The organism is Solibacillus sp. FSL R7-0682, from assembly GCF_038005985.1.
Taxonomy (GTDB): Bacteria; Bacillota; Bacilli; order Bacillales_A; family Planococcaceae; genus Solibacillus.
In genome coordinates this window covers 3,082,916-3,313,601 of the sequence record NZ_JBBOUI010000001.1, presented here as the reverse complement: position 1 = coordinate 3,313,601, position 230,686 = coordinate 3,082,916, and the positions used below count along the sequence as shown (strand labels likewise).

Annotated in this window: 224 protein-coding genes, 3 pseudogenes and 1 other annotated feature (2 of these 228 cut by a window edge); of the genes and pseudogenes, 171 read left to right on the top strand and 56 right to left on the bottom strand. The window is 36.1% G+C overall.

The window, feature by feature from the left end:
- The 30 genes and pseudogenes from flgK to MKZ17_RS16615 form a co-directional block, all read left to right on the top strand.
- Positions 1–1,138, top strand: the 3' portion of a protein-coding gene (gene flgK, locus MKZ17_RS16760) for a flagellar hook-associated protein FlgK (protein WP_340724874.1). The gene continues 416 nt to the left of window position 1, outside the view; 1,138 of the gene's 1,554 nt are visible here — the last part of the coding sequence; its start codon lies off the left edge, out of view; its stop codon occupies positions 1,136–1,138.
- Between the two features lie 42 nt (positions 1,139–1,180).
- A complete protein-coding gene (flgL, locus tag MKZ17_RS16755; protein WP_340724873.1) occupies positions 1,181–2,119 on the top strand; it encodes a flagellar hook-associated protein FlgL in 939 nt (312 codons plus the stop codon).
- Positions 2,120–2,324: 205 nt separating this feature from the next.
- Entirely contained in the window at positions 2,325–3,233 is a 909-nt protein-coding gene (gene flgL / locus MKZ17_RS16750) for a flagellar hook-associated protein FlgL (RefSeq protein WP_340724872.1), read from the top strand.
- A gap of 143 nt (positions 3,234–3,376) precedes the next feature.
- A complete protein-coding gene (locus MKZ17_RS16745; protein WP_340724871.1) occupies positions 3,377–3,943 on the top strand; it encodes a DUF6470 family protein in 567 nt (188 codons plus the stop codon).
- 14 nt (positions 3,944–3,957) lie between these two features.
- Positions 3,958–4,407: a flagellar assembly protein FliW gene (gene fliW / locus MKZ17_RS16740; RefSeq protein WP_340724870.1), complete on the top strand. Its 450-nt coding sequence runs from the start codon at positions 3,958–3,960 to the stop codon at positions 4,405–4,407.
- Positions 4,407–4,631 carry a carbon storage regulator CsrA gene (gene csrA / locus MKZ17_RS16735; RefSeq protein ID WP_340724869.1) on the top strand — a complete coding sequence of 75 codons (225 nt, stop codon included), beginning with the start codon at positions 4,407–4,409 and terminating at the stop codon, positions 4,629–4,631. Before fliW ends, csrA begins: the two co-directional genes overlap by 1 nt.
- A gap of 265 nt (positions 4,632–4,896) precedes the next feature.
- A pseudogene (locus tag MKZ17_RS16730) lies at positions 4,897–5,169 on the top strand (flagellin); the annotation flags it as partial.
- A gap of 140 nt (positions 5,170–5,309) precedes the next feature.
- The gene (locus MKZ17_RS16725) at positions 5,310–6,122 is read left to right on the top strand and encodes a flagellin N-terminal helical domain-containing protein (RefSeq protein ID WP_340724868.1); all 813 of its coding nucleotides are present in this window, start codon (positions 5,310–5,312) and stop codon (positions 6,120–6,122) included.
- 77 nt (positions 6,123–6,199) lie between these two features.
- Entirely contained in the window at positions 6,200–7,888 is a 1,689-nt protein-coding gene (locus MKZ17_RS16720; RefSeq protein ID WP_340724867.1) for a motility associated factor glycosyltransferase family protein, read from the top strand.
- Between the two features lie 2 nt (positions 7,889–7,890).
- Positions 7,891–8,232: a hypothetical protein gene (locus MKZ17_RS16715; RefSeq protein ID WP_340724866.1), complete on the top strand. Its 342-nt coding sequence runs from the start codon at positions 7,891–7,893 to the stop codon at positions 8,230–8,232.
- A gap of 125 nt (positions 8,233–8,357) precedes the next feature.
- Positions 8,358–9,359: an NAD-dependent 4,6-dehydratase LegB gene (locus tag MKZ17_RS16710; protein ID WP_340724865.1), complete on the top strand. Its 1,002-nt coding sequence runs from the start codon at positions 8,358–8,360 to the stop codon at positions 9,357–9,359.
- Complete coding sequence (locus tag MKZ17_RS16705; RefSeq protein ID WP_340724864.1) at positions 9,356–10,510, top strand: LegC family aminotransferase; 1,155 nt, start codon at positions 9,356–9,358, stop codon at positions 10,508–10,510. Before MKZ17_RS16710 ends, MKZ17_RS16705 begins: the two co-directional genes overlap by 4 nt.
- 3 nt (positions 10,511–10,513) lie before the next feature.
- Complete coding sequence (gene neuC / locus MKZ17_RS16700; RefSeq protein WP_340724863.1) at positions 10,514–11,641, top strand: UDP-N-acetylglucosamine 2-epimerase; 1,128 nt, start codon at positions 10,514–10,516, stop codon at positions 11,639–11,641.
- Positions 11,638–12,717 carry an N-acetylneuraminate synthase gene (neuB, locus tag MKZ17_RS16695; RefSeq protein WP_340724862.1) on the top strand — a complete coding sequence of 360 codons (1,080 nt, stop codon included), beginning with the start codon at positions 11,638–11,640 and terminating at the stop codon, positions 12,715–12,717. Before neuC ends, neuB begins: the two co-directional genes overlap by 4 nt.
- The gene (locus tag MKZ17_RS16690) at positions 12,710–13,333 is read left to right on the top strand and encodes an acetyltransferase (protein WP_340724861.1); all 624 of its coding nucleotides are present in this window, start codon (positions 12,710–12,712) and stop codon (positions 13,331–13,333) included. Before neuB ends, MKZ17_RS16690 begins: the two co-directional genes overlap by 8 nt.
- A gap of 3 nt (positions 13,334–13,336) precedes the next feature.
- Complete coding sequence (locus tag MKZ17_RS16685) at positions 13,337–14,401, top strand: nucleotidyltransferase family protein (RefSeq protein WP_340724860.1); 1,065 nt, start codon at positions 13,337–13,339, stop codon at positions 14,399–14,401.
- 403 nt (positions 14,402–14,804) lie between these two features.
- Positions 14,805–15,497 (top strand): acylneuraminate cytidylyltransferase family protein, encoded by a 693-nt coding sequence (locus tag MKZ17_RS16680; RefSeq protein WP_340724859.1) that lies wholly within the window; start codon positions 14,805–14,807, stop codon positions 15,495–15,497.
- Between the two features lie 499 nt (positions 15,498–15,996).
- Positions 15,997–18,603, top strand: coding sequence for an IPT/TIG domain-containing protein (locus tag MKZ17_RS16675; RefSeq protein ID WP_340724858.1), 2,607 nt, complete (start codon positions 15,997–15,999; stop codon positions 18,601–18,603).
- A 558-nt stretch (positions 18,604–19,161) separates the two neighbouring features.
- Positions 19,162–19,545 (top strand): flagellar protein FlaG, encoded by a 384-nt coding sequence (locus tag MKZ17_RS16670; protein ID WP_340724857.1) that lies wholly within the window; start codon positions 19,162–19,164, stop codon positions 19,543–19,545.
- Positions 19,546–19,563: 18 nt separating this feature from the next.
- Complete coding sequence (fliD, locus tag MKZ17_RS16665) at positions 19,564–21,129, top strand: flagellar filament capping protein FliD (RefSeq protein ID WP_340724856.1); 1,566 nt, start codon at positions 19,564–19,566, stop codon at positions 21,127–21,129.
- A gap of 17 nt (positions 21,130–21,146) precedes the next feature.
- A complete protein-coding gene (locus MKZ17_RS16660) occupies positions 21,147–21,500 on the top strand; it encodes a flagellar protein FliT (RefSeq protein WP_340724855.1) in 354 nt (117 codons plus the stop codon).
- A gap of 27 nt (positions 21,501–21,527) precedes the next feature.
- Complete coding sequence (gene fliS, locus MKZ17_RS16655) at positions 21,528–21,932, top strand: flagellar export chaperone FliS (protein WP_340724854.1); 405 nt, start codon at positions 21,528–21,530, stop codon at positions 21,930–21,932.
- A 102-nt stretch (positions 21,933–22,034) separates the two neighbouring features.
- Positions 22,035–23,675 carry a phospho-sugar mutase gene (locus MKZ17_RS16650; protein WP_340724853.1) on the top strand — a complete coding sequence of 547 codons (1,641 nt, stop codon included), beginning with the start codon at positions 22,035–22,037 and terminating at the stop codon, positions 23,673–23,675.
- Between the two features lie 556 nt (positions 23,676–24,231).
- Positions 24,232–24,774 (top strand): competence protein ComK, encoded by a 543-nt coding sequence (locus MKZ17_RS16645; RefSeq protein ID WP_340724852.1) that lies wholly within the window; start codon positions 24,232–24,234, stop codon positions 24,772–24,774.
- 43 nt (positions 24,775–24,817) lie between these two features.
- A complete protein-coding gene (locus MKZ17_RS16640) occupies positions 24,818–25,090 on the top strand; it encodes a competence protein ComK (protein ID WP_340724851.1) in 273 nt (90 codons plus the stop codon).
- Between the two features lie 124 nt (positions 25,091–25,214).
- Entirely contained in the window at positions 25,215–25,595 is a 381-nt protein-coding gene (locus MKZ17_RS16635; protein ID WP_340724850.1) for a PilZ domain-containing protein, read from the top strand.
- 129 nt (positions 25,596–25,724) lie between these two features.
- Entirely contained in the window at positions 25,725–26,279 is a 555-nt protein-coding gene (hpf, locus tag MKZ17_RS16630) for a ribosome hibernation-promoting factor, HPF/YfiA family (protein ID WP_340724849.1), read from the top strand.
- Between the two features lie 223 nt (positions 26,280–26,502).
- On the top strand, positions 26,503–29,016 hold the full coding sequence (secA, locus tag MKZ17_RS16625; protein ID WP_340724848.1) for a preprotein translocase subunit SecA: 2,514 nt from the start codon (positions 26,503–26,505) through the stop codon (positions 29,014–29,016).
- A gap of 99 nt (positions 29,017–29,115) precedes the next feature.
- A protein-coding gene (gene prfB / locus MKZ17_RS16620; RefSeq protein ID WP_340725574.1) for a peptide chain release factor 2 occupies positions 29,116–30,220 on the top strand; the annotation gives its coding sequence in 2 pieces (ribosomal slippage) (positions 29,116–29,187 and positions 29,189–30,220; 1,104 coding nt in all).
- A gap of 174 nt (positions 30,221–30,394) precedes the next feature.
- Positions 30,395–30,745 (top strand): hypothetical protein, encoded by a 351-nt coding sequence (locus tag MKZ17_RS16615; RefSeq protein ID WP_340724847.1) that lies wholly within the window; start codon positions 30,395–30,397, stop codon positions 30,743–30,745.
- Positions 30,746–30,788: 43 nt separating this feature from the next.
- Here the strand turns inward: MKZ17_RS16615 and MKZ17_RS16610 are convergent, their stop codons facing one another.
- On the bottom strand, positions 30,789–31,280 hold the full coding sequence (locus tag MKZ17_RS16610) for a competence protein ComK (RefSeq protein ID WP_340724846.1): 492 nt from the start codon (positions 31,278–31,280) through the stop codon (positions 30,789–30,791).
- A gap of 241 nt (positions 31,281–31,521) precedes the next feature.
- On the opposite strand from MKZ17_RS16610, the gene MKZ17_RS16605 reads away from it, so the two are divergent.
- The 17 genes from MKZ17_RS16605 to MKZ17_RS16525 all read left to right on the top strand — a co-directional run bounded on the left by MKZ17_RS16605 (position 31,522) and on the right by MKZ17_RS16525 (position 58,378).
- Positions 31,522–31,764, top strand: a complete 243-nt coding sequence (locus MKZ17_RS16605; protein ID WP_340724845.1) for an IDEAL domain-containing protein — start codon at positions 31,522–31,524, stop codon at positions 31,762–31,764.
- Positions 31,765–31,936: 172 nt separating this feature from the next.
- Positions 31,937–33,919 carry an excinuclease ABC subunit UvrB gene (gene uvrB / locus MKZ17_RS16600; protein ID WP_340724844.1) on the top strand — a complete coding sequence of 661 codons (1,983 nt, stop codon included), beginning with the start codon at positions 31,937–31,939 and terminating at the stop codon, positions 33,917–33,919.
- Positions 33,920–33,924: 5 nt separating this feature from the next.
- Entirely contained in the window at positions 33,925–36,792 is a 2,868-nt protein-coding gene (gene uvrA / locus MKZ17_RS16595) for an excinuclease ABC subunit UvrA (protein WP_340724843.1), read from the top strand.
- Positions 36,793–36,928: 136 nt separating this feature from the next.
- Positions 36,929–38,152, top strand: a complete 1,224-nt coding sequence (locus MKZ17_RS16590) for a DUF4097 family beta strand repeat-containing protein (protein WP_340724842.1) — start codon at positions 36,929–36,931, stop codon at positions 38,150–38,152.
- A gap of 357 nt (positions 38,153–38,509) precedes the next feature.
- On the top strand, positions 38,510–39,196 hold the full coding sequence (ftsE, locus tag MKZ17_RS16585; RefSeq protein WP_340724841.1) for a cell division ATP-binding protein FtsE: 687 nt from the start codon (positions 38,510–38,512) through the stop codon (positions 39,194–39,196).
- Positions 39,186–40,082 (top strand): permease-like cell division protein FtsX, encoded by an 897-nt coding sequence (gene ftsX, locus MKZ17_RS16580; RefSeq protein ID WP_340724840.1) that lies wholly within the window; start codon positions 39,186–39,188, stop codon positions 40,080–40,082. The genes ftsE and ftsX overlap by 11 nt, the downstream gene beginning before the upstream one ends.
- 102 nt (positions 40,083–40,184) lie before the next feature.
- On the top strand, positions 40,185–41,474 hold the full coding sequence (locus MKZ17_RS16575) for a murein hydrolase activator EnvC family protein (RefSeq protein WP_445326927.1): 1,290 nt from the start codon (positions 40,185–40,187) through the stop codon (positions 41,472–41,474).
- 117 nt (positions 41,475–41,591) lie between these two features.
- Positions 41,592–42,164, top strand: coding sequence for a peroxiredoxin family protein (locus tag MKZ17_RS16570; protein WP_340724839.1), 573 nt, complete (start codon positions 41,592–41,594; stop codon positions 42,162–42,164).
- Positions 42,165–42,321: 157 nt separating this feature from the next.
- Positions 42,322–43,755: a S41 family peptidase gene (locus MKZ17_RS16565; protein WP_340724838.1), complete on the top strand. Its 1,434-nt coding sequence runs from the start codon at positions 42,322–42,324 to the stop codon at positions 43,753–43,755.
- Between the two features lie 176 nt (positions 43,756–43,931).
- Positions 43,932–45,101 carry a PDZ domain-containing protein gene (locus MKZ17_RS16560; protein ID WP_340724837.1) on the top strand — a complete coding sequence of 390 codons (1,170 nt, stop codon included), beginning with the start codon at positions 43,932–43,934 and terminating at the stop codon, positions 45,099–45,101.
- A gap of 879 nt (positions 45,102–45,980) precedes the next feature.
- Positions 45,981–46,613, top strand: a complete 633-nt coding sequence (locus tag MKZ17_RS16555; RefSeq protein ID WP_340724836.1) for a TVP38/TMEM64 family protein — start codon at positions 45,981–45,983, stop codon at positions 46,611–46,613.
- A 118-nt stretch (positions 46,614–46,731) separates the two neighbouring features.
- Positions 46,732–50,358: a helicase-exonuclease AddAB subunit AddB gene (addB, locus tag MKZ17_RS16550; RefSeq protein ID WP_340724835.1), complete on the top strand. Its 3,627-nt coding sequence runs from the start codon at positions 46,732–46,734 to the stop codon at positions 50,356–50,358.
- On the top strand, positions 50,336–54,058 hold the full coding sequence (gene addA, locus MKZ17_RS16545; protein ID WP_340724834.1) for a helicase-exonuclease AddAB subunit AddA: 3,723 nt from the start codon (positions 50,336–50,338) through the stop codon (positions 54,056–54,058). The genes addB and addA overlap by 23 nt, the downstream gene beginning before the upstream one ends.
- Before the next feature lie 11 nt (positions 54,059–54,069).
- Entirely contained in the window at positions 54,070–55,269 is a 1,200-nt protein-coding gene (locus MKZ17_RS16540) for a DUF418 domain-containing protein (RefSeq protein ID WP_340724833.1), read from the top strand.
- Between the two features lie 72 nt (positions 55,270–55,341).
- Positions 55,342–56,244, top strand: a complete 903-nt coding sequence (locus tag MKZ17_RS16535; RefSeq protein WP_340724832.1) for a fumarylacetoacetate hydrolase family protein — start codon at positions 55,342–55,344, stop codon at positions 56,242–56,244.
- Positions 56,245–56,359: 115 nt separating this feature from the next.
- Positions 56,360–56,728, top strand: coding sequence for a YisL family protein (locus MKZ17_RS16530; RefSeq protein ID WP_340724831.1), 369 nt, complete (start codon positions 56,360–56,362; stop codon positions 56,726–56,728).
- 171 nt (positions 56,729–56,899) lie between these two features.
- On the top strand, positions 56,900–58,378 hold the full coding sequence (locus MKZ17_RS16525) for an alpha-amylase family glycosyl hydrolase (protein ID WP_340724830.1): 1,479 nt from the start codon (positions 56,900–56,902) through the stop codon (positions 58,376–58,378).
- 45 nt (positions 58,379–58,423) lie between these two features.
- Here MKZ17_RS16525 and MKZ17_RS16520 read toward each other — a convergent pair whose 3' ends face one another.
- Entirely contained in the window at positions 58,424–59,230 is an 807-nt protein-coding gene (locus tag MKZ17_RS16520) for a Cof-type HAD-IIB family hydrolase (protein WP_340724829.1), read from the bottom strand.
- A gap of 216 nt (positions 59,231–59,446) precedes the next feature.
- On the opposite strand from MKZ17_RS16520, the gene MKZ17_RS16515 reads away from it, so the two are divergent.
- Positions 59,447–60,205 (top strand): prolyl oligopeptidase family serine peptidase, encoded by a 759-nt coding sequence (locus MKZ17_RS16515; protein WP_340724828.1) that lies wholly within the window; start codon positions 59,447–59,449, stop codon positions 60,203–60,205.
- Between the two features lie 55 nt (positions 60,206–60,260).
- Positions 60,261–60,575 (top strand): metal-sulfur cluster assembly factor, encoded by a 315-nt coding sequence (locus tag MKZ17_RS16510; RefSeq protein ID WP_445326926.1) that lies wholly within the window; start codon positions 60,261–60,263, stop codon positions 60,573–60,575.
- Positions 60,576–60,638: 63 nt separating this feature from the next.
- Here MKZ17_RS16510 and MKZ17_RS16505 read toward each other — a convergent pair whose 3' ends face one another.
- The gene (locus MKZ17_RS16505; RefSeq protein ID WP_340724827.1) at positions 60,639–61,298 is read right to left on the bottom strand and encodes a Crp/Fnr family transcriptional regulator; all 660 of its coding nucleotides are present in this window, start codon (positions 61,296–61,298) and stop codon (positions 60,639–60,641) included.
- 220 nt (positions 61,299–61,518) lie between these two features.
- Between MKZ17_RS16505 and MKZ17_RS16500 the strand changes: the two genes are divergently transcribed.
- On the top strand, positions 61,519–63,645 hold the full coding sequence (locus tag MKZ17_RS16500; RefSeq protein WP_340724826.1) for an ATP-dependent Clp protease ATP-binding subunit: 2,127 nt from the start codon (positions 61,519–61,521) through the stop codon (positions 63,643–63,645).
- Positions 63,646–63,694: 49 nt separating this feature from the next.
- On the opposite strand, the gene MKZ17_RS16495 is transcribed toward MKZ17_RS16500, so the two are convergent.
- Positions 63,695–63,892, bottom strand: a complete 198-nt coding sequence (locus MKZ17_RS16495; protein ID WP_340724825.1) for a YjzD family protein — start codon at positions 63,890–63,892, stop codon at positions 63,695–63,697.
- A 224-nt stretch (positions 63,893–64,116) separates the two neighbouring features.
- Between MKZ17_RS16495 and MKZ17_RS16490 the strand changes: the two genes are divergently transcribed.
- Both MKZ17_RS16490 and fabF read left to right on the top strand, forming a co-directional pair.
- Positions 64,117–65,052, top strand: coding sequence for a beta-ketoacyl-ACP synthase III (locus tag MKZ17_RS16490; RefSeq protein WP_340724824.1), 936 nt, complete (start codon positions 64,117–64,119; stop codon positions 65,050–65,052).
- Positions 65,053–65,103: 51 nt separating this feature from the next.
- Positions 65,104–66,345, top strand: coding sequence for a beta-ketoacyl-ACP synthase II (gene fabF / locus MKZ17_RS16485; RefSeq protein ID WP_340724823.1), 1,242 nt, complete (start codon positions 65,104–65,106; stop codon positions 66,343–66,345).
- A gap of 252 nt (positions 66,346–66,597) precedes the next feature.
- On the opposite strand, the gene trpS is transcribed toward fabF, so the two are convergent.
- On the bottom strand, positions 66,598–67,587 hold the full coding sequence (gene trpS / locus MKZ17_RS16480; RefSeq protein WP_340724822.1) for a tryptophan--tRNA ligase: 990 nt from the start codon (positions 67,585–67,587) through the stop codon (positions 66,598–66,600).
- Positions 67,588–67,650: 63 nt separating this feature from the next.
- Positions 67,651–67,864: a binding site (T-box leader), on the bottom strand.
- A gap of 513 nt (positions 67,865–68,377) precedes the next feature.
- Here trpS and spxA point away from each other — a divergent pair.
- From spxA to pepF, 4 genes are all read left to right on the top strand, one after another.
- On the top strand, positions 68,378–68,776 hold the full coding sequence (spxA, locus tag MKZ17_RS16475) for a transcriptional regulator SpxA (protein ID WP_008403575.1): 399 nt from the start codon (positions 68,378–68,380) through the stop codon (positions 68,774–68,776).
- Positions 68,777–69,286: 510 nt separating this feature from the next.
- Positions 69,287–69,934 carry an adaptor protein MecA gene (gene mecA / locus MKZ17_RS16470; RefSeq protein WP_340724821.1) on the top strand — a complete coding sequence of 216 codons (648 nt, stop codon included), beginning with the start codon at positions 69,287–69,289 and terminating at the stop codon, positions 69,932–69,934.
- Between the two features lie 228 nt (positions 69,935–70,162).
- Positions 70,163–71,290, top strand: a complete 1,128-nt coding sequence (locus tag MKZ17_RS16465; RefSeq protein ID WP_340724820.1) for a competence protein CoiA — start codon at positions 70,163–70,165, stop codon at positions 71,288–71,290.
- A 63-nt stretch (positions 71,291–71,353) separates the two neighbouring features.
- Positions 71,354–73,162, top strand: a complete 1,809-nt coding sequence (gene pepF, locus MKZ17_RS16460; RefSeq protein ID WP_340724819.1) for an oligoendopeptidase F — start codon at positions 71,354–71,356, stop codon at positions 73,160–73,162.
- 482 nt (positions 73,163–73,644) lie between these two features.
- Here the strand turns inward: pepF and MKZ17_RS16455 are convergent, their stop codons facing one another.
- From MKZ17_RS16455 to MKZ17_RS16440, 4 genes are all read right to left on the bottom strand, one after another.
- Complete coding sequence (locus MKZ17_RS16455; RefSeq protein ID WP_340724818.1) at positions 73,645–74,451, bottom strand: DsbA family protein; 807 nt, start codon at positions 74,449–74,451, stop codon at positions 73,645–73,647.
- Entirely contained in the window at positions 74,448–74,846 is a 399-nt protein-coding gene (locus MKZ17_RS16450; RefSeq protein WP_340724817.1) for a globin domain-containing protein, read from the bottom strand. Before MKZ17_RS16450 ends, MKZ17_RS16455 begins: the two co-directional genes overlap by 4 nt.
- 155 nt (positions 74,847–75,001) lie before the next feature.
- Positions 75,002–75,754, bottom strand: a complete 753-nt coding sequence (locus MKZ17_RS16445) for a lytic transglycosylase domain-containing protein (RefSeq protein ID WP_340724816.1) — start codon at positions 75,752–75,754, stop codon at positions 75,002–75,004.
- 23 nt (positions 75,755–75,777) lie between these two features.
- On the bottom strand, positions 75,778–76,374 hold the full coding sequence (locus MKZ17_RS16440) for a CYTH domain-containing protein (protein ID WP_340724815.1): 597 nt from the start codon (positions 76,372–76,374) through the stop codon (positions 75,778–75,780).
- 169 nt (positions 76,375–76,543) lie between these two features.
- Between MKZ17_RS16440 and MKZ17_RS16435 the strand changes: the two genes are divergently transcribed.
- From MKZ17_RS16435 to MKZ17_RS16410, 6 genes are all read left to right on the top strand, one after another.
- Positions 76,544–76,936, top strand: a complete 393-nt coding sequence (locus MKZ17_RS16435) for a UPF0738 family protein (RefSeq protein WP_340724814.1) — start codon at positions 76,544–76,546, stop codon at positions 76,934–76,936.
- Positions 76,937–77,084: 148 nt separating this feature from the next.
- Complete coding sequence (locus MKZ17_RS16430) at positions 77,085–77,765, top strand: GTP pyrophosphokinase (RefSeq protein ID WP_340724813.1); 681 nt, start codon at positions 77,085–77,087, stop codon at positions 77,763–77,765.
- Positions 77,762–78,556 (top strand): NAD kinase, encoded by a 795-nt coding sequence (locus tag MKZ17_RS16425; protein WP_340724812.1) that lies wholly within the window; start codon positions 77,762–77,764, stop codon positions 78,554–78,556. The genes MKZ17_RS16430 and MKZ17_RS16425 overlap by 4 nt, the downstream gene beginning before the upstream one ends.
- An 11-nt stretch (positions 78,557–78,567) precedes the next feature.
- Entirely contained in the window at positions 78,568–79,449 is an 882-nt protein-coding gene (locus MKZ17_RS16420; protein WP_340724811.1) for an RluA family pseudouridine synthase, read from the top strand.
- 230 nt (positions 79,450–79,679) lie between these two features.
- Positions 79,680–81,053, top strand: a complete 1,374-nt coding sequence (mgtE, locus tag MKZ17_RS16415; protein WP_340724810.1) for a magnesium transporter — start codon at positions 79,680–79,682, stop codon at positions 81,051–81,053.
- A gap of 49 nt (positions 81,054–81,102) precedes the next feature.
- Complete coding sequence (locus tag MKZ17_RS16410; RefSeq protein ID WP_340724809.1) at positions 81,103–81,414, top strand: 4-diphosphocytidyl-2C-methyl-D-erythritol kinase; 312 nt, start codon at positions 81,103–81,105, stop codon at positions 81,412–81,414.
- A gap of 42 nt (positions 81,415–81,456) precedes the next feature.
- Here MKZ17_RS16410 and MKZ17_RS16405 read toward each other — a convergent pair whose 3' ends face one another.
- The gene (locus MKZ17_RS16405; RefSeq protein WP_340724808.1) at positions 81,457–81,972 is read right to left on the bottom strand and encodes a CotY/CotZ family spore coat protein; all 516 of its coding nucleotides are present in this window, start codon (positions 81,970–81,972) and stop codon (positions 81,457–81,459) included.
- 160 nt (positions 81,973–82,132) lie between these two features.
- Between MKZ17_RS16405 and MKZ17_RS16400 the strand changes: the two genes are divergently transcribed.
- From MKZ17_RS16400 to MKZ17_RS16375, 6 genes are all read left to right on the top strand, one after another.
- The gene (locus tag MKZ17_RS16400) at positions 82,133–82,540 is read left to right on the top strand and encodes a YhcN/YlaJ family sporulation lipoprotein (protein ID WP_340724807.1); all 408 of its coding nucleotides are present in this window, start codon (positions 82,133–82,135) and stop codon (positions 82,538–82,540) included.
- 1 nt (position 82,541) lies between these two features.
- The gene (gene spoVAC, locus MKZ17_RS16395) at positions 82,542–82,997 is read left to right on the top strand and encodes a stage V sporulation protein AC (RefSeq protein ID WP_340724806.1); all 456 of its coding nucleotides are present in this window, start codon (positions 82,542–82,544) and stop codon (positions 82,995–82,997) included.
- Positions 82,991–83,986: a stage V sporulation protein AD gene (locus MKZ17_RS16390; protein ID WP_340724805.1), complete on the top strand. Its 996-nt coding sequence runs from the start codon at positions 82,991–82,993 to the stop codon at positions 83,984–83,986. The genes spoVAC and MKZ17_RS16390 overlap by 7 nt, the downstream gene beginning before the upstream one ends.
- A 22-nt stretch (positions 83,987–84,008) precedes the next feature.
- Complete coding sequence (spoVAE, locus tag MKZ17_RS16385) at positions 84,009–84,356, top strand: stage V sporulation protein AE (RefSeq protein WP_340725571.1); 348 nt, start codon at positions 84,009–84,011, stop codon at positions 84,354–84,356.
- Between the two features lie 63 nt (positions 84,357–84,419).
- A complete protein-coding gene (locus MKZ17_RS16380; RefSeq protein WP_340724804.1) occupies positions 84,420–84,590 on the top strand; it encodes a YjcZ family sporulation protein in 171 nt (56 codons plus the stop codon).
- Positions 84,591–84,605: 15 nt separating this feature from the next.
- The gene (locus MKZ17_RS16375) at positions 84,606–84,854 is read left to right on the top strand and encodes a stage VI sporulation protein F (RefSeq protein ID WP_340724803.1); all 249 of its coding nucleotides are present in this window, start codon (positions 84,606–84,608) and stop codon (positions 84,852–84,854) included.
- 73 nt (positions 84,855–84,927) lie between these two features.
- On the opposite strand, the gene MKZ17_RS16370 is transcribed toward MKZ17_RS16375, so the two are convergent.
- The 3 genes from MKZ17_RS16370 to MKZ17_RS16360 all read right to left on the bottom strand — a co-directional run bounded on the left by MKZ17_RS16370 (position 84,928) and on the right by MKZ17_RS16360 (position 86,678).
- Positions 84,928–85,356 (bottom strand): GNAT family N-acetyltransferase, encoded by a 429-nt coding sequence (locus tag MKZ17_RS16370; protein WP_340724802.1) that lies wholly within the window; start codon positions 85,354–85,356, stop codon positions 84,928–84,930.
- A 3-nt stretch (positions 85,357–85,359) separates the two neighbouring features.
- Positions 85,360–85,875: a YjcG family protein gene (locus MKZ17_RS16365; RefSeq protein ID WP_340724801.1), complete on the bottom strand. Its 516-nt coding sequence runs from the start codon at positions 85,873–85,875 to the stop codon at positions 85,360–85,362.
- Positions 85,876–85,958: 83 nt separating this feature from the next.
- Entirely contained in the window at positions 85,959–86,678 is a 720-nt protein-coding gene (locus MKZ17_RS16360; RefSeq protein WP_340724800.1) for an alpha/beta hydrolase, read from the bottom strand.
- Between the two features lie 116 nt (positions 86,679–86,794).
- Here MKZ17_RS16360 and MKZ17_RS16355 point away from each other — a divergent pair, with 116 nt between their 5' ends.
- From MKZ17_RS16355 to MKZ17_RS16310, 10 genes and pseudogenes are all read left to right on the top strand, one after another.
- Positions 86,795–87,376, top strand: coding sequence for a phosphatidylglycerophosphatase A family protein (locus MKZ17_RS16355; protein WP_340724799.1), 582 nt, complete (start codon positions 86,795–86,797; stop codon positions 87,374–87,376).
- A gap of 27 nt (positions 87,377–87,403) precedes the next feature.
- On the top strand, positions 87,404–88,051 hold the full coding sequence (locus MKZ17_RS16350) for a thermonuclease family protein (protein ID WP_340724798.1): 648 nt from the start codon (positions 87,404–87,406) through the stop codon (positions 88,049–88,051).
- Positions 88,052–88,285: 234 nt separating this feature from the next.
- Positions 88,286–89,071: a heme uptake protein IsdC gene (gene isdC / locus MKZ17_RS16345; RefSeq protein WP_340724797.1), complete on the top strand. Its 786-nt coding sequence runs from the start codon at positions 88,286–88,288 to the stop codon at positions 89,069–89,071.
- Positions 89,072–89,090: 19 nt separating this feature from the next.
- Positions 89,091–90,899 carry an S-layer homology domain-containing protein gene (locus MKZ17_RS16340; protein WP_340724796.1) on the top strand — a complete coding sequence of 603 codons (1,809 nt, stop codon included), beginning with the start codon at positions 89,091–89,093 and terminating at the stop codon, positions 90,897–90,899.
- A 161-nt stretch (positions 90,900–91,060) separates the two neighbouring features.
- Positions 91,061–91,963, top strand: a complete 903-nt coding sequence (isdE, locus tag MKZ17_RS16335; RefSeq protein WP_340724795.1) for a heme ABC transporter substrate-binding protein IsdE — start codon at positions 91,061–91,063, stop codon at positions 91,961–91,963.
- A gap of 123 nt (positions 91,964–92,086) precedes the next feature.
- Positions 92,087–93,040: a FecCD family ABC transporter permease gene (locus MKZ17_RS16330; RefSeq protein WP_340724794.1), complete on the top strand. Its 954-nt coding sequence runs from the start codon at positions 92,087–92,089 to the stop codon at positions 93,038–93,040.
- An 8-nt stretch (positions 93,041–93,048) separates the two neighbouring features.
- On the top strand, positions 93,049–93,819 hold the full coding sequence (locus MKZ17_RS16325) for an ABC transporter ATP-binding protein (RefSeq protein WP_340724793.1): 771 nt from the start codon (positions 93,049–93,051) through the stop codon (positions 93,817–93,819).
- 1 nt (position 93,820) lies between these two features.
- Positions 93,821–94,498, top strand: coding sequence for a class B sortase (gene srtB / locus MKZ17_RS16320; protein ID WP_340724792.1), 678 nt, complete (start codon positions 93,821–93,823; stop codon positions 94,496–94,498).
- A 12-nt stretch (positions 94,499–94,510) separates the two neighbouring features.
- The gene (locus MKZ17_RS16315; protein ID WP_340724791.1) at positions 94,511–95,335 is read left to right on the top strand and encodes an EfeM/EfeO family lipoprotein; all 825 of its coding nucleotides are present in this window, start codon (positions 94,511–94,513) and stop codon (positions 95,333–95,335) included.
- 197 nt (positions 95,336–95,532) lie between these two features.
- Positions 95,533–96,733 (top strand): annotated as a pseudogene (locus MKZ17_RS16310) (ISL3 family transposase).
- Positions 96,734–97,054: 321 nt separating this feature from the next.
- On the opposite strand, the gene MKZ17_RS16305 reads toward MKZ17_RS16310, so the two are convergent.
- Both MKZ17_RS16305 and MKZ17_RS16300 read right to left on the bottom strand, forming a co-directional pair.
- Complete coding sequence (locus MKZ17_RS16305; protein ID WP_340724790.1) at positions 97,055–97,555, bottom strand: hypothetical protein; 501 nt, start codon at positions 97,553–97,555, stop codon at positions 97,055–97,057.
- Between the two features lie 103 nt (positions 97,556–97,658).
- Positions 97,659–97,811, bottom strand: coding sequence for a hypothetical protein (locus MKZ17_RS16300; protein ID WP_340724789.1), 153 nt, complete (start codon positions 97,809–97,811; stop codon positions 97,659–97,661).
- Between the two features lie 234 nt (positions 97,812–98,045).
- Here MKZ17_RS16300 and MKZ17_RS16295 point away from each other — a divergent pair, with 234 nt between their 5' ends.
- The gene (locus MKZ17_RS16295) at positions 98,046–99,434 is read left to right on the top strand and encodes an aldehyde dehydrogenase (RefSeq protein WP_340724788.1); all 1,389 of its coding nucleotides are present in this window, start codon (positions 98,046–98,048) and stop codon (positions 99,432–99,434) included.
- Positions 99,435–99,596: 162 nt separating this feature from the next.
- On the opposite strand, the gene MKZ17_RS16290 is transcribed toward MKZ17_RS16295, so the two are convergent.
- The 6 genes and pseudogenes from MKZ17_RS16290 to MKZ17_RS16270 all read right to left on the bottom strand — a co-directional run bounded on the left by MKZ17_RS16290 (position 99,597) and on the right by MKZ17_RS16270 (position 105,750).
- Entirely contained in the window at positions 99,597–101,603 is a 2,007-nt protein-coding gene (locus MKZ17_RS16290) for a TRAP transporter permease (RefSeq protein ID WP_340724787.1), read from the bottom strand.
- On the bottom strand, positions 101,596–102,063 hold the full coding sequence (locus MKZ17_RS16285) for a DUF1850 domain-containing protein (protein WP_340724786.1): 468 nt from the start codon (positions 102,061–102,063) through the stop codon (positions 101,596–101,598). Before MKZ17_RS16285 ends, MKZ17_RS16290 begins: the two co-directional genes overlap by 8 nt.
- Positions 102,053–103,030, bottom strand: coding sequence for a TAXI family TRAP transporter solute-binding subunit (locus tag MKZ17_RS16280; protein ID WP_340724785.1), 978 nt, complete (start codon positions 103,028–103,030; stop codon positions 102,053–102,055). Before MKZ17_RS16280 ends, MKZ17_RS16285 begins: the two co-directional genes overlap by 11 nt.
- A gap of 412 nt (positions 103,031–103,442) precedes the next feature.
- Positions 103,443–103,723: pseudogene (locus MKZ17_RS20630) on the bottom strand (DUF4300 family protein).
- A 10-nt stretch (positions 103,724–103,733) separates the two neighbouring features.
- Complete coding sequence (locus tag MKZ17_RS16275) at positions 103,734–104,033, bottom strand: DUF4300 family protein (RefSeq protein ID WP_340724784.1); 300 nt, start codon at positions 104,031–104,033, stop codon at positions 103,734–103,736.
- Between the two features lie 139 nt (positions 104,034–104,172).
- Positions 104,173–105,750, bottom strand: a complete 1,578-nt coding sequence (locus MKZ17_RS16270; RefSeq protein ID WP_340724783.1) for a two-component system sensor histidine kinase NtrB — start codon at positions 105,748–105,750, stop codon at positions 104,173–104,175.
- Positions 105,751–106,029: 279 nt separating this feature from the next.
- Between MKZ17_RS16270 and MKZ17_RS16265 the strand changes: the two genes are divergently transcribed.
- The 3 genes from MKZ17_RS16265 (at position 106,030) to MKZ17_RS16255 (ending at position 109,785) form a co-directional block, all read left to right on the top strand.
- Complete coding sequence (locus MKZ17_RS16265) at positions 106,030–107,499, top strand: UDP-N-acetylmuramoyl-L-alanyl-D-glutamate--2,6-diaminopimelate ligase (protein ID WP_340724782.1); 1,470 nt, start codon at positions 106,030–106,032, stop codon at positions 107,497–107,499.
- A gap of 166 nt (positions 107,500–107,665) precedes the next feature.
- The gene (locus MKZ17_RS16260; RefSeq protein ID WP_340724781.1) at positions 107,666–108,145 is read left to right on the top strand and encodes a VanZ family protein; all 480 of its coding nucleotides are present in this window, start codon (positions 107,666–107,668) and stop codon (positions 108,143–108,145) included.
- Between the two features lie 68 nt (positions 108,146–108,213).
- Positions 108,214–109,785 (top strand): peptide chain release factor 3, encoded by a 1,572-nt coding sequence (locus MKZ17_RS16255; RefSeq protein ID WP_340724780.1) that lies wholly within the window; start codon positions 108,214–108,216, stop codon positions 109,783–109,785.
- A gap of 35 nt (positions 109,786–109,820) precedes the next feature.
- Here the strand turns inward: MKZ17_RS16255 and MKZ17_RS16250 are convergent, their stop codons facing one another.
- Complete coding sequence (locus tag MKZ17_RS16250) at positions 109,821–110,588, bottom strand: NRDE family protein (RefSeq protein WP_340724779.1); 768 nt, start codon at positions 110,586–110,588, stop codon at positions 109,821–109,823.
- A gap of 144 nt (positions 110,589–110,732) precedes the next feature.
- Here MKZ17_RS16250 and MKZ17_RS16245 point away from each other — a divergent pair, with 144 nt between their 5' ends.
- The 3 genes from MKZ17_RS16245 (at position 110,733) to MKZ17_RS16235 (ending at position 116,490) form a co-directional block, all read left to right on the top strand.
- Entirely contained in the window at positions 110,733–113,774 is a 3,042-nt protein-coding gene (locus MKZ17_RS16245) for an efflux RND transporter permease subunit (RefSeq protein WP_340724778.1), read from the top strand.
- 486 nt (positions 113,775–114,260) lie between these two features.
- A complete protein-coding gene (locus MKZ17_RS16240; RefSeq protein ID WP_340724777.1) occupies positions 114,261–115,025 on the top strand; it encodes a TerC family protein in 765 nt (254 codons plus the stop codon).
- Positions 115,026–115,140: 115 nt separating this feature from the next.
- Complete coding sequence (locus MKZ17_RS16235; RefSeq protein WP_340724776.1) at positions 115,141–116,490, top strand: TrkH family potassium uptake protein; 1,350 nt, start codon at positions 115,141–115,143, stop codon at positions 116,488–116,490.
- 86 nt (positions 116,491–116,576) lie between these two features.
- On the opposite strand, the gene MKZ17_RS16230 is transcribed toward MKZ17_RS16235, so the two are convergent.
- The 3 genes from MKZ17_RS16230 to MKZ17_RS16220 are packed head-to-tail and all read right to left on the bottom strand — an operon-like array spanning position 116,577 to position 118,360.
- Complete coding sequence (locus MKZ17_RS16230) at positions 116,577–117,683, bottom strand: tyrosine-type recombinase/integrase (protein ID WP_340724775.1); 1,107 nt, start codon at positions 117,681–117,683, stop codon at positions 116,577–116,579.
- A 40-nt stretch (positions 117,684–117,723) separates the two neighbouring features.
- Entirely contained in the window at positions 117,724–118,173 is a 450-nt protein-coding gene (locus MKZ17_RS16225; protein ID WP_340724774.1) for an ImmA/IrrE family metallo-endopeptidase, read from the bottom strand.
- 28 nt (positions 118,174–118,201) lie between these two features.
- Positions 118,202–118,360 carry a hypothetical protein gene (locus MKZ17_RS16220; RefSeq protein WP_445326925.1) on the bottom strand — a complete coding sequence of 53 codons (159 nt, stop codon included), beginning with the start codon at positions 118,358–118,360 and terminating at the stop codon, positions 118,202–118,204.
- 217 nt (positions 118,361–118,577) lie between these two features.
- Between MKZ17_RS16220 and MKZ17_RS16215 the strand changes: the two genes are divergently transcribed.
- From MKZ17_RS16215 to MKZ17_RS16185, 7 genes are all read left to right on the top strand, one after another.
- Positions 118,578–119,639, top strand: coding sequence for a hypothetical protein (locus MKZ17_RS16215; protein WP_340724773.1), 1,062 nt, complete (start codon positions 118,578–118,580; stop codon positions 119,637–119,639).
- A gap of 2 nt (positions 119,640–119,641) precedes the next feature.
- The gene (locus MKZ17_RS16210; RefSeq protein WP_340724772.1) at positions 119,642–119,812 is read left to right on the top strand and encodes a hypothetical protein; all 171 of its coding nucleotides are present in this window, start codon (positions 119,642–119,644) and stop codon (positions 119,810–119,812) included.
- A 46-nt stretch (positions 119,813–119,858) separates the two neighbouring features.
- Positions 119,859–119,990, top strand: a complete 132-nt coding sequence (locus MKZ17_RS16205) for an XkdX family protein (RefSeq protein ID WP_340724771.1) — start codon at positions 119,859–119,861, stop codon at positions 119,988–119,990.
- 144 nt (positions 119,991–120,134) lie between these two features.
- The gene (locus MKZ17_RS16200; protein WP_340724770.1) at positions 120,135–122,066 is read left to right on the top strand and encodes an S-layer homology domain-containing protein; all 1,932 of its coding nucleotides are present in this window, start codon (positions 120,135–120,137) and stop codon (positions 122,064–122,066) included.
- 220 nt (positions 122,067–122,286) lie between these two features.
- Positions 122,287–122,691: a hypothetical protein gene (locus MKZ17_RS16195; protein ID WP_340724769.1), complete on the top strand. Its 405-nt coding sequence runs from the start codon at positions 122,287–122,289 to the stop codon at positions 122,689–122,691.
- 15 nt (positions 122,692–122,706) lie between these two features.
- Positions 122,707–122,964 carry a phage holin gene (locus MKZ17_RS16190; protein WP_340724768.1) on the top strand — a complete coding sequence of 86 codons (258 nt, stop codon included), beginning with the start codon at positions 122,707–122,709 and terminating at the stop codon, positions 122,962–122,964.
- Complete coding sequence (locus MKZ17_RS16185) at positions 122,964–123,695, top strand: N-acetylmuramoyl-L-alanine amidase (protein WP_340724767.1); 732 nt, start codon at positions 122,964–122,966, stop codon at positions 123,693–123,695. Before MKZ17_RS16190 ends, MKZ17_RS16185 begins: the two co-directional genes overlap by 1 nt.
- A 287-nt stretch (positions 123,696–123,982) precedes the next feature.
- Here MKZ17_RS16185 and MKZ17_RS16180 read toward each other — a convergent pair whose 3' ends face one another.
- Both MKZ17_RS16180 and MKZ17_RS16175 read right to left on the bottom strand, forming a co-directional pair.
- Complete coding sequence (locus MKZ17_RS16180; protein WP_340724766.1) at positions 123,983–124,462, bottom strand: hypothetical protein; 480 nt, start codon at positions 124,460–124,462, stop codon at positions 123,983–123,985.
- A 211-nt stretch (positions 124,463–124,673) separates the two neighbouring features.
- Positions 124,674–125,501, bottom strand: a complete 828-nt coding sequence (locus MKZ17_RS16175) for a hypothetical protein (RefSeq protein ID WP_340724765.1) — start codon at positions 125,499–125,501, stop codon at positions 124,674–124,676.
- A 256-nt stretch (positions 125,502–125,757) separates the two neighbouring features.
- On the opposite strand from MKZ17_RS16175, the gene MKZ17_RS16170 reads away from it, so the two are divergent.
- The gene (locus MKZ17_RS16170) at positions 125,758–125,880 is read left to right on the top strand and encodes a hypothetical protein (protein WP_340724764.1); all 123 of its coding nucleotides are present in this window, start codon (positions 125,758–125,760) and stop codon (positions 125,878–125,880) included.
- 114 nt (positions 125,881–125,994) lie between these two features.
- Here the strand turns inward: MKZ17_RS16170 and MKZ17_RS16165 are convergent, their stop codons facing one another.
- Entirely contained in the window at positions 125,995–126,672 is a 678-nt protein-coding gene (locus MKZ17_RS16165; protein ID WP_340724763.1) for a hypothetical protein, read from the bottom strand.
- A 397-nt stretch (positions 126,673–127,069) separates the two neighbouring features.
- Here MKZ17_RS16165 and MKZ17_RS16160 point away from each other — a divergent pair, with 397 nt between their 5' ends.
- Together MKZ17_RS16160 and MKZ17_RS16155 are read left to right on the top strand one after the other, a co-directional pair.
- Complete coding sequence (locus MKZ17_RS16160; protein WP_340724397.1) at positions 127,070–127,387, top strand: hypothetical protein; 318 nt, start codon at positions 127,070–127,072, stop codon at positions 127,385–127,387.
- 11 nt (positions 127,388–127,398) lie between these two features.
- A complete protein-coding gene (locus MKZ17_RS16155; protein WP_340724398.1) occupies positions 127,399–128,232 on the top strand; it encodes an IS3 family transposase in 834 nt (277 codons plus the stop codon).
- Positions 128,233–128,326: 94 nt separating this feature from the next.
- Here MKZ17_RS16155 and MKZ17_RS16150 read toward each other — a convergent pair whose 3' ends face one another.
- Both MKZ17_RS16150 and MKZ17_RS16145 read right to left on the bottom strand, forming a co-directional pair.
- Positions 128,327–128,593, bottom strand: coding sequence for a translation initiation factor 2 (locus MKZ17_RS16150; protein WP_340724762.1), 267 nt, complete (start codon positions 128,591–128,593; stop codon positions 128,327–128,329).
- Between the two features lie 234 nt (positions 128,594–128,827).
- On the bottom strand, positions 128,828–129,721 hold the full coding sequence (locus MKZ17_RS16145; protein ID WP_340724761.1) for a polysaccharide deacetylase family protein: 894 nt from the start codon (positions 129,719–129,721) through the stop codon (positions 128,828–128,830).
- A gap of 412 nt (positions 129,722–130,133) precedes the next feature.
- Between MKZ17_RS16145 and MKZ17_RS16140 the strand changes: the two genes are divergently transcribed.
- A complete protein-coding gene (locus MKZ17_RS16140; RefSeq protein ID WP_340724760.1) occupies positions 130,134–130,547 on the top strand; it encodes a phage holin family protein in 414 nt (137 codons plus the stop codon).
- Positions 130,548–130,679: 132 nt separating this feature from the next.
- On the opposite strand, the gene MKZ17_RS16135 is transcribed toward MKZ17_RS16140, so the two are convergent.
- Positions 130,680–132,317, bottom strand: a complete 1,638-nt coding sequence (locus MKZ17_RS16135) for a pyridoxal phosphate-dependent decarboxylase family protein (protein WP_340724759.1) — start codon at positions 132,315–132,317, stop codon at positions 130,680–130,682.
- A gap of 328 nt (positions 132,318–132,645) precedes the next feature.
- Positions 132,646–134,379, bottom strand: coding sequence for a B12-binding domain-containing radical SAM protein (locus MKZ17_RS16130; protein ID WP_340724758.1), 1,734 nt, complete (start codon positions 134,377–134,379; stop codon positions 132,646–132,648).
- A 165-nt stretch (positions 134,380–134,544) separates the two neighbouring features.
- Here MKZ17_RS16130 and MKZ17_RS16125 point away from each other — a divergent pair, with 165 nt between their 5' ends.
- Together MKZ17_RS16125 and MKZ17_RS16120 are read left to right on the top strand one after the other, a co-directional pair.
- The gene (locus tag MKZ17_RS16125) at positions 134,545–136,011 is read left to right on the top strand and encodes an ATP-binding protein (protein WP_340724757.1); all 1,467 of its coding nucleotides are present in this window, start codon (positions 134,545–134,547) and stop codon (positions 136,009–136,011) included.
- A 74-nt stretch (positions 136,012–136,085) separates the two neighbouring features.
- The gene (locus MKZ17_RS16120) at positions 136,086–136,532 is read left to right on the top strand and encodes a MarR family winged helix-turn-helix transcriptional regulator (RefSeq protein WP_340724756.1); all 447 of its coding nucleotides are present in this window, start codon (positions 136,086–136,088) and stop codon (positions 136,530–136,532) included.
- Between the two features lie 54 nt (positions 136,533–136,586).
- On the opposite strand, the gene MKZ17_RS16115 is transcribed toward MKZ17_RS16120, so the two are convergent.
- The 3 genes from MKZ17_RS16115 to MKZ17_RS16105 form a co-directional block, all read right to left on the bottom strand.
- On the bottom strand, positions 136,587–137,285 hold the full coding sequence (locus MKZ17_RS16115; RefSeq protein ID WP_340724755.1) for a chemotaxis protein: 699 nt from the start codon (positions 137,283–137,285) through the stop codon (positions 136,587–136,589).
- Between the two features lie 63 nt (positions 137,286–137,348).
- The gene (locus MKZ17_RS16110; RefSeq protein WP_340724754.1) at positions 137,349–137,960 is read right to left on the bottom strand and encodes a CPBP family intramembrane glutamic endopeptidase; all 612 of its coding nucleotides are present in this window, start codon (positions 137,958–137,960) and stop codon (positions 137,349–137,351) included.
- Between the two features lie 87 nt (positions 137,961–138,047).
- The gene (locus MKZ17_RS16105; protein WP_340724753.1) at positions 138,048–138,233 is read right to left on the bottom strand and encodes a YkvS family protein; all 186 of its coding nucleotides are present in this window, start codon (positions 138,231–138,233) and stop codon (positions 138,048–138,050) included.
- A gap of 190 nt (positions 138,234–138,423) precedes the next feature.
- Here MKZ17_RS16105 and MKZ17_RS16100 point away from each other — a divergent pair, with 190 nt between their 5' ends.
- The 15 genes from MKZ17_RS16100 to MKZ17_RS16030 all read left to right on the top strand — a co-directional run bounded on the left by MKZ17_RS16100 (position 138,424) and on the right by MKZ17_RS16030 (position 154,092).
- On the top strand, positions 138,424–138,612 hold the full coding sequence (locus MKZ17_RS16100) for a hypothetical protein (protein WP_340724752.1): 189 nt from the start codon (positions 138,424–138,426) through the stop codon (positions 138,610–138,612).
- A 91-nt stretch (positions 138,613–138,703) separates the two neighbouring features.
- Positions 138,704–138,901, top strand: a complete 198-nt coding sequence (locus tag MKZ17_RS16095) for a Spo0E family sporulation regulatory protein-aspartic acid phosphatase (RefSeq protein ID WP_445326924.1) — start codon at positions 138,704–138,706, stop codon at positions 138,899–138,901.
- 230 nt (positions 138,902–139,131) lie between these two features.
- Positions 139,132–139,998, top strand: coding sequence for an NAD(P)-dependent oxidoreductase (locus tag MKZ17_RS16090; protein ID WP_340724750.1), 867 nt, complete (start codon positions 139,132–139,134; stop codon positions 139,996–139,998).
- Between the two features lie 115 nt (positions 139,999–140,113).
- Entirely contained in the window at positions 140,114–141,019 is a 906-nt protein-coding gene (locus MKZ17_RS16085) for a chemotaxis protein (protein ID WP_340724749.1), read from the top strand.
- A gap of 263 nt (positions 141,020–141,282) precedes the next feature.
- Positions 141,283–142,812 (top strand): Ppx/GppA family phosphatase, encoded by a 1,530-nt coding sequence (locus MKZ17_RS16080; protein WP_340724748.1) that lies wholly within the window; start codon positions 141,283–141,285, stop codon positions 142,810–142,812.
- Positions 142,813–142,827: 15 nt separating this feature from the next.
- Positions 142,828–144,999 carry an RNA degradosome polyphosphate kinase gene (locus MKZ17_RS16075; protein WP_340724747.1) on the top strand — a complete coding sequence of 724 codons (2,172 nt, stop codon included), beginning with the start codon at positions 142,828–142,830 and terminating at the stop codon, positions 144,997–144,999.
- A 152-nt stretch (positions 145,000–145,151) separates the two neighbouring features.
- Positions 145,152–145,919: a 2,4-dienoyl-CoA reductase gene (fadH, locus tag MKZ17_RS16070; protein WP_340724746.1), complete on the top strand. Its 768-nt coding sequence runs from the start codon at positions 145,152–145,154 to the stop codon at positions 145,917–145,919.
- An 80-nt stretch (positions 145,920–145,999) separates the two neighbouring features.
- Positions 146,000–146,230 (top strand): short-chain dehydrogenase, encoded by a 231-nt coding sequence (locus MKZ17_RS16065; protein WP_340724745.1) that lies wholly within the window; start codon positions 146,000–146,002, stop codon positions 146,228–146,230.
- Between the two features lie 264 nt (positions 146,231–146,494).
- On the top strand, positions 146,495–146,938 hold the full coding sequence (cbpB, locus tag MKZ17_RS16060; RefSeq protein WP_340724744.1) for a cyclic-di-AMP-binding protein CbpB: 444 nt from the start codon (positions 146,495–146,497) through the stop codon (positions 146,936–146,938).
- 71 nt (positions 146,939–147,009) lie between these two features.
- Positions 147,010–147,906, top strand: a complete 897-nt coding sequence (locus MKZ17_RS16055) for a LysR family transcriptional regulator (RefSeq protein WP_340724743.1) — start codon at positions 147,010–147,012, stop codon at positions 147,904–147,906.
- An 89-nt stretch (positions 147,907–147,995) separates the two neighbouring features.
- Positions 147,996–148,712 (top strand): 2,3,4,5-tetrahydropyridine-2,6-dicarboxylate N-acetyltransferase, encoded by a 717-nt coding sequence (dapD, locus tag MKZ17_RS16050; RefSeq protein ID WP_340724742.1) that lies wholly within the window; start codon positions 147,996–147,998, stop codon positions 148,710–148,712.
- A gap of 17 nt (positions 148,713–148,729) precedes the next feature.
- Positions 148,730–149,848, top strand: coding sequence for an N-acetyldiaminopimelate deacetylase (locus MKZ17_RS16045; RefSeq protein ID WP_340724741.1), 1,119 nt, complete (start codon positions 148,730–148,732; stop codon positions 149,846–149,848).
- A 189-nt stretch (positions 149,849–150,037) separates the two neighbouring features.
- The gene (locus tag MKZ17_RS16040) at positions 150,038–152,350 is read left to right on the top strand and encodes a hypothetical protein (RefSeq protein ID WP_340724740.1); all 2,313 of its coding nucleotides are present in this window, start codon (positions 150,038–150,040) and stop codon (positions 152,348–152,350) included.
- Positions 152,343–153,284 (top strand): ABC transporter ATP-binding protein, encoded by a 942-nt coding sequence (locus tag MKZ17_RS16035; RefSeq protein ID WP_340724739.1) that lies wholly within the window; start codon positions 152,343–152,345, stop codon positions 153,282–153,284. The genes MKZ17_RS16040 and MKZ17_RS16035 overlap by 8 nt, the downstream gene beginning before the upstream one ends.
- The gene (locus tag MKZ17_RS16030) at positions 153,274–154,092 is read left to right on the top strand and encodes an ABC transporter permease (RefSeq protein ID WP_340724738.1); all 819 of its coding nucleotides are present in this window, start codon (positions 153,274–153,276) and stop codon (positions 154,090–154,092) included. Before MKZ17_RS16035 ends, MKZ17_RS16030 begins: the two co-directional genes overlap by 11 nt.
- 52 nt (positions 154,093–154,144) lie before the next feature.
- Here MKZ17_RS16030 and MKZ17_RS16025 read toward each other — a convergent pair whose 3' ends face one another.
- From MKZ17_RS16025 to MKZ17_RS15995, 7 genes are all read right to left on the bottom strand, one after another.
- Positions 154,145–155,329, bottom strand: coding sequence for an MFS transporter (locus MKZ17_RS16025; protein WP_340724737.1), 1,185 nt, complete (start codon positions 155,327–155,329; stop codon positions 154,145–154,147).
- A gap of 520 nt (positions 155,330–155,849) precedes the next feature.
- Positions 155,850–156,635, bottom strand: coding sequence for a M15 family metallopeptidase (locus tag MKZ17_RS16020; RefSeq protein ID WP_340724736.1), 786 nt, complete (start codon positions 156,633–156,635; stop codon positions 155,850–155,852).
- A gap of 148 nt (positions 156,636–156,783) precedes the next feature.
- The gene (locus MKZ17_RS16015; RefSeq protein ID WP_340724734.1) at positions 156,784–157,860 is read right to left on the bottom strand and encodes an ABC transporter substrate-binding protein; all 1,077 of its coding nucleotides are present in this window, start codon (positions 157,858–157,860) and stop codon (positions 156,784–156,786) included.
- Positions 157,857–158,657, bottom strand: coding sequence for an ABC transporter permease (locus MKZ17_RS16010; protein ID WP_340724733.1), 801 nt, complete (start codon positions 158,655–158,657; stop codon positions 157,857–157,859). Before MKZ17_RS16010 ends, MKZ17_RS16015 begins: the two co-directional genes overlap by 4 nt.
- On the bottom strand, positions 158,657–159,463 hold the full coding sequence (locus tag MKZ17_RS16005) for an ABC transporter permease (RefSeq protein ID WP_340724732.1): 807 nt from the start codon (positions 159,461–159,463) through the stop codon (positions 158,657–158,659). Before MKZ17_RS16005 ends, MKZ17_RS16010 begins: the two co-directional genes overlap by 1 nt.
- Complete coding sequence (locus MKZ17_RS16000; protein WP_340724731.1) at positions 159,456–160,556, bottom strand: ABC transporter ATP-binding protein; 1,101 nt, start codon at positions 160,554–160,556, stop codon at positions 159,456–159,458. The genes MKZ17_RS16005 and MKZ17_RS16000 overlap by 8 nt, the downstream gene beginning before the upstream one ends.
- A 19-nt stretch (positions 160,557–160,575) precedes the next feature.
- Positions 160,576–161,118, bottom strand: coding sequence for a helix-turn-helix domain-containing protein (locus tag MKZ17_RS15995; RefSeq protein ID WP_340724730.1), 543 nt, complete (start codon positions 161,116–161,118; stop codon positions 160,576–160,578).
- Between the two features lie 278 nt (positions 161,119–161,396).
- Here MKZ17_RS15995 and MKZ17_RS15990 point away from each other — a divergent pair, with 278 nt between their 5' ends.
- Positions 161,397–161,825 (top strand): redoxin domain-containing protein, encoded by a 429-nt coding sequence (locus MKZ17_RS15990; RefSeq protein ID WP_340724729.1) that lies wholly within the window; start codon positions 161,397–161,399, stop codon positions 161,823–161,825.
- A gap of 60 nt (positions 161,826–161,885) precedes the next feature.
- Positions 161,886–162,548, top strand: a complete 663-nt coding sequence (locus tag MKZ17_RS15985; protein ID WP_340724728.1) for a potassium channel family protein — start codon at positions 161,886–161,888, stop codon at positions 162,546–162,548.
- Between the two features lie 95 nt (positions 162,549–162,643).
- Here the strand turns inward: MKZ17_RS15985 and rnjA are convergent, their stop codons facing one another.
- A complete protein-coding gene (gene rnjA / locus MKZ17_RS15980; protein WP_340724727.1) occupies positions 162,644–164,311 on the bottom strand; it encodes a ribonuclease J1 in 1,668 nt (555 codons plus the stop codon).
- Positions 164,312–164,316: 5 nt separating this feature from the next.
- Positions 164,317–164,526 carry a DNA-dependent RNA polymerase subunit epsilon gene (locus tag MKZ17_RS15975; protein ID WP_340724726.1) on the bottom strand — a complete coding sequence of 70 codons (210 nt, stop codon included), beginning with the start codon at positions 164,524–164,526 and terminating at the stop codon, positions 164,317–164,319.
- A gap of 349 nt (positions 164,527–164,875) precedes the next feature.
- Between MKZ17_RS15975 and MKZ17_RS15970 the strand changes: the two genes are divergently transcribed.
- On the top strand, positions 164,876–165,646 hold the full coding sequence (locus MKZ17_RS15970; RefSeq protein WP_340724725.1) for a Cof-type HAD-IIB family hydrolase: 771 nt from the start codon (positions 164,876–164,878) through the stop codon (positions 165,644–165,646).
- A gap of 35 nt (positions 165,647–165,681) precedes the next feature.
- Here the strand turns inward: MKZ17_RS15970 and def are convergent, their stop codons facing one another.
- Positions 165,682–166,239, bottom strand: coding sequence for a peptide deformylase (gene def, locus MKZ17_RS15965; RefSeq protein WP_340724724.1), 558 nt, complete (start codon positions 166,237–166,239; stop codon positions 165,682–165,684).
- 384 nt (positions 166,240–166,623) lie between these two features.
- Here def and pdhA point away from each other — a divergent pair, with 384 nt between their 5' ends.
- From pdhA to MKZ17_RS15935, 6 genes are all read left to right on the top strand, one after another.
- Positions 166,624–167,739 (top strand): pyruvate dehydrogenase (acetyl-transferring) E1 component subunit alpha, encoded by a 1,116-nt coding sequence (gene pdhA / locus MKZ17_RS15960; RefSeq protein ID WP_340724723.1) that lies wholly within the window; start codon positions 166,624–166,626, stop codon positions 167,737–167,739.
- A gap of 2 nt (positions 167,740–167,741) precedes the next feature.
- On the top strand, positions 167,742–168,719 hold the full coding sequence (locus tag MKZ17_RS15955) for an alpha-ketoacid dehydrogenase subunit beta (RefSeq protein WP_340724722.1): 978 nt from the start codon (positions 167,742–167,744) through the stop codon (positions 168,717–168,719).
- Between the two features lie 18 nt (positions 168,720–168,737).
- Complete coding sequence (locus tag MKZ17_RS15950) at positions 168,738–170,099, top strand: dihydrolipoamide acetyltransferase family protein (RefSeq protein ID WP_340724721.1); 1,362 nt, start codon at positions 168,738–168,740, stop codon at positions 170,097–170,099.
- Positions 170,100–170,103: 4 nt separating this feature from the next.
- The gene (lpdA, locus tag MKZ17_RS15945; RefSeq protein ID WP_340724720.1) at positions 170,104–171,516 is read left to right on the top strand and encodes a dihydrolipoyl dehydrogenase; all 1,413 of its coding nucleotides are present in this window, start codon (positions 170,104–170,106) and stop codon (positions 171,514–171,516) included.
- A 199-nt stretch (positions 171,517–171,715) separates the two neighbouring features.
- The gene (locus MKZ17_RS15940) at positions 171,716–172,129 is read left to right on the top strand and encodes a CidA/LrgA family protein (protein WP_340724719.1); all 414 of its coding nucleotides are present in this window, start codon (positions 171,716–171,718) and stop codon (positions 172,127–172,129) included.
- The gene (locus tag MKZ17_RS15935) at positions 172,089–172,781 is read left to right on the top strand and encodes an LrgB family protein (RefSeq protein WP_340724718.1); all 693 of its coding nucleotides are present in this window, start codon (positions 172,089–172,091) and stop codon (positions 172,779–172,781) included. The genes MKZ17_RS15940 and MKZ17_RS15935 overlap by 41 nt, the downstream gene beginning before the upstream one ends.
- Before the next feature lie 41 nt (positions 172,782–172,822).
- Here the strand turns inward: MKZ17_RS15935 and MKZ17_RS15930 are convergent, their stop codons facing one another.
- Entirely contained in the window at positions 172,823–174,292 is a 1,470-nt protein-coding gene (locus MKZ17_RS15930) for an aminotransferase class I/II-fold pyridoxal phosphate-dependent enzyme (RefSeq protein WP_340724717.1), read from the bottom strand.
- 126 nt (positions 174,293–174,418) lie between these two features.
- Here MKZ17_RS15930 and MKZ17_RS15925 point away from each other — a divergent pair, with 126 nt between their 5' ends.
- Both MKZ17_RS15925 and MKZ17_RS15920 read left to right on the top strand, forming a co-directional pair.
- Entirely contained in the window at positions 174,419–175,378 is a 960-nt protein-coding gene (locus MKZ17_RS15925) for an NAD(P)H-dependent flavin oxidoreductase (protein WP_340724716.1), read from the top strand.
- Between the two features lie 21 nt (positions 175,379–175,399).
- Positions 175,400–175,672 (top strand): UPF0223 family protein, encoded by a 273-nt coding sequence (locus tag MKZ17_RS15920; protein ID WP_340724715.1) that lies wholly within the window; start codon positions 175,400–175,402, stop codon positions 175,670–175,672.
- A 143-nt stretch (positions 175,673–175,815) separates the two neighbouring features.
- On the opposite strand, the gene MKZ17_RS15915 is transcribed toward MKZ17_RS15920, so the two are convergent.
- Entirely contained in the window at positions 175,816–176,442 is a 627-nt protein-coding gene (locus tag MKZ17_RS15915; RefSeq protein WP_340724714.1) for a YktB family protein, read from the bottom strand.
- Positions 176,443–176,628: 186 nt separating this feature from the next.
- Between MKZ17_RS15915 and MKZ17_RS15910 the strand changes: the two genes are divergently transcribed.
- Both MKZ17_RS15910 and MKZ17_RS15905 read left to right on the top strand, forming a co-directional pair.
- On the top strand, positions 176,629–176,826 hold the full coding sequence (locus tag MKZ17_RS15910; protein WP_340724713.1) for a hypothetical protein: 198 nt from the start codon (positions 176,629–176,631) through the stop codon (positions 176,824–176,826).
- Between the two features lie 130 nt (positions 176,827–176,956).
- Positions 176,957–177,757, top strand: coding sequence for an inositol monophosphatase family protein (locus tag MKZ17_RS15905; RefSeq protein ID WP_340724712.1), 801 nt, complete (start codon positions 176,957–176,959; stop codon positions 177,755–177,757).
- Positions 177,758–177,830: 73 nt separating this feature from the next.
- Here the strand turns inward: MKZ17_RS15905 and MKZ17_RS15900 are convergent, their stop codons facing one another.
- Complete coding sequence (locus MKZ17_RS15900) at positions 177,831–178,046, bottom strand: DUF5325 family protein (RefSeq protein ID WP_340724711.1); 216 nt, start codon at positions 178,044–178,046, stop codon at positions 177,831–177,833.
- A gap of 131 nt (positions 178,047–178,177) precedes the next feature.
- On the opposite strand from MKZ17_RS15900, the gene typA reads away from it, so the two are divergent.
- From typA to MKZ17_RS15885, 3 genes are all read left to right on the top strand, one after another.
- Positions 178,178–180,028 carry a translational GTPase TypA gene (gene typA / locus MKZ17_RS15895; RefSeq protein WP_340724710.1) on the top strand — a complete coding sequence of 617 codons (1,851 nt, stop codon included), beginning with the start codon at positions 178,178–178,180 and terminating at the stop codon, positions 180,026–180,028.
- 29 nt (positions 180,029–180,057) lie between these two features.
- Positions 180,058–180,462, top strand: a complete 405-nt coding sequence (locus MKZ17_RS15890; RefSeq protein WP_340724709.1) for a YlaH-like family protein — start codon at positions 180,058–180,060, stop codon at positions 180,460–180,462.
- 202 nt (positions 180,463–180,664) lie between these two features.
- Positions 180,665–181,300, top strand: a complete 636-nt coding sequence (locus MKZ17_RS15885; RefSeq protein WP_340724708.1) for a fucose permease — start codon at positions 180,665–180,667, stop codon at positions 181,298–181,300.
- A 47-nt stretch (positions 181,301–181,347) separates the two neighbouring features.
- On the opposite strand, the gene MKZ17_RS15880 is transcribed toward MKZ17_RS15885, so the two are convergent.
- Together MKZ17_RS15880 and MKZ17_RS15875 are read right to left on the bottom strand one after the other, a co-directional pair.
- Positions 181,348–181,551 (bottom strand): YlaI family protein, encoded by a 204-nt coding sequence (locus tag MKZ17_RS15880; protein ID WP_340724707.1) that lies wholly within the window; start codon positions 181,549–181,551, stop codon positions 181,348–181,350.
- 11 nt (positions 181,552–181,562) lie between these two features.
- Entirely contained in the window at positions 181,563–182,063 is a 501-nt protein-coding gene (locus MKZ17_RS15875) for a peptidyl-prolyl cis-trans isomerase (RefSeq protein ID WP_340724706.1), read from the bottom strand.
- A 169-nt stretch (positions 182,064–182,232) separates the two neighbouring features.
- On the opposite strand from MKZ17_RS15875, the gene MKZ17_RS15870 reads away from it, so the two are divergent.
- The 3 genes from MKZ17_RS15870 to pyc are packed head-to-tail and all read left to right on the top strand — an operon-like array spanning position 182,233 to position 187,204.
- Positions 182,233–182,514: a YlaN family protein gene (locus MKZ17_RS15870; protein ID WP_340724705.1), complete on the top strand. Its 282-nt coding sequence runs from the start codon at positions 182,233–182,235 to the stop codon at positions 182,512–182,514.
- Between the two features lie 60 nt (positions 182,515–182,574).
- A complete protein-coding gene (locus MKZ17_RS15865; RefSeq protein WP_340724704.1) occupies positions 182,575–183,753 on the top strand; it encodes an FtsW/RodA/SpoVE family cell cycle protein in 1,179 nt (392 codons plus the stop codon).
- Between the two features lie 16 nt (positions 183,754–183,769).
- Positions 183,770–187,204, top strand: a complete 3,435-nt coding sequence (gene pyc / locus MKZ17_RS15860) for a pyruvate carboxylase (protein ID WP_340724703.1) — start codon at positions 183,770–183,772, stop codon at positions 187,202–187,204.
- A gap of 130 nt (positions 187,205–187,334) precedes the next feature.
- On the opposite strand, the gene MKZ17_RS15855 is transcribed toward pyc, so the two are convergent.
- The gene (locus MKZ17_RS15855; RefSeq protein WP_340724702.1) at positions 187,335–188,246 is read right to left on the bottom strand and encodes a COX15/CtaA family protein; all 912 of its coding nucleotides are present in this window, start codon (positions 188,244–188,246) and stop codon (positions 187,335–187,337) included.
- 1,057 nt (positions 188,247–189,303) lie between these two features.
- Here MKZ17_RS15855 and coxB point away from each other — a divergent pair.
- From coxB to MKZ17_RS15825, 6 genes are all read left to right on the top strand, one after another.
- Entirely contained in the window at positions 189,304–190,374 is a 1,071-nt protein-coding gene (gene coxB, locus MKZ17_RS15850) for a cytochrome c oxidase subunit II (RefSeq protein ID WP_340724701.1), read from the top strand.
- 38 nt (positions 190,375–190,412) lie between these two features.
- On the top strand, positions 190,413–192,344 hold the full coding sequence (locus tag MKZ17_RS15845; protein WP_340724700.1) for a cytochrome c oxidase subunit I: 1,932 nt from the start codon (positions 190,413–190,415) through the stop codon (positions 192,342–192,344).
- On the top strand, positions 192,344–192,970 hold the full coding sequence (locus tag MKZ17_RS15840) for a cytochrome (ubi)quinol oxidase subunit III (RefSeq protein WP_340724699.1): 627 nt from the start codon (positions 192,344–192,346) through the stop codon (positions 192,968–192,970). The genes MKZ17_RS15845 and MKZ17_RS15840 overlap by 1 nt, the downstream gene beginning before the upstream one ends.
- Position 192,971: 1 nt before the next feature.
- Positions 192,972–193,316: a cytochrome C oxidase subunit IV family protein gene (locus MKZ17_RS15835; RefSeq protein WP_340724698.1), complete on the top strand. Its 345-nt coding sequence runs from the start codon at positions 192,972–192,974 to the stop codon at positions 193,314–193,316.
- Positions 193,317–193,518: 202 nt separating this feature from the next.
- A complete protein-coding gene (gene ctaG / locus MKZ17_RS15830) occupies positions 193,519–194,430 on the top strand; it encodes a cytochrome c oxidase assembly factor CtaG (RefSeq protein ID WP_340724697.1) in 912 nt (303 codons plus the stop codon).
- A gap of 36 nt (positions 194,431–194,466) precedes the next feature.
- Positions 194,467–194,928, top strand: a complete 462-nt coding sequence (locus MKZ17_RS15825; protein ID WP_340724696.1) for a DUF420 domain-containing protein — start codon at positions 194,467–194,469, stop codon at positions 194,926–194,928.
- A gap of 143 nt (positions 194,929–195,071) precedes the next feature.
- On the opposite strand, the gene MKZ17_RS15820 is transcribed toward MKZ17_RS15825, so the two are convergent.
- The gene (locus tag MKZ17_RS15820; protein WP_340724695.1) at positions 195,072–195,428 is read right to left on the bottom strand and encodes a YugN family protein; all 357 of its coding nucleotides are present in this window, start codon (positions 195,426–195,428) and stop codon (positions 195,072–195,074) included.
- 149 nt (positions 195,429–195,577) lie between these two features.
- Between MKZ17_RS15820 and MKZ17_RS15815 the strand changes: the two genes are divergently transcribed.
- The 3 genes from MKZ17_RS15815 to MKZ17_RS15805 all read left to right on the top strand — a co-directional run bounded on the left by MKZ17_RS15815 (position 195,578) and on the right by MKZ17_RS15805 (position 198,703).
- Positions 195,578–196,624 (top strand): CAP domain-containing protein, encoded by a 1,047-nt coding sequence (locus MKZ17_RS15815; protein WP_340724694.1) that lies wholly within the window; start codon positions 195,578–195,580, stop codon positions 196,622–196,624.
- Positions 196,625–196,696: 72 nt separating this feature from the next.
- Positions 196,697–198,163: a UDP-N-acetylmuramoyl-L-alanyl-D-glutamate--2,6-diaminopimelate ligase gene (locus MKZ17_RS15810; RefSeq protein ID WP_340724693.1), complete on the top strand. Its 1,467-nt coding sequence runs from the start codon at positions 196,697–196,699 to the stop codon at positions 198,161–198,163.
- 93 nt (positions 198,164–198,256) lie between these two features.
- Positions 198,257–198,703 carry a YlbF family regulator gene (locus MKZ17_RS15805; RefSeq protein ID WP_340724692.1) on the top strand — a complete coding sequence of 149 codons (447 nt, stop codon included), beginning with the start codon at positions 198,257–198,259 and terminating at the stop codon, positions 198,701–198,703.
- A gap of 68 nt (positions 198,704–198,771) precedes the next feature.
- On the opposite strand, the gene MKZ17_RS15800 is transcribed toward MKZ17_RS15805, so the two are convergent.
- A complete protein-coding gene (locus MKZ17_RS15800; protein ID WP_340724691.1) occupies positions 198,772–199,680 on the bottom strand; it encodes a glycerophosphodiester phosphodiesterase family protein in 909 nt (302 codons plus the stop codon).
- 244 nt (positions 199,681–199,924) lie between these two features.
- Between MKZ17_RS15800 and MKZ17_RS15795 the strand changes: the two genes are divergently transcribed.
- Positions 199,925–200,197, top strand: coding sequence for a YlbG family protein (locus tag MKZ17_RS15795; protein WP_340724690.1), 273 nt, complete (start codon positions 199,925–199,927; stop codon positions 200,195–200,197).
- Here MKZ17_RS15795 and MKZ17_RS15790 read toward each other — a convergent pair whose 3' ends face one another.
- Positions 200,198–200,587: a DUF7147 family protein gene (locus MKZ17_RS15790; RefSeq protein ID WP_340724689.1), complete on the bottom strand. Its 390-nt coding sequence runs from the start codon at positions 200,585–200,587 to the stop codon at positions 200,198–200,200.
- 52 nt (positions 200,588–200,639) lie between these two features.
- Between MKZ17_RS15790 and MKZ17_RS15785 the strand changes: the two genes are divergently transcribed.
- From MKZ17_RS15785 to coaD, 3 genes are all read left to right on the top strand, one after another.
- On the top strand, positions 200,640–202,055 hold the full coding sequence (locus MKZ17_RS15785) for an RNA polymerase II (protein ID WP_340724688.1): 1,416 nt from the start codon (positions 200,640–200,642) through the stop codon (positions 202,053–202,055).
- Between the two features lie 82 nt (positions 202,056–202,137).
- Complete coding sequence (gene rsmD, locus MKZ17_RS15780; RefSeq protein WP_340724687.1) at positions 202,138–202,713, top strand: 16S rRNA (guanine(966)-N(2))-methyltransferase RsmD; 576 nt, start codon at positions 202,138–202,140, stop codon at positions 202,711–202,713.
- A complete protein-coding gene (gene coaD / locus MKZ17_RS15775; RefSeq protein WP_340724686.1) occupies positions 202,706–203,188 on the top strand; it encodes a pantetheine-phosphate adenylyltransferase in 483 nt (160 codons plus the stop codon). The genes rsmD and coaD overlap by 8 nt, the downstream gene beginning before the upstream one ends.
- A 104-nt stretch (positions 203,189–203,292) precedes the next feature.
- Here coaD and MKZ17_RS15770 read toward each other — a convergent pair whose 3' ends face one another.
- Positions 203,293–204,201, bottom strand: coding sequence for a hypothetical protein (locus MKZ17_RS15770; RefSeq protein WP_340724685.1), 909 nt, complete (start codon positions 204,199–204,201; stop codon positions 203,293–203,295).
- An 81-nt stretch (positions 204,202–204,282) separates the two neighbouring features.
- Here MKZ17_RS15770 and MKZ17_RS15765 point away from each other — a divergent pair, with 81 nt between their 5' ends.
- Positions 204,283–205,332, top strand: a complete 1,050-nt coding sequence (locus MKZ17_RS15765; protein ID WP_340724684.1) for a SepM family pheromone-processing serine protease — start codon at positions 204,283–204,285, stop codon at positions 205,330–205,332.
- Here the strand turns inward: MKZ17_RS15765 and MKZ17_RS15760 are convergent.
- On the bottom strand, positions 205,329–206,537 hold the full coding sequence (locus tag MKZ17_RS15760; RefSeq protein WP_340724683.1) for a nucleotidyltransferase: 1,209 nt from the start codon (positions 206,535–206,537) through the stop codon (positions 205,329–205,331). The two genes, MKZ17_RS15765 and MKZ17_RS15760, sit on opposite strands and share 4 nt — an antisense overlap.
- Before the next feature lie 186 nt (positions 206,538–206,723).
- Between MKZ17_RS15760 and MKZ17_RS15755 the strand changes: the two genes are divergently transcribed.
- The 25 genes from MKZ17_RS15755 to sigE form a co-directional block, all read left to right on the top strand.
- Positions 206,724–207,257, top strand: a complete 534-nt coding sequence (locus MKZ17_RS15755) for a YceD family protein (RefSeq protein ID WP_340724682.1) — start codon at positions 206,724–206,726, stop codon at positions 207,255–207,257.
- Positions 207,258–207,279: 22 nt separating this feature from the next.
- Positions 207,280–207,453 carry a 50S ribosomal protein L32 gene (rpmF, locus tag MKZ17_RS15750; RefSeq protein WP_008403415.1) on the top strand — a complete coding sequence of 58 codons (174 nt, stop codon included), beginning with the start codon at positions 207,280–207,282 and terminating at the stop codon, positions 207,451–207,453.
- A 232-nt stretch (positions 207,454–207,685) separates the two neighbouring features.
- Positions 207,686–208,453 (top strand): enoyl-CoA hydratase/isomerase family protein, encoded by a 768-nt coding sequence (locus tag MKZ17_RS15745; protein WP_340724681.1) that lies wholly within the window; start codon positions 207,686–207,688, stop codon positions 208,451–208,453.
- 98 nt (positions 208,454–208,551) lie between these two features.
- On the top strand, positions 208,552–208,935 hold the full coding sequence (locus tag MKZ17_RS15740; RefSeq protein WP_340724680.1) for a transcriptional regulator: 384 nt from the start codon (positions 208,552–208,554) through the stop codon (positions 208,933–208,935).
- A gap of 139 nt (positions 208,936–209,074) precedes the next feature.
- Entirely contained in the window at positions 209,075–209,287 is a 213-nt protein-coding gene (locus tag MKZ17_RS15735; RefSeq protein ID WP_340724679.1) for a biotin/lipoyl-binding carrier protein, read from the top strand.
- 17 nt (positions 209,288–209,304) lie between these two features.
- Positions 209,305–210,843, top strand: a complete 1,539-nt coding sequence (locus MKZ17_RS15730) for an acyl-CoA carboxylase subunit beta (protein WP_340724678.1) — start codon at positions 209,305–209,307, stop codon at positions 210,841–210,843.
- A 68-nt stretch (positions 210,844–210,911) separates the two neighbouring features.
- Positions 210,912–211,808: a ketopantoate reductase family protein gene (locus MKZ17_RS15725; protein WP_340724677.1), complete on the top strand. Its 897-nt coding sequence runs from the start codon at positions 210,912–210,914 to the stop codon at positions 211,806–211,808.
- Positions 211,805–212,200 carry a DUF3397 domain-containing protein gene (locus MKZ17_RS15720; protein ID WP_340724676.1) on the top strand — a complete coding sequence of 132 codons (396 nt, stop codon included), beginning with the start codon at positions 211,805–211,807 and terminating at the stop codon, positions 212,198–212,200. The genes MKZ17_RS15725 and MKZ17_RS15720 overlap by 4 nt, the downstream gene beginning before the upstream one ends.
- Positions 212,201–212,318: 118 nt before the next feature.
- On the top strand, positions 212,319–213,935 hold the full coding sequence (gene bshC, locus MKZ17_RS15715; RefSeq protein ID WP_340724675.1) for a bacillithiol biosynthesis cysteine-adding enzyme BshC: 1,617 nt from the start codon (positions 212,319–212,321) through the stop codon (positions 213,933–213,935).
- A gap of 175 nt (positions 213,936–214,110) precedes the next feature.
- The gene (gene mraZ, locus MKZ17_RS15710; protein WP_340724674.1) at positions 214,111–214,542 is read left to right on the top strand and encodes a division/cell wall cluster transcriptional repressor MraZ; all 432 of its coding nucleotides are present in this window, start codon (positions 214,111–214,113) and stop codon (positions 214,540–214,542) included.
- 26 nt (positions 214,543–214,568) lie between these two features.
- Positions 214,569–215,519, top strand: coding sequence for a 16S rRNA (cytosine(1402)-N(4))-methyltransferase RsmH (gene rsmH / locus MKZ17_RS15705; RefSeq protein WP_340724673.1), 951 nt, complete (start codon positions 214,569–214,571; stop codon positions 215,517–215,519).
- Between the two features lie 3 nt (positions 215,520–215,522).
- Positions 215,523–215,897, top strand: a complete 375-nt coding sequence (ftsL, locus tag MKZ17_RS15700) for a cell division protein FtsL (protein ID WP_340724672.1) — start codon at positions 215,523–215,525, stop codon at positions 215,895–215,897.
- A gap of 38 nt (positions 215,898–215,935) precedes the next feature.
- Entirely contained in the window at positions 215,936–218,116 is a 2,181-nt protein-coding gene (locus MKZ17_RS15695; protein WP_340724671.1) for a penicillin-binding transpeptidase domain-containing protein, read from the top strand.
- A gap of 60 nt (positions 218,117–218,176) precedes the next feature.
- Positions 218,177–220,093, top strand: a complete 1,917-nt coding sequence (locus tag MKZ17_RS15690; RefSeq protein WP_340724670.1) for a penicillin-binding transpeptidase domain-containing protein — start codon at positions 218,177–218,179, stop codon at positions 220,091–220,093.
- A gap of 88 nt (positions 220,094–220,181) precedes the next feature.
- Positions 220,182–221,156 (top strand): phospho-N-acetylmuramoyl-pentapeptide-transferase, encoded by a 975-nt coding sequence (gene mraY, locus MKZ17_RS15685; RefSeq protein ID WP_340724669.1) that lies wholly within the window; start codon positions 220,182–220,184, stop codon positions 221,154–221,156.
- Positions 221,153–222,505 (top strand): UDP-N-acetylmuramoyl-L-alanine--D-glutamate ligase, encoded by a 1,353-nt coding sequence (gene murD, locus MKZ17_RS15680; RefSeq protein ID WP_340724668.1) that lies wholly within the window; start codon positions 221,153–221,155, stop codon positions 222,503–222,505. Before mraY ends, murD begins: the two co-directional genes overlap by 4 nt.
- A 36-nt stretch (positions 222,506–222,541) precedes the next feature.
- Positions 222,542–223,594, top strand: coding sequence for an FtsW/RodA/SpoVE family cell cycle protein (locus tag MKZ17_RS15675; protein WP_340724667.1), 1,053 nt, complete (start codon positions 222,542–222,544; stop codon positions 223,592–223,594).
- Positions 223,595–223,611: 17 nt separating this feature from the next.
- The gene (locus tag MKZ17_RS15670) at positions 223,612–224,457 is read left to right on the top strand and encodes a cell division protein FtsQ/DivIB (RefSeq protein ID WP_340724666.1); all 846 of its coding nucleotides are present in this window, start codon (positions 223,612–223,614) and stop codon (positions 224,455–224,457) included.
- Positions 224,417–225,157 (top strand): DUF881 domain-containing protein, encoded by a 741-nt coding sequence (locus MKZ17_RS15665; protein WP_340725570.1) that lies wholly within the window; start codon positions 224,417–224,419, stop codon positions 225,155–225,157. Before MKZ17_RS15670 ends, MKZ17_RS15665 begins: the two co-directional genes overlap by 41 nt.
- Before the next feature lie 24 nt (positions 225,158–225,181).
- Positions 225,182–225,889, top strand: a complete 708-nt coding sequence (locus MKZ17_RS15660) for a DUF881 domain-containing protein (RefSeq protein WP_340724665.1) — start codon at positions 225,182–225,184, stop codon at positions 225,887–225,889.
- Positions 225,890–225,904: 15 nt separating this feature from the next.
- A complete protein-coding gene (locus tag MKZ17_RS15655) occupies positions 225,905–226,270 on the top strand; it encodes a small basic family protein (RefSeq protein WP_340724664.1) in 366 nt (121 codons plus the stop codon).
- Between the two features lie 101 nt (positions 226,271–226,371).
- Positions 226,372–227,664, top strand: coding sequence for a cell division protein FtsA (gene ftsA / locus MKZ17_RS15650; protein ID WP_340724663.1), 1,293 nt, complete (start codon positions 226,372–226,374; stop codon positions 227,662–227,664).
- 37 nt (positions 227,665–227,701) lie between these two features.
- Positions 227,702–228,862: a cell division protein FtsZ gene (ftsZ, locus tag MKZ17_RS15645; protein ID WP_340724662.1), complete on the top strand. Its 1,161-nt coding sequence runs from the start codon at positions 227,702–227,704 to the stop codon at positions 228,860–228,862.
- 396 nt (positions 228,863–229,258) lie between these two features.
- Positions 229,259–230,080 (top strand): sigma-E processing peptidase SpoIIGA, encoded by an 822-nt coding sequence (locus MKZ17_RS15640; RefSeq protein ID WP_340724661.1) that lies wholly within the window; start codon positions 229,259–229,261, stop codon positions 230,078–230,080.
- Between the two features lie 13 nt (positions 230,081–230,093).
- On the top strand, positions 230,094–230,686 hold the 5' portion of the coding sequence (gene sigE / locus MKZ17_RS15635) for an RNA polymerase sporulation sigma factor SigE (RefSeq protein ID WP_340724660.1). Its footprint extends 115 nt past the window's final position; the window shows 593 of its 708 coding nt (coding positions 1–593); it begins with the start codon at positions 230,094–230,096; its stop codon lies beyond the right edge, outside the window.

The following is a 230,686-nucleotide window of genomic DNA, read 5'->3' as shown; positions in this document are numbered from 1 at the left end:
CGCTCGCCAAGTATTAATTTCTAAAGGTCAATCTTTAGCTGAATCTTTCAACTATATGGATACACAATTAAAGCTAATCCAAGGGAATCTTGGAAATGAAATTAATGTTAGAACAGCTGAAGCAAATAATTTATTAAAACAAATAGGAGATATTAATAAGCAAATCCAAGCGATTGAACCAAATGGATATATGCCAAATGATCTTTACGATGCCCGTGACGTACTAGTTGATAAGTTGAATGATATCATCCCAGTATCAATTTCGTTTGAAAAGTCTGGTGGTAATGCACTTGCGATTGCTGAAGGTAGTATGACGGTAACGTTTAAAGCAACAGATGGTCAAACGTATGATTTAGTACGCGGAAAAGAATATGCGATGCTGAATTCAATTGATACGGAAAATAAGGTGATTGATGGTGATGTGGATGACGCTAATACGGCTGGTTATAACGCATTTATTGGACTTGCCATTTCAGGTTTAGGTTACCCACCAACTGCTAGTACAACAGTCAATGTGGATTATGCAGGTTTAGAGCCAAGTAAAGGGAAATTAGCAGCACTGTTTGACTCCTTTGGGTATGAAGAGAATGGTGCAGTAAAAGGAATTTATCCTGAAATGCTTGAAAAATTAGATGAGTTAGCTAATGAATTCGTACAAAGATTTAATGCAGTTCACACAAATGGCTATAGCTTAGCAAATGCCACTGGTATTAATTTTTTTGACCCTACAGGTACAACAGCTAGAAGCATGAAAGTAGAAAATTTAATACCAGAAGATATTGCTGCTTCGGATGCACCGAATGAAGAAGGTAACAATAAAAATATGCTTGCATTATCTGCTCTTCAGTCAGAAGTGCAAATTAATTTACAGGGTGGTACGTTCCAATCGTATTACAAATCACTAATCGGTGAATTAGGTGTTAAAGGTCAACAAGCGGTTACACAAGAATACAACTCAACAACATTGCGCCTGCAAATCGAAAACAATCGTGCGTCACATAACTCGGTTTCTTTAGATGAAGAGATGACGAATATGATTACATTCCAGCAAGCATACAACGCCAATGCTCGAATGATTACGGTGGTAGACGAAACATTAGATAAAATCATCAATGGTATGGGCCGAGTAGGCTTATAATACGCAACTTAGAATAGACAACTAGAAAGTGGGAAACTGAATATGCGCGTTACACAATCGATGCTATCGAGTAATATGCTTCGTAACCTGAATACAAGCTACAACAAGATGAGCAAACTTCAAGAGCAAATGAATTCAGGGAAGTTGGTAAACCGTCCTTCTGATGACCCAGTAATTGCGGTAAAAGGAATGGGCTACCGAGTAGACTTAGATAAAAACGCGCAATTCCAACGAAATATTAACGAGGCCAATACTTGGACAGATACAACAGATGAAGCACTGGATCAAGTAGGTTCTGCGTTAATTCGTGTGAAAGAGTTAATTGTACAAGCAGCAAATGATACGAATACTACTGAGGACCGTCAAAAAATTAGTGTTGAAATTTCACAAATTCGTGAGCAGTTGAAAGACGTAGCGAATACGAAAATAGGGGATAATTATATTTTCTCTGGCACACATACGAATAGTCCACTATATGACAATAACAATGTTGATCCTGTCACAGGTCAAAATGCTGCATTAACGCAAAACGGTGTGGAAAATACTATTACGATTAACGTTTTTGATGGGATTTCAATACAGGTAAATGTACAGGGGAATGAATACTTTAAGGAAATAGACGATTTTATGGGGCAACTAGAAACCATTTTAAATAATGGTGCAACAGGTGCAGAAATTGGCACTGCCTTAGGTGCAACAATTGTCGATAATAATATGACAACCATTCCAGCTCTAGATGCAATTCACGCTAAAACATTAACGATGCGTGCAGAAGTTGGTGCTCGACAAAACCGCCTTGAATTAATGGAAAATCGCCTAAAAATTCAAGAAGTAAATGTTACAAAGCAACTATCTGAAAATGAAGATACGGATTATTCAAAAGCGATAACAGATATGGCAACAACAGAATCAATTCATCAAGCAGCCTTATCGGTAGGAGCGAAAATTATCCAACAAACACTAGTAGATTTCATCCGTTAAATTAGATTAACTAAAGTTTTGTCACTACGTTCTCGTAACAATTAACATTGTACCGTAGAGAAGTGGTAGGACAGAAATTACTTTATGAGTTACATAATAATACTCTATCAATGAAGTGGAAAAGCACACTCATCAATAGTTTATACATCAAGAATTTCTCGTGTTTATCCATTTCTAAATTTCTTTTTTGGGAAGGGGAATGGCAATGCGCGTTACACAATCAATGTTATCAAGCAATATGCTACGAAATTTAAATAATAGCTACGGTAAAATGTCTAAGCTACAAGAACAAATGAATTCAGGGAAACTAGTTAACCGTCCGTCTGATGATCCAGTAATTGCTGTAAAAGGAATGGGCTACCGTGTGGAGTTAGATAAGAATGAGCAATACCAACGAAATATCCGTGAGGCGCATACTTGGTTAGATTCTACGGATGAAGCTTTAGAACAGGTTGGTTCATCATTAATTCGTGTCAAAGAACTTATTGTACAAGCTGCAAATGATACGAATACTACGGAAGATCGTCAAAAAATTAATGCTGAAATTACTCAAATAAAAGAGCAACTTCGTGATATGGCTAATACGAAGGTTGGCGATAATTATATTTTCTCTGGAACACACACAAATAGTCCGTTGTATACAGATCAAGTAGGACCTCAAAATCCAAACATTACAACAGGTGCAGCAAAAACAATCGAGGTAAATGTTTTTGATGGTATCTCTATGAAAATTAATACACAGGGAAATGAGTATTTTAATAGAGTCGATGAATTTATGGGACATGTTGAGACTCTATTAAATGGTGGAGGGAATGCTTCAGATATAAGCAATGCACTTGGATTAAATACAAATGGTATTCCTGCATTAGATTCGATATACAATGAGACATTAACATTACGAGCTGATGTAGGTGCTCGTCAAAATCGTGTAGAATTGATGGAAAACCGATTAACTATCCAAGAAGTGAATGTCACAAAACAAATGTCTGAAAATGAAGATACCGACTACGCAAAGGCAATTACCGATATGGCAACAACAGAATCAATTCATCAAGCAGCTCTTTCTGTCGGTGCAAAAATAATTCAACAAACCTTAGTAGATTTCATCCGTTAATGAAATCTACTAAGGTTTGCGACGAAAGCGAAGCGACAGGAGCAAGCGGGTTTGTAAGTAAATCCGATAGTTTTAAAAACTTCTATATATTTAATCAGCGTTTGGACTATTCCAAACGCTTTTATTGAAAGGGAGAGAGATAGATGAGACTTCCACAAATTCAAATTCGTACAACGGATGCAAAAATTGATTTACAAAGTCACGATTCAAAACAATTTATTAAACAACCGAAAGCAACACAAAGTATAGAGCAACCTGCGGCAATCCTAGATATTAAAACAACCAGTGGTAGATTAAAAATTGATTCGTCACAGGCAAGACGTGATTTAGGATTGATTGGCCCAATTGAATCATCTAATAACTATGCGGAAAAAGGGAAACAACTGGCATTACAAGGTGCTGCTAGACGTGCTAAAGAAGGACGTCAATTAATGGAGAGTGCCGGAAAAGGGCAAGGTAGTGCACCAATACAAAGTATTGCGAAACAAAACCATGGCCCTCATAGACCAGGACCATATAATATTAAATTTGTTCCCTCCATCGGTTCTGTGAAAATTGACTACACACCTGGAACAACAAATATAAATATAACACCACAAAAACCAAAAATTGACGTTCAAGTGAACAAGCCAATTCATGACTATACACCGGGGAAGGTTACTGGCACAATGGTAGTAAGACCTAATATAGAAATAGACGTTATTGGTTAAAAGGAGAGACTTGAATGCTTATTAATACAAAATTTTTAGGTGAAGTTGAGATTATTGAGAAAGAAATTATAAATTTTGATTGCGGCTTGCCAGGTTTTCCTGAGGAAAGAGGATTTGTACTTTTACCTATAGAAGAAGATGTACCTTTTGTGCTGTTACAGTCAATAAATAATGAACATATTGGCTTTGTTATTGCTTACCCTTTTGCATTTAAGGAAGATTATGCGTTTGATTTAAATGAAGAAGATAAACAATTACTACAAATTGAAACCGAAGAAGATGTGTTAGTATATTCGATTGTCACATTAAAAGAAAGCTTTCAACAATCTACGTTGAATTTATTAGCCCCAATAGTAATTAACAATAATAAAAAGCTAGGAAGACAAATTGTTTTACAGGACAGTACACAATATTCACTTCGTTATCCAGTAAGTATGGCCTTTTCTAAAGGGAGTAGCAAATAATGTTGGTTCTTAGTCGAAAAAAAGGCGAATCAATCATAATTGGTGACCAAATTGAAGTTAAGATATTGTCCATTGAAGGAGAACAAGTGAAGCTTGGTATCGTAGCACCTCAAACGGTTAAGGTTCATCGTTCAGAAGTTTTTGAAGCAATTCAGCAACAAAATGAAGAAGCTTTGCAATCAGAAAATATATTATCAATTTTAGGTCAATTTAAGAAAAAATAATACAAAAATGCTACACAACCTTGAAATTGAAGGTTATGTAGCATTTTTGTTTATTATGGAGAAAAAACATTATAAATTAGGAATCAGAAAAGGAAAATACATACGAAATTTTACCAACCCATACTACCTCATTGATCGAACAATTACGAATACAGGTGTTATGACATTTCATCGGTGCCAATAGTGGGCAAAGTCTCTCGGTAGTCATGCCAACAGTAACGTATGAGGAGCTTGGATTAAATGATTTAGATGTTAAATCTTACCGGACAATTCAATAACGCTAGTAGATAACGCAATTAACAGTATATCTTATGAATGTTCAAAGCTAGGGGCAATCCAAAATCGTTTAGAGCATGCCTATGAATCTATAATGAATACTTCAGAAAACTTAACAGCTACAGAATCAAGAATTAGAGACACAGATATGGCAAAAGAAATGATGAATTATACAAAGCAAAATATTCTGTTACAAGCGGGACAGGGGATGCTTGCTCAAGCAAATCAACAACCTCAAGGAGTTTTACAACTATTAAATTAAAAATAGAAAAATTTTAAAAAGACTATTAAACATTGAAAGTTACATACGATATATATAGTGTAAGGCCGAGGTACTAGCCTAAGCCAAACTTTCCCACAAGGATGTGGGTCATATAAAAACAATTCAAGGAGGAATTCCAAATGAGAATTCAACACAACATTGCTGCTTTAAACACACACCGTAACCTTTCTTTCAACAACACTCAAGCTTCTAAAAGCCTTGAGAAATTATCTTCAGGTTACAAAATCAACCGTGCTGGCGATGACGCTGCTGGTTTAGCAATTTCTGAAAAAATGCGCGGTCAAATCCGTGGTCTTGACATGGCATCTAAAAACGCGCAAGACGGTATTTCTTTAATTCAAACAGCTGAGGGTGCGCTTAACGAAACACACTCAATCTTACAACGTATGCGTGAATTATCAGTACAAGCTGCGAATGACACAAACGTGACTGTTGACCGTGATGCATTACAAGCAGAATTTGATGAATTAGTAAGTGAAATTGATCGTATTTCAACTGATACAGAGTTCAATACACAAAAACTTTTAGATGGGTCATTTACAGGTAAAATTTTACAAATTGGTGCGAACTCAGGTCAAGTAATTACTGTTGGAATTGCATCTATGGATGCAAATGCTTTAGGAGTAGATGCTCTCACTCTTGATACTAGTGCTAACTCACAAGCAGCTATTACAGCTGTAGAAGCAGCATTAACAACTGTATCTACTGAACGTTCAAACCTAGGTGCAGTTCAAAACCGTTTAGAGCACACAATTAACAACTTAGGTACAACGTCTGAAAACTTAACTGCTGCAGAATCTCGTATTCGTGATACGGATATGGCTAAAGAGATGATGAACTTCACGAAAAATAATATCTTAATGCAAGCTGCACAATCAATGCTAGCTCAAGCAAATCAACAACCACAAGGTGTACTTCAGTTATTACAATAATTCTAGTCGAAAAGCTCTCTTTTATGAGAGCTTTTCTTTATAAAAAAATATTTAATATGAAGTAAAGAGGTAACATGATGAAAGATGTAACGGTTAACTATATAGCGACGAAAACGGGTTTGGATACCGTGGAACTGAACGACTATTTGCTACATAGTAAATATGATCCTATGAAAGAAGCAGAAAGGATTGTTCAAAAAGAACATAAAGAAAATTATGTACATGTATTATTTGGATATGGGCTTGGCTACATAGCAGATGTATTAAAATTGAAAATGAAAAATAAAAAAGAACTCATTGTTATAGATCCATTTAAAAGTATTTTGTGCCCCGATAATGATGATGTTTTAGACTTTGAAAATATAGAGTTGATTAGAGCGAAGATTTGGCACACATTACGTCATGATAGACGAGATATACGTATTATTTGTAGTCCGAATTATGATAAGTTAGCTAGCGAAGAGTATCTATTATTGTTGAAATCTATTAAAGAAATTCAATATATGAAAGTTGTATCCGAAAATACAACTCGTTTTGCCAATGAGTTTTGGCAAGAGAATTACATAAAAAATTTAGTTTGCGCTACACAAGATGCTTCATTATCTGAATTATATAAAGTATATAATTGTCCTGTAGTCATTGCTTCAGGTGGTCCCTCATTAACGAAGCAACTCCCATTGTTGAAAAAAATAAGAAATCAAATCATTTTAATTGCATCTGGTTCCACTATAAATTCATTATTACATGAACTAATTGAGCCGGACTATGTAGTGTCAATTGATGGTTCTGATGCAAATTATACTCATTTTAAAGATTTGAATTTAATCGATTCGACACTGCTATATAGTTTTACTGGTAACTACAAAATTCAACATGAATATACGGGTGAAAGATATGCTTTTTTACCGTTAATAGATAAACATATTGAACATCGATTACGAACGGAATATCATTTACAATTACCGGTAATTGAGGGAGGAGCTTCTGTAGCTAACTCTGCTCTTACCATTGCGAAATACATAACAAGTGGTCCTATAGCGTTAATCGGACAAGATTTAGCGTATACAAATAACTTATCACATGCTGCTCATAATAAATTCCAAAAAGCAGTTGATAATGTGTTTTATAAAGAAAAACAGGCGACTGAGGTAGAAGGTTATTACGGAGATAAAGTAATTACAGATTATCCTTTTCTTGCTATGAAGGAATCATTTGAAATTTTACATCGCAGGATTAAACATTCTGCACCCGTTTTTAATTGTACAGAAGGCGGTTTAAAAATCCAATCTTTTGATCAAATTACTTTCACACAATTTATAAATGAATATGTAAGTAAAGATGAGGTACAAAAAGTAAAACCTCTAAAAAAAGAATATATAACATTGGCGGAATTAGGTAATATCTTTGCTAAGGAAATTGAAGCCTATGAGAAATTAGAAAAGTTATGTAATGAAGCGATTGATGTGCTAAAAAAGGATGAGAATAAAGTTGTTTTTAGTAATAATACGTTGAAAATCTTAAATAAAGTGGATAAAAAAATTAAGGAATATTCCAAAGAAGTACTCCTATATGATATTATTACTCCGATTACAATGGATGTAATGAGATATTTCAAAGAAAAAGAAAATGAAACGCCAAAAGAACGTTTTGAGAGAACGTATAATCAAAATAAAGTATTGTATTCGCGACTTTTAGAGGCAATTAAAAAAACGAAAATTTTTACATTAGAAGCAGTAAAAATTATTGAAAATGAAAAAGGTGAATAGTGATGAATGAAATAATTGAAGTGATAGAAAGTTATAACGAATATATACGAAAAATACCTCAGGGTGTTATGTATATTGCCAATTGCCTACGAGAAGATCAATTAAACGAAGCGTTGTTAACCATTAAAGATTTTTCGGAAGGCGTTATATGGTTATCCGATGCCTCTGAATTATTAAAAAAGAATGATATAGAAGTTGAATTAAATATAGAACAAATTCAAGCGTTTTTAATTGAAATTAATACTAGTTTAGAAAAGAGAGATTTTCTATTAGTTGCAGACTTATTTGAATATGAGATAGTACCATTTTTCGAGAACGTAATGTTAATCAATAAGGCTAATTAGTCAAATGTAGTCCGAAAAAAAATCAAATAGAGTGAACGTACACTTTCACTGAGTGATATATAAATATAGATTAACTATAATTAAAATGAACAACAGTTTCAAAGCATAGTAAATGGAGATAGATAATGAAAAATAAAATTTTGGTAACAGGAGCAGATGGCTTTATTGGCTCTCACTTAACAGAAACATTAGTACGACAAGGCTATGATGTACGTGCCTTTGTTTATTATAATTCGTTTAATTCGTGGGGGTGGTTAGACCAGTCTCCCAATAATATTAAGTCGCAAATAGACATTTTCTCGGGTGATATTCGTGATCCATATGGTGTAAAGGAAGCAATGAAGGGCTGTACGCATGTATTAAATTTGGCTGCACTTATTGCAATTCCTTATTCATACCATTCACCTGCTACATATGTAGATACAAATATTAATGGAACATTAAATATTGTCCAAGCAGCACGCGAATTAGGTATAGAAAAGGTGGTACATACATCAACTAGCGAAGTGTATGGAACGGCTTTATATGTACCAATCGATGAAGATCACCCATTACAAGGACAATCACCTTACTCAGCATCAAAAATCGGGGCAGATCAAATGGCGTTATCATTCTATCGATCGTTTGATACACCTGTATCAATTATTCGTCCGTTCAATACATATGGTCCACGTCAGTCAGCGCGTGCTGTTATTCCGACAATTATTAGCCAGTTAGCAAACGGTAAAGAAACAATTAAGCTTGGTGCGGTTAGTCCAACACGTGACTTTAATTATGTAAAAGATACTGTACAAGGTTTTATCTCCGTAATGAACTCGGAAAAATCAATCGGTGAAGTGATTAATATTGGTTCAAACTATGAAGTCTCAATCGGTGAAACAGCAGAAATGATTGCCGATATTATGGGTGTGAACTTAACGATTGAAACAGATGAACAGCGCATACGCCCTGAAAAAAGCGAAGTCAATCGTTTGTGGGCAGAAAATAAAAAAGCAAAAGAATTAATAGGGTGGCAACCTCAGTATGGTGGTAAAGATGGCTTCCGTCACGGCTTAGAAGAAACAATTGAATGGTTTACGAATCCGAAAAATTTAGCTCAATATAAGGCAGATGTTTATAATATATGAATAAAAAATGGTTAGCGTTTACCGATCAAGTGAAAGCGCATTATCAAATGGATTTTGTTCCATTGCACGAACCAACCTTTAATGGAAAAGAGCTGGAGTATGTAACAGATTGTATTCAAACTGGTTGGGTATCGTCTGTGGGAGCCTACGTAAATCGTTTTGAGGAAGATTTAGCACGTTTTACAGGAGTACGTCGTGCTGTGGCCGTTGTAAATGGCACTGCTGCATTACATATCGCATTGAAATTAGTAGGTGTACAAGCACATGAAGAAGTATTTATGCCGGCACTAACATTTGTTGCGACTGCCAATGCAGTTTCATATCTTGGTGCTGTACCACATTTTGTAGATGTGTCTGAAAAAACATTAGGTCTGGACCCGCAAAAGCTAGAAGCACATATTTTAGCAATCGGTGAAGTGAAAAATAATCAACTCATTAATAAGAAAACAGGACGTGTCATACGCGCAGTTGTTCCAATGCATACGTTTGGACATGCTGTAGAATTAGAGGAATTACAAGTAATATGTGAAAAGTATCATTTAATCTTAGTAGAAGATGCTGCAGAATCATTAGGAACTTACTATAAAGGGAAGCAAACAGGAAGCTTTGGAAAAGTGAGTGCAATTAGTTTTAATGGCAATAAAATCATGACAACAGGTGGTGGCGGTGCTATTTTAACGGATGACGAGGCGTTGGCAGATTACGCGAAGCATATTACAACAACAGCAAAAGTCCCACACCGTTGGGAATTTGAACATGATGAAGTAGCGTTTAACTACCGTTTGCCGAATATAAACGCAGCATTAGGTTGCGCACAATTAGAAAAAATGCCGGAATTTATCGAACAAAAACGTGCATTAACTGCTTTTTATGAAGAGCTAGTCGCGCCATTAGAAGGTGTAACACTTTTCAAAGAACCAACGAATAGTTTTAGTAACTATTGGCTTCAAACATTAATCATAGATGACACATTAGTTCGTGATGATGTTTTGGCTTTCTTGAATGATCACGGTGTAATGAGTCGTCCAATTTGGACGCCGCTACACAAGTTAAAACCATATAGAGACTGTCCAAGAGCAGATTTGTCTACAATTGAAAGATTGAATAAAAAAATTATTAACATTCCGAGCACACCGATAAAAGAGGGATAACTAGTGAAACGAAAAATATGTGTTGTGACAGGGACACGTGCTGAGTATGGGCTACTATTCAATTTAATGCGAGCTATCCAACAGTCAGCAGAATTTGAGTTACAGTTAGTTGTGACAGGTATGCATTTATCTTCTGAATTCGGCTTAACGTATAAACAAATTGAAGCAGATGGTTTTGCTATAGATGAAAAGGTAGAGATGTTGCTGTCCTCAGATTCAGCAACAGGCATCGCAAAATCTATTGGATTAGCGACAATAGGATTTTCTGATGCATACGAGAGATTGCAGCCAGATTTACTTTTAATCCTTGGAGATCGTTTTGAAATGCTAGCAGCGGCTCAAACTGCACTTGTAATGCAAATTCCAATAGCTCATCTTCATGGTGGAGAATGTACTTTTGGTGCTTATGATGATGCAATTCGTCATTCAATTACAAAAATGTCAACATGGCATTTTACGAGTACAGCATCACATCGAAAAAGAGTTATTCAGCTTGGTGAAAGCCCTAAACGAGTTTGGAATGTAGGCGCAGTTGGTATTGAAAATATATTGAAGCTTCCATTGCTCACTCGGGACAGGTTATTTACAAACCTAAAACTAAATATAGATCAGCCAATGTTTTTAATTACCTATCATCCAGAAACAAATCTTCAAACAAATGGAGTTTATTCATTATTAAAAGCTTTAAGTAATTATACAAATGTCAATTTAGTCTTTACAAAAGCAAATGCAGATAATGGAGGTAGGGAAATTAATAAGGCTATTGAAAAATTTGTGTCGCAGCATGAAAATGCAATGGCCTTTGATTCATTAGGGCAGCAAAGATATCTAAGTGCAGTGAAATATGCGAATGTTGTAATAGGGAATTCATCTAGTGGTTTAATTGAAGTACCGTATTTACATACACCGACTGTGAACTGTGGAGATAGACAAGCAGGACGTGAAAAACCTAGCTCGGTATTCGATTGTCGATTAGAAGCCACCGAAATAGAAAAAGCAATTGAGGCAGCGCTATTATATACAGGTCCATATGATCAAATTTTTGGAGACGGACATGTCGTAGAGAGAATTATGAATCATTTAAGAGAAATTTCATCTTTTACGCTACAAAAGGAGTTTTATAATCTATGAATCAATCTACTTATATAATCGCTGAAGCGGGAGTTAATCATAATGGCTCTTTCGAAATGGCCAAAGAGTTAATAAGAGTTGCTAAAGAAGCGGGTGCAGATGCTGTTAAATTTCAAACATTTCGTGCGGAAAATTTAGTAACGAAAGAAGCAAAGCAGGCAGAATATCAAGTGGAAAATTTGGGAGAAGCCACATCGCAATATCAAATGTTAAAAAAACTTGAACTTTCATTTGAAGAATTTAAATTATTAAATGATTTTTGTAATGAAATAGGGATTGAATTTTTGTCTACGCCGTTTGATTACGATAGCGTGGATTTTTTAGTTGATGGTTTACAGATGCAAACCGTTAAAATTCCTTCTGGTGAGTTAACCAATTCTCCGTTCCTTCATTATATTGCGACCAAGCAAAAGAAAATGATTATTTCTACTGGTATGGCAACTATTGATGAAATCCATGAGGCCCTATCCTTTGTCGCTTATGGCTTAGCAAAACCAGAAGCCAATGTTTCCATTGATAATGTGCATTCTTTTTACAAAACAAATGAGGCAAAGGCTATTTTGCAAAAATATGTAACCGTTCTTCATTGTACAACCGAATATCCAGCTCCTTTTGAAACAATTAATTTAAAAGCTATGAATCAACTATCTGAAGAACTAGGATTATCATTAGGTTTTTCAGATCATTCACAAGGAATTACCATACCAATTGCTGCAACTAGCATGGGGGCAACTATTATAGAGAAACATTTTACATTAGACCGAGCATTACCAGGCCCAGATCATGTAGCTTCATTAGAGCCCGCAGAGTTAACGGCGATGGTAGAAGGTATTCGTCAAGTTGAACGTGCTTTAGGGACTGGTTTTAAACAACCTACAGAAAATGAAATGAAAAATCGTGTAGCGGCAAGAAAGAGTATTGTGGCAAGTGTAAATATTAAACAAGGTGAAGTGTTAAAGAAATCAAATATTACCATTAAAAGACCTGGTAATGGCATTTCTCCGTCAAATTATTGGTCTATTTTAGGTAAAAAGGCTAATCGATTTTATCAAAAGGATGAACAGATTGATGAATAATCCGATAATCATATTAGGTAATGGTGGTCATGCTTCAGTACTAACTGAGATATTGTTACTTCAGGGGAGAAAAATCTTAGGTTTTACAGCACCCGAAGAACAAAGGAATTCTTATGGTTTAGGTTACCTTGGAACGGATGAAATGATAAGGACGTTTAATCCGGAGAAAGTAGATCTAGTTTTAGGATTAGGTACTGTAAATATTTCGTATGTTCGTCAAAGTATTTTTGAAGATCTGAAAAATCAAGGATATACATTTGCAACATGTATTCACCCAACTGCCATCATTTCTGCTACAGCGAGACTAGCAGAAGGGGTTCAAGTAATGGCGGGTGCAATTGTACAACCACATGTGCGAATTGGAGAAAATACAATTATTAATACAGGGTCAATTATTGAACATGATTGTGTAATCGGGTCCCATATACATATAGCCCCAGGCACGACTATTTCGGGGAGTGTTATTATAGGTAACGGTTCCCATATCGGTACGGGTAGTTCTATTATTCAAGGTATCGAAATTGGGGGTAATTCCCTTATAGGTGCAGGAGCTGTCGTTATTTCAAATATAGGTACAAATAAAAAAGCTATTGGAGTACCTGCAAAGGAAGTGTAATATATGAAAAGATGGATAAATATCCTAATAGATAAAAATACGACACTATTAGAAACAATGAAAATCATTGATGATTCTTCTCTGCAATTTGCAGTAGTTGTAGATGACGCAAATTATTTACTAGGTACTGTAACCGATGGAGATATTCGAAGAGGTATTTTAAGAGGTGAAGGATTAGATGTACCAATTAAACAGGTCATGAACCCCTCGCCAATCACCGCAAGTATCGAAAATACATACAGTGATTGTTTAAACTTACTGAAAAAACATAAATTAAAGCAACTACCGATTGTTGATATGGATAATCGAATTGTTGATATTATTTTTGCAGATGAGGACCCAGTTGCTAAAAGTAATGGGAATTCTGTTATTTTAATGGCGGGTGGCCTAGGTACACGCTTGCGTCCGTTAACAGAAAACATCCCAAAACCAATGCTGAATGTTGGTGAAAAGCCAATATTAGAAACTATTATTGAGGGTTTTAAACGATACGGTTTTACTAATTTTATCTTATCTGTCAATTATAAAAAAGAAATCATTCAAAATTATTTTCAGGATGGGTCAGCTCTAGGAGTATCAATTACTTATATAGAAGAAGAGAAAAGAATGGGAACGGCTGGACCTTTATCTTTGTTAAAGAAAAAGCCTACTAGTCCTTTCTTTGTTATGAATGGTGATTTGCTAACACAAGTAAATTTTGAACAGCTTTTACGTTTTCACGAAGATACGGATGCAGTAGCGACGATGTGTGTACGTGAATATGAGTATCAAATCCCATATGGTGTGATCGAAACCGATGGGCAACAGTTGATTTCAATTAAAGAAAAGCCTTTGCAACGTAGTTTTGTGAATGCTGGAATCTATGTATTGAGCCCGGAAATATTAGATTATATCCCACAAAATGAATTTTACGATATGCCAGAATTGTTTAAACTACTAATGGAAAAACAAAGAAATGTTTCGGTATTCCCAGTGCGTGAATATTGGTTAGATATTGGACATATAGCTGACTTTGAACGAGCCGATGATGAGTATAGCAGTTATTTCAACCAGGTGGAATGTAAATAATGTGTGTGAAAAAGGCAATGGAATAGGATTCCGTTTTATTGTGCTAAAATATTGTTCAGTAGCTTACGCATCCTGCTAGCGATTGTTTCAAAACGTATAATTAATGTTTAAAAAAGCAATACAACAATGGAGTTTCGATTACAATAACATTGTTTTAGATTTAATCGTTCTTCTAATTATATGAATATATATTAGCAAGCTACTAATACTAATACTAATACTAATACAAATTATTATGTAAAAAAGGATAATAGAAGGTGACACTTATTATTATAGCAATTGTAGGAGTGGGTAAGTTTGGAAGCGGACATTTACAAGTTATATAATACACTGGTCATACATGTTCCGATCATAATATGAGCCATTTATACATACAAAAAATATTATAGAGGGAGGAAAGAAAATGAAACCAACCTTTTTAGCCGTCATTCCTGCCAGAGGTGGGTCAAAAGGTATTCCAAGAAAAAATATTAGAGAGATAGCAGGAAAGCCGCTTATTGCTTGGTCGATTGAAGAAGCAAAAAAATCTAAGTATATAACAAAATTAATTTTATCTTCAGATGATAAAGAAATTATAGACGTTGCAAAGCAATATGGATGTGAAGCACCTTTTGTCAGACCGAAAGCATTAGCGGCAGATGAAACACCCGGTGTAGATCCTATCTTACATGCAATTGAACAATGCCCAGGGTATGATTATGTGGTAGTTTTGCAACCGACATCTCCACTTCGAACGGTTGAAAATATAGATGGAGCTATTGAAATGTTGCTTGCGAAAAAAAAGGATTTTTGTGTTAGTGTAACCGAATCAAACCAATCACCCTATTGGATGTATAATTTAAATGTAAACGGGATGATGGATCCAGTTATAAAACAACCTAACTTTGCTGTACGTAGGCAAGATTTAACACCAGCATTTTACCTTAACGGGGCAGTCTATGTAGCCAAAACTAAAAGATTCAAAATAACAAATTCATTTTTAACTAATGAAACGCTAGGATACGTAATGTCTGAAAACCAATCATTTGATATAGACACAGAAGAAGATTTTATACAATGTGAGCAAATACTTAGAGATTGTAAAAGTAAAAAGTAGTTGAAAGTTCGTATTTTATGTAAAAGTAGAGTTATTAAGTTTACAACAATTCTTTAATGTAGTTGAAGAAGATATAGATGGTATTCTGTGTTAATAAGATAGGGAAAAATATTTCAAGTATTTTTCGGAACTTGAAAGCTGTTGTATAAATAGTTCTACTATTATAATTTTATTCAGATAGTAGAACTATTTTTCCATTCCCTAAAATTAGATCATTACTACCATAACTTGAGTTAATTTCCTTCGCTCTAGCGTGCTTTCCTGGAGCGTCCGCTGCGCTGCTCCACTCGCTCCAGAGTTTCATCTGTGACGCTAATCCCCAAGGAGTCACGCTGAGCTCCACCCCAAACTACAAAAAAATTTTCTTACATTCAATCACAATTATCTATTGTAAAAAAAAACTACATTTCACCTATTTAATTTCCGTTATTCTAGTCGATACAGTATACAGTTATATGATAATATAACAGTTAATAAATACTATAGGGGTGGGAATCTAATGAAGAAAAATAATTACGTAAGAACTATACTTATCGTTATGGCTCTTATAATAAGTTCTATTTTACCGTATTCTGCAAGTGCATCGAACCTTGTAGGAAGTGATCTTGTGAATATCACAAAAACAGTCGATGTGACAAGTCTAGTAGAAGGCGATATTGCAAATGTCACAATATCAGTTAAGGGAACTCCAAAGGATTCCACATATGTTAGACCTAATGATGTTATTTTAATTATTGATAAATCCGGAAGTATGGAACAGGATAATCGTATAAATGCAGCTAAAGATGCAACAAAAGAGTTCATTGATCTAATGGATTTAACGAAACATCAAGTAGGGATTGTTGATTTTGCCTCTTCTGCACCCTCGTACCCATTAACAACTGATGCAACGGCTGCAAAGAATTATGTGGATACAATTCAATCAGGCGGGGGAACAGCAACAGGTGAAGCAGTTAGAGCAGCTACGGCGATGCTTGCGAATCATCGCCCAGAAGCACAACCAACAATCGTTATTCTAACAGATGGTGCAGCAAATAACACATCTGATGCATTAGCAAGTGCTAATGCAGCTAAAGATGCAGGAATTATTTTTTACTCTATTGCATTATTGGGGCCAAATGAAGACCCAACTGCTAGTGCACCTAACCAATTGCTAAAAGATATGGCTACATCGAGAGACCATCACCATTTTGTACTTGGTTCAGTAGGCTTATCTGATGTGTACAAAAGAATTGTTGAAGAAATTGGATTAGCAAGCGCATATAATGTGAAACTAACAGACACGATTTCACCTGAATTCGAAATCGTTCCTGGGTCATATGACAATAATATACCTAAACCTGAAGTTACTGGAAATACATTAGAATGGAATATACAAGAATTAAAGTCGAAGGAACTAACGTTTACTTATCAAATTCGAGCAAAGACAACAACGAAAGTTGGAAAATACTTACTAGGTACTACTTCAGCAACCTTTGAAGATCATCAAAAAGTAAACTATACAGTAAACACTAACAATCCAATGATTAATGTCCTGAATCCAGCACCAATTATTACTTCTATTAATCCCGAGATGGGGTTAACGACTGGTGGGGAAGAAGTTACAATTACAGGACAAAACTTTCTACCAGGAGCTAAAGTATACTTTGGCACAAATCAAGCAACGGTTCTTTCTGAATCCTCAAATGAGATTGTGGTGAAGACGCCTCTTGGTGTTCAAGGGACAGTTGAAGTGAAAGTAGTCAATACAGATAATCAATTCGCAATCGGATCATTTATGTATTACGCTGATCCAACAATTTCTTATGTAACACCAGCAGAAGGTAAGATGGAAGGTGGCAATCAGGTATCTGTCATCGGTTCTAACTTCTTAAATGGGGCTAAAGTATATATAAATGGAGTAGAGGCCGATACAAGTTTTAGTACAAAAGCAAAACTTTATGTCATTGTCCCAGAATCGAATACAGATGGACTCGTTTCAGTGAAAGTAGTCAATCCAGATGGCACAAAAGTGGAAAAAGCGGATGCTTATAATTATTTAACGCCACCGCCTGCACCTGTTATTCAATTAGATAGTCTTTCTGCTACATCTGGGAAATTAACTGGCGGAGAATCTATTTATCTTCTAGGAAAAAACTTTGATAACAAGGTAAAAGTTTATTTTGGTGATAAAGAGGCTATTGTAAACTATTATGCGAACTCTTCTAAAATTCGCGTTAATGCGCCACAATCCGATTCTGAAGGATTTGTGACAGTGAAAGTGGTTAATCCAGATGGTTCTTTTTCTGAACTAACAAATGCATACGAATATTTAGCACCGCCACCAGCTCCTGCTCCAGAGATTAGCTATTTGTCTGAAACGAGCTTATTAACAGGGGAGCAAAAGACTATTTATTTATTTGGAAATAATATTGCTCCAAACGCTAAAGTCTATTTGGATGACGAGGAAATTGTGATGGACTTTGTCACAAATTCTAAAGTTCGAATCAAAATCCCTGTGAGTATGGAAGCTAAGACTGTTGATGTAAAACTAGAAAATCCAGATGGACAATCTGCTATTTTAGCAGGAGGGTTTACTTATGAAGAACCAGCCATGGATCCTGCGCCGACGATTACATCTCTTTCAAGCAACTCAGGAACAATTTCTGGTGGTGAAGTTGTTACAATTACAGGAACTAATTTTAAAAGTGGAGCGAAAGTTTATTTTGGAGACAAAGCGGCTGTAATAAGTTCAATATATAACACAGAAATTAAAGTAAAGGCACCTGCTTCTACTATTATCGGTCTGGTATCCGTAAAGGTTGTTAATGCTGACCAACAGGAAGTAATCCTTAATGATGGATATAACTATGTACCTGTTCCTATTACTGTTACAAGTTTATCTGTCACAAGTGGTTCAGTCATAGGTGGCAACTTAGTCACTGTTTATGGTACTAACTTCAATAATTTAATGACTGTAACTGTTGATGGACAGGAAGTAGCTTATACTTACCTTGCAACAAATCGTATCCGTATCAAAATGCCAACTGCTAACGCAGCAGGCACAGTTGATATTACGGTAGGTAGAGCGGGGGCACAAGCTTCTATCCAATATACTTACAATTAAAGAAGGTTATCGATCTTTTAGCGTTGCTTAAAAATTTAGGTCTTAAATCAAATGTTGGGGTGTAGTAAATTTTTTTACTACACTCTTTTTTTGTGAAAGAGGTTGATTTCTCTCCAGGCAGCCTCCGTTTCACCTGCACCGCGCGCAACAGGATGTTGGTCAACTTTTTCTTCTTTTTAGGGATGAATCACGAAAAAATGAATACTCAGCCCGGTGCGATTTCCGTTACGATTTCACAGCAAAAAGCTTTGCTCTGTAGCGAAAGGCGTTAGCCGTTAGCTACACTGGACGATCATGCTCCAATCAGTCTTATTACGGAGACGTACTCTACCATTTTCATTTACAGAATTGAATAATATGTTGGTTTTAAAATGTTCATACGTTTGAAAAATAAAAAGTTTTAATCAAAGTAAGTGTTAAATAGCGTTCACTTGCTAGAAGGGCTTATAACACTTATTTAATTCTATAGAGTCCTTAAAAAACGAAACTAAAAAAAATTCTTTTTATACCGATATTACTTATAACAAAGCCTGTATTTTAGTCAAGGGGGTTAAAAATATGCGTATACTGGAACATGCTAACACGGATACGAAAGTAATTAATAAAGCTATTCCTAATAAAGGCGAAATTTTAGATAGCGAAGTGATTCAAGTAAATGTAACGGGAGTTACCTTACATGCATTAGATCGTGGAAAGTTAGTAGAAGATAGTCAAGAGACGAAGATCCAAGTAAAAGATGTAGTCAATAAAATGAATGAAATGTTAGAAGTAAATCAATGCTCCTCAAAATTCATTTATCATGAAGGTCTAGACCGTTACTATGTAACAGTTGTTAATCGTGATACAGAGGAAGTAGTAAAAGAAATACCACCCAAAAGACTACTAGATGCATTTTATGAAATGCAAAAAATGTTAGGCATGATTGTAGATGAAAAAATATAATTATTGGAGGTAAAAATTATGGTATCAACAAATTCAACTTCATTTTCCTATTTAAGTACAACCGGGAATCGTTTTACAGGATTAGCTTCTGGTATGGATATTGATTCACTTGTAGAAAAACTAATGAAAGCTGAAAGCGCTAAAATGGAAAAGCTTCAGCAACAAAAACAAAAATACGAATGGCAACGTGATTCTTACCGAAGCATTAATACGAAATTAGAGGCATTTCGTACGGAAGGATTTGATAAATATTTATTGACTCCATTTACTACAAAGTCAGCTACTGTATCAGATTCATCTAAAATCTCAGTTAAGGCTAATTCTGATGCAACAGCATCATTGACAATTTCTTCTGTATCACAGCTAGCTCAGTCAGCTAATAAGGTGTCTACACTTTCATTAGCATCTGGTTCAACAGATACTGTACAAGGGACTAATACTTTAAATGATTTAGGTATTACAGGTGATGGAGCAGTTACGGTAAATGTAATTCAAAAAGATGGTACATTAAAAGAGACAACTATTAATTATAAATCTACAGATACATTGGATTCCTTTATAAAAAATATAAATTCTTCTGGAGCAGGTTTAACTGCTATTTTCTCTGATGGGAAAATGTCATTATCCACTAATGCAACAGGACATAAGGATAATGTATCTATGGAAATTGTTTCAGATACAGGAACAGACAAAGTATTTAAATCACTTGGATTTACAGGTGGAGATACGGGTTCAATACAAGTAGGCCAAAACGCTAAATACGTAGTAAATGGAATTGAAAAAGAAATTTCTCGAAATACATTTACAGAGTTTGGCTACAATATTACTTTAAATCAAACATTTAATGAAACAAATGCAACTAACTACACAGGTGCTGTTAATATTAGTGCATCAACTAATACAGATGCCATCGTTGATAAGGTAAAGTCTTTTGTTGAACTTTATAATGGTTTAATTGAGAGCATGAATTCACCAATTAAAGAGAAAAAAGACTATAATTATAAACCTTTAACTGAAGCTCAAAAAGCTGCAATGTCAGAGGATGAAATTAAAAAGTGGGAAGAAAAAGCGAAACAAGGAATTCTTCGAAATGATACAGCGATTAGTAGTGTAGTTTCTAATATGCGTTCTTCTATTTACAGTGTTTCGACAACAAAAGACAGTAAATTTAACGCATTATTTAATATTGGAATCACTACATCGAAAGAGTATAATAATGGTGGTAAATTAGAAATTGATGAAAAAAAGCTTCGTAATGCTATTGAAACCAATCCAGAAGCAGTTTCTGATTTATTTACAAGACAAGAGGGTACAAACGGTGCTGATGATAAAGGTGGTTTAATCGTTCAATTACGTTCTATTGCTAAGACAGGAATTGATACGATTTCTGAAAAAGCAGGGAAAGAAGGCGCAGTTCAGAACACGTATACCCTGGGTAAAACAATTAAATCCGTTGACGAGCGAATCGCTACATGGAAAGATAAATTAAAATCAATTGAGGCACGATATTTTAAACAATTCTCAGCAATGGAATCTGCGATACAAAAAGCTAATACTCAATCTAGTATGTTCATGCAAGGTTAATATGGTGAGTGTATACTATGCTGAATGAATATTTACAAAAATCGGCTCAATTGTTTAAGCATTTAACAAAAAATCCAGACGATGAAAGTCGTACAGAGTATATTGAAAAAATTAATCAACTTTTAGATGAACGTGGTGAACTAGTAATTAGTCTTCAGAGAACTGGTTTTAAATTTAATCCAGAAGATGAGGCACATCACACTTTATATGAGCTTGATAAAGGAATTAAAGAAAGACTCGCATTAGTCATGGATACTGTAAAAAATGATATAAAAGATTTACAAAATACAAAAAAAAATGAACGCCATTATATTGATCCTTATGAAAATTTACGGATTTTAGAAGGTCGCTATTATGATGGGAAAAAATAAAAGTGGTTTTAATTAAGGAGTGTCACTATGACTGTACATTCTAATGCTTTGAATACCTATAAACAAAACAGTGTTACAACGGCCTCGCCAGGTGAATTGACATTGATGTTATATAATGGTTGTTTGAAGTTTCTAGGGAAAGCTAAAGTTGCTATGAGCAATAAAAATATCGAAGAGAAAAATACTAATCTTCAAAAATCACAAGCAATTATTGCTGAACTAATGTCTACTCTAAACATGAACGTCGAAATTTCTAAACAAATGTTGCCTTTATACGAATACATGAATCAACGTTTAGTAGAGGCGAATTTAAAAAACGACCAGGCAATCATCGAAGAAGTAGAAAGCCTAGTAACAGAATTCCGCGACACATGGAAAGAAGTTATTAAAATTACACGTCAGCAACAATACGGTCATGTAGAACAAGTTTAACTAGTAAGGACCTAACGCCTAAAGTTAGGTCCTTTTTAGTTCTTATCCTCTCATACCTTGCATAAATATATTACAAAAACTAGTAAAGGTGTGGGTCATTCTATGAAAAATCTATACAACGACTGGTTACAATCATCGAACTACAAAGAAGAGCTTCAATCAATCAAGACTGCACAAGAAATATCGGATCGCTTTTATCAATACGTGCCTTTTGGAACGGCTGGGATGCGTGGGAAACTTGGCGCGGGCACGAATCGAATTAATATTCATACGATTCGTCTCGTAGCTGAAGGTTTAGCACGTCAAATTGCTGAGCAGGGGGATGCTGCACGGAATCGCGGTGTAGTTATTGCATACGATACACGCCATTTTTCGCAGCAATTTGCTTATGAAACAGCAAGTGTGCTCGCAAAGCATGGCATTAAAAGCTATGTATTTAAAGAAAGTCGACCAACGCCACTGCTTAGCTTTGCTGTACGTTATTTTTCTGCGGCTGCGGGTGTAGTGATTACGGCTAGCCATAATCCGAAGCAATATAATGGCTTTAAAGTGTATGGTGAGGATGGGTCGCAGTTGACACCGCTATTTGCCGATGAAATCGTTGCGCATATGGAAATGATCCACAATATTTTTGATATTCAAGCACTGAGCTTAGAGGAGCTTTTTCTTTCGGATCTTTGTGTAGAAATTTTAGATGAAATTGATCAAGCTTATATTGAAGCCTTAAATTGCTTTACAACACTTGGAGAGAAGGACTTACGTGTTGTTTATACACCAATCCATGGTGCTGGGCTTGTGCCAACAGTGCGTGCTTTACAAAGTGCTGGCTTCGAGCAGCTATATATTGTGGAAGAACAAGCTGTTCAATCGGGCGAATTTCCGACAGTACTTTATCCAAATCCTGAGGAGGCCGATGCCTTTCAATTGGCCATGAAGTTAGGGGAACAAGTACATGCAGAAGTTTTACTGGCAACAGATCCAGATGCCGACCGCCTTGGTGTTGCCGTATTAGATGGAGAATATCGACTTTTAACAGGCAATCAATTAGGCGCTTTACTACTAAATTATTTATTGGAAACTAAACCGATTTCACCGAATGCGGCAGTGGTAAAAACAATTGTCACATCTGAATTTGGTACGGCAATTGCTAATAAATATGGTATTTCGACGGTGAATACTTTAACAGGTTTTAAATACATTACTGAAAAAATAGCAGAATGGGAAGAAACGAAGGAGCATTCTTTTTTATTTGGCTATGAGGAGAGCTATGGCTATTTAGCAGGTGATTTTGTACGTGATAAAGATGCCGTCCAAATTGCTCTTGTGACAGCAGAAATGGCTGCCCATTATAAAAAGCAAAATAAATCGTTACTGGATGTATTAAACAAGCTATATGAAGAACTCGGCTCGTACAAAGAAGCACTTGTTTCTCTAACGTTTGATGGGGTCGAGGGGCAGCAAAAAATCGCATCTATTATGGAAAACATTCGAAAAAATCCACCTGAATATTTTGCCCAAGCAGAAGTGATAAAGATCGAGGATTACAAAGACGGAAATGTAAATGGACTTCCAACTGCAGATGTGATCAAGTTACTTTTAGCGGATGATTCATGGATTTGTATTCGTCCATCTGGAACAGAGCCAAAATGTAAGTTTTATATTGGGGTAAAAAGGGGGACGGTAGAAGAAAGTGACAAAGCAATCACTCTTTACAAGGAAGCAGTAAGTGATTTATACGAATAAAGATAGTAAAAGAGCGTGCTATATGTTAGCCGCTTTTTAATTTGGTTAAGTATTATTCATAAATTAAATCAATATGCGGAAAAATATTAGAATATTCATAAAATATTAGACAAATTTATAAAATATATATAAAATGGTATTAATAGTAAATATATCCTGTTTAGAAACCATTCAAAATATCCACTTAATTAAAGAAATAGTACGCATTTCATCATGGTTGCCCACTCTTATAATATTTATCATTCCAACTGAAAGTATCATATAAAAATAGCACCTAGTGACTATTAATATTCAATTATTCTTCATAGAATTTCATGCTACTAATTTGTTGAACTTTTCTACTTAAACTTCAAACTGCTATATTTGAGCGGAATCGTCTATTCGCATCATTTATTAAGGAGGTGAGGAACATGTGAAAGGCAAAATGAAAAACCTCAAGTGAGCATCTTGGGAGACATCACTTGAGGTATTTGTTAGTCGGAGTATACCAACTACTATTAGTATACTCCTTTTTTTGGTAATTGATAACTATTAAATGAAGAAAAGGAGAGTAGTTATGAATAATATGCCATCCCTGTTAGATGCGTTTGCTTTAATCCCGCGCTTTGGTGAGTTTGGAAAACCGTATTCAATTATTTTAAAAAATACAGAGGAAGTAGAAATACCCTTTTCAGCAGTTAAACTTCTCGATTGTCAATTACGTCAAATGGGTTCAAGCTGGAAAGGTGCTAAAGAGGCGGCTTCTTTTTTGCTTGGATCATCATCTATGTTTTCTTTCGCTTTAAAAGTTCAGCCCTTTATCAATATTTGGTTCCCATCCGAATCCCATCGGAATGAGACATGTGTTTATTTTGCACTTCATCAAATTGAGAAGTTTGAAGCAGATGGAGATGAGTATACAATTGTCCATGGGAAAGGGAATTATAGTGTTACTATACCCGTCCCTTGTAGTAAATTTAAAATTCGTTATGATCAGGCATTAAAGTATTTAGCAATTAATTATTTGAATCAATTTTTATATGCGACATCTTATTCAACTCGAGCACAACGAACGAACTTGAATTGTGCAGAGCTTCAGGAAGAATATACATGTAGTTAATAAAAAAATGTTTGTAACTATTTTAATGAATGGAGATGCAATGATGGAAATATTAAATTTTTATTTAGTGAATAGAAATACGCTTCATATGATGCCTATCGTGACTGCGGATGGACATATTTATACGTTTGTTTTAGAAAAGGGAACAGCGGCCATTATAACGAAGCCACCTTCTGTTTTAATAGAGGAAAGTAAACGTTATTATTTGGAATGCGATCCGTTTTTTCATTTTGAGTCCAAATGGGAAAGTGAATTTTATCTAGATGAGAAAAGGATACCGGCTACCTTTAAATTAACTGTAAAGCTTTATAAATGAACGAGCTAAACTCACCTGTAACTTAAGGTGAGTTTTTTCTAGTATTATATACAGTTTATGGTATTATCGAAATATAATAGACGATAAATTTATGGATTTATTGCACATGCAGGAGGAACTTATAATGGTTTTTAAAAGAACAGAGGGGTTTCGTTACGCGTTTAAGGAGCCAATTTCCGCTAATTTTATGATTCTACTAGATGGCAAATCTGAAAATATAGAACTGACAAAATATCCATGTGAAATTGTAGATATTAGTCCACATGGGATGAAAATGTTTTCGAATAAGGAAATTGGTGTACATAATAATAAGCTCGTACAGCTAGAAGTTCAGTTCATTTTAGATGAAGTTTTGATTAAGGCGATTGCTGAGGTTGTATGGGCTAAAGATTTAGGGCGTCATATTCAGTATGGATTGACTTTTGAAAATCAGCCAGTTATTGAAGAATTAATCGTCAGTGAATTAAAATTGCGTCGAAAAAAAGAGGTAAATAGGAAACAATAGGGTATCCTAACTAGGTCTTTTTATTTTTGAAGTATTTTGTTGAAAAATGAAAAACTTTTTAAGAAGTAGAAGGATTTTTTAAACCGATGTAGAAGTAGTAATTATAGCCGTAATGAAGGAGGAGTTTACATGCTAAATTTTAACATTCGTGGTGAAAACATTGAGGTAACTCCAGCGATTCGTGATCACGTTGAAACAAAAATCGAAAAAATTGAACGTTATTTCAACGAAGATTTAAACGCAAACGCTAATGTCAATTTAAAGGTCTATAATGATAAGCAAACAAAAGTAGAAGTAACAATCCCAATGAAAAATTTAACGCTCAGAGCTGAAGAACGTCATGATGATATGTATGCAGCAGTCGATTTAATCGTTGACAAACTAGAGCGTCAAATTCGTAAACATAAAACAAAGGTGAATCGTAAGTTCCGTGATCGTGAAGGTGCAGGCGTATACTTTGCAACGGTTGCACAAGCAGAGCCGATGACAGATTCAAATGAAGAAGAATACACAGTTGTCCGTACAAAACAATTTGATCTAAAGCCGATGGATCAAGAAGAGGCGATTTTACAAATGAACATGCTTGGTCACGATTTCTATGTTTTCACAGATGCAGAATCGGACAGTACAAACATCGTTTATAAGCGTAAAGATGGCAAATATGGCTTAATCGAAACAAACTAATATTTACTCAAACGGGTTGCCACGATCATCGGCAACCCGTTTGTCATTTTTGGGTACGCCTTACAATTTATACAACTGAAAAGGAGAGTAACAATCTTTATTTAGAAACTTATAAGTCGTAAATTTCCATACGTAAAATAGTTTTTGCTTAGGGAATTTGCGCCATATACATATATAATGGTAAAATGTAGTTTGAGACTATTATTGGGAAGTGGTCAATACGATGGCAAACATATTAAATAAATTATTTGATTTCAATAAAAAAGAAGTAAAAAAGCTAGAAAAAATTGCAGATAAAGTAGAAGCATTAGCTGGACAGATGGAAAGCTTATCGGATGATGCATTAAAAGCAAAAACAGATGAGTTCAAAACGCGCTATCAAAATGGCGAAACTGTAGATGATTTATTACCAGAAGCGTTTGCAACAATTCGTGAAGCGTCTCGACGTGTATTAGGCATGTACCCATTCCGCGTACAAATTATGGGTGCAGCTGCATTAAACGAAGGGAATATCGCCGAAATGAAAACCGGTGAAGGTAAAACATTGACTTCTACAATGGCGGTTTATTTAAATGCGCTTACGAGTAAAGGTGTTCACGTTGTTACAGTCAATGAATACTTAGCAAGCCGTGACGCGACTGAGATGGGCGAGCTCTATACATGGTTAGGCTTAACGGTCGGTTTAAACTTGAATAGCCTTTCAAAGGAAGAAAAACGTGAAGCATATGCTGCGGATATTACGTATTCTACAAATAACGAATTAGGTTTCGATTATTTACGTGACAACATGGTCCTTTACAAAGAAGATCGTGTACAACGTCCGCTATATTATGCTGTTATTGACGAGGTAGACTCGATTTTAATCGATGAAGCGCGTACACCGTTAATTATTTCTGGTCAAGCAGGGAAAACAGCACAGCTTTATGTACAATCCAATGCGTTTGTACGTATGCTGAAAAAAGATGAAGATTACAACTATGAAGAATCAACAAAGGGCGTTACGTTGACAGAGTTAGGAATTGAAAAAGCCGAGCGTGCATTTGGCATCGATAACTTATTTGACTTAGCTCATGTTCGTTTAAACCATGCAATCAACCAAAGCTTAAAGGCCCATGCATCGATGCATAATGATGTAGATTATGTTGTACAAGACGGCGAGGTTGTTATTGTTGATGGCTTCACAGGTCGTTTGATGAAGGGGCGTCGCTATTCAGATGGTTTACACCAAGCGATTGAGGCAAAAGAAGGTCTAGACATTCAAAATGAATCGATGACAATGGCAACGGTTACGTTCCAAAACTACTTCCGTATGTATGAAAAGCTATCTGGTATGACTGGTACAGCTAAAACGGAAGAAGAGGAATTCCGCAATATTTATAACATGCAAGTCATTGCGATTCCAACGAATAAACCAATTGCGCGTGATGACCGTCCGGACTTAATTTATGCGACGATGGAAGGGAAATTCAAAGCTGTTGCTGAAGATATTGCTGAGCGTTACCGCGTAGGACAGCCAGTGTTAGTAGGTACGGTTGCGATTGAAACATCGGAGATTATTTCAAAATATTTAACCAAATTCAAAATTCCGCATAATGTATTAAATGCGAAAAACCATGAGCGAGAAGCTGAGATTATTTTAAATGCGGGTCAAAAGGGTGCAGTTACAATTGCAACAAACATGGCTGGCCGTGGTACAGATATTAAGCCTGGTGAAGGTGTGCTTGACATTGGTGGTTTAGCCGTTATCGGTACAGAGCGTCATGAGTCGCGTCGTATTGATAACCAGTTACGTGGTCGTTCTGGTCGTCAAGGGAACCCAGGGGTAACGCAATTCTACTTATCATTAGAGGATGATTTAATGCGTCGCTTCGGCTCTGACAACATGAAATCGATGATGACGAAGCTTGGTATGGACGATGCACAGCCAATTCAATCACGCATGGTATCAAAAGCAGTAGAATCTGCACAAAAACGCGTTGAAGGGAATAACTTTGATGCGCGTAAACGCTTATTACAATATGATGATGTATTACGTCAGCAGCGTGAAGTTATTTACAAAGAGCGTGAAGAAGTGTTGGATTCTGAAAATATGCGTGCATTAGTTGAGTCAATGATCCAACAGGCAATTGAAAATGCTGTTGCGCTTCATACGCAAGGTGAAAAGGATGCTTGGACACTAGATGCACTCGAGGATTATCTTGCTGCCAATCTTTTAGATGAAGGCGACATTACTGTAGCACAGCTAGAAGATAAGTCACCTGAGCAGATGATTGAATTCATTTACGATAAAGTTCAACAACGTTACAACGAAAAAGAAGAAGCGATGACGCCAGAGCGTATGCGTGAATTCGAAAAGGTTATTTTACTTCGTTCGATTGATACGAAGTGGATTGACCATATCGACGCAATGGACCAGCTACGTCAAGGGATTCACCTTCGTGCCTACGGTCAAACAGATCCACTGCGCGAATACCAACAAGAAGGTTTTGCGATGTTCGAGGACATGGTCGCAGCAGTGCGTGAAGACGTTGCAAAATACGCATTAAAGGCAGAAATACGCAGTAATTTACAACGTGAAGAAGTAGCAAAAGGCCAAGCAGTGAACCCGAAAGAAGAAGGCGCTGCAAAACCAAAAAAACTACCAACACGTAAAGCCGAAAACATTGGACGTAACGACCCATGCCCATGTGGTAGCGGCAAAAAATACAAAGCTTGCCATGGCGTTGGGAACCAATAGATATACAAGACGAGGTCATTGAATATTCAATGACCTGGTTTATTTTTAACGGCATTCGAAGAAGCAGTTACGACGCTTCACTAACGGAGGAATACAATGATGGAATTAGCAGATGTGCGTAATGCACTTGAAAATACAGCTACAAAACTAGCGGACTTTAGGGGGTCTCTTTGACTTAGAAAATAAAGAGGCACGTATTCAAGAATTAGACGAAATGATGCTTGTGCCAAACTTTTGGAATGACCAGCAAGGCGCTCAAACAATCATTAACGAAAGCAACGGAATTAAAGCGGTTGTGAATGAATACAATGATTTAATTTCAACACAAGAGAATTTAGAAATGACACTAGAGCTTTTACGTGAAGAGCCTGATGCAGAACTACAAGAAGAGTTAGGAAATGAACTAGTTGACTTCCAACAGAAGATGGCGGATTTTGAGCTTCAAATGCTCTTGTCTGAGCCATATGATAAAAACAATGCGATTTTAGAGTTACATCCAGGTGCTGGTGGAACGGAGTCTCAAGACTGGGGTTCGATGCTGTTACGTATGTATACGCGCTGGGCAGAAAAGCGTGGCTTTAAAGTAACAACAATTGATTATTTACCTGGTGATGAAGCAGGGATTAAATCTGTAACATTACAAATTTCTGGTCATAACGCATACGGTTATTTAAAAGCAGAAAAAGGGGTACATCGTTTAGTACGTATTTCGCCGTTTGATTCATCAGGCCGTCGTCATACATCGTTCGTTTCTTGTGAGGTTATGCCGGAATTTAATGAGGAAATCGAAATTGACGTACGAACAGAGGACTTAAAAGTGGATACGTATCGTGCAACAGGGGCGGGTGGTCAGCACATTAATACGACAGACTCGGCTGTTCGTATTACACATATCCCAACTGGTGTTGTTGTACAATGTCAATCCGAGCGTTCGCAAATTAAAAACCGTGATGCTGCGATGAAAATGTTAAAATCAAAGCTATATCAATTAGAAATTGAAAAGCAACAAGCACAATTAGATGAAATTCGTGGTGAGCAAAAGGAAATTGGCTGGGGCTCTCAAATTCGTTCCTATGTTTTCCATCCATATTCAATGGTAAAAGACCATCGAACAAATTCTGAAACAGGGAATGTTGGTGCAGTAATGGATGGCGATTTAGACATGTTTATTACAGCTTATTTACGTTCAAAAATTTCATATTAATAGGAATCTAGGTGTTCGTGAGTGTAAAGCTCATGAACACCTTTTTCGTAGTGAATTTAAGCTTTTTAGGAGGGGATTCGGTAAGTATTACCAGTAAGGTTGTGCTTGTCAAAAATAAGAACATATGCGAAAATAAATACGAACAAACGTTCTTATTCTTGAGGAGGTATTCATATGGTGCAAATTCCTTCTGGAACAATTCCTTATTATGAAGCAGGAATTTATTTGCCAATGCTTCTTACAGTTCTTGAAAAAGATCAATTAATCGTAGAGCAAGGCCTGTTTAAATTTAAAAACCCCTATTTACATGTAATTGATTCTGTTCGAATGAAAATTGAACAGGATCTAAAGGACACAAAGGCTTATTTTAAAACTCATCAGATGCGTTTAGTGAGAGGGAAGACGGATGACTTATTTACCGAGTACCAATTTTATTTTGAAGGAATCATGGAGTGTAGGAGATATTCGAATATTCGCCTTCGTAATCACAGTGAGTTACTTCTTGCAGAATATTTTAATCGATAGCGATGTAAGAACTGCACAAAGATGTAGATAGAAAAATAGAGTTTTATAATTTGCTGTTACGTTTTGTAATGAGATGTTTATAATACATGGCAGCGCGAACGTACTGATGATTGAATGATTTCATATGGATAGGTAGACGTTCTTCAGAGCCATCAATAAATGTGACGATGGTTTCATTCCCAAGCTCATTAATATTAACGATTGCGTGAAGTGAAATCCAAATGTTTTGTGATGAATGTGGTGAAAATAGTGGGAACAATATACAGGGGTCACCGAAGTCATAGGCAACCATGATCGGTAATTTATGCTTACTTTTTCCGAAAAACAGCTTCGCATTATAATTACTTGCCTCGTAGGAGCTCCCGTGCAATCGACACGTATTACGAATTATTTTTAAAGGCTTATTAGGATAAATAACTTTCCCATGCTTATCGGAGATGATTGTATGCACTTTGCTACGATGTGGGTGAGAGATTAAACAGAATGTTGAATTAGAGGCAATATAATTAGAAATTTGATGTAGATTTTTGGTCATGCCATTTCTCCTTTCGAGGTTGATTGGTAAAATATTTGTGCGATAAATGAAGACAAAATAGAAAAGACAAAAGAGACAATGAAAAATGCTGAAAAATTCACTACACCTTAAAAATAATACAAAAAATCCCATAAATCAACAATATTTTTAGAATATTCTGTAACTGGATGATTTTTCAGAAAATATTGCAAATTAATGCTCATTTATTTTATAATAAATAAAAGAGATCGGGGTGGTTTCGATGGATAAATATTATTCGTATACAGACTTTTTGAAAGCAGTAGGACAACAGTCAGCTGATAATCAAGCGGAAAAGTTATTGAATGAGATTTATTTAGACTTGTTTTTAAATCGTTTACAGCGCATGTACCGTATTGAACAGTTAAAAATATTGATCGATACATCTTTAGATCAAAAGGACGAACACCAATTTATCGCTTATACATCGGAGCTGAAAGAATTGCTCCAAGCGACAATAACTTGAAGAAGAGTCACCTTTTTAGGTGGCTTTTTTCAATGGGTTTGTTTCTACAATATTAGGTAATAAATAATATAAGTAATCATTTTTCCGAATATACGTTCGTAAATTTATCGTAAAGTAAAAGCAGGTATGCTAAAATAGAACATAGCAAAAGAGACAGAAAGGACGAATTAAAATGACAGAAACTTTTCAGATTCAGTCCGCCTATAAGCCAGCTGGAGATCAGCCCGAAGCGATAAAAGAGCTCGTGCAAGGTGTGAAGGATGGCAAGCAGCATCAAACATTACTAGGTGCGACAGGAACAGGTAAAACCTTTACAATTTCAAACGTTATAAAGGAAGTAAACAAACCAACACTAGTTATGGCACATAACAAAACATTGGCTGGACAATTATATAGTGAGTTCAAGGAATTTTTCCCAGATAATGCTGTGGAATACTTTGTGAGTTACTATGATTATTTCCAACCAGAAGCATATGTGCCACAAACTGATACGTACATCGAAAAAGATTCGAGCATTAATGATGAAATTGATAAGCTGCGCCATTCTGCAACGACGGCATTATTTGAACGACAGGATGTGATTATCATTGCGTCTGTATCGTGTATTTATGGCCTCGGTAATCCAGAAGAATACCGTGAAATGGTCGTGTCAATTCGGACTGGTATGGAAATGGAGCGTAATGAGTTGTTACGAAAATTAGTAGATATACAATATGAACGAAATGATATTAATTTTACGCGCGGAACATTTCGTGTACGCGGTGATGTTGTCGAAATTTTCCCGGCATCACGTGATGAGCACTGCATTCGTGTTGAATTTTTCGGAGATGAAATAGATCGTATCCGAGAGGTAGATGCGTTAACAGGGGAAATTTTAGGAGAGCGCAATCACGTAGCCATTTTCCCAGCATCCCACTTCGTAACACGTGAAGAGAAAATGAAAATTGCGATTGAAAATATAGAAAAAGAATTACAGGAACGTCTAGAAAAGCTGCGAGCTGAGGATCGTTTATTAGAGGCGCAGCGCTTAGAACAACGCACAAATTATGATTTAGAAATGATGCGGGAAATGGGCTTTTGCTCAGGTATCGAAAACTATTCACGTCATTTAACGTTGCGTGAAGCAGGGGCAACTCCTTATACATTGCTTGATTATTTCCCAGATGATTTTTTATTAGTAGTCGATGAGAGTCACGTAACATTACCGCAAGTACGTGGGATGTATAATGGGGATCAGGCTCGAAAAGGGGTATTAGTGGAGCATGGCTTCCGTTTACCTTCTGCGCTTGATAACCGGCCGTTAACCTTTGATGAGTTCCTATCAAAAGTTGGACAGGCAATTTATGTTTCGGCAACGCCAGGTCCGTATGAATTGGAGCATACGCCAGAAATGGTAGAGCAAATTATTCGTCCGACGGGTCTTCTGGATCCAACAATTGATGTGCGCCCGATTGAAGGACAAATTGACGACTTAATAGATGAAATTCATGAGCGTATTCGCAAAAATGAACGTGTGCTTGTAACGACATTAACGAAAAAAATGTCAGAAGATTTGTCGAGTTACTTAAAGGAAATGGGCTTGAAAGTGGAATATTTGCATTCAGAAATTAAAACACTTGAACGGATCGAAATTATTCGGGAACTACGAAAAGGGACGTATGACGTGCTTATCGGTATTAACTTATTACGTGAAGGCTTAGACATTCCAGAAGTGTCCCTTGTAGCGATATTAGATGCAGATAAAGAAGGCTTCCTACGTTCGGAGCGTTCGTTAATTCAAACGATAGGACGAGCAGCCCGTAATTCGAACGGTCATGTGATTATGTATGCGAATAATATGACAGATTCGATGACGAAGGCCATTTCTGAAACGAAACGTCGTCGCGAAATTCAAATGACCTATAACGAACAACATGGAATTACACCGAAAACAATCATTAAGAAAATTCCAGATATTATACGCGCGACACAAGCAGCGGAAGAGGAAGAGAAATATATTACAAAAGTGACAGGTGGTAAGAAGCTGACGAAGAAAGAGCTTGAAAAACTTGTCGAAACATTACAGCTTGAAATGAAGGAAGCTGCTAAAGCATTAGACTTTGAACGCGCGGCAGAATTACGTGACATGATATTTGAATTGAAAGCAGAAGGGTGAACAACGTGAAAAATACAGAAATTGTTGTACAAGGTGCTAGAGCACATAATTTAAAAAATATCGATGTCACAATTCCACGAGACAAAATTGTTGTTGTGACAGGCCTTTCTGGGTCAGGGAAATCTTCATTAGCGTTTGATACGATTTATGCGGAGGGACAACGCCGTTATGTGGAATCGTTGTCAGCCTATGCACGTCAATTTTTAGGGCAAATGGATAAACCGGATGTCGATACGATTGAAGGTTTATCACCAGCCATTTCCATTGATCAAAAAACGACGAGTCGTAACCCACGTTCAACAGTTGGAACGGTTACAGAAATTTATGATTACTTACGTTTATTGTTTGCGCGGATTGGGAAACCATATTGTCCGAAGCACGGTATTGAAATTACTTCTCAAACGATTGAGCAAATGGTAGACCGTTTAATGGAATACCCCGAGCGTACGAAATTGCAGCTATTAGCACCGGTCATTGAAGGAAAAAAAGGTACGCATGTAAAGTTACTTGAAGATTTAAAAAAGCAAGGCTATGTGCGTATTCGATTAAATGGTGAGCTCCGCGATTTAGATGATCATATCGAGTTAGATAAAAACAAAAAGCATACGATTGAAGTAGTCATTGACCGTGTAGTAGTCAAAGAAGGCGTTGAATCTCGTTTAAGTGATTCATTAGAGTCTGCATTAAGATTAGCAGAAGGCCGGGTAATCGTGGATGTAATGGAACATGAGGAACTATTATTTAGTGAACATCATGCTTGTCCTCATTGTGGCTTTTCGATTGGAGAGCTAGAGCCTCGCATGTTTTCATTCAATAGTCCATTTGGAGCTTGTCCAACATGTGACGGGTTAGGTAGTAAATCGAAGGCTGACCTAGATTTAGTTATTCCAGATTGGAATCGAACGTTATTAGACAACGCCATTGCACCGTGGGAATCTGTTTCATCGAACTATTATCCACAAATGCTTGCGGCGGTTTGTGCTCATTATACAATTCCGATGGATGTGCCGGTAAAAGATATTCCGAAGGACAAGATGGATAAAATTTTATATGGCTCTGGCAAAGAAAAGATTCATTTTGAGTTTACGAATGATTATGGAAGTATGCATAAAAAGGACATTGAATTTGAAGGGGTACTCCCAAATATTGAGCGCCGATTTAAAGATTCAACATCTGATTATGTACGCGAGCAAATGGAAAAATATATGACAGAGCAACCTTGTCATTCGTGTAAGGGACACCGTTTAAAGGCCGAAACGTTAGCGGTAAAAATAAAAGGGCAAAATATTTCAGAAGCAACACGCCATTCGATAAAGGAAATGTATGATTTCTTTAGCGCAGTGGAGTTAACGGAAAAGGAAAAGCAAATTGCGAACTTAATAATACGTGAAGTCGTGGAACGCTTGAAATTTTTACTAGATGTTGGATTAAATTATTTAACATTAGCGCGCGCTGCTGGTACTTTATCGGGTGGTGAAGCACAGCGTATTCGACTAGCTACGCAAATTGGCTCTCGCTTAACAGGTGTCCTATATATTTTGGACGAACCATCAATTGGTTTACATCAACGGGATAATGATCGCTTAATTGCAACGCTTGAAAATATGCGTGATTTAGGCAATACGTTAATTATCGTTGAGCATGATGAAGATACAATGATGGCAGCAGATCATTTAATCGATATCGGCCCGGGTGCAGGGGTACACGGTGGTCAAATTATTGCACAAGGTACACCGAAGCAGGTCATGAAAGATAAAAATTCCATTACAGGGCAATATTTAAGTGGAAAGAAATTTATTCCCCTTCCTCTTGAGCGTCGTAAACAAGATGGTCGTAAATTGACGATTAAAGGAGCGACCGAAAATAATTTAAAAAATGTTTCGGTAGATATTCCGTTAGGTCAGTTTATTGCCGTAACAGGTGTGTCAGGATCGGGGAAATCAACGCTTGTAAATGAAATTTTATATAAATCACTCGCATCGAAATTAAATCGTGCGAAAGTGAAGCCTGGTGCCCATAAAGCAATTGAAGGAATCGAACAGCTTGAAAAGGTAATCGATGTCGATCAATCACCAATAGGTCGTACACCTCGTTCGAATCCGGCTACTTATATTGGCGTATTTGATGATATCCGTGATGTATTTGCAATGACCAATGAAGCGAAAGTGCGCGGCTACAAAAAAGGACGCTTTTCATTCAACGTTAAAGGTGGGCGTTGTGAAGCCTGCCGTGGTGACGGGATTATAAAAATAGAAATGCATTTCTTACCAGATGTGTATGTGCCGTGCGAGGTATGTCATGGAAAACGATACAATCGAGAAACACTAGAAATTCGTTATAAAGATAAAAATATTGCAGATATTTTAGAAATGACCGTAGAAGATGCACTTGAGTTTTTCAGCAATCTACCAAAAATTCACCGCAAATTACAAACGATTGTGGATGTAGGGCTAGGTTATATTAAACTTGGACAACCAGCGACAACCTTATCTGGTGGGGAAGCACAACGTGTAAAATTAGCATCAGAATTACATCGTCGTTCAAACGGAAAATCATTCTATATTTTAGATGAACCGACAACTGGCTTACACGTAGATGATATATCTCGTTTACTACTCGTACTACAACGTTTAGTAGAAAATGGAGAGACTGTGCTAGTCATTGAACATAATTTGGATGTAATTAAAACTGTGGATCATATTATTGATTTAGGACCAGAAGGTGGAGATGGTGGCGGTACATTACTTGCGACAGGAACGCCAGAAGAAATTGCAGAAGTAAAAGAAAGCTACACAGGCCGCTATTTGAAGCCGATTTTAGAGCGTGACCGTGAACGAATGTTATCAAAGATTGATGAAGCAAAAAAGAAATAAAGAAGATTGAGTGAGAGATGCATTTCTTTTTTAGTGCTGTAATGTAGTTAAATTGAAATTTCCAGAGTGAAATGAAACTTTTTTTCCTCCCTACTCGTATAATAAACATATACGAGGCAGAGGGAGGAATTTTTTTATGCAAGATGAACGTAAACGTATTTTACAATTAGTTGAAAACGGTACTATTACAGCAGAAGAAGCCATTGGGTTACTTGAAAAGCTTTCTTCACAAAAGGAATCCACGCCAACACCAGCTTCACCAATATTGGAGAAGAAGCAAGAAGAGGCACCACCTACAACTGAAGAGGTGCATAAGGCAGAGCCATTTTTTGAAGAAAAGAAAGAAAAACGTAAAACAACAGGATTTGAAGATATTTTCGGCAAGTCATTTAATGATAAAGAAATTAACAAAAAAATGGACGAGTTTATGAATGACCTTAAGACGGATCTTTCTCAATTTAGTACACGAATGGCTGGGCTAATGGGTGCAACGTTATCAAAGCTAAAGGATTTAGATATTGATACACCATTCGGTGAAAAAATAGAATTTACTAAAACATTTGCTTACCAAGAAGTTGAAGTAAATGGAATTGAGCTAGACATTGCAAACGGTAAAGTGGAGGTTGTAAAAGCACAGGACAGCTTAGTAACTATCGATATCCGTGTCAGAACACAACCTAAAGGTACGGAAGAAGAAACAATTGAACAAGTGACACAAAGCTTAGTTTCATTAAAAGAGCAAAAATTACTTGTTCAATCGACGAATAAATTTGCCCAATTAAAAGTACAGCTTGCAATTCCTGAAAAGCATTATGATGTGTTTATTGCTCGCTTATTAAATGGTGGCATCACAATTGAAAACCTTGATGCAAAATTAATTAAAGCGAAAACATATAATGGGGTCATTCGATTAGAAAATACGACATTCGATCATGCTGAATTACAAACGAGTAATGGTGCAGTTGAAGCACGTAATGTAACAGGTGACGATCTTGAAGTAGAAACGGCAAATGGTCGTATTTACATTGATGGCTCTTTAAAGGAAGTAGAGGCCGAATCGGTGAATGGTCACGTTGTTGTTACAACTTCTAGCGCTGAAGCACATAAAATTAAAGCGAGTGCGGTTGCCGGTTCAGTAGAATTATACGTTCCAAAAACGGTCGCAATCGAAGGACAAATTTTCTCGAACTTTGGTAAAGCAGATGTTGGCTTAAGTGATGCCAATGTTTATGAGGAAGAAGAGCAATTCTTATTAAAATCAGTACGCTTTACTAAAGAATTAGCGGAAGCAAAACTATTAAAATTAGTTGGCGAATCCCGAACAGGAACAGTTTTAGTGCGTTATACGACAAAGGAATAATGAAATAGTTAAGAGAAGTTGCTAATTAGCAACTTCTTTTTTTATTAACAAAAATTGGTGAATGAAAAGGTTTTTCACTTATTACTGTCGAATCATAAAAAGAATATAGAATTATTAGTTATATTAATAAAGTATTATAAGGTAACAAATTGATTACGGAAAAAAAGCTTTTTCTCTTTTTACCTTATAATATAAAGATGTAAATTAGCTCTCTGAAAGTTTTATTATAAAAAGGCATGGAAAATAGGGTACTGCTATATTGAAAAGAAAATGTAATAAATTAATAGCTATAAAGTGCTATAATAGATAAGACTTAAAATTAAAATTCTAGGAATAGAACTTAGGTGGTTTCGTTAAATGATTCAAATGGATAATGTGGTGAAAAAGTATCCAAATGGTGTTGTTGCATCAAATGGTATTACTGTTGAAATAAAGAAGGGCGAATTTGTTTACGTTGTCGGTCCAAGTGGTGCAGGAAAATCGACATTTATTAAATTAATGTACCGTGAAGAAAAACCAACTTCAGGGGATGTCATTATTAATGGCATTAATTTACGTACATTAAAAAATAATCGAGTACCTCATTTGCGTCGTCAGCTAGGTGTCGTTTTCCAAGACTTTAAGCTTTTACCACGCTTAACAGTTTATGAAAATGTAGCCTTCGCAATGGAAGTAATTGAAGAGCAGCCAAAAGTAATTCGAAAACGCGTAATGGAAGTTTTAGAGCTTGTCGGATTAAAGCATAAAGTTCGCATGTTTCCGAATGAATTATCTGGCGGTGAGCAACAGCGTGTGTCAATTGCGCGATCAATTGTAAATCGTCCAAAGGTGATGATTGCAGATGAACCAACAGGAAATTTAGACCCAGACACTTCTTGGGAGATTATGAATATTTTTGAAGAAATTAATCGTCAAGGTACGACGATTGTTATGGCAACTCATAACCGTGAAATTGTTAATACCATTCGAAAGCGTGTTATCGCCATTGAAGGCGGCATGATTGTCCGTGATGAATACGGAGGTGACTACGGCTATGAAGGGTAGAACAATTGCGCGTCACTTTAGAGAAAGCTTTAAATCACTCGGACGAAATAGCTGGATGACATTGGCATCCATTAGTGCTGTCACGGTGACATTACTATTAGTTGGTGTATTTTCAGTAATTATGCTGAATTTAAATAAAGTAGCGAACGATTTAGAAAATGATGTAGAAATCCGCGTAATGATTGATATTATTGCAGACGAAGCAGAATCTAAAAAAGCTGAAGAAAAATTAATTAAAGATATTAAAGGTTTATCGGATGTTGAGGAAGTTACATATTCTTCAAAAGAAGAAGAGCTAAACAAATTAATTAAAGATTTTGGTGATGAGCTAAGCTTATTTGAGCAAAACAACCCATTATATAATGTCCTTTATGTAAAGGCTGTTGACCCATTAAAAACAGCAGAAGTAGCGAAAAAGATTGATAGCTTAGATAATACAAATGAAGTTGTTTATGGTGAAGATAAAATTGAAAAGCTATTTAACTTTTTAGAAATAGGTCGAAATGTTGGGTTAGTACTTATTTTAGGTTTATTATTTACCGCAATGTTTTTAATTTCAAATACGATTCGTATTACGATCATTGCACGTAAAGATGAAATTGAAATTATGAAGCTTGTAGGGGCAACGAACTCATTCGTTCGTATACCTTTCGTGTTAGAAGGTATGTGGCTAGGATTGATCGGTTCAATTATTCCAATAGTTGCTGTAACAACGGCTTATTATAAAATTTACGATTTATTAGCACCAAAGTTAAAAGGTGAGCTTTTCCAACTGTTACAAGTTGCACCATTAATGTATCAGGTGAATGGATTAATAATGTTAATTGGTATATTCATTGGTGTTTGGGGAAGCTTTATGTCAGTTCGAAAGTTTTTAAAAGTATAGTCGCAAAAATAAATCGACAACATGAATGTTGCAAACAGCTCACATACATCAAAAGAGACAAAATGAGCAAAATTTTTTGTGCGTTTAGGGGGAAGAAAGATTTTGAAGAAGCGAAATACGCCATTAGTGAAAATAATTGCTGTAGTCATCGCTCTTGCATTATTTATTCAAATGCCAGTAGCATATGCAGCATCATTAAGTGATTTGAAAAAAGAGCGTGAACAACTAGAAGCGCAAAAAAATGCATTAAATAAGTCGCTCCAGCAAAAAACGAATGAAATTCAAGTCAATCAAAGTACACAGGAAAAAATTATAGCGCAATTAGAGCAAATTGGTACAAAGATTAATGCGACGAATCAAGAAATCGCAGTTGTGGAGTTAGACATTAAAATTGCTAATGAAGAAATTTCAGTATTAGAAGAAGATATCGCAACACTAGAAAATAAAATAGAACAGCGCGATGCATTATTACAAGAACGTGCACGTGCCATGCAAACAGGTGGTACAGTAAACTATTTAGATGTCCTTTTAGGTGCAAATAGCTTCGTTGATTTTATTGACCGTTTTTCGGCAGTCAATACATTAATGGAAGCAGACCGCAATATTATGCGTGAGCAAAAAGAGGACAAGGAAAAGTTAGAAGTACAAAAAGCCGAGCTCGTTGTAAAAAAGGAAAATCTTGAAGCGAATAAAGCACAACTAGAAAAGCTAATGGCTTCGTTAAAAGCCCAAAAGGCTGAAAAGGACAAGCTAGTTGATGAGCTTGAAAAAGAAGAAGCGAGATTACGTGCTCAAAAATCAGATCTTCAAGAAAAGTATGACGATGCTATTGAGTTAAGTAAGGAAGCAGAGCAAAAAATTATTGCAGAGCAACGCCGTTTAGCAGAGGTTGCTCGTCAAAAGGCATTAGAAGCAGCGAAAAACAAAAATAACAATAACGGTGGTTATGCTGGAAATGGAAATTTACCATCTGTAGCAGCGGGTACGTGGACAAGACCAGCAGCAGGACGCTTTACTTCTGGATTTGGTGGACGTGATATCGGACCAATCGGCAGTAAAAATCACTTAGGGATTGATATTGCAAACTCTATCGGAACGCCGGTTGTAGCGGCGGCAGATGGTGTCGTTTCTTATGCAGGTACAATGAATGGTTACGGGAATGTCGTAATGGTGACCCACTCTATTAATGGTCAAATTTTTACGACGGTTTATGCCCATTTAAGTGGTTTTAATTCTAGTGTTGGGAATAGTGTATCTAAAGGACAGCAAATTGCTAGAATGGGGAACACAGGGAACTCAACGGGACCACATTTACACTTCGAAATTCATGTAGGTGAATGGAACGGTAAGCGTTCAAATGCAGTTAACCCATTACGTTACGTTTCTTTATAAAATACAAAATCAAAGACAAAACTCGAAAATATCCGAGTTTTGTCTTTTTTCATATGAATATTTACTGGAAAATTATGATATGGTACTACTAGATAAAACGTAATGAGGTGTGAAAAAATGAAGAAGAATATCGGCATAATCGTCGTTTTAGCACTAGTGGTTACAATGCTAGCAACATACATAAAACAAGAAATCGAACGTAGTCAGGTCATTCATGAGCAATCAAAAGGCTATGAAGTTACTTTAGATGAAGAAGTTGGGTTAGAAAAGGGTCAATTAGCACCAGATTTTACGTTACAAAATATGCAAGGTGAGGAAGTAACTTTGTCTGATTTACGTGGTAAACGTGTTGTCTTAAACTTTTGGGCGACATGGTGTCCTCCATGTGAAGCAGAAATGCCGCATATGCAAAAATATTACGAACAGTACAAGAAAGAAGATAATGTTGAAATTATCGGCGTTAACTTAACTTATGCAAATGAAAAAGTAGAGCGCGTTGAGCAATTTCTAAAGAGCTATAATATTTCATTCCCAATCTTATTAGAGCAAAATGAAATGGTCGCACAGCAATATCAGATAATCACAATTCCATCAACATATATGATTGATACGAAAGGGAAAATTCAAAAAAAAATAATTGGTCCTCTTGATTTGGAGTCGTTACGAGAAAATGTGATACAACTAAATTAGAATTGTTCGAGTGATAACGAACAATTAGGCGTTTAGGTCATTTGATTTTCTGTTACTTTAGGGGAGGATTAGAGGGAAGTTTAAGAAAATTTGATTCGACTTAGAAGTATGAAATTCAGCGAACGTTCATAAGTTTAACTGAACGGGAGGGAAGATTGTGCGGAAAAGTCGAATTTTCTTATTTCTTGGAATACTATGTTTGGTAGTCATTGTATGTACTTTCTTTTTGTTTGGTCAACCAACCACAAAATCAAATACAGAACAAGCTGACTTTGCAATTGTCAATGAGTTACATGACATTATTGCTCGTGAATCTGTCTATGATGTGACTTCTGAGAAGCTAGTAGAAGGAGCGCTACGGGGAATGGCCAATGCAATAAATGATCCGTACAGCACGTATTATTCACAACAAGAAGCCGCATTACATAAACAAACATTAGCAAGTGAACGAATTGGTATTGGTATTGAACTGTCTGAATCAAATGGGAAATTTATTGTCATCGCACCTGTCAAATCGTCGCCAGCAGATAAAGCAGGAATTCGCCCATTAGATGAGCTAATTCAAATCAATGATACGCGTCTTGAAGGTAAATCAATGGGCGAGGTTATGAAATTGATGCAAGGAAAAGAGGGCGAAAAAATTGAACTTGTATTGTATCGTCCTGAATTAGAACGTCATGTGAAAATAAGCTTAAAAAGAGAGCGTTTAAAAAATGAAACGGTTCAATCTGAAGTCATCGAAATTGAAGAAACGCCTATAGGTTATATTACAGTTAATATGTTTGGGGAAGAGACAGCAAAAGAGTGGAAAAATGCACTCGACAAAGTATTAGAAAAAGAGGCGGAAGGGTTAATTATTGATGTTCGAAATAATCCAGGGGGCTATTTACATAGTGTCGCCCAGATGATGAGCTTTTTTGAGCAAAAAGAAAAGATTTTCGCCTATATGCAAAATCATGAAGGTGTTACGGAGCCATTGAAAACGAAAGCACCTGAAGAAATCATTCCATATGTTGAAAAATTAAGAGCGATACCGATAGCAATCATTCAAAATGAAGGGAGCGCTTCTGCAAGTGAAGTATTTGCTGGTGCATTACAAGACTGGAAGCGTGCTGTCATTATTGGTGTGACAAGCTTTGGGAAAGGAACTGTACAACAAACATGGGAATTACAAAATGGTGGCGAAGTAAAATTATCAACGAATAAATGGTTGACACCTTCTAAAAAATGGATTCATCATATAGGGATTGAGCCAGATGTTGAAATAAAACAACATCCACTTTATCAGGTAGAGACAAAGTTATTAAAAGGTCGATTTGAAGTGGGTGAGTATAGCGAAGAGGTTGCCTATACGCAATTAGTATTAGGTGAACTAGGTTATGGGATTAATCGTAAAGATGGATTTTTTGATATGGATACAGCAGAGGAAGTAGCAAAGTTTAGGAAGAAATATGATTTGCAAGAAGGACGTCATCTGGATGAAGCTTTCTTCACTGAATTATCAGCACAATTACAAAAATTTAAAGCATCACAGTTAAATGATATGCAGCTACAAATGGCAATCAGTTATATTATGCATCAGTTTGAATGATTGCCAGGAAGATGATATTTTACTTGTAAGGACAAATTGCACTACGCAAGAACAAAGGGATTTGATACAATGGAAAGTGAACCTTCAATTGGTAAGACGCTTTCCTAGAATTGATTCGTTTCTCTCATCGAACAATGATAGGTATGCATAGTGAGGATTAGACAGTAGGTGAGAAGATGGATGGAACCATTTTAATTGAAATTTTAAAAAGTATTGGTCGTTTTCTTATAAATCCATTAGTTTATATCGCACTCCTTTCCGCCATTTATTTAGGCTATCGACGAGTGAAGCGGGAGCGTAATTTTTTCAATCATCGTGTTTTAAATGGTTGGTCAGAAATGCGTAACATGCTCATCATGGGGTTTATGCTATCCCTCATTATCTCGTTATTTAGTATCGTGGTTGGATTGACAATAACATTTGAATTTCTAGCTATTATTTTTTTAATTAGTTTAATCGGATTGCTTGTATTTACGTATCACCTTTTATCACCGATTATTGTGATGGCAATTGCATTTGGTGTTGTCGTATGGATGGATTGGAAAAATTTTTCGTATGGGCTATGGGGCTTCGAATTTGTTGGAACAAATGTAGGAGATGGCTTAGTCAAGACCGCGGCCATTTTAGCCGGGTTATTATTAATGGCTGAGGGGATTTTAATTCGCCGTTACGGGGCAAAATTTGCATCTCCAATTGTAGAAACGACAAAGCGTGGACTTAATGGGATCGGTTATTATAGTAAGCAATTATGGATGCTACCAGTCGTAACAATTATTCCGGGAGACGGGATACAGGCGTATTTACCATATTGGCCACAGTTTACACTTGGTGCAGAGCAATTTTCATTAGTAGTTTTCCCATTTATTATCGGGTTCCAACAAATGGTGCGGAAAAACCTCCCGTTGTATGTATATCCAAAGATGGGACGCAACATTGTTTTTGTAGGAGAACTAGTATTATTTGTTGGCATTGCATCCTATTTCATGCCCGTATTAGGCGCGGCAGCGTTAGCATTAGGTGCAATTTCCCGAACAATAATTGCTATTTATTATCGCCGTTCTGAGGATCGCGATAGCTATGCAGTAATGCGTAGTGGAAATGGGGTTATGATTGCTGGGGTACTACCCGACTCACCAGCCGAAAAAATGGGTTTAATCGCAGGTGAGGTCATTAAGCGCATTAATGGACAAAATGTTCATACGGAAGAGGAATTATATGAAGCATTGCAAATTAATGCTGCACATTGCCGTCTAGAGGTGCTTGATCATAACGGAGAGCTCCGCTTAACACAGCATGTCGTTCATAGTGATGATAACCATAAAATTGGTTTATTAATTGTAAAATAACAAGTTTCAAAGAATCTCGTGAAAACGGGGTTCTTTTTTATTTAAGGAAAGTAAGTTTTAAAGTGAAGTGACAGTGGACTAGGGCTAAGGGCAATGAATGAGAGGGGAGAAGCGATCTAGACTCAGGGAAATGGACAAGGTTGGCGGGATAATGGACATTTTTAAATGAATAATGGACAAAATATATCGAATAATATACGAAATTCATAAAGTAATCGACAATCTATAAGCCAAAATAGACTTATTACATGGAATAAAGGACAATTACGTAAATTCACAGCTTTTCATACCGTAACAGCAACAATCTTAATTGTCTTATAGGTATTCTTGCAAGGTGTTATTAGATAAAGGACAAAGTATTTAAAGTAATAGCCAAAGTTGAGATGGTAATAGCTAAAGTTCGAAAGAAAAAGGACAAAGTATAAAGGAAAAGGACAAAATGAAGTACTTAATGGAAAAAAGAAGGTTTAATGGACAAAATCGACGAGTTAATAGAACTTTTACATCTAATAAAAGACAAAATGAACCTATCTAACCTAGATATAAAAAGCACTGGCTTCGATTAATATCCAAGCCTCCAAAATCCCTTGCACCCCCCAGGAAACCTAGATTTAACAACACACCCGCTTTCCTTAGAACTCCCTCTCCCGAAGCCAATCCACCACCCAAAATATAATCAATCCACTAAAATGTGACGGTTTTGTTATTCGATGAATAGGGCAAACATAGGAAGGGGAATTATGTTACTATAAAAAAGATATAATATTCGAAATTTATCGCAGTAACATGAGCAATGTAGTTTTTTGTCTTAAAATGAAGGCGATATTTTAATAAATTCATCATTTAACTTACCGGTTTTGTTAGTAGGAGTGAATACTTATGTTAGATTGGTTGACAATCGATAATATTGAAACGGTTGTTGAAAAATATAAATTATTAGGTCCTTTTTTTGGGGTATTTTTAACATTCATTGAGTCCTTTCTCCCAGTATTACCGCTGTTTGTCATTGTTATTGCGAATGCAGGGGCATATGGTTTGTTTTGGGGATTTATCCTGTCGTGGCTCGGTACGGTAGCGGGTTCATACGCATTTTTCTTGTTAATTCGAAAGTTTGGAAATCATCGTTTGTTCCGTAAGATAAAAGAGCAGCGACAAGTTAAAAAGCTGATTCAATGGGTAGATATACGAGGATTTACGCCATTGTTTGTATTACTCTGTTTACCGTTTACGCCAGTTGTTGTCGTGAATAGTGTGGCAGGCTTATCGAATATTAAAAGGCAATATTATTTTTTAACATTATTCATTTCGAAGCCTGTTATGATTTTTTTGATGAGTTATTTAGGAAGCGATTTACGCTCTATTTTAACAAATCCTGTTAAAATCATTGTCTCTGTGTTGATTATTGTTACAATTTGGGGAATTGGTAAATTAATCGAACGTAACTTAAATAAACGAGTGGAGCAAGACTTGCGTGAAATTGAAAAGCAAAGACAGCCTTTGAATAAGGAATAGATAAAAATGCGAGAGAATTTTTCTCGCATTTTTCTATTTCATTCAATATGTCAGATAGTGCGCGAACATGTATTCTTATATATAATAGAAGTTAATAATGTGAAGTGAGGTGGGGATGATGACGTTACGTGTCATTTCAGGACGAGCAGGGACAGGGAAAACGACGTTCATCCATCAAGAAATCGTAGAAGATTTAACATCAAATCCACTTGGTCCTCAAATTTTTATTTTAGTTCCGGACCAAATGACGTTTTCAACGGAATATGAATTAACGAATCATTACGGTATTGAAGGGATGATGCGAGCGCAGGTCATGACCTTTAAACGTTTAGCATGGTTTGTGCTGCAAAAGGAAGGTGGCATTACGAGGGAACGTATTGATGGTACAGGCTACCGCATGCTTCTACGTCGTATTTTAGAAGAACATCAAGATGAGTTTTTACTCTTTAAACAAGTAGCTGGCAAACGAGGATTTACAAAAGAGGTCGAGCAGATTTTAAAGGAGTTTAGCCAGTACAATATTAATATAGACACGATTGGGCCATTAATTGAATCATTAAAGCAAAATGGAGCAAGTGAAGTACTGCTACATAAAATGCATGATTTGCAAATTTTATTAGTTCAGCTAAATGAACGTATTGGCACGAATTATGTTGAGGGGGATGGGTATTTCCCGATGCTTCTTGAGCGCATGCCTCAAATGGAAAGCTTGCGCGAGACCCATGTTTATTTAGATGGCTTCGTTTCGTTCAATGGACAAGAGTTTACGATTTTAAAGGAATTATTACTTTATGCAAAGCGTGTAACATTGGTGCTTCCAATGGATGATCCTCAAACAGACATGCTAGAAGGCTCGGTATTTTACCGTGCAGCAACGACCTATGAAAAACTCCGAGAGGAAATTCAAAAAATACGCTTTGAACGTGGGATTGATATCGAAGAGGAGCAACGTATTCATTTGACAGTGAATTATCGTTCAAAAAATCGTGATTTACAACATCTTGAGCAATGCTTTGATGCACCTTTTATTAAACCAATAGCTTCAGAGGGGCATATAAAAATAGTAAACGGTATGAATCCACGGGCGGAAGTACAGGGAATTGCCCAGGAAATTAAAGGCTTAGTGATGGATAAAGGGTTACGCTATAAGGATATCGGGATTATGTATCGCCAAGCAGATGTGTATGACCCGATCATTGCGACAACCTTTACGCAATACGACATTCCATTTTTCTCGAATGAAAAACGTTCGATGCTTTATCATCCATTGATCGAATTTAGTCGTTCGGTCCTAGAAATTATTACATCTAATTGGAAATATGAGCCGATTTTTAGAAGTGTAAAAACAGATTTACTCTTTCCTTATAATTCGAATTTAGTGGCGATGCGTGATCGTGCCGATATTTTAGAGAACTTTGTCATTGCAAAGGGCATTGTGCATGATCGATGGTTTAAGGAAGATGTATGGCATTATCGTCGTTTTAAATCACTTGAAAAGATAAATGCCATTCAAACAGAGGATGAGCTTGAACATGAAAAGCTATTAAAAAGTGTGCGAGATTTAATTCGAGAGCCTGTATTTGCTCTGCAACAGCGACTTAAGGAACAACAGACTGGACGAGCACTAGTTGTTGCACTTTATGAGTTTATGGAGCAGCTGGATGTGTATAAGAAGCTTGTAAAAATGCAAGAGCAGGAAGAGCAAAAAGATGCGTTACATCAGTCCTTTGAGCATGAGCAGGCATGGAATGGTTGGGTGCATATTTTAGAACAGTTTGACCTTATGTTTGGAGATAAGGACATCCTACTAGAAGAGGCTGCACAAATTTTAGATGAAGGCTTTGAGTCACTTCAATTTTCAAGTGTACCACCGACTCTCGATGAAGTGACGGTGTCGACATTGGAATTTGCTCGCTTTGATAATAAGAAGGCGATTTTTATTATTGGCGTGAACGATGGCGTTTATCCGATGCGAATGGATTCTGGGGGGCTGTTATCAGATGATGAGCGAGAAACTTTTGAAAAGGCACAATATGGTCTCGCACCAGGTGTGAAAAGTCGCTTACTTCAGGAGAGCTTCCTCTTTTATCGTGCAATTACGTCACCAACAGATTATTTATATGTAACGTATGCAAGTGCCGATGAAGAAAGTAAAGGGAAGCTTCCATCCCTTTATATCAATCGATTGCATAAAATGTTTGAAGTATTGAACGAAGAGGGAGAAATGGCGCGTACAATTATCCAACGGCAAATTGTAATGGATCCTCTCGATGAAATAAAGCAGCAATATGTAATGGATTATCTACGTCATCCATCACCAGCCATCGGTTTTTTAATGACGCAATTAAAGCAAGCACAGATTGAAAAGCGATCATTAACAGAAGAATGGTCTGCGTTGAAGGCGTATTATGAGCGTGATCCGAAATGGAAGGACGTATTAAGCGTTGTGGCAAAGCCCCTGTCTCATGTAAATGAGGTGGAGCCATTATCTGAGGAAAATGCGACCGCCTTATATGGTAAAGACTTTTTAGCTAGTGTATCACGCATAGAGAAGTTTTATAGTTGTCCTTATTCGCACTTTGCTTCATACGGCTTGAAGCTTCAAGAGAGACCTGAATTTAAGCTTGAGTCATTTGCAATGGGGGATTTATTCCACGAAGCAATTCGTACGATTTTATCGGAAACGGATCAGACAATCCCGTTAAATAATTACATTGCGTGCTATAAAAAGGCGGATGAGACGATCACAATGCTAGTTGATTATTTCTCCTACAGTATTTTAAAAAGCAGTCACCGTTTCGAATATATTAAAACGAAGCTTGTAAAAATCGTGGCGCGAACGTTGTATGCATTAATTAATCAAAGTGAGCTTTCGAAGTTTCAAGCGATTGCCCATGAAAAGCCATTTGGGAAGCGTGATGATAAAAATACAGAACAGGATGATCGTAATCCTTTAGATGCATTAAAAATTGAGCTTGATGATAATCGTAACATGTTTGTACGCGGACAGATTGACCGTATTGATGCATTTAAAGATGCGCAAAACTTATATTTGCGTGTCATTGATTATAAATCGAGTGGGCGAAAGCTTGATTTTACGGAAGTATACAACGGGATTTCATTGCAGCTTTTAACGTATTTAGATGTGGCCTTACAAAATGTACCGATTTTAGCGAAGGAAAGTAAGCTCATTACGGATTTATCCGAGCTTGAAAATATTATTGTTCAAGCTGCGGGAATGTTCTACTTACATGTACATAATCCACTCATTACGACTGAGGATTATGAGCAGCTAGAGAAAGTCGAAAGCTTACGTCAGGAAAAGTTTAAGCTAAGTGGTTATATGTTAAAGGACGTAGAAGTGGCGCAATTGATGGATACGACACTAGAACCAAATAAATCATCGATTATTGTGCCGGCTGCCTTTAAGAGTGCTGAGGAGCCTGAATTTAATGGACGTTCATCAAAGGTAATAGAGCCAGATCAAATGGAAAATTTACAGCAATTTGTCCATCATAAATTCCGCCAAGCAGGCAATGAAATATACCGGGGTAATACGGAAATCAAGCCTTATAGTTTAGGTAATATGAAAGCTTGTACTTTTTGTAGCTATAAAGCGGTATGTCAATTCGACCAAACTGAAACAGGCAATAGTTTTAATGAATTGAAGAAGCAATCAGAGCAAGAAGTATTTGAAAAAATAGAAAAGGTGGTATGCGTACATGACGATTCCAGTGAAGCCTAATGATGTACAGTGGACGGATGTGCAATGGAAGGCCATCTATGCAGCAGGTCATGATATTTTAGTATCCGCAGCTGCTGGTTCAGGGAAAACAGCGGTACTCATTGAGCGCCTCATCCAAAAAATATTGGCACCAGAGGACAAGCGGATTGATGTTGATGAGCTACTTGTTGTAACGTTTACGAATGCATCCGCAGCAGAAATGCGCAATCGGATGGCAGAAGCGTTAGAAAAAGCAATTTCCCAAGATCCAGACAATCGCTTTTTACGTCGGCAGCTGAGCCTTTTAAATAAAGCACAAATTTCAACATTACACTCCTTCTGTCTATCCATCTGTAGGGAATATGCATACACAATTGATTTAGATCCAGGCTTTCGTTTAGCCAGTACGGAAGAGGCAGCGCTATTACAAGATGATGTGCTCATTGATGTACTGGAAAAAGCATACCGGGGAGACATGGCGCACTTATTTACAAAAGAAGAGTTATATACATTAGTTGATAGCTTTGCCTCGGACAGAAGCGATCAGGCAATTGAATTACTACTACAGGAAATGTATAAAGTATCTCGAGTACAGCCAAACCCATATGAATGGCTCAATACATTGCCACAAAAATATGATATTGACCCTACTAGTGCGATTGATGATTTAGCCATTGCACAAGAGGTCCGACCGTTTATTATCAATAGCTTAAAGGAAGCAGCGATCCGTCTTGAAAAAGGACTGCAAATTGTTTCCGTAGAGCCAGCATTGCAAAAAAATAAAGAGCTATTTGAAGGGGAATATGGTGCAGTAAAGCAAGTGCTCCAGGCGATGGAATATGGGACGTGGGAAGAGGCATATACATTAATTCCTGCGATACAGTTTGGTCGCATCAAGCCAGTGACTAAAAAAGATACGGAGGAAGATCGTCAGTTTTATGCAGTAGCAAAGGAGCACCGTGATCAAGCAAAAGATATGATTAGTGACCTAAAGGAATCCTTTTTTGCTCGTCACCCAAAGCTCTATGTACAAGAAATGGCGGCAACGAAGCCCATTTTAGAAACGTTAGTAAAGCTGACGATTGAATATAGTGAAGCATTTAAAAAGGCGAAGCAAGAGCGTGGGTTACTCGACTTTTCTGATTTGGAACATTATGCTTTAGAAATTTTAACAGATCCCGACAGTAACACAATGCCACCTCAGCCTTCACAAATCGCTTTACATTTTAAAGAACGTTTTAAAGAGGTGCTCGTTGACGAGTACCAGGACGTCAATTTTTTACAAGAAACGATATTGCAACTTGTGAAAAGTGGTACAGAGGAAAACGGCAATATGTTCATGGTAGGGGACGTTAAACAATCCATTTATGCATTCCGACTTGCTGAACCTCGTCTTTTCCTTGATAAATATAAGCGCTTCGAAGAAAATCCAAGTGACACCGGGATGAAAATTGACTTAAACGCGAATTTCCGAAGTCGCTCTGAAGTGCTTGAAGGAACGAACTATGTATTTGAGCAAATAATGGATGAGGAAGTTGGCGAAATTGATTACGATGAGCAGGCAAAATTGAAATTTGGTGCGAGTTATGATGAACAACAAGTTCCAATTGAGCTTGTGTTATTAGAAGGAACCTCAAAAGTACAGGCAATAGCATCAGTAGAAGGAGCAACAGAGGAAGAGGAAAGCATTAGTGCTGCTCAGCAGGAGGCTCGCTACATTATTAAACGAATTCGTGATTTAGTCGACAATGGCGGACAAGTATATAACCCAAAAACGAAATCAATGCGCAAAATCCAGTATCGGGACATTGTTGTGTTGATGCGTTCGCGTAGCTGGTATACAACGTTTGCAGAAGAATTTAAGCAAGCGGGGTTACCGCTATATGCAGAAACAGATGGTGGCTATTTTGATTCAATGGAAGTCATGATCATGCTCAATACATTAAAAGTAGTCGACAATCCCTATCAGGATATTCCACTTGCATCTGTATTACGTGCACCGTTTATCGGACTAACGGAAAATGAATTGGTAGCGATTCGCTTAGTTAATGGAAAAGTTCCCTTTTATGAGGCGCTTAAACAGTACAAAGAGGAAGCGAATGGTAAGATGTCTCTCGTAATGGAGCAAAAGCTTGATAAGTTTTTTGCATTGTTTGAGAAATGGCGTAATTTCTCGCGACATGGAGCAATTGCTGATCTAATTTGGCAGGTGTATTTAGATACAAGCTATTTTGAAATGGTTGGAGCAATGGCTAATGGGAAACAGCGTCAAGCAAACCTACGTGCGCTTCATGACCGTGCCTTAAGCTATGAAAAAACATCCTTCCGAGGATTATTCCGCTTCCTTCGTTTTATTGATCGCATGCAATCACGAGGAGACGATTTGGGCATTGCGAAGTCAATTGGTGAGGCAGACGATGTTGTAACATTACTCACGATCCATAAATCTAAAGGGTTAGAATATCCTGTTGTATTCGTCGCGGGTATGAGCCGTACATTCAATACTAAAGATTTGGGAAGCCGCTACATTTTTGATCAACAATTTGGCTTGGCAATTAAGTCTGTAAACCCAGATTTAAATATTATTTCGACGTCACTGCCACATTTGTATGTAAAAGAGAAGAAGCTTGCCAAAATGAAGGCAGAAGAGATGCGTATTCTTTACGTAGCGATGACTCGCGCGAAAGAACGTTTAATTTTAGTAGGTTCAATTAAGGACTGGGAAAAACTGCGTGAGGAATGGGCGTTTTATCAGGATTTACAGGAAAAAGTATTACCGAATTATGTGCGCTCAAAAGCAAATAATTACTTAAGTTGGGTTGGTCCTTCAGTAGCTCGTCATAATGACTTTTTCTTTGCTAATTATGGCTATAACAAAGAAGCAACATCAACAGAAAAATGGTCGATTTCAATTATTCCAAACGATGATTTTTTAATTGCCTCAGAAGTGGAGCAAGCCGAACCGGAACGACCACAGGAATTGGTCAACGAACATCTTGTACAGCTTCTTACGGACCGCTTCTCAGCAAGTTATCCGTATAAACAGGCAACACTGAAAAAATCAAAAACATCTGTAAGTGAGCTCAAGCGTTTAGAGAGCTTACAGCGGATGGAAGAGGAGCAACTCTATAACATGGAAGCGGCCCGCTATGTGAAGGCAAATGTGCCAAGCTTTATGTTAAAAGGCAAGAAGGAGCGGAAACTTTCTTCTACTGAAATTGGGACGGCTGTTCACGCTGTCATGCAGCATATTCCTCAAAAAGGCTTTGCTTCAATCGAAGAAACAGCGCAATTTATCCAATCATTAGTGGAACGACAATTACTTCAGCAAATTGAAGCGGATGCTGTATCAGCGAATAAAGTGTGGACATTTTTTACAACGGATGTAGGAACACGTTTTAAGGAAGCGAAGGAAGTTTTACGCGAAATACCTTTTACACTAAGCTTGAAAGATGCTGATGGGGACGCTCAAATTATTCAAGGGGTAATCGATTGTCTCTTTAAAGATCCCGAGGGAAATTGGGTTTTACTAGATTATAAGACCGATTATATTGAGCCTGCTATTGTGGAAGATTTGGAAAAAATTAAGAAAAAAATGACAAAAACCTATCAAATTCAATTAAACTATTATCAACATGCTGTTGAATCAATTAAACGTATTCAAGTGAGTGAGCGTTTATTGTATTTATATAGTGTAGGTCAACAAGTGAAAATTGATTAGGGGGGGACATGGTGAATTTTCGTCCAGTAGGTATGCAGGAGCGCATTGCCACGATAGATATTTTGCGTGGCTTTAGCTTGCTCGGCATTTTATTAGTCAATATGTTTGGCTTTTATTTGCCAATGCCACATATTTCAGACTTAAGTAATTGGTTTACAGAAGCACAGGATATTATTTTGCAGCAACTATTAGATATTTATGTACAAAGTAGTTTTTATCCGTTATTTTCGATGCTGTTCGGGTATGGATTAGCAATGCAGTATGTAAAAGCACAATCTACAGGCACAAATTTTTATCAATTTGCACCGAAGAGAATGATTGTTTTGTTTGCAATTGGCATACTTCATGCAGTGCTTATTTGGTGGGGCGATATTTTAACTACGTATGCGTTTTGTGGGGTATTTTTAATTGCATTCATGCGATTTCCTGCAAAAGGATTATTAACATTCGCCTTCATTATTAACATTTTTGGACAAATGTTTTTTTTAGGAATGTATTCATTAAGTGGATTATTTACTGAAGCAACGAATACGATGCCTGCTGACATTACATCAATTCAAAATTCCATCGCTGCCTATGGTGTTGGAAGCTGGATGGATGCGTTTATGCAACGTTTAGAAGATTTAAAACTTCAATTAGGCGTATTTATGTGGGTGTCTGCGTTATTTACAATATTACCATATATGTTATTTGGTGCGGCACTTGCAAAATGGCGCTTAATTGAACGGGCGAGAGAAAAGCTAGTAGTCTGGATTATTTTAGCTGTTGTTGGATTGGGTGTAGGTATTTTCTTAAAGAGCTTACCTATTGCGAATGACCAAACATTTGGTTATGAATATATTCAAGTTTATATGGGAGGACCAATTTTAGCAGTCGGATATATGGCGGTTATTGTGTTGTTAACACAGCTTCCAGTCTTACTAAAATTGCTGTCACCAATAGCCAAAGCTGGACGTATGTCGCTGACGCTATATATATCCCAATCCATTATTTGTACTACATTATTTTATTACTGGGGCTTTGGGCTATTTGGTAAAGTTGATGTTGAAATGGGCATTTATATTGCTCTTGGTATTTTCATTGTTCAAGTATTGTTTGCAGAGCTGTGGTTTTCTAAGTTTAAGCAAGGTCCACTTGAATTCTTGATTAAAAGATTAACCTATGGCAAAGCGTTAACCCGTAATAATGAAGTCACACAAAAAGAGTTTTAGCTTTTCAGAAAAATAAGGAAATTCTTTCAATTATGATGTATCATGTAGAAAAAAGAAGGAGCGCTCTACGTTATGAAATTGTTATCGTTTAAAGTGAATGAACAAGTGAAGTTTGGACCAAAAGTAAAAAAAGAAGAGGCAGTATGGGATGTCGTTGCTATTCAAAAGGAACTGAACATTTTGCCAGCATTTCCTGAAACAATTATCGAAGGAATTGCATTAGGCTTTGATTTTGTAGAACAAGTTCGTAAATTAGTAGATGCGGCACAAAAAACTGAAGATGGTGCTAAGTTTAAATTAGCCTTTACACATATTGATTGGCTTTCTCCAATTCCACGTACACCGAAAAATATTTTATGTGTAGGGAAAAACTACAATGAACACGCAATTGAGATGGGTGCAGATCAAGCACCTGAGGATATTATGATTTTTACGAAGTCGCCAACTGCCATTGCAGCAGATGAGACGACGTTACCTGTACACTCGGATGTAACAGATACACTTGATTATGAAGGCGAATTAGCTGTTATTATTGGAAAGCGCGGTAAAGATATTCCTAAAGGAATGGCAATTGATTATGTATTTGGCTATACAATAGCGAATGATTTAACAGCACGTGATTTACAGCAAAAGCATAAACAATTTTTCTTAGGGAAAAGTCTTGAAGGCAGTTGTCCAATGGGTCCTTATTTAGTAACGAAAGATGAAATTCCAGATCCGCATGCATTAACTATCGTAACAAAAGTAAATGGTGAAGTTCGTCAAAATGGTTCGACGAAAGATATGATGTTTACAGTTTCAGATATTATTGCAATTCTTTCAAAATATGTAACGCTAGAGCCTGGAGACGTTATTTTAACAGGAACGCCAGCAGGGGTTGGGAAAGGTATGAATCCACCACAATTTTTAAAAGCGGGCGATGAAGTGAAAATTTCAATTGAGGGAATTGGAACATTAGCAAATCGATTTGCTTAAGATTAGTAGAATCATTTTATAGAAACGATTCAAATTAGGCGGATTCATTGAATTCACACTGTATCGCATGGTAGGATATTGCATGTAGAGAAAAAATAGAAGAGGTGGAAAATTCATGAGTTTCTTAACGAGTGGTACGCATTTACACATTACAACATGGGTAATTGCATTAGTGTTATTTTTCATTGCAGCATTTGCTAGCAAGAAATTAACGGGTGTACAAATGGCATTGCGTGTGATGTATATTTTAATTATCATTTCAGGTGGCGCATTATTCTTAGAATGGCGCGACAAAATCGCAGAAAGCGGTATGAACTATGATATGAAAGTATTATTTGGTATTTTAGTCATCGGCTTTATGGAAATGATTTTAGCACGTAAAAACAAAGGCAAATCAGTAAACATCTTCTGGATTCTATTCGGAGTTGTATTATTAGTAACGTTATACTTAGGTTTAAGCATGGGTATTGGTATAAATTTCTAATCTCATAAAAACTAAGGAGAGAGTCCAATTTGTTGGATTCTCTTTTATTTTTGAAATTTTACACAATTTTGTCACTAAATTTTCTTAATTCCACTAAATTACTATTGTAAACATAGCTACAGTCCTACTTTATTTGGTAAAATGACGATGGATTGTTGTGAAAGTGAGGGAATGAAATTGGGATTTAAAAAATGGTTAGGCACTGCAACTGCATGTGTACTTCTTTCTGCTTCAATTTCTTTAATACCAGTGCATGCAGAGGAAACACGTACAATTGTAGATGAAAGTATATATGACGTTTTAGTTGATCGCTTTTTTAACGGGTCGGGCTCAAATGATGATGAATTCGTAAATGCACAGGATCCATCGATGTTTGCTGGCGGTGACTTTCATGGTTTAGTAAAAAAAATTGATTACATTGCGAATATGGGCTATACCGTATTATCAATAGGACCAGTTTTTGCAACAGAAAAATATGATGGGTCTATGGCTACAAGCTATGTAGTGCTAGATAAACGCTTCGGTACAGCAGAAGAACTAAAAGAAGTGGTTCATAAATACAATGAGCGTGACATAAAAATTATGGCTGATTTTCCATTATCCAATGTTAGTGCGAATCACGAGTGGGCAGGAAATGCGGGATTTGTCTCGTCAACAAACGATGGGGAAATTCAGTGGGATTTAACAAATACGGAGGTTCAAGCTGCATTAATTGATGCTGCGGTAGATTTCGTCAATACATATGAAGTGAATGGGCTCCGTTTAACAAATATTGAACAAGCTGATTCGGCTTTCTTAAATGAAATGATTGCTGCATTAAAAGAGGTAAAATCTGATATTTACGTCATTGCCAATGCAGAAAGTGAAGCTAATTTTGATGCGAAGTTTTATGATGATACAGCTTCTCTTTATACAAATGCCTTTAAAAATGTTGATTTAAATACAACTATTTTAGAGCCGCATATAGAAGAAGCTTTAACAGGGACACCTGTATTAATGATGACGGACACTATTTGGTCAGACCGTTTTACATTAGCTTCAACATTAGAGGGAATGTATCCACCAACGCGTAGTAAAATTTCGATTGCAAGTACATTATTATTACCAGGTGTTCCAATCGTACAATATGGCTCAGAAATTGCTATGAACGGTGAGGCTGGCATAGAGGGGCACCAATATTACAATTTTAAGACCGATTCAGAGCTAGTGGATTATGTAGGACAGCTACAATCATTAAGAAACGATTCGGCCACATTACGTAATGGTGAGTTTAAATGGTTAGAAAATGAAGATGGCTACATGGTATTTGAGCGAAAATCAGATACAGAAACATGGATTGTCGTCATTAATAATAGTAGTAAAACGAAGCGCGTGCATATCCCGGTTGCGGAATTAGGTGAAGGCAAAGAAATACGTGGGATGTTCAACAGTGAAGTAATTCGTGAAAACAAGGACGGCAATTATACAATTATTTTAGATCGTGAAATGGTGGAAGTCTATCAAGTAATTGAAGCACGTGGCATTAATATGTCGTATATTATTGCGCTTAGCTTAGTCGTTGTGCTTTATACGATTTTCATGATCGTTATTATGAAGCGAGGGCGTCAACGCCGCGCAGAGCAGGATGCTGAAAAAACAGCAAACCAATAAACAATATAAAACTAGCCTGTGAAGCATATTGTCACAGGCTAGTTTTTATAATTTTAATCGATCTTGTAAAAATTTTCCGATGCCGTCATCGTTGTTTGAAAGTGTAATTTCATTTGCAATGTTTTTAAGCTGGTCGATTCCGTTACTCATTGCAACACCAACTCCAGCATAATCAATCATTTCTAAATCATTATCCTCGTCACCAAATGCGATAATTCGGTTTTGAGGAATACCCATTTGTTTTGAGATATAGGCAATACCGACTGCTTTGCTCAAGCCTTTTCGAACAATTTCTATAATAGGAAATGGTGCACCCCAACGACGATGTTCAATTAATTCCGCATGAACATCTTGTAAATGTTGGCGAATAATTGGGACATTGACATCGTTTGCTTGAATGAGTAAACTTGTCGGATTTTCAAGTAAATTCTCCTTTAAATCACCCATTAACACATTCGGGCTACCCATATGAAATACTTTTAACATTTCTTCATCTTCTCGATGAATATAAACGTCATCCATTACTTCTGCGATTAAGTTTTGATATTCATATTTATGAACCGATTCTACTACGTCATGCACGACACGTAAATCAACGGTTGTATGAATAGGTTCCCATAATGAGTTACGCGGGTGGTGGATAAGAGCGCCGTTAAAATTGACGATAGGTGTCGTCAAACTCAGCTCTTTATAGTAGAGTTCGCTAGCGCGGTAAGGACGACCAGTTGCAATCATAACTTGATGCCCTGCTTGTTTGGCCTTGATTAGCATTTGTTTTGTGAAAGGCGAAATTGTTTTTTCATCGGTTAATAATGTACCGTCTAAATCTAACACAATTAAATGTTCATTCATAAAAAGAAGCCTCCTATCTTGAATTAACCATTAAGAACATTTCTTAGGTGTGAAATGAATACCCAACATGTTCGATTGGTGAAGGCAAACAATCAGTGAGAGATTGAGTACCCACTGATTGAAGTTTCACCCTATTGTAACGCTATAAAATGATGCACGTCAAAGTTTTGAAACAATTGGTAAGTTTTGATAAGGTAAGTAGTGGAGGTGATATCCATGATCGTTAAGGAAGAAGTGTGGGAATCGATTCCACTATTACATGTTTATGAAGAAGAAATGGATGAACATACACCAGTTGTCATCTTTCTACATGGATTTTTAAGTGCAAAAGAACATAATCTACATTATGCCTATCAGCTTGTAGAGAAAGGGATACGTGTCCTATTACCCGATGCTATTTTACATGGAAAGCGTTCGGAAAATTTAAATGAAAACCAAATGAATATGAAATTTTGGGAAATTGTACTGCAATCGATAAAAGAAGTACATACATTACACGAACAATTAAAGTTTAAAAACATCATCGTGCACGACCAAATTGGTATCGCGGGCACCTCGATGGGTGGAATTGTAACTTCAGGCTGCTTAGCCATTTATCAATGGATTAAAACTGCAGGTATTTGTATGGGCACAACTAGTTATACGAAACTTGCACAATATCAAGTTGAGCTACTAAAGGCAAAGGGTATTACTTTGCCAATTGTAGATGAACAGCAGCAAGCGGTTATTGCAAAACTAGCCCCATTTAATTTTGAAGAACATGAAGATGTATGGAAACAGTGTCCAATCATTTTTTGGCACGGAGAAAAAGATGCCGTTGTTCCATTTAACATGAGTCACGAGTATTATGAGCATTTAGTAGAAATAAATTCGATGAAACAAATCCAGTACATTTCGGAGCCAAAAGCAGGGCATACTGTTTCTCGAGAAGGAATGCTGCAAGTAACTCAATTTTTAGCACAACATTTGGCATAAATCATCGGTTCTGATATGATAAAGCTTAACACTATTGTGAAAGGGGAAACTTAATATGGCGATTGATCAAGATATGAAAGACAGCATGTTAGGTGCATTAGAAAACGTAATCGATCCAGAGCTTGGCATTGATATTGTCAACTTAGGTTTAGTATATGATGTTGATTTAACAGATGAAGGTCTTGCTACTGTAACAATGACATTAACATCAATGGGATGCCCATTAGGTCCGGTAATTGTAGACCAAGTGCAAACAGCATTAGGTGAGCTACCAGAAGTAAAAGAAACGAAAGTAGATATCGTATGGCAGCCAGCATGGTCAAAGGACAATATGTCTCGCTATGCAAAAATGGCATTAGGTATACGTTAATAGAAATCCCGCTTTATTCCTAAATTTAGGAATGAAGCGGGATTTTAATATGCATTGATAAATTTAATCTATACGACAGATGGACAATGGACAGTTTTCACAATCAATTTCTTGCTTTAAATAATCTAAGTCGTTAATCGTAATATACCCTTTTTCCATTGTAATAATATTTTTTTTACGTAAATCTGTTAACATACGGTTAATCATTTCTCGACTTGTCGCACATAAATTGGCGATTTCTGTATTTGTTAAGGCGATTTTAATAGCCACTTCCTTCGTGGAATTAAAATGTCCATACGTATTGGCTAAACGAATTAAGGTCGAATAAAGCGCGCCTTTTTTTCCGTGTAGTACTAAATCACGAAGTCTGCTTTGATTTTTAATATTTTCTGTTTGAATCCATTTTAAATAGTCAATCATTAATGTTGAATGTTCGTTAATAAATGCCTCAAGTTGATCGTTATGTAATGAGTAAATTTCTGAAACTTCTAGTGCTTTGGCTGTTGTAGAGTGGGAAGTAAATTTGCAAAACATAAGGCTTTCACCAATCAAGCAATTTTTCCCGCAAATACGAATTGTTAGTTCTTTCCCGCTTTCGGTTTCTTTACTAACTTGAACGGAACCGCTTTTTATAAGGAATACATGATCTGCTCGTTCTCCTTCTTGAAAAATATGGGAACCTTTCTCGATTTTTAATGTTATTCCCTTTGTTTTGAATAACAACGCAATATCAGAAGGAATTGCTACTACCGTTTCGATAAAAAATCACACCTTTCGAACAAGAATAAAAGTGTAAAAAAATGTATTTATCTTGTGCCATCATCATACCATAACTTTTTTGATAAATAAGTTAAAATAATGAGAATTATTATTTGTAGTTTGATCAATTTTTACCTATAATCGAATTAGTCAGTAAAGGTCAAAGAGATAAGGGGTGTCATTCATGCAATTTAATCAAACGCAAGATAATCGTCCACCGTTAGAGCAGTACGGACGTAATTTAATTGATCAAGTTAAAAATGGAAAAATGGATCCGGTCATTGGGCGAGATGAAGAAATTCGAAATGTCATTCGAATTTTATCGCGTAAAACGAAAAATAATCCAGTGCTTATTGGAGAGCCAGGTGTTGGTAAAACGGCAATTGTAGAAGGCTTAGCTCAACGAATTGTACGCAGAGACGTACCTGAAGGATTAAAGGACGCACTTTTATACGAGTTGGACATGAGTGCATTAATTGCAGGTGCATCTTATCGTGGTCAGTTTGAAGAACGTTTAAAAGCAGTTTTAAAGCAAGTAAAGGATTCCGATGGTCAAATTATTTTATTTATTGATGAAATCCATACAATTGTTGGCGCTGGGAAAACAGATGGTGCGATGGATGCAGGGAACATGCTTAAGCCGATGCTTGCTCGTGGAGAGCTTCATTGTATAGGAGCGACAACATTGGATGAATACCGTATGTACATTGAAAAGGACCCAGCATTAGAACGTCGTTTCCAGCAAGTATTAGTGCGTGAGCCATCTATTGAAGATACTGTTTCGATTTTACGTGGTATTAAAGATCGATTTGAAGAGCATCACCGTGGTGTCCGCATCCATGATCGTGCAATTATCGCAGCAGCTCAGCTATCGGATCGGTATATTACAGACCGTTTTTTACCGGACAAAGCAATTGATTTAGTTGATGAAGCATGTGCAATGATTCGTATTGAAATTGAATCAATGCCTCAAGAGCTCGATAAAGCAACACGTCGATTAACACAGTTGAAAATTGAAGAACAAGCATTGAAGAAGGAAAACGATGCAGCAAGTAAAAAACGCCTTGAAATTTTAAGTGAAGATATTAACAAGTTAGAAGCATCGATGGAAACAATGAAAGAACAATGGGAGTTTGAAAAAAATGGCTTACAAATTGTTCGAGATAAAAAAGACCAGTTGAAGAAATTTGTCGCTGAGGCAGAAGACCTTATGTATACAAACAGTAACTTAGCACGAGTTAGTGAATTGCAATACAGTCAAATTCCAAGACTTGAAAAAGAAATTGCTGAGTTGGAGCGACAATTAAAAGATACAGAAGGCAATCGTATGTTACGTGAAGAAGTGACAGAGGAAGAAATTGCAAAAATCATTTCACGTTGGACAGGCATTCCGGTCACGAAGCTTGTAGAAGGAGAACGCGAAAAATTACTACGCTTAAAAGATACATTACATGAGCGAGTAGTAGGTCAGGATGATGCAGTAACTTATGTAACAGAGGCAGTTTGGCGTGCGCGTTCGGGTATTAAGGATCCGAACAAGCCAATAGGTAGCTTTTTATTTTTAGGACCGACTGGTGTGGGGAAAACAGAATTAGCTAAAGCATTAGCAGAACAGCTTTTTGATTCGGAAGATCATTTCATACGTATCGATATGAGTGAATATATGGAGAAGCATTCGGTATCTCGTTTAGTCGGAGCACCTCCGGGATATATAGGGTATGAAGAAGGTGGCCAACTGACAGAAGCAGTTCGTCGTAATCCATATTCGGTTGTCTTATTAGATGAGATTGAAAAGGCACATCCAGATGTTGCAAATATTTTACTGCAAATGTTAGATGATGGACGTATTACGGATAGCCAAGGTAGGATGGTGAACTTTACAAATACGGTCATCATTTTAACGTCCAATATTGGGTCTCAGTACCTTTTAGAGCAAGGTGAGGAAGCAGAAGCCCTTGTACTAGCAGCTTTACGCCAGCACTTTAAACCAGAGTTACTTAACCGAATGGATGATATTATTCTGTTCCATGCCTTAACAAATGAGCACTTCCATGCGATTGCTTGGAAATATGTGCAACAGCTACAAGCGCGTGTTGCAGAGCAGGAAATTACGCTAGATGTAGAAGATGATGTAGTGGATTGGATTGTGGAAAACGGAATCGATCCGCAATTCGGTGCCCGCCCGTTAAAACGATTTGTGCAACGTCACTTAGAAACGATTGTAGCGCGGGAGTTGTTAAAAGGTGAGGTTATTGCTGGAGAAACATTGTCGATTTTAATAGAAAATGGCGAGATAAAAATTAAGAAATAAAACAAAAAACACAACTTATGCAAACTATGCATGGGTTGTGTTTTTTTAATTAATGATGTTCAGCTTCTGCGTCTGGAGTTGATTCGTTTGGAATCACTGCAGCAATGATAATTACTAATACACTGAATACTAATGAAATAATTACGCCATTCATGAAGTTAAAGTCTACACCCATTACAGAGCTTACTACGTAGTTTAACATTGCTACTAATAGGAATGACCAGAAGAAAGTAATAATATATTGCATCAAATTCACCCCACCTGAATTTATTTCTATCGTTATTATGAAAATACATCTTCAATATCATACCATAGCTTAACCTAAAAATAAAAGAGTGAATACAACTTTTCCTCAAGTTGTCAAAAATATTATAGTTGTTTTCAAATAATTTATCGTCTATAATTATGACCAACTACTAATAATTAGTGTTATTTTTAAAGGGGAATGTTTGAAAACAAGGGGGCAAATGAATGAATGCAGGGATTATCGGGATTAGCAAATATGTTCCCGAAAAAGTAATGACAAATGCAGATTTTGAAAAATTTTTAGATACATCGGATGAATGGATTCGTACACGTACGGGCATTGAACGCCGTCATATTGCTGAAGGAGAAGAGACATCTGATTTAGCATTTAAAGCAGCAGAAAAAGCACTTACAGATGCCGGGATTTCAGCGGATCAGCTTGGCTTAATTATCGTTGCAACTGTCACACAAGATCAAAACTTCCCAAGTGTCGCATGTCAAATCCAAGAACGATTAGGGGCATCAGGATGTGGTGCGATGGATATTTCTGCAGCATGCTCAGGCTTTATTTATGCGACTACGATTGCAAAACAATTTGTTGAAAGTAATAGCTATGACTATATATTAGTAGTAGGTGTAGAAAAATTAACGAAAATTGTAGATTGGGAAGATCGTAATACGGCAATCTTATTCGGTGATGGTGCTTGTGCTGCGGTTATTGGTAAAGTTTCTGAAGGGCGTGGTATTTTATCCTTCGAGCTTGGCGCAGATGGCACAGGTGGTAAACATCTATTTTTAAATAATGATAATCATATATTTATGAATGGTCGAGAAGTATTTAAATTTGCGGTACGTCAAATGGGCGAATCAGCATTAAGTGTTATTGAAAAAGCAGGTTTAACAAAGGAAGATGTGGATTATTTAGTTCCGCATCAAGCCAATATTCGAATTATGGAAGCTGCTCGGGAACGTCTAGGGTTACCAGAAGAAAAAATGTCGAAAACGATCCAGCATTACGGAAATACTTCGGCAGCTTCAATTGGCATATCGATTGTCGATGATTTGGCAGAAGGCAAGATTAAAGATGATGATATCGTTGTTTTAGTTGGTTTTGGTGGGGGACTTACTTGGGGAGCTCTCGCTGTGAAATGGGGAAAATAAAAGAGTGATGAATAGAAAATAAATTAGATTTTAAAAGGGAGTATGGAATCGATGGAAAAGAGAAGAGTTGTCGTTACAGGAATTGGCGCCGTTACACCTGTAGGTAACAGTGCTGAACAGTCATGGGAAAATATAATTGCGGGAAAATCTGGAATCGGCCCGTTGACTCGGGTTGATACGAGTAAATTTACAGTATCGGTAGCAGCTGAAGTAAAAGACTTCAATATTGAAGAGTATATTGAACGAAAAGAAGCACGTAAAATGGATCGTTTCACTCATTATGCTCTAGCTGCTTCAATGATGGCTGCAAAAGATGCAAATTTAACAATTACTGAAGAAATGGCTCCTCGTGTTGGCGTTTGGATTGGTTCGGGAATTGGTGGAATGGAAACTCACGAGCAACAATTTTTAACGTTCCAAGAGCGTGGCGTTCGCCGAGTGAGCCCATTCTTCGTTCCGATGATGATTCCTGATATGGCATCGGGTCAAGTATCAATTTATTTAGGAGCGAAGGGTGTAAATTCTTGCTCTGTTACTGCATGTGCTTCTGGTACAAACTCAATAGGTGATGCCTTTAAAGTTATTGAGCGCGGTGACGCGGATGTGATGATTACTGGTGGTACTGAAGCACCAATAGTAACAATGGCTGTTGCTGGATTTAGTGCGAGTACAGCATTGTCAATGAACCCTGATATCCAGACGGCTTCTCGTCCATTTGATAAAAACCGTGATGGCTTTGTTATTGGTGAAGGAGCAGGAATTTTAATACTAGAAGAGCTTGAGCATGCGAAAAAGCGTGGTGCTAAAATTTATGGTGAAGTAGTAGGTTATGGTGCGACAGGAGATGCACATCATATTACAGCACCGGCACCAAATGGCGAAGGGGCAGCTCGTGCGATGCAAATGGCTTTGGACGATGCGAAAGTTGCGCCTGACCAGGTCGGTTATATTAATGCCCATGGTACAAGTACACCATATAACGACTTATTTGAAACTCAGGCTGTCAAAACAGTATTTGGTAATCATGCTTATAAACTGGCGATGAGCTCAACAAAGAGTATGACTGGTCACTTACTTGGTGCAGCAGGAGGGATTGAAGCAATCTTTACAGTGCTTGCCTTAAAAGAAGGAATTTTACCACCAACGATGAATTTACATGATCCTGATCCGGAATGTGATTTAGACTATATTCCGAATGAAGCTCGTAACGCATCTGTAGACTATGCTTTAAGTAATTCTTTAGGTTTTGGTGGACATAATGCATGCTTGTTATTTAAAAAATATGTAAATTAATAAGTTGTAATGAAAAAAACAACGTGTTGCGTCATGCGGCACGTTGTTTTTTCGTACAATTGTACAAAGGAGGGTATGACCTGACACGCTTTGTACTTTTTTTGTTTTTTTATGGAATTTGTGTAATGTCAATTAGTAATATTATTATGTACTTAAATTACCGAACGCTCGGCTATGCGTGGCGTGCAGTCATCTTGTACATATTGAATAGTGTAGAAATCTATTTATTATGTGGTGCTTTATGTGGGATGTTTATCGTCGTTTACGCCCTAAGCCCATCGCGTTCTCCATTTTCTTAAGTGTTTTAGAAGCAATTGCGTTAGCTTTTAGCGCGCCTTCATCTAAAATATCATCTAATTCTGGAGAATCGATTAACGCATAATAACGTTCTTGAATTGGCGTAATATGTGTGATAACTGCCTCGGCAACACCAGCTTTGAAATCACCGTAGCCTTTGCCTTCATATTTCATTTCTAAGTCAACAATTGTAGCACCTGTTAAAGCAGACTCAATTGTTAATAGATTAGAAACGCCTGGCTTGTTTTCGACATCGTATTTTACGATGCCTTCTGAATCTGTCACGGCAGATTTAATTTTCTTTTCAATTTCTTTTGGCGTATCTAATAATCGGATCGTAGCCTTTGTATTTGGATCTGACTTCGACATTTTTTTCGTAGGCTCTTGTAGCGATTTAATACGTGCGCCTTCTTTTGGTAATTGAATGTCTGGAATTGTTAATACATCGTTGTATTTTTTGTTGAAGCGTTCCGCTAAATCACGTGTTAATTCGATATGTTGTTTTTGGTCGTCTCCAACAGGAACAATGTCCGTATTGTATAAAAGAATGTCCGCTGCCATTAATGGTGGATACGTTAACAGTGCTGCTAAAACAGTTTCCTTACCATTTGATTTATCTTTATATTGTGTCATACGCTCTAACTCACCGATTGTAGCGACACATTGTAATAACCAGCCTGCCTGTGCGTGTGCGGGTACTTCGGATTGAATAAATAAAGTTGATTTTTTTGGATCGATGCCAACTGCGATATACATTGCTGCTAGCGAGCGAATATTTTTACGGAGTTCTAGTCGGTCTTGAGGTACTGTAATCGCATGTTGATCCACGATGCAATAAATTGCATTCCCTTCTTCCTGTAAGGCAGGGAATTGTTTGATGGCACCGATATAGTTGCCTAGTGTAATTGTTCCTGTTGGTTGTACACCTGAAAAGATTGTTTTCATTGTGTTTCCTCCTCGAATTCTTCATTAAAAACAAAAAACATCATGCGTCCTCTATATAACTATAGAAGGGACGAATGATGTTGAATCCGCGGTACCACCCAGCTTGCCCGTAAAGGCCACTCTTCTTCGTAACGTGAAGGGACGAGCTTTACTACTAGGAAAACGTTCATAAAGCTAACTCGGAAGTCCATTCCATTTAATGAATGATCTGTTTGCACCAACCACAGACTCTCTAAACATTCGCGTTAAATGTACTACTCTTCGTCATAGTTTTTCATAATCTTGTGAGTGATTATAACGCATTGCGAGAAATAAATGCAATCTTTTCGAAAAAAAAGTTTGAAAAAGTATAAAAGACAAGTTAATAGGTCATATTAGATGTAGTAATTCAATGATCATATGAATAGCAATAATATTATCAAACTATTTTATCAATTGATTTTATTAAATGAGAATCACTTTTAAATTAGTGGACGTTTATCATGTAGGTTTTTAGGGTAAATTTAATCAAGTGACTGGAGTTATTAAAATTATGTGATTCCGAGATAATCAGCGCATAAAAAGTATATAGAATCGTCATTTTTTTATTGACAATCTATATCCAAATGTGAGGGATTCATGTATAATAAGTACAGAATCTTAAATTAAATTAATTCTAAATTAAGTATTTTAATGTTTACATTTTACTTCATATGAGTGAATTTTTATCATTCAATTTGAATGATATTATAGTCTCCAGACAAGATGAGACCGTGTAACAATTGAAATCAATTAGAGAGGAAGTGAGGCAATGTTAGTTACATTATTTACTTCACCAAGTTGTACTTCATGTCGAAAAGCAAAAGCATGGCTAGAGGAGCATGACATTCCATATACAGAGCGTAACATTTTTTCTGAACCTCTAACAATTAGTGAAATTAAAGAGATTTTACGTATGACAGAAGACGGTACGGATGAGATTATTTCTACTCGATCTAAAATTTTCCAAAAATTAAACGTCGATGTTGAGACTTTACCATTACAACGTTTATATGAATTAATCCAAGAATACCCAGGGTTATTACGTCGTCCAATTATTTTGGATGAAAAACGTTTGCAAGTAGGCTATAACGAAGATGAAATTCGTCGATTCCTACCTCGTAAAGTTCGTGCCTACCAGTTACAAGAAGCACAGCGTATGGTCAACTAAATATTAGTATGTATGATGTTACGGGTGCAAATATGCGGTTGTAACATCTTTTTTTTCTTTTTTAGAATAGGATGTAACATATTTATTTTTATAAGCTATGTTTTTGAATCAGCTGATTTGCACTTATTATGCGCCTTCTTTGGCATTTTCTTTATTCCATCTTCCTCGCTCTGTTTATTTTACGCTTGATTTCGAGGAGAAGGTACAATACAATTTCAATAATTCAAATAATTTTATTTCCCCAACGTTTTTCCTTTTCATTTTAGTGCAAGACATCATACAATAGAGTTATAGATACTTTATGACAGTTTTATAAAGTACTTGGTGCCGATGTTATAGAGCGACATGCTGTTTAAACTATTTAGTCTATAGGGAAGTAACTTTATATAGACATGGGTAAGGACATTATTTGATGCTTTAACGCATAACATATGCCTTTCTAAAGAGAAATAATGGTTTTTTGAAGTGACATGGAGTTCTATGAATGACTGTGAAGGGAGTTGAGGTCTAATGGACATCGAACGCATTAATGAAAATACGTTAAAACTTTTTATTACGTATAGTGATATAGAGGACCGCGGTTATAGCCGTGAAGAAATTTGGTACAATCGCGCGAAAGGTGAAGAGCTTTTCTGGGATGTTATTGGCGAAGTAAACACTGACGATTACTTCGATTTAGATGGTCCCATTTGGATTCATATTAATGCATCTGAGATTGGGTTAGAGGTCGTTGTCACACGTGCATCTGTCAATAATGATTCCGATACTTCATCGATGGCAGGTTCTTTCGAGGATGACCTTCATATAACAGATCAATTAAATGAAATGGAAGAATCGCTATTTAATTCGTTAGGGAAGTCAGCTAAAGAGGCAGAGCAAATTGAAAATGCACGTTTCCGTTTTAAAGATATAGATGAGTTAGTACCGTTAGCAGCACGTGCCGCACAATTTGGTGTGAAATCGGCGCTTTATAAATGGGAAGACAATTTTTATTTATTTGTAGATTTACAAGATATAGAGTTACAAGAAGCAAAAGATATCGTTGCTCTATGTAGCGAATATTTAGCATCTTCGAAGTTGACGATTCATCGTCTAGAAGAATACGCAGAAGCAATTATTCCAGAAAAGTGCTTTGAAACAATTAATAACTTCTTTTAAAAGAACAAGGTAGAGACCGTCCAATAAAGGGCGGTCTTTTTTGGGATTCTATACTAGTGGACTTAATTAGGAACGACAATATGTGGGAGTGTCAATCGAAAAATCAATGTTACCTCAATTCTATTACTCTTCAAAAAAGCGCAAAAAAAAAATATTGCCAATAGTTATTTTTAATAAGTTGAAACCTTTGTTATCTGCCGGTACGATAAGTAAAAAGAGGTGGTGTATATGCTCGTTGCATTAACTGAACATCAAGAGCTTTTTCAGATTACGAAAGATCTATCTAGAGAAATGCTACTAGAACGAAAGTATAAGGAGAAATTTTTTTGCCCACAATGTAAAGAGCAACTACTTTTAAAGGCAGGCCAAATAAAAATACCGCATTTTGCGCATCGAAAAAGTAGCGAATGTGATTCTTTCTTTTCAGAAGGGGAGACTCTAGCGCATCTGATGGGGAAACAGCAATTATTTACCTTCTTTTCAAAACGTAATGTACAGACAGAATTAGAACCATTTTTATCTGAAATTCAGCAAAGACCAGATCTTCTTATCTCACATAATGACCAACAATTTGCAATTGAATTTCAGTGTAGTAAAATTCCTCCTGAAGTAGTTCAACGACGTTCAAAAGGCTACACAGAAATCGACATTCACCCGATATGGCTTATCCAAACACCTAATGCTCGATTTAAAGCGTTAGGATTAACGAAACTATCGATAAATTATACAAATTCTCAATACATTCAAATGTATAAAAAGCAGCGTTATTTAATAACGTATGATGTACATAGTGAAATGTTTTACTATGTAAGCAATTTAATTCCAATACACCGTCTACAATACTATGGGGTCATTCAAGCGCTTCCACTTATGCAACAAAGCTTCCCTTTTTTTCTACCGAAAGTTATGTCCGTGCAAATCTTTAATGCCCTAATGTTACGCTTTATTGCGTATCGTAATCAATATGTACATTCACGGTTATTGTTAAGCAAAAAAGGGGTCAATGATGACTTTTTACGAGCGGTTTATGAACTGCAATTAACACCATTAAGGATGCCGGATTTTATTGGGATTCCTGTTTCATTTGCGCAAGATTTTGAGGTGTTTTGTGTGGAATGGCAAGTACAGCTTTTTTATTTCATGCACTGCCACAAGTTGACGCCACAAAAGATGAATGTACAGGCTATAACATATTTCATGCAATGGGCAAAAATTAAAGGCCAGGGGAATAGTAAAAAAGCAGTTACTTATTATTTAGCGCTTTTAAAAAAGCTTGAAATTGAAAATGTGACGGATGAAGTTTCACGAGTGCAATTATTTCAATTCTTATACAACGAATTGGTTGCATTTGGATAGCTAAATTGTTTAAATAGACTTATAATTTCGAATTTCGGAATAGTAGGATGGAGGAAATGATCAATGGCAAAATCAATTTTGACGCGTGAAGAAGTACCAGAGCAATTAACGTGGGACTTAACACCAATTTTTGAATCAGATGAAGCGTGGGAAGCAGAGTTAAAGGATGTAGAAAAATTATCTGAGCAAGCGTCTCAATTTAAAGGAAAAGTAGCGGAAAGCGCGGAAAGTTTATACAGTGTCTTACATTTTTCAGATACACTAATGGAGCGATTACATAAACTATATGTTTATTCGCACTTAAAGCATGATCAAGATACGGCAAATAGTAAGTACCAAGACTTAGATGGACGTGTTAAATCAGTCGCGGCAAAAGTTGGTGCTACTTGGTCATTTATTACACCAGAAATTTTAAGCTTAGATGAAGAGACATTAAATAGCTATGTAGAAAATTACGAGCCTTTACAACTATATAAACAAAGCTTAAAAGAAATTAACATAGGGCGTCCACACGTATTATCAGCAGATAAAGAAGAGCTACTTGCTCAAATGGCTGAAGTATCTTCTTCATCGGGTGCAACATTTAGTGCATTAAACAATGCAGACTTAGAGTTCCCAAAAATTATGAATGAAAATGGCGAAGAAGTGCAATTAACGCATGGTAACTTTATTTTAATGCTAGAAAGTGATAACCGTGAAGTACGCGAGTCGGCATTTAAAGCGATTTACAAAACATATGGCCAGTTTAAAAATACGTTCGCCTCTACATTAGCTGGAAATGTAAAAGCGCAAAATGCGAATGCAAAAATTCGAAATTACTCATCAGCACGTCATGCTGCTTTAAGTAATAACTTTATTCCAGAAAAAGTATATGATCAGCTTATTTCTACAGTGCATGATTTTTTACCTGTCTTACATCGCTATGTAGCACTTCGCAAACAAGTATTAGGTTTGGATGAACTGCATATGTATGACTTATTTACGCCACTTGTAAAAGAAGTGAAAATGGAAGTAAAGTATGAAGAAGCTAAGAAAATCATGGTAGATAGCTTTGCACCACTCGGTAGTGAATATCAGGAGATTGTACAAAAAGGTTTAGATAGTCGTTGGGTAGATGTGCTTGAAAACAAAGGTAAGCGCAGTGGTGCCTATTCTTCAGGTACGTTTGGTACTAACCCATACGTATTAATGAACTGGCAAGATAACGTAAATAACCTTTACACATTAGCCCATGAGTTTGGTCACTCAATGCACAGCTATTATTCACGTGAAAATCAACCATACCAATACTCTGGGTACTCAATTTTCGTTGCAGAAGTTGCCTCTACATGTAATGAGGAGCTATTGTTTGATTATTTAATGAATACATTAGAAGATGACAAACAAAAGATTTACTTATTAAATCAATGGTTAGATGGTTTCCGTGGTACGGTATTCCGTCAAACAATGTTTGCAGAATTCGAACACATCATTCATGAAATGGACCGTAAAGGCGAAGCGATTACAGCAGATAAGCTAACATCTATTTACTATGACTTAAATAAGCAATACTTTGGTGAGGCTATGACAGTAGATGAAGAGATTGGTCTTGAATGGGCACGTATTCCGCACTTCTACTACAATTATTACGTTTACCAATATGCTACTGGTCAATCAGCAGCAACAGCTTTAAGTAAGCAAATTTTAGAAGAAGGCCAACCAGCAGTTGAACGTTATATTAATAACTTCTTAAAAGCAGGGTGCTCGGACTTCCCAATTGAAGTATTAAAAGCAGCTGGTGTTGATATGGAATCACCAGAACCGATTGCACTAGCATGTAAAGTATTTGAAGAAAAATTAAATGAGCTTGAAAAGTTATTATTAAATAATTAATTTACGTGAAAACGCATCATTTTTTAGATGCGTTTTTTTGAATTTTTCATAAAAAATGACGTTTTCGTAATGAATTAACCCGTCGACTTTTTAGTGACTTTTATTGTAGAGGGAAATTTTAAGTTAAGTAAGAAGCTATTGATAACAGCATTTACGCACGATTTTTTCATTTTTATAGAAAAATAAACCCAATTAAAACGCTTACAATTGTATGCAAACGCTTACTATATGGCGAATTTGTGAAACTATGCTTGATTCGTTGCAACAATTATTATTCCATGATAAAGTTGTAAATGTGAAATAAATCACATAACAAACATACACCCCTTTGTTTGAACGTGAACATTTCTCCCATCCCCTTTGTGAAAAAGAGGCGTCCTATCTGTCGAGGATAGAGACGCCTCTTTTGTTGTTCAAAAAAAAGCCCCTTTTAAAAGGGGCTGGATAAAATAAATATAATACCAAAAATCAATGAATAGTTGTTATTTTGCGCGCCACATTGTAAGATCTTCTGTCATAATACGTTCTACTTTTTGGAGTAGCATACGTTTCTTTAATTCACGCTCTGCTGTGGCTTCGTTAATGGAATAAATTTCTGCCACTTCCGCAGTTGTTAATGTACTGAAACGGTCAAATAAGTCATCAAGAGCTGGAACTGGTTGACGAATTAATTGTTCGTCTAATAATTCCATTAAAATATGTTCATAAACTTCGTAATTATAAGATCCGCTTACCTTTAAGCCCTCATCCTCTATCCGCTCATTAAAAAATACGATGCTTGGAATTTCATCAACTTCCATTTCCCGCGTTAAGTATAAATCACATTGGAACGCACGAGCGGCCTCTTTAGAACCAAAATCCGTTGTAAATTCATTCATATCTAAGTTGACTTGCTGGGCAATTTCTAAAAGTGTTGCATGTGAATGAATGTTGCGTGTTTTAAGAGCCGTTACTTCCTGCACTTTATTTAAATAGCGGAATCCTGCACGCTTTCCTTGTAATTCTGCGGCTTTAATTGCAATGGAAGGTAATGCTGGATGGGTAATATCCAATTCTGCCCCTGTAACACAGCCTTTCATACGACTTGTCATGCAATTCAGCGTAGACAATTCCGTACTTAGTACATACCGACATGTAAAGTAATGATCATATTCGACTTGTAACTTACGAAGCGTTGTTTGCATTGCATACGCTTCTGGGCAAAGCGGGTCGATAAAAATATATAATTCAATTGGCTTATTACATGTAGATGGTGTTATTGGTTGCTGTAAAAGTTGGATATTATTCACGCAAATCCCTCCTCATCATTCGCAGCATTAACCATATGGTGAGCAGTAAGTACAAGACGTTGATAGTAAACTTTGCGGAACTTTTCATCTAAGTTTACTTCGTCCATTGCCTCAGCCATACATTCTAGCCATGCCTGTGCACGATCGGGTGTAATTTTAAAATGCATATGTCTAGCACGCATCATCGGGTGACCATGTTCCTCTGTAAACAAATTTGGCCCGCCAAGATACTGTGTTTGGAATTGAATTTGTTTGCGAATCGTTTCCGTTAAATCTTTTGGGAAAATAGGAATTAATAAAGGGTGCTTCGCCACTCTAGAGTAGAACGCGTTAATTAATTCAGAAAGCTTCTCAGCACCGATTTCCTCATATGGAACCGTATATTTTCGATTCATTCGTTATACTCCTTTGTGCCTTACTTCGTCCATTAAAACAATCGTTTTTCTATATATGTAATGAAAAACTTTAATAAGACGATACAATTATTCTAGCAACGTCTAAAGTTTTTCACAAATAAAGTGCCCTACTAAAAATTAAGAGGGCATATTACTTATGCATTAAAATAGTTTAAAACGTTCTTTACATAGTTTTGTGTTTCTTTAAATGGCGGGATGCCGTTATACTTCTTAACGTTCCCAGGACCTGCATTGTAAGCGGCAAGGGCAGTAGAAATATCATTATCAAATTGATTTAACATTTGGCGTAAATATTTTGCGCCACCCATAATGTTTTGCTCAGGGTCTAACCGGTCACTCACCCCTAAAAACTTTGCGGTAGAAGGCATTAATTGCATTAAGCCGGATGCGCCAGCAGAGCTTACCGCAGTTGAATTAAAGTTTGATTCCTGTTTCATTACAGCAGCAATCAATTTTTCAGGTATATTATAGGTTTGTGCTGCTTTTGAAATTTCGGCTTGGTATTGCTCAGCACCAGTTAAGAAGTTTTCAAAGGCTTCTTTCCCTGTGTAGTCAGTTGTATATTGTTGCAATTTAGATGTCACAGATTGAAGTGCACTTGAAGTATCTATATTCATATTTGTTGAATTATTTAGCATAAATGAAGCAATGTAACTATTAGACGAAGCTAAGTTTGAACCGCTTGTTTGCATTGTTTCAAGTAATTGCTGTAATGTGCCAACGTCACCTAAGTCATTAAGTGAATTGGATGAATTTAAAGACTCCCCATTTAATAGGTCGTTCATTAGCTCAGAAAATAATGTTGAATTAGATGAAAGTGTGTTTGAATTTGAATCGTTCGACATGTTTAAGTTTTGTAACGCTTGTAACTCTAATAATGTCTTCATTGATGTAATGTCCATGATTCGGCCTAACCTTTCTGATTATTTAATGCCGTCATAAAACGCACGATTTTTTTCTGTGCAGGCTGCGGCTCAATATTATATTTATGTAAAAACTGTTCGAAAACTTTTTTTCCAAAAGTTTCATCATTTGTTTCATATTCTACCTCATAATCGTCACACTGCAAATAAAAAGAATGATCAAACACGAGTAATCCTCCTTCATAAGGGATTTCTACACGATCTGTCGTTAATGTTCCGAAGCAATATAAGTCGGCTAAAGACACATTAAATTGTTGTAAACGAGCTTTAACAGAAGGCGCATTTATTTCTGTACCGGCAAGCATATTTTGAGCATCAACTGGAGAAATAATATCCGTTGTTTCTAGGTGTTGATGCTGTCCTCGTTTTTCCTTTAATGTACATTCAATCATGTCATCCATTTCACGAATACGTAGTGCGCTTGATAATTTTTTTAAATGTTGTTCAGGTGTGTCAAAATAATGATTTGTTTGCCGATGAATTTGAGAAGGTTGCACCGAAAATGCTTCGAGTAAATTTTCATATTGTTGCTTTGTTAAAGTATTTTTGAATTCAATTTCAATGTGTTGATTCACGTATATCATCCTTTGTAAATTATTGTTGCTTCAATCAAAAAACGGTTCTGCACCAAACAACTTCCGTATGGTAAAATATGAAGAGAATATTTTAACATCTTTTAGTAAAAGCAGCCCATCGTAATGGGTGGTAAGTTAAATGCGATTTTAAGTAATTGATAAGAAGGAGTTCGGTTCTGTGCGAAACGTATATAACATCGATCAATTCGAGACAGTACATAATGAATGTCACTTTATTTTAAATGAAAAGAAACAATTAATTCAAATACAATCGACAGGGCAAGTCATCGTCGACTCAGATAATGAAGCATTTCTCTATATTATTGAAGAAAACAATGCCTATAGTTACCTCCAATTTTCAAAAGCAATATGGCCACAATTAGTGCATATGGTATTAGAGCATCAAATACCCTTTTTACGCGTAGAAGATGGGCGAATTGAATTAAATAATTTTGTAGAAGAATTAATAGCTTTATTGTTCAATATAGAAGGGAATGGAAATTACGGAGAATCTTTTGTGACTTCTGTTGAGCATGTGTTTGCCGATTTTTTTGCACGTAATGAAGTATAATAAATGAGACAACATGTTTTAGTCGATAATAAGACAATTTTTTAATCGACTGCCAGTAAGGACATTAAGTGCGCCATCTAAGCGTAATAAATGTCTTTCTAAGGAATAGTAAGGTATACCTTCTATTTCATGTTGGGAGGTTTTGTAGATGGGACAATGGGAAATCTTTTTAAGTCCATATAAACAAGCAGTGGACGAATTAAAAATTAAACTAAAGGGCATGCGTTCGCAATTTGGAATTAGAAATGCGAATTCGCCCATTGAATTTGTCACAGGAAGGGTTAAGCCTTTAGCAAGTATTTATGATAAGTCACGTGATAAATGCATACCATTCGAACCAACTGCGCGTTTAGGAAATGAACTACAGGATATTGCGGGCGTTCGCATTATGTGTCAATTTGTGGATGACATCGCGACAGTGACTGAACTTATTCGTCAACGCAATGATATGAAGGTAATTGAAGAAAAAGATTATATTTCAAATAGCAAACCAAGTGGCTATCGATCGCATCATATAATTGTTGAATATCCAGTGGAAACAATTCAAGGGCGCATCGTTGTGGTGGCAGAAATTCAAATCCGTACTTTAGCGATGAATTTCTGGGCGTCCATTGAACATTCGCTTAATTATAAATACAAAGGGGTTTTCCCTGAAGAAATTAAAAATCGACTACAAAGTGCTGCTGAAGCGGCATTTCGATTAGATGAGGAAATGTCATCCATTCGTAGTGAAATACAAGAAGCACAAGCATATTTTAATGAGTTTAAAGAAGCATCAAATCCAGCTATTCATGCATCAACTGACGAAAAGGAGCGTGAAAAGTCATGAAATTTGCAATTCAATCACGCAGAGATGACCAATCGAATGAATTGATGGAGCTTGCTAAATCGTATTTACTGGATTTTGGCCTTCAATTCGATGAAGAAGAGCCTGAAATTGTCCTATCAATCGGTGGGGACGGAACGCTATTGCACGCTTTCCATCGCTATTTGAATCGTTTGGATAAAACATCGTTCGTAGGAATTCATACAGGACATTTAGGATTTTACGCAGATTGGAAACCTTCTGAACTTGAAAAGCTAGTTTTATCTATTGCCAAAAGGGAATTCAATGTAGTAGAGTATCCTCTTCTAGAAATACAAGTCCATCGTCATCATTCAGAATCAAGCACATATTTAGCTCTCAATGAAGCAACGATTAAATCACCTGATGTTACGCTTGTAATGGATGTTGAGTTGAACGGTGAACATTTTGAACGTTTCCGTGGTGATGGGTTATGTATTTCAACACCATCTGGCAGTACGGCCTACAATAAAGCACTTGGTGGAGCTATTATTCACCCGACATTACAGGCGTTTCAAATTACAGAGATGGCTTCCATTAATAATCGGGTATTCCGTACGGTTGGTTCTTCGCTCGTATTACCAGCGCATCACAACTGTGCTTTAAAGCCGGTGAATGAGCAGCAGTTTAACATGACGGTAGACCATATTAGTATGACCGAAACCGATGTAAAGTCGATTATGTTTAATGTGGCAAATGAGCGTGTTCGTTTTGCCCGTTTCCGACCATTTCCGTTTTGGGAGCGAGTACATGATTCATTCATTGCGAATGAATAAGATGAGGACTTATGGATAAAAGATATCAGTTACAATTTACAGTAAACAAAGAAAGTCAAATACTACGTGAAGCAATAGCTATCTGGGGTATATCCAAGCGTACTTTAACGGCCATAAAATTTAATGGCGGTAATCTTCTAGTAAATGGAGAAGAAAAAAATGTACGCCATCCACTTCAAATTGGTGATGTTGTGACGATCATTTTTCCACCTGAGGAAGTAAGTGGAGGACTCATGCCAGAATATGGTCCGCTTCCAATCGTGTATGAAGACGAAGCTGTTTTAGTCGTGGATAAGCCAGCATATATGAGCACAATTCCATCACGAGAGCATCCAACAGGAAGTGTAGCAAATTTCCTTTGTGGCTATTTTAAACAGCAAGGGATTGCATCAACCGTGCATATTGTGACGCGATTGGACCGTGATACATCTGGATTAATGGTCATCGCGAAGCACCGCCATATTCATCATTTAATGAGTGAGCAGCAAAAAAAGGGGCTTGTTCATCGCGAATATGAAGCACTTGTTGAAGGGGTCATAAAACAACAACTACAATCCATTATTGCACCAATTGGTCGGAAAGAAACGAGTATTATCGAGCGAGAGGTTCGTGAAGATGGACAGTTTGCTCATACTGATGTGAAAGTTTTAGCTAATGGCGACAATATTTCGCATGTACGATTAAAATTACACACGGGAAGAACGCATCAAATTCGCGTGCACATGGCATCCATCGGTCATCCATTAGTCGGGGATGAATTATACGGTGGAAGTCGTAAGTTATTAGATCGCCAAGCGTTACATTGTCGTTTTGTTCAATTCCAACACCCGTTAACAGGGCAAATATTGCAATTTGAAAGTGCATTTCCTAATGAATTTAGCAAATTACTTTGATGAATAAAAGGTGCCTGAAAGAGGCACCTTTTTTAATTTTATAAAATAAGATAAGATGTCTAATTTCTAAAAGTTAGGGAAAAGTTGTATAGGAAGTAATATACAAAGCTATAGAAATTCATGTTACTTTAGTAGTGTGCAATGGTTTTATCAATTCATTACTACTTGACTTTATATGAATTTGCATACTAGAATAGTTCGTCTTAGAAAAATGAAAGGAGGGGACAAATGTGATAGAGGATAAGGATATAAACGAAGTTCATTATGATAAGGATTTTTTAGAATTGCTTTTAGCAGAAGAAAATATTGAAGCATTTCGAGAGCATTATTTAGCATTACACCCTTATGATCAGGCACAGTTTTATGAAGAGGTGGGACCTGACATACGACAGATCATTTATCGCTTCTTGTCTCCTCAGGAAATGTCATTCATTTTTGAGGTCATTGAACTTGAAGATGATGAATATGAAAAGTATTTAAATGAAATGGATACATCCTACGGCGCGGCAATGCTAAGCTATATGTATACCGACGATGCTGTAGACATTTTAAATGAATTAGATAATGAACAACGTGAAAATTATTTAGAAATGATGGACGACGAAACTGTCGAAGAAATAAATGAGCTACTTAGCTATGAAGAATATACTGCTGGGGCCATAATGACTACGGAGTTCGTTTCGATTTTGGAGAGCTATACGGTGCGCGAAGCAATGCGTACGCTACGACAAGAGGCGCCAACAGCTGAAACAATCTATTATATTTTCGTAGTAGATGACATGCAAAAACTAACTGGCGTTATTTCATTACGTGATTTGATTATTGCTGAAGGAGATACACTGATTCACGAAGTTATGAGTGAACGTGTAGTATCTGCTAAGGTAACGGATGATCAAGAAGATGTAGCACGTATTATAAAGGATTATAACTTTTTAGCCATTCCTGTAATTAATGAAGAACGTGAATTGCAAGGGATTATTACGGTCGATGATATTATTGACGTTATCGATGAAGAAGCAGAAGACGATTACTCTAAATTAGCGGGTATTGCGGATATGGATGATAATGACGCAGGCCCGATTCGAGCAGCAGCAAAGCGTTTGCCATGGCTTATTATTTTATTATTTTTAGGGATGATAACTTCCGGGCTAATGGGTATTTTTGAAGCAACTTTAGATAAGGTAGCACTCCTTGCTACCTTTATTCCGTTAATATCAGGTACATCAGGAAATAGTGGTACACAGGCGCTAGCTGTAGCTATTCGAGGTATTGCCACAGGTGATATTGGAGGGAAAAGTAAATTTAAGCTAGTTCTTCGAGAGTTAAGTACAGGAATGATCATGGGGCTCGTAAGTGGTGCGATTGTTGTAGGAATTATTTTCTTTTGGAAAGGTACGTTAATGATTGGTCTATTAGTAGGCGCGGCAATTTGTTGCTCAATTATTGTGGCTACTCTTGCTGGTTCATTTATTCCGATTTTAATGCACAAATTAGGTGTAGACCCTGCTGTTGCTTCAGGACCATTTATTACGACATTAAATGACGTAACAAGTATTATTATATACTTAGGGCTAGCCTCTACATTTATTGGTAATATAATGTAAGTAACGAGTTGTCACGGTTTTGCATATCGTATGAAAAAGGATGTGCGTAATGGAAATTCATCCGCTACTTTTTATTTCTTCACCTAGCTATTTTGAAGTGGATTTGAATATGGAATTAAAAGAGGAAAGTACGTCAATTTATGAACGACCTCCAATTGAAAAAATTCAAAATACATTAATTGCGCGGCAGCTACAATTTTTTTCAAAACCGTTGAAAGAGCCTAGACAATTGATGTTTATGTTAGCAAGTGGTGAAAAAATTTTGGGGTCAATTGAAAGTGTCGATGGTTGTGAAGTGAAATTAAACTGTTATGATACGAAGCGAATGATTCATGCCAATGACATTATCGCAATATATTGACCATAAGAAAAGGGGAGCTCGAATAACGAGCTCCCCATTTTTTTAGTTGCAAATTCCAAGATCCACGTCGTCGATACATTGAACAGCACAGAAGCAATCTAGGTCTACTGTGATACAGCTATCAGATGCAGCGAATTGTGTTACTTTACATACTTCCCTTAATGATACTTTTGTTCCGTCATCATTTAATAAATCAACAATATCGCCACTTTCATCTAAAGGAACAAGTACACGTAACGTTGCACAACAGCCATCAAATACATCTTCTACGCGGAAATAAATCGAAATACATGGTTCACAGTTATTGTCGCTTGTACTAAATGTTGCAAAGAATGGAGATCCATTTTTTGTTAGTAATGTGAAAACACGTGTATCAGCAGAAGAACGTGAAGGACTTACAATACCCCCTAGTGGCTCTAAGAAACAGTTTGTTGTACAGCTAGAACATTCATCCTGAACAGCAGCGTTTTGAATTTCTAAAATTGAACGTACGACTTCACATACACAGCCACGGCTTGAAGATTGACCTCCTACATCGTTTCCTTTTCCACAACCCATGAAGTTCACCTCCTATCAGTATTTAAACTCTTTCTACAATATGACCAAACGAAATATATAATCGGGCGAATGGTGGGGCATTCAAGAACTTATCTCGCCATTGAATAATTCCATTTAACGAGGGCTATACTTTGAGCAAATTTGAATAAGGGGGGCTCATGTGCAAAAGGGAATATGGTTTGTTTGTTTAATGCTTTTATTAGTGGGGTGTAATGATCGAGAAAAAGTAACGATTTACCCGTCTACGTCTACTGATGATGAACAGCAAGCACAGGAAATTAAACGGCTCATAGAAAAATCAGATCAAGTTGAAGAAGCCAATGTTGTATTTATGCATAATGAGTTATTTGTTGCATTACAATTGAAACCACTGAAAAAATGGAATAAGCAAAAAATTGAAAATCAGTGGAAGGAAAAGCTTGAATCACAGTATACAAATCAAACCGTCCATGTTTCGACAGACTTTAAATTATTTTGGGAGTCATCGAAGTTAATGGAGGAAAAGGATACTGAAAAAGTACTCGATAAAATACAACAATTGAAAAAGCTTGCCAAGGAGGAAACATAGCATGAATGAACAACAATATAACAAGTTAAAGGAACAGTTAACTCCCCAAACGCCCTATGGATTAAATATTCTGAAGGCCTTTGTTGTAGGGGGAATTATTTGTTGTGTAGGACAAGCAATTTCATTCTTTTTCATGATCTTTTTTGATTTTACAGAGCAGACGGTTGGCAACCCAACTGTGGCAACAATGGTTTTCATTGCAATGCTGTTAACGGGCTTCGGACAGTATAAAAAACTTGGTCAATTTGCAGGGGCAGGTAGTGCTGTTCCTGTTACTGGTTTTGGTAATGCAGTAATATCTGCAGCGATAGAGCACAAATCCGAAGGCTTTGTTTTAGGGGTTGGCGGTAATATGTTTAAGCTTGCAGGCTCTGTTATTTTGTTTGGCGTCGTTTCTGCATTTTTTGTCGCATTGATTAAGCTAATATTAGTATCGGTAGGTGTAGCGTCATGGTGATTGTTTTTCAATCAAAACCTTCGTTACTGGCAGCTGCAGCCGTTGTAGGGCCGCTTGAAAAAAGGAGCGTCTTTCATACTTACTTTGATAAAGTGTTAGATGATGAGCGTCTAAATAAATCAACTAATGAAGAAGGAAATGCAATGCTAATTTCCGAAGCTTGTCATGCCATTTTAAAAAAATCGAACTTAAATAACTTAGATATTGATTATTTTTTAGGGGGCGATTTAATTAATCAAATGACCCCTACTAATTTTGCTGCGAAAGAACTAGCGATTTCTTTTATTGGAATGTTTTCCGCATGCGCTACTTCGGTTTCTTCGATTATTGTTGCAGCACTTTTAACAGAGCTTGGTGCAAGTGAGTTTGCAATTGCTGGTGCATCGAGTCAGCATAACTCGGTTGAAAGGCAATTCCGCTATCCCGTCGATTACGGTGCACAAAAGCCTGCTACAGCTCAATGGACAGTGACAGCAGCTGGTTTTGCTCTTGTTGGGAAGCATAATACACAGTCTCCTGTGATTGAAGCAGCAACAGTTGGCAAAGTAATTGATTATGGTGCGACAGATCCATTTCATATGGGCGGGGCGATGGCACCGGCGGCATTTGATACGATTCAAGCCCATTTATCAAAACGTCAACAAAAAATTCAAGACTATGATGTCATTATGACAGGTGATTTAGGGAAAGTCGGCCTAAAAATTTTAAAGGCAATGTTTGCACAAAGTGGTACATCTAAAGAAGACTTAGCAAGATTTCGTGATGCAGGCGCAGAGTTCTTCGGTGAGGATACGGCATTCCAGGCGGGAGCAAGTGGTGCAGGCTGTTCAGCATCTATTTATTGTAGCTATATGATTGATCAATTTAAATCAGGGCGCTATAAAAAAGCGTTACTCGTTGCAACAGGCGCGTTACTTTCTCCTTTAACTTTTCAACAAGGTGAAACAATTCCATGTACTGCACATGCGATTGAAATTGGAATGGGGTGATTTTTTGGGATTTTCATTTTTAATGGCCTTTGTTGTAGGAGGCATTATATGTGTTATTGGACAATTAATAATGGATGTAGGAAAGCTGACGCCAGGACATACATTATCTATTCTTGTAGTCGCTGGAGCAATACTTGATGGTTTTGGATTATATGAACCATTAATTAATTTTGCTGGTGCAGGTGCAACGATTCCGATTACCTCCTTTGGAAATTCATTAACCCATGGCGCGATGTTAGAAGCTGAAAAACATGGTTGGATTGGTGTATTAACCGGTATGTTTGAAGTAACAAGCTCGGGCATAAGTGCGGCTATTTTGTTTGGATTTATTGCAGCTATTTTCTTTAAACCAAAAGGAAAAGTAGACTAGACCAATACCCTCTTTCTAAATTTTGGTGTGCATACACTAAAAGATAGAAAGGGGGGATTTTTTATGTCAGGATACGGCTGGCAACAAGGATACCAACAAGGTTACAATTATGGTTCTCCAAGTTATGACAATTGCAATAACTATGGCTATGGCGGTGGCAACAACGGCAGTACTTTCGTATTAATAGTAGTATTATTCATTTTATTAATCATCGTTGGTAGTGCACTTATTTAGAAAGGAGCTTATGAAATGGACGGATCATTTTTTAAGCAAGTGGAGCGCAAAACGGGTGTAGATTTCGACGAAATTATGGCACTTGCTAACGCATTATCACATGCTAATTTTTCAGATGAGAAACAGGTTCGTAAAATCGTAAAAAGAGTAAGTCAACTTGCTAAAAAACCTGTTTCACCAGAGTTAGAAAATAAAATTGTTCAATCGATTTTGCAAGATGGGCAGTCGCTTGATTTTAGTAAAATTGAAAAAATGATGAGATAAGAAAAAGGATGTTTAATGAAGCTACTCGCTCATTAAACATCCTTTTAACTTACATTACTAAGGTGGATTAAAGTTATAATTTCTTTTCCATGGCACGGTGTGGAATGCCTGCATCCATGAATTCAGGTGATGTTACGATATAATGCAATTTTTCATAAAACGGAACCGCATACGATTGTGCATTTAACTTTAATTTTTGAAAATTAATTTCTTTTGCATATTGCTCGACGGTTTCCATAATTAAGGCACCTAGACGTTTTCCGCGATAGCTATTTAACACACATACGCGTTCAACTTTTCCGACTTTCGGTTCGATTTCTCGTAATCGGGCAGTAGCAATCGTTGCATTGCCATCATTTACGATAAAATGAATTGCTGTTGCGTCGTATTCGTCTAATTCTAAACTTAATGGTACCCCTTGTTCTTTGACGAACACTTCTTTTCGCAATGCAAAGGCGCGCTCACGATCTTCGTCAGTTGTTACTAATTTAACATCAAACACTTCTTACTCAGCTCCAGTCAATTTGTATGTTTCATATGTTGTCCAAGAGCCGTCTTCTAATTGATATAGTAAGTGAATACGATTAATCGCATCTTGTTCATTTACACCTGTCATACGTAACTGCCCAAAAATATCATCATGTTCAGAAGCTGACATTTTTTGAGCTATCGTAATATGCGGGACGAATACATGCTTAGGTGCTCCAACATTAATGTGTTGTTGAATTGTTTTTTGTAAATTTTCTAATTGTGGTGTTGGTTCGATGCGGAAATAAATTGCGTTTGTTACAGGATAAAATGAACTAACTCGTGAAGCATGAATTTGTAACGGTGCAAATTGAGTTGAAATTTCTTGTAACTTTTTAGAAATTTCATCGATTTCTGACTCGCCTGCATCAAATGCATCCTTTAATGTAATGTGTGGCGTAATTAATGCATAGTGCGGGTCATAGCGTTTTCGATAAGTGTTTGCCAAATCTTGTATTTTCTTTGATGGAAATGCAACAATACCATATTTCAAATTCATTACCCCCTGAAGAATTAATCAAATTTTATTTAAGTATAACAGATAATAATGGGAATAAACATTTCTAACGTCGCGTATTATCCGAAAATTTCAATTAATGCGCGCTTTAAATCTGGCTTCCATGATCGCCATGTGTGATCACCATCAATCTCCTCGTAAAATGTATCTATACCGCGTTCAACAATTAATTTATGTAATGCACGGTTAGGTGTTAAAAAGTCTTCTACACGGTCATCCTTGAATATAATTTCCTTTTCACGTAGGCCGATAATGTGATACATCGATAGTAAATCAACGTTTTTAGCATTACGTACGGCCTGTAGAACAGGTTCATCTACAAAGGGAGATTGTAAAATTGTTTTCCCAAAAATATGAGGATAATGAATAGCGGTCATAAGCGAAATAGTTGCCGCCATTGAGTCACCCATTAATACGCGTGATGAGCCTAATTGAGGAGTTGAAAATTCTTCATCTAAATAAGGTACAAGCTCGTGTGCTAAAAACCGCATGTAAGCTTCAAATTGATCGCCAGTTGGAATGTATTTACGACGACGATCCGCTGCATTAATATAAGGAACACCGACAATAATAACATTTTCGATAATATAGTCATCAATGAGCTGATCTGCTAGGCGAGGAAGCCCGCCTAACTGGAAGTAATCTCTACCATCCGATGCGATTAAAATGTTATATTCGTATAGTGGGGAATAGTTCGCCGGGATGTAAATTAACAGCTCGAATTCCTCATTTAGAGCGTTACTAAAAAAAGTAACCTCTTTTACTGTGCCCTTCTCCAAAGTTGTCACTCCTGTCTATGTTTGTACCGAAATTGTATCATAAAGAAAAATAAAGGTGTAATATAGAGAAAGGGAAACAAAAGTAGAGATAAATTAAATAAAGTGAGGCTATATCTATGCATAATAAAAGAATTCGTGTGCACTCAGATGAAGTGAAAAAAGCGGCAAAAGATGCTTTATTACGCCGTCATGTAATGATTGAAGATATCGCAGAAATCGTTTTTACAATGCAGTCACCTTATAATGAGGGACTTACAATTGAGCACTGTATACAATCTGTAGAGCGCGTGTTAAATAAACGTGAAGTACAGCATGCAATATTAGTTGGAATCGAACTGGATGAATTAGCAGAAAAGAAACTACTTTCTGCCCCATTACAAGCAATTATTGAATCAGACGAAGGTTTATTTGGAGTAGACGAAACATTAGCGTTAGGTGCAGTATTTACGTATGGAAGCATCGCCGTTACGACATTTGGTCATTTAGATAAACAAAAAGTAGGGATCATTGAGAAATTAGACACGAAGGCAGGCGGCACTGTTAATACGTTTTTAGACGACCTAGTCGGAAGTATTGCCGCTAGTGCAGCATCCCGTTTAGCGCATCGTATGCGTGATTTAGAGGAAGAAGGCGAAACATTTGCGGATATTCCTCCTGACGATTTAGGACCATCATCAAAAACAAAGTCAGATAGTTAATTTTTTTGAAACTGAAAGGATTAGAAAATGAAGTTAAAAGATATAAAAACACTTATTACGAGTGGAACAATTATTTTAGCAGTCGGCTTATATTTAGTTTTTAGTGAGCCAAAAGATGAGGCAACTACTTTAACACCTGCACCAGAGGGAAATATCTCTATAGATGAGTCAAGAGATTACGTAATTACGCCTGAGTTTGCAATGGACAAAACAGGAAATGAATTAATAGACGTAAAATATCTATCGGCAAATGACGGAGATACATTCAGTATTGAATTGGATGGTAAAAAGGAGCGCGTACGATTGTTAATGATTGATACGCCAGAAATGAATTACGATAAAGGGGAGCCAATGCCCTACGCCGAAGAGGCAAAAAGCTTAACTATACAATTATTAAAGCAGGCAGAAACAGTACAACTGATATTTGATAAAGGACCTGAAACGGATAAATATGATCGTTTGTTAGCATATGTATTCGTAGATGGTGTGAGCTTGCATGAAATTTTGTTAAGTGAAGGATTAGCAGCTGTTCGTTATGTGAACAAGCCGAATGATACGCTTGAAAAGGAATTACTAGAAATTCAACAACTTGCTGAAAAAGAGAAATTAAATATTTGGGCACACGAAAACTATTTACAACGAGATGGCTTTCACCCAGAAAAAGTGAATAAGTAATCCTAAAAAAGGATATATCTACAAATAATGTAGCTATATCTTTTTTTGTTTTAATAAAAATCAACAAGAGTTTCTGACAAATTCATGAATCTTATTCAAAAATTGAAATGAAATAGTAAATTTTCTCGTGTTGACATTTGTGAATCTGAAAAATTTATGGCATGCTAGAGAATGGTAATGAGAAATGTTCTCTATTAGACAATTGAGAATTTGAAGGAAAGGGAGGGGACTGGCATGAAAAAATATCTCTTAACCGTATTGATTGCTATTTTAATTGTAGGCCTACAATTACCTGCAATTGGGAATGCGGCCATAGCTGACGGTACTTATAGCGTGAATTATCAAGTAAACAAGCCAGGTAGTAACTCTGCCTCAATGGCGAACGACTATTTTTTAAAGCCTGCAAAATTAACTGTTAATAACGGTAAAATGACAATGCAGCTAACAATTAAGAAAAGCGCATGGGTGACAGAATTTAATCCCCCAGGCGGTGCTAAGTTAATTAGTACAAATGAAGCTGCCGATCAGCGCGTTGTACAGTTTTCATTATCTAATGCAAATTTAGTAACAATCGGAATGAAAATTGATATTGATGATATAGATTATCATCATGCTTATAGTGTTGATTTCGTTTTTGATAGCAGTGCACTACCTCAAGCAAAACAAGAGGAACCAAAACAGGAGCCAAAACAAACGACGCCTGCAACAACATCACCAGCGACGAACGCAGGGTCAACAAATCAGTCGTCAGGAAGTAATACTTCTTCAAATACACCAGCAACATCAAAAGAAAAAGAACAAACTGGGTCATCAAATGAGCAGTCGAGTACTTCAACAGAAAATGATGATTCCTCTAAGTCAGAGGAGCAGGTTGCTTCTTCTGAAAACGAGCAAGCTGAACAATCTGAGGTAGTAGAAAATCCAGAGACGAGCGATAATTTACCAATCTTTGCTATGTTACTTTTCGCGGCGGCATTGATTGTATTTATTCGCACAAAAAAATCAAAAACTATTGGGTAATACGGGGAGGAAATTAGCAATGGCTAAACAATCAAAAGCAACAAAAGTAGTAATCGCTTCATTATTAGCGACTTCTGCCATCGTGCCAGCTATGGCGGTATCTGCTGAGGTAGGCGGTACAGTAACAAAATCTACAGATACAACTACAACTGCAGCAACTCAAACAATCGATTTTAAAGTAGAGGATGCAACAGGACATTTAGGAAATTATATTAAGGGTCCAGGTAAATTAGTCGAAATGAGCGGTAAAAAGTACATTGAAATTGCTGCATCTGACGCTCTTTTAGCAATGATTACTTCAGCGACGGTTGATGGGAAATCAATTATCATTGAACACAGTGGAAAAAAACATATTTATGTACCTGTTACTGAAGAATATGCACCTGTAACAATTGAATTAGAAGTTCTACTTATGGGTAACCCATTAAAATCTACAGCGACATTAACGCCAGATAAATCTACAATTACTGGTGGAGAAACAGAAACAAAGCCAGAAGAGCCAAAAGAAGAAAAGTTATTCACTCCTAAAGAATACAAGTCAGTTGCAAATGGTTCATACGATGTAAAATGGGATGCATACAAAGGGAATGTTGGTAATTACACTTCTATTACAGGACAACTATCTCCTAATGCAAAATTAGTAGTTAAAGAAGGTAAATATTTTGTTGAGATTTCTACGATTGCAAAATCGAATCATATGATCACTGCGATTACAGTAGAAGGTAAAGAAGCAGAAGTAATTTCAGGAACAGCTAATGAAGGAGATGTTCGTGTATTCAGCTTTGAAATCGATTCAATTGGTGACTTACATGCTGCTAAAATTGATTTGAATGTTGGTGGTGGCCGTATGATGTCACACGACTTTGGTTTTGCAATCGAAACAGCTAATCTTGTATTACCAGAAGTAGGTACAACTCCAGAAGTGAAGCCAGAAGAGCCAACAGCTACAACTGCACCAGTTTATGTATATAAAGATGGCACAAACGAATTATCAATTATGCATAACAAATATTTAGACGATGAAGTAACAATTACAGAAACTGCTGCAGGTTATGATGTAGATGTAACTTTCCCAGAAGGCCAACATTTAATCGACTTCAAAGTGGAAGGTGCTACAGTGGCATTAAAATCAGAAGAGGTTGAAGGGGCAAACACTGTAAAAATCTACACTGTATCAGTAGGTGATTTATCTACAATTTACAATGCTACAGCTGACTTAAAGGTAGTTGTAAATGGTGCAACTTTATATGAAACGAAGCATGCTTTACAATTACAGTTTGGCGGTAAGCAAAACCCATTCACTGATATTGTAAAAGATGGGCACTATGGTTACATTGTAAACTTATATTCTGCTGATATTTTCAAAGAAGCAGATAAGTTTAATCCGAAAGATCCATTAAAACGCTATCAATTTGCATTAATGTTAAATCGTGCTTTAGATTTAGATGTTCCAGCTACAACGAACTTCACTGATATCGCGAAGTTAGATGCAGAAACGCAAGATGCAGTAAAAGCATTAAACGCATACGGCATTATTAACGGTACAACTGCAACAACTTTTGGTGCTGGGGACGGCATTAAACGTCAACACGCTGCATTAATGATCTACCGTTTATTAGTGAAAAACGGTTATGAACCAACAGGTGCTACTGCAAACTTCACTGACTTACCAAAGGATGCTGAAGCAGTAAAAGCAATCGCAGAGTTAAACCACTTAGGTATTATGACTGGCTACCAAGGTAAAGTTACACCAAATGCTGTATTAACTCGCTCTCAAATGGCTAAAATTGTTAATAACTCATTAAACGTTCTTGAAGGTTTAAAATAAGTAGACTTTGAAGTGCAGGACTTTCGCGTAAGCGGGAGTCACTGCCTTTTTTCAAGAAAGGTAATTTAGAAGAGAACGATACGTTTATTAAGTTGAAGTAAAATTCCATCTCGAATGGATGAAATTTTACTTCAGTTTAATTCGCTTAAGGAGGAAGTATTATGAAAAAATGGCTTACAGGATTAGCGTTAAGTATTGCTGTTCTTACTGGCTGTGGTGATGATTCATCTGAAGCTGAAACACCTGCTAACAAGACAACAGGTGAACATACGTCAGCGACTGCACAGGAGGAAGAGCATCGTATTATAGCTGGGACGGTTGTCATTGCACAAATTTTAGACAGATTGAACTTAGATGCGATTGCGATTCCAGACACTGTAAAGGAATTACCATCTCGCTTTGATGACTTACCAAACATCGGGAATGCGATGGATCCGGATGCAGAAATTATAAAATCATTGAATCCGACCGAAGTATTGTCCGTATCCACGTTAGAGTACGATTTAAAGGATAAATTTGAACAATTAAAAATTCCAACTGATTTTGTCGATCTAACAGGTATTGAATCGATGATGGATGAAATATCTGTAATTGGCGAGCGTTATAATCGTGTTGAGGAAGCAAAAGCACTTAACGCAGAGCTGCAACAGCAAATTGAAGCAGTTGAAACGACAGCTAGTTCCAAGGAAAAACCACGTGTTTTAATTTTACTTGGTGTTCCAGGTAGTTATTTAGTAGCAACAGAAAATTCCTATGCAGGAGACTTAGTTCGTCTTGCTGGTGGCGAAAATGTAATGGCCGGACAAAAGGCGGAATATTTACCGTCAAATACGGAATATTTATATGAATCCAATCCAGATATTATTTTACGATTAGCACATGGAATGCCGGATGAAGTAATTAAAATGTTTGATGAGGAATTTGTAACGAACGATGTATGGAAGCACTTCAACGCAGTTAAAAATGGCGAGGTATATGATTTAGAAGAGGAATTATTCGGTACAACCGCTGCCTTAAATGTACCAGAAGCCTTAAATAAATTAGTTGAAATCTTCTATAATTAATAGGTAAAACTTCAATCAGTGGAAGTTCATCCCCGCTAAAGCGGGATGACAAACAACGAAAAACAAAATCTTGAGGGGGGATTGTTTTTCTGTTAAATCTACTGTAAGTAAAGGATGTTTGCTGTGACAAAAAAATTGATAAGCTTTGTGGCAATTACTATTTTACTATTCGTTACAATTGTCTATTCTGCTACAACAGGTAGTATTCAAATGTCATTTATGGACTTTTTAACGGGAATGTTTGATGCAAATAATGAGAAAATGGCTGCTATTAAAGATTTACGTTTTCCTCGAATTATAGTCGCACTGTTTGCAGGGGCGGCACTTTCGGTAGCAGGGGTATTACTGCAGGCGATTATGCGTAATCCATTAGCAGATGCTGGTTTTATTGGGATTTCAGCTGGTGCAGCATTTACAAAATTATTTATTGTGTCATTTGTTCCGACACTATTCTTCTTCTCACCATTCGCGGCATTTATTGGTGGGGCACTAGCATGCTTCTTCGTGTTCCTATTATCTTGGAAATCAGGTTTAAATCCATTGAAATTAATCCTAGTCGGGATTGCTATTAATGCAATGTTCTCGGGCTTAACAGAAGCGATGATTAGCTTCGGGGCATCAACGGCTGGTTCGATTACATCAATCTTAACATTAAAAACTTGGGATGATGTTTCACTCATTGCAATTTACGGTTCAATTGGGCTTATTTTATCATTTGTTTTATATGCATGGTGTAATGTGTTAGTACTTTCGGATAAAACAGCAAAAAGCATTGGTTTTAATGTTACTGGTGCACGTATTTTTATTGCTGTTGTTGCTGTTATGCTTGCGGCTTCTTCAGTGGTCGTAGCGGGAGTAATTTCATTTGTTGGTATTTTAGTGCCGCATATTGCACGCCGTTTAGTTGGTTATGATCATAAGGTGTTAATTCCTTTTACAGCACTTCTTGGTGCCTTTATCATCTTATTAGCGGATACGTTAGGACGTACAATGTTTGCGCCAATGGAAATCCCGGCCTCTACAATAATGGCAATTATCGGTGGACCGTTCTTAATATTTTTACTTAGAAAAGAGTGACAAATAAGATGGATATTAAACAAGTAGTTGTTTCACATGATGGGAAGACAAGCCATTTAAAGGGTGTTTCGACAATGATTCCAAAAGGTAAAATTACGACAATCATCGGACCAAATGGCTGTGGGAAATCGACGTTATTAAGTGTTATGTCCCGTAATAATAAGCCGCTAGAAGGACAGGTACATCTTGAAAATCGTGACTTAGTGGAATATAAACCGAAAGAATTTGCAAAGAAATTTGCTATTGTCTATCAGCAAAATGACATACCAAATGACTTGACTGTTGAAAAATTGGTCATGTATGGACGTATGCCTCATACTTCTTTTTTTAAAAAGAGTTCAACCGAAGACGAAGAAGCTGTGACATGGGCATTAACGTGTACAAACTTATTAAGTAAACGACAAAACAATTTATTAGCGCTTTCAGGTGGAGAGCGTCAGCGTGTATGGATCGCAATGGCATTGGCCCAAAAATCTGAAATGCTTTGTTTGGATGAACCAACAACCTATTTAGATATTTATTATCAGCTCGAACTTTTAGAGCTAGTGAAACAGTTAAATGAGCAGTTTGGTTTAACGATCGTAATGGTACTGCATGATATTAACCAGGCAATTCGCTATAGCAATCATATTATTTTAATGAAGGCTGGACAAATTATTGCAGAAGGTGCCCCACGGGATGTTATTACGAAGGAAGTTATAAAGGAAGTATATGGTGTACATTCAGTGTTTCACGAAGATGAGCAACTAGGGCTGTATATGATGCCATTAAGTATTTAAAATGAGAAAATGGCTAAGACTTTTTAGTGTTGTTGTGATGATCGTTTGCGCTATGCAGCTAATCCAATATGTGTGGAGTTATTGGCAAGTGAATGAAGGACTTGAAGAAGCTCAAAAAACGGTTCTAGAGAATGATATAACAGCTCTTCAACGACAAAATGATGAAATTATCGGGTGGTTATCATTAGAAAAGAGTAGACTAAATAATCCTGTACTCCAAACGACAAATAATGAATTTTATTTAACCCATAACTATTTGCGAGAAAAAAGTCGAGGGGGCAGCATTTTTGTAGATTTCCGAAATGAACGAATGAATGATCGCCATACCATTTTTTATGGGCATGTTTTGCGGAATGGAACAATGTTTGGCGAGCTTGCAAAGTTTGCTGATCAACAGTATGCGGATGAACATCCTGTATTTCATTTTGAAACAAATAATCGTAAGTATAAATTAGAAGTCTTTGCCGCCTATGAGACGACGACGGATTATTATTATATTGAAACAGATTTTACGGATGAATCCTATAAGCAATTTTTGCAGGAAATTTCTATTCGTTCTGTTATTCAAATGCCGGTTGATGTAACTGAAAATGATAAAATTGTGACGTTATCGACTTGCACAACATCGCAGGATGAAACAGAGCGCTTTGTCGTACACGCAAAAGTAATTGAACAATGAAGAGGTGAGAGGATGAAATATTCTAAAACGTTAATGGCCATTTTAGTAGCAACGAGTGTGCTAGCAGCCTGTGGACAAAAAGAAGAGGACACTGTAGAGCAACCTGAACAACATCAAGAAGTTGAGATTGAGGTTGCCATTGAGGCAGATAAATTTAAAGAATTTGTGTCATCGCAAATGGATGATTTTGTGACAGATACACAACTACTTGCATCACTCGTAAAGGAAGGGAAGCTTGAGGAAGCGCAAAAGCTATATCCGTTAGTAACGATGTATTATGAGCGAATGCAGCCAATTGCTTCAAATTTTGAAGAGTTGGATGTAGCGGTGAATGGGGTAATAACGAAAGGGAAAGAAAATGAAGTGACTGGATTTCAGCGATTAGCGTATGGCTTATTTACAGAAAAGCAAACGTCTGGATATGAGGAAATTGCATCGAAGTTAGCAAGTGATGTAAAGGCACTTCAAGAAGCGTTATCATCTTTAGATGTGACTAAAAATAATGTATTAGTATCAGCAAGTTTAATGTTTGATACAATGCTAAAAGATCGCTTGACAACATCAAGCATTGCTAATAACGAAGTATACGCTGTTAAGGCTCAAACAGAGGCTGCACAGGAAATCGTTAAAATTTTCATGCCGCGTGTTGAGGCAAATAGTGCTGCAAATGCAACAGAAAAATTAGCAATACTCGAAGAAGTAATCGCTTACTATGAAGTAGGAAAAGAAGATTATGTAAACTATAGCTTCTTTACAACGAAACAAAAAGAAGAGTTAAGTACAGCAATTAAAGATGCTCAGACAGCTTTAGAAAAAATGAATGATACATTGAAATAACTAATATAAGGGATTTGGTATAAGTAATGTTTTATACTAAATCCCTTTTTACATTGGCAGTATATTTTTTATTTTTAAAGGTTCTACAATATTTGTTGGTGTGTTCATACAAATTCACATAAAAAAAGCACAAAATCACACTTTTTTATATACTTGAATTGACTAGAAACAAGATATAGAAAGGTGATTTGTGCTCTATGAATTTTACCATGAACATCCCAGGATTAAAAGAAGTAATCATCAATGAAATGACGGAACAGAAGAATCTAATTGTTCTTCATGTTTCGATGCCTCAAAAAGAACATACTTGCCCAGATTGTGGTCAATTAACAGATAAAGTTCACGATTATCGTATTCAAAAAATCAAACATTTAAAGTGGTTTGAACGTTTAACCGTTCTCTTTTATAAAAGACGCCGTTACCGCTGTTCTTGTGGCAAAAGATTTAGTGAAGATTCCCCTTTTGTCGAGCGTTACCAACGCTTTTCAAAGGAATGGAATCAGGTTGTTCGTATTCGTTCGGTTAAAGCGAAAACTTTTAAAGAAGCAGCAGATGTACTTGGTACATCTTCATCAACAGTGATTCGACGCTTTAAACAGCTTGTTCATCAATTACCAGAAAAGGTACGTTTACCAAAAGCGATTGCGATCGATGAATTAAAGCAGATACAGATGCTGGAACTTATCAACTGATAATCGCAAACGCAGATACACATGAACCTATTGATATTTTGCCAAATCGTAGAAAAGAAACAATTAAACACTATCTTCAAGAAAATGGGGCAGATGTCGAAATCGTTGTGATGGATATGAATCCTAGCTTTAAAGCAGCAGTAAAGAAGGCTTTAAATCGTCCTGTTATTGTGGCTGACCGTTTTCATTACTGTCGCTATATTCATTGGGCTGTGGATGAAGTACGTCGGAAAGTCCAAATGAATGGAATTCTTATGACCGTAAAAAGGCGAAGCGAATGCGCTATGTCTTGCATAAGGATGAACACAAATTAACCGAAAAAGAACGTTGGTACTTAAATCGTTATATCAATATGTCCACTGAATTGAAGGAAGCACATGAATTAAAAGAACTTTATAAGAAGTGGCAACGAGAATCGAAAAAAGAAAGTGTATCAGAAGTGAAAGTGAAATTATATGACTTCTACCGAAAGGTTGAAGAAACAAAAAATCCAGCCTTTTTAAAAGCAATAAAAACGTTTAAGAACTGGCAAAAAGAAATTCTAAATAGCTATGCATTTGGTTATTCTAATGGATTTTTAGAAGGGATTAAAAATACCTCCAAAGTATTAAAAAGGAATGCCTATGGATTCCGTAAATTTGAACACTATAAAGCAAAGATATTACTAAATCATGTATATAAAAATGTAGGGATTCACCTTGGTTAATAGAGAGTTGATTGGAATGGAGGGCGGCAGACTCCAGCGGGAACAGCACGACGCCTGAGACTACAGGCTCAGGCCGTGCCCGCGGAAAGCGTCCGCCCGTAATGGAAATCAACGGACTATATTAGAAACAACAAAAAGAGGCAGTGCCAATTGAAGAATCAATATGACACTACCCCAACATTTGACTTAGAACCTTTTTAAAACGAGAAAACATATATTGGAGGAGCATCGTTCATAACATAGGAAATAAAAAATCAAATAAGCATAATTTAGAAAAAGTGCTTGTAATGACTCATGAAAATTGTGATTTATGCCATTTTATTAGTGAAGGCTTTTATGTCTTACATACGTCGTTGCCAATTGTGTTAAATCCATATAGGAGTATTTTTCTATTGTAGCTATTGTGTCTTCATTAAAAGATAATATGAGTACTTCCGTATTTTTATTTTTTACAAGCATATGCCATTTAATAGTGAAATCATGAATTGTTTTAACTTGTTGAATAGGTATTAATAAATTGTAGCTATCTTTTAGTAAAGTATCTTCTGAAATAAATTCATTTGCTTGTAAATATAGTACAACATCAAAGCCCTTCTTATTTTGAGAAAGATCTATATTTAAAATTACATTTTCTAGTAACTGATTGAGTACAATATCTGAAATGGTTGTCATCGTTTGAACTTCCATTTGCTCAGATGTCATATGTGTTTCTTTAATTTCCTTTTTTTCATTGGAATTAATGGTTTTAATAATAAATTGAACTGAGACAATACTAATAAAAATAGTAAATAAAATGAGCAGTACTTTTAGTAATTTATTCAAATTGAGGTTAACCTCCTTCTAGGTTGAATTATGTTCTCAATAAATTACTAAGACATTGACTAAAAAACAAAAAGGACCGCCAATTGAGACAGTCCTTAATAAGTTAAGTATTTTGTTCATCATTATGAAGAGTAGCTGCAAATTCGTCGAAGTATAAAAATGATTCATCCTCTAATTGTTGTAACTTTTGTTCATTAAGTCCAATTGATAATGGTCCAGAAAAAATTTCTCCCCACCAAGTTTCAGTTGTAATCATTAATATAGCCCCCTTGTACGATTTTAATGCTTGACTAATTTCTTTGAATTCTTGTTAATAATTGATTTCCCATACTTTTAAATTTGTAAACGTATTAATTGCGTTGATCACTTTTGAAAAAGGGTCCTCCTTTCAAGCAGGAATTCGCTAGAAAAAAGTAGTAGTTAATACTATAGTTAATATGTGTGAACGGTTATAATTTATGCATAGTTTTTCTAAGAAAGGATGAGAAAAATGAATTTTACTGCACAAGAACTAGATCAAATGATTGAATCTCAGCGCTCATTTTATTTTACTGGCGCAACTAAAGATATAGAATTTCGTAAGCAACAGCTCGTGTTATTAAAAGAAACGATAAAAAAATATGAAGCACAAGTGATAGAGGCACTTGCATTGGATTTAAGAAAAAGCGAATTTGAAGCCTACTCAAATGAGATAGGAATTGTATATGATAGCATTTCTTATTTTTTAAAAAATTTAGATGAGTGGATGAAGCCACAGTCTATAAAAACACCATTACATTTCCAACCTGCAAAAAGCTTTATTGTACGTGAACCATATGGTGTTACATGTATTATTGGACCATTTAATTATCCGTTTCAATTAGTTATTGAACCGCTGATTGGGGCGATTATCGGCGGAAATACAGCAATTATTAAACCATCTGAGTCCGCTGTGCATACGGCTATTATGATAAAAAAAATAATTGAAGAAACTTTCCCTGCAAATTATGTACGTGTTGTTGAAGGAGAAAAAGATGAAGTAACAGCATTAATTCATGCACCATTTGATTATATTTTCTTTACAGGAAGTGTTGCAGTAGGGAAGGTAGTCGCAAAGGCAGCGGCTGAGCGTTTAACACCGATTACATTAGAACTTGGTGGAAAAAGTCCAGTAATCGTTGACCAAACAGCTAATTTAGATGTGGCGGCAAAACGAATTGCATGGGGGAAATTTAATAATACAGGCCAAACTTGTGTAGCGCCAGATTATGTATTAGTACATGAGTCAGTAGCGAAGAAATTTAGCAAAATCATGAAAAAGACGATTCGTGAGTTTTTTGGTGTAGATGCACAGAAAAGCGCGGATTATGGGCGCATTATTAATGAACGGCAATTTGATCGCTTACAAAAATTGATTGATCAAGAACGCCAAACAGTAACATTTGGTGGAAGCACAGACCGTGAGGATTTATATATTGAGCCGACGATCTTAGAAAATATAACATGGAATAGTCCGTCAATGGAAGATGAGTTGTTCGGTCCAATTTTACCAATCTTGACATTCAAGGAGTTGCCTCAAGCTATTCATGAAATTCGTAAATTACCAAAACCATTAAGTGCCTACTTATTTTCAGAAAATGAAAAAGCAATTGCTTATTTCTTGCAAGAACTACCATTCGGTGGTGGGTGCATAAATGATGTAATAACACATGTGGGCAATACGTATTTACCATTTGGAGGGGTAGGACCATCGGGTGTGAATTCGTATCATGGGAAAGCAAGTTTTGAGAATTTTACCCACGCGAAATCGATTATGCAACGTTCAAATAAGCTAGCAAATAGTTTATTGTATCCGCCATATAAGCAGAAGGTGAAGTTAGTTCGAACAATTATGAAATAAAAAACTGGAATATTAATAAGAGAGTAGAGGGGAGTCAATTTCTTCTATCGTAAAAGAGGGAATGACAAAGCTCAGCTCAAAAATAAAAGCATTTCAAATTTTACAATGTGTAAATTTGAAATGCTCTTTTTATACTACGTCGAAGCCTAAAGGTCACAAATGTTAAGCTGTTGTTAAACTATTTCGTTTAGACCTCATGTAATCGTAACTTAAAATTAAACCTACAATTATAATTCCAATAATATCTGTGTAGGCTTCAGGAATAATTAAACAAAGTGCCCCTGCACCTAAAATGATTCTTAAGATCCAATTTAACTTAGATTTAAAGAAACCTTCAGCAGCAGCACTTAACGCTATGATACCAATGATTGCAGTAATTGTAATCATAATAATTGAAGAGATCGGTGCCATTGGGAACTCTTTTGCATTTACAGCAATGTTCGTTGTATCTATCATGAGCATAGCAGGATTATAAACAAATAGGTAAGGAATAATGAATCCTGCTAAAGCTAATTTTAAAGCAGCAAAGCCTGTTTTCATTGGATCTCCACCTGCGATACCAGCACCAGCAAATGCTGCAAGTGCTACTGGAGGCGTGATATTAGCAAAAATCCCGAAATAGAATACAAACATATGAGCTACCAGGATTGGGACACCAAATTCAGCTAAAGCTGGGGCAGCCATAGTTGCCGTAATAATATAAGCAGGGATTGAAGGTAGCCCCATACCTAAAATCATTGAAGCAATCATCGTAAAGAATAACGTTAAGAATAAAGATCCAGCACCTAAGCTTGCGATGGATGAAGTCATAACGTTACCAAATGAAGTCAAGCTTACAACGCCTATAATAATCCCTACAACCGCACAGGCAACCATTACCGATAAAGATTGGCGCGCCCCACTATCAAATGCAGCTAAAATATCTTTGAATCCCATACGTGTTTCTTTGCGAAGTGCAGCAACTATTACTGTTGCAACGATTGTATAAAATGCAGTTTGACCAATAGGTACACCAGCATATAAAAGATACACTAAAAACGCTATTGGAAATAACAAATGTCCACGGGCTTTTAGTACTTCTTTTACGGCAGGTAAATCTGCTTTCGGGATACCACGTAAGTTATCACGGCCTGCTCGGAAGTGTACTTGCATAATAACGCCTAAGAAATAAAGTACAGCGGGAATTAGTGCAGCAAGAGCGATTGTACCATACGCAACGCCAGTCGTTTCAGCCATAATAAATGCTGCGGCACCCATAATTGGTGGGAGAATTTGCCCGCCAATGGAAGCCGATGCCTCAACTGCGCCCGCAAAATTTTTAGAATAACCAACCTTTTTCATTAATGGAATTGTAAAGGCACCAGTACCGACAACATTGGCAACTGCAGCACCATTAATACTTCCCATAAAACCACTTGAAATAACAGATACTTTTGCAGGACCACCTTGACTATGACCAGCTAAAGCAAGCGCTAAATCGTTAAACAATTGACCCATACCTGACTTAGCTAAAAAAGCACCGAATAAAATAAATAGGAAAATAAATTGTACAGAAGAGCCAATTGCTGTAGAGAAAAGTCCTTCTGTTTTTAAATACATTTGACCAAAAATATCTCCTAAATCATATTGTCGGGTCATCATTTGTCTAGGAACCCATGATAAATGACTTATGAAAGGATATGCTAAGAATACTAGTGCTAAGATAGGTAATATCCAACCTGTTACACGTCTAGCAGCCTCTAATACAAGTATTACTGTTAAAATAGAGAATAATATATCGGTTGTATTTGGAATACCACCACGTTCAGTCATAATTGCTTCATACTGAACAATTAAATAACCAGAAGATGCAAACGCTAAGATGAAAAGGAACCAATCATATATAGCGACCTTTGTTCGATCTTGCTTTTTGAATGTTGGATAGATTAAGAAAATTAACGCTAAACCAATTGACACATGCAAAGACCTTTGCTGCAAAGCTGGAAGTGGATTAAACGTTACGTATAAGTGGTATAAAGAATAAAAAATAGCAACAATAGAAATAAATAATAAAACTTTTTTGTTAACTATTTTTCTTACATTTGATTCAGTATCAAATTTTTCTAGTATTTCTTGTTGTTGTTCCTCTGATAATGCTTGCGCTTCAATCTTACTTGTTTCTTTAGTCAAATTTTTCACCTCTTAAATATTGCCATAGTGTTACTTTTTGAACACTAATGGACACATTCGTATAATTTTCAACGATTTTACTTAAATCAATTGAATGGTTATTTGAATAAATCGTTGTTTTAATATTGTCTGATACAATCATATTAACTTCTTCTATAAATTCATTAATTGCATAATGTATGTAACCATCATTTGTTTCAATTAACGTTCCAGAATTTGGTGTACCCGCTCCGTATGTTTTAAAGTAAGTCTCTTTTAAAATGAGCTGATGGTTTTCAATAGCATATTCTTCATACCAAGGCTCTTTTTCAACGGAATGAATCCAACCTAGTGTAAAGTCACTCGTAATGAAAAGATGTCCTTGTTCATGTTCGACAAGGACAACTTCTTTTCGTATAAGAAATAGTAGTGATAGCAATACAAAGAGTATGCTTATCGACCAATAAATCTTATTGCTCATCGTAGAATTTTTGTGCTCCAGGATGGACTGGGGCTACCATCCCCTTTTGTGCACCTTCTAGAGAGATTTCTGCTGCAGCTTGATGAGAAGTCGTTAATTTCTCTAAACTATCAAAGAAAGTTTTTGTTAATTTATATACATCATCTTCACTTAATTCAGAAGAAACGACTAAAGCATTCATAATTGCTGCGGTTGGAATTGCCTCTGCATTTCCGTAAGTATTAGCTGGGATTTCCATTGAGATAAAGTACGGTTGATCTTTTGCAATTTCCTCAATTTTTGCAGGATCTACAGAAACTAAAGATAAATCAATGCTATTTGCTAATTCTAATACACTTGAGTTGGGTAAACCTGAAGTTAAGAAGGCAGCATCAATTGCACCTGATTTTAATCCATCAGCAGCTTCAGCATAGCCCAAGTAATCCACTTTAATATCGTCGTATGTAATACCATGCCCATTTAATAGATTACGTGCATTTACTTCAACGCCTGAATTTTGATCTCCAACAGCTACTCGCTTACCTTTTAAATCTTCTAACGTTTTGATTCCTGAATTTTTGGTAGTTACAATTTGAACAAAGTTAGGATATAGAGATGCGACTTGTTGTACTGAATCAATTTTCCCGCTAAAATTACCAGTACCTGTAACGGCCTCCGTTAAAACATCACTCATTACGAATGCCATTTCTACTTTGCCTTCTTTAATTAAATTGATATTTTCAACTGATGCACCAGTCGCCTGTGGCTTAGAGTTTACATCATAAATAGAAGAGTACTCATTTGCCAACGTTGTACCAATAATGTTGTATGGACCAGAAGAACCACCAGTGGCAATTGTCACAATATTCGCAGATAAAGCGCTTTCAGAATTTCCGTCAGTAGAAGATGAATTGTCATCACCACATGCAGCTAATATTGCCCCTGTTAATAATAAGCTTGAAATTATTCCATATTTTTTGATTTTCATAATAATCCCCTCCGAAGTAAATTATAAACATAAAGTAATAATAAACACAATATTTATAATTATATTAATTTTTTGATAAAAGAAGTCGCGTTAAATATATGTAAAATTATTGATATGTAACATAATCGCTTTTGCATGCAACTATTATAATACAAAGGGAAACTGTTATGGTACAACTTTAGCAAACTTGAATTATTTTGTATGTAGTAGATGCTAATATTGAAGAGATTCTCTGATAATAATAGAAAATATATATTTATTGTAGAATTTTTTGTAATGTAGAGTTTACACTAAGGAAGTGTGATAAAAAATTGGAAGTGCATGGAATAAAAGAAGCTACCGTCTGCAAAATACAGACAGCAGCTCCAAAAAGTTACCTAGGCTTTATTGAAAGCTCTTTTACAAAGGGGACTTATTTTATGTTACTTTCGGAATTATTTGGATTTTCTCTGTATCGTTCTAAAAGCTCATCATTTTCCATAATAAAAGGCTTAGCAGTTGGCTGGTTCCAAGAAATATCGTACTTATTCATTAAATAACCATTTAATTCAATACGACTATCAAACTTTACTGCTTGATATGGCTCAATGATAGCTTTTCAAGGAATAAAAGTTTCCCATCTTCACTTTGAATTAAGACACCCATATGACCGATAAATAGATAACCTTCCTCATCGTGGAAGAAAACAGAAATAAGTGAACTCTTATCTTAATTTAAAAAAGTTTATATCTTTACTTTCCCAGTATTCTTTTACCTTTTTAATATGTACGGAGACATCTTTTGTATTTTTTGTTGGGATAAAAGAAAATAATGTTTTAAATTCTTCTTGTACGACTTCGTTAAAAAGCTTTTCAGGACCATATTCCATTGCATTCTCATCAAAAATTAACCAACTGGAATTTTTCGTGTTAAGTTTACCAATAGAAATTGAATCTTTCATTAAGTCATAGGAAGTAATTCTACAATTATAACCGAGAAATTCTGGATTTTTAGTTTCCCACAAATGCGGCGAATGATTTTGGTAGGCATGATCTAAGTTAAAATAATTTTAAAAAGCTGCTGTCTGCAAATTACAGACAGCAGCTTCAACTAGTTGCTTAGGCTATTTTAGAGTAACTCACGATGGGATTTGTCTAAATAAACTAATTATTTTCGACAGGGAAGCTAATTAAAACTTCTGTTCCAATCTCTTCTATACTAGTAATTGTGATTTTTCCATTATGATCTACGATAATCTTTTTAATAATCATCATTCCAAGACCTGCTCCTTTTGTTTTTGTTGTATAAAACGGTTCAAATACTCGTTCTAAAACATTAGGGGGAATGCCACAACCATTATCTTCTATCGCAATAAATATTTCTTTTTCGTCACTGCTTAATTTCATATTAATCGTTATCGTCCCGTCTTCACCTATTGCTTCAATCGCGTTTTTTATTAAATTAATAAAAACTTGCTTAATTTGATTTTCATTGCCTATGATGAAAAGTTTTTGAATAGTATTGACGACCTCTAACTCGATTGATTTTTGCTGTAACTCAAATTGGAAGAATTGCACAATTTCAGTAATCGTTTCTCCTAACGAGATCGGAACTAATTGTTTAAGTTGCGGGCGAGATAATACAAGGAATTCAGATAAAATTAAATCAATTCGTTCCGTTTCTTTTTGAATAAGCTTTGTATACTCATAGTACGGAGAATTAGGATCTTCATTCATCATTTGTACAAATCCAGAGATGACCGTCATTGGATTACGAATTTCATGGGCAACACCAGCTGCAAGTTCACCTACGAGCTTTAATTTTTCAGACTGTAAAATTAAACTTTCATTTTCTTTAATGTATGAAATATCTCGTGAAATTGCTGAGACACCAATCATTTCACCATGTGGATTCCAAAGAGGTGATAATGAAATTTGTGCGTGAAAAAGCGTCCCGTCTTTTCGCATATCATGTGTTTCGAATAAATGGTAGCTATGTCCCTTTTTTAAGTTTTCTGTACGTTCTATCGCACTGTCCATGTTTTCAGGAGGAATTAATGGCAATGAATGACCTAAAGCTTCTTCTTTTGTCCAACCATATAACTTTTCAAAGGCAGGATTTACTGCAATAACACGATTTTCTAAGTCAAATACAGCAATGGAATCTTCTGCTTGCTCAAAAAATAAACGTAAATAAGCTTCTTCCGAAGTTAAGTTGTATTCTCGATCTAACGTTGCTTTTTCAACTTTGTTCCAGATTAGTTTTACATAAAATGTTTGAAGTAAACTAATAATACAAACAATTAATAAAAAAAATAGATAATAATTTCCACTTTGTTCTATTGGTTTAAATGGAATGGGCGAGAGTCTATAGACGATGAATATTTCCACTAATACGGCCAGTATATTTAAGACATTAATACGCATTGAGCGATAAAGTGCTAGTAACGCAATCATATAAATAAACACATAGATTGTAATATAATTCGAACTTTGCAAATTCATTAATATAACCAAAAAGTGCCAATTAATGATAAGCGTTGCTTGGAATACTTTTGGATGTATTGATAATTTATACATAAATAAGATGATGATGATGATTATTACTACACAATAGATTAAATTGTATTTAGAGTAATAAAATAGATCTGAAACAATGGTAATGATATGAATGCTTACGGTGAGTACAAAAGTAACGGCTATTAAAATATTGCGTTTTTGTAAAATATCAGGTTCTTGCATGATATACCTCTCAAAGTATTATTACTATTATCATACAGTAATTCACTGTGTCGATAAATGACGATTTTTGATAAAATAGAGTTATTCAAAAAATGAATGAGAAAGTTTTGTTTTGAAAAGGCTTTCATAGAGAAAATAAAATGTTTTTCTAATAATGTCATACTGAAACGATGGAAATTTCGAATCATGAGCAGTATGATGAATAGTAATAGATAAAGTGAACTTGTAGTACATGAAATATTTGCATTAGCAAGTACATTGCAGTTGGGGGAACGAATTATGTATGCAGAAGAGTTATTTAGTACACTTATGCAAAAAAAAGTGGTAGGACAATTACCAAAATTAATTAAAGATATCGCAATCGATTCTAGAAGTGTACAACCGAGCAGCCTATTTATTTGCTTAAGAGGGTATACAGTAGATGGACATGATTACGCACAAAATGCAGTAGATGCAGGTGCTACAGTAGTCGTAACGGAGCGTCAATTAGAGCTTCAAGGAAATGTTGCTCAAGTTATTGTGAAAAACACAAATCGTACGCTTGGAATTTTAGCAGCCAAGTTTTTTGATTATCCTTCAAAGGATCTTACTATGATTGGTGTAACAGGTACAAACGGTAAAACGAGTGTATCAGGGATTATTCATAATATTTTAATTGGTCTTGGAGAAAAATCTGCATTATCAGGAACAATTGGGTTTAATTTAAATGGTGTTTTATATGAATCAGCAAATACGACAAGTGACGCATTAAATACACAGCAAATGATTTTCCGTGCAAAAATGGAAGGCTGCCGTGCAATGGTGATGGAAGTCTCATCTCATGGTTTAGCATTAGGTCGTTTAGCAGGTGTAGACTATGATGTCGCAATTTTTACGAATTTAACGCATGATCATCTTGATTTCCATGGGACAATGGAAGATTATGGACAGGCGAAAGGACTGCTGTTCTCTCAACTTGGTCAAGATTTAGAGAAAAATAAACATGTTGTTTTAAATGCCGATGATCCATGGTCCAAAAAATATGCGGAAATGACACCATTCCCGATTTGGACATATGGGTTGAAAAATGATGCCATTTTCCGTGCAGAAAATTGCCGATTTGAAAATGGAATGACCCATTTTGATATGGCCACACCAGAAGGAACCTTCCCAGTAACAATGCATTTACTTGGTGAATTTAATATTTATAACGTACTTGCTGCAACCGCAATGTTTTATGCACGTAGTTTCCCATTAGAGGCAATCATTGAGCAAATTGAAATGTTGCTACCTGTAAAAGGTCGTATGGAAAAGGTAGAAACAGATTTACCAATTCAAATTTTTATTGATTATGCACATACGCCAGATGCCATTGAAAAAGCAATTAATGCCGCATTACCATATAAGAAGCCTGAAAATAAATTAATTTTCTTAGTCGGAACAGGCGGGGGGCGTGATAAATCAAAACGTCCGACGATGGCTGAAAAAGCTTCAGTAGCGGATTATGTTGTTTTAACGACAGATGACCCACGCTACGAGGAGTTTGATAGCATTACTGGAGATTTAGCAAAAGGTATGCTGCATAAAAATTATGCATGCATCGGAGATCGTGCAGAAGCGGTTCGACATGCTGTAAGTGTGGCAAACCCAGGAGATATTATTATTTTTGCTGGTAAAGGACATGAGGATTATCAAATTATTGAAAATACAAAATACCCACATAGTGATGCAAAAATTGCTATTGAAGCTGGGAAGTTAAAGTTTGTATAATTGAATCATTAATTTCAAATCCACTGTTAGAGCGAATCACGCATGACAGTGGTTTTTATTTATTGAGAGGGAGGAGTTAGACTTAGTGATACGTTCTTTTTTAATCAGTATGCTTTTGTATTGTCTTATTTGCCTTCCTTTTTATTTGTTATTACGTGTATTGTATATGAGAAATAAGAAGAAAAATTGGCCTCGTGAAATGGTTATGCTACTATTTTTTCTCTATTGTGTCAGCATATTTTCGCAAACAATTATCCCCAATTTTTATATCACAGAAGGCCATATTATTTTTGATACTTCGTCTGCCTATTTAAGAAGTAACTTTACTCCGTTACGAACAATTCATCTATATTATGATCAATTAAGCGGACCATTGGCCTCGGTTGCATTTTACAATTTAGCAGGAAATATTGTGTTATTTATTCCGTTTGGTTTCTTTATACCACTATTATGGTCGAAGTTTAGAGGATGGGTCCAAATTCACGTGTTCGCTTTTTTAATTCCACTCTTTATTGAATGCACGCAATATTTTATTGGACGTAGCATAGATGTAGATGATGTATTATTAAACGCGATTGCCATTGTCATTGGTTTTATTTTCTACAAGATATTAAGACACCCGCGTATTTTAAATAGCAATGAGTAAAAAAGGTTGTAACAGAGTATCGATGTCTTTTAAAATAAGAAAGTATGAAAAAAGGAGACGAACTAAAAATGACTTTAGAACAAGATATATTATCACGTCGTACCTTTGCTATCATCTCTCACCCGGATGCTGGTAAAACGACGATTACAGAAAAATTACTATTATTCGGTGGTGCGATACGTGACGCAGGTACCGTTAAAGGAAAGAAAACAGGGAAGTTCGCTACATCTGACTGGATGGAAATCGAAAAACAACGCGGAATCTCTGTAACATCATCTGTTATGCAATTTGATTATTCAGGTTGTCGTGTAAACATTTTAGATACGCCTGGACACCAAGACTTCTCAGAGGATACGTACCGTACATTAATGGCGGTAGACTCTGCTGTCATGGTCGTTGATGCTGCCAAAGGGATTGAGGCACAAACGTTAAAGCTATTTAAAGTATGTAAAATGCGTGGTATTCCTATTTTTACATTTATTAACAAATTGGATCGTCAAGGGAAAGAACCATTAGAGCTAATTGAAGAATTAGAAGAGGTTCTTGGTATTTCAGCTTATCCAATGAACTGGCCAATCGGTATGGGAAAAGAATTTTTAGGGATTTATGACCGCTACAACAAGCGAATTGAACAGTTCCGTACGGGGGAAGATGAGCGTTATTTACCACTAGATGAAGAAGGTGGCTTAGCAATCGACCACCCGATGAAGGTCACTTCTTACTATACACAAGCAATGGATGATATCGAGTTGTTAAATGAAGCAGGAAATGCCTATTCGGAAGAAAAAATTCGCCGAGGTGAATTAACACCTGTCTTCTTCGGTTCAGCTTTAACAAATTTCGGTGTTCAAACATTCCTTGACACATATTTAAAATTTGCACCTGTACCACAACCTCGTATTACAGAGGATGAGCAATTTATAGATCCAGTAGAGTTTCCAGAGTTTTCGGGTTTCATTTTCAAAATTCAAGCGAACATGAACCCAGCGCACCGTGACCGTATTGCCTTTGTACGTATTGTATCTGGTCAATTTGATCGCGGAATGAATATGACATTAGCTCGTACAGGGAAGTCATTTAAAGTATCTCAATCGACACAATTTTTAGCAGATGACCGTGAAACAGTGAATACAGCCGTTGCGGGAGATATTATCGGTTTATATGATTCAGGCACGTACCAAATTGGTGATACACTTGTTGGTGGTAAAAAAACATTCACCTTTGAAAAGCTACCACAATTCACACCAGAACTTTTCATGCGTGTATCTGCGAAAAACGTAATGAAAGGGAAGCAATTCCAAAAAGGTGTCCTTCAATTAGTACAAGAAGGGGCCATTCAATACTTCAAAACGTTACACACAGAAGAAGTGATACTTGGTGCCGTTGGTCAATTACAATTCGAAGTGTTCCAGCACCGTATGAACAATGAATATAATGTTGAAGTGAAAATGGAACCAATTGGTAGTAAAATTGCCCGTTGGATCGAAAATGAAGAAGAAGTGAAAGATTCTATGCATTCACAACGTTCAATGCTAGTAAAAGACCGCTTTGATAATAAAGTATTTTTATTTGAAAACGAATTTGCAACGCGTTGGTTCTCAGAGAAAAATGAACATATAAAATTATATAGCTTACTGTAAGTAAGGGGAAAAACCGTTGGGCAAACACATATTGCTCAACGGTTTTTTTCTATTATAAACAAACGATCATATTCCTTTTCTCCTTGTTCATATGTCCGTTCAGCAAATTGGATGTTGCCATCTTGCTGAAAAAGAATAGCAGTTGAACAACGCGTACCGTAATTTCCCATTTTAATAAATTGAGGAGACAATAAGCGTTCTAAATGGATACCTACACCAGTATCTGGTAATTTATTATCAGAAGCAATTGTCTTATTTGTTAAAAGTGACAATAAATTTTCAATCTGAAGGGGTTGTTTCACTTTTAAAACTTCAGTCAAATCATCTTTTCCTAATCGTGTTTTTGGCCAATTAGAATTTAATGTAGCATTACTTAAACTATGTACACCGGCTTCAATAATCGTATAGTCATCAAAAATATTGTTAAAATGATACATTTTATGACCATCATATAGAAGTACATTGTAGCCACCATAGTCATCCTTTGTGTTACGTAAATGCGCAATGAATGCTTCGATGCTAACAGGCTGCTCTAAAAATTGACGTACAATATCGCCACGTGAATAAAGACCGCTTTCTGGTAATCGTGGATCACGATAATTCGTAATCGCGGCAAATCGATTTTTTGAAGAGACACCCAGCCAGCTCCCCCCCTGTAATAAATCTCGTCCGGCTAGTATTTCAGGAGCATCTGCCCAAAATTGAGCAGGCGCAGTCGGACGATCATAAAATTCATCTCGATTAGCAATAACGATAAGGGGATATTCAGGATGCATTTGGAATGCAAATGTTATTAAACACATATAAATTCCTCCATATTAACTTTAATTTGTTGATGTAGTTAATTCTAAGATGAAGCCTGTAGTTACTGATAGGCAAAAAGGAAAAATAAACGCTATACATGAATTGTAATGAGAATAATCAGAAATAGAAAGGATTTTAAATCCATGAATATTAGTAAATTTTCAATTAAACGACCGGTATTCACAATTGTATCGATGTTGTTCGTTTTAATCTTAGGCATTGTGTCACTTTTTAAAATACCAGTCACATTAATTCCTGATTTAAATCCACCAATTGGGGTCGTTGTAACGAGCTATCCAGGAGCAAGTCCAACAGAGGTAAATGAAAAGGTGACAAAGCCATTAGAATCGACACTTGCTACGTTACCAGGCATTAAAAAGATACAGGCAACGTCCCTTGAAAGCTCCAATTTAATTGTTCTAGAATTTGATTGGTCTACCGATATGGATAAAGTCCAAAATGATGTATTGCAGCGAATAGATATGGTTCCCTTACCCGAGGATGCTGGCCGACCAACCTTTTTAAAATTTGATCCGTCTCAGTTTCCTGTTATTCAACTTGCCCTCGCTGCTAATCAGGAAAACGTTGATGTTCGTGAAATTGCTGAATCATTAGAGCAAGAATTACAACGAACAGAAGGGGTAGCCAGTGTAACGGTGTCAGGAAAAATAGTAGAAGAAGTACAAATTGAATTAGACCCTCAAAAATTAGAGCAAAATAGTTTAATACAAGCCGATGTCATTCAAATGGTTCAGGCAAGTAATATTTCGTTACCTGGATCAGAAATTAATACAAACGAAGGTCAATTATTAACAACAAGAGTAGTGAGTCTATTTACTTCACCTGAACAAATTTCCGAACTAGTACTTTCTGTTAATCCGTTAACTGGCCAAGCATTAAAAGTAAGTGACATTGCAACAGTCGAACGAAAAGAGCAACAATCAAATACAATTACGCGAGCGAATGATCAACCTGCAGTGTTAATTTCTGTATTACAAGAATCTGGCGCAAATACGGCAAGTGTGTCCGAAACATTTCAACAGGAGCTCGAGCAACTTTTAACGGATCCACAATATGAAGGTGTAGAGGCGACAATTTTATTTGATCAAGGAAATTATGTAAGACTTGCGATTAGTAATATTAGTTCTTCATTAATCTTTGGTGGGCTGTTTGCCATGCTTGTACTATTCTTCTTTTTATCAGGTGTAAAAAGTCCACTCATTATCGGAATTGCCATTCCATATTCGGTTATTGTTACATTTGTATTAATGTTTTTTGCGGACTTTTCGTTGAACATTATGACACTTGGCGCACTTGCATTAGGCATTGGTATGCTCGTCGATAACGCGATTGTTGTTATTGAAAATATTGAGCGTCATTTAGAGTTAGGAGAGTCTCCAACGGAAGCTGCCATCAGTGGAACAAAGGAAGTAGCGCTAGCAATTACCGCCTCTACGGTGACGACGATTGCCGTTTTCGTGCCAGTGCTGTTTATTAGTGGTTTGATCGGTAAAATTTTTACTGAGTTTGCATTAACGATTTCCTTTAGTTTAATTGCGTCACTTATAGTAGCGTTAACCGTTGTTCCAATGTTAGCAAGTCGATTATTAAAAACGAAAAAAGGAAATTTAATTGAAAAGCGGCAGCAATCATTACTATATAGTCGTTATACAAAAATGTTGAAGTGGACCCTTAAAAATCGTCTGATTGTAATAAGTGTGACGCTTATATTATTGGTGGCATCAGGGTTTACTTTATATAAAACGGGAACAGAATTTCTACCTGCAACGGATGAAGGGTTTGTAACTCTTTCTGTAAAATTACCACGTAGCGCTTCCGTTGTAAAAACCGAAGAAGTCGTAGCAGAAATAGAGCAAATGGCAGAGCAATTTGGCGAGGTAGATGTGGTCGTCAGTTTAATTGGAGGGAATCAGCAATCCCTTTCTCGGGGGACAAGTAGCCCTAACGAAGCAGAGGTATCAATTAAGTTAGTGCCGTTAGCAGACAGAGACCGTTCAATTTTTGACTTCGTTGAGAAATTGGAGCAGCAAGTGAAGGAGACGATTGGAGAGCGTGCAGAAGTTGACTTTTCATTATCCTCCTCTTCTGGTACCACACCGAATACATTATCTTTCCGAGCGACAGATAGTGATGAAGCCCGATTAAATGAAACAGTATCCATTATTCAAAAGCAGTTAACTAAAGTTGATTCAATTACAGAAGTAACAACTGATTTGGATACGACAAAAGAAGAAATTCAAATAGAAGTGAAGCGAGATACTGCACAGCAGTATGGAATGCTACCTGCACAAATTGCTCAAACAATTAATACGATGACAAGAGGCGCATTTACAACACAAATGATTGCCGAAGATGGAGAAGTCCTCGTTGTTTATACTGGTTTTGGACAGACTTATAAAAATAACATTGAGGCAATTAAGACAATGAAGCTGAGAACAAATGCAGGGGTTTTTGTGGAGCTACAGCAATTAGCAGATATTCAAATTAAACAAACCCAAACAGCAATACGTCGGTCAGATCAAGCAATGGCAGTGGCATTTTTCGTCAAATATAAAACAACAGAGTCATTAAGTGGTATATCCAAAAAGGTTGATGAGGTAATTGATCAAGCGAATATCCCAAGCTCTACGAAGATTATTTTTGGTGGTGACCGGGAGTTGTTTGATAGTGCCAAGCAAGACATGATATTGGCAATTCTTTTATCCGTAGTTCTAATTTATCTAGTAATGGCAGCTCAATTTGAATCATTTAAGCTACCGTTTGTTATGATTTTTAGTGTACCATTAATGGTTATTGGAGTGGCGATTTCATTGTTTATTACCAATACATTACTTGGTGTAACCGCTATAATCGGGATATTAATATTAGTAGGGATTGTTGTAAATAACGGAATTGTCTTAGTTGATTATATAAATCAAAAACGTCAGCAAGGATATGGGGTAAAGGATGCGATTTTAATTGGAACACAAGATAGGATACGACCAATTTTAATGACTGCTTTAACGACAATTCTTGGGCTAATTCCTCTCGCATTAGGAATTGGTGAGGGTACCGAAATGAATCAACCTATGGCTATTGTAGTTATAGGTGGCCTTGTTAGTTCAACTATATTGACATTATTCATCGTACCGTTAATTTATAGTTTTATTGAAAAAGAAAGGTAAAAATTTTTGAGATAGATGAAGTGATCGAAAGGTACTATCATAATCTAGTCCTCTAAAATAAGCGAGAAACTTGCCGGTTTTTGTTTGGCATTGTCAACAAAATAAGTATCAGTAATGTATTTTGAAAAAATTAGTAAAAATAAGAGAAGATTTGTTTGATTTTTTTCTATAATATCGTTAAACTAAATTTATAATTGAATTGAATATCCGATGACATTTTGTCAAAGGGGAGTAGCTATAAGGGATTTGGGAGTAGATTGTCGAAAAAAAGCAACTACTACACATACAATGAACTTACTTCACATTCGTCATTACATGGTTAGGAGCCATCGGGTGTGATAGCATATATGTATGCTTAGCAAGACCTTTGCCTATATTTTATAGGTAGAGGTCTTTTCTTTTTTGCCTTAATTGGATATTTTTTCAACTATAATATATATTTGCCCTCTAAATTGGGTAAACGGATATTTAAAGGAGGAATTACTCTTGGAAACGATTTTGTTAGAATACGCATGGGTCTTACTTGTGCTTGTGTTTCTTGAGGGGCTTTTAGCAGCGGATAATGCTGTTGTAATGGCTGTAATGGTAAAACATTTACCGAAGGAGCAACAGAAAAAAGCTTTATTTTATGGATTATTTGGAGCGTTCGTATTTCGTTTCATCGCGCTATTCCTTATTACGTTCTTAGCAAAATATTGGGAAATTCAGGCGTTAGGAGCAGCTTACTTATTATTCATCTCCATAAAACATTTATATGATAATCACTTTAAGAAAGAAGATGAAGAAGATGAAGTTAAAGCTAAAAAAGGCTCTGGCTTCTGGATGACTGTATTAAAGGTTGAGCTTGCGGATATCGCATTTGCGATTGACTCTATGCTTGCAGCAGTAGCGATTGCAATGACATTACCACATATTGGTGATTTTGATATCGGTGGTATTAATGCTGGTCCGTTCACTGTTATGTTCTTAGGTGGATTTGTCGGACTTGTTATTATGCGATTTGCTGCACAAATGTTTGTTAAATTATTAAATGATTACCCAACTTTAGAAACAGCGGCCTTTTTAATTGTAGGGTGGGTTGGGGTTAAGCTTGCGGTGTTAGCTTTAGGTCACGAAAATTTAGCGATCATCGATCCACACTTCCCACATTCTACAACATGGAAGATTATATTCTGGGTTGTATTATTAGGTTTAGCAATTGGCGGTTATGTCGTAAGTGTCTATAAAAATAAAAAGCAACAACAAAATTAAGTAGAAAGCTACGTTGCGAAGGAATTGCCATAGTATTGTGGCAGTTCCTTTTCTTTTGGAGCATAATTCATTATACTAGGAAAAAATGTAATGAATATTTAAGGGAGGCAATCTGATGCCTTTTAGACAATTAGCAACACGAAAAATCACACCTTTTCAAATTTTGCTTATCTTTTATTTCTTTGCGATATTAATTTCTTATTTACTTCTTCGCATTCCAGGGGTACATAAAGAAGGGGTAGAAGTTTCTCATTTAGACAGTCTATTTACGGCTGTCAGTGCTGTAAGTGTAACCGGTTTAACAACAGTAACTGTATCTGAAACTTATAGTGGATTAGGTTTAGCGGTGATTCTACTTATTTTGCAATTTGGAGCAATTGGAATTATGTCAATCGGTACGTTTTTATGGATGATTTTTGGGAAAAAAATAGGGATGCGTGAGCGTCAATTGATTATGATTGACCACAATCAATACAATTTATCTGGTGTAGTCGCATTGATTAAGCAAATTGCAACGCTATTAATACTAATCGAATCAATTGGTGCAATAATTTTAACCGTGCATTTTAAGCGCTATTTCGATACATGGGAAGATGCTGCAATTAATGGAGTTTTTGCTTCTATATCAGCTACTACCAATGGTGGCTTCGATATTACGGGGATGAGCCTATTGCCGTTTCATCATGATTATTTTATCCAATTCGTCTGTATGATTTTAATTTTTTTAGGGGCGATTGGTTTTCCTGTATTAATTGAAGTGAAGACGTATTTATTGAGAAAAGATCCAACATTCCGTTTTAGCTTATTTACTAAAATAACAACGTTAACTTATGGTGCATTATTTGCAGTAGGATCAATTGTTATTTTAATTATTGAAGTGTTTCAATCGTTTAGAGGAATGTCTTGGCATGAAGCTCTATTTTCTGCGATGTTTCACTCGGTTTCAACAAGATCAGCGGGTTTAACGACATATGATGTGACAACGTTTAGTGAAGCAACAAGTCTTTTTATGAGTGCACTCATGTTTATTGGGGCATCTCCAAGCTCTGTCGGTGGGGGAATACGAACGACGACTTTTGCCATCGTCATTTTATTTTTAATTGCATATTCCCAAGGACATTCAGATGTTCACATTTTTAAGCGAGAAATTCATTTAATTGACGTATTTCGTTCATTTGTTGTAGTAATTTTTGCGATTTTCATGGTGCTTGGTGCAACAATGATTTTACTAATTACAGAGCAACATGCAACAATGACACAAATCATTTTCGAAATAACCTCTGCCTTCGGAACATGTGGAATGTCGCTCGGCATTACTGGAAATTTATCTACTGTTGGTAAAGTTGTAATTATGGCACTTATGTTTATTGGACGAGTAGGGTTAATTTCATTCCTGTATTCGATTGGTGGAAGGGGTAATAAGAAGAAGTATCATTACCCTAAAGAGCGTATAATTATTGGGTAGATTTGAAAGAATGGCTTAAAACAAGGGGTTTGCAAAGGTTTATGAGGGGTTAAGAAGTCATTTGACCCCTTTTTGCCCCCTAAGCTCTATTTTTTGAGGTAATTTATAAATTTTTCGAGTGAATTTCGCTCGTGATTTTGTGTAACATGCAAATACGTATTTGCTGTAATGTTAATGTTTTTGTGACCCAATCTAGTGCTTACAGTTTTTATGTCGACCCCTGATTCGAGAGATAGGACAGCATGAGTATGTCTTAACAAATGGGTAGACTTTCTTTCTGGTATTCCAGCGTAACGTAAAAAGTTTTTCATCATATCTTGAGGTTTTGTATGATAAAATTCTTTACCTGTTTCATCTACCATTACATAATCTGATTTAATATAGTCTGCGATTTCCAATTCATTTTTTTCTTGCCAGTTTTTAAATTCAATCAATAGTTCAATTAATTCATCGTCTAGCAGTAATGTTCGATAAGAAGAGCTCGTTTTAGGTGGACCTAATCCATCGCGAGTACGTTGTCTATTAATTGTAAGGGTTTTTTCCTCGAAATCAATATCAATCCACATTAAGCCTAATAATTCACCACTTCTGATTCCAGTATTTATTAATAAGTGGACCATTACTTTTTTGAATATTACTTGAGACTCCATTACATCTAACAATCGTTTAGATTCATCAAGAGTTAAAAAAGTAATTTTGTCTTTTGTTTCATCTTTCTTTATAGAAATTGATCGTAATTTGTTTTTTTCGAGCTGGTCATGTTCGACTGCGCTATTAATAATGACCATCATTTCACCGTGTATACGATCCACTGTGTTTTTACTGTAATCTTTATCAAAAAGTAATTCGTTAATGAAAATTTGGTAATCTGCGCGAGTGATGTTTTTTAAATTATAACCACTAAAGCGCTCTAATAACTTTTTTTGTCCATTAGCCGCTGCGGTATTACTTGAGTCGCGCCGTTGTGATTCGTAAATGAGTTTATATTTTTGTACCCAATCCTCAAAAAGTATTTCACCTTTCCGAAATTCATCGATACCACCTTTAAATAACTTTTCCTCTACAAGTACAGATGCAGCTCTTGCGGCTGCTTTGGTCGAAAATCCACTTTTAGAAAGAGTCTTTTGCTTTCCAAGATCATTGTATTTTATTCTGTATTCCCATACATCTCCACGTTTTCGGAAGTATGCCACAATATCACCTCTTCTATAAAAATGAGAATATATGTTCTTTTTAATTTACAAAAAAAAGCTTTTTACATTTCAGTTCAACTAATTCGAGTGGCACATTATGTAATAAAGCTATATCTTGCATTGTCATTTGTTCGTTTTGGCATTTTAGCAAACTTTCGTCAGAAATGAGTAATTCGGCAGCGAATTGATTTGCTTCGCGTTCAATTTTGCTGACAGATAAAAATGTATCTCGACGCATGAGGGGAGTGTTCACCCTAGGGTGTAGCGATACGTGTCCCAACTCATGAGCGCATGTAGATTTTTTATCCTTATCATCCAAATTGCTATTAATAACGATATATTTGTTACGACGATCGTATTTGTAGTAACCGTTTATCTCTGGGTGTAAATTATGAAATACGACGTGTACATTTAAACATTTAGCTAACTGATATGGACAGTCAGTTTTATATCTCTCTTTTAACTGATTGGTTTTTTGTTTAATCCACATGCAATCACTTCACTTCACCATAATTTAGTTATTCTTCTTCGCGATATTTCTTAGGTGTGTATTTCTTGTTGATACGTTGCGTTTGTCTAAATAACAATTCCATTGATTCCAAAAGTGATTCTTTTGCCTCGTCACTCATTGGCTCACCGTCAAAGGCTAATCCGTAGGACGGGACGTACCCTGTCAACGGTCGACACACCGATGGGTATTGGTATATACGAGGCGCTGTAACTAATAGCGCGCCTGTTTGGTCGTCAATACCAATTCAACAAGTAAAGAAAAACGGATCTATCACAATTAACCTTGCAAACTTCGCAAGTGATTCTGATGGCAATGCACTTATTTTCAGCACAAATGATGTATTAGATCAGTCAAACGCTAAATTTGCTTTATCTGGTAACACATTGATAATCACAGGTAAGCAAATTGGCTCGGCAAGTATTTCTATAATAGTAAGCGACGGTACGGCGAATGCATCTACCACTATCACGGTAAATGTAGTCAATTCTGAACCAATAGTAACTATTACGTCACCATCAAATAACGGTACGCTTTATGAAAATGATGTATTCAATATTGCTGGTACTGCTTCAGACACAGACAACGGTAATACAGTAACTGTACGCTACCAAATCAATGCAACCACGGCACGTGCAATCAAAGCCTTTTTAAGTGATGGTTCAACGCTGGAATCCTTTAGTAAATCTCTAACGTTCAAAGGTGGAAGTCTTTACGATGGCACAACTTTAATTGCTGAAAACCTAGCTGATGGTGTAGCACATACGTTGAAAGTGTGGGCGACTGATGACCAAGGTGGTTCATCCACTATAAAAGAAATTCCTTTCTATGTAGTACCAAACAGAGCGCAATTATTAGCTGTCAATTCACCAGTCATTAACGGTGTGATAGATTCAGATAAATTCACAGTTAATGGTACATTTGAAGATTCAGATGGAAACACAACGACTGTATCCTATCGAATTAATGGTTCCACTAGTGTACAAATTGCTGAAGGTGTAAGTGGCCAGTTTGAATTTGAAGTGTCATTTGGTCAGTTAATAATCGGTGAAAATCATATAGTAATTGAAGCCGTGGATAGTTATGGTGCTAAAGTAAGCAAAACACAAAAATTAAATAAGGTTGCAGTCGAAACGCCATTATTAAAGTCTACTGCTCGTTACAAAATTAACCCACCAACTGGTTCAGCTAAGGCGGTTTTATTATGGATTCAGCGAAATGAAAACTTAGTAATTGACGTAGCTCTTAATATGACGATGATTGGCGAAGCAGAATCATTTGTTCCTGTTGCAGCTTCTAATACGGCACCGATTGACAATGTGATTCTGGAAGATGAATTTTACTATGAAGTAGATGTTCCAAAAGACAACATTATCCTTCAAATTGACATGACACGTGCATCAACAGAAGTAAGCGATAAAATCCATTTAATTTCGGGGGTGCTTTAATAATGGAACGTCGTAAACCATTACCAGATGGCACATTGAGTGAGCTTGAAAACATCGGAACAAAACCAACTACAGATCAACAGGTAGTAGCTCTTGGTATGCAATTGGCACAAGAAAAAATAAATAGCATGCAAAAAGATGCTGTTATTAATGGACTAGGTTCGCACAAGTAGCTTCTATGAAACTTGAAATCATGCAACTGAAAGGGGGTGCTTCTTAATGGCATTTTGGAAAATGGCTTTAAAATGGGTAACATCTGAGCAATTACGCATAGCGGTGGTCACTGAAAGCAATCCATTTGGTGAAATTACACCTGAGGAATATAAAGATATTACAAAACAGGAGTTCTAAACACCTGCTAATTTCGAATGATATTATTTAACAATTAACAATACTATTAACATTTGTTAATAGTATATCTATCGAACTAGTTATAAAATTAAAAGGTTGGAGGCGAAGGTTCCATATTTTAGGATGAATCAAGGAGGCACTAGTTTGAAGAAAAATTTGATTAAATCAGGATTCTTATTGTTAATGTTTTTATCTTTTCTATCATTAAAAACAATTCCAGCAAATGCAGCTGTTGAATTATCTGACATTGAAGGTTCATATGCTAAGGATGCTATTGAAGAGTTAGTTAATTTAGGAATTATAAATGGTTATCCAGAGGGGACATTTAGACCGAATGGAGAAATATTAAGACAAGACTTTGCGATAATATTAGTAAAAGCACTTGGTATAGAAAGTTCTAACTCGCCAAGTACACCAATGTTTACTGACATCCCAACTAACCATTATTCTTATCCCGCTATTGAAGCTGCAGTGAAAGCGGGATTAATAAATGGAAGAGGTGACGGAAAGTTTGGTTTAAACACAAGTTTAACACGTGAGGAAATGGCTACTTTATTTGCTAGAGCATTAGCTAGAGATACAACGGGCTTTGGAGAACAGCTTACTTTTGCAGATCAGCATACTATTTCTGCTTGGGCAAGAGATGCGGTAGGTTTTGCAGTTAATATTAATTTAATGATTGGTAATGAGTCTAATCGTTTCAACCCTCAAGGAGTGGCTGAACGTCAACAAGTTGCTCTTGTGGCTTCTAGATTTCTAAAGCAGATTGATAAATTAATACCGACATCAGAGCCAACACCAGAACCAACACCAGAACCAACACCAGAACCAACACCAGAACCAACACCAGAACCAACACCAGAACCAACACCAGAACCAACACCAGAACCAACACCAGAGCCAACACCAGAACCAACACCAGAGCCGACACCAGAGCCAACATCGGTTCCGACACCGCCGAAAACTGTTTCGGTAACAGGTGTAGCAGTAAAAACTGCTCCAGCCAAAGTGGCATATTTTGAAGGTGACACGTTAAATTTAACAGGCATGGTAGTTACGTTAACGAAATCAAATGGCACAACAGAGGAAGTGGCCTATGCGAATTTCAGTTCTAAGGGCATCACAGTAAGCCCGACAAATGGAGTGTCATTGACAACATCGAATACCACAGTAGAGGTTTCAGTAAATGGCAAAACGACAAACCAAATGATAACAGTAAACCCAGTAGTAACAGGGGTAACAGTAAAAACATCGCCGTTAAAAGTTACTTATAATGATGGGGATAGTTTAGATTTAACCGGTTTAGTGGTAACTTTAACTAAGTCTGACAGAACTACAGAAGATGTAGCATTAGTAGATTTCACATCAAAAGGAATTTCAGTAAATCCATCGGACGGTGCAACATTATCACCAGCAGATACAGAGGTTTTTATTACTGTCAACGGTCAAACAACAAATCAAGTAATTACAGTAAATCATGACATACCTCCAACAGCAAGTAATGTAAAAATAGTGGGAATTCCAATAGTGAATAGTACTTTAAGCGGTAGTTACATTTATGAGGATGTAAATGGTGATATGGAGTACGGATCATCATATCAATGGTATGCAGATGGACTGGCGATACCAGGAGCTACTTCACAAAATTATTTATTAACAACTAGTGACGTAGGAAAAATAATAACATTTGGAGTAATACCGAATAATAATAAAGATACGGGGGTTGAGGTGAAATCTCAAGAAACATTAAATATTCTTTTAGAGGATATACCAATGGATATTGTAATTGGTAATAGTGTTAACAGTGGATATGTTTTGCCAACTTTTCATCAACCTACTAAGTTTTATTTCACAGATGATGAGCAATGGAGGAATTCAATAAATAAATTATCACTCGTAAATACTACTACAATAAACAATAGTGCTACTTATTTTGATAAGGCTGGATTAAAAATTACGGAAGGCAAAATAGAAATAATTAGCTTAACTAAAGAAATTTATTTCTCGGGAGCCTGGAAAGTAACTATTCAAGCAATAGGTTATCCGGATACAATTGTTTATTTTACGGTGCAATAACCATTAAGAGTTTTGGATATGTTAACATGCTACATCAAAGTTTCAAAATGTGGGGTAACTCAAAATTTGATTAAATAGCAGAATTCACCAGCACTCTCAACCGAGGGTGCTTTTTTATATGTTTACAACGCTTTAGAGCTTTTTGGAACGAGTAATTATCCACAAAGTATTTCGATTCGTATCACAGTGCTATTTTGCACATGAATTGGGGGTTAGGGCAATGCCAGAAAATGAAGGAAGTGCATCAATGTTTGAAACAGTTAAAAATCACGAAGAGCGCATAACCATTTTAGAAAAAAATGACAAGGAACTAAAGGAGAATTTCAATAAGCTCTCCAATCAAATTTTGACCTTGGAAAGCCAAAATACAAAGTTAGAAAATACGCTCTTAAATGATAATCGTGACACGCGCCAAACGATGAAAGATCAAGCAGAAAAAATGTTCGCTCTTGTCGAAAATGCAATGGGATATCAAAACAGTAAATCAACTCAAGACCACGAATTAAAAATGTTAAAGCTCAATACATGGTCAACAGTCTTTTTAAAGTTTGCGGGGGCTATCGGTGCTTTGGGTTCAGCTGGAGGCCTGATTTATTTAGTTGCACAACATTTTTTATCAAATTAAATTGGGGGAAATCACATGAAAATCAATTGGAAAGTACGCATGCAACATAAACAATTTTGGGTATCATTAATCGCATTACTCATCGTGCTCGCTAATCAGATAGCGGGCATTTTTAATGTCGATATTACGATTTACAGCGATCAAGTTACAGGCATATCAGAAACCATTCTTATGATTTTAGCGTTAATGGGTATTATAGTGGACCCAACAACTTCTGGCGCTTCTGATAGCTCACAAGCCTTGCGATATGATAAGCCAAAGGGTGATGAATAATGATTACTGCTTCTCCAGGACATTATGGTCCGAAAACAGGCGCTCAAGGATTAATTGATGAAGTAACGGAAGCTATTAAGGTAACAAAACGCGTAACATCCATTTTACGTGCTGCAGGTATTACAACGAATTACATCGAGGATAATGTAAGTAAATCGCAGTCTCAAAATATTCCTTGGTTGATTGCTCAACATAATAAGACTAATCGTCAAATTGACGTATCGATTCACTTTAATTCAACGGCCGGTACGCATTCTAGAGGTATCGGTACAGAAACCTTAATTCACAACGGGAAAAATATTGATACTGCAACAGCGATTACGGATGCAATCAGTAAAGTGAGTGGGCTTAAAAACCGTGGCGTTAAAATTCGCCCAGACTTAGGATTGTTAAAAGGCACAAACAAACCATGCTATTTAATTGAAGTATGCTTTGTAAATGATTCGGTGGATGTAGCTATTTATCTTAGGGATTTTGAAAAGATATGCCAAGCGATTGCAGAGCAATTGGCAAAGGCTGTTGGTAAAACTATATCTACGAAAGTAGAGGGAAAAACAAAGGAGGAATCACCAGTGACGAAAGAAACATACGAAAAAGATGCAGCACCAGCAACCTGGGCAGAAGATGCTGTGGAGTGGGCAAAGGAAAACGGTGTGTCAGATGGCACGTATCTAAAACGCCCAGCTACACGTGAAGAAGTGATTACGATGATTTATAAATCTCAGAAGTAAAAATAATTTAAAGATGCTAGGACAAAAGTCTAGATGAACAAAACAGGCAATCATGATTGCCTGTTTTGTTTTATAAGACCGTAGTTCTCCGTTCGGAAGGATGCTTTTCTGAGGGACCGACTCGAATCTTTCGATACAACTGCACCGAAAGAAACTCTCTTCATATTCTTCCTATGGAATTGTGAACATGGAAAGTCGTACTTTCGAAGACTTTTCTCATTCATTTTTTCATTTGATTTCATCATAATCCAAGTAATTATTTAATACCAAGTAACGATATTATTAACTTAATCCCAATAATTAAATACTAAATCTCCAACAGTTTGGGCATTGAAATGTTTTGTGTATTCTAATTCAACTGAATTTAATTCATTTGGATTTTGAAGTGTATTCTTATTTCCAGTCTTAGAGAAGACCAATGGTTCAGATAATTCGGCTAAAGTTAAGACGCGATAAGAATCACAAAATGCGATAGCTAATTGATCATTATCAATAAACATTAGATCAGTTATATTATTATTTTTAGCGAAAGCCACATAATCATAATTACTATTAAAGAAAATATACAGTTCTTTACCATCTATCTTACATAAAGAATGCAGGTACCCATTATCTATTGATGGCTCATACCATTCAATTATCTCCCCACCGACCTTGCTAATAATCTCATAACATTTTTTTTTAAACAGAGTTCGAACCTCGATCCAATTTCTATCAAGTAGTATATTACCTCCTGTAAAACCTGTAACACCATTTTGTAAAATCATAAATAACCCACCATTCTATTTAATATAGTCTTTTTTATTCTACAATTACTACCTCCAATATGGTAGGTAGTGGTTTGATATTATATAAATGCTGTTACAAACCCATTGAATGGGTCTTCTTTATTATCGAGATTATTAGTTTTATTGAAATCTAAAAATAAGAAGACTGTTTCCTGAAAAGCTCAGGTAACAGTTCTTCTGGACAAAAATTTTAAGGCTTTATGTATGTTATTTTAGGATAGATTTGAGTTACTGCATTTAATGAAAATCTTCGGTCAACTCCAACCTTATAAGTTATCCCGTTATAAGTATATTCTACTTGTGTGAATTTATTTTCTGTTAGTTTTGCAATATTTTTTTGCGTTGCCTGAGTTGCGATATGATTTAATACACGTGGATCCATAGTATCAACAAAGAAACTCTGTGTTACATCTGGTTTCTCTTTGAGAATATTGAAATAATTACCATGATGTCTTTCTAAATAGTGTTCCATATCGCTTTTTCTAACTTTGAAATTAATTCCACCTGCTTTAAATTCATGTTGTGTATAGTTTGCTAAGACACCTTGTATTCTAGAGGGTGGAGCATGTAAAATTGATTTCAACGTAGCACTAGAAGCAGATTTTCTTAGATCATATTTTATTATACTAGGAAGTATTGTTCTAATTGCAATTACAGCAATCCATCCGCAAGGAGGACCACATAAGGGTTGAATTGAATTTTCGTTAACAATGTTTAGCTCTTGATCATAAGAATCTATGATACTTTTCTCATCTGATGTATAAATAGTTACTTGTATAACATTTTTTCCATTTTTGATTGTTTTAAGCTCATGATAAATATAATCATTTGCGCCAATTTTATATTTCTTTTCAGATTCATTTTCAAAAATGATTTGTATATCTGATGTTTCTGGTTCGTCTTTGAAATTTGCATCGCTAGGTTCAATAGTTGAAGCAAAGCTGCTTACAGGTAAGCTTACAGTATTGATAAATAAAACAAGTGATAAAATAATACTAAATAGTTTAAAATTCTTCATTCTTTATTTCCTCTCTTTTCAAATTTAATTTAATATTAACATTTTTGGTTTTTAAATATTATAAATTTGAGTAATTTAATGAAAATTTGACTTATATTATGGAAATAGAAGTAAAAAAAACAATGTTTTTTCATACTAGGAATAAAATATAATTTATCCAGATAATGAGCTTTAACAAAGCACTAAATAGAAATTTCCAAACATTTTACTCGAATTCACCACCAAATAATGTATTTTAATGTTAGGAGTGATAATAATGTTGATACCAATCGTGTTTTTACATAAAAGTGGTGAAGAAGTTGAACTGGGCGTTGACAACTTGATGTTAAAAAACGAAGAAGAGTTTGTTAAACATCGGAAGAAACGCTCATCGCTATAGTGAAAAACTTTGGGTAAAATGCAGTTCAAATTTTATTACAGGAGAGCATTACAACTATGTTCAGTCATAAAGGATAAAGCCATCCACGAAGAAATCTGTGGATGGCTTTATCCTTTATTTGAATGAGTTATGAGTCCCGTAATTTACAGAGATGTCTTTTAATTTTTTTGCATTAAAACCTTCGAAATCTACATTTGCAATTCCTTCTTTTTTAATCATAACTGTCATAGCAGAACCTACATTCGAATTACCTGAACTATCTTTGAAATTCCCTTGCCAGTTTATATTAATTTGCTGAAAGTCCTCAACGTTCTGTAATACTTTTAATAAATCAACAGTATTCTTTTGCGCTAATGACAATGTATTTTTCATTGTTACGCCATCGTCAATCATCAAATTCAAATAATACAAATCCCCCATACTTTCAACAGCGATATTGCGATCAGAATCTTGTATAGTTTTATCACTATATAAATCCGTAGCAATTTTTTTAATACGGTCACCTAAGGGAATAGTTGTATCGTTAGCATAATTCATATCGATTTCAACTTTTTTAGTTGGTGCTATTTCTTCGTTTGCTTTTACTTCTAATGGTTCATCAGCAACTTCAGTTTCTTCTATCGTAATGGTAAACCCAACAATCGAGATAAAAGTAACTACAATAGCGATACCTGTATTTCTGTATAAAGTTTGTGATTTCCTTTTACGTACGATATTAATAATCACCATAGGTATTAGTGCGAATAATGCTACCATGCTTGCTAGTAGCAAAAGTAAAAATAGTGTATTCATTTCTTCACTCCTTATGTTGTATGGTTAAATTTTACATCTTTCTACAATAAAAGTCATTCGACATTAAATAATTTATCATCGACCCCTGAATTGACCCCTTAAGTAAATACAAATAGAAAAAACATTAAAAATCAAAAATTAAAAATCCACATTATATATAGAAGAAAACCATTTAAAATCTCATAAAAAAAGCACACTTTAATGCGTATAATTATTGGGTAGATTTGAAAGTGTAATTAAATAAATAGAGCGAATTAATTTTAAAAATTTTATAGACTAAAAAATGCAATCGGAGAATAGTTAACCAGGACTAACCTAATTTTATAAGACAACATAAAACACCACTAAAATGGGTATGTATGTAATACATGCTTAATCATTTTGGAGGTGTTTTTTTATGACAAGAGTAAGTTATTCTTCAGATATTAAATGGTCGGTTATAAAAGATAAATTAGCAGGTAAATTAACGACAAAAGAAATTTTGGCGAAATATAACATTAAACATCGCTCTCAAATTAATACATGGATGCGGTGGTACAAAAATAATGAACTTTACCGATTCGATCAACCTGTAGGCAAGCAGTATAGTTATGGACAAGGGCCTGAAGGGAAAAGCGAACAAGAAATGAAAGACCGCAAAATGATGCATCTAGAAATGGAAAATGAAATCCTAAAAAAGTTTTTGGCCATCAAAAAGGAGTTGAACGGCAAGTAGTTTTACAAACTGTGGAGAATCTGCGTAAGAAATATACAGTCACATGTATTTTAAAGGTGCTAGGGATTCCTCGTGCAACCTATTATCGTTGGATGAAAGAAGGAATCCGAGGATTTTCAGCCATTGAAACAGTACTGATTGAGCTATGTAAAAAAACGAAATATCGTTACGGTCATCGTAAGATAAGATATTTACTTCAAAAAGAATATGGTTATCAATTGAATCGCAATACGGTACAAAAGCTGATGCAAAAGCACAACCTACAATGTCGGGTGAAAAAGAAACGAAAATTTAAAATAGACCAAGGGCCAGAAATCATTGCCCCTAATTTATTAGCACGCTGTTTTACAGCTACGGCACCCAATGAAAAGTGGGTAACAGATATAACGTACATTCAATATGGTTCTACAACGATGTATTTGGCAACGATTTTAGATTTGTTTAACAATGAGATTGTCGCATATAAATTATATGACCATCAACAAACACCACTTGTGATGGATGTGTTAAAGGCGGCTTTAGAAGAAAGAAATTATCCAAAAGGAATCCTTGTCCATTCAGACCAAGGAAGTGTGTATACATCGTATGCCTATCAAAATTTTTTAGAGGAAATGAATTGTCGAGCAAGTATGTCACGACGAGGAAACTGTTGGGATAATGCGGTGATTGAGTCATTTCATTCACATATTAAAAGCGAAGCATTTTTACGTGTGAAAGCTCATTCACTAACGAACGATGAAACGAAATTACGTGTAGCAGCATACATGTTCGAGTATAATCAAGAACGTATACAAGAAAAATTAGGCTACTTAACTCCCCTTGAATATGGAAAGCAAGTAGCTTAATTAGGTGTTTTATGTGTGTCTCAAATGACTAGGTCAGTTCAACCGATTGCTTTTTTGTTCCCTTCTTGATTAAAAATTATTTACATAATAATTGTTAACTAATTATTTTTTTTATTTCTTTAAGTTCTTTTATTATAGAATCTATTTGCATTTCCAAATCTTCGGACTGTTTTGATTGATCAAACTGGTTTTGGGAATTTTGGGAACTTGCCTTTTCCAATGCATTTAGAGCAAGTGCTGCTGCAAGAGTTTGTAAACCACCACCTAATGTTGAGATTGTTGAGCCTATATATACAAGTCGAGCGAGTTGTATATCAAACGAAACTTTAGTATCTTTTGATTTGTTGTTTTTATTACTCACAATTTCCCCTCCTGCCAACAAATTATGAACTCCCTTAACTTAATCATATGTAGTTAAGAAGAGAACATGAGGAAATCGATTGGGAAATTATAACTTATATGTCCGATTTCTATTAAGAGCATATAAAAAACGTAGCAATAAAAGCACTACGTTGAATCCCTTTTTTCAAAAATAGGGGAGTATTTACTAGTCTCCTTTTTCGGTGTTAGCATGAAGAGTATTGATTTTCTACACTCACGATTTTAGCCTTTTGATTAATTCATCACCCGTTTCATTTCCGTTAACCGTTATTCTACTTAAAGAAAATAAATTATCTCCCTTTATAATTTTTTTATTTTCTATAACATAACCCATTTTAAAGCCTGCAACTTTTGATAACTCTATTGTATCCTCCGATTTGATTCCGAATGGGTAACTAATTGCGATTGGTTCGTATCCTAATTTCTCTTTAATCAATTTTCTAGAAAGAATTAAATCATTTTTTACACGTTCTTCATATTGGAGCTGTTCTTCAAAATTATTATTAATGTATCCAGGACCATAAAGAGCAGCATTTTTTACTCCATTGTTTGAAACTAGTTTATAATGTGAGTCCCATGTATGACTTTGAATAGTAATAAAATCTTGCATCGCTCTTAATTGATTCCAATTCATTTTAGGGATTTCATTTAAATAAGAGTTTTTTTCATTTTTCTCCAAAATTCGGCTAGTTATAACGAAAATTTCGGCATGCATTCCGTACTTTTTTAAGATTGGATAAGCTAACTCATAATTACTTAAGTACCCATCATAAAACGTTATTAACACTGGATTTTCGGGCAACTTAATATTGTAATTTAAAAAATCATACAACTGTTGGGACGATATTGAATTGTACCCTTCTTCTTTCAGTGTTCTTATTTGATCCTCAAAATTTTCCGGTGAAATTACTACATTACTATTTAGATTATTTTCTAAATGGTGATACATTAAAACTGGAATTTTTTCTTGTTGTCCGTGAATTGGGGTGAATTTGGAAATGATAAAAAAGCAAAAAATAGCCACAATTATTATCTTTTTCATAAGTACACCATATTTTTTCGAACTTATCCTTTCCTTGAAGTAGGTTTTTTTATTTTGATTAATCATGATGGATCTATGCATAAATTTCATGAGGAAATATTTACTTATTTGTGTAATGTTACGATTTTTTCGATTGTTTAAAGAAAATGGTTAGCTAATACTGAATTTAGTTTTGTTTGGAAAAGTACTGGAGTTAAAAAGTTTGTTAATAATAATGAACCTTTGTGCAATTCGAGGAAAAGTTATTTATATTTCCAACCTCTATTGCTTTATTTCTTATATATGTAACTTACTTATTTTTTTATTAAATTGTTAATGAAAAGTGTAAATAGATATCTATCTATATGAATAAAAAAAATATAGTTTTTCTGTATATTTGTCAGAGGCCATTGTTTCTATAATTAATATATTAAAAATGAACGGATATTTGATTATTTTAGAAAGCCATATAAGTAAAGGGGTAGGTGAGAATGGATAAATGGATACAAATACACCTTGGGCAATGATTATCGGTTTTTTTTGTGCAGGTTTGGTTTACTTACTTGGTGGGGTTGATGAGCTGATTAGGTCATTAACTATTTTTATGACAATTGATATTTTATTAGGCGTAATGGTGGCTTTTTCAAATGGAGAAGTCGATTCACATAAAACTTTTAAAGGGTTATTGAAAAAAACAGCGATGATTTTAATGATTATTGTTGCAGTTCAAGTAGATTTAGTAACAAACAGTGGTAATTTCATGAGAAATTCGATGATTTTATTTCTAATAGGTATGGAAGGGATTAGTATAGTTGAAAACTTAGGCAAGCTTGGAGTACCGGTACCGATGTTTATAGTGAATGCTTTTTCAAAATTACAAGAAGATAATGATGAGAAAAAAGAGGAGAAATAGAAGAGAAATAAAAAATATTTTACAGTAGGTAGCGTGATAAATTAACTTACTTATCACGCTACCTTATTAACTAATTTTCTGTTATTTTATTAACGATTAATGAAATTTAAATCGTGTAAGACAAACTAATTATTAAACTTGAACAAAATTTCCTTCTAATAATGCTATCGATTCTTTTAGAGAATTCATAATTCCTTCAATATGCTGTACTTCAGTATAAGGTGAGATGGTAAATAATTTAGCTGCTGCAATCGGTACAAGTTGTTGTGTATCACTAGCCAATACCGTGCAAACCCTTGTTGTATCGCCAAAAAATACTTCATATCGTTTTTGACCTAGTATTTCAAATAACTGACTATTCACTTTATTAATCGCATTAATTTGCGCAGCTGTCTTATAGCCTGCTTGTTCTTGTTGCCAAGTTGATCCATCTGGATAATAGCGAAATACAGTAATTGGCCCGATATTGTGAGGATTGACTACTTGTAGCCCTAAGTTTGCCTTCTCTAACTGTTTTCGGAAAGCTAAGTTTACTTTTACATAGTTCGCTAAAAGCGTCTGGTAGCCCTCTTTCCCGAAAGCGGTTAATGCTGCATAAATTGCAATAGAGCTTCCCATACGTGAGCATTCAAGTGTATAGCCTGTATGGTATGAACCGTATCCACGGTTGCCGACATAAGGTGTGTCAAAATCTTCTAAATCAAGAAGCCCTAATGTACTGCCATCTTTCACTAAAAATAGGCTAGTTAAATAAGGAGTTTGTCCAAGCTTTTGGAAATCAAAGCACAAAGTATCTGCTAAGTGAAGATGTTGCATGCGCCCTTTAATTTGTTGCAGACTTTCAAGTACATCCTTGTCAAACTCCAATGGGTTATTCACAAAGTCATAGTCATTGAAAAATGCATAAAAGCCACCTAAAGCAGAGTCTGCATGGATATGTATCGGTTTTAAATCATATTGTTGCTCGATTTTCGTTGCAATTTCCTTAATTAAAGAGACGTCCTCGGTTGCAAAACTGTCCGTTGCCCCAGTAGTTGCCAAAATATATACCGGAATACCGCCTTTCGCAATAACTTCTTCCATTTGGCGCTGTAAGTCTTGTAAATCCATCGAATGATCTTTTGCTGCCTTTACACGAATAAGATGATTACTACCGATACCTACTGCTTCTACCGATTTTAATAAGCTATAATGAGCGTTTTCTGAAGCGAAGCAATATAAATTATTCGGTATCCCTTCTTCTTTTGCTTTAGGGAATTGTTTAGCAATGGCCAAGCGCAAACCGCTGAATACGGCTCCTTGCCCTCCCCAAGTTGTGTAACCAAAGCTTTTCGTATAATCATATCCAACAAGCTTAGACATCATCGATATGACTTTTACTTCGCATTCTGCAGCTGCAGGTCCATATACATCCCATAAGTTGTTTCCATTTAATAAAGAAGCCGTAAGCTGACCTAATACACCTGGAATGCTTGCCATTGGTAATACGTTTGAAACAAAGTTATGAGTAATGTATGGGTGTCCATTCATTAAATCAACTAAACTATCTACTACTTTATCTAGAGAGGAACCAGTTTGAGGAACAATATTGTGTTCCATTATTTCTTGATAAAAAGCTGGGGACTTTTCTACGTGCTCTCCAAGAATTGTCTTGTTTGGATTTTTTAATTCGTCTAAAGAAGTTAAAATCTTTTCTACCTGTTGGAGGATAACGTCCCGTTGTATGCTATTCCCATCCTCACTTTGAAATAACTTCTGTACATTTTGCATAACTTTTACACCGAACCTTCCATTGTTAAATTAGGAATTTGTATCCAAGCTCGAATTCTATCAAAAATAATTCGATTTTACTAGTTTTATTAGAAAAATAATACATATATTGGTTTGAAAAAAGAGAATCAAGTGCTTAAGTAAGGAATTGGAAGATAATATAATTACTTTTAATTTTGTTAAAAAATCAAAGGTTTTACTATTTGAAAGTTGAATATAGTTTATAACAAAAAAACGGTTTAAGCTCTTCGTAATTCTGAGCTTAAACCGTTTGATTCTATTGATTACATAATGCAGAACTGCTCTTTATTAAAAAGTACTTCGAAGATTAATTAAAGGTGTAGAAATAAGGTGTTTGACCATTTCGGAAGTACGTAAATAAATAGCCGGTTTGCTTTTGTGGAACACCGAATTCGTAGTTCTCTAAATTTATATGGAATGGGATAATTAACGAGTGCTTAAAGAGGTCGCGTTCATTAACTTCCATATTTGCAAATCGCTGACCGACAATTGTAGCATCCTCTTTAATACGACTATAGAGTTCTTTTACTTCTTTCTCTGCTAAACGGTCTTTCCACCAAATTTTTCGAGGCTGGAATTGTTGTGCTAATAAATAATCATACTTCATTAAGCTTGCAATAACTTCCAAGTCTGCATGCTCAACTGTTTGTAAAAACTCTAGTAGACGAAGGAATAAGTCTTCCAATTGATGACCAATTCGAGACCAGCCCTTTGTTTCCCAATATGTGCCGAAGCGTTGGAAGAAATCAAAAGGTGTTTCGAATACATTCGTCACTAAATATTCGATTGTATGATCCATACGGTGGGCATTCCAGTACTTTTCAAGTACATCCTCCGCATGCTTAATACGTACGATATCATCGAATGTTAATACATTATTTGAGAAAATTTCATATGGTGAAATGTCTACATATGTGTAACCATATTTTTCTGCTTCTAGGCGTAAGCCTGTCCCTCGTAATAGTTTCAAGAAGCCAAGCTGTAGTTCCTCAGGGCGCATAGCAAAGACGTCGTTAAATGTTTTACGAAACGAGTTGTAGTCTTCCTCTGGTAAACCAGCTATTAAATCTAGATGCTGATCAATTTTTCCGCCTTCTTTGACCATCGTTACTGTGCGTGATAGTTTTTCGAAGTTTTGACGGCGTTTTACTAAATCATTTGTTAAATCATTAGTCGATTGAACACCAATTTCAAAGCGGAATAAGCCTTTTGGTGCGTTATCATTTAAAAATTGGATGACTTCAGGACGCATAATATCAGCTGTAATTTCAAACTGGAAGACGACACCTGGTTTATGCTCATCAATTAGAAACTGAAACATTTCCATCGCATAGCTACGGCTAATATTAAATGTACGGTCAACGAATTTAATCGTTTTTGCACCGTTATTCATTAAGTAGCGAATATCCTCTTTAATTTTTTCACGGTTAAAGTAGCGAACACCAACTTCAATAGATGATAAACAAAATTGACAGCTAAAGGGACAACCGCGGCTTGTTTCAATATATTGAATACGCTTTCCAATATGTGGTAAGTCCTCTTCGAAGCGGAAGGGCGAGGCAATTTCACGTAAATCTACTTTTGGTGGCTGTGGATGAATTTTTAATTTCCCTTCATCTAAATAGCAAATACTAGGTACCTTTTCTAATGGAATATCATTGTTGAAGTAACGAAGTAATTCTTTAAATGAAACTTCTCCTTCACCCATAATAATATAATCAATTTCAGTATGCTTACGAATCCAATCATGTACATCATACGAAACTTCTGGACCACCTAAAACGACTTTGACATTCGGTAAAACAGTTTTTAACATTCGAATTACCGCAATTGTTTCGTTTATATTCCAAATGTAGCAGCTAAAACCGACAACATCCGGTTTTTTTTGATATAAATCGGAAACGATATTAAAAGCAGGATCTTTAATTGTATATTCAGCTAATTCACAATCAAACTCTGGTAAAGCAGCTGCTTTTAAATAGCGAATTGCTAAATTTGTGTGGATATATTTTGCATTTAATGTACTTAAAACTATTTTCATATTTATTATCTCCTCTACATATATTCTATTGTATCAGTGTATGAGAACGCAAACAATATAGTATAATTTACCCATTCAATAAAATGGTTTATTATGGAATAATTAAACTACGTTTGAAAAATTCGGAAAATTCAATAATATGAAATAATGGAGGTAATCCTAATATTGGAAACTCAATTTATTAGAATGTTAGAAGAATTATTTCAGCAAGCGAAAGAGATTATAATTGTTTTAGATCGTTCAGGAAAAATTTTATTTATGAATTCTAAAGCGTCAGCAGAACTTCAATTATCAAACACTAAGTCGGACTATTTGCAGGTGACGGACAACTCTAAAAGCGAATATCGTAACTTTATGAATAATATTGAAAAAGAAATGACAGCAAGTTGCTCTATATCGATTTACAATGATGAAATTCAAGAATTAAGTATAAAATTAATAGGTTACTTAGTTGAGGAGAAAAATATGATATTTTGTCGTGTATTGATGAAGCAAGAATATGAATTGACAAAGATAAATACGATTAAACCGATTTCGTTTGAACAACTAATAAATGGAATGGCCCATGGTGTCGTATTAACGGCACTAAATGGCAAAATTATTTCAGCTAACTCAAAAGCCCTTCAATTAATAAATCGCGAATATTGGCAAATAGAAAAAAGAAGTTATGATTGTTTGTTTGAAGAGTGTAGCTTTGATTCTTCCTTAATCCCGGATTATTACAAAAAAATAGCTAACAATCAGCTATCAAATTTCATTGTGAAAAAAATAGACTCGATTGGGAATGCAATATACTTAAATTTTATAAGTAAGATTGATGAAGCATTAGGAATCTTAATTACAACAATCATTGATTATACTGAAACGGTGCTTTTAAAAGAAAAAATAGAACATCAACAAACCCTTTCGTTATTAGGACAAAATGTTGCGACAATAGCACATGAAATACGAAATCCAATGACTTCTATACAAGGATTTATTCAAATGATAAAAAGTAACTCTTCGGAAAAAGAGCATCCATATTTTCATATTGTAGAAACAGAACTGCAAAGGATAGATGAGTTACTAGTTGATTTATTGAATTTTTCAAAGCCGAAAAAGAAAGAATGGACTTATGTAAACTTGCAGGTACTTACAGAGCAAGTGATTGAATTAATGCAGCCAAAAGTCGTACTCTCTAATTCAATCGTTGTCTTTGAGCATGAAGAAAACGAATCATATTTATTATACGGAAATGAAAATCGACTTAAACAATTAATCATTAATTTATTGAAAAATGCGCTAGAATCCAATGACAGTGCTAATTATATTACAGTACAATTGCAAGTAAAAGAAAAAAATTGCATCCAAATATCGATAACTGATCAAGGTAGAGGGATGGATAAAACAATGGTGGAGTCTGTATTTAATCCATTTTATTCTACGAAAGAATCTGGGACAGGATTAGGGCTTATGCTCGTTCAGTCGATAGTCAATGAACATAATGGAACAATTCATATTGAAAGTGAAAAAGGAAAAGGGACAAAGTTTACCATCGACTTTGAATTTGCGAATACGCACATTGGAGGACTGGGAGAAATAGAGAACCATAACCATTATCGAAGCATTGAATCTAAAGTTACATTCCTATAATACTGGCGTTTTGACAAAGCTTTCTTTTCATCGCTATAATATGTTTATAAGATGAAATAGAGGATGATTATTTTATGGCTTCAGATGAAGTAAAGCAATCTTTGAAATTATTTATAGTATTATCACGTGCACATAAAGCAATCAATGAAGCAACCAATCAGTTTATTCAAAAACATGGTGTAAATCCTACTGAATTTGCTGTGTTAGAGCTTTTATATCATAAAGGGCGCCAACCGTTACAGCAAATAGGTAATAAAATATTATTAGCGAGTGGTTCCATTACGTATGTTGTTGATAAATTAGAAAAACGTGGATTTTTAGCACGGATTTCCTGTCCAAAGGATCGTCGCGTAACATATGCAGAAATAACAGATGCAGGTGCACAATTTATGAGCAATCTATTCCCAGAACATGAAGAACAGCTACATGAGTTACTAAGTGCACTTTCTGTAGAGGAAAAGCAAGTAGCGATTGAATTGTTAAAAAAGCTTGGGTTATCGATTAAAGATTTGTCCTATTGATAAAATAAAAATGCCTACTCGATCAATTGGGCGAGTAGGCATCTTTGTATACAATTATTTAATTGTTAAGCCCATTTGTAAGAAAGCATCTGTTAAATCGGCTTTAGGTGTGTCGTAAATTGTTAATGTAACAATCTTACTGTCACGCTCGAATGTAACCATTACAACTTCCTCTGTGTCGATTAACGCCTCGTAGCCTACTATGTTCTTAATATCCCCGTATTGCTCTTTAACTGCAGTTAAATCAAGCTCAGTATATTTCCCTTCTGGAGCAATTGCAGCAATCGTTTCAGTAGTTGAAGTTTTAACATTATCGAAGCTTGCATCAACAGTGTTATTTACACGAATTTGCATCGAAAACGTATTATCTTCGTTGTAAAATAAGTGATCAACGCCTGGCTCTTCAGATTCAAGCGTGTAATTTTCTAAATGCTTGATTGAATAACCTAATTCTTTACTAGTTGACGTGATTACATCTTCTGTAAATTGCTTTTCATTAGAAATATACGTAAGGGTCTCTTGCTTTGGTTCATCTTTTGTAACTGGTTGTGTTTGTTCGGTAGTTTCTTCTTCTGGCTTTTCAATAGTAGATGAATCCGTATTAGTATCAGTTTCATTATTTTGCTCATTTTCAGTTTGCTGTTGCGTATTTGCTTCGGAATTTAACGATTCCTCAGTTTCCGTATTACATGCTGCTAACATTGCAGTTATTAACAATAGTGAGCTGATCATTGTTATAGATTTTCTTTTCATGGTAAATCCTCCTTTAGTTGTAAAGACGATTGTAGGTTTTGATAAGTTTCTGATGTGATTAAATTAAACTATAGGTAATACTAAAAATAATAATAAAGTAAAGACAACATGGGCCACAATGATTAAAGGTAAGCTTTTTTTCCACTCATATAATGCACCCCATAAAAGGCCAGCAACAATGGCTGCAATAGCACCTGGAATAAAGCCACTAATGGCTAAGGCGAGCGAAAATAAAAGTGCTGTTATTACTACCGCCCAGAATGTTGACGTATAACGTTTTAATTGTTGTTGTACATAGCCTCTCCAAAACATTTCTTCACCCGCTGCAACAATAAAGATTAATAATAAATAGTGGAAAATGTTTTTGGGACCATAAACATCAATAAATTTAGCTATTTCCCTTGTTACACCTGAATCTATATACGGTAGTAGGATATAGCCTATTTTTACAAGACCATATGTAATTGTACCGTATCCAATCCCAAAAATTAAATATTGCCATGTAGGAATCCGATCTTCAAATTTTCCAGATAGTAATGCAATTGCAATACCAACTAGTAGTGTAAAGGCATATAAATACCAAAAAATAGCTTTTTCAGTAAAGGTATAGTACATCATACTGTAAATAAAAACTAATGCCAGAAGGAGTATTATCGTTTGTTTATTGTTTTTCATCGTTTATTTACCTCCTTTTACGTATCGTATCAAAAAAAACCCCTTTTATCATCTCATCGATGTTAAAAAGGGTAATTTGAATTAAAATTATTCATGATTCGTTAATATTTTATAGCGTTTATGATTTACAACCGTCTTTTCTTCCATCTCTAATTCATGAAAATTATCCATAATCGTAATATCAACAATTACCGAATTTTCATTTACTTTTTCAACAATTCCTTTTAGTCCATCTTTAAACTCGATAATATTTCCAACTTCCGCAACCTTCATTCGCAGTCAGCCCTTTCATCGACTAATAATTAACAATTTGTTTGAAATTATACTATAATATTAGTGAATTTTGAATGTTTTTATTATAAATATGAATTTAGTAGGATTTATTTCAATTAAATATTCAGATTTGTTATATTGAATGTTGGTTAAAATTAAATTTATATCACATGAATGGAGTTAATTCTATATGAATGATTATAAAGAGATGTTAAATCAATTAAAAAATGGAAATGTAGAATCAATTGTAATAAAGAAGGAAGAATTCTTACAATTTCGTGAACATTTGCTAAAAGATGACAAATTCAAACATTTTCGTGGTGAAGCAAAACAAGGTGGAGACGTGATTTATACATTTTTACAAAAGCCAAGAGCTTAATCTATGTCGAATTTTGCCATAGGAATTTTTTGAATGAACTGTTTAATACTAGTATAATAATGGGAAAGTGACACCTTAAGGAGGAAGAATGGTGGATGATGCATTATTAATCGAACTAGAGTTAATGCGACAGTTGATGATTAAATCAGGAATTGAAAATGGATTAAGAAGTCAAAAAACACTACAACTTAGTAAACAGGTTGATCGATTGATGAACGCCTTCGAGGAGAGACAAGGTTTTCAAACTCAATTACAACCGTACTTTAAACATAATCAGAAGAGAAATTAATTTTTTATATATTTTATGTTTATAAATCAAATAATAGGGGAATTCTATTTTTGAACACAGCAACATTCTCATTTCCCCCTTTAAGAGTAGGAGCGCCAATACGCTCCTACTCTCTTTTTTATTTTTAATTGTAAAAATATGTAACATTATAATTGTTCTCGAATTTTTCTGACATTGAAGTTTAGGGGGAGTTTGTTAAAATGAAAGAAAATACCGAGGGGGAATTGAAGATGGTAAATAAAAAAATTGGTTTCATTGGTACAGGTGTTATGGGATCAAGTATTGTAAAACATTTATTAAATGCAGGACATGAGGTAACAATTTATACACGTACAAAAAGTAAAGCTGAAGCATTAATACAATTAGGTGCAAAATGGTCTAATACGCCAGCGGAAGCCTGTAAGGATCAACAAATAATTTTTACAATGGTAGGGTATCCGAAAGATGTAGAGGAAGTATATGCTGGACCAAATGGAATTTTCTCTGTTGCAAAACGAGGAACGATTGTTGTCGACATGACAACTTCTGAACCAACTTTAGCAAAGAAGCTTTATGAGCAAGCACTAGAATTAGGTGTACATAGTATAGACGCTCCTGTTTCTGGCGGGGATGTCGGCGCTCAAAATGGGACGTTATCATTAATGGTTGGTGGAGATCATGAAATTTTTGAGCAATTAAAGCCAATTTTTGAGGTATTTGGTCAAAATATTGTTTACCAAGGTGCTGCTGGTGCGGGTCAACATACGAAAATGTGTAATCAAATTGCGATAGCGTCTGGAATGATTGGGGTTTGTGAGTCTATTGCATATGGATTAAATGCTGGATTAAAAATGGAAGATGTTTTACGCTCTATTACTGCTGGAGCGGCAGGCTCTTGGTCGTTAAGCAATTTAGCACCAAGGATGTTAAATGGCGATTTTGAACCAGGGTTTTATATTAAACATATTATTAAGGACATGAAAATTGCGTTAGATGAAGCAGAACGTATGAATTTACAGTTACCAGGGTTAAGCCTAGCAAAATCTATGTACGATAAATTGCTAGAGGAAGGTTACGGAGATAATGGTACACAAGCGTTATTAAAATTCTATCAATAATTTTAGATAGGTTAATTTTCTTATTGTTTTTTATGAAACCTTTATAGGAGATTTGTATACCCTATGATACAATATCTGTATAGAGAACATAGGAATTTGGAAGGAGAGGTGTACTTTGGAAAATCATAAAGGGATTTTACTAGAAAGTGGCACAAATGAACTTGAAATTGTTGAATTTGAAGTGGCAAATAATAAATTTGGAATTAATGTAATTAAGGTTAAAGAAATTATTCAACCAATCCCAGTAACATTTATTCCGCATGCACATCCTCATGTAGAAGGTATTATTCAATTACGTGGAGAGGTTTTACCCGTTGTAGATATGTTAAAAGTATTAGGTATCCCAACAAATAATCGTAATCCGCAACAAAAATATATCGTAGCTGAATTCAATAAGCAGCGTGTAGTATTCCACGTAGATAATGTAACTCAAATTCACCGCATTTCTTGGGATCAAATTGAAAAGCCTTCTGACATGTATCAAGGGGGGACTTCTCAAGTAATTGGTGTAATTAAGTACAATGAGGAAATGATTTTATTATTAGACTTTGAGAAGATTATGGTTGATATTAATCCAGAATCAGGTATTAGTGTGGATTCAGTTAAAAAACTTGGAAAACGTGATCGTTCAGAGAAAAAAGTTGTTATCGCGGAAGATTCACCATTATTACGAAAGTTATTATTTGATACAATGGGCGAGGCCGGTTATGTCAATACGGAGTTTTTCGAAAACGGTCGTGATGCCTATGAGTATTTAGAAGCACTAGTGAAGGCTGATAAAAACATTGAAAAGCATGTACAAATGGTTGTTACTGACATTGAAATGCCACAAATGGACGGGCATCATTTGACAAAAAAAATTAAATCTCATCCAGATCTTCAAAAGCTTCCAGTTATTATATTTTCAAGCTTAATTACGGATGATTTACGTCATAAAGGTGATCAAGTGGGGGCGGAAGATCAAATTTCAAAACCAGAAATTGCAGAATTAATTTTACGCATGGATAAGTTGATTTTGTAAATTTTACTTTTCACAATTGAAGCAATACATAAAAATGTATAAAATATAGGTAAAGTCGGATACTTGAAAAAGTAATTCCGACTTTTTTTATACTGTATGAACGAATAGCAATATATCCATGTGTTTTAGAGCCGGTAATTAAAAATGTACTTTCTAATACGGTGAAGTATCTGAATATTTAAATAAAAACATCATAAATGAACTGTCTAAATAATTTACGTAGAGTAAGTCGGATGAATAGAAGAAAGAAGTGACAGAAGGCTATGAAAAATATAAAAACGGCTATTATCGATATCGGCTCGAATACGATTCGACTTGTATTATATTCTTATAATAAAAATGAAGGATTACATGAGTTCGGGAATATTAAAACAGTAGCTAGATTACGGACATACCTTTTACCAAATGGTGAGATGTCCGAAGATGGCATTCAGTTATTAGCGGATACGTTAACTGCATTCCGCTTAATCTTAGCTGATTATAATGTGACGGATGTAAAGGCAGCTGCTACTGCCGCTGTTCGACAAGCAATTAATAATGAACAAATTATTGAAAGAATGAAACAAGAAACAGGAATAAAAATTGATATTCTGACTGAAGAAGAGGAAGCCTATTATGGTTTTATTGCGGTTGCACATTCAATGGATACACCATCAGCTATAACGATTGATATTGGAGGAGGGTCGACTGAAATTACACTATTTGTAAATAAAAAATTACAAAGGACATATAGCTTTCCATTTGGTACCGTTTCTTTAAAGCAAAAGTTTGTAAAAGGGACAATGATTAATATTGAAGAGCAGGAACAATTAAAAGCCTACGTAAAGGAACAATTTTCTTCCTTACAATGGATAAAAAATATCGGTTTGCCCGTCATTGCAATTGGTGGAAGTGCTCGTAATATAGCGCAAGTCCATCAACAGAAGCATAATTATCCATTACCTGGTGTGCATCAATATGAAATGAAACGCACAGATTTAGTGGAATTACGTAATTGCTTATCGGAGTTTTCTTTTGAAAATTTAAAACGATTAGATGGTTTATCGTCAGATCGTGCAGATATTATTGTCCCTGCCCTTGAAGTGTTTATTACATTAATGTCAGTTGTTGAATCACAAACGTTTCAAATTAGCAAAAAAGGGTTACGAGAAGGGCTTATTATTAGTCGTGTATTGCAAGGAAATTCCCAAGCATATGATAAATACAATGTTTTTGATGAGAGTGGCCGGCGATTAGCATTGGCTTATGGTCGTAAAGAAGAGGAAGTTATTACCCTTGTACAATTGACCGAACAATTATATCGCGAATGTTGTCAAATAGGCATGTTTGAATTTCTTGAGCTAGATTTAGATCTTTTAAAAAAGGCTGCAAGAGTTTATGCAATAGGCGAATATATAGAGTTGGATTCATCAAGTCAGCATACGTTCTACTTAATTGCGAATCAATCGATAGAAGGATTATCGCATGTGGATCGTGTAAAGCTAGCATTATTGGCTTCTTATAAAAACCGAGATTATTTCCAACGCTTTGCCCAACCTTTTGAACATTGGATAACTAAGGAAGAATTGAAAAAGCTACGAGATTTTGGAGCATTACTAAAATTTGTGTATGCGCTAAATATGACAAAGCGCAATGTTGTAAAAAAGATAGTAGTTGAACAAGTAAATGAGATTATCCAAATTAAACTAACGACTTCAGAACGAGCCATTGCTGAAATGACCCAAGCTGAAAAACAAAAAAAGCATATTGAACGGGTGTTTAAGAAAAATGTTCAATTAATTTTCAAGGACTAAGAAGGGTGGAAAAACATGACAACCAATATAGAGGCTGATTCTGTGTTCGAATCAGAGTATAACGATAATCATAAAGAATTTAAATCTAATTTACATTTATTAGAGGAAATTGCGAAGCCTCAATATTATAATAACCGAGAATTAAGTTGGTTAGCTTTCAATGAACGAGTTTTGGAAGAGGCGGAAGATGAAGATAATCCGTTACTTGAGCGATTGAAGTTTTTGGCAATTTTCAGCTCTAATTTAGATGAATTTTTTATGGTTCGTGTAGCTGGATTACAGGATCAAATTAGAGCGGGCTTTCACAAACCTGAAAATAAGTCGGGATTTACGCCAAAAGAACAGCTAACAAAAATTGCTGAACGTACACAAGCATTAGTACGCCGTCAAACAGAAGTATACCGTCATCTCATGCATGAACTATTACCGCAAGAAAAGGTTTTTGTACGCGATTTAAAGCAATTGACAGTGGCGCAAAAAAAATTTATTAATGAGCTATTTGAAGAAACCATTTTTCCTGTATTAACACCTGTCGCTGTTGATGCATATCGCCCATTTCCAACGCTTCTTGGTCGGACATTAAACTTGCTTGTTATGCTGGAAAACAGTGGATCAGATAATGAAAATATAGAAAAAGTAGCCATTGTGCAAGTTCCCTCAGTATTAGAACGCTTCATAAAAGTACCTTCAAAAGAGGATGAAACTGTCTTTGTCTTATTAGAAGATGTCATTTCTAGTAATATTGATCGTTTGTTCTTCGGATATAAGGTGAAATCAACACAAGCATTTCGTCTGACACGAAATGCAGATTTAACCATTCACGAAGAGGGCGCACAAGATTTACTTGTTGAAATTGAAAAAGAGCTGAAAAAACGAAAATGGGGCGTTGGATCTCGTCTAGAAGTACGTGATGGTGAGATGAATGATGATGTATTAGAATACTTACTTGATGAATTTGAAATTGGAGAATCAGATGTTTTTAAAATTGATGGTCCTCTTGATTTAACAGCAATGTTTGCCTTTGTAAAGGCTATTTCAGCTGGACGTGAGCATTTGGAATACGAAAGCTTTATTCCACAGCCACCACAGGATTTACAGTCTGACGAAACAATTTTTGAAAAATCTTTAATCCAAGATTTATTTTTCCACCATCCATATGAGTCCTTTGCACCGATTGTTGATTTCATTGGAGAAGCAGCAGAGGATCCGAGTGTATTAGCCATTAAACAAACATTGTATCGAGTAAGTGGAAATTCTCCAATCATTCAAGCTTTAAAGCAAGCTGCGGAAAATGGGAAACAAGTAACAGTATTAGTCGAATTAAAAGCACGCTTTGATGAGGAAAATAACGTGCACTGGGCAAAACAGTTAGAGCAGGCAGGCTGTTTAGTTATATACGGTATGAATAATTTAAAAACTCATTCCAAAATTACATTAGTTGTTCGTCGCCGTCAGGGGAAAATTGAGCGCTTCGTACATCTTGGCACGGGGAATTATAATGATGCCACGGCAAAAATTTATACCGATATGGGCATTATTACTTCAAATAAAGAATTTGGTATTGATGCAACCAATTTCTTTAATTATTTAAGTGGTTACACGGAAAAACCGGAATTCCATCATTTAGTTGTTGCTCCCTTCGATATTCGTGATGAATTTATTCACTTAATTAATAAGGAAATTCAATTGCACAAACAGTTTGGAAATGGCTTTATTCGTGCAAAAATGAATTCTTTAACAGACAAGGATTTAATGATGAAGCTATATGAAGCATCCATTGCTGGTGTGAAAATTGAGCTGATTATTCGTGGAATCTGTTGTATTCGCCCAGGTATTCCTGGTATTAGCGAAAATATCACAGTGACAAGCATCGTTGGGAGATTTTTGGAGCATTCTCGTATTTTCTGGTTTCACCATAATGGCGAGAATAATATTTATTTATCATCTGCGGATATGATGACTCGTAATATGATTAAGCGTGTTGAAATCTTATTCCCTATTTATTCTACGGACATAAAAAACCGTATTCAACGGATTATGGAGACACAATTAGAAGATAATCAAAAAGCACGTATTCAAGATTCTAATGGTAAATATCATTATAAAGAAGATCACAATAGTGATTTACGTATTAATAGTCAGGAACTATTTTTAATTGAATCGTTAGGCACGATTGTAGAAGAATAAAGTAATATTAACTGCTATTAAAGCATGATAATTATTTCTAGAAAAAATGTTTAAAGCAGAAAAAAATATATTTTTGTAGGTATTATACCCATTTTATAGTAAAATGAAATTATGAATAGCTGTTCATTTCTTATAAAGGGGGAAGTAATAAAATGCTACAAAACAAAACGATTATTATTACAGGTGGCTCAAGTGGAATGGGCTTAGGGATGGCTAAACAATTTGTTCAAGAAGGGGCAAATGTAGTCATTACAGGACGCGATACAGATCGGTTAGCTTCGGCGAAAGAGGAAATTTTACAGCTCGGTTCAACGATAGAAACATTTCAAATGGATGTTCGTGAGCCTGAGCATGCTCAAGCAATGCTTGATTTCGCCGTTGACAAGTTTGGACAGGTTGATGGTTTAGTAAATAATGCTGCAGGAAATTTTTTAGTACATGCAGAAAAGCTATCACCGAATGGTTGGAAGGCAGTTATTGATATCGTGCTAAATGGTAGCTTTTATTGTTCCTCAGCAGTAGGACGTTATTGGATTGAGAAAGGAATAAAAGGATCAATTCTCAACATGGTTGCAACGTATGCTTGGGGAGCTGGTGCTGGAGTCGTTCATTCGGCGGCAGCGAAGGCGGGAGTCTTATCCCTTACGCGCACATTAGCAGTGGAATGGGGCGGACAATATGGTATACGTGTGAATGCAATTGCCCCTGGACCGATTGAACGTACAGGTGGTGCCGATAAACTATGGGAATCAGAGGAGCAAGCGAAACGCACGATTAATTCTGTTCCGCTAAAACGTCTAGGTACACCTGAAGAAATTGCAGATTTAGCAACATTTATGATGTCGGATAAAGCTAGTTATTTAAACGGAGAGTGCATCACACTTGATGGCGGGGCATGGCTAAACCAATTCCCATTCTAAATAATGAATAAGTTGTTCGTTTAAAACAACTTATTATTCCACATACTACTCATACGCAAAAGGGGGCGGTATGAATCGGTATGTGGCTATATCCAACAATAATTGTATGTATTATTATTTGCTTAATGGGGTACTGGCTAACTGTAAGAGTTGGTCATCGAATTGAAGATACAGGACAAGAACGTGATTCGGAAATCCCAGAAGAAATTAATGAACATCCTTTTATGTTGAATCCAATATTGTTAGTGTATGCAGTTTTCTTAGGTTTTACAGGTATTATTATTTTTTATTATTATGCAAAAGGTTATTAATAGCGTATCTAAACGTATTTTTTATTCGTTTAGGTACGCTTTATTATTGCGCCATTTGTAAAATGAGAAGGCAAAATACTTTTATTTTGGTAATAGGCACCTTTCTTAGTCATCTAATTGGTAGTTATGGTATGATACATATAAGTGAATAAGCTGTTATTGAACAATAACCAGCGTAATGAAATGAAGGAATGATTCATATAATTCCTAGCTTTCTAAATGTTGTACTGCCCACTAGCTGTGGGATAAAAGGAGTAGAATGTCATGATTTCAACTAACAACAGAGCGTTACTAGACATACCCATTAAAGATTTTATTATTTCTTCTGAAAAGGTAGCCCATGTACAAACTGGAAATAGTGCAGAGCATGCATTGCTTGTCTTAACAAAAACAGGTTATTCATCCATTCCAGTATTGGATATGAAGTATCGTTTACAAGGTTTATTAAGCACAAAAATGATTACAGAGTCCATTTTAGGGTTAGAGCGAATTGAATACGATAAATTAGCGAATATTAAAGTTGACGAGGTTATGAATCGAGAAGTGGCGTATTTAAAAATAACAGATACATTCCAACGGGCTCTTGATTTAGTTATTAACCATGCCTTTTTATGTGTAGTAGACGAGGAAGGTACTTTCGTCGGCATTATGACGAGAAGAATTATTTTAAAGCAATTAAAAAAATATATTTATCAACAAAATGCATAACTATAAATAATCGGCAAAGTCCTCTATGGATTTTGTCGATTTTTTAAGCAGTCGTTCAGGGAGGTAAGATGATGACAGCAACAGAAGCGGAAATTATAAAAATTTTAGCGGAAGAAAAAAATATGCGGAAGGCAGCAGAGCGACTCTTCTTAACTCAGCCAGCGTTGTCACAACGCTTACAATCGATTGAAAAAGAATGGGGCGCACAGCTATTTATTCGTTCTCAAAAGGGTCTAACGGCTACACCAGCAGGAGAACTAGTCATACAGTATTGCAATGAAATGATTATAAGACGCGAAGAAATTTTTGAAACAATTCAATCGTTAAATTCTAAAGTACACGGTACATTAAAAATTGCCTGTGCATCGATTGTGGGACAAAATTGGCTTCCAAAAGTGTTAAAGGATTTTGTGACAAAATATCCGGATACGAAAATTTCGTTAATGACAGGCTGGAGTTCAGAAATTGTGAAAGCTCTTTATGAAGGAGAGGCCCATATTGGTATTGTACGTGGACAAGCAGATTGGAAAGGAAAAAAAATACACTTATTTCGTGATATGATGTATTTAGTTGATAAGGAAATACGGGATATGGAAGATATTTTGACAACAGACCGCCCGTTTATTCAATTTAAAAGCGATTCGAACTATTATCAGGAGATTCAGCAATGGTGGCAGCGTCATTTCAATTACAATCCAAAACATCAAATTATTGTAGATCAAATTGAAACGTGTAAACAAATGGCGGTTAACGGCATCGGTTATGCGATTTTACCTTCTATTACACTAAATGGTGAGGAAAATGTGCATAAAATTCCATTAACCAATACCGAAAGCGACCACGGTTTAACACGTGATACATGGTTAATAGGTTATGAATCAACATTTGAATTACGACAAGTAGAAGCCTTTGTCAATGTTGTGCAAGATCATGCAAGATGTTTATATGATTATTCTAATGGCAATTAACATAGATTTTAAAAGAAATGGTTTCAATTTAACAGAAAATTTAGTACAATGGTTCGTATTATAAAATTTACATTTGATGAGGTGTCGAAATGGAAAAAAAGTTAAATGCGCAAGAGATTATTGATTTTATTTCACAAGCTAAAAAAGTTACACCGGTAAAAGTATATGTAAAAGGGAACGGTGTTGTAGATTTATCATATGGTGCAGATGCAAAAGTATTCGGCGAAGGCAATCATGCTGTTGTTTTCGGTGAGTGGGCTGAAATCGAAGCAGCTTTAAAGGAACATGCGGCACAAATTGAAGATTATGTAGTTGAAAATGATCGCCGTAATTCTGGTGTACCATTATTAGATTTAAAGCATGTGAATGCCCGCATTGAGCCAGGTGCAATCATTCGTGATCAAGTAACAATTGGTGACCAAGCAGTTATTATGATGGGAGCGCTTATTAACATCGGTGCGGAAATTGGTCCAAAAACGATGATTGATATGGGTGCTGTATTAGGTGGGCGTGCAACTGTTGGTGCAAACTGTCATATTGGTGCAGGTACAGTTCTTGCTGGTGTTGTAGAGCCACCAAGCGCATTACCAGTAGTTGTAGAAGATGATGTAGTCATTGGTGCCAATGCAGTCGTACTAGAAGGCGTACGTATTGGTAAAGGAGCGGTTGTTGCTGCTGGTGCAATCGTAATTAGAGATGTTGAACCATATACAGTAGTTGCAGGTGTACCTGCACGCGAAATTAAAAAGTTAGATGAAAAAACAAAATCTAAAACAGAAATTATCGATTCTTTACGCAACTTATAAGAAGGGGTTTTTTCCTCATGAAATCTTTACAGGAAATCCGAAGAGATCTACATAAAATTCCAGAGGTTGGCTTTCAAGAATTTAAAACACAGCAATATCTTTTAAATTTTCTACAAGCATTGCCACAGCAAAACTTACGAATTATTACTTGGAAAACAGGGATTGTTGCTTTCATACAGGGAGCTAATCCTACAAAATTAATTGGTTGGCGAACAGATATTGACGGGCTCCCGATTTATGAAGAGACTGGGCTTGAGTTCGTTTCACAGCATGAGGGGTATATGCATGCATGTGGTCATGATTGTCATATGACGGTAGCTCTTGGGCTAGTAGAGTCATTTACAAAACTACAGCCTACCCAAAATGTCGTTGTATATTTCCAACCTGCTGAGGAAGGCCCAGGTGGCGCGGAGCCAATGGTAGAGTGGTTGCGAGCAGAGCATCCTGAGCTCATTGCGGACGAAATTTACGCGTTACATATTGCACCAGAATATCCAGTAGGTACTGTTGCAACAAAACCAGGCTTACTATTTGCGAACACGTCAGAATTATTTATTGATCTCAAAGGCTTAGGTGGGCATGCAGCATATCCACATAAAACACGCGATATGACGATTGCCTCGGCCAATTTAATTTTACAATTGCAAACAATCATTAGCCGAAATGTCAATCCAATGGATAGTGCAGTTATTACAATTGGCAAAATGACTTCTGGGACGGTACAAAATGTTATTGCAGAGTATGCGCGTTTAGAGGGAACAATTCGCACGTTAAATGCAGAAGCAATGGCCGAAGTGAAACGTCGGATTGAGGCCATTTGTAAAGGGATAGAAGCAGCCTTTGAATGCCATGTTTCGATTGACTACGGGTCCATGTATTATGAAGTGAATAACGAAGAACGTTGTGCTAATGCACTGTTACAATTCGCTGAGCAGTTTGAAGGTGCAACTGCTTACGAATGTCCTGCGGCTATGACAGGTGAAGACTTTGGCTACTTCATTAAAGATATTCCAGGTGCGATGTTTTGGTCAGGTGCAAATTGCGAATACGGTTTACATCATGCCAAAATATGCCCTGATGAAGCGTTACTTGAATTCAATGTAAATTTTGTTGAAGGTTTTATTAGAAAATTATAAAAACAAAACAATGCCAAATGCCCATTTAACTCGAAAGGTTGAATGGGTATTTTTGATTTTATAAGTTATTTTGGTAAATTTCACATAAGTATGTTAGTTCTATACTAAGGTGACCTATATGCTATAACAAATGATCTGGAACTTTGTGTTTTAGAAATCGTAAAATGTAAGAAAGGGAGGTGGCATCGGTTGAAAAAATTAATCGCCTGTTTCATTGTCTTATTATGTATGATTCCATCTATGTATGTATCGGCAGAGATGCTTATTACAACTGAGTATGGTTTTATGGGGCAAGGTAAGGAAGATGTACCGATTGCTGTAACGATTACAATAGAAAATGACGACCAACCATTTGAAGGAGATTTAGTTACTACATATCCAAATAACTATACATTACAAACTGCTCAAGTAATTCCATTAAAGCTTGATGCAAATGAAAAAGTAACGAAGAAAATTTATTTAAATAACTATCCTTATGAACTCTATGAAAATCCTGAAAAACCATTTTTATATTTGTATGAAGGAGAAATAGAGAAAGGAAAGCAATACTCGAACTATCGAGTTGAAAATAGTAAGCCACATCTCTATTCATATCACACTCATTTTGTTGGTGTTATTAATCAAGAGGGCGTTGTAAATGCTTTACTTCCATTCCGCTCAATGGGTGGGGGGAGTTTAGTAGAGGTTAAAAATTATACTATTGATGAGCTTACAAATATTTCGGATGCAAGAGATCTTTCATTGATAGATATAATTGTTTTACCTACTACTTCCAATCGTTTAAACGACCAACAATTAAAAATATTAGTGGATTGGATGAACGATGGTGGACAGTTAATTGTGGATGAGGAGTTGTCTGCAAAAATGTTTAACGATTTTGCAGCACTTCAGTTTGTAGAAGGAAATTCGATCGTTTCTTCAGTGCAACTACAACAATTTTCAAATGAATATACTTTCGATGATACGATAACGGTTCGTAATTCGAGGCTTCATGCAAATGCGCAAAGCTATAGTGTAGATGATTTAATATTAGCTGCAAAGCAAAAGGTAGGGAAAGGTGCGTTCATTCAAACAGCCTTTTCATTAACAGACCCTAGTTTTATGCAATCGGAAGGCTATAGTAGGTTGTTGGCTCAATTTGTAGACTTTGATATGCCGATGTATCCTACAACTGCCTTGAATGAACTAACAAATACTCTTGTACCAGTGAATGAATTATTCCCAACCTTTGAGTTTTCTTTATGGAAAATAATAACGGTGTTTATACTTTATATTTTATTAATTAGTCCAGTGCTTTACATCGTTTTGAAAAAGAAAGATAAGCGAGAATATGCATGGTGGCTAATTCCTGTAATTTCAATTGTCTTTTCAATAACACTATTTTTAATAGGCGCAAAAGACCGTATTGCGCAGCCTCAAATTCAACAAAGTGCCGTTATTAAAGTTGGGGAAGAATCACAACAATATTTCGTACAATCACTCCTATCCAATCGAAATGGTGATTATCAATTCGATTTATCACAAGAAATGGATGTTTTTGTGTATGGAAATGATAGGGTGGAGCTAAAAGATTTCGAAAAAGGTCGCTTTAGCTATATAACGAACAAAGAAAATATGAAAAAACTTACACTTAAAAATGTGCCATATTGGGATGTAGAATCAATCGTCGGTCAAGGGCCGATTGAAATTGGGAAATTTAAAGTCGATTTAGTGAATGAAAGTGGATATTTAGCAGGAACCATTCGTAATGAATTTGGTGTAGATATGCAAAACGTAGAAATTTGGACGGGTAGACAATTAATTGAACTAGGCAGCATTAAAGATGGTGAAGTGCGAGAAGTTCGTGAAAAAATTAATACAACTTTGTTATTGCCAGCTGTGTTAAGCAATGGCTTATCTTATGAAACTCCGACGCCAAGTACAATTGAGAAACAACGCAAGGAAAGATTATTGGCAATGGCACAAATGGTTTTAGAAAATAATCAATCTCCTGCTATCATTGCAAAAGCTAATGGGCTTGATGTTGGAGCAAAACTAACACGTGATGCATTCGTGACGACAGATGTACTGATTGTTCAGCCTTTTACGGCACCAGCTCATTTGACAGAAGCTTTGTTGATTGAAAATGAAGCATTTTATACAACCTTTACATCTGAAATGTATGGTGGAATGAAGGAACAGCTATCGCCTAATTTGGGCGATTGGTATTTCGATCCAGGAGAATATAATGTGACGTATCGATTGCCACAACAACTAATAAACGAGGAAGTAAACTGGGAAAGCTTACAATACGTAGTAGACAGTCGAGTTATTAACCCACAAATTTATAATCAACAGCTTCAACAATTTGAATCAATATCAAATGAGTTTAAAACAAATAACGTAAAAGACTATATAGCTCATAATGAAATTCATTTTAAATGGACTGTTTTAGAAGGGATTTATGAAAATCCTAAAGCATTGCCAAAAATCCAGTTGAAGGGAGCGGTGGCAAGTGATTGAGTTTCAGCATGTAAAAAAAAGTTATAATAAAGTTCATGCATTAGATGACCTCACCTTAACTATTCAAAAAGGGACAATTTATGGATTTGTAGGTGCGAATGGTGCAGGGAAATCGACTGCATTTTCTATATTAGCAACGTTAATCCCGCCAACTTCAGGGGATGTATTCGTCAATGGGAAAAGTGTTCTCAATGAAGCTCAATCTGTACGTGCACTTATAGGCTATATGCCAGATTTCTTTGGCGTTTATGATCAGTTGAAGGTAGAGGAATATTTAGATTTTTATGGTGCAGCCTATGCTTTGCCGGCCAATATTCGCGAGGAAAAAATCATTAAACTGTTAGAGCTTGTAAGATTAACAGATAAACGAGGGCATTATGTTGATGATTTATCACGCGGTATGAAACAACGTCTATGTTTAGCACGAACACTAATGCATGATCCTGAGGTACTTATATTAGATGAACCTGCTTCAGGATTAGATCCGAGAGCGCGGGTAGAAATGCGTGATATTCTAAAGGATTTAAAGCGATTAGGGAAAACCATTTGTATATCGTCACATATTTTACCGGAGCTTGCAGAAATTTGTGATGAAATTGGTGTGCTGGATAAAGGGAAATTAATTGCAAGTGGTAATATTGCAGAAATTCAAGCTCAGCTACAAGGAGAGAAATGGATTACAGTCCAGCTGTTAAGTGATGTAACAGATGCTGAGCAGTATTTCTTAAATAATACGTTTGTAAGTAATGTAACGGTAGAAAAAGCGGAGCGCAAATTAATGTTTGCTTTTAGTGGAGATGAAAATGCACAAGCCCAGTTATTAAAAGATGCGATTGTAGCGAACATTCAAATGATTACATTTGAAGTAGAGAAGAAAGACTTAGAGGACGTATTTATGGTAATTACCGAGGAGGTTATGCAGCATGAATCATAGGCCGTTTAATCCCGTATTACTTAAGGAAATTAAGTTACGCTTTCGAAATGCTAAAAGTTTTTCGAGCTTAGCATTTTATTTAATCGCCATTACGTTATTTATATTGGCGTATTTTATTATTATGACTGGGGTTATTCAGACGAGTTACATGAACCCAACAAATAGCTTTATTTTATTTTGTAGTTTGACTGTATTACAAATGGGTCTTCTATTGTTTATGGCACCAGCGTTAACAGCGGGTGCCATAAGTACAGAACGAGAAAAGCAAACGCTCAATATATTATTAACAACAACGCAAACTTCGACACAAATTATTATTGGTAAATTAGTAGCATCTTTAGCGTATTTAGTTGTTCTACTAATTGCAACATTACCAATGTATAGCATATTATTCTTATTTGGTGGCGTGTCACCCACGATGCTAGGAAGTGTGTTTTTACAATTTCTTTTAACGGTATTTGCAGTAGGTAGTGTTGGTATTCTGTTTTCTACTGTAACGAAAAAAACGATTTTATCAATGATATCTACGTATGGGGTAGTCATTTTTTTAACATTTTTTACAGCTATGTTTTTCTTTGTAGGTCTTGTAAACAATTTTGGAGATTTACCAACATACGCTTCTTATTTTTGGCTAAGTATTAATCCGATTGCCGTTGTATTGAGCGTAATTTCACCAGATATAGCTATTGGGGTGGAGGAGATGACAAAAATCGAGTTCCCACCTATTGTCGTCTACACGATTTTCTATAGTCTACTAGGAATTGGAAGTTTGTTAATTGCGGTAAAAAAGTTAAGAATAGAGAAGTGAAAAAATGAAAAAGCGCAAGCCGATATTGACACGGCTTGCGTTTATTTATGACTTATGACGCTTCCATAAGGTGGGACGCACGTTTCGCGGTCCATGCATAGGCAAGCATAAAACAGGCAACTAATACGACTGTTCCTAAAATGTAAGGTGAGTCAGGATTCCAATCGAATAAAATACCAGCAAGAGCTGGGCCAAACATATTGCCTAAGCTCATATAGGCGTTATTCATGCCTGCTGCAAAGCCTTGTTCTTCCCCAGCTAATTTAGAAATAAGCGTATTGACGGCTGGACGGATAAAGGTTGTAGCAATCGAGAATAGTGTTGCGACAACTAAAATAGTAAAGAACCCACTAATATAAATAACACATAGCATTGTGATCGCAGCTATTAATAGATTGACTAAGATGACCTTCATTTCTCCATAGCGCTTAAATAGTTTATTCACTACATACATTTGAAGGACCACACCAGCAAAGCCACCAACAGTTAAAATAATTGCGATATCGGTTGGTGAATAGTTAAATTTATGGTCTAAATAAAGAGAAAGCGTTGCTTGGAAGTTTGCAATTCCAAAGCTAAACGTGAATACGACGATTAAAAATACAAAATAGTTTGTTTTAACAGAGCGTGTAAGCTGTTTCACTAAGCTTTCGCGAGGCTTAGTTACCGTAATACTGTTTTTTACGTTTGGTAAATAAATTGCAGATAAGGCAGCGGCCATTATCGCTACACTTCCTGCTAAATAAAATGGAAAGGTTAAATCAACCTTTGATAAAAAGCCGCCAATCCCGGGGCCAATCATGAAGCCTAAAGACATTGCAGCTCCAATCATACCCATGCCCTTCCCACGTTCTTCATAGGTTGTAATGTCTGCCACAAAAGCCATAATTGGAGGCATAATAAAGGCAGCACCGGCACCGCTTAAAAAGCGCGCTAGAAACAGTACCCAAACTTCAGAAGCAAAGCCAAATAACATTTGTGAACAGCCATAAACGATAAGACCGATAATAATAAATATTTTTCTACCATGACGGTCTGATAAATCACCTGCAACAGGGGAAAGTAAAAATTGTGCAAGGGCAAAACCAGCAATTAAAAATCCTAAAACCTGACCGCCTACGCCAAATAATTGTAGATATGCGGGCATAACTGGGACGATAATACCGATTCCTCCCATTGTTATAAACATATTAAACATTAATAAATAAAGCGCTAATTTATTTGATTGTTGCTCCATTGCAAGCCTGCCTTTCCCGTAAATATTTCGACAACAGAAATGTATTGTCAATAGCATACCATATTGTAATAGCTTTCAACATAAAAATCATCAGCCATTCGAATGAAATGGGTGATTGAATTATTTGGTAATTTATGTGTAAAATAGATAACAAATCTTTTTCAAAGAAGGTAGACTGTATGAATTATAAGTTTTGAACTGTTGTTATAGTACAACAAGAAGACATACAAATTAGAATGGGAAACGAAATCTAGTTAAAAGTAGTATGATCCATAAATTATAAAAGAGGCTGGGACAATACAAAAACATCATTTTTCTCGAGTGAGAAAAATGATGTTTTTTTGTAATTGGTTTCCGTTGCGGGGACGCTTACCGGGGGCGTGACCTGAGCCTGTAGTCTCAGGCGTCACGCTATTCCCCTAGAAGTCGCCCCTCCACTACAACCAATTTATTGAGTATCCAATTTTTATTACTGTACTTTACCATAAATAGAGAAATTTTCACTTTTCCCCAGCCTCTTTTACTGTTTTTTCACTGTGACAATGTAGCCAGCTAAGTTGTCACCAGATATAGTATAGGGACTATTATTAGCTACTTGCTTCGCCTGATCAATTGATGAAACGTATATAATTTTGTGAGATTTCATTTCATACGAGCCGTTTTCTTTTAAATAAGCTAAATATTCTTCTAGCACCCATTGCTCATCGAATAAGATTTGGCTATGAGGTATACCGACATAACGAAAATGCCATGGCTCGAAGGAAATACCGGTAATATCCGTTTTTCCTTCCGGATAGCGTAATATAAAGCCGTAGCGCCATGAATTTTGTGCAAGCCACATACCTTCTTCCGATAAGCCCATTGGACCGTTTGTAGAACCGATATCGATTGCTAGTCCTAATTGATGTTCGCTATGTCCAGCGGGTAGTGCAATATTTGCTCCTAACTCGTCATAAAGTGATTGCTGTGTTTCAAATGTTCGATAACCGCTGTTGATTGCGAAGTTTGTAATTCCTTGTTCACGAGCTTCCTTTAGCATTGCATTTAATGGTTGAACGAGCCGTTTAGATAGTTCAATTGATGAATCATCAATTGAAGCGTAATTTATATGTTGCTCTGCCTGAATAATATCTGTTGGGATGGCGTTTTCATGCATTGCATAGGAACTGTTAATTAATATTAAATCCCCTTCATTAATGGAAGTAGATGAATTAGTAGAGGGTGGGAAGTTTATTTCAGATTGAAATAAGTCATATCCCCAAATACAAATCACTATAACGAAAAGGAAGACGCTCAATTTTTTCATTGAAATCCCCTCGATTAATTTATTTAATACAATTATTCTACTTTAAAATACTTAATATTCACCTAGGGGATTTCTTAAGAAATTATGAAGAAAACAGTTCCCTTTCGGATGGATTCCAAAAGAGAACTGTTTATAGGAAAAATTTCATTTAGCGTAAGCTCATTTTAAATTCCAGGAAGTGTTCGTTGTATTTACCTAGCCATTCAAGTCCAAGGTTTTCGTATACTTCTAGCTTTTCACGTTGTTCGTGGTTTGGATAGAAGCGCTCATCTGCAATGACTTCCTCATCCATTAATGCCCATGCAGCTTCGTTCGGTGTTGAATAACCAACGTAGTCTGCATTTTGTGCGGCATTTTCAGGATCAAGCATAAAGTTGATGAATTTATGCGCACCTTCCACATTTTTTGATGTCTTTGGAATGACCATATTATCAAACCATAAATTCGAACCTTCTTGTGGTACAGCAAAGTTTAACTCTTCATTTTCCCACATCATATCCGCCGCTTGCCCAGAGAAAGTTAATGCTACAGCAGCCTCATTATTGACCATAAGCGGTGTAATTTCATCCCCAATGATTGCTTTAATGTTTGGAGAAAGTGTAATTAACTTATCTGTTGCTTGACGTAATAAATTTTCGTCCTTCACATTTAGTGACTGACCAATTGAGTTTAACCCCATCCCGATTACTTCACGAGAGCCATCTACTAGGAATACCTTCCGTTTTAGTGATTCATCCCATAAGTCTTCCCAAGATTCAAATGTTAAATGGTCCGCGATTAAGTTTGGATTGTATACGATACCGACTGTACCCCAAAAATAGGGGATTGAGTATTCATTTCCTACATCGAATGGTAAATCTAAAAAGTCGGCATTAATATATTGCAAATTAGGGACTAAATTGTGATCAATCGGAATGAGAAGATTGTCTTCCTTCATTGATTCGATTGTATATTCAGATGGAACCGCAATATCATAAGCCGAACCACCTTGTTGAATTTTTGTAAGCATCGCTTCATTTGAATCAAATGTTTCATAGGTAACATTGATACCTGTTTCTGCTTCAAATTTTTTAATTAAATCCGGGTCGATATATTCGCCCCAGTTATAAACTGTTAGCGTGTCCTTACTGCCTGTGCTCCCAGCTGATTGTAATCGATCTGCAGCGACAAAAAGTAGAGCACATGCAATGACAATGGCAACAGTTGCTTGAACTAATTCTCTCATCGTTGGCCCTCCGCAGTTACTGATTTTGAACGTTTATCAATGAAGTAATAGCCAATCACGATTAATACGGTAATGGCAAAGATTAGACCTGAAAGTGCATTAACTGTTAGCGAAATACCAGCACGAGCCATTGAGTATATTTCTACAGATAAAGTGCTAAAGCCGTTACCAGTAACGAAAAATGTTACAGCAAAATCGTCTAAAGAATATGTTAATGCCATAAAGAAGCCAGCAAAAATACCAGGTGAAATGTACGGTAAAATAACACGTGTTAATACATCACGCTTTGTGGCTCCTAAGTCACGAGCAGCATCAATTAACGAAGTATTCATTTCAAGTAACTTCGGTAAAACCATTAGTACTACAATTGGTACGCTAAATGCGACATGTGAGACAAGGACGGAAGCAAAGCCTAATTTTACACCAATCATTGTGAATAAAATTAAGAAACTTGCACCGATAACAACGTCAGGAGATACGATTAAAACATTGTTTAAAGATAAAAGCGTGTTACGCATTTTTTTATCCTTAATAGAGACAATCCCAATGGCACCAAACGTACCAATTATAGTTGCAATTAATCCAGATAGTAAGGCAACGATCACGGTATTAATTAAAATAACAAGTAGACGTGAATCATCAAATACGGCCTTATAATGCTCTAACGTAAAGGAATCGAAGCTGTTCATCGTTCCTCCACTGTTGAAAGAATAAAAAATTAAGTAAAAAATAGGTGCATAAAGGATGACGAACACGAGCACTAAATATGCTTTTGATGCAGTGGATAGTTTTTTCATTATGCGCGTCCTCCTTTAGATTTTTGCTTAGTAAATAACATCGTGATAACCATGAATAAAATTAAGAATACAGCGATCGTCGAACCCATCCCCCAGTTTTGAGATACAAGGAATTGCTGCTCAATAGCAGTACCCAACGTAATGACCTGGTTTCCTGCAATTAAACGAGTAATCATGAATAGTGATAATGCAGGGATGAACGTTACTTGAATCCCTGATTTTACCCCATCAATTGTTAATGGGAAAACGACGCGACGGAAAGTTGTCCAAGCAGATGCTCCTAAATCCCGTGCTGCAAATACAAGCGAAGGATTCATTTTATCTAAAGAGTTGAAAATCGGAATAATCATAAATGGAATGAAAATATAAACCGATACAAATACGAAACTAAAATCAGTAAATAAAATTTGCTGTGGATTAAAGCCAAATACTTCAATCATCGCATTAATTGGCCCATATAGACCGAAGATTCCAATGAATGCATATGTTTTTAATAGAAGGTTAATCCATGATGGAATAATAATTAACATTAACCAAAGTCGTTTGTGCTTTGTTTTTGTTAGTAGGTAAGCAGTTGGATAGGCGAATAATAACGTAAAGAACGTAATTAAAAAAGCATACCAGAAACTACTTAATGTCATTTTTAAATAAACTGGCGTAAAGAATTTCGCATAGTTTGCTAATGTGAAATTCCCCTTAAGATCTAGCAGCGAGTAGTAAACAACTAAGGCAATTGGTGCGATAACAAATAATATAATCCAAAATAAATAAGGAATTAATGAACTTTTTGCTGATTTATTATTCATGCTCTTCATCCCCGTATGCTTCAAGTCGCTTATCGAAATCTTCTTCCGTTTCGTTTAAGCGCATTACGTGAATCGCCTCTGGGTCAAAGTCTAAGCCAATCTCTTCACCTACTTCTGCTTTTTTCAGTGAGTGTACTAACCATTCATTACCGTCTTTATCGTAAGTTGATAACTCATAGTGAACACCGCGGAATAATTGAGTATCAACTGTTACTATTAATTTTCCTTTTTCAGGTGTCGTTATTTCTAAATCTTCTGGACGAATGACTACATCGATTTTTTCATTTGGCTTCATCCCACCATCGACACATTCAAACTCTTTGCCAGCAAATTTCACTTTATAGTCTTCAATCATAATACCGTCTACAATATTTGATTCTCCAATGAAGTCTGCAACAAAGCGGTTAATTGGCTCGTCATAAATATCAACTGGTGTACCAGATTGTTTAATTTCTCCGTTAGAAAGAACAAAAATTTCATCACTCATTGCTAATGCTTCTTCTTGGTCGTGAGTGACGAAAACAAATGTTTTGCCGAGACGCTGCTGTAATTCACGGAGCTCATATTGCATTTCAGTTCGTAGTTTTAAGTCAAGGGCTGATAGCGGCTCGTCTAGTAAAATTACTTCTGGGTCATTAACAATCGCACGTGCAATAGCAACACGTTGACGTTGGCCACCAGACATTTCCGAAATTTCACGGCTACCATAGCCAGCTAAGTTTACGAATTTTAATGCTTCTTGTACACGTTGCTGAACTTCGGCTTCTTTTACCTTTTTAATGCGTAAACCAAACGCTACATTTTCAAATACATTTAAATGAGGGAATAGGGCATAGTCTTGGAAAACTGTATTTACTTGTCGTTCATTTGCTGGGACGTTATTAATACGCTTTCCATTAAAGAAAACATCTCCAGTTGAAGCATCAGTAAAACCAGCAATAATGCGTAAAATGGTCGTCTTACCACAGCCAGATGGACCTAGTAATGTGTAAAATTTCCCTCGTTCTAATTCAAGGTTAATATTTTTTAAAACGACAGTACCGTCGTCGTATGATTTTGTGACATTTTCAAAGCGAATAATCGTGTTATCCATTACATAGGCCTCCTAAGGTTTATAAATATGATTGGGTTGCTACTAATAAAATTTTTGTTATTCCATTATGCGCATTAAAAATTTGGTGATTGGAAGATGCTTCATAATAGACTGCATTGCCTTCACTTGCGATATATTCGTCATTGCCAATTACAACGCGAATACGACCATTTAATACGTAAATAAATGTCTCTGCTAACGAAGGTTCAAAATTTTTAAATTCAGCATCTTTTTGAAGAGTAATAAAAACGGGTTCCATTTCCTTTTCATTGGATGTTGGTATTAACCATTCAATCTCGTATTTTTTGTCATGGTCGATAAAGCTTGTTTGATCGTCTTTCGTAAATACAATCTTTTCGGTTTCTTGTTCATCATCAAAAAAATCCCGTGGTGAACACCCGAGAACTTCTAGTAAATTGAATAATGTTTCAATTGATGGCGAGTTTAAATCTCGTTCGAGTTGAGAAATGTAACCTTTCGTTAAGTCCGTACGCTCTCCAAGCTCTTCTTGCGTCAATCCTTTTTTTATACGTAAGGCCTTAATTTTTGTTCCAATTTGCATATAGGCACGCTCCTCTTGTAGTTTACTTATGATAAACTCCAAGTATGGAAGTTTACTTTTACAAAACTTTAAGTTTACGAAAACAATAATAATTATACATAATATAAATGGATTTTCAAGTGAAATTGTATACATTCTAAAAAACAATTAAGGGCATTTTATGTGCGATGTTATTTCTTTTATATGAGCCCATTTTAATTGGGATAAAAAGTTAGAAAAATACTAAAAAAGGTGGCGAACAACGAGTTAAAACATATGCTAACGTGAGGGGGAGTCTATTGAAAATTCGAACAAAGATGCCTAGTTTAGAAGGCGATGAGCAGGTATTAAATTTAAAAAAGATGAAACAAACTTCTGGAAAACTTACATTAGTATATTTTTGGTCGATAAGTTGTAAACAATGTGAAGAATCTATAGAAAAATTAAAGGAGCTCGAGCGGCAATTTAGTGCTGAACTGGCAATTATTACAGTCCATATGCCAAGAAGTGAACAAGATCGAGAGCTAGAGTCTATTAAAAAAAAGGCGAAACAATTACATTTGGAGCATCCAATAATACTAGATCACCAACTTCGAATAACAGATGCTTTTGACAATCGAATTGTTCCTGGATATTATTTATTCGACCAGCAAAAGATGCTTCGTTTTTATAGAGCAGGGTTTACGACAACAAAAATGTTGGAGCATAAAATTAGGCGTTTAATTTAATAGCTAGTATTCCTTTTTTACGTTAAAATATTGGGAGTTAATTGGTTCGGAGGAGAGGCAATGAAAAAAGAATTTGTAGTAATTGGTTTAGGTCGATTTGGTGGTAGCATCGTGCGTGAACTTGTAAGACAAGGGGCTAATGTAATGGCCATTGATACGGATAGTGAACGTGTTGATGATTTTGCTAAAATTGCAACACAGGCTGTTGTAGCGGACACGACGGAAGAGGAAGTGATTAAGTCACTTGGTCTTTGGAATTTTGAACACGTCATTGTTGCGATAGGGGAAGATATACAATCAAGTATTTTAACTACGCTCATTCTAAAGGAATTAGGTGTTCCTCAAATAACAGTGAAGGCACAAAATGACTATCATGAAAAGGTATTACGCAAAATCGGCGCAGACTTTGTCGTGCATCCAGAGCGTGATATGGGAATCAGAATTGCCAATAATATGCTATCGAACAGCGTACTTGATTACTTAGAGTTATCCGCCGAACATTCTATTATGGAAATAAAGGCTGGAGAAAATATTGCAGGAAATTCATTAATTGAATTGGATATCCGAGCAAAGTATGGTGTGAATATTGTGGGGATTACGCGGGGCAATGAAATTATGATTTCACCTGCAGCTACCGAACAAATTCAGCTTGGGGATGTACTATTAATTATAGGTGCAGATGTCGATATTAATCGCTTCGTAAAAAAGGTAATACAAGGATAAAATGAAAAAGATGTAAATTTGACTAATGCAAATTTACATCTTTTTAGTGCGTAGAAGTTTTTTAAATCACTATGCTTTGAATAGTCTTATTAAAATTAAACTTCCATAATAATTGGTAAAATCATTGGGCGACGTTTCGTTTTTTCATATAAGTAAGGCCCTAATACGTCAGTAATTTCGTTTTTCAGTTCATTCCATTGTGTCTCTTTTTCTTGAATTGTACTATTTAAATGGTGGTTTAACATTTTTTGCGCTTCATTAATCATAGTACCTGATTCGCGCATGTAGACGAATCCACGAGAAATAATGTCTGGACCAGAAACGATTTTATTTTTTTCCATGTCGACACTTACAACGACAATGACTAATCCTTCTTCAGAAAGAATACGGCGGTCACGTAGAACGATATTTCCAATATCCCCGATTCCATTTCCATCGATATATACATCGCCAGAAGGTATACGGCCAGCAACATGTGCTTCGTTTGCACTTAATGCTAATACGTCACCATTTTCCATAACGAATGAGTTTTCTAATGGAATATCACAAGCTTCTGCTAATTCCGTGTGAATTTTTAACATACGATATTCACCGTGAATAGGCATGAAGAATTTTGGCTTCATTAAACGAAGCATTAATTTCTGTTCTTGTTGAGAACCATGACCAGAAGTATGAATGTTATTTAATGCGCCATGAATCACTTCAGCTCCAGCGCGGAATAACAAGTTTATAATTTTGTTTACACTCATCGTATTACCAGGAACTGGAGAAGATGAGAATACAACTGTATCACCAGGTTGGATTTGGATCTGGCGATGTGTACCATTTGCGATACGTGATAATGCAGCCATAGGTTCCCCTTGTGAACCTGTACATAAAATCATCACTTCATTCGCTGGTAAACGGTTTAAGCTTTGTACATCAACGAAAGTTTCCTTTGGTGCTGTAATATAACCTAATTCACGTCCAATTGTAATGGCATTATCCATTGATCGACCAAATACAGCAATTTTACGACCATACTTTAAAGCTGCATCTGTTGCCTGTTGTAAACGGTGAATATTTGATGCAAATGTAGCGAAGATAATACGACCATCTACTTTTCGGAATATATCATCTATTGATTTACCTACTGTACGTTCAGACATTGTAAAATCTGTTTTTTCAGCATTTGTACTATCTGATAATAGGCAAAGTACACCATCACGACCGATTTCAGCCATTTTTGTTAAGTTAGCTGGTTCTCCAACTGGTGTGAAGTCGAATTTAAAATCCCCTGTATGCACAATATTACCAGGAGGTGTTTTTACAACGATCCCGTAGGCATCAGGGATACTGTGTGTCGTACGGAAGAAACTAACCGATGTTTTACGGAATTTAATAAGATCATCTTCTTTAAATTCGATTAATTTAGTCGTACGTAATAGTCCGTGCTCTTCCAATTTATTACGTAATAATCCGAGCGCTAATTTCCCGCCATATACAGGAACATTAACTTGACGTAATAAGTAAGGAATTCCACCAATATGATCTTCGTGACCGTGAGTGATGAATAAACCTTTTATTTTGTCAACATTGCGTACTAAATACGTATAGTCTGGAATAACATAGTCAATTCCAAGTAGATCGTCCTCAGGGAATTTAATACCTGCGTCAATTAAAATAATTTCATCTTGGAACTGTACTGCATATGTGTTTTTGCCGATTTCGCCCAGTCCGCCGAGTGCGAAAACAGCCGCTTGATCATTCTTAACGAATTTCATAAGAATTAAGCGTTCTCCAGACGGAAGTTCGGGCTAGCTTGTTCATAGTCTAAATAGTTGCCTTCTAATAATTGAACAAGTTCGATATTATAGTTTCGGTCTTTTAAATAGTGACGTACTTCACGTTCAGATGACGCCTCTAAATAAAGAGTTTTAGTGTTTTCGCGAACTGGAATCTCATTGATGCTTTCTTGATAATAAACTTTGTAAATCATAGTTACTCTCCTTTAATTACGAACATTATTACTGCATTTTCTGTAGTTTCGAAAAATGCATTTCCTTTATCTTATCATGTGAGTCCTTTAAAATAAAGAAAAGCCCTTCAAATTAATCTTAGAAGCGACCCATTCCATTGCGAAAAAAATGGCACACCCTTTTTCCTATCAGGTGTACCATATAGAATGAATTAAGTTAGGCAATTAATTTTTTCCCGAGGACGCCATTTAATTGTTTCAACCATTTCTTTTTGAGACGTTTTAACATTGGTCATCACTCCTTAAGTTCATTATATTAAAAATTCAGACTTTTGTAAAGAGTACAATAAACAAGTGAAGGAAGATTCATATGAAAAAATTTTTATTTTTTGATGTAGATGGAACAATATATAATTCCAAAAAACAATTACCAGATAGTGCGAAACGAGCTATTTTAAAAGCACGTGAACAAGGACATGAAATAGCAATTGCTACCGGCCGTGCACCTTTTATGATTCAAGATTTATTAGAAGAACTTCAAATTGATACATACATTACTTTTAATGGACAATATGTAGTGTATAAAGGTGAGGTTATTTTTACAGATCAAATTCCAAATGAAACGTTGCAGCAAATTATGCACTACGGAAAAGAACGGAATCATCCATTCGTCTTTTTGAATGAAAAAGAAATGATTGCAAATGCAAGTGGTTATTTAGAAGTTGAACAAAGTTTAGCGACACTTTATTACCCATATCCTGCTATTGATGCGGATTACTATTTACATACTCCTGTTTATCAAACGTTATTATTTGCTAAGCAAGAAGAACAGCTGTTATATGAAAAGGCGTTTCCTGATGTCCATTTTGTTCGTTGGCATGAGTATTCTTGCGATATGTTGCCTATGGGTGGTTCGAAATCAAGAGGGATTGAAAAGCTTTTAGCGCATATTGATTTTCCTATGGAACAAACAGTTGCTTTTGGGGATGGTTTAAATGATATTGAAATGTTAAGTACAGCTGGTTACAGTGTTGCAATGGGCAATGGCCATGAGAAGGCCAAAGCTGTGGCGACGATGGTTGCTAAGCATGTGGATGAAGATGGGTTATATGAAGCGATGAAAGAAATAGGGTTATTATAAGGAAGATAAAAAGGTGTAGCGCTTGCTACACCTTTTTATTCACGTCCAAATGGAATACTATTTTCAATTTCTGCAAATGGATTTTTTTCGTTTATACGATCGTAAAACATAACTCCATTTAAATGGTCTAATTCGTGTTGGAATGCAATGGCAGGAAGCCCGGCTAGGCGCATTTTTTTCTCTTCACCATCAATCGTATGGAATTTAACTGTAATACGTGCGTGTCTAGGAACGTAACCTGGAACTTCGCGATCTACGGATAAACAACCCTCACCACTAGTAATATAAGTTTGTTCGACCGAATGGCTAACGATTCGAGGATTGATTGCAACGAAGCTTAGGAGTTCTCCATTATCATTTTGTAAATGAAGTGCAAACATACGCTTTAAGCTATTCACCTGATTAGCAGCTAAACCGATGCCACCACGTAAATTGTATTTTTCTGCAATAACAGGATCTTGGCTATTAATTAAGTATTGAAGCATATCCTCTGCTAACTTCTTATCCTCAGCTGTTAATGGGAAAGTCATTTCTTCAGCACGTGTGCGTAAAGTTGGATGACCTTCACGAATTATATGTTCCATTAAAATCATGTGAAACTTCCTTTCAGTTCTTTCTTCTATGCTCTAGTATACACGACTATAGAAAGTGTAAATAGGGAAAACTTTATGTGTCCTCATAAAAGTACGAAAATGGGGTTTAGTTTATTTGGATTTGAAGAAGGGTAAAATAGTTTGGAAAATTATTTAAAAAATACTATCGAAGAAAAATTTTATATCTATTATAGTACAGGTGGAAAATTATTGTGTAACAGTGGCGCAAACTGTTCTAGTGTTCTTGTAATAATGGAAAAACAAGAATTTAGATGAAAAACAATGATTGACCGAAGGAATTTTATTCATTATACTCGGATTAGTATAAAGTTGTACTAGTGAATAAATGATTTTTTTTAATACAGTTCAAAGGGGATGTATAACATGGATGAAAAAATGAAAAAACAATTCGACCCAACTGGCACATTACAACAAATTGAAGAGAAATTTGAAATGTTCCAAATTTTAAATGAACAAGGGGAAATCGTAAATGAGGCAGCAATGCCAGATTTGTCAGAAGATGAGCTAGTTGAATTAATGACTCGTATGGTATATGTACGTATTTTAGACCAACGTTCGATCTCATTAAATCGTCAAGGACGTTTAGGATTTTATGCACCAACTGCTGGTCAAGAAGCATCTCAATTGGCATCTCATTTTGCATTAGAAAAAGAAGATTGGATTTTACCGGGTTACCGTGATGTACCTCAAATCGTTATGCATGGTTTACCATTATGGAAAGCATTCTTGTTCAGTCGCGGACATTTTATCGGTAACCAAGTACCAGAGGGTGTAAATATTTTAGCTCCTCAAATTATTATTGGTGCTCAATATATTCAAGCTGCTGGTGTTGCATTAGGTTTACAAAAACGTGGGACTAAATCTGTAGCAATTACGTATACAGGTGATGGTGGTTCTTCACAAGGAGATTTCTATGAAGGAATTAACTTTGCCGGTGCATTTAAATCTCCAGCGATTTTCATCGTACAAAATAATCAGTTTGCTATTTCTACTCCGCGTGAATTACAAACAGCTGCAAAAACAATTGCTCAAAAAGGTATCGCAGCGGGTATTCCAAGTGTATTAGTTGATGGAATGGATCCATTAGCTGTTTATGTGGCAACAAAAGATGCGCGTGATCGTGCAGTAGCAGGTGATGGTCCAACGTTAATTGAAACAATGTGTTACCGTTATGGTCCACATACAATGGCAGGGGATGATCCAACACGTTATCGTACAGAAGATAATGATAATGAATGGGCAGCAAAAGATCCTTTAGTACGCTTCCGAAAATTCCTAGAAACAAAAGGTTTATGGAGTGAGCAAAAGGAAGAAGAAGTAATTGAACGAGCGAAGGAAGAAATTAAAGAAGCAATTAAAAAGGCAGACCAAGCTCCAAAGCAAAAAGTAACGGAGTTAATGGACAATATGTATGCAAGCGATATGCCATATAACTTAAAAGAGCAATATGCAATTTACAAAGAGAAGGAGTCGAAATAGCTATGGCACAAATGACGATGATTCAAGCAATTACAGATGCATTACGTTGCGAATTAAAAAATGACGAAAACGTTTTAGTATTTGGTGAAGACGTTGGGGTCAATGGAGGCGTATTCCGTGCTACGGAAGGTCTTCAAAAAGAATTCGGCGTAGATCGCGTATTTGATACACCACTTGCAGAATCAGGTATCGGTGGATTAGCAATTGGTTTAGCTTTAACAGGTTACCGCCCAGTTCCTGAAATCCAATTTTTCGGCTTCGTATTTGAAGTGATGGACTCGATTAGTGGTCAACTTGCGCGTATGAAATACCGTTCTGGTGGTACTTATAATGCACCAGTTACAATCCGTTCGCCATTTGGTGGTGGGGTACACACACCTGAAATGCACTCGGATTCATTAGAAGGTTTAATGGCTCAATCCCCAGGATTAAAAGTAGTCATTCCTTCAACACCATATGATGCAAAAGGTTTATTGATTGCTTCAATTCGAGATAATGATCCAGTTATTTTCTTAGAACACTTAAAACTTTACCGTTCATTCCGTGAAGAAGTACCAGAAGAAGCATATACAATTGAACTTGGTAAAGCAGATGTAAAACGTGAAGGAAAAGACTTATCAATCTTTGCATATGGCTTAATGGTGCACGAAAGCTTAAAAGCAGCAGAAGAGCTTGAAAAAGAAGGTTATTCAGTAGAAGTAGTAGACTTACGTACAATTCAACCGTTAGATATTGAAACAATTATCGCTTCAGTAGAAAAAACAGGCCGTGCAATTGTTGTGCAAGAAGCGCAAAAACAAGCAGGTATTGCGGCAAATGTAGTAGCAGAAATTACAGAACGTGCAATCCTTTCGTTAGAGGCGCCAGTATTACGTGTAGCAGCACCAGATACAATTTATCCATTCCCACAAGCTGAAGGTGTATGGTTACCAACTTATAAAGATGTAATGGAAACTGCAAAGAAAGTTTTAACATTCTAAGAATTGAGGGTGAGATAAATGGCATTTACGTTTCGTTTACCAGACATCGGTGAAGGTATTCATGAAGGTGAAATCGTCAAGTGGTTTGTTAAGCCAGGCGATCAAGTAAAAGAAGATGATATTTTAGCTGAAGTTCAAAATGATAAAGCGGTGGTTGAAATTCCTTCACCAGTCGATGGTACTGTAGAAGAAATTTTTGTTGAGGAAGGTACAGTAGCTGTAGTAGGTGATGCATTAATTCGTTTTGATGCACCTGGCTATGAAGATTTAAAATTAAAAGGTGACGACCACCACGAATCAAATGAAGCATCGAAAACAGAGGCACAAGTGCAAAGTACTGCGGAATCTGGTCAAAATGTGAAAAAAGAAAAAGTGGAAGAATCAACAAAAGAATCAAAAGAGCAAAGTACCGATCAAAAGCAAGAAGAACCGAAAGGATCCTCAGCGAATAAACGTGTAATTGCAATGCCTTCAGTGCGTAAATATGCACGTGAAAAGGGTGTTGATATTCAGCAAGTTGTCGGTTCGGGGAAAAATGGCCGTATTGTGAAAGAAGACATTGAGAGCTTCTTAAATGGCGATCAACAATCTTCTGAAAAGGTGAAAGAAGCAACAACTGAAAACACAACATCACAAGAAGAAACAAAGCAAGCGGCACCTGTAGCACTTGAAGGGGAATTCCCAGAAACAAGAGAAAAAATGAGTGGGATTCGTAAAGCTATTGCTAAGGCTATGGTTCATTCGAAGCATACAGCACCACATGTAACATTAATGGATGAAGTAGATGTAACAGAACTTGTTGCACACCGTAAGCAATTTAAAGATATTGCTGCTGAGCAAGGAGTGAAATTAACGTATTTACCGTACGTTGTGAAGGCTTTAATCTCGACTTTACGCAAATATCCTGAATTCAATCGTTCATTAGATGATGAAACACAAGAAATTATTCAAAAACATTACTATAATATAGGTATTGCTGCCGATACAGAGAAAGGTTTATTAGTTCCAGTTATTAAGCATGCTGATCGTAAGTCGGTATTTGGCTTATCAACAGAGATTAATGAACTAGCTGTAAAGGCGCGTGATGGTAAGTTAGCAACACACGAAATGAAGGGCGCTTCAATGTCGATTACAAACATCGGTTCAGCAGGTGGTCAATGGTTTACACCAGTTATTAATCATCCTGAAGTTGCTATTTTAGGAATTGGTCGTATTTCAGAGAAACCAGTAATAAAAAATGGTGAAATTGTAGCGGCACATGTGTTAGCATTATCATTGAGCTTTGATCATCGCATGATCGATGGGGCAACTGCACAAAACGCTTTAAATCATTTAAAACGTTTGTTAAGTGAGCCACAACTTTTATTAATGGAGGCGTAATAAAATGGTAGTAGGAGATTTTCCAATCGAACTAGATACTCTAGTAGTAGGTTCAGGTCCTGGTGGATACGTTGCTGCAATTCGTGCAGCACAAACAGGTCAAAAAGTAACAGTTGTAGAGCGTGGAGCATTAGGTGGCGTTTGTTTAAACGTTGGCTGTATTCCTTCAAAAGCTTTAATTTCAGTAGGTCACCGTTATGAGCATGCAAAACACTCTGATGATATGGGTGTATTAGCTTCTGACGTAAAATTAGACTGGTCTAAAGCACAATCATTCAAAGACGGCGTTGTAAAAAAATTAGTAGGCGGCGTTGAAGGCTTATTAAAAGGTAATAAAGTAGATATCGTAAAAGGTGAAGCCTACTTTGTAGATGCAAACACTGTACGTGTAATCGATGGCGATAAAGCGCAAACTTATACATTCAAAAACGCTATTTTAGCAACAGGTTCTCGTCCAATTGAAATCCCAACATTCAAATTTACTGAGCGTGTAGTAAGCTCTACTGGTGCATTATCGTTCCCAGAAGTACCAGGTAAATTAGTTGTTATCGGCGGTGGTTACATCGGTACAGAGCTTGGTTCAGCTTATGCTAACTTAGGTTCTCAAGTAACAATTATCGAAGGTGGTAAAGATATTTTAGCTGGCTTCGAAAAACAAATGACGCAAATCGTTAAAAAAGGTCTTAAAAAGAAAGGCGTTGAAGTAGTAGTAGGCGCATCTGCTAAAGGCGTTGAAGAAAACGAAAATGGCGTTATCGTAACGTATGAAGTTGGTGGGGAAGAGAAGACTGTAGAAGCAGATTACGTATTAGTAACTGTAGGTCGTCGTCCAAATACTGATGAAATCGGCTTAGAAGAAATCGGTATTAAATTCGCTGAGCGCGGTTTATTAGAAGTAGATAAGCAATGCCGTACTTCAGTTCCAAACATTTATGCAATCGGTGATATCGTTTCAGGTCCACAATTAGCGCACAAAGCTTCATATGAAGGTAAAGTCGCTGCAGAAGCAATCGCTGGTGAACATTCAGTTGTTGATTACTTAGCAATTCCAGCAGTATGCTTCACAGATCCAGAAATGGCAACTGTAGGTTACTCAGAAGAAACAGCTAAAGCTGAAGGTCTTGAAGTAAAAGCTGCGAAATTCCCATTCGCTGCGAACGGTCGTGCATTAGCACTTAACCAAACGGAAGGTTTCGTGAAATTAGTTGCTCGTAAAGAAGATGGCTTATTAGTAGGTGCTCAAATTATTGGTGCTGGTGCATCTGATATGATCGCTGAAATGGGTCTTGCTATTGAAGCTGGTATGACAGCTGAAGACGTAGCATTAACAATTCACGCTCACCCAACATTAGGTGAAATTACGATGGAAGCTGCTGAAGTATTATTAGGCAACCCAATCCATATCGTTTCTAAATAAAAAATGATAAGGGACTATGTAGTATGAAAATACTGCATAGTCTTTTTTGATTGAAAAAATAGTACTCCAAGAAAAATACTATTCGTATATGTAAATAAATCTATCGATAACTATGAAAATTTGTTAGTTATGTATAAAACGAAATAGACAGATATTTGTTATAGGCGTACAATGATAGGGAATGAGAGGAGGTCATATGATGAATGTGATTCGGACGATTGTTCAAATTGGCATTATCATTTTATTTTATTTCATAGGAGAGACAATTGTAAAATTGACAGGGATAGTCATTCCAGGCAGTATTATAGGTTTAGTATTATTATGGTTAGCATTATTTTTTAATGTGCTAAATGTGAAATACATACAAAAAGGAGCTAGCTTTTTACTAGCATTTTTAACTTTATTTTTCATCCCTTCCACGGTAGCTGTGATTAATTATCCAGAGCTATTAACGATTTCTGGAGGATTACTAATAGTAGCAGTTATTTTGAGTACGATTTTTGCACTAATTGTAGCTGGGAAAGTAAGTAAATATATTGAGATAAAAGAACAACGGATGAAGGAGGAGAGTAATGTTGATGCAGCTACTGCAAATTCTATTCATCGTCCTTAGTACAGTAGGAATGTATATATTATTAAATAAACTTTATTTAAAGGTAGGTAATCCATTTCTATTACCAATCTTAACTGTGACATGTATAACCGTCTTCATTTTACTCGCCTTTAATATTCCGTATGAAGAATATATGGAGGGAGGACAATGGATTTCTAGAATGCTAGGACCTGCCGTTGTCGCATTAGCATTTCCATTATACAATCAGCGTGAAATGATATTTAAATATAAGTTTTCCATTTTAATTAGTATTGTTGTCGCAATGATTGCAGGCTTATTAAGTGTTGTCTCTTTATTATTGCTTTTTAGAGCAAGTGACACATTTTTATATACATCATTGCCGAAATCTTTAACAACACCCGTTGCTATGCAAGTAAGTGAATCGATTGGTGGTGTTGCGCCGCTAACAGCAGTTTTAGTAATGGTTGCAGGCTTTACTGGAGCAATACTTGGTCCCTTACTCTTTAAATTCTTTAAAATTGATACAGCAATTAGTCGCGGTGTAGCAATGGGAAGTGCGTCTCATGGTGTAGGGTTGACGAAGTTAAAAGAATATGGGGAAGAGGATTTATCTATTGGTTCTTTATCTATGGGATTAAGTGCAGTGCTAGGGGCATTTATTATACCTTTAATAACATTATTGATCATTTAAAAAGACAGATTGGTTGTCGTTCAACCAATCTGTCATTTCTTCTAATAAATTGCTTTTCGTTCTTTTATAACACGTATATTTTGAAGGGTATTGTCTTCTGGACCTTGTACAGGTAAACCTGCCTCGATGTTCATTATTATGAAATCAATATTACTTTGTGTAATTATTTCCCCGGGAATAAAAATGGGAATTCCTGGTGGGTAAACCATAATAAATTCAGCACAAATATAACCTTCCGCTTGAGAGAGAGGTATACTTTCTGTTTGTGCATAAAATGCATCTCTTGGTGTCATCGCAAGTGCTGGAATTTCTGGTATTTGGACATTTGTTTCTGTTATTGTTGCCTCTGAATCGAATTCTTTCGACATACGTGTTAACGCATTAATCAAAAGGTTGATTTCCTTTTTAGAATCACCAATCGTCACTAAGCATAAAATGTTGTATAGGTCCGATAATTCGACTTCAATGTTAGCTTTTTGACGTAGCCATTCCTCAGCGACATGTCCAGTAATACCTAAATCTTTTACGCTAATTAAAAGCTTTAATGGATCCATATCAAAGGTTGCGGAAGAGCCTAATTTCTCTCGCCCTACACAATGAAGGTGTGGAATCGTATTAATGCGTTTTCGAGCATCTTTAGCAAGTCGGATAGCTTCATCTAGTAAGTCTTCTCCATGAACTGCTAGCTGGCGTCTTGCAGTATCTAATGACGCAAGCAATGGGTACGATGTAGATGTAGTTGTAAGCATTGAAAAGACAGCCTGCACACGTTTTGCTGATACAAGTCCTTCTTTCACATTTAACACTGAGCTTCCAGTCATTGATCCACCGAGTTTATGAATACTTGTAGCAGCCATATCTGCTCCAGCTTGCATAGCTGATATCGGTAGATCGTCATGGAACTTAATATGAACGCCATGAGCTTCATCAACAATTACGGGAATATTACGGGCATGTACAATGTCAACAATACGTTTTAAATCTGCTACGAATCCAAAATAAGTTGGATTAATGACAAGTACTGCTTTTGCATCTGGATATTTTGTTAGCGCCTTTTCTACTGATTCCGGAGAAATGCCATGTGAAATACCAAGTTCACTATCTACCTCTGGATGAATAAAAATTGGAATAGCACCAGCAAATACAATGGCAGACATAATGGATTTATGTACATTCCTCGGTACTATAATTTTATCGCCTGGACCGACGACGGTTAGAATCATCGTCATAATGGCGCCACTAGTACCTTGTACGGAAAAAAATGTATGGTCAGCTCCGAAGGCTTCTGCTGCAAGGTTTTGAGCTTGCATGATTACACCTTTTGGAGCATGTAAATCATCTAGTGGAGCAATATTAATTAAATCAATTGATAAAACGTTGTCGCCTACGAATTCACGGTAAGCTGGATCCATTCCTTGTCCTTTTTTATGACCTGGAATATGGAACTGAATAGGATGTCTGTTACGATGCGAAAGTAGCGCATCAAACAAAGGAGTCTCTAATTGTGACAACGCAGGTACCACCTCACTATAGTAAAATTTTTAAAAACAAATGAATTATAGCACCTATTAAAGTTGCTGACTATAAAAATATTTCGAATTATACTTTTAATAAAAAAATTGATGGAGGAATGAATAATGAATTGGAATACACGTGTGACAGAACTATTAAATATTCAGTATCCCATTATACAAGGGGGCCTAGCTTATTTAGCATACTCTGAGCTTGCTGCGGCCGTTTCGAATGCAGGTTGCTTAGGGCAAATTACTGCTATGAGTTTATCATCACCAGAAGCACTAAAAGAGGAAATTAAAAACGTGAAAAAGTTGACGAATAAACCATTTGGTGTCAATTTTGCAATAGGAATGCACGGAAAGGGCTATGAAAAAATGGTAGAAGTGGCTGCGGAGATGGAAGTACCTGTTGTAACAATTACAGGGGGAAATCCGACAGCCATTTTCGATCTATTAAAAGATGCCCCGTGTAAGAAGTTAGTGCTCGTAGCAGCAAAGCGCCAGGCTCAAAAGGCAGAACAGCTTGGAGCTGATGCAGTGATGGTTGTAGGTCAAGAAGGCGGGGGGCATCTAGGAAAAGATGATGTTGGGACAATGGTGCTTGTACCACAAGTTGTGGATAGTGTATCGATTCCTGTCATCGCATCCGGTGGAATTGGTGACGGTCGTGGATGGATGGCAGCACATGCATTAGGTGCAGAAGGAATTGAAATGGGCACACGTTTTATTGCAACGAAGGAGTGTGTTCATGCTTCACAAGTTTATAAAACGGCACTAGTTAAGAGCGAAGAAACAGATACAACCGTTATAAAGCGATCTATAGGTGCACCAGCTAGGGTTATTCGGAATGAATATACGGATAAAATATTGGAAATCGAAGCTGTAACTCCTAAATATGAAGCATTAAAAGCTTATATAGGTGGTGAAGCCAACAAACAATTTATATATGAAGGTGATGCATCAAAAGGTTTTGGGTGGGCTGGTCAAGTAACTGGAATGATCCAGGATATTCCGTCCGTAGATCAATTAATTCAACGTATGATTGTACAAGCACAAGCTATCCGTTTAAAATGGGGACAGTAATAAAAAAGGTAGGGAAAAATTATGGAATACTCATACCCACTGTCTCCGGACTGGACAACACAAGAAATGGTCGATGTCGTTCACTTTTTTGAAGCAGTTGAGCTAGCATATGAAAAAGGGATAAAACGTGAAGATGTTATGGCGCGCTACAAACGTTTTAAAGAAATTGTTCCTTCTCAAGCTGAGGAAAAAACGATTTGTCGAGAATTCGAACAGGCAAGCTCATATGTACCATTCCGAGTTGTTAAATTAGCTAAAGAGCTTGAAGATGGTCAAATTGTGAGAATGCGTTAAATATTTAAAGGATTTTCTATTAAAAAGTGAGCCTTCAGTAAACTAAGGCTCACTTTTTTTAATTTTTTTGAAAAAAGATAACAAACAGTCAAAAGATTGGCATGTTTGCTAGCTAATTGTACATATTATAAAATAATGGCGAATTATCTATCTATAATCACATGATAAATTGGCAATAGTTCATCAAATGTTTTTTCAACAAGTGCTAAAAATTGCTCAGATGATAATTTAATCGCTTCTTCGGCAGGGATATGACGCCCTACTAAAAATTCGCCCTTTTTAACATCATGTAATCGTGTAATGTATTGCTCTAGCTTGCCATCGCGAGCTTCAGAAAGTGAAATGGCATCTGGCTGCATGTGGTCACCTGAAATAACATAATCATCGGAAAGTGCCTCAATCTTTTTTATATTATTTAATAAACGTTTCGCCATTTCTTGCTTTTGAGGTGCTTCATAAATTATTGCGACAACAATGAATAAATGTGTTCCCCATAAACCAATTTGAAAATGTGGTAAAGCTTTATAGCCACGTTTATACGGAGCAAAGGCTACCCAAGAATCTTTTGGGGGATTAACCGTTCTTCGAGCATGTTTTGCCACATGTGGAAAGAATTCATCACCAGTTCTTACGCTGAAATAGGCAGAAAAAATTTCTCCTAGTTCATTGAATTTTGGTCGAACAATCGTCGTTAATGCTTCCATGCGCGCATCTAACCCATCAATTTGGAATACATGAAAGTCTTCAGAAGTCCATTTTACATTACTCATATTTTTTTACAGTTCCTTTCGTAATAATGTTTATTTTAATAAAAATTTGGGAAAAAATCTGTTAATAGAAACTTTATACCGTAAGGATTTACTTTAGTAAAAGAAAGTAGTAAAAAGTAACTAGTTGCGTTTCGGATAATTAAATATTCAATGAAAGTGAAAATAAAAGACGAGGAAGTGACATTTATGAAACAGATGATTAAGATTATACGCAAAGTGGATATCGAAAAGCAATACGAAGAGATTTTAATGTTGGAAATGGACTATGAGTTAGCGACATTGTATGTTGCTATGAAGGATAACAATCAGTCAGAAATGGAAAAGTCGAAAAAGCGTTTAACAGAAATTCAAGAGGAACTAAAAGGTTTACAGGTATATGCATAATAAAAAAATGTATCCAAAATAAAAAATCACTTGCTATATAAAGAAAGCAAGTGATTTTTTGTTATAATTAAGAATATTCAAAGTAATTGGCTTCCCAAAATAAAATATATAATCGGAAGGTGGATGCAAAATGGACGTAAAAAAACTAGATCAATTTGCAAAAGAAATCATTGTAGAAGCAGGGAAAAAAATACGTGATGCATTTTCCTATGATATAGAAATAGAAACAAAATCGGGTGCCAATGATCTCGTAACAAATATTGACCGAGAAACCGAGTTGTTTTTTATTGAAAAAATAAAAGCTTTTGACTCAAGTCACCGTATTTTAGGGGAAGAAGGTATGGGCGAAAAAGTTGAAAGTTTAGAAGGGGTTGTTTGGATTATAGATCCAATTGATGGCACGATGAATTTTGTGAAACAGCATCGTCATTTTATGATTACAATTGGCGTTTATGTGGATGGAGTTGGGATATTAGGATACATATTTGATGTAATGCGAGAGGATCTATTTTATGCCATTGCTGGACAAGGGGCATGGTATAATGATTCGCCGATGCGCAAATTACAACCGTTAAAGATTGAGGAGGCGGTCATCGGGATTAATGCGAATTGGGTAACGCCAAATAATCGTATTAATCATGAAAGAATAATCGAGCTCGTGCGAACAGTGCGAGGGACACGATCCTATGGTTCAGCTGCAATGGAGATAGCATTTGTTGTAAGCGGGAAACTGGATGCTTATATTTCAATGCGGTTAGCGCCCTGGGATATAGGGGGCGGTGTAGTAATTGCAAAGGAAGTTGGTGCAATTGCAACGAACTTTAATGGCAATCCATTTGATTTTTTAACAACAGATACATTTTTGATTGCAAACCCTTATATACATCAATTAATTTTGGATAACTATATTGAAGAAAAAAAGATGTTATAAAGTTGAACTTTCAAATTTATAAATCAAAAAGAGCGAATGTGTAATTGTATACACATCCGCTCTTTTTCGCAAACTAAAGTAATCCTTGATCTTTAAATTTACGTTTCGTTTTAAAACCTAATCCAAAAATAGCACACATGACAATAAAACCAATAATTACTCCGATAATTCCCATTGTTTCGTATTCGTCACCTGTCATGAAAATTAATGAAAATGATACACCCATGCTAACCATTGATAAAATTGCGGCTAATGCATAGAAGAACATTACTAGCTTTGCTTTATTCATCTTTTAACCTCCGTACTTATCCGTATATGTGACTAAAATAATGATATTATTTTTTTACGAAAAGACATTTAATCTTTCATGTGCTATAATATCACAGTTAAACATTTGAAAAAAGAATATGGAGTGGAATAATGACAAATTTACGTGAAGATTTACGCAATATCGCGATTATCGCGCACGTTGACCATGGTAAAACGACATTAGTTGACCAATTATTAAAGCAATCGGGTACTTTCCGCACGAACGAGCAAGTTGAAGAACGTGCAATGGACTCGAATGATATTGAACGTGAACGCGGAATTACGATTTTAGCTAAAAATACAGCAGTTAACTATAATAATACTCGAATTAACATCCTTGATACGCCTGGACACGCTGACTTCGGTGGTGAGGTAGAACGTATTTTAAAAATGGTAGACGGAGTTCTACTTGTTGTCGATGCGTATGAGGGTTGTATGCCACAAACTCGTTTTGTATTGAAAAAAGCATTAGAGCAAAAATTAACACCAATCGTAGTTGTTAACAAAGTCGACAAAGATTCAGCACGTCCTGATGAAGTTGTAGATGAAGTTTTAGACTTATTAATTGAATTAGGTGCAGACGAAGACCAATTAGACTTCCCAGTAGTATTTGCTTCTGGTGTAAATGGTACGGCTTCATTAAGCTCAAACCCAGCAGATCAAGAAGAAGATATGAAATGTCTATTTGAAGCTGTAATCGAGCATATCCCAGCACCAGTTGATACACGAGATGAGCCTTTACAATTCCAAGTAGCTTTACTTGATTATAATGACTTCGTAGGTCGTATCGGTATCGGGCGTGTAATGCGTGGTACAATTTCTGTAGGTCAACAAGTTTCATTAATGAAATTAGACGGGTCAGTGAAAAACTTCCGTGTTACAAAATTATTTGGTTTCTTTGGTTTAAAACGTGAAGAAATTCAAGAAGCATATGCTGGTGATTTAATCGCCGTTTCAGGAATGGAAGAAATCAACGTAGGTGAAACGGTTTGTCCAGTTGATCACCCAGAGGCACTTCCTCCAATGCGTATTGATGAGCCAACATTACAAATGATGTTCTTAGTAAATAACTCACCATTTGCAGGTCGTGAAGGAAAATGGATTACTTCTCGTAAAGTAGAAGAGCGTTTACGTTCACAACTACAAACTGACGTATCATTACGTGTAGAAGATACAGATTCTCCAGATGCTTGGATGGTATCAGGTCGTGGTGAGCTTCACTTATCGATTTTAGTAGAAAACATGCGTCGTGAAGGGTATGAATTACAAGTATCAAAACCACAAGTAATCATCCGTGAAATTGATGGTAAAAAACATGAGCCAGTTGAACGTGTACAAATCGATGTGCCGGAAGATTGCGTAGGTTCAATCATCGAATCTTTAGGTAACCGTAAAGGTGAAATGCTGGACATGGTCAACGAAGGAAACGGACAAGTACGTTTAGTATTTATGGTACCAGCTCGTGGATTAATCGGTTATACAACTGAATTCATGTCATTAACAAAAGGGTTCGGGATTATTAACCACACATTCGATTCTTATCAACCATTAGTTCCTGGTAAAGTAGGCGGTCGTCACCAAGGTGCTTTAGTTTCTATGGAAACGGGTAAAGCAACAACTTACGGTATGATGGGTGTAGAAGATCGTGGAACATTATTCGTAGAGCCAGGTGCTGAAATTTACGAGGGTATGATCGTAGGTCAAAACACACGTGATAACGATATCACAGTAAACATTTGTAAAATGAAACAAAAAACAAATGTCCGTTCAGCAACGAAAGATCAAACAAACGTAATTAAAACTCCTAAAATCTTAACATTAGAAGAAGCTTTAGAGTTTTTAGATGATGATGAGTATTTAGAAGTAACACCAGAATCAATCCGTTTACGTAAACAGGTTTTAGATAAAGGTGAGCGAGAGCGTATTACGAAAAAGAAAAAGAACGCTGAATTAGAAGGTTAAAAAAATTGGCGTTAATAGGGAAAGGTTGAATGATGTTGAATATGATGGCTGTAATGAGTAGCACATTAAATTTAGTATTAGCTGCAACTGTATCTACAAATGAAAAAGAGTACGTTTTTGAACGTATGTCTGGAATCACAAGATATTTATATGAAAATTTACCAAGCTACGAAATGGCTGGTTATGCAACGTTTATTCTCGTGTTCCTTATGTCGGCAATTGTATATAAACTAGGCTTTGCAAAAAAATTATCATTGGGTAAAAATATTGTTATTTATACATTTTTATTTATAGGATGTATGATTTTAACGTTTTTAGCATTGTTCTTACCGATGATCGAAGGCTTAATCGTTGCTGCTTTAATTTTAATCGTCTATAAATCACGTCTATGGCGCGAAAAACGTGAAGAAGCGAAAGCAGCAAAACAAGCATAATTTTTTGAGAGGGAACAGTATTGTTTCCTCTCTTTTTTATCGAATGAAAATACCCTATTGCATTTATTCGTACAAAATGTGTCTATTTTATCAAAAATTTAATGAAGAAATTCACGATGAAAAGCTTGTGAATTGCTTCAAAAGAATTGAAAGCGTTATAATTTATTATCAGATATGAAATAACTAGATGGAGTAGAGAAAAATGAATTTTACAAAAAAACAAGTTATTATCACTGTTGCTGCAGCACTTGTTATTATTTCAGCCATTATTTTCTTACCAGCAGTCTTTAAAGCGAATAAAGAAGATAATGCGGCAGCGCAATTAAGCGAAATTTATAATGATCAATTTGTTGTAACAAAATCAACCGTTAGTACATTCGGTGATGAATTTGAAATAACAGTCCAATCAGAAGATACAAAAATCGTATATGACTTCGATGTACAAGGTGAATCGTATGAAGGGGAATATTATGCTGAAAATGTGAATGCTAAAGTTAGCGATTTAGTTCAACCATTAGTACCAGATGCATTAGTTATGTCGAATGTTCATTTACAAGGTTTAACAGAAGAAATTTCACTTGAGGAAGCAGATGTACAAAAGGCAACAATCCGCCTACTAAATTTAAATGAATTAACAGATGAAGTAGCACAAGAAATTGCCCAAACGTTGAAAAAACAATTTGGTGAAATTCCAGTACAAATAGATGTATTCGTTGTTGACCAAGAGCGAGTATTTGATGGCGTTAAATTTGAAGTGGAAAACTATTTCCAATTAAGTAAAATTAAATCGGAGAGCTTCATTGACTTTAAATTCCATGAGCAAAATTTTAGCTTCTAAATAAAATAAAGGCGCTGTTCATTTGAACAGCGCCTTTATTCTTTCTATTAAAATTCTTCATCAAATTTTGAAGAAGTTCGATAGAAAATGAAATTTCCAGTATCTACTCGCTTTTGAGTATTTTCTGAAATGCGATCGGAACAAGACATACACATAAAAGTATGAATCGGACGATTTCGCAGCTTTTTTGCTAAAGGTAAATCGTTTGGTAAATCATGTATTGCATCGCAAATAACACATTTTACACGCATTTTACGACCTCCTATTGTATACGAATCGCACGAATGTTTTTAATTGGGTTGTCTCTATTCGAACCGTCTCCGAATAAAATATGAACTGGACCGTCTTCAGTAAGTGGCTTACCATCTTGGCTAAATTTTAAGATGAAATTTTCTACTTGCTCTAACGGGAAAGAAATTTCTTCATTTGCTGCACATTCAAATACGACTTCTGTTGCAGTTGGTAAAATTTCTGCATTATTTAGGAAAGGTTTAATTTCCATCCCGAATGTTCCAGTCAACATCCCCTTGCGGTCGAATTTCCGCTCTGTTTTTAAGGTTGGAGGGAAAACTGCACCTTCCATAATTTCTCGTGACCAATGTGCACCCATGTCACGTAAATATTTTTCGTTATCCTCTTCTACTTTTTCTGTATCGAAATAGGTAGTCAAATCAAGCTTACGATCATCAAAAATCCACACTGTTGGATCTAATGTCAATTGATATGTGACAGCACCCTTAATAGGAATGATTGTTTCAACCATAGTAAGTCCCCCTTAGCTATTATCCTTTCCTATTATAGCGTGATTCAATTGAGAAAGAAATATAATTGAATTGGAAGTAAATCATACAAAGAAGCTTGCATTTTTTTAAGTAAAAAGATACACTTTATTAAGATAGAATCGAAGAAATATCATAGATGGGGGCGTCCTCATGGATACGAAAGCACAAGCTTCCTTTCAGGAAAAGGCATTAGAGCTATTAACAGCAGATGCAGATAAAATTGCTCAATTAATTCGAGTACAAATGGATAATTTGACAATGCCGTCTTGTCCATTATATGAAGAGGTTTTAGATACACAGATGTTTGGCTTATCACGTGAAATTGATTTTGCTGTAAAGCTAGGTTTAATTGAGCGTGAAAAAGGAAAGCAGATTCTTGACTCACTTGAGAAAGAACTTTCTTTATTACATGATGCGTATACAGACAAATAAAAGAAAACTCAAACGCTATGTGCAGTTTGAGTTTTTTTTTCAAAAACGAGGTTTGGTTAAATGAAAAATTATTTTAAAAATTTTTTCCGGAATTTTGATTACGGGTTGTTGTTTGTATACATTTTCTTAACATTGTTTGGACTCGTAATGATCTATAGTTCAAGTATATGGATTGCGATTGCGCGATTAGATGCGTCGCCGAATCATTACTATGTGAAGCAATTAACAAACATAGTAATCGCCTTTACGTTATTTATAATTGCAGTCATTGTGCCATATAAAAATTTAAGAAGTAAAAAAATTCTAATGCCGTTAATGCTCATTATGATTCTGCTCGAAATATGTCTGGCGTTGTTTGGACACGGTAAAGAACAAACAGGTTCCCAGAGTTGGATTAGTTTATTTGGGATAATGAACTTCCAACCGTCAGAATTTGCGAAGCTCTTTATTATAATTTTCTTTGCAGGTACCTTTTATCGAAAAAGTGTCAATAAAGGTTCGATGCAGCTTTTAACTTTTGATGACATTGCGCCACCGCTTAGCATGTGGTTATTCATTATATTATGTGTTGGTCTTGAAACAGACATTGGAGCATTAATGATTATTTTCGTTATTGCCATGGCAGTCATCTTGTCGAGTGGTCTTAGAGGAAAGACGATGATTAAAATTACCGGTCTCGTAAGTTCTCTAGGAATCGTAGCCGTAGGGGCATTATTAATTATCAAACGCGATTCAATTTTTAATGCAAGTCGTTTAGGTCGCTTTACATCTTATTTGGATCCATTTGCAGCTTCACAAAACTCAGGTTATCAAGTTGTTAATGGTTACTATGCAATCGGTTCAGGTGGTTTAGAAGGAAAGGGACTGGGCCAATCCACCCAAAAACTGGGTTATTTACCGGAGCCGCAGACCGATTTTATTATGGCGGTTATTGCAGAAGAATTAGGGGTTTTAGGTGTTACAATTGTTATTTTTGGTTTAAGTTTTATTGTGTTGCGAGGATTTTATATTGCAATGACAACAAAAGACCCGCTTGCACGGATGCTAGCGGCGGGCATTTCTACTTGGATAGGGTTACAAACTTTTATTAATTTAGGTGGTTTATCGGGAATTATCCCGTTAACTGGGGTTACGTTACCTTTTATTAGCTATGGCGGAACTTCGATATTATTGCTGTCTATTGCAATGGGGATTTTAATTAATGTCTCTACAAATCACAAATTAGAGAAAAGAAAGTAATTGGGGGTAAGGAGAAATGAAGTCGATCAAAAAGATTTTAGTTGCAAACCGAGGGGAAATTGCAATTCGTATTTTACGTGCTTGCAATGAATTACATATTAAAACGGTTGCGATTTATTCACGTGAAGATAGCGGTTCTTATCACCGTTATAAAGCGGACGAAGCTTACATTGTAGGGGTCGGAAAAAAGCCAATAGAAGCCTATTTAGATATTGAGGGAATCATCAAAATTGCAAAGGAAGCAAATGTTGATGCTATTCACCCAGGGTATGGTTTTTTATCTGAAAATGTAGCGTTTGCCCGTCGTTGTGAAGAGGAAGGTATTCAATTTATCGGACCTACTTCTACTCATTTAGATATGTTTGGCGACAAAGTAAAAGCCCGTGATCAGGCAATTCAAGCGGGGATTCCAGTGATCCCTGGTACGGATGGTCCTGTAGATAGTTTAGAAGAAGTTCAAACGTTTGGGGAGCAATATGGCTATCCGGTGATGATTAAAGCGGCTTTAGGAGGTGGTGGACGTGGAATGCGTCTCGTCCAAACGGCTGAGGAATTACAGTCGGCCTATGACCGTGCTAAATCAGAAGCGAAAGCAGCATTTGGATCAGATGAAGTATATGTTGAAAAAGCGATAATAAAGCCTAAACATATTGAAGTGCAAATTATTGGAGATACACACGGTAATATTGTGCACTTATATGAGCGTGATTGCTCAATACAGCGACGCCATCAAAAGGTAGTTGAAATTGCACCTTCAAACTCTATTTCAGAACAATTACGAAATCGTATTTGTGATGCAGCAGTAAAGTTAATGGAAAAAGTCAAATATATTAATGCAGGTACTGTGGAATTTTTAGTAGCTGGTGATGATTTTTATTTCATTGAAGTAAATCCACGTATTCAAGTTGAACATACAATTACCGAGATGATTACAGGGATTGATATTGTTCACGCCCAAATTAAAGTAGCTCAAGGACTAAATATTCACTCGAAGGAAGTTGGCATTCCAGCACAAGACAAAATTCCGTTATTCGGATATGCCATTCAATCACGTGTTACTACTGAAGATCCAGCAAATGATTTTATGCCAGATACAGGGAAGTTAATGGTCTATCGTTCAAGCGGTGGGTTTGGTGTCCGTTTAGATGCCGGAAATGGATTCCAAGGCGCAGTTGTTACACCTTATTACGATTCGCTTTTAGTGAAAATCTCAACATGGGGTATGACGTTTGCTGAAGCAGCAGCGAAAATGGATCGTAACTTACGGGAATTCCGTATTCGTGGTGTCAAAACGAATATTCCTTTTTTAGGGAATGTAGTATTACATGACAAGTTTTTAACAGGGGAATTTGATACGAGCTTTATCGATACAACGCCGGAATTATTTGAATTTCCTGAGCGGAAGGACCGAGGAACAAAACTATTAAATTATATTGGAAATGTTACATTAAATGGTTTCCCAGGTGTTGAAAAAAGAGCTAAACCTATTTTCGTACAGCCGGAAAAGCCAAAAGTAGATATATTCATCCCAACACCAACTGGAACTAAGCAAATATTAGATGCCCATGGTGCAGATGGATTAGTGAAATGGATTAAAGATCAAGATGATGTATTATTGACGGATACTACATTCCGTGATGCCCATCAATCATTACTTGCGACACGTGTGCGTTCTCAAGATATGTTCCAAATAGCGGAGGAAACTTCTCGTTTAATGCACGATCACTTCTCGCTTGAAATGTGGGGTGGTGCGACATTCGATGTTGCGTATCGTTTCCTAAAGGAAAATCCGTGGGCGCGTCTTGAAAAATTACGTCAGCAAATCCCTAACGTACTGTTCCAGATGCTTCTGCGCGGTGCGAATGCAGTTGGTTATACGAACTATCCAGATAATTTAATTCGAGAATTTATTAAAGAATCTGCTTCTTCAGGGGTTGATGTATTCCGTATATTTGACTCATTAAACTGGATCAAAGGAATGGAAGTTGCAATTGATGAAGTACGTAATAGCGGCAAAGTAGCTGAAGCGGCTATTTGCTATACAGGCGATATTTTAGATGATTCGCGTGCGAAGTATACAGTTGAATATTACAAAAATATGGCGAAGGAATTAGAAGCAGTAGGGGCGCATATTTTAGCGATTAAAGATATGGCAGGATTGTTAAAGCCTCAAGCTGCTTATCGCTTAATTTCAGAACTAAAAGAGGCAACAAACTTACCAATTCACTTGCATACACATGATACAAGTGGTAATGGAATTTATTTATATGCTAAAGCAATCGAAGCGGGTGTAGATATTATCGATACGGCATTAGGCTCAATGGCAGGGCTAACTTCTCAACCAAGTGCAAACTCGTTATACTATGCGATGAAAGGTTCGGAGCGTAAAGTACGTGCAGACATTGAAGGACTAGAGAAACTATCCTATTACTGGGAAGATGTTCGTAAATATTATGTAGACTTTGAAAGCGGCATGAATGCACCACATTCTGAGATTTATGTCCATGAAATGCCAGGAGGCCAATACAGTAATTTACAACAGCAAGCAAAAGCAGTTGGTTTAGGCGATCGTTGGGATGAAGTAAAAACGATGTACTCTCGTGTGAATTTAATGTTTGGTGATATCGTAAAAGTTACGCCTTCTTCCAAGGTTGTAGGAGATATGGCGTTATTTATGGTTCAAAATAATTTAACCGAAGATAATATCGTTGAACGTGGTAAGGCGATCGATTTCCCGGAATCTGTTATTGAATTTTTCCAAGGTTATTTAGGGCAACCTCATGGTGGATTCCCAAAAGACATTCAACATGTTGTGCTTAAAGACCGTGAGCCGATTACAATAAGACCTGGAGAATTACTAGCTCCAGTTGATTTTGAAAAGCTAGCTGGAGAATTAGAGCAAAAGACAAATCATACACCGTCAAAACAAGATTTACTTGCCTATGCATTGTACCCGAAAGTATTTGAGCAATATGTTCAAGCATCGGATTCATTTGGAGATATTTCCGTTTTAGATACACCTACTTTCCTTTACGGTTTAAAATTAGGTGAAGAAGTTGAAGTGGAAATTGAAAAAGGAAAAACGCTTATTATTAAACTAGTGTCCATTGGTGAGCCACAACATGATGGAACACGTGTCATGTATTTTGAAATGAATGGTCAATCCCGAGAGCTAGTTATCCAAGATCTAACAGTAGAAGTGGATGGAAGTATTGCTTTGAAGGCTGATCCGTCAAATCCAAATCAAATTGGTGCAACAATGCCTGGTACGGTGTTAAAAGTAGTTGTAAATAAGGGAAGCACAGTAAAACGTGGTGACCATTTATTAATTACTGAAGCGATGAAAATGGAAACAACTGTTCAAGCGCCGAAAGATGGTGTTGTGAAAGAGGTTTACGCCTCAGCAGGTGATGCGATTTCAACAGGCGATTTATTGATTGAATTAATGTAAATTCGTAGATTAAATTTGAGAGGTCTGAAAAAAGCACCTTGCCCAATTGCACCATGATCAACATATAGCAATAAAAAATGGCACTATCCGTTCAATCTTGAACAGATAGTGCTTTCTTTACTCTACAAAACTATTTATTTCGAGAAACTAGTAAAATCATATAACATAATAAACCAAATAATAAAGTAATTAATAATGAATGCATTAATGAAACGGCTAAATGTAATTTTAATAATACAACTAACATACCTGCAAGTACTTGCATAACTACGATAATAAACGCAATTACCCAGCCCCAATAAATTACCGGCTGATTTTTATAGTGCTTAATTACATGAATCGCAATGTAAGTAATCCAGATAACGAATAATAATACGGCAAATCGGTGCCCCATTTGTACCCATTCATACATGTTATAAGGTAATGCAAATGGTTGATCATTTCTACAAAATGGCCAATCAGGACAGACTAAACTTGCATCTGTATGGCGAACTAATGCCCCAGTGTATACAACTATGTAAGAATATAAAGTTACACATATAGTATGTATTTTTAATTTTTTACTCATATTAATATTATCCGTATCGAACTTTTTATCGACTTCAAATACGATTAATGTAAGTAATAAAACAGCAGCAAATGAGATCAATGAAATTCCGAAATGTAGTGCGAGTATGAAGTCACCTTGCCCCCATAATACTTGAGCAGCCCCAATTAAAGCTTGTAAAATAAGGAAGAACAAAGCCGAAATGCCTAAAAATTTCACTTCTCTAATATGCCCTAATGCTTTCCATGTCCAAATTGTTAATATAAGTATGAAAATAGATACAGAGCCTGTCACAAGACGGTGTGAAAATTCGATTAAAACTTCAGCTGTAATTTCTTTAGGGATTAAAGAACCGTTACAATCTGGCCAATTTCGCCCGCAGCCTAATCCGCTGTCTGTTTTCGTAACGAGTGCGCCACCTTGAAGAATGAGCAACATGCCCAGTGTTGCCGCAACAGCAAACCATTTTAAATATTTGTAATATTTTTGTTGCATGAAGTGAACCCACCTTTATTCAACATCGCTCATAAAAGCGTCTCTAGATTTAGATAATATCGAAAAATCTGGAAAAACACAACTTCTATCAGAATTCCGTTAAAATTAATACCCAGTTTTTCACAAATTGTTCATAAATTCGTCTCCTATCCTTCACAAATATTGTAAGAAAATACATTACTATATAGTTGTTGTTTTAGATTTCTAAACGCTTCGACACATTTTGTATGTTGTTATTTGAAATTTCACGAAACGGCTAGAAATCCGATACAAATTTAGATATAGTTAATGGTAGCGGAATATGCTTACAAATTTGAAAGGAGAAGTAAGTTATTTGGTACAGATATACAGTAACGGTGTATCCCCTTGAAGTTACAGTTCATGTTAGGTTTTCTTGCACTTATAAAGATTGGAAATGGTTATTCAAACTTAATGAAAGCTTATACATGCTTACTGAGCTCGACAATTTTCTTAAATGTAATCTTGTATTCTACAAAAAGGGTGAGAGCGAAGTTTACTTAGAATTTTGTAATAGAACTGTATCTATATAACTTAATTATTCCAAATTGTAAGCGGAATTTTGTAAATGATGGCATATTCGCTGCCAACATGTGGGGACTAGTAGTTAGATTAAATTGTATTCTATTTTGTTTAAATGTTCCGAACTAAAGATTTTGGCAATCTATCGTTGAATAGATTTCTAGCACTAATCCACTTTTCATTGATTCGCTGGATTGTTTAAAACATTTTATTTTAGGGGAACAATAGCATTTAATTGTAATTTTGTGTGGTGGCATCCTTCTTCTTAATTTTCTGATTAATAGAAGATAGAAATAGCTAGCTACAAAAATAGCAATGCTATAAAAGGAAGATTTGTATAGAGAACGAACTAAGTCTGTCGATCTTTCAAACGAAATGATACATGTAGTAGCTGATCTAATGGAAATGAGTGGCTTTTCATATTGGGATTCTTTCTGAATTAAGAATTCACATAGAACTTAACCGTAGTCCTGGTTACACATGAAAATACAACAAAGAAAGAGGGGTTTATTAAGCTATGATGAAAGGGCTTAAAAAATGGCGTTTATTCTCGCTATTAACAGTAATGACAGTATTCCTTTCAGCATGTGGTGAGGAGTATATTTCGACACTTCGCCCATCAGGTCCGGTCGGTAAAGAGCAGTTAAACATTTTAATTCTAGCTTCTGTGATTATGTTATTCGTTGTAATCATAGTATCTACTATTTATTTAGTTGCTTTCTTTAAGTTCCGCCGTTCAAAAGTTGGCGAGAACCATATGCCAAAGCAAGTGGAAGGTAGTCACACGCTTGAAGTAATTTGGACAGTAATCCCGATTGTATTATTACTAATCCTAGCTGTTCCAACATTAAACTCTACGTATAAATTTGCAGATGTTGCTGCAATGGATGAAGTAGATGAGAACGGTAACAAAACAGCGCTTACAATTAATGTAACTGCAAAACTATATTGGTGGGAATTTGAGTACCCAGATTTAGGGATCATTACTGCACAAGATTTAGTAGTACCTACTGGTGAAAAAGTGTACTTCAATTTACTCGCTGCTGACGTTAAGCACTCATTCTGGATTCCAGCTGTTGGCGGTAAGATGGATACAAACGTTGATGGGATTAACAAGTTCTATCTACAATTCGATAAAAAGTCTGAAGGTTTAAATGACGGAGAAGGTGTATTCTACGGTAAATGTGCTGAGTTATGTGGTCCTTCTCACGCATTAATGGACTTCAAAGTAAAAGCACTTGATCGCGAAGGCTTTGATGCATGGGTAGCTGCTATGAAAGCAACGGAAGGCAATACAGCAAACAAAGAATCTGCTGATATTGGTGAAGCGACATTTGCTAATTCATGTTTAGGATGTCATGCAGTATCAGCGGTAGCTGGTTCTGGTTTAGGTCCAAACTTAACAAACTTCGGTGATCGTGCTCGTTTAGCTGGCTTCATGGAGCATACAGTTGAAAATACGACTGAATGGATTATTGATCCAGATAAGTATAAGCCAGGTAACACAATGAAGGGGACTTACAATGTATCACCTGAAGAGGCGAAAGCAATCGCTGAATATTTAATGACATTATCAGTTGAACAATAACGACATATTAGAGAGAAACTTTGAAGGAGGTTAAAGTTGTGAGCTCTGTTACACAGAAAAAGGGCTTTGGAGCACATGTATGGGACTACTTAACAACGGTGGATCATAAAAAAATCGCCATTTTGTATTTAGCAGCAGGTACATTGTTCTTCGCAATTGCAGGATTTGAAGCGTTACTAATGCGTATTCAATTAATGTTCCCAGAAAGTACGTTCATTTCTGCAGGCCTATTTAACGAATTATTAACAATGCACGGTACGACGATGCTATTCTTAGCCGCGACACCGATTATATTTGCCTTTATGAACGCCATTGTGCCACTTCAAATTGGAGCACGTGACGTAGCATTCCCATTTTTAAACGCACTTGGATTCTGGTTATTCTTCCTAGGTGCAGTATTCCTTCACCTTTCATTCTTCATGGGTGGAGCGCCTGATGCAGGTTGGACTTCATATGCATCATTATCTTTATATTCACCTGGACATGGGATTGACTTCTATATCCTTGGTTTACAAATTTCTGGTGCGGGTACGTTAATTTCTGGTATTAACTTCATCGTAACAATTATTACGATGCGTGCACCTGGTATGACGTTTATGCGTATGCCATTATTTACTTGGACTACTTTAGTATCGAGTTCATTAATTTTATTTGCATTCCCCCCACTTACAGGTGGTTTATTCTTAATGTTAGTTGACCGTATGTTCGGAGCAAACTTCTTCGATCATACAATGGGTGGTAATACAATTATTTGGGAGCACTTATTCTGGATCTTTGGACACCCTGAAGTATATATTTTAGTATTGCCAGCATTTGGTTTATTCTCTGAAATTATTCCAGTATTTGCTCGTAAACGTTTGTTCGGATATTCTTCAATGGTATTCGCAACAATTTTAATTGGTTTCTTAGGATTCATGGTATGGGCTCACCATATGTTTACAGTTGGTTTAGGTGCTACTGCGAACGCAATCTTCGCTGTCGCAACAATGGCGATTGCCGTTCCAACAGGTATGAAAGTGTTCAACTGGATTCTGACTATTTGGGGCGGTTCAATTAAAGTGACAGTTCCAATGCTTTATGCATTAGGTTTCATCCCGTCATTCGTTGCGGGTGGTGTAACAGGTGTCATGCAAGCAACAGCACCACTTGACTACCAATTACACGATTCTTACTTCATCGTTGCGCACTTCCACTACGTAATCGTAGGTGGTATCGTAACAGCGTTATTCGGTTCAGCGCACTTCTACTGGCCGATTATGTTTAACAGAGCGTTAAATCCGAAAATAGGGGCACTTACTTTCTGGATATTCTTTATTGGTTTCCACTTAACGTTCTTCGTACAACACTTCCTAGGTTTAATGGGTATGCCACGTCGTGTATTTACATACATGGGCGGTCAAGGTTGGGATTTCTTTAACTTTATCTCGACAGTTGGCGCATTAATGATGGGTGTTGGGGTAATTCTATTAGTAATCGACGTATTGTTATCGATCAAATCTGAGCCGGTTAACCGTCGTGATTACTGGGGAGACGGTCGTTCTCTTGAGTGGGCGATTGAAACGCCTCTACCATTCTATAACTTTAAACAAACGCCACTTGTTCGTGGCTACGATCCATATTGGATTGAAAAAGAAGAAGGTAACAAAGAAGGTATGGTATATGCTGAGCCATTAGCTGAAATTCACATGCCAAACAACTCAATTTTACCTTTAGTCATGTCAATTGGTGCTTTCATTGCTGCCTTTGGTGCTTTATATAGCCCTTGGGGAGATCAAGTTCAAGCTGGTACAGCAACAGGTGCATCACCTGCAGTATCATTAGCATTAATTATTGGTGGTTTAGGCTTAACTGTAGCATGTATGATTATCCGTTCATTCCAAGATGATTTAGGTTTCCATGTAACAGTAGCTGAAGTTGAAAAAATTGAAGCAGATTTAGCTGAATACCGTTCAAAAGGGGGTAACAAGTAATGGATATTAATCAAAAATTTACTCCACAAACTTGGCCAAAACACCCTGAACAAGCTACAATGGAGGGGAAAAACAAGTTAGTTGGACTTTGGATTTTCCTTGCATCTGATACAGTACTTTTCGCGAGTGTGTTTGCTACTTACATTGCATTAAAGGATAGTGGCCCTGCAGGGATGACATTCTTTGCAAAAGATCTTTATGAATTACCGCTTGCATTTATTATGACGATGTTATTATTAACATCTTCATTAACTTCTGTGTATGCGATGTACCATATGAAAAATTATAACTATACGGGTGTACGTACTTGGATGGCAATTACAGTGCTTCTAGGCTTAGGATTCTTAAGTTTAGAAATCTATGAGTTCCAACATTATGTACACATTGGCTTTGGCTATACACAGTCGGCGTTCTCTTCTGCCTTCTTTACGCTTGTTGGGATGCACGGGTTACACGTTATTATCGGATTAATTTGGATTACAGGTTTACTAATCCGCAATAATAAGCGTGGGTTAAACTTATACAACGCTCCGAAGTTCTTTGCAGCTTCGTTATACTGGCACTTCATCGACGTTGTATGGGTATTCATCTTTACGGTAGTATATCTGATGGGAGTGTTGGGATAATATGTCACACGAAACTCATGTAGAAGTACGTACTCCAGCTCAATATGAATATGACAAAGCACAGTCTAAAGCGCATATGCGTAAGCAAGTAGTAAACTTTGCGATTATGATTTTCTTAACATTTATTGCGTTTGCTGCTGTTGTTTCAGGCTTTGCGCCAACATTTATCATTCCAATAATTTTATTATTTGCTGGAATTCAAGTAGTATTACAACTTTATGCATTCATGCACTTAGAAGATCGTTCCACACATATGGTAGGTGTTATCGAATTCTTTATTTGGAGTGCAGCCTTCATCGCATTTACGTTCTTTGTAGCGTTCACAACGATTATTTGGTGGGGCTAATATGTAGCAAGAAGACGTCCTTGGCTTAGCTAAGGGCGTTTTATTATTGAAGTTTTAGTAAAAAATATGTTGTCTTTATCAATTTTTTAACAAATACATAAAATACATGTTTGATTTCAATCAATTGTCATAGTTCTTCCATTGAAGTTAAACAATTGGCAAATTATAATAAAATTACTGATGTTTAAAGGAGCATGGTCATATGCCAATTAGTATCTTTGGTTTTCAAGCATTATGGAGCCCTTATTTAATTGGGGTGCTGCTATTTTTAACAGTTGTCTATTTTTTAGTAACAGTTACTTGGAGAAAAGATTTTAAAGTAAGCGAACCATTAAAGAAAAGCGAAGCAGCTTTTTTTATTGTTGGGATGATTGTGCTATACATTATAAAAGGATCACCAATTGATTTACTTGGTCACATAATGTTTACAATGCACATGACACAAATGGCGTTATTGTTATTATTAGTACCTGTGTTTATTATTAAAGGAATCCCTTGGTGGGTTTGGAAAATCGTTGTAGAGGCACCTGTAATTCGAACGATATTTAAAATTTTCACAAAACCTTTAATTGCCATTGTATTATTTACAGGCTTATTTTCTGTCTATCATTTACCAGTAGTATTTGATGCAATTAAATTAGATGAAACATTCCATGGAATTTTTACAATGGTTTTATTTATTTCAGCGCTCTTTATGTATTGGCCGTTATTAAATAATGTTGAAGGACAGCATGAAATGAAAAATATGCACAAACTTGGTTATATTGCTTCTAATGCAGTATTAATCACACCTGCATGTGCATTGATTATTTTCGCATCTAGTCCTATGTACGGTACATATAGCGATAGTGATATGTGGCTGAAGGCGATGGAGCTATGTGTTCCTGCGGATACGTTATCAGGTCTTACGTTATCTGGACCTGAGCTATTTTCTTCAATGGACTTAGTTTCAGATCAGCAAGTTGGCGGGGTATTAATGAAAATTATACAGGAAATAATTTTCGGGGTTATTTTATATCGTATATTCCGTAAATGGTGGAATTCAGAACGTAAAAACCAAACTGAAATTACTGAAAACGCATTGAAAGAGTTCCAAAATCGAACACAGTATTAAAAAGTATTAGATTACTAATAGATTGGGGATTTGAAAATGGGCTTACCTATTTTACCTACAATAAGCACAACATTTATCGTAATTAGTGCTATTCTAGTAGCAATTGGTTGGGTGTTAATTGCAAAACGCAACATAGAAGCACATAGAAAAGTAATGATGGCAGCAGGCGTTTCGGCATTAATTTTCTTTATTATTTATGTTTCACGCACAGTATTTATCGGAAATACAGCCTTTGGTGGACCTGAGGATATTAAAATTTATTATACAATTTACTTGATTTTCCATATCACATTAGCAACAGTTGGGGCAGTATTTGGAATTACAAGTCTTTTATCAGGATTTAAAAATAATCTAAAATTACACCGGAAAATTGGTCCTATAACTAGTGTTATTTGGTTCTTTGTTGCTATTACAGGTGTATTAGTTTACTTATTACTTTACGTATTTTACGAAGGTGGAGAAACGACTTCTGTATTTAAGGCGATTTTAGGTTTTTAAACTGCAGTGTGAAGGTGTCTGATGAGTTAGTACTTATTAGACATCTTTATTTGTTTTTGGTAGAAGGATCCAAAGGGATTTATAGGGGGATAAAGAAAGAAGGTAAAATAAAAAAGCTGGACGATTACCAGCTTTTTAAAGGATTAAATTCCGTATGCTGAAAGCTCTTTGCGAACGTTAGTTAAAACTGTTTCGCATTCTTTTACAAGGTGTGCTGGGAACACTTCATCCGTATATTCGACACCATGTGGATAGTAATACTTACCGATAACCGGTTTATTAATGTTTAAAGTTGCATTATGAGCGCCAACATCACCAGACACGGCGTTACAGAAAACGCGTAAATAGAATCGGCCTTCACGTACATCATAGCAACGGTCAAATGCCATTCGGTCATAGTCCCATGCGCCATGACACTCTAAACCAAATTTACCCATTACTGTAGATAAAACCTCTTGGTCAACTTTAACATTTTCAAGTTGTGTGTTTTCAAAATACATCTAGTTATCCTCCTTTTGCCTATCGTACATAAGTATACGGTCAAATTTAATAATAGAACAAAATGGTAATTGTTGCAATGACAACATTGTGTCAACATGTTTACGCTTGGTATAATTATAATAATGACATTGTATGAAAGAAGGGGCTTATGAAGACGCTATTTCGAATATTAATCATTGCTACTTGTATTGGAATTGTCTATTATTATTCCAATTTGGACCCTTCTAGAACGGAATTGTTAGAAGGTCCTTCGCAAATTACACAGCCGCTGTTAGAAGTTGAACCCGAACAATTAAGTCAAAACGAACTCCCACGTCCTACTTCAGGAATTTCCAAATTCATTGGTGCATCAACGGGAGAATTATTGTCAAATTACGGAAAACCTAGAAGGGTTGATCAGTCTGCATTTGGTTATGAATGGTGGATATATATAAAAAATTACGAAGTACTAATGGTAGGGGTAGAAGGGGATATTGTGACGCAAGCATATACAAACGCGTCAAGTTTCGATGTAACCCCATATAAAATTGGGCAGTCATTAGATGATGTATATCGTATGACGATTTTTGAACAGGAAGTGACTGCTGAAATCGGTGAAAATATTTATATGTTTGCAATGAATGAAGTAGATATGCAAAACCGAATTTTAGTGAAATATGAAGATGTTTTTGCTCAACTATACATAGATATGGAAACAAGACAGTTAGATGGTGTAAGATTTATAGATGGGAAAACTTTAGTATTACATAAACCATACGAACTACAATTTATTGGTCAACTACTTGAAGCAAAAACACCTTCAAGCTATAGACAAATGGAAATTAATTGCGCGAATGGTAAGCAATTGAATGATCTTACAAATTCATATCGAAGGAAAAACAATTTACCTGTGTTGCAACAATCAACTATGTTAACGATGTTGGCAGATGATCAGAGTGAAAAGTTATTTTTAGAAAATATGGACTCGAAACCTTTGGAACCACTTCGTCCTTTATCTGAACGTTTAAATGAAATGGGTTTTGAAGCGCAATTGTTCGGTGAAAATATTGCGACAAATTACATCGATTCTATTGAGGTATTCCATGGTTGGTTGAATTCTAAGGAGCATCGGGACGTATTATTAAATGAAAGATTTACGAAGGTTGGTTCAGGGGCATTTGTAAACTACTATACGCAAGTTTATATAGATGAATAGTAATCAAAGGGAGCGCTACGCAATTGTAGCGTTTTTTTTATTGCACCATATAGTAGATTGAGGAGTGTGAACGTGCAATTAGGGGAGTTAGTAAAAGATTGGCCCTGCACAATAAAGGGCTCCATACGGACAGAAGTGTTAAGTATTGATGATAATGCCAATAAAATACAACCAGGGACAATTTTTGTAGCTAGAAAAGGTGCGAATTTTAATGGCACAAAATTTATTAATGATGCTGTAACAAGAGGAGCTTCTGCCATTGTATTGGACGACGAACTAGTCTATGATTCCTTAGAATTAACGATACCGATTATATGGGTACCAAACTGTCGTAGCTTCTTAGCTTTTGCTTCTGCGAAAATGTATGGTTTTCCATCAGAAGCCTTAAAGATAGTTGCTGTTACAGGAACGAATGGAAAAACGACCGTTACCCATTTTATTGGTCAACTGCTTAAACAATTACAACAAAATGTACTCGTTATTGGCACGAACGGAATTTTTAAAAACGGGGAAAAATGCTACGACGAGAAGGAAAAACTAACAACTTTGCAGGCAAAAGATTTGCAACTATTGTTTTATGAAGCAGTGCAAAATGATATTCCGTATGTCGTATTAGAAGCATCGTCTATTGGATTAATTCAACACCGTTTAGATTATTGTGAAGTAGCGTTAGGTGTGTTTTTAAATATTACCGAGGATCATATCGAAGAGCATGGGAGCTTTGAAAATTATAAAAGAGCAAAACAACGGCTAACTACGCTTTCGAAAAAAATCTTAATTAATAGTGATGATGCAATTTGCCGTTCAATTGGTGTTGTTTCAAAAAATAAAAAGAGTTATTTTGGTAAGGGCAATAATGTAGATTTTCATTTGCAGTTATTAGTAGAATCAGAAGGGCATTCATTATGTTGCATTCAAAAGGCTGATGAAAAGCATCTTGTAACAATGCCTGTCGTAGGAGAATATCAGTGTAGTAATGTGTTAGCGGCTATTAGTAGTGTGGCAGAGTTAGGGTTTTCGCTAGATGAGATTTGCCGAGCTGTAAGTGCATTGACGTTACCTGAAGGGCGTTATGAACAAATTCAAAATAATTTAGGGATTTCCATTTATATCGACTATGCTCACACACCGGATGCAATGAAAATGGTGTTACAAACGTTAAAAAATCAAACGAAGAAAAGGTTAATCGTTGTATTTAGCTGTGGCGGGGAGCGAGATCAAGCGAAACGTCCAAAAATGGGCCTCATTGCTTCTACTTTCGCAGATTATATTATTTTGACGACAGATAATGCCCGCGGTGAAAATCCGCAAAAAATAAATGACCAAATTAAAAAAGGATTTGTCTCGTTTCAATTATATGAAGTCATATTAAATCGTCAAAAGGCAATTGCTCAAGCTTTAAAAGTAGCGAAAAAAGGGGATATTGTGATCATTTTAGGCAAAGGTCATGAAAAAACGCAGCATATTGGTAGCACAGTTTCACATTTTTCTGATAAAGAATGTGTCCTACAGGCAATTGAACAATTAGAGACAAGTTAATTAGTGGTATGGGTAGAAATTCCAAAAATATAAAGGCGTAATTGATTTTCTTTCTTATTCTGTTATGATTAAGAGAGATTGGAGGAATTAACAATGCTCATGACTTCTGATTGGGTTTTTATTTTGGATGAGGTCGATGAATTAAGTGCGATGATCCTTTCCTCTGAGCAAGCACAAAAATTACGCCTTGCATTTAATGCGGTTTATGAGGATGCGGAATTATCTGCAACAATTAAGGCCTTTCAACGTTTAAAAGATCAATATGAGGATGTTCAACGTTTTGGAAAATATCATCCTGATTACAATACAATTATGAAAAGAATGCGGACAGAAAAGCGTCAGCTCGATATGAATGAACGGGTTGCTGCCTTAAAGGTAGCTGAAAATGACTATCAAGATTTACTTGATGAAATTAGTTTGATTATTGGTCATTCCGTTTCTGAAGCGGTAAAAGTTCCGGTTAGTAACCCATTTTTTACAAGTGGGTCTTCCTGTGGAACTGGCTGTGGTACAGGCGGCGGTTGTTCTTGTTCAGCATAAGTAAAAGAGATTACGAAATTAGTTCGTAATCTCTTTTTTTGTTATATGGATAACATAAATTTATTGTTTTATTGTGATACTTTTTTTAATAATACTTCCGCAACATCTGGACGGTTTGTAACGATCCCCATTGCACCTTGACGAATAAGTCGACTCATCGTCATTAAATCATCGATTCCTGTGTAAATCGTAGGAACATTTAAATCTCCTAAAAATTTTACGAATTTCTCTGAATCAAAGTTAAAGATACCAGATTTAAGTGGTACTACAAATAAGTCTACCTTTGGATGATATAAATGACCAAATTGGCTTGTAAATGAAGTAATCGCCTTTTTAATATCTGATTCTCCAGCACCTAGTGCAATACGATTTTGAGCATATAAATTAAAGCGGTCGATTTGTTCGCTGTATGGACTTGTTACGATAATGTGATAGTGTACATCTAATTCTTCGATTAAGCGCCATAATTTTGAAGGCATTAAGCTTCCCTCATACGTATCTGGGCTATCTTCGATCGAAAGGATAAAGAGTTTGTCGTTATATGTTTCGAATAATTCACGAAGTGTTAAAACCGTTGTAGCCTCTTCACGATATGGATTTATTTCTTCTAAGCTTTCAAAGTTATAACCGATATTTAATTGTTTTAATTCTTCTAAAGTCATGTCTTTTACATAGCCAGATCCGTTTGTTGTACGGTCTACTGTAGCATCATGGAAAGCGATAATTTCTTCATCTTTTGTCAAACGAACACTAATTGTAAATCCGTCTACACCTAATTCTTGTGCCTTGTTAAAAGCTTGTAATGAATGTTCAGGTGCTAGGCCAGCCCCTCCGTGTTGGGCAATAATAATGGGACGTTCAAATTGTAATACTTCTTTTGATTCACGTTTTTGCGGTTTAGAAATAGCTTTTGACCCTGCCCAAGCTGCAGCGCTTGCCGCGGCGATTGCTAGAGCTATTTTTGTTTTTTTACCCATAATTTCGTCCTCCTTTAACCGTACATTATTCATTTTCAAAATCAGTTTGTGTATATTGAAAAATAGAGTGTACTAGGTTGATTTTAGCATGAGGCATATTGTCACTCTACTAATTTTCATTATAACGGAAAATATAGCCCACTGTCTAAACTCTGTTGCTATCAAATTGCACATTTGGTATTCTTTTAGTGGATAAGTAAGTGAAATTTTTGAGGAAATCCACATAGGAAAAGAGGGATTTTACATGAACGAAAGACAAGGTTTAATCGTATATGTACACCAGTTGAAACATGCGAAATCGCTGCGCAAATATGGGCACGTAAATTTTATCTCAAGAAAATTAAAATATGTCGTTATTTATTGTAATCGAGATGAAATGGAATCACTAAAAAATAAAATACAACGCCTTCCATTTGTGAAAGACGTTGTAGAATCATACCGACCTTTCCTCAATACTGAATTCGAAAATGCGAAGCCAGATAAGGCGAAAGAATACGATTATAAAGTTGGACTTTAATTAGTTCATTGGTGGTATGTAATGGTTTAGTCGTAAAATACCAATTAGGTATTGATAAAACTGATTTGTTTCCGAAAAAATAGATGAGTGTTTTATTTCGAAAATATTTTCATGTTGCCCTACTTCTTGTAGTGTTTGTTTAAATATTTCGATTCGCTTCGAAGGTTTTTCATTGTTAAATGGAATCCCTTCGCGGCAAATATAAATCGGCATGAATTTGCTTTCGCCAGATGGTTTGAACGCCACTGCGAGTGAAGCGACCATGCCGCCATTATGATTGGCAGTAAAGATGAACGCGTTATGGAAACGGTGCTCATTTGATTTAATTAATTCGCATAGCTCGTAAATGTCGCCGTAGCCTTGACCTAATTCGATAAATTGTTGAATCATGATGGACACTTCCTTTCTATTCTATAGTATCATGATGCAGGAGGACAGGCACATGAAAATTGCCGTAAGTATTTTTTCGTTTTTAGCTATACTAATTGGAACGATGGTATTTGTACAGTTCCAAGTATACTCTGATGAGGTGGATTCCATCGAAAAAGGGTATCATTATTCGCAGGAAGTCGAAATTGTTTACCGAGGTGAAAGTCTGGATATTCGCCACCATTTTAAAAACTTACCTACAGAAAGTGTTTCGATTGAGTGGCCGAAAAATTCAGTAAATCCGAATTGCTTTATTGAAAATGAACATAGTTGTTCTCGCTTAAGTGAAGATTTTTCGCAGTTTAAAGAGGGGGAGACACGTGGCCAATCAATTTCATATGTCATCCCACTTGAAAAGGGCCTGCAGTCAGGTAAATTGATGAAGGATGTTTTTGCGACATTGGCTAATGGGGATGTTCAATTTTCTACGGTACATATTTCAACAGAGCGAGAAGTTGTCGGGCAATGGGTAACGGGTTTGCCGTTAATCGGGGAACAGAATTTAGCTCTAGTAAATTACACGATGTTTAGTGGTGTTGGTCCGGTAAAGGATCTTTTCTGGCAAGCTGGTGGATTTGATTTACATAAATCCACAGACGTATTATCTATATACTCAAAAACGCCATTATCATCAGCGTTTTATGAAAAATTAGCAAATGTTAATCTCTTAAGTGAAGACCATTTGGCTGTCATCAATGGAACAAATGTAGATGGTTTAGAAGGTTATCGTATGCTGTTTTTACCAAACCTTACTATCGCTCAACTTCAACAAAATGTGATTATCACTCAATTAGAGACAAATTATCAACTTGCTGATAGTCCGAATTGGATTAAACAATTAATGGCATCTTATTTGACCGGTACGGTTTTTGGTAGCGATAAAACAAAAGAGGTTGCAGCGACGATTACAGCTCAAATGACAGATAAACAACTGGAAGAGTGGAACGTGCGTTTAAAAGCACTGGAAGGTGAAAAAGTCGATGCCTTTGTTCTAGATGAACAATTATCAGATGTGCTTGGTGCATCAACTAAATATATTACAATGAATGCGCGAACAAAGGGGTCATATCCATTTTTATATAATGACCCACGCGAAATTTACGTGGATTTGCATAAGCATGAGGATATTCAAATTATTTTAAAAGATGGGGAAGTATTATACTCTGCAGATTCTTTATTAAAAGCATTAGGCTTTGATGTGAAAATTGGTGAAAACGGGTATTATGTAACAAATGAGACCCACTCATACCGATTCCCTGAAGAACCTGGGTTTTATGTATTTAATCAGCGTCGTTATAATACCGTCTCGACACCAATTACAAATGTTGCAGGACAGTACTTCATTGAAGAATCATGGTTACAGCGCTTATTTTTAGTTGAACTAACAAAATCGGAAAATCGCATCACAGTTAAAACAACACAAGAATAATTTACGGTTTAAAAAATTATAAAGCCAAATACGGATGGATATAGTATTGAGGCATAATTGAAATAGGAAGTTTGGTGAAATCATGCGCGTAGTAGCAGGAGATCGTAAAGGCATGCCGCTTAAGGCAATCGCAGGTAATACGACTCGTCCAACAACGGATAAGGTAAAAGAATCAATTTTTAATATGATTGGGCCGTTTTTTAACGGCGGTATTGCTGTTGATTTATTTGCTGGTAGCGGTGGCCTTGGTATCGAAGCATTAAGCCGCGGTGTAGCGCATGCTTTATTTATAGAGAAAGATAGCCGTGCGTTTCAAACATTACAGGAAAATATAAAAAAATGTCGTTATGAGGATGTTTCTGAATTATTCCGTACAGATGCAATGCGCGCGGTGAAGGCGTTATTAAAAAGAGATATCGTGATTGATTATTTATTTGTTGATCCACCTTATCATAAAAAAGAATATTATGATTTGGTTGAAACACTTATAAAAGGAGATAAGCTATCTGAGGATGCCATTATAATGTGCGAGCATTCAACAGAAGTAGAATTACCGAATCGGTACGGTGCTTATACTTGTGTAAGACAAGAAACGTATGGTAGTACAATTATCTCGATTTATCGTCATACAGGGGAAGAGGGAGAACCGATTGACTAACAAAATAGCAGTAGTACCAGGAAGCTTTGATCCAATAACAAAAGGACATATAGATATTATTTCACGTGCAGCAGATGTATTTGATGTCGTATATGTTGCGGTATTGAATAATTCTGCGAAGCAGCCTTTATTCACAATTGATGAACGTACGGCGTTGATTGCAGAAGTATTAAAGGATATTCCGAACATTCGCATAGAAACATCATCTGGTTTATTAATTGACTATGCACGTGAAAAGAACGCGAAAGCGATTGTTCGTGGATTGCGTGCAGTATCGGATTTCGAGTATGAAATGCAAATTACTTCAATGAACCGTGTATTAGATGAAAATATTGAGACATTTTTTATTATGTCTAAAAATCAATACTCGTTTTTAAGCTCAAGTATCGTAAAAGAAGTAGCGAAGTATGGCGGAAATGTTAGCGAGCTTGTACCAGCTGTAGTGGAGCAGGCGCTTATCACAAAGTTTAAGTAGTTAGTAGGCTACTTTCACAAAAATTGTTTTTGTTCAACTAATCAATAATAGAAAAAAGGGAGTTATGAAAGTAAAAATTACTTTTCATAGCTCCCTGTTTTGTTTTAAAGAAATAGTACATAATATAGGATCGGAATCGTTACACTATAAAGTATCCGAATCCAAATATAAGGGCGTATAGCGATATTTGCTGTTCGTGCAATAACAATTACTTGTAAATGGATACTTAAGCTTTGAGTTGTTAATAAAACGACTGTTGCAAGTATTAAAGTATTACCAACTAAACTGTTGTGCAATAAAAATAATCCATTGGTCATTTCTAAAATACCAGCAATAGCAAGGTGAAAATACTGAGGTAATGATGTAAATAATGTTTCAGAACTATGTAAAAAGACGCTATAAACCGTTGTGAAGAAAATAATCGTTGCAGCAACAATTAGAATCGTTGGAATACTATCGCGTATGCTGTTAGTAAATGGCTCCCGATCTATTGGAATAGGCTTATTAGTGGAAGCGGTTGATTTTGGTAAGTAAATGTATGAGAAAAATAATAAGCATAATGAAAAGACATGCAATAGGATCAAGTACTGCCAACTAAAAGATGTAGAGTTCATTAAGTCATTACCGATGAAGCCAAATAAAAATAATGGGCTGGGGCTGTGGCATATGCCAAGCAAATAAGCTGCCTGTTTTGAAGAAAGTGATTCTCTTTTATAAAGGTGCGCAATGGTTGCTGCCCCTGTTGGGAACCCGCCAATAGCGCTAATGCCATACGTTTTTAAGAAAACAAAAAACGACCCATTACTTGATGGACTAGCGGTTAATCGAATAAACCAATTCGTTAAGATTAAGTAAGGGAGCAAGTATGGGAATAAGGCTTCCATAAATAATGCGACACCTAAATCAGCACCTTCGTGAGCAACTTCAGGAAATACTAATAGTAATCCAATGAGAGATAGACATAATAGGATTGTCCAAATTTTGTATTCATCCTCTGCCAAAGTTTTTGTCATTCGTGAAATCAAATGCTACACTAATTTTATGCATATATTATTGGAAATAGTCTTTCAACAATTTTGGGGGCGTATATATAAATGAGTAATAAAGCAAAAGTGTTAATTTTATTAGTTTTTTTTATTTTCTTTGGACTGTCATTTTATCGTTTAGATTATTATGTGACGAAGCCTGGTGGTACATATAATGTTTCAGAGTTTATAGCTATTCAAAATGGTGATGGTGATGACGAAGGTGCTTTTTTTATGACAACAGTTGCAATGGGGCGTGCAACACCTATCTCATACGCAATGGCAAAAGTTATGGATTATTATGAAGTAATCAAAATGGAGGATGTTCGTCAAGAAGAAGAAGATGACGAAGAATATAATATCCGCCAATTAAAATACATGACAGATTCAACCTTTAACGCTACATATGTGGCCTTTAATCGTGCTGGTTTAGAGTATCAAATAACATATAAAGGATTGTATGTATTAAATGTTCTTGCAGGTGGTGCAGCAGATGGAGAGCTAAAGCCAGGTGATGAGATTGTTGAGGCAAATAACCAGCGAATCGAAAATTTAGAAATGTTCCGTGAAATTATTACCCCTAAAAAGAAAGGGGAAGAAATTCAGCTTGTTGTAAAACGTGATGATAAGTTAATCGATCGGACGTTGATAATAGATGACATACCAGGGGCTAAGGATCGTTATGGTATAGGGATTACTTATTCTGAAAGTAAATCCATTAAAACAGATCCCAAAGTGACGGTGAAAACGGAAGATATTGGCGGTCCTTCAGCTGGTATGATGTTTACTTTGGAATTATTAAATCAATTGATTGATGAGGATATTACAAAAGGGTATAAAATTGCAGGTACAGGTGAAATGTTAGAGGATGGTACTGTTGGACGCATCGGTGGGATAGATAAGAAGGTAGTGACCGCTGACAAAGAGGGAATGGAGATATTCTTTGCACCAGATGATGAAATTACAGAAGCGATGCTTGAGTATAACCCAAACATCGTCTCTAATTATGAACTTGCGAAAAAGACAGCAAAAGAGATTGATTCGAACATGAAGATTGTTCCTGTTAAGACTATAGATGATGCAATCAACTATTTACAGTCCCTTGAATCAAAGAATTAAATACGAATAGGCGGAGTTTTATAATCTTCGTCTATTTTTTTATTGGAAAACTGGGCAATACCTAGCTGATACATTTTTGTTGCTCGTAAGTCGATTGCGAGGATAGGGTCTTTGCTAACAGCTACCCGACTAATTAAAGGTAAAGAAAGTGATTTTTTAATGTCTGAAATATAGTGCTGCCCGGTTTTTGTCATACCTAAAATTCGAATGTATGTGGGCTTTGAATAGGCATGAAGCTGTTCTTTCGTAACGCCAGTATAAATATGAGTGAGCATACGTTGTAGTCTTGTCCATGTATAGCGCTTTGATTTTAGTGCATTCATAAATTCCAAATAGGTTTCACTTGTAGCAGCATGTTTTAGTAAGGAATTTTCTAACCCTTCTGAGACGTCAGCAAATAGTTTTAATTGCTCTGGTGTGTGACGGAGAATGGCATATTTTAAAAGTGGCCAAAAATTTTCCCAACATGCGAATTGACCGTGTAAAAGTTGCCATTGCTCTAACTGCTCGTGACTAGTTTTTGGTAAATAAGGTGTAATATCTGTTAAAGATTGTCCGTTAAAGATGGCTTGTCTAATGCCTGTTGCACTAGCAATTTCATTATCTGGATCAATTGCATCATGATAGCCAGCTGCTATGCGTTGAATCGTGGCAGGCTTCATCGCACATTGATACTGTGTCATCGCTTCAACATAGTGAAAGCCGAGTATATTATTTGGCTGTGCTAAATCAATGTATGAATTAGGATGAAGTTGTTTAAGCTGTTCATAGGCAACGTGCAATGCTTGTGGATAGCTTTTACCAGTTTGAATGCTTTCTTTAATAATTTTGTTATAATTATCGCGATTATTTTCGATTAAGCGATAACTATTTATAAAAGGGTCAATCGTTCCTTGCTCGCTTCCAAAAGCTAAGAAGGAACATTTCATTGCGTCAAGTATTTGAACAGCTCCTGAAGCAAATTGGGAGGCTTGTGCTGTACTGAAAATATAAGGTAATTCAATAACGACGTCGACACCGCTAGCGAGTGCCATTTTTGTTCGATGCCATTTATCGACAAGTGCTGGTTCTCCACGTTGTAAAAATTGACCGCTCATTACCGCAACAGCCACATCTGATTGTGTTGTCAGTTTGGCTTCTTTTACGTGATGTAAATGCCCATTATGAAAAGGATTGTATTCAACGATAATTCCAACAGCTTGCATAATGTCCCTCCTTACGATAGAATTAATAGTTATTGGCATAGAATTGCATTATGAATGGATTTATCTATGCAAAATAAAGAATTTAACTTGATTATAAGCATGAATTGAAACAGTGACAAGAAATTATCTTGACATCTATTTTTGTTCACTATATAATCAACAGTGTTGTCTCGAGGTGATTAACGAATGAAATGGTCAATTCATCAATTATCAAAGTTTCGAAAAGACGGAATGCCAATTGATACTTTTGTTCAGTTGGACGATATTTCATCACGAAATAAAGATATTCGAAACGTTTCACCCGTTCATGTAAAAGGGCTATGTACTTTTGGTGCATCGCAAATGACTTGTCAGCTTAATATTAGCGCTACATTGACGCTTCCATGTGCTCGCACGTGGGAAGATGTTGAGTATCCTGTGAATATCGATACAGTTGAAGTATTCAGCTGGATTGATCCAGAACAGCGCGGGGATGTTGACGGCGATATCCATTATGTTAATGGTGAAGTTGTTGACATGAAGCCAGTTCTAGAAGAATTAATTCTTTTAGAAGTACCGATGCAAGTATTCAAAGAGAATACCGAAGGACAAGTGCAGGGCGGTAAAAACTGGTCCTATTCAACGGATGAAGATGTAGAAATTGCTAAAAAAGGTGACGAACCAAAATTGGATCCAAGACTGGCTGATTTAGCTAAGTATTTTGATCAAACAGATGAATAACTATCTGTAAGGAGGTGCCATCATGGCTGTACCATTTAGAAGAACTTCTAAAACTGCAAAAAGAAAGCGTCGTACGCATTTCAAATTATCTGTACCTGGTATGGTAGCTTGCCCAAACTGTGGAGAAGCTAAATTATCTCACCGTGTTTGCAAAGCTTGCGGACAATACAAAGGTAAAGAAGTAGTAGCGAAATAATTCAGTATTTGCGCTATATAAAGGCTAGAAGAGAGACCATGGCTCTCTTCTAGTCTTTTTTATATTTATGAGATTCTTTTAGAGCGAGAGATTGTCAAATGAAAATGACTCCTTTACTATTGATATTGTGAGAATTATTTATAAATTTATTGTTATATGTAGTTAATGGGGGATGCCCGTTTTAGCTACTTATTAGAAAATTTTAGGATAACAAGAATAGGGGATGGGTTTGTTGGATTATTTAATTGATAATGCAGACGGAATTATGACTTTTACAATCAATCGTGAAGAAAAGCGTAACGCGATTAACTATGCTGTCATGGACGGCTTAAAAGAAGTTATTACATATATCAATGAGCATGACGATGTAAGATTTTTAGTCATTACTGGTGCAGGTGAGAAGTCATTTTGTTCGGGAGGAGATCTATCTGAGTTTCATTCTCTTGAAACAGAAGAAGAGGCTTTCGGGATGCTGAGTAAAATGGGAAATATTTTGTATGAACTAGCTACGTTACCTGTCCCTACAATTGCTCTAATTAACGGTACAGCAGTTGGTGGGGGATGTGAAATTGCAACTGCCTGCGATTTTCGATTAATGGCATCTCATGCGAAGGCTGGGTTTATTCAAGGTTCGCTAGCTATCACTTCTGGCTGGGGTGGAGGTACATATTTGTTTGAACGGGGATTACGTCATGATCGTGCGTTAAAAATGCTCGTAGATGCGAAACCTTATGATGCCCAAACATTATATGACATTGGTTGGGCGATGCGTGTTTATATTGAAGGAACAAAGGAACAAGCGTTAGCTGATTTTATTGAACATATGGCAAAAATTCATCCTGCTGTTCACCAAGCGTATAAAGAAATTGAACTGCGTAAATGGAGAGAGCGAAATATGTATGAGCGTGTCATGCAAGAGATTCATCTTTGTGCGAAGCTTTGGGAATCAGAAGCTCATCATGAAGCTGTCAATAACTTCTTAAATAAATCTAAAAAATAATGATGTACCGCAACTGCAAATCTATTTTGTAGTTGCTTTTTTTATTCTATTTCTAAGTTTGCTGCATATAGTAGTAAAAAAATATTAGGTGGTGCATGATGGGACAAAAAAGAAGGAAAGATCAGTGGACACTTGAGGATGATGAGAAGTTAGCAGAGATTGTCATTCAATCTGTGCAAAATGGTCGTACACAGCTTGAAGCGTTTGAGCAGGCGGCGTTGCAATTAAATCGTACGAAACAAGCTTGTGGTTTTCGTTGGAATAAAACGCTGAGAACTCAATATGGACAAGTTTTAAGTAGTGTAAAAAAACGCCCAAAACAATTGATGCGCAGTCATTTGAAGTTAGCGCTGTCGAGTTTTGAAGAACTAACGGAAGCTTATAATGATTTGGAAGTGAAGTATTCAGAGTTACAGACTGAATATGAAAAGCTTGTGAAGTGGCTACAACAAGGTATTGTTTTAGTGAAGGAAAAATCGTAAATACTACGAAACTGTACAAATTAGAGAAACATTATTATTTTTCGAGAAAATATTTGTAATTAAATTTACAGCTAGCTTACAATGAACATAGAAGCATTGCGTTTTACTACGCAAATATTTTCTACAAGGGGGCATTATGATGGCAGAAGTAAAAGCACAAATGGCAGGTACAGTTTTTGAAGTGAGTGTAAAAGAAGGGGATCATGTATCAAAAGGGCAAACATTAGTCATCTTAGAATCGATGAAAATGGAAATTGCACATGATGCAGAGAATGATGGTACTGTGTCGAAAGTATGTGTTGCTGAAGGGGATTTTGTTGAAGAAAATGATGTATTAGTAGAACTAGCATGATGCCAGGGGGGAAATACATGACGCAGACAACATTTACTGAACAACTACAACAAAAAATTGAAGCGATCAACGCAGGTGGTCATTCGAAATATCATGATAAATTAAAAGAAACAAATAAGTTATTCGTTCGCGATCGGCTAAAGTTACTTTTTGATAATGGACATTATGAAGAAGATGGACGCTTTGCAAATTGTGAAGCAGGTGATTTACCTGCTGATGGTGTCGTAACAGCGATCGGTAATATCGATGGTCAAACAGTATGTGTTATGGCAAATGATTCAACAATTAAAGCGGGTTCTTGGGGCTCTAGAACTGTTGAAAAAATTATACGTATTCAAGAAACAGCAGAAAAGCTACAAGTACCCATTTTATACTTAGTAGACTCAGCGGGCGCTCGGATAACAGACCAGCTAGAAATGTTTCCGGGAAGACGTGGTGCAGGGCGAATTTTCCACAATCAAGTTCGGATGAGTGGAATGGTTCCGCAAATATGTATTTTATTTGGTCCATCTGCAGCTGGTGGTGCGTATATCCCGGCATTTTGTGACATTGTGATTATGGTGGACGGAAATGCTTCAATGTATTTAGGGTCTCCTCGAATGGCTGAAAAGGTTATTGGAGAAAAAGTGACGCTTGAAGAAATGGGCGGTGCGCGTATGCATTGTGAAGTGAGCGGTTGTGGCGATGTGTTGGCAGAAAATGAGGAGAAAGCCATTTATTACGCACGCCAATATTTAAGTTACTTCCCTGCAAACTATGCAGAGTTTCCACCGCTAGAGGATGTCAAAGCACCGATTGCTGGGAAATCGTTAGAGGAAATTATTCCAGAAAATCAAAATGCACCGTTTGATATGTATGATTGTATCGAACGGCTAATTGATGCAGACAGTTTTTTTGAAATAAAAAAATTATTTGCATCGGAATTAATTACCGGTTTGGCAAGAATTGATGGGCAAGTTGTTGGGATTATTGCCAATCAACCAAAAGTAAAGGGTGGCGTTTTATTTGTAGATTCTGCTGATAAAGCAGCTAAATTTATAACGCTTTGTGATGCGTTTTCTATTCCTTTATTATTTTTAGCGGACGTTCCAGGATTTATGATTGGGACGAAGGTTGAACGGTCTGGCATTATACGTCATGGAGCAAAGTTTATATCGGCGATGAGTTCCGCAACAGTTCCAAAGCTATCAGTGATTGTCCGCAAAGCATATGGAGCTGGTTTATATGCTATGTGTGGTCCCGCATTTGAACCGGATGTTGTAATCGCACTCCCAACAGCGCAAATTGCCGTTATGGGCCCTGAGGCGGCGGTTAACGCGGTTTATTCAAATAAAATAGAGGCAATTGAAGATCCGAAAGAACGTATCCAATTTGTAAAACAAAAAATAGAAGAATACAAAGAAGAAATAAATCTTTATAAGTTGGCGTCGGAAATGGTCATTGATGACATTGTACCAGCGAACCAGCTGAGAGAAACACTTATTCAACGTTTAAATTACTATAATTCCAAACAAATTGTTCTTCCGTATCGAAAACATCCTGTATATCCAGTATAATATTGTTAGCTGAAGGTCTGTCTCAAAGGCAGACCTTTTTAATTCGAAATAAAATTGAGGTATAATAAATGCGAATTGATATAATTGGTGCTGGTGCAGTTGGCCTATTGTTAGCGAGCTTTATGGCAGAAGGAGATACGAAAGTTCGACTCATTACAAAAGAGGAAACAGTAACCCAGCCTTATGACATGATGCAACTAACAAGAACGAATGTGGATAACACGTTGGCAAAATTTCAAGTAGAACGTACTACTTCGCTTTGCGATGAGGCAGATTTAATTATTATCGCAGTAAAGTATGGGCAACTACAAGGAATCTATCAGCAATTGATGAATATAGATCCAACTATTCCCTTATTGTTTATCCAAAATGGTTTAGCGCATTATGAAGAGGTAAGGCAATTAAAGCAACACCATATTGCATTTAGTTCGATTCAGTTTGGTGCGCAAAAATTAAGTCATAATCATGTCGCTCATAAAGGACTGGGAGTCATGAAAATTGCGGTAGCTAAAGGCGAGGTTGATAAATTTTTTATTTTCAAGAAACTTTCAACGGAATGTTTTCCTATCGAATTTGAATTAGATGCCGAAAAGATGTTAATGGAAAAGGCGTTATTAAATTGCTTTATCAATCCATTGACTGCCATACTGCAAGTGACAAATGGACAACTTGTTGAGCAAAACTATGCTTTCCAATTATTAAAAAATTTATATAATGAAATAATAACAACATTTCCGTCTTATGCAAAAACATTCCAATTTGAGCAAGTAGTCGCACTATGCGAACGAACGGCACAAAACACGTCATCGATGTTAGCGGACCGATTAGCGGGCAGACAAACGGAGATTGACACGATTGCCAAGCCGATCATAAAAAAAGCACAAGCACAAAATAGACAAATGCCAGTATTACAAACGCTATATATGCTCGTAAAAGCATTTGAGGAGAGCGGTGAAAAAATGTGATATTAATTGTTCAATTTTTTATAGCAGCGATTGTATTATGTCCAATAATTGCTTTTTTTGTGACATATGTTATATGCCGTAAGTTTCAATTGGACAAATATAAAGCTATAGCTTTCGCAGCTGATGTAACAACAGGTATATTATTTTTCTCGATATCCATCGCGATAAAGGGGCTTTGGGAATTTTCTGTATTTATCCCGATTGTTGTTACAGCGCTCGTAATTGCAATTCTTTTTACATATATCGATTGGCGAACAAAAAAGGAAATTGAAATAAAGCCATTATTAAAAAAAATATGGCGCGTCTATTTTATTATATTAAGCGTTAGTTATTTTTTAGTGTGGATCATTGGTTTGACCCACTCTATAATTATTTTTATGTTAATAGACTAGCGTGTTTGTAAGCATTTTCTTTTGCCTATGGATTAAGAACGTATAAAATGAATTGTATCAAATGCTTAAGACAAATAGTAAATAGTAATTGAGTAGAGAGAAGTAGAGGAGAATATCGATGAAGCTGGAACAAATTCAATCCCCAGTGAATAATCATTTATTAACAGATTATTGGTCTGAAAATGCAAAGATTCATTCATTTTTTGAGTATAAATATAATAAAAAATCATTTCATGAGCGCGCTACATACTTACAAAATAAAGAGTATCGTTCAAAACAATTAGCAGAAATAATTCGTGAATATATGACGCCATTTGGCATTTCCGAAAAAGTAAAACAGCACTTAGTGGATTTACAGCAAGGTGCACTCGTAGTAGTGGGGGGACAGCAATCGGGATTATTAACTGGCCCGCTTTATTCTGTTCATAAAGCAATTTCGGTAATTTTATTGGCAAAGGAACAGCGCGAGAAGTTAAATGTACCTGTTGTCCCGATGTTTTGGATTGCTGGTGAAGATCATGATTTAGAAGAAATCAATCATACGTATACGATTGTCGATGGGGAAGTAAAAAAACGTGGATATAGTGAGCGATCAAAATTAAAAACAATGGCTTCTACAACCTCTCTTAATAGCGAAGCGTTAGAGCAATTTGTGAAGACTGTGTTCAAAGACTATGGAGAAACAGCTTATACAGAGCAATTATTAGCAGACGTATTGAGCCATGCGAAAGCAAGTACAACCTTTACAGATTTTTTCACTTCGCTAATGAATGAACTCTTCAATGAACATGGTTTGTTATTGTTAGATGCAACTTTCGAATCGTTTCGTCAGTATGAACAACCATATTTTAAGGCGCTAATCGAAAACAGCGAGGAGATTGCGCAAGTTGTTGTAACACAAGAAACTGATTTGGATAAGGCTGGCTATACGAAGCCGATAGAGGCGTCAGCGCAAAATGCTAATATATTTTACGTAAAAGACGGGGAACGCTTTTTATTAGAAAGAAAAGATGGGAAATTTGTAAATACGTTAGCCCGCGTTAGTTTTACAAAAGAAGAGTTATTGAAGATCGCACAAGAAACGCCTCAAGCGCTAAGTAATAATGTAGTAACACGACCTTTAATGCAAGAAATGACTATTCCGGTATTAGCCTTCGTAGGTGGCCCAGGGGAATTAGCATATTGGGCAACATTAAAGCCGGCTTTTGAAATACTAGCGCTACAAATGCCAATTTTTGCGCCAAGATTAAATATTACAATGGTAACAAGACAAGTTCAATCGCTATTACAGCAAAATGAACTCACTGTAATAGAAGTTATGGATAATAAAGCTGAGCAAAAATTAACTGAGTTCATAGAGAGTGTTAAAGATGAAAAGGTGCAACAATATATTGACCAAATGAATGAGCAACTAGTTGAACAATATAACGAGTTAGCGAATTATTTGGAGCAAGGCGATTATCATCTTGACGCGATCATAAGAAAAAATAAAGAGTTTCATCAAAAGCAGTTCAACTTTTTACAATCTAAAATTAAGCAGCAGGATTTACAAAAACATAATGTTGCTATTCGCCAATTAAAACTACTTCAATCAGAACTATATCCGAACAAAGGTTACCAAGAACGTGTATATAGTCCATATCAATATATAAATGACTATGGACAAGCGCTAATTGATGATTTAATTGCTTTGGAAATGAGTATTTCGAACCAACATCAGGTTGTCTTACTATAAAAATGGTCAGGTTATCTCGGTTTGAGATAACCTTTTTTGTGTCCTTTGGCACGGAACATACGTGTGAAAATATGCTTAATTTCGTGATTTTGCTTGAATGATTATAGTTTGGATGAAACTAGTGGTAGAAAGTGGGGGGATGTGGTACATTAATTACTAAAGTGGGGTGAGTAGCATGTTCATGGGTGAATTCCAGCATTCTATTGATATTAAAGGACGCATGATTGTACCTGCAAAATTTCGCGAACTACTTGGTGAAAATTTTGTAATTACACGTGGACTTGATCAATGTATTTTGGGTTATCCTATGGATGAATGGCGAAAACTTGAAGAAAAATTAAAAGATTTACCGATGACGAAAAAAGATGCTCGTGCCTTTGCACGATTTTTCTTTTCTGGCGCTACCGAAGTAGAAATAGACAAGCAGGGTCGAATTAATCTACCGTCCACATTAATTAAACACGCAAATCTTGAAAAAGAATGTGTCGTATTAGGTGTATCAAGTAAGATAGAGATTTGGGCTAAAGATGCTTGGGAAACATACTTTGATGAATCGGCTGAATCCTTTAGTGATATTGCAGAAAATTTAATTGGCTTTGATTTTTAAATCAAGCTCTAAGAGGTGCTCTAGAAATGTTCGATCATACAACCGTATTATTGAAAGAAACTGTTGATGGGTTGAACATCAATCCAGATGGTATTTATGTGGATTGTACTTTAGGTGGTGCAGGACATAGTGAATACTTAGTAAGACAACTATCATCAAAAGGTCGATTAATTTGTTTTGACCAAGATACAATTGCAATTGAAAATGCGAAAGTACGACTAGCTGATTATTTAGATCGTGTAACGTTTGTGCATTCGAACTTCCGTTATTTAAAGGAAGAACTTGAAAAGCTAAATATCCATCAAGTTGATGGGATTTTATATGATTTAGGTGTTTCATCACCACAATTAGATACTCCGGAGCGCGGCTTTAGTTATCATCATGATGCACCCCTTGATATGCGTATGGACCAAACAGCGGAACTTACTGCCTATCATGTAGTGAATGAATGGTCATATGATAATTTAGTGCGAATTTTCTTCCGCTATGGTGAGGAGAAGTTTTCTAAACAAGTAGCTAGGAAAATTGAACAAGCTCGGGCAATTGCACCAGTAGAAACAACAGGACAATTAGTAGATTTAATTAAAGATGGCATTCCAGCACCGGCCCGACGAAAGGGTGGACATCCTGCAAAACGAATTTTTCAAGCGATTCGTATTGCCGTAAATGATGAACTAGGTGCAGCGGAAGATTCGTTAGTGGATGCAATTGATGTATTAGCAATTGGTGGTCGTATTAGTGTAATTACATTCCATTCTTTAGAAGACCGTTTAACAAAAACATTATTTAAAGAGGCTTCGTCATTACCAGATTTACCACCAGGATTACCAATTATCCCAGAACATATGAAACCAGTACTTAAATTAGTTACTAGAAAACCAATTTTACCAACAGACGAGGAGTTAGAAGCAAATAATCGTTCACGTTCAGCAAAGCTTCGTATTGCTGAAAAAATTAACGATAAAGGACGTGGGTAAGCTATGGCAGTAAGAGTTAGACAAACATACATCCAGAACCAACCCGAATTGCCTGAATTAGAGCAACAGAGGCAGATTATACCGCCGAAAAAGCGAAAGCCTATGCTGTTTTCTGTTCGGGAAAAAGTTTTATTTATTATTTTTTCTATTGTTGTCGCATCTTTCGCTGTTTCTATATTACATACGCAAGGAGAAATCCAAGCCAAGAGTATGGAAATTCAAAAAATTGAACGCGAAATTACTGAAGTAACAAACGATAATGTAGATCTTAAAGTACGTGTGAGTGAACTTTCTACTCACGAACGTATTTGGGAAAAAGCGAAAGAACTCGGTTTAACACTAAATGAGAAAAATGTGAAGGTAGTGCCGGGAGAATGAAAAAGAGAAAATTTCGTTACCAGTATGGAGCCTTTCTAATGTTTATTTTTTTTGGAGGGCTCTTTTTACTATTATTTTGGCGTTTTGTGTCGATTCAAGCGACAGGTGTAGTAAACGGACATGAGTTAGAAACGGAAGCATTAGCAAAGTATCAAACAGGGTATGTTTTATCGGCGGATAGAGGGAAAATATTGGACAGAAATGCGAATGTGATCGCAGAAGATACGTTAAGTTATCGACTTGTTGCAGTCATTAGTGAAAAGGCAACAGAAAATCCAAAAAAACCAAGACATGTTGTAGATAAAGCTGAAGCTGCAAGATTACTTGCTCAGTATATTCCGATGGATGAGGAAAAGATTTTAGATCGGCTGACACCAGATCCTAATAAAGATACTTATCAAGTAGAGTTTGGATTAGCCGGTCGAGGCATTAGCCATGAAACAAAGAAACAGATTGAAGCATTAGAAATTCCAGGGATCATTTTATTCAGTGATAAAAAACGTTACTATCCAAACGGTGCGTTTGCCTCACATTTAATTGGCTTTGCTGTTCGTGAAACAGACAAGGATGGAAATTCAGAAGTTGTGGGGAAAATGGGACTTGAATCTATTTACAATAAACAGTTAACAGGTACCGACGGGAAATTGACGTATCAACGTGATGCGAAAAACTATTTATTGCCAAATAGTGATAAAGTCGTGCAAGAAGCTCAGGACGGAAATGACATTTATTTAACAATTGATAAAACAATACAAAATTTTTTAGATGATGCAATGTCTCGCGTAAATACGAAATACGATCCACAGTCGATGATTGGGGTTATCGCAAACCCAAAAACGGGTGAGATATTAGCGATGTCACAGCGTCCTACCTTTAATCCAGATACCCGTGAAGGTTTAGATGGAAACTGGCTAAATGATGTCATTGAAAATACGATTGAACCAGGCTCAACAATGAAAACATTTACAGTAGCTGCAGCAATTGATTCAAATAATTGGCATCCGAATGATTATTATAAATCCGGCTCTTATAAGGTGTATGGAGATACTATACGCGACCACAATACATACGGTTGGGGAACAATTAAGTATTTAGAAGGATTTCAGCGATCCTCTAATACGGCCATGACCAACTTGCTTGATATTATGGGATGGGACACATTTGAAGACTATTTAGTTGATTTTGGATTTGGTAAAAAAACTGGGATTGATTTACCTGGTGAAGCAAGTGGTGTCATTAATTCTCGTTATCCGTTAGAAAAATATACAACGGCATTTGGTCAAGGTTCAACTGTAACACCAATACAGCTCATTCAAGGTTTAACTGCCATTGCAAATGACGGAAAAATGATGCAACCGTATGTTATTGATAAAATTGTTAATCCAAATACTGGGGAAATTGTTGTCGATTCAAAGCCTACTGAAAAGGGGCAACCAATTAAGTCAGATACTGCTAAAGCAGTACGTGAGTTATTAGCATCTACGGTTTATGGAGAAGCAGGAAATGCGAAACGATTCCAAATTGAAGGATATGAGGTAGCTGGGAAAACAGGTACTGCCCAAATGCCTAAATCAAATGGTAAGGGGTATGACTGGGGGAAGAATGAATTCCTGTACTCCTTCTTAGGAATGGCACCAGTGGATGATCCACAAATAATTGTTTATATTGCAGTAGCAAAACCAAAACTTGCTGCAACAGAAGTAGGCTCTGATCCAGTGTCGCAAGTATTTAATTCAGTCGCACTAAATAGTTTGAAATACTTGAATATTAATCCAACTGACGTTGCAGAGGTTCAAACAAAAGCTATTACAAATATGGAAGGCCAACAAACAGATAAAGTTGTGACAGAACTACAAAGTGATGGCTTGCAACCAATTATTATTGGCGAAGGTGGTCAAATTGTAGAACAATTCCCGAAAGAGGGTGCCTCCCTAACAAAAGGGAGTATCGTTTTCCTAAAAACAGAGGGTGCAATCACATTACCTTCATTTGAAAATTGGTCGTTAAGAAATCTACTCGTTTATAAAACATTATCTAAGCTTCCAATTGAAATATTTGGCGACGGATTTGTTGAAAGTCAAAGTATGTCACAAGGGACGGTTGCGAATGACCAATCTCCAATTGTCGTGAAGTTAATGACACCAGAAGAAAAACATTTGACGCCACCACCTGAAAACATGGAAGAAGGAGAATTGGAAGAAGAACTCCCGCAAGATTAAGTCGAATTTGAATAGATTATCACCTCAAGACATACTTTGTTTTATGTGAGGTGTCAAAATTTGAAGTGGGTAACTACAAAATCTAAAAAGCGTTTAACATGGATCGCCATCGCATTTGGTTTATACGGCGTGGCGATTTTTGTTAAATTACTGTTCCTGCAGCTGGTTCAGTATGATGAACTTTCGACATTGGCAAAGCAAAATTGGGATCGGGAAATACCATTTCACTCCGAGCGAGGGAAAATAACGGACCGTAATGGTGAGATTATCGTTTCGAATAAACTTGCCCCTACATTGTATTTTATGCCATCGCAAAATGCAGAAAAAGAGGAAGTCGCCACAGCAATTTCACAAGTATTAAACAAAGATCGAGATGCCATTCTGAAAAAATTGGAGCAGCGAATATCTCTTGTGAAAATTGCACCTGAGGCAAAGAATATCACATATGAGCAAGCAGTTACGTTACAACAAATGCAAATACCTGGATTGTATAGTGGGGTTGACTATGTTAGATCGTATCCGAATGGCAACTTACTCGCTCGTTTAATCGGCTTTACAGGTGTAGATAATCAAGGCTTGGCTGGAATCGAATATGAATTTGATAAATTATTAACCGGCTCCGACGCTGCAATACGATTATTTACTGATGCAAAAGGAGTTTCTTTGGAGCACGTAGATGATGAATGGAAAGATGGGAAAGACGGTGCGACTCTGGAGCTAACAATTGATATTGAGTTACAGAAAATTGTGGAGCGTGAGCTTTCACAAGCGATGCTATCATATGATGCAGATCAGGCATTAGCGATTGCAATGAACCCAAAAAGTGGAGAAATATTAGCACTTGCTTCTTTCCCAACGTACGACCCAGCAAATTTCGCAGAAGTAGACCCTGCCATTTACAATCGAAATCTTCCAGTATTTATGTCGTATGAGCCGGGTTCAACGTTCAAAATTATAACATTAAGTGCTGCAATTGAAGAAGGTGTAGTAGATATGGAACATGATCACTTTCATGACGCCGGTTATACAATGGTAGAAGGGGCAAGACTACGCTGTTGGAAACGAGAAGGGCATGGACACCAAAACTTCTTTGAAGTTGTAGAGAATTCCTGTAACCCGGGCTTTATTGAATTAGGGCAGCGTGTAGGTTCTACAAAATTGCTCGATTATATTCATCGTTTTGGCTTTGGGAAAAAGACAGGTTCCAATATTGCGGGTGAATCATCGGGGATATTGTTTTCAAAAGATGCTTTTGGTCCTGTTGAGCATGCGACTACTTCTTTTGGGCAAGGAATATCCGTCACACCGATTCAGCAAGTGCAGGCAGTCGCTGCTGCAATTAATGGAGGAACACTCTATCAGCCTTATGTCGTATCAAAAGTTATTGATTCAGAATCAAAAAAAGTCCTTCTTGAAAACGAACCGGTTGTGAAGGGGAAAGTTGTAAGTGAAGAAACATCGAAAATTGTAAGGGAATCGCTAGAATCCGTTGTTGCTAACGGCTCGGGGCGTCAAGCGTATAGAGATGGCTTACGAATTGCTGGTAAAACTGGAACTGCTCAAAAGGTTGAAAATGGTCGCTATAAAGATGGTGATTATATTGTTTCATTTATAGGTTTTGCACCTGCAAACGATCCAGAAATACTGATTTATGTAGCAATTGATCATCCAAAGAGTTCATTGCAATTTGGTAGTGTTATTGCGGCACCGATTGTAGGGCAGATTATTGAAGACGCGGCACCACTTTTACAAATAGAAAAGCAAGAAAATCAGTTAGAGCGTAAATATGTCTGGGGTGACGAATTAACAGAACGTGTCCCGAACTTTGTTGGATTAACAAAAGATGAGATTATTTCAAATCTATATCCATACAAGACCGAATGGCATGGTTCAGGAAGCAAAGTCATACGTCAAATGCCCGAATCGAACAGTGTCATCCATCAAACGGATGTAGTTCACTTATATTTAGGAGATTAAATTGTATTTGTACCTTTTAAAATCCACCTAAAACAACTATTATAGTGAAGGACGTTTCTACAGACAGAAGATTTAAAGGAGATTTATTATGACATTATCAACAACATTGACCATACTTGTATCTTCATTTTTACTAACGGTCATTTTAGCACCAATCGGCATTCCGATGCTTCGAAGATTAAAGTTTGGTCAAAGCATTCGTGAAGAGGGCCCACAATCGCATATGAAAAAAGCTGGTACACCAACAATGGGTGGTTTAATTTTCTTACTGGCGATTATTGTATCGACGATTGTTGTCGCACTCGTTTTTGAATTGTTAACAACGCAAACAGTTGTACTATTACTTGTTTTAGTTGGATTTGGGGTTATCGGATTTTTAGATGACGGATTAAAAGTAATATTTAAACGTAATTTAGGATTAACATCAATTCAAAAATTAATCGGGCAAATTGCCATTTCTATTGCTGCATTTTTATTATTACGTTTAGGATCTTTTGATACAACAGTAGGTATTCCTTATACGGACTTGTCAGTTGATTTAGGGATATTTTATGTGGCATTTTTAATTTTTTGGTTAGTTGGATTTTCAAATGCAGTTAACTTAACAGACGGACTTGACGGGCTTGTATCAGGAACTGCCTCGATTGCTTTTGCTGCTTTTGGTGTTATCGCATTATTTAATGAACAGGCGGACATTGCATTATTCGCCTTTGCTGTAACAGGCGCGTTATTAGGGTTTTTAATTTTCAATGCAAACCCTGCGAAAGTATTTATGGGTGATACAGGTTCATTAGCTTTAGGTGGTGCTTTAGCTATGATTTCTGTTCTAGTAAAGCAAGAGTTTCTATTATTATTAATAGGCTTAGTTTTCGTTATTGAAACGTTATCGGTTATTTTACAAGTCGGTAGCTTTAAGCTTCGAAAAAAACGTATTTTTAAAATGAGCCCAATTCATCATCACTTTGAACTATCAGGTTGGTCAGAATGGAAAGTAGTTATCGTATTTTGGTCAACTGGATGTATTGTAGCACTTATAGCAGTATTAGCGGAGGCGTTATTATGATTGAATATGAAGGTTTACAGTCTAAAAAAGTATTAGTGTTAGGTTTAGCAAGAAGTGGTGTAGCGGCGGCAGAATTGCTGCATAAGTTAGGGGCATTTGTAACAGTAAATGATGCGAAGCCTTTTGATGCAAATCCTGAAGCACAGGAGCTTTTATCAAAAGGCATCACAGTTATTTGTGGACGTCATCCAGAAGATTTATTAGATGAGGGCTTTGAATTAGTAGTGAAAAATCCAGGAATTCCATATTCAAATCCAATTATTGCAGACGCGTTGGAAAAAAGCATCCCTGTTATTACTGAAATGGAGCTTGCTTATTTAGTAAGTGAGGCACCGTTTATCGGTATTACAGGCTCAAATGGTAAAACAACTACGACAACGTTGGTATTTGAAATGCTAGAAGCGGCAAAAAAGCAGCCGTTAATTGCCGGAAATATTGGTACCGTTGCGTGTGGTGTTGCTGCAGAAGCAACAAAAGATCAAATTATTGTAACGGAATTGTCATCGTTCCAATTAATGGGAACTCGTACATTTAAACCGAAGATTGCCATTTTGACAAATTTGTATGAAGCACATTTAGACTATCATGGTACGTTTGAAGAATATGCGGAGGCAAAATTTGGTGTAACGCGAAATCAAACGAATGAAGATTACTTTATTTACAATGCGGATCAAGAAGTAGTGAGGGGGTATGCAGAGCAATCAAATGCACAACTTATCCCTTTTTCGACTAAAGGAAAAGCACAGCAAGGAATAAGTGCGGATGATGAAAATATTTATTGGCAAGGTGAAGCGATTTTAAATCGTAGCGAAATCGTATTACCAGGTAAACATAATTTAGAAAATATATTATGTGCAGTTGCTGCATCCCTTTTACAAAATTGCCCAATCGATGCCATTAAACAAATTTTATCGACATTTGCTGGTGTTCGTCACCGTACACAATTTGTCCGTGAATGGCAAGGGAGAAAAATATATAACGACTCAAAAGCAACAAACGTATTAGCGACGAAAAGTGCCCTAGCAGCATTTAGTCAACCAATTGTCCTTCTAGCCGGTGGTTTAGATCGTGGACATTCATTTGAAGAGTTAAGAGAAGAAATGAAAACAGTTAAAGCGGTCGTTGCATTTGGAGAGACCGCATTACGCTTTATTGAGTTTGCAAAATCGTGCGGTATTACAAATATTGTGCGTGCGATTGATGTAGAGGACGCTGTAGGCTATGCAGCAAAATTATCAGACGTTGGTGATGTTATTTTATTATCACCTGCATGTGCAAGTTGGGATCAGCATACAAGCTTTGAAATCCGAGGCGACCTATTTATTGATCGTGTTATGAAACTTTCATAAGAAAGGATAGTTACACTGTCGCAGCAATATAGACGAATGTTTTTTCTAAGTGCGTTTATTTTATCACTAGTCGGAATTGTGTTTATTTATTCCGCTGGAACGTATTGGAGTCTTGTCCATTACGATGGACAAACTCCCTTCTATATTAAGCAAGGTATTTATTTTGGATTAGCGCTCGTTAGTTGCTTCGTGCTCATGAATGTAAAGGGGCTAAAAAAGCCTCATATTTGGCGGGCTTTCTATATTCTATCCCTTCTATTATTAATTGCTGTTTTAATACCGGGAATAGGTATTGTTCGAAATGGTTCACAAAGTTGGATTGGAGTCGGATCGTTAACAATCCAACCAGCAGAGCTAGCGAAATTATCGACGTTAATCTATTTAAGTGTTTTATTATCAGAACATAAGGCTGGTCAACGAATTGTAAAATGGTCACATTTAGTTGTCCTATTTCTTCCTTCATTTCTGATTATGCTTCAGCCTGATTTTGGTGCAGTATTTATTTTATTAGTTTCGGCGTTACTGTTATTCTTTATCGCACAGTACCCAATTAAATTATATGTAATATTTATTTTCACCGGTATTGTGAGTTTAGTAGGTTTAATTGCTGCTGCTCCGTATCGATTGAAACGAATTGAAGCTTTTATTAACCCTTGGGCAGATCCGTTAGGTAGTGGCTTTCAGGCCGTACAGTCATTACTTGCGATAGGGCCAGCAGGATTATTCGGTCATGGATTATTAAAAAGTAGACAAAAATATTTATATTTGCCTGAACCACAAAACGATTTTATTTTTTCAATCATTTTAGAGGAAGTTGGACTCGTTGGTGGTATGGGACTGCTGCTTATTTTTGCGTGCTTTTTAGTTTTCGGCTATAAATTAGCATTAAATTGCAATAAAGTATTTCACTTTTATGTTATTTGTGCATTAACCTCGATGATTGCAGTGCAAGCATTTCTTAACATAGGAGTTGTCATTAGTTTACTTCCTGTTACTGGAGTAACACTACCCTTTATAAGTTATGGAGGGACGTCATTGTTAGTTGTATGGCTGACAGTGGCATTAATATTAAATTTTTCTGATGAATGAAGAAAGGAGTATAAATGATGGAAAAAATAATCGACATAACAGAACGCGTACCCGCAATGAAAAAACGTAGAAAACGGCGAACAAATTTTAAATTTCTCGCTTTAATTACTATATTTTTATTCATCATTTTATTACTTCTTTATTTTCAATCTTCTTATAGTGATATTAGTAAAATTGATGTTCAAGGTGCGAAATTAAAAAATGAGGAGTTTTACATTGGACAATCGAAGTTACAAATAAATGATTCCATGTGGGGCTTTAAAGTAGAGGAAGTTGAAGCGCTAATAGGTGAAAGCGAATGGGTAAAATCAGTTGAAGTAAAACGCCAACTGTTTAATCATGTTCAAATTAATATTGAGGAATGGCATAAAGTTGCATACATTTCTAAAGATGGCACATTCTATCCAATGTTAGACAATGGTGTCATATTTGATGAATCAACCGAGCTTGTGCCAATTGAGGCACCGATATTTCTTAATTTTGAAGATGAGGCGTTAAGAAAAAAATTACTAAAGCAATTGGCTGATTTGAAGCCAGAGGTGCTGTCACTTATTTCACAAATTACAGCAAATCCAACTGAAGCAGATCCATATGCGATTACGCTCTACATGAATGATGGGTATGAAGTGCGTGCTGATGCCAATACATTAGCTGAAAAACTAAACTACTATCCATCAATAATTGCTCAAATAGAAAGCGATGAAACTTATGAAAAGGGAATTGTTAATATTGAAGTTGGTTCATATTATCGATCATTCTCTGATGAATACTCTTTAGATTTAACGACTGAAGGAGAAAATTTAAAGGGGGAAGAACAAAGTGATGAACAACAAGATGAACCGCAAGAACAATCATCCGAGTAATAAAAATTTTCCCTTTTCTCGCAAATATATCGTACTTCTCATTGTATGTATAATCACAGGATTTATTATAGGTATTTCCTATAATTTGACGAAGGACAAACGGACGTTAAGTACAGCTTCCCCGCATATAGATCAAGAAAATAAATATTTGGAAGATCTAATTGCTCAAAAAGAACGTAATAAAGAGCTAGCAGAGGAGCTTGCTGCATTAGAAAAAAAAATTCGTACGTATGAAAAAGAATTTTCATCAAACGAGGATCAATATGAGCAAAATATTGCAGATGCCGAGCAGCTTCGTCTGTTATTAGGCTATTCATCTGGTGAGGGACAAGGGATTAAAGTTACGTTAGAAGATAGAGACTATGATCCAACTTCAACAAACCCGAATGATTATATCGTGCACGAAAGCCATATTTTTAAAGTGCTCAATGAATTGAAAATTGCTGGAGCAGAAGCAATTGCTATAAATGGCCAACGCTTAAAGACAAATTCTTATATTAGCTGTAATGGTCCAGTTATTACGATTGATGGTGTGCAGTATCCAGCACCATTTGTCGTTGAGGCAGTTGGCGATCAAGATGTGCTCATTTCATCGTTAGAAATTAGCGGCGGTATTTTTGATCAATTACTAAATGAGCAGATCATTGTCACATTAGAGAAAAGTAATGCAATTCAAATGCAATCAATTATTGAAGAGTAAGGAAATGATTCGGAGGAACACATGATGACGAAAAAAATGTATCGTAATATTACCATTATATCGTTCATCATTGGTTTTATGCTAGCTGTTCAATACAATACAGTACAAAATCCAACCGAACGAAATACGCAAGATATTTGGGAAATACGTCAAGAGTTATCTTTAGAAAAGTCACGCCATTCAGAGTTATTATCATCGATCAACGATTTAACGGAGACGGTTGATAAATATGAAGATGCTGAGTTTAATAACCCAGAACTTTTATTGCAAGAGACTGTAAATGATTTAAAAAAACAAGCTGGATTATTGCCAATTAGCGGTCCGGGGATAACATTAACAATTGAACCTTCACTAGAATTGCAGCAGTTTGGATATGAAATAAAACCTATTTCACCAGATCTATTAATTCGACTTGTGAACGATTTGTATCGTTATAACGCCCAAGCCATTGAAATTGATGACAAGCGCTTAACATATAATTCTGCGATTCGTGATATTAATGGAAAAACAACAATAAATAGTGAAGCTATTGATAAAACAAATATTCAAATTAATGTAATTACACAAACACAAGAACAGGCTGAAAGGCTTCGAAACCATTTGCTGGCCTCAACATTTCAAGATGAATTTTATATTGATAATCTAATGCTAACGATTCAAGATGCAAAACGAAACATTCGAATTAATTCGACAGTATCACTACACAAAAGTAAATATATAGACGAAAAATAAGAAGGGGATGCGAATATGTGGTTGCCACTATTAGGATTGGTATTTGGTGTACTATTAGGCATTTTAACGGATATTCAAATTCCAACTGTTTATGAAAATTATTTATCTATTGCCGTACTTGCAGCACTCGATACGATGGTAGGTGGAATAAGAGCTCAATTACAACAAGTCTATGATGATAAAGTATTTATTTCAGGCTTTTTCTTTAATATAATTTTAGCAGCAGGACTCGCTTTTTTAGGTGTTCATATTGGTGTGGATTTATATTTAGCAGCAATTTTTGCATTCGGAGTAAGATTGTTTCAAAATATCGCAGTAATTCGTAGGATTATATTAACAAAATTGGATAACAGACGATTAAAAAAGGGTGAAAACTCGTAACAATAGGGTTAAAATATCATTACAATTATTGTTTTACTTAGACAATCTCTTAAATTTACAATAGAATGAAATATAGGAGTAATCGAAGGAGGTGCAGTAAATTGAATCATCAAGAAATATATGTTTCTCTTGATATCGGGTCATCTTCTATTAAGGTCTTGATCGGAGAAATGAGCGATGATCAATTGCACGTTATTGGTGTAGGTCATGTGAAATCAACGGGTGTTCGTAAAGGTGCAATTGTAGATATAGATGCAACCGTACAATCCATAAAAAAAGCAGTAGAACAAGCAGAGAGAATGACTGGTATAAAAATAGAAGAAGTGGTACTTGGTGTACCTGCGAATCAAACATATTTACAGTCAGTTAAAGGTGTTGTTGCTGTAAACGGTGAAGATCGCGAAATTACCGACGAGGATTTAGCTCGTGTAATCGATTCTGCACAAGTAATGTCGATTCCACCAGAGCGAGAGTTAGTAAACTTAATACCTAAACAATTTATAGTGGACAACCTTGACGAAATAAAAGATCCACGTGGAATGATTGGCATACGTTTAGAGATGGACGCAACAATGATTACCACTTCAAAGACGCTTGTACATAATGTATTACGATGTGTAGAACGTGCAGGCTTACAAATTCGTGAAATCTATTTACAACCATTAGCAGCAGGAACATTTGCACTAACAGAAGATGAAAAGAACCAAGGAACTGCTTATATTGATTTAGGTGGAGGTTCTACTACAGTTGCTGTTTTCCATGAAGGATTACTAACGCATACGGCCGTAATTCCTGTTGGTGGAGATCACATAACAAAAGATATATCTATTGTTTTAAAAACACCGACGGAGCAAGCTGAAAAAATAAAAAAACAATACGGACATGCCTTTTATGAAGATGCTTCGGATGAACAATTATTCGAAGTACCAGTAGTAGGGACAGATACAACAGATCAATATAGCCAACGCTATATTGCTGAAATTATCGGTGTTCGTTTAGAAGAATTATTTGAATTAGTATTAGACGAATTAGCTCGAATGGGTATTCAAGATTTACCAGGTGGTATTGTCATTTCAGGTGGGGTAGCTCAACTTGAAGGAATTGCTCAACTGGCTCGCCAAGTTATGTTAACGCGTGTTCGAATTTATACACCTGATTATATTGGTGTTCGTGAGCCAGCATTTACTACGTCGGTAGGGTTAATTCGTTATGCGAATGCAGATGATGATTTTTATGGTAGAAGTGAGCCGACTACAATTACTTCTTATGCACCATACCCTGCTCAACAAACTCCTTCTAAAAAACAAGCGAATGCGCCGGAAAGAGTAGAAAGCGGCAATAAAGTAAGTGTAATTAATCGCGCTAAAAACTTATTAAATAAATTTTTCGATTAAACGAAAATTGAATGACGACTAGTAGGAGGAGAATCATATGTTAGAATTTGAAACGGGTATGGACCAACTGGCGGTTATTAAAGTAATCGGCGTTGGTGGTGGCGGTAATAACGCTGTAAACCGAATGATTGAGCATGGCGTACAAGGTGTTGACTTTATTGCAGTTAATACAGACGCACAAGCTTTAAATTTATCAAAAGCTGAATTTAAATTACAAATTGGTGGAAAATTAACACGTGGACTAGGTGCTGGCGCAAATCCTGAAGTAGGTAAAAAGGCAGCAGAAGAAAGCCGTGAACAGCTTGAAGAAGTATTACGCGGGGCAGATATGGTTTTCGTTACTGCTGGTATGGGCGGTGGTACCGGAACAGGTGCAGCACCCGTTATCGCTTCAATTGCACGTGACTTAGGTGCTTTAACAGTAGGCGTTGTCACACGTCCGTTTACATTTGAAGGACGTAAGCGTCAAACACAAGCAATTGGTGGTATTACATCTATGAAAGATGCTGTTGATACGCTAATTGTTATTCCAAACGATAAACTTTTACAGATTGTAGACAAATCTACGCCAATGCTAGAAGCGTTCCGTGAAGCAGATAATGTATTACGTCAAGGTGTACAAGGTATTTCTGATTTAATCGCTACGCCAGGACTAATTAATCTTGACTTTGCCGATGTAAAAACAATTATGTCCGACAAAGGCTCAGCATTAATGGGAATTGGTATTGCTTCTGGTGAAAATCGTGCTGTAGAGGCCGCGAAAAAAGCGATATCTTCTCCACTGTTAGAAACTTCAATCGATGGAGCAAAAGGTGTCATTATGAACATTACTGGTGGGACAAACTTAAGCTTATTTGAAGTACAAGAAGCTGCGGATATTGTTCAATTAGCATCAGATGAAGAAGTAAACATGATTTTCGGTTCGGTAATTAATGATAATTTAAATGATGAAATTATCGTTACAGTTATCGCAACAGGTTTCTCAGATGATTTTATCGCGGTAAAACCTCAGCCAATTCGACCATCTCTTGGTGCTCGTCAACAAGCTGCTACTCATGCTGCACCACAACAACCTGTTCAACCTCGAGTTCAGGAAACGATTCATCAAGAAGCACCACGTCAACAAACGCAAGGGAATTATCAACAAGAGGAAGCATTAGACATTCCGACATTTTTACGCAACCGTCGTAATCGTTAATCTAATAAATTATTAGAAGGTCAACCTATCTTTGTAAATAGATAGGTTGGCTTTTTTTTGCGTTATTCCGTATTCAAGCAAAGGATACAATCCAGCAACTTAAATAAATGTCATTTTTATAATGACAATAGTGTTAAGTATTAACATTCCTCAATATTTGAACCTAAAATTACTAATTATTATATAAATTGTAAGTGTATTAGGGGGTGCATAATAACAATTGTGGCAATGGTCGAACTAGAAAATGCTATAGCGTATTTTGAAACTGGGACACGCCCTTTTGTCGAATTAATTGGAAATTAAAAAGAATGTGTCTAAGAAATTATTTGAATTGCTCCTTCTATTTGACATTTTTTTACGAAGCAAAATGCTAGTTTTGATATAGGAGGACAATGCATGTTTGCGGAATGGATATTTTTATTTAATGTTTTATTGAATGTTGTTTTACTTCGCTTTACACAAGCAGTCACAAATAAATCAATACCAACTTGGCGAATGATTTTGAGTGCTATTTGTAGTGCGCTTATTGCCATTATTTTTTATGGCAATGTTGTAATGACATTTTTAAGTTTTATCGTATTGATTGGTCTAGCTTTTTCATTTCAATGGCGGAGCTTTATTCAACAAGGAAGTTGGTTAGTGATCGCGACATTTTTAGCAGGAGGATTATTAACTGCGGTTCAATCCTATTTATGGAGTGACTCATTTTTAGTTTATATTCTGCTCTGTAGTTGCATAGTATGTATTAGTTTCATACTGGTAAAGAAAGGCTGGCTGTTAAAAATACAACGAGCGATTCAAAATCAATATGTCACGCATTGTGAAATTCAACTTTCGAACGATACTTTACAATTACTTGCCTATATTGATACGGGAAATGAATGTATTGAGCCATTAAGTCAATCTCCGGTTCATTTTATATCTTATAAGGCAGTAAAAAATCAGCTCCAAACCGAATTTCAAGAAAGTTTATTACAGTGGTCAGAACATGAACCACTTTCTTTAGAAATGTTTCCAAAAGAACTTAAAAAAATCATTCGAATTATTCCGCTAACAACTGTGCAACAACGTACCACGCTTGTACCTGCCTTTCGCGCTAATATTCGAATAAATGAACAAACCTTTTCGAATCATTATGTCGTATTCACTAAAAACGATGCACTTTTTCCGCAGAATGCTCAAATGATTGCACATGTCATTGTTCTTATTAATTCATAAGGGAGGATCGGTATTGCTTCAAAAAATAAAAAACTTTATTTTGAATATCATTCACAACTATTTTAAAAAAGGGACATACTATATAGGAGGACATGATTCATTGCCTATTCCATTAACTCGTGAAGAAGAAGTTGTCGTAGTAGAAGCTTTTATGAATGGAGATTTACATGCCAGAGATATGCTAATAGAGCGGAATTTACGCTTAGTAGTGTATATCGCAAGAAGATTCGATAATACAGGAACTCCTATTGAAGATTTAATTAGTATTGGCTCAATTGGGTTAATTAAAGCAATTGAAACATTCAATTTAGAAAAAAATATTAAATTAGCGACATACGCATCACGCTGCATTGAAAATGAAATATTGATGCACCTACGAAAAACAAGTCGAATGAAAGGTGAAGTGTCATTTGATGAGCCACTTAATTCTGATGCAGATGGTAATGAGTTGTTATTATCTGACATTTTAGGAACCGAGGAACATATTATTACATTAGATGTAGAGCGCAAACTAGAAAGACAGCATATGTTTATGGCAATTAATCAATTAACGCCTAGAGAAAAATACATTATGGAATGCCGTTTTGGATTAAATGGTAAAGAGGA

What these genes read in the sequence shown, in the direction of transcription:
- typA (WP_340724710.1), top strand. Translation starts at nt 178,178, where the DNA reads ATGACAAATTTACGTGAAGATTTACGCAATATCGCGATTATCGCGCAC.
- MKZ17_RS15820 (WP_340724695.1), bottom strand. Translation starts at nt 195,428, where the DNA reads ATGTATTTTGAAAACACACAACTTGAAAATGTTAAAGTTGACCAAGAG.
- hpf (WP_340724849.1), top strand. Translation starts at nt 25,725, where the DNA reads ATGCTAAATTTTAACATTCGTGGTGAAAACATTGAGGTAACTCCAGCG.
- spxA (WP_008403575.1), top strand. Translation starts at nt 68,378, where the DNA reads ATGTTAGTTACATTATTTACTTCACCAAGTTGTACTTCATGTCGAAAA.
- MKZ17_RS16685 (WP_340724860.1), top strand. Translation starts at nt 13,337, where the DNA reads ATGAAAAGATGGATAAATATCCTAATAGATAAAAATACGACACTATTA.
- MKZ17_RS16120 (WP_340724756.1), top strand. Translation starts at nt 136,086, where the DNA reads ATGGCTTCAGATGAAGTAAAGCAATCTTTGAAATTATTTATAGTATTA.
- mecA (WP_340724821.1), top strand. Translation starts at nt 69,287, where the DNA reads ATGGACATCGAACGCATTAATGAAAATACGTTAAAACTTTTTATTACG.
- MKZ17_RS16450 (WP_340724817.1), bottom strand. Translation starts at nt 74,846, where the DNA reads ATGAATCGAAAATATACGGTTCCATATGAGGAAATCGGTGCTGAGAAG.
- MKZ17_RS15890 (WP_340724709.1), top strand. Translation starts at nt 180,058, where the DNA reads ATGATGTTGAATATGATGGCTGTAATGAGTAGCACATTAAATTTAGTA.
- mraZ (WP_340724674.1), top strand. Translation starts at nt 214,111, where the DNA reads ATGTTCATGGGTGAATTCCAGCATTCTATTGATATTAAAGGACGCATG.
- MKZ17_RS16110 (WP_340724754.1), bottom strand. Translation starts at nt 137,960, where the DNA reads ATGAAAAACAATAAACAAACGATAATACTCCTTCTGGCATTAGTTTTT.
- MKZ17_RS15640 (WP_340724661.1), top strand. Translation starts at nt 229,259, where the DNA reads ATGTTTGCGGAATGGATATTTTTATTTAATGTTTTATTGAATGTTGTT.
- MKZ17_RS16100 (WP_340724752.1), top strand. Translation starts at nt 138,424, where the DNA reads ATGAATGATTATAAAGAGATGTTAAATCAATTAAAAAATGGAAATGTA.
- MKZ17_RS16690 (WP_340724861.1), top strand. Translation starts at nt 12,710, where the DNA reads ATGAATAATCCGATAATCATATTAGGTAATGGTGGTCATGCTTCAGTA.
- lpdA (WP_340724720.1), top strand. Translation starts at nt 170,104, where the DNA reads ATGGTAGTAGGAGATTTTCCAATCGAACTAGATACTCTAGTAGTAGGT.
- MKZ17_RS16080 (WP_340724748.1), top strand. Translation starts at nt 141,283, where the DNA reads ATGAAAAATATAAAAACGGCTATTATCGATATCGGCTCGAATACGATT.
- MKZ17_RS16255 (WP_340724780.1), top strand. Translation starts at nt 108,214, where the DNA reads ATGACTTTAGAACAAGATATATTATCACGTCGTACCTTTGCTATCATC.
- MKZ17_RS16680 (WP_340724859.1), top strand. Translation starts at nt 14,805, where the DNA reads ATGAAACCAACCTTTTTAGCCGTCATTCCTGCCAGAGGTGGGTCAAAA.
- MKZ17_RS16175 (WP_340724765.1), bottom strand. Translation starts at nt 125,501, where the DNA reads ATGAAGAATTTTAAACTATTTAGTATTATTTTATCACTTGTTTTATTT.
- MKZ17_RS16030 (WP_340724738.1), top strand. Translation starts at nt 153,274, where the DNA reads ATGAATCATAGGCCGTTTAATCCCGTATTACTTAAGGAAATTAAGTTA.
- MKZ17_RS16705 (WP_340724864.1), top strand. Translation starts at nt 9,356, where the DNA reads ATGAATAAAAAATGGTTAGCGTTTACCGATCAAGTGAAAGCGCATTAT.
- rnjA (WP_340724727.1), bottom strand. Translation starts at nt 164,311, where the DNA reads ATGAAATTCGTTAAGAATGATCAAGCGGCTGTTTTCGCACTCGGCGGA.
- MKZ17_RS16745 (WP_340724871.1), top strand. Translation starts at nt 3,377, where the DNA reads ATGAGACTTCCACAAATTCAAATTCGTACAACGGATGCAAAAATTGAT.
- MKZ17_RS15915 (WP_340724714.1), bottom strand. Translation starts at nt 176,442, where the DNA reads ATGAGTAATGTAAAATGGACTTCTGAAGACTTTCATGTATTCCAAATT.
- MKZ17_RS15655 (WP_340724664.1), top strand. Translation starts at nt 225,905, where the DNA reads ATGTGGTTGCCACTATTAGGATTGGTATTTGGTGTACTATTAGGCATT.
- MKZ17_RS15760 (WP_340724683.1), bottom strand. Translation starts at nt 206,537, where the DNA reads ATGCAAGCTGTTGGAATTATCGTTGAATACAATCCTTTTCATAATGGG.
- MKZ17_RS15970 (WP_340724725.1), top strand. Translation starts at nt 164,876, where the DNA reads ATGAAAAAATTTTTATTTTTTGATGTAGATGGAACAATATATAATTCC.
- MKZ17_RS16195 (WP_340724769.1), top strand. Translation starts at nt 122,287, where the DNA reads ATGCCAGAAAATGAAGGAAGTGCATCAATGTTTGAAACAGTTAAAAAT.
- MKZ17_RS16350 (WP_340724798.1), top strand. Translation starts at nt 87,404, where the DNA reads ATGAAGTTAAAAGATATAAAAACACTTATTACGAGTGGAACAATTATT.
- ftsE (WP_340724841.1), top strand. Translation starts at nt 38,510, where the DNA reads ATGATTCAAATGGATAATGTGGTGAAAAAGTATCCAAATGGTGTTGTT.
- MKZ17_RS15785 (WP_340724688.1), top strand. Translation starts at nt 200,640, where the DNA reads ATGAAAATTGCCGTAAGTATTTTTTCGTTTTTAGCTATACTAATTGGA.
- murD (WP_340724668.1), top strand. Translation starts at nt 221,153, where the DNA reads ATGATTGAATATGAAGGTTTACAGTCTAAAAAAGTATTAGTGTTAGGT.
- MKZ17_RS16170 (WP_340724764.1), top strand. Translation starts at nt 125,758, where the DNA reads ATGTTGATACCAATCGTGTTTTTACATAAAAGTGGTGAAGAAGTTGAA.
- rsmH (WP_340724673.1), top strand. Translation starts at nt 214,569, where the DNA reads ATGTTCGATCATACAACCGTATTATTGAAAGAAACTGTTGATGGGTTG.
- MKZ17_RS16390 (WP_340724805.1), top strand. Translation starts at nt 82,991, where the DNA reads ATGGTGATTGTTTTTCAATCAAAACCTTCGTTACTGGCAGCTGCAGCC.
- MKZ17_RS15955 (WP_340724722.1), top strand. Translation starts at nt 167,742, where the DNA reads ATGGCACAAATGACGATGATTCAAGCAATTACAGATGCATTACGTTGC.
- MKZ17_RS16245 (WP_340724778.1), top strand. Translation starts at nt 110,733, where the DNA reads ATGAATATTAGTAAATTTTCAATTAAACGACCGGTATTCACAATTGTA.
- MKZ17_RS15840 (WP_340724699.1), top strand. Translation starts at nt 192,344, where the DNA reads ATGGATATTAATCAAAAATTTACTCCACAAACTTGGCCAAAACACCCT.
- ctaG (WP_340724697.1), top strand. Translation starts at nt 193,519, where the DNA reads ATGCCAATTAGTATCTTTGGTTTTCAAGCATTATGGAGCCCTTATTTA.
- MKZ17_RS16280 (WP_340724785.1), bottom strand. Translation starts at nt 103,030, where the DNA reads ATGAAAATCAAAAAATATGGAATAATTTCAAGCTTATTATTAACAGGG.
- MKZ17_RS16440 (WP_340724815.1), bottom strand. Translation starts at nt 76,374, where the DNA reads ATGATATACGTGAATCAACACATTGAAATTGAATTCAAAAATACTTTA.
- MKZ17_RS16000 (WP_340724731.1), bottom strand. Translation starts at nt 160,556, where the DNA reads ATGGATAACACGATTATTCGCTTTGAAAATGTCACAAAATCATACGAC.
- MKZ17_RS15730 (WP_340724678.1), top strand. Translation starts at nt 209,305, where the DNA reads ATGACGCAGACAACATTTACTGAACAACTACAACAAAAAATTGAAGCG.
- MKZ17_RS16045 (WP_340724741.1), top strand. Translation starts at nt 148,730, where the DNA reads ATGAAATCTTTACAGGAAATCCGAAGAGATCTACATAAAATTCCAGAG.
- MKZ17_RS16130 (WP_340724758.1), bottom strand. Translation starts at nt 134,379, where the DNA reads ATGAAAATAGTTTTAAGTACATTAAATGCAAAATATATCCACACAAAT.
- MKZ17_RS16210 (WP_340724772.1), top strand. Translation starts at nt 119,642, where the DNA reads ATGGAACGTCGTAAACCATTACCAGATGGCACATTGAGTGAGCTTGAA.
- MKZ17_RS16510 (WP_445326926.1), top strand. Translation starts at nt 60,261, where the DNA reads ATGGCGATTGATCAAGATATGAAAGACAGCATGTTAGGTGCATTAGAA.
- MKZ17_RS15940 (WP_340724719.1), top strand. Translation starts at nt 171,716, where the DNA reads ATGAATGTGATTCGGACGATTGTTCAAATTGGCATTATCATTTTATTT.
- MKZ17_RS16720 (WP_340724867.1), top strand. Translation starts at nt 6,200, where the DNA reads ATGAAAGATGTAACGGTTAACTATATAGCGACGAAAACGGGTTTGGAT.
- MKZ17_RS16495 (WP_340724825.1), bottom strand. Translation starts at nt 63,892, where the DNA reads ATGCAATATATTATTACTTTCTTCTGGTCATTCCTATTAGTAGCAATG.
- MKZ17_RS16425 (WP_340724812.1), top strand. Translation starts at nt 77,762, where the DNA reads ATGAAATTTGCAATTCAATCACGCAGAGATGACCAATCGAATGAATTG.
- MKZ17_RS16375 (WP_340724803.1), top strand. Translation starts at nt 84,606, where the DNA reads ATGGACGGATCATTTTTTAAGCAAGTGGAGCGCAAAACGGGTGTAGAT.
- MKZ17_RS16605 (WP_340724845.1), top strand. Translation starts at nt 31,522, where the DNA reads ATGGATAAATATTATTCGTATACAGACTTTTTGAAAGCAGTAGGACAA.
- MKZ17_RS16160 (WP_340724397.1), top strand. Translation starts at nt 127,070, where the DNA reads ATGACAAGAGTAAGTTATTCTTCAGATATTAAATGGTCGGTTATAAAA.
- MKZ17_RS16285 (WP_340724786.1), bottom strand. Translation starts at nt 102,063, where the DNA reads ATGAGCAATAAGATTTATTGGTCGATAAGCATACTCTTTGTATTGCTA.
- MKZ17_RS15995 (WP_340724730.1), bottom strand. Translation starts at nt 161,118, where the DNA reads ATGCAAATTGGAACAAAAATTAAGGCCTTACGTATAAAAAAAGGATTG.
- isdC (WP_340724797.1), top strand. Translation starts at nt 88,286, where the DNA reads ATGAAAAAATATCTCTTAACCGTATTGATTGCTATTTTAATTGTAGGC.
- MKZ17_RS16670 (WP_340724857.1), top strand. Translation starts at nt 19,162, where the DNA reads ATGCGTATACTGGAACATGCTAACACGGATACGAAAGTAATTAATAAA.
- MKZ17_RS16225 (WP_340724774.1), bottom strand. Translation starts at nt 118,173, where the DNA reads ATGTGGATTAAACAAAAAACCAATCAGTTAAAAGAGAGATATAAAACT.
- MKZ17_RS15660 (WP_340724665.1), top strand. Translation starts at nt 225,182, where the DNA reads ATGACGAAAAAAATGTATCGTAATATTACCATTATATCGTTCATCATT.
- MKZ17_RS15985 (WP_340724728.1), top strand. Translation starts at nt 161,886, where the DNA reads ATGAAAAAAGAATTTGTAGTAATTGGTTTAGGTCGATTTGGTGGTAGC.
- MKZ17_RS15925 (WP_340724716.1), top strand. Translation starts at nt 174,419, where the DNA reads ATGAATTGGAATACACGTGTGACAGAACTATTAAATATTCAGTATCCC.
- addA (WP_340724834.1), top strand. Translation starts at nt 50,336, where the DNA reads ATGACGATTCCAGTGAAGCCTAATGATGTACAGTGGACGGATGTGCAA.
- MKZ17_RS16180 (WP_340724766.1), bottom strand. Translation starts at nt 124,462, where the DNA reads ATGATTTTACAAAATGGTGTTACAGGTTTTACAGGAGGTAATATACTA.
- MKZ17_RS15975 (WP_340724726.1), bottom strand. Translation starts at nt 164,526, where the DNA reads ATGATTTACAAAGTTTATTATCAAGAAAGCATCAATGAGATTCCAGTT.
- mraY (WP_340724669.1), top strand. Translation starts at nt 220,182, where the DNA reads ATGACATTATCAACAACATTGACCATACTTGTATCTTCATTTTTACTA.
- MKZ17_RS16260 (WP_340724781.1), top strand. Translation starts at nt 107,666, where the DNA reads ATGAGAAATAAGAAGAAAAATTGGCCTCGTGAAATGGTTATGCTACTA.
- MKZ17_RS16295 (WP_340724788.1), top strand. Translation starts at nt 98,046, where the DNA reads ATGAATTTTACTGCACAAGAACTAGATCAAATGATTGAATCTCAGCGC.
- pyc (WP_340724703.1), top strand. Translation starts at nt 183,770, where the DNA reads ATGAAGTCGATCAAAAAGATTTTAGTTGCAAACCGAGGGGAAATTGCA.
- MKZ17_RS16265 (WP_340724782.1), top strand. Translation starts at nt 106,030, where the DNA reads ATGTATGCAGAAGAGTTATTTAGTACACTTATGCAAAAAAAAGTGGTA.
- MKZ17_RS16715 (WP_340724866.1), top strand. Translation starts at nt 7,891, where the DNA reads ATGAATGAAATAATTGAAGTGATAGAAAGTTATAACGAATATATACGA.
- MKZ17_RS15740 (WP_340724680.1), top strand. Translation starts at nt 208,552, where the DNA reads ATGGGACAAAAAAGAAGGAAAGATCAGTGGACACTTGAGGATGATGAG.
- MKZ17_RS16235 (WP_340724776.1), top strand. Translation starts at nt 115,141, where the DNA reads ATGCCTTTTAGACAATTAGCAACACGAAAAATCACACCTTTTCAAATT.
- neuB (WP_340724862.1), top strand. Translation starts at nt 11,638, where the DNA reads ATGAATCAATCTACTTATATAATCGCTGAAGCGGGAGTTAATCATAAT.
- MKZ17_RS16615 (WP_340724847.1), top strand. Translation starts at nt 30,395, where the DNA reads ATGGTGCAAATTCCTTCTGGAACAATTCCTTATTATGAAGCAGGAATT.
- MKZ17_RS15905 (WP_340724712.1), top strand. Translation starts at nt 176,957, where the DNA reads ATGGACGTAAAAAAACTAGATCAATTTGCAAAAGAAATCATTGTAGAA.
- MKZ17_RS16145 (WP_340724761.1), bottom strand. Translation starts at nt 129,721, where the DNA reads ATGATTAATCAAAATAAAAAAACCTACTTCAAGGAAAGGATAAGTTCG.
- MKZ17_RS16645 (WP_340724852.1), top strand. Translation starts at nt 24,232, where the DNA reads ATGAATAATATGCCATCCCTGTTAGATGCGTTTGCTTTAATCCCGCGC.
- MKZ17_RS16025 (WP_340724737.1), bottom strand. Translation starts at nt 155,329, where the DNA reads ATGGAGCAACAATCAAATAAATTAGCGCTTTATTTATTAATGTTTAAT.
- MKZ17_RS16530 (WP_340724831.1), top strand. Translation starts at nt 56,360, where the DNA reads ATGAGTTTCTTAACGAGTGGTACGCATTTACACATTACAACATGGGTA.
- MKZ17_RS16710 (WP_340724865.1), top strand. Translation starts at nt 8,358, where the DNA reads ATGAAAAATAAAATTTTGGTAACAGGAGCAGATGGCTTTATTGGCTCT.
- MKZ17_RS16015 (WP_340724734.1), bottom strand. Translation starts at nt 157,860, where the DNA reads ATGAGAGAATTAGTTCAAGCAACTGTTGCCATTGTCATTGCATGTGCT.
- rsmD (WP_340724687.1), top strand. Translation starts at nt 202,138, where the DNA reads ATGCGCGTAGTAGCAGGAGATCGTAAAGGCATGCCGCTTAAGGCAATC.
- MKZ17_RS16075 (WP_340724747.1), top strand. Translation starts at nt 142,828, where the DNA reads ATGACAACCAATATAGAGGCTGATTCTGTGTTCGAATCAGAGTATAAC.
- MKZ17_RS15885 (WP_340724708.1), top strand. Translation starts at nt 180,665, where the DNA reads ATGAATTTTACAAAAAAACAAGTTATTATCACTGTTGCTGCAGCACTT.
- MKZ17_RS16115 (WP_340724755.1), bottom strand. Translation starts at nt 137,285, where the DNA reads ATGAAAAGAAAATCTATAACAATGATCAGCTCACTATTGTTAATAACT.
- MKZ17_RS15795 (WP_340724690.1), top strand. Translation starts at nt 199,925, where the DNA reads ATGAACGAAAGACAAGGTTTAATCGTATATGTACACCAGTTGAAACAT.
- MKZ17_RS16250 (WP_340724779.1), bottom strand. Translation starts at nt 110,588, where the DNA reads ATGTGTTTAATAACATTTGCATTCCAAATGCATCCTGAATATCCCCTT.
- MKZ17_RS15935 (WP_340724718.1), top strand. Translation starts at nt 172,089, where the DNA reads ATGTTGATGCAGCTACTGCAAATTCTATTCATCGTCCTTAGTACAGTA.
- MKZ17_RS16675 (WP_340724858.1), top strand. Translation starts at nt 15,997, where the DNA reads ATGAAGAAAAATAATTACGTAAGAACTATACTTATCGTTATGGCTCTT.
- MKZ17_RS15755 (WP_340724682.1), top strand. Translation starts at nt 206,724, where the DNA reads ATGAAATGGTCAATTCATCAATTATCAAAGTTTCGAAAAGACGGAATG.
- MKZ17_RS16405 (WP_340724808.1), bottom strand. Translation starts at nt 81,972, where the DNA reads ATGGGTTGTGGAAAAGGAAACGATGTAGGAGGTCAATCTTCAAGCCGT.
- ftsX (WP_340724840.1), top strand. Translation starts at nt 39,186, where the DNA reads ATGAAGGGTAGAACAATTGCGCGTCACTTTAGAGAAAGCTTTAAATCA.
- MKZ17_RS15765 (WP_340724684.1), top strand. Translation starts at nt 204,283, where the DNA reads ATGAGTAATAAAGCAAAAGTGTTAATTTTATTAGTTTTTTTTATTTTC.
- MKZ17_RS16525 (WP_340724830.1), top strand. Translation starts at nt 56,900, where the DNA reads ATGAAATTGGGATTTAAAAAATGGTTAGGCACTGCAACTGCATGTGTA.
- MKZ17_RS16270 (WP_340724783.1), bottom strand. Translation starts at nt 105,750, where the DNA reads ATGCAAGAACCTGATATTTTACAAAAACGCAATATTTTAATAGCCGTT.
- MKZ17_RS16725 (WP_340724868.1), top strand. Translation starts at nt 5,310, where the DNA reads ATGAGAATTCAACACAACATTGCTGCTTTAAACACACACCGTAACCTT.
- MKZ17_RS16300 (WP_340724789.1), bottom strand. Translation starts at nt 97,811, where the DNA reads ATGATTACAACTGAAACTTGGTGGGGAGAAATTTTTTCTGGACCATTA.
- MKZ17_RS16165 (WP_340724763.1), bottom strand. Translation starts at nt 126,672, where the DNA reads ATGAATACACTATTTTTACTTTTGCTACTAGCAAGCATGGTAGCATTA.
- secA (WP_340724848.1), top strand. Translation starts at nt 26,503, where the DNA reads ATGGCAAACATATTAAATAAATTATTTGATTTCAATAAAAAAGAAGTA.
- MKZ17_RS16535 (WP_340724832.1), top strand. Translation starts at nt 55,342, where the DNA reads ATGAAATTGTTATCGTTTAAAGTGAATGAACAAGTGAAGTTTGGACCA.
- MKZ17_RS16500 (WP_340724826.1), top strand. Translation starts at nt 61,519, where the DNA reads ATGCAATTTAATCAAACGCAAGATAATCGTCCACCGTTAGAGCAGTAC.
- MKZ17_RS16020 (WP_340724736.1), bottom strand. Translation starts at nt 156,635, where the DNA reads ATGAAAAAATTGAGCGTCTTCCTTTTCGTTATAGTGATTTGTATTTGG.
- fabF (WP_340724823.1), top strand. Translation starts at nt 65,104, where the DNA reads ATGGAAAAGAGAAGAGTTGTCGTTACAGGAATTGGCGCCGTTACACCT.
- MKZ17_RS16185 (WP_340724767.1), top strand. Translation starts at nt 122,964, where the DNA reads ATGATTACTGCTTCTCCAGGACATTATGGTCCGAAAACAGGCGCTCAA.
- MKZ17_RS15670 (WP_340724666.1), top strand. Translation starts at nt 223,612, where the DNA reads ATGGAAAAAATAATCGACATAACAGAACGCGTACCCGCAATGAAAAAA.
- MKZ17_RS15825 (WP_340724696.1), top strand. Translation starts at nt 194,467, where the DNA reads ATGGGCTTACCTATTTTACCTACAATAAGCACAACATTTATCGTAATT.
- MKZ17_RS16055 (WP_340724743.1), top strand. Translation starts at nt 147,010, where the DNA reads ATGACAGCAACAGAAGCGGAAATTATAAAAATTTTAGCGGAAGAAAAA.
- fliD (WP_340724856.1), top strand. Translation starts at nt 19,564, where the DNA reads ATGGTATCAACAAATTCAACTTCATTTTCCTATTTAAGTACAACCGGG.
- MKZ17_RS15665 (WP_340725570.1), top strand. Translation starts at nt 224,417, where the DNA reads ATGAACAACAAGATGAACCGCAAGAACAATCATCCGAGTAATAAAAAT.
- MKZ17_RS15875 (WP_340724706.1), bottom strand. Translation starts at nt 182,063, where the DNA reads ATGGTTGAAACAATCATTCCTATTAAGGGTGCTGTCACATATCAATTG.
- MKZ17_RS16380 (WP_340724804.1), top strand. Translation starts at nt 84,420, where the DNA reads ATGTCAGGATACGGCTGGCAACAAGGATACCAACAAGGTTACAATTAT.
- MKZ17_RS16515 (WP_340724828.1), top strand. Translation starts at nt 59,447, where the DNA reads ATGATCGTTAAGGAAGAAGTGTGGGAATCGATTCCACTATTACATGTT.
- MKZ17_RS16005 (WP_340724732.1), bottom strand. Translation starts at nt 159,463, where the DNA reads ATGAATAATAAATCAGCAAAAAGTTCATTAATTCCTTATTTATTTTGG.
- MKZ17_RS16410 (WP_340724809.1), top strand. Translation starts at nt 81,103, where the DNA reads ATGGAAATTCATCCGCTACTTTTTATTTCTTCACCTAGCTATTTTGAA.
- addB (WP_340724835.1), top strand. Translation starts at nt 46,732, where the DNA reads ATGACGTTACGTGTCATTTCAGGACGAGCAGGGACAGGGAAAACGACG.
- MKZ17_RS16590 (WP_340724842.1), top strand. Translation starts at nt 36,929, where the DNA reads ATGCAAGATGAACGTAAACGTATTTTACAATTAGTTGAAAACGGTACT.
- MKZ17_RS16010 (WP_340724733.1), bottom strand. Translation starts at nt 158,657, where the DNA reads ATGAAAAAACTATCCACTGCATCAAAAGCATATTTAGTGCTCGTGTTC.
- spoVAC (WP_340724806.1), top strand. Translation starts at nt 82,542, where the DNA reads ATGAATGAACAACAATATAACAAGTTAAAGGAACAGTTAACTCCCCAA.
- MKZ17_RS15910 (WP_340724713.1), top strand. Translation starts at nt 176,629, where the DNA reads ATGAAACAGATGATTAAGATTATACGCAAAGTGGATATCGAAAAGCAA.
- MKZ17_RS16355 (WP_340724799.1), top strand. Translation starts at nt 86,795, where the DNA reads ATGCATAATAAAAGAATTCGTGTGCACTCAGATGAAGTGAAAAAAGCG.
- MKZ17_RS16420 (WP_340724811.1), top strand. Translation starts at nt 78,568, where the DNA reads ATGGATAAAAGATATCAGTTACAATTTACAGTAAACAAAGAAAGTCAA.
- MKZ17_RS16430 (WP_340724813.1), top strand. Translation starts at nt 77,085, where the DNA reads ATGGGACAATGGGAAATCTTTTTAAGTCCATATAAACAAGCAGTGGAC.
- cbpB (WP_340724744.1), top strand. Translation starts at nt 146,495, where the DNA reads ATGATTTCAACTAACAACAGAGCGTTACTAGACATACCCATTAAAGAT.
- MKZ17_RS15725 (WP_340724677.1), top strand. Translation starts at nt 210,912, where the DNA reads ATGCGAATTGATATAATTGGTGCTGGTGCAGTTGGCCTATTGTTAGCG.
- MKZ17_RS15865 (WP_340724704.1), top strand. Translation starts at nt 182,575, where the DNA reads ATGAAAAATTATTTTAAAAATTTTTTCCGGAATTTTGATTACGGGTTG.
- spoVAE (WP_340725571.1), top strand. Translation starts at nt 84,009, where the DNA reads ATGGCCTTTGTTGTAGGAGGCATTATATGTGTTATTGGACAATTAATA.
- MKZ17_RS16490 (WP_340724824.1), top strand. Translation starts at nt 64,117, where the DNA reads ATGAATGCAGGGATTATCGGGATTAGCAAATATGTTCCCGAAAAAGTA.
- rpmF (WP_008403415.1), top strand. Translation starts at nt 207,280, where the DNA reads ATGGCTGTACCATTTAGAAGAACTTCTAAAACTGCAAAAAGAAAGCGT.
- MKZ17_RS16065 (WP_340724745.1), top strand. Translation starts at nt 146,000, where the DNA reads ATGTGGCTATATCCAACAATAATTGTATGTATTATTATTTGCTTAATG.
- MKZ17_RS16140 (WP_340724760.1), top strand. Translation starts at nt 130,134, where the DNA reads ATGGATACAAATACACCTTGGGCAATGATTATCGGTTTTTTTTGTGCA.
- MKZ17_RS16635 (WP_340724850.1), top strand. Translation starts at nt 25,215, where the DNA reads ATGGTTTTTAAAAGAACAGAGGGGTTTCGTTACGCGTTTAAGGAGCCA.
- flgL (WP_340724872.1), top strand. Translation starts at nt 2,325, where the DNA reads ATGCGCGTTACACAATCAATGTTATCAAGCAATATGCTACGAAATTTA.
- MKZ17_RS16660 (WP_340724855.1), top strand. Translation starts at nt 21,147, where the DNA reads ATGCTGAATGAATATTTACAAAAATCGGCTCAATTGTTTAAGCATTTA.
- MKZ17_RS15735 (WP_340724679.1), top strand. Translation starts at nt 209,075, where the DNA reads ATGGCAGAAGTAAAAGCACAAATGGCAGGTACAGTTTTTGAAGTGAGT.
- MKZ17_RS16325 (WP_340724793.1), top strand. Translation starts at nt 93,049, where the DNA reads ATGGATATTAAACAAGTAGTTGTTTCACATGATGGGAAGACAAGCCAT.
- MKZ17_RS16135 (WP_340724759.1), bottom strand. Translation starts at nt 132,317, where the DNA reads ATGCAAAATGTACAGAAGTTATTTCAAAGTGAGGATGGGAATAGCATA.
- MKZ17_RS15920 (WP_340724715.1), top strand. Translation starts at nt 175,400, where the DNA reads ATGGAATACTCATACCCACTGTCTCCGGACTGGACAACACAAGAAATG.
- MKZ17_RS16520 (WP_340724829.1), bottom strand. Translation starts at nt 59,230, where the DNA reads ATGAATGAACATTTAATTGTGTTAGATTTAGACGGTACATTATTAACC.
- isdE (WP_340724795.1), top strand. Translation starts at nt 91,061, where the DNA reads ATGAAAAAATGGCTTACAGGATTAGCGTTAAGTATTGCTGTTCTTACT.
- MKZ17_RS16555 (WP_340724836.1), top strand. Translation starts at nt 45,981, where the DNA reads ATGTTAGATTGGTTGACAATCGATAATATTGAAACGGTTGTTGAAAAA.
- MKZ17_RS15815 (WP_340724694.1), top strand. Translation starts at nt 195,578, where the DNA reads ATGAAGACGCTATTTCGAATATTAATCATTGCTACTTGTATTGGAATT.
- MKZ17_RS16445 (WP_340724816.1), bottom strand. Translation starts at nt 75,754, where the DNA reads ATGAAGACATTATTAGAGTTACAAGCGTTACAAAACTTAAACATGTCG.
- MKZ17_RS15805 (WP_340724692.1), top strand. Translation starts at nt 198,257, where the DNA reads ATGCTCATGACTTCTGATTGGGTTTTTATTTTGGATGAGGTCGATGAA.
- srtB (WP_340724792.1), top strand. Translation starts at nt 93,821, where the DNA reads ATGAGAAAATGGCTAAGACTTTTTAGTGTTGTTGTGATGATCGTTTGC.
- MKZ17_RS15695 (WP_340724671.1), top strand. Translation starts at nt 215,936, where the DNA reads ATGTTTATTTTTTTTGGAGGGCTCTTTTTACTATTATTTTGGCGTTTT.
- MKZ17_RS16650 (WP_340724853.1), top strand. Translation starts at nt 22,035, where the DNA reads ATGAAAAATCTATACAACGACTGGTTACAATCATCGAACTACAAAGAA.
- MKZ17_RS15790 (WP_340724689.1), bottom strand. Translation starts at nt 200,587, where the DNA reads ATGATTCAACAATTTATCGAATTAGGTCAAGGCTACGGCGACATTTAC.
- bshC (WP_340724675.1), top strand. Translation starts at nt 212,319, where the DNA reads ATGAAGCTGGAACAAATTCAATCCCCAGTGAATAATCATTTATTAACA.
- uvrB (WP_340724844.1), top strand. Translation starts at nt 31,937, where the DNA reads ATGACAGAAACTTTTCAGATTCAGTCCGCCTATAAGCCAGCTGGAGAT.
- MKZ17_RS16560 (WP_340724837.1), top strand. Translation starts at nt 43,932, where the DNA reads ATGGATGGAACCATTTTAATTGAAATTTTAAAAAGTATTGGTCGTTTT.
- ftsL (WP_340724672.1), top strand. Translation starts at nt 215,523, where the DNA reads ATGGCAGTAAGAGTTAGACAAACATACATCCAGAACCAACCCGAATTG.
- pepF (WP_340724819.1), top strand. Translation starts at nt 71,354, where the DNA reads ATGGCAAAATCAATTTTGACGCGTGAAGAAGTACCAGAGCAATTAACG.
- MKZ17_RS16090 (WP_340724750.1), top strand. Translation starts at nt 139,132, where the DNA reads ATGGTAAATAAAAAAATTGGTTTCATTGGTACAGGTGTTATGGGATCA.
- MKZ17_RS16610 (WP_340724846.1), bottom strand. Translation starts at nt 31,280, where the DNA reads ATGACCAAAAATCTACATCAAATTTCTAATTATATTGCCTCTAATTCA.
- fliS (WP_340724854.1), top strand. Translation starts at nt 21,528, where the DNA reads ATGACTGTACATTCTAATGCTTTGAATACCTATAAACAAAACAGTGTT.
- MKZ17_RS16340 (WP_340724796.1), top strand. Translation starts at nt 89,091, where the DNA reads ATGGCTAAACAATCAAAAGCAACAAAAGTAGTAATCGCTTCATTATTA.
- MKZ17_RS16640 (WP_340724851.1), top strand. Translation starts at nt 24,818, where the DNA reads ATGGAAATATTAAATTTTTATTTAGTGAATAGAAATACGCTTCATATG.
- MKZ17_RS16205 (WP_340724771.1), top strand. Translation starts at nt 119,859, where the DNA reads ATGGCATTTTGGAAAATGGCTTTAAAATGGGTAACATCTGAGCAATTA.
- ftsZ (WP_340724662.1), top strand. Translation starts at nt 227,702, where the DNA reads ATGTTAGAATTTGAAACGGGTATGGACCAACTGGCGGTTATTAAAGTA.
- MKZ17_RS16315 (WP_340724791.1), top strand. Translation starts at nt 94,511, where the DNA reads ATGAAATATTCTAAAACGTTAATGGCCATTTTAGTAGCAACGAGTGTG.
- dapD (WP_340724742.1), top strand. Translation starts at nt 147,996, where the DNA reads ATGGAAAAAAAGTTAAATGCGCAAGAGATTATTGATTTTATTTCACAA.
- MKZ17_RS15950 (WP_340724721.1), top strand. Translation starts at nt 168,738, where the DNA reads ATGGCATTTACGTTTCGTTTACCAGACATCGGTGAAGGTATTCATGAA.
- MKZ17_RS15835 (WP_340724698.1), top strand. Translation starts at nt 192,972, where the DNA reads ATGTCACACGAAACTCATGTAGAAGTACGTACTCCAGCTCAATATGAA.
- MKZ17_RS16105 (WP_340724753.1), bottom strand. Translation starts at nt 138,233, where the DNA reads ATGAAGGTTGCGGAAGTTGGAAATATTATCGAGTTTAAAGATGGACTA.
- MKZ17_RS15675 (WP_340724667.1), top strand. Translation starts at nt 222,542, where the DNA reads ATGTTTTTTCTAAGTGCGTTTATTTTATCACTAGTCGGAATTGTGTTT.
- MKZ17_RS15770 (WP_340724685.1), bottom strand. Translation starts at nt 204,201, where the DNA reads ATGACAAAAACTTTGGCAGAGGATGAATACAAAATTTGGACAATCCTA.
- MKZ17_RS15880 (WP_340724707.1), bottom strand. Translation starts at nt 181,551, where the DNA reads ATGCGTGTAAAATGTGTTATTTGCGATGCAATACATGATTTACCAAAC.
- flgL (WP_340724873.1), top strand. Translation starts at nt 1,181, where the DNA reads ATGCGCGTTACACAATCGATGCTATCGAGTAATATGCTTCGTAACCTG.
- coxB (WP_340724701.1), top strand. Translation starts at nt 189,304, where the DNA reads ATGATGAAAGGGCTTAAAAAATGGCGTTTATTCTCGCTATTAACAGTA.
- csrA (WP_340724869.1), top strand. Translation starts at nt 4,407, where the DNA reads ATGTTGGTTCTTAGTCGAAAAAAAGGCGAATCAATCATAATTGGTGAC.
- MKZ17_RS16570 (WP_340724839.1), top strand. Translation starts at nt 41,592, where the DNA reads ATGAAGAAGAATATCGGCATAATCGTCGTTTTAGCACTAGTGGTTACA.
- fadH (WP_340724746.1), top strand. Translation starts at nt 145,152, where the DNA reads ATGCTACAAAACAAAACGATTATTATTACAGGTGGCTCAAGTGGAATG.
- def (WP_340724724.1), bottom strand. Translation starts at nt 166,239, where the DNA reads ATGATTTTAATGGAACATATAATTCGTGAAGGTCATCCAACTTTACGC.
- MKZ17_RS15855 (WP_340724702.1), bottom strand. Translation starts at nt 188,246, where the DNA reads ATGCAACAAAAATATTACAAATATTTAAAATGGTTTGCTGTTGCGGCA.
- MKZ17_RS15900 (WP_340724711.1), bottom strand. Translation starts at nt 178,046, where the DNA reads ATGAATAAAGCAAAGCTAGTAATGTTCTTCTATGCATTAGCCGCAATT.
- MKZ17_RS15870 (WP_340724705.1), top strand. Translation starts at nt 182,233, where the DNA reads ATGGATACGAAAGCACAAGCTTCCTTTCAGGAAAAGGCATTAGAGCTA.
- fliW (WP_340724870.1), top strand. Translation starts at nt 3,958, where the DNA reads ATGCTTATTAATACAAAATTTTTAGGTGAAGTTGAGATTATTGAGAAA.
- trpS (WP_340724822.1), bottom strand. Translation starts at nt 67,587, where the DNA reads ATGAAAACAATCTTTTCAGGTGTACAACCAACAGGAACAATTACACTA.
- MKZ17_RS15800 (WP_340724691.1), bottom strand. Translation starts at nt 199,680, where the DNA reads ATGGGTAAAAAAACAAAAATAGCTCTAGCAATCGCCGCGGCAAGCGCT.
- MKZ17_RS16190 (WP_340724768.1), top strand. Translation starts at nt 122,707, where the DNA reads ATGAAAATCAATTGGAAAGTACGCATGCAACATAAACAATTTTGGGTA.
- pdhA (WP_340724723.1), top strand. Translation starts at nt 166,624, where the DNA reads ATGGATGAAAAAATGAAAAAACAATTCGACCCAACTGGCACATTACAA.
- MKZ17_RS16465 (WP_340724820.1), top strand. Translation starts at nt 70,163, where the DNA reads ATGCTCGTTGCATTAACTGAACATCAAGAGCTTTTTCAGATTACGAAA.